Source organism: Protaetiibacter mangrovi (assembly GCF_024752305.1).
In the GTDB taxonomy this organism is placed as follows: domain Bacteria; phylum Actinomycetota; class Actinomycetes; order Actinomycetales; family Microbacteriaceae; genus Homoserinibacter; species Homoserinibacter mangrovi.
In genome coordinates this window covers 251533-478081 of record NZ_JANTHX010000005.1, presented here as the reverse complement: position 1 = coordinate 478081, position 226549 = coordinate 251533, and the positions used below count along the sequence as shown (strand labels likewise).

At 71.3% G+C, this 226549-nt stretch carries 215 protein-coding genes and 3 tRNA genes (2 of these 218 running past the window's edge); 73 read left to right on the top strand and 145 right to left on the bottom strand.

Going from position 1 to position 226549, the window contains the following annotated elements; genetic code table 11:
- The 3 genes from metE to hflX form a co-directional block, all read right to left on the bottom strand.
- Positions 1–2183 carry the 5' portion of a 5-methyltetrahydropteroyltriglutamate--homocysteine S-methyltransferase gene (gene metE, locus NUH29_RS07160; protein WP_258798345.1) on the bottom strand. It extends 124 nt beyond the left edge of the window, so the window shows 2183 of its 2307 coding nt (coding positions 1–2183); it begins with the start codon at positions 2181–2183; the stop codon falls past the left edge of the window.
- A 17-nt stretch (positions 2184–2200) separates the two neighbouring features.
- Positions 2201–3130 (bottom strand): methylenetetrahydrofolate reductase, encoded by a 930-nt coding sequence (locus NUH29_RS07155; protein ID WP_258798344.1) that lies wholly within the window; start codon positions 3128–3130, stop codon positions 2201–2203.
- Between the two features lie 128 nt (positions 3131–3258).
- The gene (gene hflX / locus NUH29_RS07150; RefSeq protein ID WP_258798343.1) at positions 3259–4797 is read right to left on the bottom strand and encodes a GTPase HflX; all 1539 of its coding nucleotides are present in this window, start codon (positions 4795–4797) and stop codon (positions 3259–3261) included.
- A gap of 43 nt (positions 4798–4840) precedes the next feature.
- Here hflX and NUH29_RS07145 point away from each other — a divergent pair, with 43 nt between their 5' ends.
- The gene (locus NUH29_RS07145) at positions 4841–5488 is read left to right on the top strand and encodes a class I SAM-dependent methyltransferase (protein WP_258798342.1); all 648 of its coding nucleotides are present in this window, start codon (positions 4841–4843) and stop codon (positions 5486–5488) included.
- A gap of 18 nt (positions 5489–5506) precedes the next feature.
- Here NUH29_RS07145 and dapF read toward each other — a convergent pair whose 3' ends face one another.
- The 16 genes from dapF to dapA all read right to left on the bottom strand — a co-directional run bounded on the left by dapF (position 5507) and on the right by dapA (position 21691).
- Positions 5507–6382 carry a diaminopimelate epimerase gene (gene dapF, locus NUH29_RS07140; protein ID WP_258798341.1) on the bottom strand — a complete coding sequence of 292 codons (876 nt, stop codon included), beginning with the start codon at positions 6380–6382 and terminating at the stop codon, positions 5507–5509.
- On the bottom strand, positions 6379–7311 hold the full coding sequence (miaA, locus tag NUH29_RS07135) for a tRNA (adenosine(37)-N6)-dimethylallyltransferase MiaA (protein WP_258798340.1): 933 nt from the start codon (positions 7309–7311) through the stop codon (positions 6379–6381). Before miaA ends, dapF begins: the two co-directional genes overlap by 4 nt.
- Positions 7308–8792, bottom strand: a complete 1485-nt coding sequence (gene miaB, locus NUH29_RS07130) for a tRNA (N6-isopentenyl adenosine(37)-C2)-methylthiotransferase MiaB (RefSeq protein ID WP_258798339.1) — start codon at positions 8790–8792, stop codon at positions 7308–7310. The genes miaA and miaB overlap by 4 nt, the downstream gene beginning before the upstream one ends.
- A 51-nt stretch (positions 8793–8843) precedes the next feature.
- On the bottom strand, positions 8844–9263 hold the full coding sequence (locus tag NUH29_RS07125) for a hypothetical protein (protein ID WP_258798338.1): 420 nt from the start codon (positions 9261–9263) through the stop codon (positions 8844–8846).
- A 31-nt stretch (positions 9264–9294) separates the two neighbouring features.
- A complete protein-coding gene (locus tag NUH29_RS07120) occupies positions 9295–9948 on the bottom strand; it encodes a regulatory protein RecX (RefSeq protein WP_258798337.1) in 654 nt (217 codons plus the stop codon).
- Positions 9949–9956: 8 nt separating this feature from the next.
- A complete protein-coding gene (gene recA, locus NUH29_RS07115) occupies positions 9957–11030 on the bottom strand; it encodes a recombinase RecA (protein WP_258798336.1) in 1074 nt (357 codons plus the stop codon).
- Positions 11031–11299: 269 nt separating this feature from the next.
- Positions 11300–11521: a DUF3046 domain-containing protein gene (locus tag NUH29_RS07110; protein WP_258798437.1), complete on the bottom strand. Its 222-nt coding sequence runs from the start codon at positions 11519–11521 to the stop codon at positions 11300–11302.
- Entirely contained in the window at positions 11518–11826 is a 309-nt protein-coding gene (locus NUH29_RS07105; protein ID WP_258798335.1) for a helix-turn-helix domain-containing protein, read from the bottom strand. Before NUH29_RS07105 ends, NUH29_RS07110 begins: the two co-directional genes overlap by 4 nt.
- A gap of 136 nt (positions 11827–11962) precedes the next feature.
- Entirely contained in the window at positions 11963–12463 is a 501-nt protein-coding gene (locus tag NUH29_RS07100) for a CinA family protein (RefSeq protein ID WP_258798334.1), read from the bottom strand.
- Positions 12460–13065 (bottom strand): CDP-diacylglycerol--glycerol-3-phosphate 3-phosphatidyltransferase, encoded by a 606-nt coding sequence (gene pgsA / locus NUH29_RS07095; RefSeq protein WP_258798436.1) that lies wholly within the window; start codon positions 13063–13065, stop codon positions 12460–12462. Before pgsA ends, NUH29_RS07100 begins: the two co-directional genes overlap by 4 nt.
- Before the next feature lie 57 nt (positions 13066–13122).
- Complete coding sequence (locus NUH29_RS07090; protein WP_258798333.1) at positions 13123–15870, bottom strand: DNA translocase FtsK; 2748 nt, start codon at positions 15868–15870, stop codon at positions 13123–13125.
- A 55-nt stretch (positions 15871–15925) separates the two neighbouring features.
- Positions 15926–17152, bottom strand: a complete 1227-nt coding sequence (locus NUH29_RS07085) for an ABC transporter permease (RefSeq protein WP_258798332.1) — start codon at positions 17150–17152, stop codon at positions 15926–15928.
- Positions 17149–17856: an ABC transporter ATP-binding protein gene (locus NUH29_RS07080; RefSeq protein ID WP_258798331.1), complete on the bottom strand. Its 708-nt coding sequence runs from the start codon at positions 17854–17856 to the stop codon at positions 17149–17151. Before NUH29_RS07080 ends, NUH29_RS07085 begins: the two co-directional genes overlap by 4 nt.
- 4 nt (positions 17857–17860) lie before the next feature.
- The gene (locus NUH29_RS07075; protein ID WP_258798330.1) at positions 17861–18820 is read right to left on the bottom strand and encodes an efflux RND transporter periplasmic adaptor subunit; all 960 of its coding nucleotides are present in this window, start codon (positions 18818–18820) and stop codon (positions 17861–17863) included.
- 196 nt (positions 18821–19016) lie between these two features.
- The gene (locus NUH29_RS07070; protein WP_258798329.1) at positions 19017–20693 is read right to left on the bottom strand and encodes a ribonuclease J; all 1677 of its coding nucleotides are present in this window, start codon (positions 20691–20693) and stop codon (positions 19017–19019) included.
- 20 nt (positions 20694–20713) lie between these two features.
- Positions 20714–21691 (bottom strand): 4-hydroxy-tetrahydrodipicolinate synthase, encoded by a 978-nt coding sequence (gene dapA, locus NUH29_RS07065; RefSeq protein WP_258798328.1) that lies wholly within the window; start codon positions 21689–21691, stop codon positions 20714–20716.
- A gap of 91 nt (positions 21692–21782) precedes the next feature.
- On the opposite strand from dapA, the gene NUH29_RS07060 reads away from it, so the two are divergent.
- The gene (locus NUH29_RS07060) at positions 21783–22841 is read left to right on the top strand and encodes an AI-2E family transporter (RefSeq protein WP_258798326.1); all 1059 of its coding nucleotides are present in this window, start codon (positions 21783–21785) and stop codon (positions 22839–22841) included.
- 243 nt (positions 22842–23084) lie between these two features.
- On the opposite strand, the gene NUH29_RS07055 is transcribed toward NUH29_RS07060, so the two are convergent.
- A complete protein-coding gene (locus NUH29_RS07055) occupies positions 23085–23930 on the bottom strand; it encodes an endonuclease domain-containing protein (protein WP_258798325.1) in 846 nt (281 codons plus the stop codon).
- A gap of 291 nt (positions 23931–24221) precedes the next feature.
- Positions 24222–24920 carry an FAD-dependent thymidylate synthase gene (gene thyX, locus NUH29_RS07050; protein WP_258798435.1) on the bottom strand — a complete coding sequence of 233 codons (699 nt, stop codon included), beginning with the start codon at positions 24918–24920 and terminating at the stop codon, positions 24222–24224.
- 193 nt (positions 24921–25113) lie between these two features.
- Here thyX and NUH29_RS07045 point away from each other — a divergent pair, with 193 nt between their 5' ends.
- Genes NUH29_RS07045 through NUH29_RS07035 form a run of 3 tightly spaced genes read left to right on the top strand, consistent with a single transcriptional unit; the run spans position 25114 to position 26520 of the window.
- On the top strand, positions 25114–25536 hold the full coding sequence (locus NUH29_RS07045; protein WP_258798324.1) for a thioredoxin family protein: 423 nt from the start codon (positions 25114–25116) through the stop codon (positions 25534–25536).
- 9 nt (positions 25537–25545) lie between these two features.
- Positions 25546–26034, top strand: a complete 489-nt coding sequence (locus tag NUH29_RS07040; protein WP_258798323.1) for a DUF4395 domain-containing protein — start codon at positions 25546–25548, stop codon at positions 26032–26034.
- Positions 26035–26094: 60 nt separating this feature from the next.
- Positions 26095–26520, top strand: coding sequence for an OsmC family protein (locus tag NUH29_RS07035; RefSeq protein WP_258798322.1), 426 nt, complete (start codon positions 26095–26097; stop codon positions 26518–26520).
- Positions 26521–26526: 6 nt separating this feature from the next.
- Here the strand turns inward: NUH29_RS07035 and NUH29_RS07030 are convergent, their stop codons facing one another.
- Both NUH29_RS07030 and dapB read right to left on the bottom strand, forming a co-directional pair.
- A complete protein-coding gene (locus tag NUH29_RS07030) occupies positions 26527–26970 on the bottom strand; it encodes a tetratricopeptide repeat protein (RefSeq protein WP_258798321.1) in 444 nt (147 codons plus the stop codon).
- Positions 26967–27707 carry a 4-hydroxy-tetrahydrodipicolinate reductase gene (gene dapB / locus NUH29_RS07025; protein ID WP_258798320.1) on the bottom strand — a complete coding sequence of 247 codons (741 nt, stop codon included), beginning with the start codon at positions 27705–27707 and terminating at the stop codon, positions 26967–26969. Before dapB ends, NUH29_RS07030 begins: the two co-directional genes overlap by 4 nt.
- Positions 27708–27733: 26 nt before the next feature.
- Between dapB and NUH29_RS07020 the strand changes: the two genes are divergently transcribed.
- On the top strand, positions 27734–28207 hold the full coding sequence (locus NUH29_RS07020; RefSeq protein ID WP_258798319.1) for a GNAT family N-acetyltransferase: 474 nt from the start codon (positions 27734–27736) through the stop codon (positions 28205–28207).
- On the opposite strand, the gene NUH29_RS07015 is transcribed toward NUH29_RS07020, so the two are convergent.
- Positions 28194–28799 carry a TetR/AcrR family transcriptional regulator gene (locus tag NUH29_RS07015; RefSeq protein ID WP_258798318.1) on the bottom strand — a complete coding sequence of 202 codons (606 nt, stop codon included), beginning with the start codon at positions 28797–28799 and terminating at the stop codon, positions 28194–28196. The two genes, NUH29_RS07020 and NUH29_RS07015, sit on opposite strands and share 14 nt — an antisense overlap.
- Positions 28800–28867: 68 nt before the next feature.
- On the opposite strand from NUH29_RS07015, the gene NUH29_RS07010 reads away from it, so the two are divergent.
- The gene (locus NUH29_RS07010) at positions 28868–30136 is read left to right on the top strand and encodes an MFS transporter (protein WP_258798317.1); all 1269 of its coding nucleotides are present in this window, start codon (positions 28868–28870) and stop codon (positions 30134–30136) included.
- On the opposite strand, the gene NUH29_RS07005 is transcribed toward NUH29_RS07010, so the two are convergent.
- Positions 30130–30732 (bottom strand): histidine phosphatase family protein, encoded by a 603-nt coding sequence (locus NUH29_RS07005; RefSeq protein WP_258798316.1) that lies wholly within the window; start codon positions 30730–30732, stop codon positions 30130–30132. The genes NUH29_RS07010 and NUH29_RS07005 overlap by 7 nt on opposite strands.
- 9 nt (positions 30733–30741) lie before the next feature.
- Positions 30742–32097: a M16 family metallopeptidase gene (locus NUH29_RS07000; RefSeq protein ID WP_258798315.1), complete on the bottom strand. Its 1356-nt coding sequence runs from the start codon at positions 32095–32097 to the stop codon at positions 30742–30744.
- A 293-nt stretch (positions 32098–32390) separates the two neighbouring features.
- Between NUH29_RS07000 and NUH29_RS06995 the strand changes: the two genes are divergently transcribed.
- Both NUH29_RS06995 and NUH29_RS06990 read left to right on the top strand, forming a co-directional pair.
- Positions 32391–32999, top strand: a complete 609-nt coding sequence (locus NUH29_RS06995; protein ID WP_258798314.1) for a TetR/AcrR family transcriptional regulator — start codon at positions 32391–32393, stop codon at positions 32997–32999.
- Positions 33000–33139: 140 nt separating this feature from the next.
- Positions 33140–33484: a hypothetical protein gene (locus NUH29_RS06990; RefSeq protein WP_258798313.1), complete on the top strand. Its 345-nt coding sequence runs from the start codon at positions 33140–33142 to the stop codon at positions 33482–33484.
- A gap of 63 nt (positions 33485–33547) precedes the next feature.
- Here NUH29_RS06990 and NUH29_RS06985 read toward each other — a convergent pair whose 3' ends face one another.
- On the bottom strand, positions 33548–34561 hold the full coding sequence (locus NUH29_RS06985; protein WP_258798312.1) for an aldo/keto reductase: 1014 nt from the start codon (positions 34559–34561) through the stop codon (positions 33548–33550).
- A gap of 149 nt (positions 34562–34710) precedes the next feature.
- Between NUH29_RS06985 and NUH29_RS06980 the strand changes: the two genes are divergently transcribed.
- Positions 34711–35238: a YbhB/YbcL family Raf kinase inhibitor-like protein gene (locus NUH29_RS06980; RefSeq protein WP_258798311.1), complete on the top strand. Its 528-nt coding sequence runs from the start codon at positions 34711–34713 to the stop codon at positions 35236–35238.
- A gap of 98 nt (positions 35239–35336) precedes the next feature.
- Here NUH29_RS06980 and NUH29_RS06975 read toward each other — a convergent pair whose 3' ends face one another.
- The 5 genes from NUH29_RS06975 to NUH29_RS06955 all read right to left on the bottom strand — a co-directional run bounded on the left by NUH29_RS06975 (position 35337) and on the right by NUH29_RS06955 (position 41800).
- Positions 35337–37640: a polyribonucleotide nucleotidyltransferase gene (locus NUH29_RS06975; RefSeq protein ID WP_258798310.1), complete on the bottom strand. Its 2304-nt coding sequence runs from the start codon at positions 37638–37640 to the stop codon at positions 35337–35339.
- A gap of 253 nt (positions 37641–37893) precedes the next feature.
- On the bottom strand, positions 37894–38406 hold the full coding sequence (locus NUH29_RS06970) for a hypothetical protein (RefSeq protein WP_258798309.1): 513 nt from the start codon (positions 38404–38406) through the stop codon (positions 37894–37896).
- A 91-nt stretch (positions 38407–38497) separates the two neighbouring features.
- Positions 38498–39118, bottom strand: coding sequence for a hypothetical protein (locus tag NUH29_RS06965; RefSeq protein WP_258798308.1), 621 nt, complete (start codon positions 39116–39118; stop codon positions 38498–38500).
- 79 nt (positions 39119–39197) lie between these two features.
- The gene (locus NUH29_RS06960; RefSeq protein ID WP_258798307.1) at positions 39198–39800 is read right to left on the bottom strand and encodes a hypothetical protein; all 603 of its coding nucleotides are present in this window, start codon (positions 39798–39800) and stop codon (positions 39198–39200) included.
- Between the two features lie 20 nt (positions 39801–39820).
- The gene (locus NUH29_RS06955) at positions 39821–41800 is read right to left on the bottom strand and encodes a glycosyltransferase (protein WP_258798306.1); all 1980 of its coding nucleotides are present in this window, start codon (positions 41798–41800) and stop codon (positions 39821–39823) included.
- Positions 41801–41964: 164 nt separating this feature from the next.
- Between NUH29_RS06955 and NUH29_RS06950 the strand changes: the two genes are divergently transcribed.
- Positions 41965–42738, top strand: coding sequence for a DUF5302 family protein (locus tag NUH29_RS06950; RefSeq protein WP_258798305.1), 774 nt, complete (start codon positions 41965–41967; stop codon positions 42736–42738).
- Positions 42739–42744: 6 nt separating this feature from the next.
- On the opposite strand, the gene NUH29_RS06945 is transcribed toward NUH29_RS06950, so the two are convergent.
- Positions 42745–44115 (bottom strand): glucose-6-phosphate dehydrogenase, encoded by a 1371-nt coding sequence (locus tag NUH29_RS06945; RefSeq protein ID WP_258798304.1) that lies wholly within the window; start codon positions 44113–44115, stop codon positions 42745–42747.
- A gap of 51 nt (positions 44116–44166) precedes the next feature.
- Between NUH29_RS06945 and NUH29_RS06940 the strand changes: the two genes are divergently transcribed.
- The gene (locus tag NUH29_RS06940) at positions 44167–45957 is read left to right on the top strand and encodes a glycoside hydrolase family 15 protein (RefSeq protein WP_373317440.1); all 1791 of its coding nucleotides are present in this window, start codon (positions 44167–44169) and stop codon (positions 45955–45957) included.
- 6 nt (positions 45958–45963) lie between these two features.
- Here NUH29_RS06940 and NUH29_RS06935 read toward each other — a convergent pair whose 3' ends face one another.
- Both NUH29_RS06935 and NUH29_RS06930 read right to left on the bottom strand, forming a co-directional pair.
- Positions 45964–46605, bottom strand: coding sequence for an FMN reductase (locus NUH29_RS06935; protein WP_258798302.1), 642 nt, complete (start codon positions 46603–46605; stop codon positions 45964–45966).
- Entirely contained in the window at positions 46602–47825 is a 1224-nt protein-coding gene (locus tag NUH29_RS06930; protein ID WP_258798434.1) for an LLM class flavin-dependent oxidoreductase, read from the bottom strand. The genes NUH29_RS06935 and NUH29_RS06930 overlap by 4 nt, the downstream gene beginning before the upstream one ends.
- Positions 47826–47956: 131 nt before the next feature.
- Between NUH29_RS06930 and trxA the strand changes: the two genes are divergently transcribed.
- Complete coding sequence (gene trxA / locus NUH29_RS06925; RefSeq protein WP_258798301.1) at positions 47957–48343, top strand: thioredoxin; 387 nt, start codon at positions 47957–47959, stop codon at positions 48341–48343.
- A gap of 16 nt (positions 48344–48359) precedes the next feature.
- On the opposite strand, the gene NUH29_RS06920 is transcribed toward trxA, so the two are convergent.
- The 4 genes from NUH29_RS06920 to NUH29_RS06905 all read right to left on the bottom strand — a co-directional run bounded on the left by NUH29_RS06920 (position 48360) and on the right by NUH29_RS06905 (position 50755).
- Positions 48360–48788: a hypothetical protein gene (locus tag NUH29_RS06920; RefSeq protein ID WP_258798300.1), complete on the bottom strand. Its 429-nt coding sequence runs from the start codon at positions 48786–48788 to the stop codon at positions 48360–48362.
- A 236-nt stretch (positions 48789–49024) separates the two neighbouring features.
- Complete coding sequence (locus NUH29_RS06915) at positions 49025–49690, bottom strand: potassium channel family protein (protein WP_258798299.1); 666 nt, start codon at positions 49688–49690, stop codon at positions 49025–49027.
- 185 nt (positions 49691–49875) lie between these two features.
- Complete coding sequence (gene rpsO / locus NUH29_RS06910; protein WP_258798298.1) at positions 49876–50145, bottom strand: 30S ribosomal protein S15; 270 nt, start codon at positions 50143–50145, stop codon at positions 49876–49878.
- A 112-nt stretch (positions 50146–50257) separates the two neighbouring features.
- Entirely contained in the window at positions 50258–50755 is a 498-nt protein-coding gene (locus tag NUH29_RS06905) for a hypothetical protein (RefSeq protein WP_258798297.1), read from the bottom strand.
- Positions 50756–50869: 114 nt separating this feature from the next.
- On the opposite strand from NUH29_RS06905, the gene NUH29_RS06900 reads away from it, so the two are divergent.
- Complete coding sequence (locus NUH29_RS06900; protein ID WP_258798296.1) at positions 50870–52069, top strand: MarP family serine protease; 1200 nt, start codon at positions 50870–50872, stop codon at positions 52067–52069.
- A 6-nt stretch (positions 52070–52075) separates the two neighbouring features.
- Here NUH29_RS06900 and NUH29_RS06895 read toward each other — a convergent pair whose 3' ends face one another.
- From NUH29_RS06895 to recO, 5 genes are all read right to left on the bottom strand, one after another.
- Positions 52076–52441 (bottom strand): nuclear transport factor 2 family protein, encoded by a 366-nt coding sequence (locus NUH29_RS06895; RefSeq protein ID WP_258798295.1) that lies wholly within the window; start codon positions 52439–52441, stop codon positions 52076–52078.
- Positions 52442–52588: 147 nt separating this feature from the next.
- Positions 52589–53800 (bottom strand): PrsW family intramembrane metalloprotease, encoded by a 1212-nt coding sequence (locus NUH29_RS06890; RefSeq protein WP_258798294.1) that lies wholly within the window; start codon positions 53798–53800, stop codon positions 52589–52591.
- 40 nt (positions 53801–53840) lie between these two features.
- Positions 53841–54626, bottom strand: a complete 786-nt coding sequence (locus NUH29_RS06885; RefSeq protein ID WP_258798293.1) for a hypothetical protein — start codon at positions 54624–54626, stop codon at positions 53841–53843.
- A gap of 46 nt (positions 54627–54672) precedes the next feature.
- Positions 54673–55482 (bottom strand): isoprenyl transferase, encoded by an 810-nt coding sequence (locus tag NUH29_RS06880; RefSeq protein ID WP_258798292.1) that lies wholly within the window; start codon positions 55480–55482, stop codon positions 54673–54675.
- 23 nt (positions 55483–55505) lie between these two features.
- Complete coding sequence (gene recO / locus NUH29_RS06875) at positions 55506–56237, bottom strand: DNA repair protein RecO (RefSeq protein ID WP_258798291.1); 732 nt, start codon at positions 56235–56237, stop codon at positions 55506–55508.
- A gap of 52 nt (positions 56238–56289) precedes the next feature.
- Here recO and NUH29_RS06870 point away from each other — a divergent pair, with 52 nt between their 5' ends.
- Genes NUH29_RS06870 through NUH29_RS06855 form a run of 4 tightly spaced genes read left to right on the top strand, consistent with a single transcriptional unit; the run spans position 56290 to position 58979 of the window.
- The gene (locus NUH29_RS06870; protein ID WP_258798290.1) at positions 56290–57171 is read left to right on the top strand and encodes an RNA polymerase sigma-70 factor; all 882 of its coding nucleotides are present in this window, start codon (positions 56290–56292) and stop codon (positions 57169–57171) included.
- A gap of 20 nt (positions 57172–57191) precedes the next feature.
- Positions 57192–57920 carry an SDR family oxidoreductase gene (locus NUH29_RS06865; RefSeq protein ID WP_258798289.1) on the top strand — a complete coding sequence of 243 codons (729 nt, stop codon included), beginning with the start codon at positions 57192–57194 and terminating at the stop codon, positions 57918–57920.
- Positions 57917–58405, top strand: a complete 489-nt coding sequence (locus NUH29_RS06860) for a DUF4345 family protein (RefSeq protein WP_258798288.1) — start codon at positions 57917–57919, stop codon at positions 58403–58405. Before NUH29_RS06865 ends, NUH29_RS06860 begins: the two co-directional genes overlap by 4 nt.
- Positions 58308–58979 carry a trimeric intracellular cation channel family protein gene (locus NUH29_RS06855; protein WP_258798287.1) on the top strand — a complete coding sequence of 224 codons (672 nt, stop codon included), beginning with the start codon at positions 58308–58310 and terminating at the stop codon, positions 58977–58979. Before NUH29_RS06860 ends, NUH29_RS06855 begins: the two co-directional genes overlap by 98 nt.
- A 131-nt stretch (positions 58980–59110) precedes the next feature.
- Here NUH29_RS06855 and leuA read toward each other — a convergent pair whose 3' ends face one another.
- Positions 59111–60871, bottom strand: coding sequence for a 2-isopropylmalate synthase (gene leuA / locus NUH29_RS06850; RefSeq protein WP_258798286.1), 1761 nt, complete (start codon positions 60869–60871; stop codon positions 59111–59113).
- 220 nt (positions 60872–61091) lie between these two features.
- Between leuA and NUH29_RS06845 the strand changes: the two genes are divergently transcribed.
- The gene (locus NUH29_RS06845; protein WP_258798285.1) at positions 61092–62105 is read left to right on the top strand and encodes a septum formation family protein; all 1014 of its coding nucleotides are present in this window, start codon (positions 61092–61094) and stop codon (positions 62103–62105) included.
- Between the two features lie 7 nt (positions 62106–62112).
- Here NUH29_RS06845 and NUH29_RS06840 read toward each other — a convergent pair whose 3' ends face one another.
- The 14 genes from NUH29_RS06840 to hrcA all read right to left on the bottom strand — a co-directional run bounded on the left by NUH29_RS06840 (position 62113) and on the right by hrcA (position 75113).
- The gene (locus NUH29_RS06840) at positions 62113–63525 is read right to left on the bottom strand and encodes an ABC transporter permease (RefSeq protein ID WP_258798284.1); all 1413 of its coding nucleotides are present in this window, start codon (positions 63523–63525) and stop codon (positions 62113–62115) included.
- Complete coding sequence (locus tag NUH29_RS06835) at positions 63522–64310, bottom strand: ABC transporter ATP-binding protein (protein WP_258798283.1); 789 nt, start codon at positions 64308–64310, stop codon at positions 63522–63524. Before NUH29_RS06835 ends, NUH29_RS06840 begins: the two co-directional genes overlap by 4 nt.
- Before the next feature lie 79 nt (positions 64311–64389).
- On the bottom strand, positions 64390–65052 hold the full coding sequence (locus NUH29_RS06830; RefSeq protein WP_258798281.1) for a response regulator: 663 nt from the start codon (positions 65050–65052) through the stop codon (positions 64390–64392).
- Positions 65049–66287: a sensor histidine kinase gene (locus NUH29_RS06825; RefSeq protein ID WP_258798280.1), complete on the bottom strand. Its 1239-nt coding sequence runs from the start codon at positions 66285–66287 to the stop codon at positions 65049–65051. The genes NUH29_RS06830 and NUH29_RS06825 overlap by 4 nt, the downstream gene beginning before the upstream one ends.
- A gap of 97 nt (positions 66288–66384) precedes the next feature.
- Entirely contained in the window at positions 66385–67266 is an 882-nt protein-coding gene (locus tag NUH29_RS06820; protein WP_258798279.1) for a putative endonuclease domain-containing protein, read from the bottom strand.
- A gap of 143 nt (positions 67267–67409) precedes the next feature.
- The gene (gene era, locus NUH29_RS06815; protein WP_258798278.1) at positions 67410–68309 is read right to left on the bottom strand and encodes a GTPase Era; all 900 of its coding nucleotides are present in this window, start codon (positions 68307–68309) and stop codon (positions 67410–67412) included.
- Entirely contained in the window at positions 68306–69604 is a 1299-nt protein-coding gene (locus tag NUH29_RS06810) for a hemolysin family protein (RefSeq protein WP_258798277.1), read from the bottom strand. The genes era and NUH29_RS06810 overlap by 4 nt, the downstream gene beginning before the upstream one ends.
- A 6-nt stretch (positions 69605–69610) precedes the next feature.
- On the bottom strand, positions 69611–70072 hold the full coding sequence (ybeY, locus tag NUH29_RS06805) for an rRNA maturation RNase YbeY (protein ID WP_258798276.1): 462 nt from the start codon (positions 70070–70072) through the stop codon (positions 69611–69613).
- Between the two features lie 3 nt (positions 70073–70075).
- Positions 70076–71062, bottom strand: coding sequence for a PhoH family protein (locus NUH29_RS06800; protein ID WP_258798433.1), 987 nt, complete (start codon positions 71060–71062; stop codon positions 70076–70078).
- A gap of 73 nt (positions 71063–71135) precedes the next feature.
- Positions 71136–71483 carry an HIT domain-containing protein gene (locus tag NUH29_RS06795; RefSeq protein ID WP_258798275.1) on the bottom strand — a complete coding sequence of 116 codons (348 nt, stop codon included), beginning with the start codon at positions 71481–71483 and terminating at the stop codon, positions 71136–71138.
- A 42-nt stretch (positions 71484–71525) separates the two neighbouring features.
- The gene (locus tag NUH29_RS06790; RefSeq protein WP_258798274.1) at positions 71526–72245 is read right to left on the bottom strand and encodes an aminoglycoside 3'-phosphotransferase; all 720 of its coding nucleotides are present in this window, start codon (positions 72243–72245) and stop codon (positions 71526–71528) included.
- Positions 72239–72964, bottom strand: coding sequence for a 16S rRNA (uracil(1498)-N(3))-methyltransferase (locus tag NUH29_RS06785; RefSeq protein WP_258798273.1), 726 nt, complete (start codon positions 72962–72964; stop codon positions 72239–72241). Before NUH29_RS06785 ends, NUH29_RS06790 begins: the two co-directional genes overlap by 7 nt.
- A gap of 13 nt (positions 72965–72977) precedes the next feature.
- Positions 72978–74075 carry a molecular chaperone DnaJ gene (dnaJ, locus tag NUH29_RS06780; RefSeq protein WP_258798272.1) on the bottom strand — a complete coding sequence of 366 codons (1098 nt, stop codon included), beginning with the start codon at positions 74073–74075 and terminating at the stop codon, positions 72978–72980.
- A 9-nt stretch (positions 74076–74084) separates the two neighbouring features.
- Positions 74085–75113: a heat-inducible transcriptional repressor HrcA gene (hrcA, locus tag NUH29_RS06775; RefSeq protein WP_258798271.1), complete on the bottom strand. Its 1029-nt coding sequence runs from the start codon at positions 75111–75113 to the stop codon at positions 74085–74087.
- Between the two features lie 192 nt (positions 75114–75305).
- On the opposite strand from hrcA, the gene NUH29_RS06770 reads away from it, so the two are divergent.
- Positions 75306–75668 carry a DUF4870 domain-containing protein gene (locus NUH29_RS06770; RefSeq protein ID WP_258798270.1) on the top strand — a complete coding sequence of 121 codons (363 nt, stop codon included), beginning with the start codon at positions 75306–75308 and terminating at the stop codon, positions 75666–75668.
- A 59-nt stretch (positions 75669–75727) separates the two neighbouring features.
- Positions 75728–76105 carry a DUF4870 domain-containing protein gene (locus NUH29_RS06765; RefSeq protein WP_258798269.1) on the top strand — a complete coding sequence of 126 codons (378 nt, stop codon included), beginning with the start codon at positions 75728–75730 and terminating at the stop codon, positions 76103–76105.
- Between the two features lie 72 nt (positions 76106–76177).
- Here NUH29_RS06765 and hemW read toward each other — a convergent pair whose 3' ends face one another.
- On the bottom strand, positions 76178–77398 hold the full coding sequence (gene hemW, locus NUH29_RS06760) for a radical SAM family heme chaperone HemW (protein WP_258798268.1): 1221 nt from the start codon (positions 77396–77398) through the stop codon (positions 76178–76180).
- 66 nt (positions 77399–77464) lie between these two features.
- Here hemW and NUH29_RS06755 point away from each other — a divergent pair, with 66 nt between their 5' ends.
- From NUH29_RS06755 to NUH29_RS06740, 4 genes are read left to right on the top strand one after another with little or no spacing between them, the layout of a single operon-like run.
- The gene (locus tag NUH29_RS06755) at positions 77465–77836 is read left to right on the top strand and encodes a PadR family transcriptional regulator (RefSeq protein ID WP_258798267.1); all 372 of its coding nucleotides are present in this window, start codon (positions 77465–77467) and stop codon (positions 77834–77836) included.
- A gap of 1 nt (position 77837) precedes the next feature.
- Positions 77838–78692, top strand: coding sequence for a permease prefix domain 1-containing protein (locus NUH29_RS06750; RefSeq protein ID WP_258798266.1), 855 nt, complete (start codon positions 77838–77840; stop codon positions 78690–78692).
- 54 nt (positions 78693–78746) lie between these two features.
- Positions 78747–79754 carry an ABC transporter ATP-binding protein gene (locus NUH29_RS06745; protein WP_258798265.1) on the top strand — a complete coding sequence of 336 codons (1008 nt, stop codon included), beginning with the start codon at positions 78747–78749 and terminating at the stop codon, positions 79752–79754.
- Positions 79751–80578, top strand: coding sequence for an ABC transporter permease (locus NUH29_RS06740; protein ID WP_258798264.1), 828 nt, complete (start codon positions 79751–79753; stop codon positions 80576–80578). The genes NUH29_RS06745 and NUH29_RS06740 overlap by 4 nt, the downstream gene beginning before the upstream one ends.
- A gap of 1 nt (position 80579) precedes the next feature.
- On the opposite strand, the gene NUH29_RS06735 is transcribed toward NUH29_RS06740, so the two are convergent.
- The 4 genes from NUH29_RS06735 to lepA form a co-directional block, all read right to left on the bottom strand.
- On the bottom strand, positions 80580–81305 hold the full coding sequence (locus tag NUH29_RS06735) for a DUF1990 domain-containing protein (RefSeq protein WP_258798263.1): 726 nt from the start codon (positions 81303–81305) through the stop codon (positions 80580–80582).
- 33 nt (positions 81306–81338) lie between these two features.
- Positions 81339–82076, bottom strand: a complete 738-nt coding sequence (locus NUH29_RS06730; RefSeq protein ID WP_258798262.1) for a DUF1990 domain-containing protein — start codon at positions 82074–82076, stop codon at positions 81339–81341.
- 42 nt (positions 82077–82118) lie between these two features.
- Complete coding sequence (locus NUH29_RS06725; protein ID WP_258798261.1) at positions 82119–82850, bottom strand: hypothetical protein; 732 nt, start codon at positions 82848–82850, stop codon at positions 82119–82121.
- Between the two features lie 364 nt (positions 82851–83214).
- Complete coding sequence (gene lepA / locus NUH29_RS06720) at positions 83215–85071, bottom strand: translation elongation factor 4 (RefSeq protein ID WP_258798260.1); 1857 nt, start codon at positions 85069–85071, stop codon at positions 83215–83217.
- A gap of 168 nt (positions 85072–85239) precedes the next feature.
- Here lepA and NUH29_RS06715 point away from each other — a divergent pair, with 168 nt between their 5' ends.
- Positions 85240–86343, top strand: coding sequence for a hypothetical protein (locus NUH29_RS06715; RefSeq protein WP_258798258.1), 1104 nt, complete (start codon positions 85240–85242; stop codon positions 86341–86343).
- 62 nt (positions 86344–86405) lie between these two features.
- Complete coding sequence (locus tag NUH29_RS06710; RefSeq protein ID WP_258798257.1) at positions 86406–86888, top strand: NUDIX domain-containing protein; 483 nt, start codon at positions 86406–86408, stop codon at positions 86886–86888.
- 6 nt (positions 86889–86894) lie between these two features.
- Here the strand turns inward: NUH29_RS06710 and NUH29_RS06705 are convergent, their stop codons facing one another.
- On the bottom strand, positions 86895–87284 hold the full coding sequence (locus tag NUH29_RS06705) for a DUF4190 domain-containing protein (protein ID WP_258798256.1): 390 nt from the start codon (positions 87282–87284) through the stop codon (positions 86895–86897).
- Positions 87285–87515: 231 nt separating this feature from the next.
- On the opposite strand from NUH29_RS06705, the gene rpsT reads away from it, so the two are divergent.
- Positions 87516–87776 (top strand): 30S ribosomal protein S20, encoded by a 261-nt coding sequence (rpsT, locus tag NUH29_RS06700; RefSeq protein WP_258798255.1) that lies wholly within the window; start codon positions 87516–87518, stop codon positions 87774–87776.
- Between the two features lie 310 nt (positions 87777–88086).
- On the opposite strand, the gene holA is transcribed toward rpsT, so the two are convergent.
- From holA to NUH29_RS06670, 6 genes are all read right to left on the bottom strand, one after another.
- Positions 88087–89109 carry a DNA polymerase III subunit delta gene (gene holA, locus NUH29_RS06695; protein WP_258798254.1) on the bottom strand — a complete coding sequence of 341 codons (1023 nt, stop codon included), beginning with the start codon at positions 89107–89109 and terminating at the stop codon, positions 88087–88089.
- Positions 89110–89149: 40 nt separating this feature from the next.
- Positions 89150–91465, bottom strand: coding sequence for a ComEC/Rec2 family competence protein (locus NUH29_RS06690; protein ID WP_258798253.1), 2316 nt, complete (start codon positions 91463–91465; stop codon positions 89150–89152).
- The gene (locus NUH29_RS06685) at positions 91462–92070 is read right to left on the bottom strand and encodes a ComEA family DNA-binding protein (protein ID WP_258798252.1); all 609 of its coding nucleotides are present in this window, start codon (positions 92068–92070) and stop codon (positions 91462–91464) included. The genes NUH29_RS06690 and NUH29_RS06685 overlap by 4 nt, the downstream gene beginning before the upstream one ends.
- Before the next feature lie 62 nt (positions 92071–92132).
- A complete protein-coding gene (gene leuS / locus NUH29_RS06680) occupies positions 92133–94694 on the bottom strand; it encodes a leucine--tRNA ligase (protein ID WP_258798251.1) in 2562 nt (853 codons plus the stop codon).
- 73 nt (positions 94695–94767) lie between these two features.
- Entirely contained in the window at positions 94768–95307 is a 540-nt protein-coding gene (locus NUH29_RS06675) for a YaeQ family protein (RefSeq protein ID WP_258798250.1), read from the bottom strand.
- Positions 95308–95316: 9 nt separating this feature from the next.
- Positions 95317–96663 (bottom strand): anthranilate synthase component I family protein, encoded by a 1347-nt coding sequence (locus tag NUH29_RS06670; RefSeq protein ID WP_258798249.1) that lies wholly within the window; start codon positions 96661–96663, stop codon positions 95317–95319.
- Between the two features lie 11 nt (positions 96664–96674).
- Between NUH29_RS06670 and NUH29_RS06665 the strand changes: the two genes are divergently transcribed.
- Both NUH29_RS06665 and NUH29_RS06660 read left to right on the top strand, forming a co-directional pair.
- Entirely contained in the window at positions 96675–97508 is an 834-nt protein-coding gene (locus tag NUH29_RS06665; protein WP_258798248.1) for an aminotransferase class IV, read from the top strand.
- On the top strand, positions 97505–98182 hold the full coding sequence (locus tag NUH29_RS06660) for a DedA family protein (RefSeq protein ID WP_258798246.1): 678 nt from the start codon (positions 97505–97507) through the stop codon (positions 98180–98182). Before NUH29_RS06665 ends, NUH29_RS06660 begins: the two co-directional genes overlap by 4 nt.
- 45 nt (positions 98183–98227) lie before the next feature.
- Here NUH29_RS06660 and NUH29_RS06655 read toward each other — a convergent pair whose 3' ends face one another.
- The 5 genes from NUH29_RS06655 to NUH29_RS06635 form a co-directional block, all read right to left on the bottom strand.
- On the bottom strand, positions 98228–99145 hold the full coding sequence (locus tag NUH29_RS06655; RefSeq protein WP_258798245.1) for a glycine betaine ABC transporter substrate-binding protein: 918 nt from the start codon (positions 99143–99145) through the stop codon (positions 98228–98230).
- Positions 99146–99162: 17 nt separating this feature from the next.
- The gene (locus NUH29_RS06650) at positions 99163–99897 is read right to left on the bottom strand and encodes an ABC transporter permease (protein WP_258798244.1); all 735 of its coding nucleotides are present in this window, start codon (positions 99895–99897) and stop codon (positions 99163–99165) included.
- On the bottom strand, positions 99894–100577 hold the full coding sequence (locus NUH29_RS06645) for an ABC transporter permease (RefSeq protein ID WP_258798243.1): 684 nt from the start codon (positions 100575–100577) through the stop codon (positions 99894–99896). The genes NUH29_RS06650 and NUH29_RS06645 overlap by 4 nt, the downstream gene beginning before the upstream one ends.
- Positions 100574–101395 carry an ABC transporter ATP-binding protein gene (locus NUH29_RS06640; RefSeq protein ID WP_258798242.1) on the bottom strand — a complete coding sequence of 274 codons (822 nt, stop codon included), beginning with the start codon at positions 101393–101395 and terminating at the stop codon, positions 100574–100576. Before NUH29_RS06640 ends, NUH29_RS06645 begins: the two co-directional genes overlap by 4 nt.
- Positions 101396–101556: 161 nt before the next feature.
- On the bottom strand, positions 101557–102207 hold the full coding sequence (locus tag NUH29_RS06635) for a TetR/AcrR family transcriptional regulator (RefSeq protein ID WP_258798241.1): 651 nt from the start codon (positions 102205–102207) through the stop codon (positions 101557–101559).
- An 83-nt stretch (positions 102208–102290) separates the two neighbouring features.
- On the opposite strand from NUH29_RS06635, the gene NUH29_RS06630 reads away from it, so the two are divergent.
- The 3 genes from NUH29_RS06630 to NUH29_RS06620 all read left to right on the top strand — a co-directional run bounded on the left by NUH29_RS06630 (position 102291) and on the right by NUH29_RS06620 (position 104839).
- Complete coding sequence (locus NUH29_RS06630) at positions 102291–103343, top strand: App1 family protein phosphatidate phosphatase (protein ID WP_258798240.1); 1053 nt, start codon at positions 102291–102293, stop codon at positions 103341–103343.
- Positions 103344–103441: 98 nt separating this feature from the next.
- Entirely contained in the window at positions 103442–103732 is a 291-nt protein-coding gene (locus NUH29_RS06625) for a hypothetical protein (RefSeq protein WP_258798239.1), read from the top strand.
- Positions 103733–103762: 30 nt separating this feature from the next.
- Positions 103763–104839, top strand: coding sequence for a winged helix DNA-binding domain-containing protein (locus NUH29_RS06620; protein ID WP_258798238.1), 1077 nt, complete (start codon positions 103763–103765; stop codon positions 104837–104839).
- 31 nt (positions 104840–104870) lie between these two features.
- On the opposite strand, the gene NUH29_RS06615 is transcribed toward NUH29_RS06620, so the two are convergent.
- From NUH29_RS06615 to NUH29_RS06590, 6 genes are all read right to left on the bottom strand, one after another.
- Positions 104871–106061: a glycoside hydrolase family 3 N-terminal domain-containing protein gene (locus NUH29_RS06615; RefSeq protein WP_258798237.1), complete on the bottom strand. Its 1191-nt coding sequence runs from the start codon at positions 106059–106061 to the stop codon at positions 104871–104873.
- Between the two features lie 23 nt (positions 106062–106084).
- On the bottom strand, positions 106085–107035 hold the full coding sequence (locus tag NUH29_RS06610; RefSeq protein WP_258798236.1) for a carbohydrate ABC transporter permease: 951 nt from the start codon (positions 107033–107035) through the stop codon (positions 106085–106087).
- Positions 107035–107994, bottom strand: coding sequence for a carbohydrate ABC transporter permease (locus NUH29_RS06605; protein ID WP_258798235.1), 960 nt, complete (start codon positions 107992–107994; stop codon positions 107035–107037). The genes NUH29_RS06610 and NUH29_RS06605 overlap by 1 nt, the downstream gene beginning before the upstream one ends.
- Positions 107995–108056: 62 nt before the next feature.
- A complete protein-coding gene (locus NUH29_RS06600) occupies positions 108057–109403 on the bottom strand; it encodes an ABC transporter substrate-binding protein (RefSeq protein WP_258798234.1) in 1347 nt (448 codons plus the stop codon).
- Between the two features lie 11 nt (positions 109404–109414).
- On the bottom strand, positions 109415–111082 hold the full coding sequence (locus NUH29_RS06595; RefSeq protein ID WP_258798432.1) for a glycoside hydrolase family 13 protein: 1668 nt from the start codon (positions 111080–111082) through the stop codon (positions 109415–109417).
- Between the two features lie 222 nt (positions 111083–111304).
- The gene (locus tag NUH29_RS06590) at positions 111305–112306 is read right to left on the bottom strand and encodes a LacI family DNA-binding transcriptional regulator (protein WP_258798233.1); all 1002 of its coding nucleotides are present in this window, start codon (positions 112304–112306) and stop codon (positions 111305–111307) included.
- Positions 112307–112577: 271 nt separating this feature from the next.
- On the opposite strand from NUH29_RS06590, the gene NUH29_RS06585 reads away from it, so the two are divergent.
- Positions 112578–113396 carry a UbiA family prenyltransferase gene (locus NUH29_RS06585; protein WP_258798232.1) on the top strand — a complete coding sequence of 273 codons (819 nt, stop codon included), beginning with the start codon at positions 112578–112580 and terminating at the stop codon, positions 113394–113396.
- Between the two features lie 21 nt (positions 113397–113417).
- Here NUH29_RS06585 and NUH29_RS06580 read toward each other — a convergent pair whose 3' ends face one another.
- The 5 genes from NUH29_RS06580 to NUH29_RS06560 form a co-directional block, all read right to left on the bottom strand.
- Complete coding sequence (locus tag NUH29_RS06580; RefSeq protein WP_258798231.1) at positions 113418–114788, bottom strand: MFS transporter; 1371 nt, start codon at positions 114786–114788, stop codon at positions 113418–113420.
- Complete coding sequence (locus NUH29_RS06575) at positions 114785–115486, bottom strand: esterase/lipase family protein (protein WP_258798230.1); 702 nt, start codon at positions 115484–115486, stop codon at positions 114785–114787. Before NUH29_RS06575 ends, NUH29_RS06580 begins: the two co-directional genes overlap by 4 nt.
- 19 nt (positions 115487–115505) lie before the next feature.
- Complete coding sequence (locus tag NUH29_RS06570) at positions 115506–116540, bottom strand: LLM class flavin-dependent oxidoreductase (protein ID WP_258798229.1); 1035 nt, start codon at positions 116538–116540, stop codon at positions 115506–115508.
- Between the two features lie 42 nt (positions 116541–116582).
- Positions 116583–118016, bottom strand: coding sequence for a protein kinase domain-containing protein (locus NUH29_RS06565; protein WP_258798228.1), 1434 nt, complete (start codon positions 118014–118016; stop codon positions 116583–116585).
- Between the two features lie 217 nt (positions 118017–118233).
- Positions 118234–121083 (bottom strand): cell wall-binding repeat-containing protein, encoded by a 2850-nt coding sequence (locus NUH29_RS06560; protein ID WP_258798227.1) that lies wholly within the window; start codon positions 121081–121083, stop codon positions 118234–118236.
- A 389-nt stretch (positions 121084–121472) separates the two neighbouring features.
- Between NUH29_RS06560 and NUH29_RS06555 the strand changes: the two genes are divergently transcribed.
- The 5 genes from NUH29_RS06555 (at position 121473) to NUH29_RS06535 (ending at position 127134) form a co-directional block, all read left to right on the top strand.
- Positions 121473–122753 carry an ABC transporter substrate-binding protein gene (locus NUH29_RS06555; protein WP_258798225.1) on the top strand — a complete coding sequence of 427 codons (1281 nt, stop codon included), beginning with the start codon at positions 121473–121475 and terminating at the stop codon, positions 122751–122753.
- Between the two features lie 98 nt (positions 122754–122851).
- The gene (locus NUH29_RS06550; protein ID WP_258798224.1) at positions 122852–123811 is read left to right on the top strand and encodes a carbohydrate ABC transporter permease; all 960 of its coding nucleotides are present in this window, start codon (positions 122852–122854) and stop codon (positions 123809–123811) included.
- Positions 123811–124704: a carbohydrate ABC transporter permease gene (locus NUH29_RS06545; RefSeq protein WP_373317439.1), complete on the top strand. Its 894-nt coding sequence runs from the start codon at positions 123811–123813 to the stop codon at positions 124702–124704. Before NUH29_RS06550 ends, NUH29_RS06545 begins: the two co-directional genes overlap by 1 nt.
- Positions 124701–126110 (top strand): GH1 family beta-glucosidase, encoded by a 1410-nt coding sequence (locus NUH29_RS06540; RefSeq protein ID WP_258798223.1) that lies wholly within the window; start codon positions 124701–124703, stop codon positions 126108–126110. The genes NUH29_RS06545 and NUH29_RS06540 overlap by 4 nt, the downstream gene beginning before the upstream one ends.
- 4 nt (positions 126111–126114) lie before the next feature.
- Positions 126115–127134, top strand: coding sequence for a LacI family DNA-binding transcriptional regulator (locus NUH29_RS06535; RefSeq protein WP_258798222.1), 1020 nt, complete (start codon positions 126115–126117; stop codon positions 127132–127134).
- Positions 127135–127192: 58 nt separating this feature from the next.
- Here the strand turns inward: NUH29_RS06535 and NUH29_RS06530 are convergent, their stop codons facing one another.
- The 3 genes from NUH29_RS06530 to NUH29_RS06520 all read right to left on the bottom strand — a co-directional run bounded on the left by NUH29_RS06530 (position 127193) and on the right by NUH29_RS06520 (position 128853).
- Positions 127193–127486, bottom strand: a complete 294-nt coding sequence (locus NUH29_RS06530; protein ID WP_373317438.1) for a HigA family addiction module antitoxin — start codon at positions 127484–127486, stop codon at positions 127193–127195.
- A 12-nt stretch (positions 127487–127498) separates the two neighbouring features.
- Positions 127499–127780, bottom strand: a complete 282-nt coding sequence (locus tag NUH29_RS06525; RefSeq protein WP_258798221.1) for a type II toxin-antitoxin system RelE/ParE family toxin — start codon at positions 127778–127780, stop codon at positions 127499–127501.
- 257 nt (positions 127781–128037) lie between these two features.
- Positions 128038–128853, bottom strand: a complete 816-nt coding sequence (locus tag NUH29_RS06520) for a TspO/MBR family protein (protein WP_258798220.1) — start codon at positions 128851–128853, stop codon at positions 128038–128040.
- A gap of 644 nt (positions 128854–129497) precedes the next feature.
- Here NUH29_RS06520 and NUH29_RS06515 point away from each other — a divergent pair.
- Entirely contained in the window at positions 129498–130199 is a 702-nt protein-coding gene (locus tag NUH29_RS06515; protein WP_258798219.1) for an SPFH domain-containing protein, read from the top strand.
- A 103-nt stretch (positions 130200–130302) separates the two neighbouring features.
- On the opposite strand, the gene NUH29_RS06510 is transcribed toward NUH29_RS06515, so the two are convergent.
- The 13 genes from NUH29_RS06510 to NUH29_RS06450 all read right to left on the bottom strand — a co-directional run bounded on the left by NUH29_RS06510 (position 130303) and on the right by NUH29_RS06450 (position 155903).
- Complete coding sequence (locus tag NUH29_RS06510) at positions 130303–131547, bottom strand: hypothetical protein (protein WP_258798218.1); 1245 nt, start codon at positions 131545–131547, stop codon at positions 130303–130305.
- Positions 131548–131661: 114 nt separating this feature from the next.
- Positions 131662–134805, bottom strand: coding sequence for a type I restriction endonuclease subunit R (locus tag NUH29_RS06505; RefSeq protein ID WP_258798217.1), 3144 nt, complete (start codon positions 134803–134805; stop codon positions 131662–131664).
- Positions 134806–134924: 119 nt separating this feature from the next.
- Positions 134925–136241 (bottom strand): restriction endonuclease subunit S, encoded by a 1317-nt coding sequence (locus NUH29_RS06500; protein ID WP_258798216.1) that lies wholly within the window; start codon positions 136239–136241, stop codon positions 134925–134927.
- The gene (locus NUH29_RS06495) at positions 136238–137977 is read right to left on the bottom strand and encodes a type I restriction-modification system subunit M (protein ID WP_258798215.1); all 1740 of its coding nucleotides are present in this window, start codon (positions 137975–137977) and stop codon (positions 136238–136240) included. Before NUH29_RS06495 ends, NUH29_RS06500 begins: the two co-directional genes overlap by 4 nt.
- A 64-nt stretch (positions 137978–138041) precedes the next feature.
- Positions 138042–141152 (bottom strand): DEAD/DEAH box helicase, encoded by a 3111-nt coding sequence (locus tag NUH29_RS06490; RefSeq protein WP_258798214.1) that lies wholly within the window; start codon positions 141150–141152, stop codon positions 138042–138044.
- On the bottom strand, positions 141149–142951 hold the full coding sequence (locus NUH29_RS06485) for a phospholipase D family protein (RefSeq protein ID WP_258798213.1): 1803 nt from the start codon (positions 142949–142951) through the stop codon (positions 141149–141151). Before NUH29_RS06485 ends, NUH29_RS06490 begins: the two co-directional genes overlap by 4 nt.
- Positions 142944–144146 (bottom strand): DUF6361 family protein, encoded by a 1203-nt coding sequence (locus NUH29_RS06480; protein ID WP_258798212.1) that lies wholly within the window; start codon positions 144144–144146, stop codon positions 142944–142946. The genes NUH29_RS06485 and NUH29_RS06480 overlap by 8 nt, the downstream gene beginning before the upstream one ends.
- Positions 144147–144149: 3 nt before the next feature.
- Positions 144150–144830: an HNH endonuclease family protein gene (locus tag NUH29_RS06475; RefSeq protein WP_258798211.1), complete on the bottom strand. Its 681-nt coding sequence runs from the start codon at positions 144828–144830 to the stop codon at positions 144150–144152.
- A gap of 68 nt (positions 144831–144898) precedes the next feature.
- Positions 144899–148021 (bottom strand): hypothetical protein, encoded by a 3123-nt coding sequence (locus NUH29_RS06470; RefSeq protein ID WP_258798210.1) that lies wholly within the window; start codon positions 148019–148021, stop codon positions 144899–144901.
- A 26-nt stretch (positions 148022–148047) separates the two neighbouring features.
- The gene (locus tag NUH29_RS06465) at positions 148048–151449 is read right to left on the bottom strand and encodes a tubulin-like doman-containing protein (RefSeq protein WP_258798209.1); all 3402 of its coding nucleotides are present in this window, start codon (positions 151447–151449) and stop codon (positions 148048–148050) included.
- Positions 151450–151482: 33 nt separating this feature from the next.
- A complete protein-coding gene (locus NUH29_RS06460; protein ID WP_258798208.1) occupies positions 151483–154335 on the bottom strand; it encodes a hypothetical protein in 2853 nt (950 codons plus the stop codon).
- Positions 154332–154658 (bottom strand): hypothetical protein, encoded by a 327-nt coding sequence (locus NUH29_RS06455; protein WP_258798207.1) that lies wholly within the window; start codon positions 154656–154658, stop codon positions 154332–154334. The genes NUH29_RS06460 and NUH29_RS06455 overlap by 4 nt, the downstream gene beginning before the upstream one ends.
- A 345-nt stretch (positions 154659–155003) precedes the next feature.
- On the bottom strand, positions 155004–155903 hold the full coding sequence (locus NUH29_RS06450) for an SDR family oxidoreductase (protein ID WP_258798206.1): 900 nt from the start codon (positions 155901–155903) through the stop codon (positions 155004–155006).
- Between the two features lie 75 nt (positions 155904–155978).
- Here NUH29_RS06450 and NUH29_RS14570 point away from each other — a divergent pair, with 75 nt between their 5' ends.
- Positions 155979–156530: a helix-turn-helix domain-containing protein gene (locus NUH29_RS14570; protein ID WP_308445753.1), complete on the top strand. Its 552-nt coding sequence runs from the start codon at positions 155979–155981 to the stop codon at positions 156528–156530.
- A 96-nt stretch (positions 156531–156626) separates the two neighbouring features.
- Here the strand turns inward: NUH29_RS14570 and NUH29_RS06440 are convergent, their stop codons facing one another.
- Genes NUH29_RS06440 through NUH29_RS06430 form a run of 3 tightly spaced genes read right to left on the bottom strand, consistent with a single transcriptional unit; the run spans position 156627 to position 158091 of the window.
- Positions 156627–157208, bottom strand: a complete 582-nt coding sequence (locus NUH29_RS06440) for a histidine phosphatase family protein (protein WP_258798205.1) — start codon at positions 157206–157208, stop codon at positions 156627–156629.
- Entirely contained in the window at positions 157205–157582 is a 378-nt protein-coding gene (gene crcB, locus NUH29_RS06435) for a fluoride efflux transporter CrcB (protein ID WP_258798203.1), read from the bottom strand. The genes NUH29_RS06440 and crcB overlap by 4 nt, the downstream gene beginning before the upstream one ends.
- Positions 157579–158091, bottom strand: coding sequence for a fluoride efflux transporter FluC (locus tag NUH29_RS06430; RefSeq protein ID WP_258798202.1), 513 nt, complete (start codon positions 158089–158091; stop codon positions 157579–157581). The genes crcB and NUH29_RS06430 overlap by 4 nt, the downstream gene beginning before the upstream one ends.
- 323 nt (positions 158092–158414) lie before the next feature.
- Between NUH29_RS06430 and NUH29_RS06425 the strand changes: the two genes are divergently transcribed.
- Positions 158415–158633, top strand: coding sequence for a ribbon-helix-helix domain-containing protein (locus tag NUH29_RS06425; protein ID WP_258798201.1), 219 nt, complete (start codon positions 158415–158417; stop codon positions 158631–158633).
- Positions 158630–158998, top strand: coding sequence for a type II toxin-antitoxin system PemK/MazF family toxin (locus tag NUH29_RS06420; protein ID WP_308445752.1), 369 nt, complete (start codon positions 158630–158632; stop codon positions 158996–158998). Before NUH29_RS06425 ends, NUH29_RS06420 begins: the two co-directional genes overlap by 4 nt.
- Positions 158999–159100: 102 nt before the next feature.
- Here the strand turns inward: NUH29_RS06420 and NUH29_RS06415 are convergent, their stop codons facing one another.
- Together NUH29_RS06415 and NUH29_RS06410 are read right to left on the bottom strand one after the other, a co-directional pair.
- Positions 159101–160801: an amidase gene (locus NUH29_RS06415; RefSeq protein WP_258798200.1), complete on the bottom strand. Its 1701-nt coding sequence runs from the start codon at positions 160799–160801 to the stop codon at positions 159101–159103.
- A 13-nt stretch (positions 160802–160814) separates the two neighbouring features.
- Complete coding sequence (locus NUH29_RS06410) at positions 160815–161831, bottom strand: agmatine deiminase family protein (RefSeq protein WP_258798199.1); 1017 nt, start codon at positions 161829–161831, stop codon at positions 160815–160817.
- A 245-nt stretch (positions 161832–162076) separates the two neighbouring features.
- Between NUH29_RS06410 and NUH29_RS06405 the strand changes: the two genes are divergently transcribed.
- Complete coding sequence (locus NUH29_RS06405) at positions 162077–163522, top strand: HNH endonuclease signature motif containing protein (RefSeq protein WP_258798198.1); 1446 nt, start codon at positions 162077–162079, stop codon at positions 163520–163522.
- A 68-nt stretch (positions 163523–163590) separates the two neighbouring features.
- Here NUH29_RS06405 and NUH29_RS06400 read toward each other — a convergent pair whose 3' ends face one another.
- Positions 163591–164031, bottom strand: a complete 441-nt coding sequence (locus NUH29_RS06400; RefSeq protein WP_258798197.1) for a VOC family protein — start codon at positions 164029–164031, stop codon at positions 163591–163593.
- A gap of 62 nt (positions 164032–164093) precedes the next feature.
- Here NUH29_RS06400 and NUH29_RS06395 point away from each other — a divergent pair, with 62 nt between their 5' ends.
- Genes NUH29_RS06395 through NUH29_RS06380 form a run of 4 tightly spaced genes read left to right on the top strand, consistent with a single transcriptional unit; the run spans position 164094 to position 167064 of the window.
- Positions 164094–164657 carry a dihydrofolate reductase family protein gene (locus tag NUH29_RS06395; protein ID WP_258798196.1) on the top strand — a complete coding sequence of 188 codons (564 nt, stop codon included), beginning with the start codon at positions 164094–164096 and terminating at the stop codon, positions 164655–164657.
- A 9-nt stretch (positions 164658–164666) separates the two neighbouring features.
- The gene (locus NUH29_RS06390) at positions 164667–165536 is read left to right on the top strand and encodes a carbohydrate kinase family protein (RefSeq protein ID WP_258798195.1); all 870 of its coding nucleotides are present in this window, start codon (positions 164667–164669) and stop codon (positions 165534–165536) included.
- Positions 165537–165583: 47 nt separating this feature from the next.
- Positions 165584–166609, top strand: a complete 1026-nt coding sequence (locus NUH29_RS06385; protein WP_258798194.1) for an LLM class flavin-dependent oxidoreductase — start codon at positions 165584–165586, stop codon at positions 166607–166609.
- A 35-nt stretch (positions 166610–166644) separates the two neighbouring features.
- Entirely contained in the window at positions 166645–167064 is a 420-nt protein-coding gene (locus tag NUH29_RS06380; protein WP_258798193.1) for a GNAT family acetyltransferase, read from the top strand.
- A gap of 18 nt (positions 167065–167082) precedes the next feature.
- Here the strand turns inward: NUH29_RS06380 and NUH29_RS06375 are convergent, their stop codons facing one another.
- Positions 167083–167769, bottom strand: coding sequence for a Type 1 glutamine amidotransferase-like domain-containing protein (locus NUH29_RS06375; protein WP_258798192.1), 687 nt, complete (start codon positions 167767–167769; stop codon positions 167083–167085).
- 34 nt (positions 167770–167803) lie between these two features.
- Between NUH29_RS06375 and NUH29_RS06370 the strand changes: the two genes are divergently transcribed.
- On the top strand, positions 167804–168880 hold the full coding sequence (locus NUH29_RS06370; protein ID WP_258798191.1) for a sodium:calcium antiporter: 1077 nt from the start codon (positions 167804–167806) through the stop codon (positions 168878–168880).
- Positions 168881–168969: 89 nt separating this feature from the next.
- A complete protein-coding gene (locus NUH29_RS06365; protein ID WP_258798190.1) occupies positions 168970–170676 on the top strand; it encodes a cytochrome c biogenesis protein DipZ in 1707 nt (568 codons plus the stop codon).
- A gap of 31 nt (positions 170677–170707) precedes the next feature.
- On the opposite strand, the gene NUH29_RS06360 is transcribed toward NUH29_RS06365, so the two are convergent.
- Together NUH29_RS06360 and NUH29_RS06355 are read right to left on the bottom strand one after the other, a co-directional pair.
- A complete protein-coding gene (locus NUH29_RS06360; protein WP_258798189.1) occupies positions 170708–175849 on the bottom strand; it encodes an Ig-like domain-containing protein in 5142 nt (1713 codons plus the stop codon).
- Between the two features lie 286 nt (positions 175850–176135).
- Positions 176136–176211: transfer RNA gene (locus tag NUH29_RS06355), tRNA-Ala, on the bottom strand.
- Between the two features lie 66 nt (positions 176212–176277).
- On the opposite strand from NUH29_RS06355, the gene NUH29_RS06350 reads away from it, so the two are divergent.
- The gene (locus tag NUH29_RS06350; RefSeq protein ID WP_258798188.1) at positions 176278–176841 is read left to right on the top strand and encodes an antibiotic biosynthesis monooxygenase; all 564 of its coding nucleotides are present in this window, start codon (positions 176278–176280) and stop codon (positions 176839–176841) included.
- On the opposite strand, the gene rsfS is transcribed toward NUH29_RS06350, so the two are convergent.
- The 11 genes from rsfS to NUH29_RS06295 all read right to left on the bottom strand — a co-directional run bounded on the left by rsfS (position 176816) and on the right by NUH29_RS06295 (position 185462).
- Positions 176816–177193: a ribosome silencing factor gene (gene rsfS, locus NUH29_RS06345; RefSeq protein WP_258798187.1), complete on the bottom strand. Its 378-nt coding sequence runs from the start codon at positions 177191–177193 to the stop codon at positions 176816–176818. The genes NUH29_RS06350 and rsfS overlap by 26 nt on opposite strands.
- Before the next feature lie 29 nt (positions 177194–177222).
- Positions 177223–179100: a hypothetical protein gene (locus tag NUH29_RS06340; protein ID WP_258798186.1), complete on the bottom strand. Its 1878-nt coding sequence runs from the start codon at positions 179098–179100 to the stop codon at positions 177223–177225.
- On the bottom strand, positions 179097–179699 hold the full coding sequence (nadD, locus tag NUH29_RS06335; protein WP_258798185.1) for a nicotinate-nucleotide adenylyltransferase: 603 nt from the start codon (positions 179697–179699) through the stop codon (positions 179097–179099). Before nadD ends, NUH29_RS06340 begins: the two co-directional genes overlap by 4 nt.
- 9 nt (positions 179700–179708) lie before the next feature.
- A complete protein-coding gene (locus NUH29_RS06330; RefSeq protein ID WP_258798184.1) occupies positions 179709–179912 on the bottom strand; it encodes a hypothetical protein in 204 nt (67 codons plus the stop codon).
- 19 nt (positions 179913–179931) lie between these two features.
- Positions 179932–181197: a glutamate-5-semialdehyde dehydrogenase gene (locus NUH29_RS06325; protein ID WP_258798183.1), complete on the bottom strand. Its 1266-nt coding sequence runs from the start codon at positions 181195–181197 to the stop codon at positions 179932–179934.
- Between the two features lie 49 nt (positions 181198–181246).
- On the bottom strand, positions 181247–182041 hold the full coding sequence (gene proB / locus NUH29_RS06320; protein ID WP_258798182.1) for a glutamate 5-kinase: 795 nt from the start codon (positions 182039–182041) through the stop codon (positions 181247–181249).
- Positions 182038–183585: a GTPase ObgE gene (gene obgE, locus NUH29_RS06315; protein ID WP_258798181.1), complete on the bottom strand. Its 1548-nt coding sequence runs from the start codon at positions 183583–183585 to the stop codon at positions 182038–182040. The genes proB and obgE overlap by 4 nt, the downstream gene beginning before the upstream one ends.
- A 91-nt stretch (positions 183586–183676) precedes the next feature.
- A complete protein-coding gene (gene rpmA, locus NUH29_RS06310) occupies positions 183677–183931 on the bottom strand; it encodes a 50S ribosomal protein L27 (protein WP_147901231.1) in 255 nt (84 codons plus the stop codon).
- A gap of 15 nt (positions 183932–183946) precedes the next feature.
- On the bottom strand, positions 183947–184255 hold the full coding sequence (rplU, locus tag NUH29_RS06305) for a 50S ribosomal protein L21 (protein ID WP_258798180.1): 309 nt from the start codon (positions 184253–184255) through the stop codon (positions 183947–183949).
- 140 nt (positions 184256–184395) lie between these two features.
- Complete coding sequence (locus NUH29_RS06300) at positions 184396–184890, bottom strand: hypothetical protein (RefSeq protein ID WP_258798179.1); 495 nt, start codon at positions 184888–184890, stop codon at positions 184396–184398.
- Positions 184891–185054: 164 nt separating this feature from the next.
- Positions 185055–185462: a hypothetical protein gene (locus NUH29_RS06295; RefSeq protein ID WP_258798178.1), complete on the bottom strand. Its 408-nt coding sequence runs from the start codon at positions 185460–185462 to the stop codon at positions 185055–185057.
- A gap of 102 nt (positions 185463–185564) precedes the next feature.
- Between NUH29_RS06295 and NUH29_RS06290 the strand changes: the two genes are divergently transcribed.
- Positions 185565–185834 carry a DUF4031 domain-containing protein gene (locus NUH29_RS06290; RefSeq protein WP_258798177.1) on the top strand — a complete coding sequence of 90 codons (270 nt, stop codon included), beginning with the start codon at positions 185565–185567 and terminating at the stop codon, positions 185832–185834.
- On the opposite strand, the gene NUH29_RS06285 is transcribed toward NUH29_RS06290, so the two are convergent.
- Positions 185835–188096, bottom strand: a complete 2262-nt coding sequence (locus NUH29_RS06285) for an Rne/Rng family ribonuclease (RefSeq protein ID WP_258798176.1) — start codon at positions 188094–188096, stop codon at positions 185835–185837.
- A 322-nt stretch (positions 188097–188418) separates the two neighbouring features.
- Here NUH29_RS06285 and NUH29_RS06280 point away from each other — a divergent pair, with 322 nt between their 5' ends.
- Both NUH29_RS06280 and NUH29_RS06275 read left to right on the top strand, forming a co-directional pair.
- Positions 188419–189087, top strand: a complete 669-nt coding sequence (locus NUH29_RS06280) for a vitamin K epoxide reductase family protein (RefSeq protein WP_258798174.1) — start codon at positions 188419–188421, stop codon at positions 189085–189087.
- Positions 189088–189151: 64 nt separating this feature from the next.
- Positions 189152–189982: a DsbA family protein gene (locus tag NUH29_RS06275; protein WP_258798173.1), complete on the top strand. Its 831-nt coding sequence runs from the start codon at positions 189152–189154 to the stop codon at positions 189980–189982.
- A gap of 6 nt (positions 189983–189988) precedes the next feature.
- On the opposite strand, the gene NUH29_RS06270 is transcribed toward NUH29_RS06275, so the two are convergent.
- The 7 genes from NUH29_RS06270 to NUH29_RS06240 all read right to left on the bottom strand — a co-directional run bounded on the left by NUH29_RS06270 (position 189989) and on the right by NUH29_RS06240 (position 197995).
- Entirely contained in the window at positions 189989–190783 is a 795-nt protein-coding gene (locus NUH29_RS06270; protein WP_258798172.1) for a tyrosine-protein phosphatase, read from the bottom strand.
- On the bottom strand, positions 190783–191208 hold the full coding sequence (gene ndk, locus NUH29_RS06265) for a nucleoside-diphosphate kinase (protein ID WP_258798171.1): 426 nt from the start codon (positions 191206–191208) through the stop codon (positions 190783–190785). The genes NUH29_RS06270 and ndk overlap by 1 nt, the downstream gene beginning before the upstream one ends.
- On the bottom strand, positions 191205–191609 hold the full coding sequence (locus tag NUH29_RS06260; RefSeq protein WP_258798170.1) for a DUF4233 domain-containing protein: 405 nt from the start codon (positions 191607–191609) through the stop codon (positions 191205–191207). The genes ndk and NUH29_RS06260 overlap by 4 nt, the downstream gene beginning before the upstream one ends.
- Entirely contained in the window at positions 191609–193000 is a 1392-nt protein-coding gene (locus NUH29_RS06255; protein ID WP_258798169.1) for a bifunctional folylpolyglutamate synthase/dihydrofolate synthase, read from the bottom strand. Before NUH29_RS06255 ends, NUH29_RS06260 begins: the two co-directional genes overlap by 1 nt.
- 82 nt (positions 193001–193082) lie before the next feature.
- Positions 193083–196361, bottom strand: coding sequence for an isoleucine--tRNA ligase (gene ileS, locus NUH29_RS06250; protein ID WP_258798168.1), 3279 nt, complete (start codon positions 196359–196361; stop codon positions 193083–193085).
- 234 nt (positions 196362–196595) lie between these two features.
- Positions 196596–197645 carry a DUF1648 domain-containing protein gene (locus NUH29_RS06245; RefSeq protein ID WP_258798167.1) on the bottom strand — a complete coding sequence of 350 codons (1050 nt, stop codon included), beginning with the start codon at positions 197643–197645 and terminating at the stop codon, positions 196596–196598.
- Entirely contained in the window at positions 197642–197995 is a 354-nt protein-coding gene (locus tag NUH29_RS06240; RefSeq protein WP_258798166.1) for a GntR family transcriptional regulator, read from the bottom strand. The genes NUH29_RS06245 and NUH29_RS06240 overlap by 4 nt, the downstream gene beginning before the upstream one ends.
- A 102-nt stretch (positions 197996–198097) precedes the next feature.
- Here NUH29_RS06240 and NUH29_RS06235 point away from each other — a divergent pair, with 102 nt between their 5' ends.
- The 4 genes from NUH29_RS06235 to NUH29_RS06220 all read left to right on the top strand — a co-directional run bounded on the left by NUH29_RS06235 (position 198098) and on the right by NUH29_RS06220 (position 202282).
- Positions 198098–198835, top strand: coding sequence for a hypothetical protein (locus NUH29_RS06235; RefSeq protein WP_258798165.1), 738 nt, complete (start codon positions 198098–198100; stop codon positions 198833–198835).
- A gap of 164 nt (positions 198836–198999) precedes the next feature.
- On the top strand, positions 199000–201588 hold the full coding sequence (valS, locus tag NUH29_RS06230; RefSeq protein ID WP_258798164.1) for a valine--tRNA ligase: 2589 nt from the start codon (positions 199000–199002) through the stop codon (positions 201586–201588).
- A 2-nt stretch (positions 201589–201590) separates the two neighbouring features.
- Positions 201591–202031 (top strand): GNAT family N-acetyltransferase, encoded by a 441-nt coding sequence (locus NUH29_RS06225; protein WP_258798163.1) that lies wholly within the window; start codon positions 201591–201593, stop codon positions 202029–202031.
- Positions 202031–202282, top strand: coding sequence for a hypothetical protein (locus NUH29_RS06220; protein ID WP_258798161.1), 252 nt, complete (start codon positions 202031–202033; stop codon positions 202280–202282). Before NUH29_RS06225 ends, NUH29_RS06220 begins: the two co-directional genes overlap by 1 nt.
- Here the strand turns inward: NUH29_RS06220 and NUH29_RS06215 are convergent.
- Positions 202279–203097, bottom strand: a complete 819-nt coding sequence (locus NUH29_RS06215) for a class I SAM-dependent methyltransferase (protein WP_258798160.1) — start codon at positions 203095–203097, stop codon at positions 202279–202281. The genes NUH29_RS06220 and NUH29_RS06215 overlap by 4 nt on opposite strands.
- A 23-nt stretch (positions 203098–203120) precedes the next feature.
- On the opposite strand from NUH29_RS06215, the gene NUH29_RS06210 reads away from it, so the two are divergent.
- From NUH29_RS06210 to NUH29_RS06185, 6 genes are all read left to right on the top strand, one after another.
- Positions 203121–205139 carry a M3 family metallopeptidase gene (locus tag NUH29_RS06210; RefSeq protein WP_258798159.1) on the top strand — a complete coding sequence of 673 codons (2019 nt, stop codon included), beginning with the start codon at positions 203121–203123 and terminating at the stop codon, positions 205137–205139.
- Positions 205140–205249: 110 nt separating this feature from the next.
- Positions 205250–206272, top strand: a complete 1023-nt coding sequence (locus NUH29_RS06205) for an iron-siderophore ABC transporter substrate-binding protein (protein ID WP_258798158.1) — start codon at positions 205250–205252, stop codon at positions 206270–206272.
- Positions 206269–207315, top strand: a complete 1047-nt coding sequence (locus NUH29_RS06200) for a FecCD family ABC transporter permease (RefSeq protein ID WP_258798157.1) — start codon at positions 206269–206271, stop codon at positions 207313–207315. Before NUH29_RS06205 ends, NUH29_RS06200 begins: the two co-directional genes overlap by 4 nt.
- Complete coding sequence (locus NUH29_RS06195; protein WP_258798156.1) at positions 207312–208349, top strand: FecCD family ABC transporter permease; 1038 nt, start codon at positions 207312–207314, stop codon at positions 208347–208349. The genes NUH29_RS06200 and NUH29_RS06195 overlap by 4 nt, the downstream gene beginning before the upstream one ends.
- A complete protein-coding gene (locus tag NUH29_RS06190) occupies positions 208346–209146 on the top strand; it encodes an ABC transporter ATP-binding protein (protein ID WP_258798155.1) in 801 nt (266 codons plus the stop codon). Before NUH29_RS06195 ends, NUH29_RS06190 begins: the two co-directional genes overlap by 4 nt.
- Positions 209136–210056, top strand: a complete 921-nt coding sequence (locus NUH29_RS06185) for a siderophore-interacting protein (RefSeq protein ID WP_258798154.1) — start codon at positions 209136–209138, stop codon at positions 210054–210056. Before NUH29_RS06190 ends, NUH29_RS06185 begins: the two co-directional genes overlap by 11 nt.
- On the opposite strand, the gene NUH29_RS06180 is transcribed toward NUH29_RS06185, so the two are convergent.
- On the bottom strand, positions 210016–211299 hold the full coding sequence (locus NUH29_RS06180; protein WP_258798153.1) for an MFS transporter: 1284 nt from the start codon (positions 211297–211299) through the stop codon (positions 210016–210018). The genes NUH29_RS06185 and NUH29_RS06180 overlap by 41 nt on opposite strands.
- Positions 211300–211389: 90 nt before the next feature.
- Here NUH29_RS06180 and NUH29_RS06175 point away from each other — a divergent pair, with 90 nt between their 5' ends.
- Entirely contained in the window at positions 211390–211851 is a 462-nt protein-coding gene (locus tag NUH29_RS06175) for an aromatic ring-opening dioxygenase LigA (RefSeq protein ID WP_258798152.1), read from the top strand.
- Positions 211852–211857: 6 nt separating this feature from the next.
- Here NUH29_RS06175 and NUH29_RS06170 read toward each other — a convergent pair whose 3' ends face one another.
- The 3 genes from NUH29_RS06170 to clpX form a co-directional block, all read right to left on the bottom strand.
- Complete coding sequence (locus tag NUH29_RS06170) at positions 211858–213168, bottom strand: MFS transporter (protein ID WP_258798151.1); 1311 nt, start codon at positions 213166–213168, stop codon at positions 211858–211860.
- 9 nt (positions 213169–213177) lie between these two features.
- On the bottom strand, positions 213178–214371 hold the full coding sequence (locus tag NUH29_RS06165; RefSeq protein ID WP_258798150.1) for a benzoate/H(+) symporter BenE family transporter: 1194 nt from the start codon (positions 214369–214371) through the stop codon (positions 213178–213180).
- A gap of 67 nt (positions 214372–214438) precedes the next feature.
- Entirely contained in the window at positions 214439–215716 is a 1278-nt protein-coding gene (gene clpX / locus NUH29_RS06160; protein WP_258798149.1) for an ATP-dependent Clp protease ATP-binding subunit ClpX, read from the bottom strand.
- Positions 215717–215876: 160 nt separating this feature from the next.
- Between clpX and NUH29_RS06155 the strand changes: the two genes are divergently transcribed.
- From NUH29_RS06155 to NUH29_RS06145, 3 genes are all read left to right on the top strand, one after another.
- Positions 215877–216476, top strand: coding sequence for a hypothetical protein (locus NUH29_RS06155; protein WP_258798148.1), 600 nt, complete (start codon positions 215877–215879; stop codon positions 216474–216476).
- 71 nt (positions 216477–216547) lie between these two features.
- Entirely contained in the window at positions 216548–217318 is a 771-nt protein-coding gene (locus NUH29_RS06150; RefSeq protein WP_258798147.1) for a YcnI family copper-binding membrane protein, read from the top strand.
- A complete protein-coding gene (locus NUH29_RS06145; RefSeq protein WP_258798146.1) occupies positions 217315–217914 on the top strand; it encodes a copper resistance CopC family protein in 600 nt (199 codons plus the stop codon). Before NUH29_RS06150 ends, NUH29_RS06145 begins: the two co-directional genes overlap by 4 nt.
- A gap of 52 nt (positions 217915–217966) precedes the next feature.
- Here the strand turns inward: NUH29_RS06145 and NUH29_RS06140 are convergent, their stop codons facing one another.
- Positions 217967–218638, bottom strand: a complete 672-nt coding sequence (locus tag NUH29_RS06140; RefSeq protein WP_258798145.1) for an ATP-dependent Clp protease proteolytic subunit — start codon at positions 218636–218638, stop codon at positions 217967–217969.
- 26 nt (positions 218639–218664) lie between these two features.
- Positions 218665–219255, bottom strand: a complete 591-nt coding sequence (locus tag NUH29_RS06135) for an ATP-dependent Clp protease proteolytic subunit (RefSeq protein WP_258798144.1) — start codon at positions 219253–219255, stop codon at positions 218665–218667.
- A gap of 253 nt (positions 219256–219508) precedes the next feature.
- On the opposite strand from NUH29_RS06135, the gene NUH29_RS06130 reads away from it, so the two are divergent.
- Positions 219509–219988, top strand: a complete 480-nt coding sequence (locus NUH29_RS06130; protein WP_258798143.1) for a tetratricopeptide repeat protein — start codon at positions 219509–219511, stop codon at positions 219986–219988.
- Between the two features lie 149 nt (positions 219989–220137).
- Here NUH29_RS06130 and NUH29_RS06125 read toward each other — a convergent pair whose 3' ends face one another.
- From NUH29_RS06125 to NUH29_RS06115, 3 genes are all read right to left on the bottom strand, one after another.
- On the bottom strand, positions 220138–220653 hold the full coding sequence (locus NUH29_RS06125; RefSeq protein WP_258798142.1) for a DUF1697 domain-containing protein: 516 nt from the start codon (positions 220651–220653) through the stop codon (positions 220138–220140).
- 104 nt (positions 220654–220757) lie between these two features.
- Positions 220758–222143: a trigger factor gene (gene tig / locus NUH29_RS06120; RefSeq protein WP_308445751.1), complete on the bottom strand. Its 1386-nt coding sequence runs from the start codon at positions 222141–222143 to the stop codon at positions 220758–220760.
- 39 nt (positions 222144–222182) lie between these two features.
- Positions 222183–222257, bottom strand: a tRNA-Pro gene (locus NUH29_RS06115).
- A gap of 132 nt (positions 222258–222389) precedes the next feature.
- Here NUH29_RS06115 and NUH29_RS06110 point away from each other — a divergent pair.
- The 3 genes from NUH29_RS06110 (at position 222390) to NUH29_RS06100 (ending at position 223476) form a co-directional block, all read left to right on the top strand.
- The gene (locus NUH29_RS06110) at positions 222390–222575 is read left to right on the top strand and encodes a hypothetical protein (protein ID WP_258798141.1); all 186 of its coding nucleotides are present in this window, start codon (positions 222390–222392) and stop codon (positions 222573–222575) included.
- An 85-nt stretch (positions 222576–222660) separates the two neighbouring features.
- Positions 222661–222734, top strand: a tRNA-Gly gene (locus tag NUH29_RS06105).
- A gap of 46 nt (positions 222735–222780) precedes the next feature.
- Positions 222781–223476: a Pr6Pr family membrane protein gene (locus NUH29_RS06100; protein WP_258798140.1), complete on the top strand. Its 696-nt coding sequence runs from the start codon at positions 222781–222783 to the stop codon at positions 223474–223476.
- On the opposite strand, the gene NUH29_RS06095 is transcribed toward NUH29_RS06100, so the two are convergent.
- Together NUH29_RS06095 and NUH29_RS06090 are read right to left on the bottom strand one after the other, a co-directional pair.
- Complete coding sequence (locus NUH29_RS06095) at positions 223413–224666, bottom strand: MFS transporter (RefSeq protein ID WP_258798138.1); 1254 nt, start codon at positions 224664–224666, stop codon at positions 223413–223415. The two genes, NUH29_RS06100 and NUH29_RS06095, sit on opposite strands and share 64 nt — an antisense overlap.
- Positions 224663–225268 (bottom strand): winged helix-turn-helix domain-containing protein, encoded by a 606-nt coding sequence (locus NUH29_RS06090; RefSeq protein ID WP_258798137.1) that lies wholly within the window; start codon positions 225266–225268, stop codon positions 224663–224665. The genes NUH29_RS06095 and NUH29_RS06090 overlap by 4 nt, the downstream gene beginning before the upstream one ends.
- An 84-nt stretch (positions 225269–225352) precedes the next feature.
- On the opposite strand from NUH29_RS06090, the gene cmtR reads away from it, so the two are divergent.
- Positions 225353–225697, top strand: a complete 345-nt coding sequence (gene cmtR / locus NUH29_RS06085; RefSeq protein ID WP_258798136.1) for a Cd(II)/Pb(II)-sensing metalloregulatory transcriptional regulator CmtR — start codon at positions 225353–225355, stop codon at positions 225695–225697.
- Between the two features lie 210 nt (positions 225698–225907).
- On the opposite strand, the gene NUH29_RS06080 is transcribed toward cmtR, so the two are convergent.
- Both NUH29_RS06080 and NUH29_RS06075 read right to left on the bottom strand, forming a co-directional pair.
- Positions 225908–226459, bottom strand: a complete 552-nt coding sequence (locus tag NUH29_RS06080; RefSeq protein ID WP_258798135.1) for a dihydrofolate reductase family protein — start codon at positions 226457–226459, stop codon at positions 225908–225910.
- Positions 226460–226481: 22 nt separating this feature from the next.
- Positions 226482–226549: the 3' portion of a winged helix-turn-helix transcriptional regulator gene (locus tag NUH29_RS06075; protein WP_258798134.1), read on the bottom strand. Its footprint extends 433 nt past the window's final position; only the last 68 of its 501 coding nucleotides appear in the window; the start codon falls outside the window, past its right edge; the stop codon is at positions 226482–226484.

Below are 226549 nucleotides of genomic sequence, written 5' to 3'. Positions count from 1 at the left end.
GGGATCGCCTCGAGCGCGATGCCGATGAGCTCGCCCACCTCCTCGACGCTCGGAACCCGCGGCGAGTGGATGTCGTAGACGCCCGGACCGATCCCGCGGGCGAAGCCGCTGCGCTCGAGCTCGGGCACGACCTCCATCCGGCTGCGCGCCGCCTCGATCGAGGTGACGTCGGCGTCGAGGCCGTCGATGGCGTCGAGCACCACCCCGAACTCCGAGTAGCAGAGGTGGGTGTGGATCTGGGTGCGCACCTCGACGCCGCTCGTGGCGAGGCGGAACGAGTCGACCGACCAGGCGAGGTAGGCGTCCTGGTCGCGCTTCTTGAGCGGCAGCAGCTCGCGCAGCGCCGGCTCGTCGACCTGGATGACGCCGATGCCCGCCTGCTCGAGGTCGGCGATCTCGTCGCGCAGCGCGAGGGCCACCTGGTAGGCGGTCTCGCCGAGCGGCTGGTCGTCGCGCACGAACGACCAGGCGAGGATCGTCACGGGGCCCGTCAGCATCCCCTTCACCGGCTTCTCGGTGAGTCCCTGGGTGAAGGTCGACCAGCGCACCGTGATCGGCGCCGGTCGCGACACGTCGCCCCAGAGGATCGACGGACGCGTGGCGCGCGAACCGTAGGACTGCACCCAGCCGTTCTCGGTCACCGCGAAGCCGTCGAGGTTCTCGGCGAAGTACTGCACCATGTCGTTGCGCTCGGGCTCGCCGTGCACGATGACGTCGAGGCCGATGCGCTCCTGCAGCGCCACGACATCCTCGATCTCCTTCTCGAGGAAGCCCTCGTACTCCTCCCGGGAGATCTCGCCCTTCGCGAAGCGCGCCCGCTCGCGGCGGATGTCGCCGGTCTGCGGGAACGACCCGATCGTCGTCGTCGGCAGCGGCGGCAGGCGCAGCGCGACGTCCTGGGCGGCGCGGCGCGCCGCGTAGTCGCCGCGCGAGAACGCCTCGGCGCCCAGTGCCGCGATGCGGTCGCGGACGGCGCCGTCGCGCACCCCGGGTGCCGAGCGGCGGTCCTCGAGCGCCGCCGTCGCGGCGTCGAGCTCCGTCCGGATGGCGTCGACCCCCTGCTCGAGACCCCGCGCCAGGACGGCGACCTGTCCCACCTTCTGATCGGCGAAGGCGAGCCAGCTCGCGAGACGCGGGTCGAGATTCGGCTCGTCGTCGACGTCGTGCGGGGTGTGGAACAGGTTGGTCGAGGTGGCGACCGAGACGTTCGGCGACACCGCGCGCAGCGCCTCGAGCTTCGCGAACGCGCTCGCGAGGTCGCCGCGCCAGATGTTGTGGCCGTCGATCACGCCGCCCACCAGCACCTGCTCGGTCCCCGCGCCGGTCGGCACCTCGCCCTTCACCAGGTCGAGCGCGATCGCGTCGATCGGCGAGGCCTGGAGCACCGGGAGGGCGTCGTCGAGCGAGCCGTAGGGCGCCGCGACCAGGATGCCGAGCGGCCGAGCCTGGCCGAGGGCCTCGTAGGCGGTCTGCGCGGCGGCGAGCACGGCACCGCGATCGACCCCGAGCGACTCCGACACGAGGGCCGGCTCGTCGACCTGCACCCACTGCGCTCCGGCCGCCGCGAGCCGCGCGAGCAGCTCCCGGTAGACCGGAAGCAAGTCCTCGAGACGCGAGAGCGGCGCGAAGTCGGCGGGCGCCTCGTCGCTCGCCTTCGCGAGCAGCAGGAAGGTCACCGGCCCGACGACGACCGGGCGGGTGACGAAGCCGTCGGCGACCGCCTCCTCGACCTCGCGCACGAGCCGGTCGCCCACCAGCCGGAACTCGGTCTCCGGACCGATCTCGGGCACCAGGTAGTGGTAGTTCGAATCGAACCACTTGGTCATCTCGAGCGGGGCGCGATCGCCCTCGCCGCGTGCGATCGTGAAGTACCCGGCGAGGTCGACCGCGCCGTCGGCATCCGCGAGACCGGCGAAGCGCGTCGGGATCGCACCCACCGCGACCGCGGTGTCGAGCACCTGGTCGTAGTACGAGAACGACTCCGGGATCGAGGAGTCCGCGGCCCCGAGCCCGAGCTCGACGAGCCGTCCGCGGGTGGCCCGGCGCAGCTCGGCGGAGGTGCGCTCGAGCTCCGCCGCGTCGATGCGCCCTGCCCAGAACGACTCGACGGCGCGCTTGAGCTCACGGCGACGGCCGATCCTGGGGTAACCGAGGATGGTGCCGGTGGGGAAGGGGGCGGTCATGCGATGCTCTCCGATTCTCAGGCGGGTTGGGGAAGGAGTCCGGCGCGATCGAGCACCGCGAGCGGGGCCTCGTGCCGGTTGAAGGTGTACAGGTGCAGACCCGGGGCTCCGCCGTCGAGCAGCGCGCGCCCGAGCCGGGCGGCGTGGTCGATCCCGACGGACGCCGGGTCGCCGCTCGCCTCGAGCTCGCGCAGCAGGGCGGACGGCTCGCGCTCGGACGTGAGCTCCAGGATGCGGCGCAGCCGCGGCACGCTCAGCACCGGCATGATGCCCGGCAGGATGCGCATCGTGACCCCGGCGGCACGGGCGTCGTCGACGAAGCCGAGGTAGTCGTCGGGCTCGAAGAACAGCTGGGTGATCGCGAGGTTCGCACCGGCGGCCTCCTTCGCGAGCAGGGTGTCGAGATCCTGCGCGCGCGAGCGCGACCGCGGGTGGCCGTTGGGGAACGCCGCGACCGCGATCGTGACCTTCTCCCCGGATGCCAGCCGCTTCGCGCCCGGGACGCCCGGCACGTCGATCTGGCGGAACGGCATCCGCTCCTTCTGCACGCGATGGATGAGCTGCACGAGCTCTCCGGCGCTGCCGAGGTCGCCGAGGAACGCGTCGTCCTCCGTGATGCCGGCCGGCGGGTCGCCGCGCAGCGCGAGGAAGCTCGTGACCCCGGCGTCGAGGAACTCCCGGATGAGGCGAGCGGCCTCCGCATAGGAGGACCCGACGCAGGTCAGGTGCGCCATCGGCTTCACCGGCGTGGCGAGCAGCCGCCGCAGCACGTCGAGCGAGACACCGCGGGTCGACCCGCTCGCACCGTAGGTGACCGAGATGAACTCGGGTCCCGCGGCGACCAGGGCGGGCAGGGTCTCGGAGACGAGGGCGGCCTCGGCCGCGGCGTCGCGCGGCGGGAAGAGCTCGAACGAGAACGTCGGGGCGGCCACGTGCCCACCGTCCATGCATCCTCCGTCCATCGTCGCGCGGGTGCGCGAGACCACGGGGCGGATGCCGGGCTCGGCTGTCGCTCCTGCCGCGCCCTCGCGCGGCACGACCAGGGTAGCCCCTCGATCGGAAACGTTGCGGTGCGTTACGCGGGTGCGGCGGCGGCCGCGGAGAGCTGGTGCGCGACCGCCTCGCTCGCCTGCACGCGCAGTCGCGTGCCGGCCTCCTCGTAGTGGGTCTCGACGACGCGCGCCCGATCGTGCGCGAGCGCCACGAGGTCGCCCCGGTCGTACGGGATCACGACCTCGAGCTCGACCTCGGGCTGGGGCAGGCGGCGTCCGATCTCCTCGAGCAGCTCCTCGACGCCCTCGCCGGTGCGCGCCGAGACGAACACCGAGTCGGCCTCGAGGCCGCGCAGCAGCAGTCGGCGGTCGGGCTCGATCAGGTCGGCCTTCGTGAAGACGACGAGCTCCGGCACCTCGCGGGCGCCGGCGTCGCCGAGCACGTCGCGCACCGTCGCGAGCTGGGCGGCGGGGTCGGGGTGGGATCCGTCGACCACGTGCAGCACGAGATCCGAGGCGGCCACCTCCTCGAGCGTCGAGCGGAACGCCTCGACGAGCTGGTGCGGCAGATTCCGGACGAAGCCGACGGTGTCGGCGATCGTGAAGAGCCGGCCGTCGGGGGTGCGGCTGCGGCGCACGGTCGGGTCGAGGGTCGCGAAGAGCGTGTTCTCGACGAGCACCCCGGCGCGGGTGATCCGGTTGAGCAGGCTCGACTTGCCGGCGTTGGTGTAGCCGGCGATCGCGACCGCGGGAACCTGGTACCGGTCGCGGTTCGCGCGCTTCGCCTGACGTCCGGGGGCGAAACCCTTGATCTGCTTGCGCAGCTTCGCCATCCGGGAGTGGATGCGGCGGCGGTCGAGCTCGATCTTCGTCTCACCGGGGCCGCGGGAGCCCATGCCCTGACCGCCGGCCGCCTGGCCGCCCGCCTGGCGCGACATCGACTCACCCCATCCGCGGAGCCTCGGCAGCAGGTACTCGAGCTGCGCGAGCTCCACCTGCGCCTTGCCCTCGCGGGACTTCGCGTGCTGGCTGAAGATGTCGAGGATCACGGCGGTGCGGTCGATGACCTTCACCTTCACCGCATCCTCGAGGGCGCGGCGCTGGCTGGGTGCGAGCTCCGTGTCGGCGACGACCGTGTCGGCGCCGAGGGCCGCGACGATGTCGGCGAGCTCGGCCACCTTGCCACGACCCAGATACGTCGCCGGGTCGGGGTGCGGGCGTCGCTGCAGCACGCCGTCGAGCACGACGGCACCCGCCGTCTCGGCCAGAGCGGCGAGCTCGCGCAGGGAGTTCTCGGCGTCCTCCAGCGACTCGGACGGGGTGTAGACGCCGATCAGCACGACGTTCTCGAGACGCACCTGCCGGTACTCGACCTCGGTGACGTCGGCCAGCTCGGTGGACAGCCCGCCCACGCGACGCAGTGCTGCGCGCTCCTCGCGGTCGAACTGCTCGCCGTCGCGATCGGACCCGGATGCGGTGGCGGCGTCCTGCAGCGCCGTGGCGCGACCGCCGAACACCCGCACGCCGGCGTGCGCCTCGTCGCTCGCGAGGATGCGGTCGAGCGCGTCGCGCGGGGCGGCGTCGACCGGCTCGATCGGGTCGTTCTCGGGGGAATCGCTCATGTTCGGGTTAACCCTAGTCATTCGTTTTCGGTAGGTTCTCTGCATGTCGCCCGAGCACTACTTCTCGACGTCGCCGTCCGGCGACCCGGTGCTCCGGACCATCACCGCCCGGCTCGCGGGCCGTGATGTCGAGGTGACCACGGCCGGAGGGATCTTCAGCCCCGACCGCGTCGACACCGGCACCCAGGTGCTGCTCGCGCACACCCCGTCGCCGCCGCCCGGGGGCGCGTTCCTGGACCTGGGGTGCGGGTGGGGGCCGATCGCCCTGAGCCTCGCGCTCGAATCGCCGCGCGCGACGGTGTGGGCCGTCGACGTCAACGAGCGGGCGCTCGACCTCGCGCGTCGCAACGCGCAGGCCCTCGGCCTCGACAACGTCAACGTCTGCCGCCCGGAGGATGTTCCCGACGACGTGGTGTTCCGCACGATCTGGTCGAACCCTCCGATCCGGGTGGGCAAGAACGAGCTGCACGCGATGCTCGCGCACTGGCTGCCGCGACTCGACGTGTCCTCCGACGCGTGGCTGGTGGTCGCGCGCAACCTCGGATCGGATTCGCTGCACCGCTGGCTGCAGGGCGAGCTGCCCGCGGACTTCGCCGTGCTGCGCGCGGCGACCAGCAAGGGGTTCCGCGTGCTGCGGGTGCGGCACCGCTCGGGCACCGCGCTGACGGAGCCGATCGACATCGTCGACTGACGAGACCGACACGGTCCCCTAGAGCGACACGGTCCCGTCGAACACGAGCTCGGCGGGGCCGCTGAGGAGCACGTGGGGGCCGTCGGGGGTCTCGACGACGCGCACGCCCACCTCGCCGCCGGGCACCCGCACGCGCCAGGCATCCGGTGCACCCCGGCCGGCCCAGGCGCGCGTCGCCAGCGCGGCGGCCGCGGCACCCGTCCCGCAGGACAGCGTCTCGCCGCTGCCGCGCTCGTGCACGCGCATCCGGATGCGTCCGACGCCCGCGGCCACGAGGGGCTCGGCGGGCACCACGAACTCGACGTTGGCGCCGTCGGGGGGAAGGGGCGTGACGACCGGGGCTTCCGAGAGATCGAGGGCGTCGAGCTCGCCGTCGTCTGCGAGGGCGACCACGACATGCGGGTTGCCGACGCCGACCGCGAGGCCGGGCCGATCGATCTCGAGTCGCCGCGCCGCCACCATCGCCTCCCCCGCGACGACGAAGGGGCCGAGGTCGACCTCGAATCCGTCGTCGGTGCGGGTCAGACGCCGCACGCCGCCACGGGTGCCGATCGACACCGTCTCCCCGACCGGGAGGTCGAGGAGTCCCTCCGAGATGAGGTAGGCGCCGTACACCCGGATGCCGTTGCCGCACATCTCCGCGGGGCTGCCGTCGGCGTTGTGGTAGTCCATGAACCACTCGGCGTCGGGATCCTCGTCGAGGGCACCGGAACCCTCCGGCAGGTTCGCGGAGCGGACCGCGCGGATGACGCCGTCGCCGCCGATGCCGAACCGCCGGTCGGCGAGGGCGGCGAGCTGGGCGGCGTCGAGCACGACGGCACCGTCGGGGTCGCTGAACAGCACGAAGTCGTTGCCCGTGCCGTGCCCCTTGGTGAAGGCGATGTCGATGCTCACCGGGGCAGCCTAGCGGCGGCGGCCCGCACGGTGCTGAGCGCCGTCCGCACGCGGGCCGGGTCGTCGGCGTCGACCCAGGCGGTGTCGCGCGACCTGCCGAACCACGACACCTGGCGGCGCGCGTAGCGACGCGTCAACGCCTGCGTCTCGGCGATCGCGGCGGACTCGTCGAGCTCGCCGTCGAGCTGCGCGAGCGCCTGCGCGTAGCCGATCGCGCGCGCGGCGGTCGCCCCGAAGCCGCTCGGACGCAACCGGGCCACCTCGTCGACCAGCCCCGCCGACCACATCCCGAGCACGCGGGCGTCGAGACGCTGGACCAGCTCCTCACGCGGGAGGCGAAGCCCGATGACGGCGCTCGGGCGCCACGGCCGCGACTCCGCGTCGAGGCCCGCCCCGAAGGGCTCCCCCGTCAGCTCGATCACCTCGAGCGCGCGCACGATCCGACGCCCGTTGTGCGGACCGATGGCCGCGGCCGCCGCGGGGTCCTGGGCGCGCAGCCGATCGAAGAGGGCGCCCGGCCCTGCGGCGTCGAGCTCCGCCTCCAGCCGCTCGCGGATGCCGGCATCCGTTCCCGGGAACCGGAAGTCGTAGAGGACGCTCGAGACGTACAGTCCGCTGCCGCCGACCAGGATCGGCACGGCGCCACGCCGCAGGATGTCGTCGACGATCTCGCGCGCCTCCGGCTGATAGCGGGCGACGCTCGCCTCCTCGCGCGGCTCGAGCACGTCGACGAGATGGTGCGGGATACCGCGGCGCTCGACCATCGGCAGCTTGGCGGTGCCGATGTCCATGCCGCGGTAGAGCTGCATGGCGTCGGCGTTGACGATCTCGGCCGGCGTGCCGTCGGCCGCGAGCAGCTCGGCCAGGTCGAGCGACAGCGCGGACTTGCCCGTGCCGGTCGCGCCGACGACGGCGACGAGGGGGTTCACGCGGGGCGCAGGCCGGGGAGTCCGAGGTTGACGGCGCGCGCCCCGGAGGCGGGCGTCGGCACGGCGCACGACTCCGCCTCGGCGAGGTCCCAGGCGTCCCCCGCGCGGGTGCGCCGGATGGGCAGGGTCGCGTCCGTCGGCGCCGCGATGAGATAGTGCGGCGTGGCGCGGGTGACGACCACGCTCACGACGTCTCCGGGGCGCGGCGTGCCGCTGCCGTCGGGCACGTCGAAGTGCACGAGGCGGTTGTCCTCCGCACGGCCCGACATCCGGCGGGTCCGCTCGTCGCGGCGGCCCTCGCCGGTGGCGACCAGCACCTCGATCGGCGTGCCGACGAGCTTCTGGGCCTCCTCGCCCGAGATGCGCTCCTGCAGCTCGATGAGCCGCTCGTAGCGCTCCTGAACGACCTCCTTCGGCAGCTGCTCCTGCATCGTCGCGGCGGGCGTGCCCGGGCGGATGGAGTACTGGAACGTGAAGGCCGACGCGAAGCGAGCCTGCTCGACGACGCGGAGGGTGTCCTCGAAGTCCTCCTCGGTCTCTCCGGGGAATCCGACGATGATGTCGGTCGAGATCGCCGCGTGGGGGATGCGATCGCGAACGCGCTCGAGGATGCCGAGGAAGCGCTCCGAACGGTAGGACCGGCGCATGGCCTTGAGGATGCGGTCGGAGCCCGACTGCAGGGGCATGTGCAGCTGGGGCATGACGGTCGGCGTCTCGGCCATCGCGTCGATCACGTCGTCGGTGAACGCGGCCGGGTGCGGACTCGTGAACCGGATGCGCTCGAGCCCCTCGATCCGGCCCGCGGCGCGCAGCAGCTTCGCGAAGGCGCCGCGATCGCCGAACTCCACCCCGTAGGAGTTCACGTTCTGGCCGAGCAGCGTCACCTCGATCGCGCCGTCGGCGACGAGCGCCTCGATCTCGGCCAGGATGTCCCCGGGCCGGCGGTCCTTCTCCTTGCCGCGCAGCGATGGCACGATGCAGAACGTGCAGGTGTTGTTGCAGCCCACCGAGATCGAGACCCACCCCGAGTAGGTGTTCTCGCGTCGCGTCGGCAGCGTCGAGGGGAACACCTCGAGCGACTCGAGGATCTCGAGCTGCGCTTCGCCGTTGTGGCGGGCGCGTTCGAGCAGCGTCGGGAGCGAGCCCATGTTGTGGGTGCCGAACACGACGTCGACCCAGGGCGCCTTCTCGAGGATGACGTTCTTGTCCTTCTGCGCGAGGCAGCCGCCGACGGCGATCTGCATGCCCTCGTGCTCGCGCTTCGCGCTCGCGAGATGGCCGAGTGTGCCGTACAGCTTGTTGTCGGCGTTCTCGCGCACCGCGCAGGTGTTGATCACGACGATGTCGGCCTCGCCCTCGGTCGCCTTGACGTAGCCGGCGGCCTCCAGCGATCCGGAGAGACGCTCGGAGTCGTGCACGTTCATCTGGCAGCCGAAGGTGCGCACCTCGTAGGTGCGCGGGGCGGCGTCGAGCAGCGTCATGGTGCCGACAGTCTACGTCGGCGGGCCGCTCCGCCCGCCGACGCGGACCCGTCAGCCCTGGACGAGTGTGACCGTGAAGCTGCCGCCCGGGTAGGTGCCCGAGGCCTCCATGGGCGAGTCCACGCCGGCGTATTCGCCGATCATGTCGATGTCGCCGTCGTCGAAGCCGATGTGGAAGGTGACGGTGCTGCCGACCTGCGCCCAGGTGTCGGTGCTGTCGTCGTAGCTCGAACCGTCGTAGGTGAGACCGACGGTGCCGTCCTCCTGGAGCTCGAGCACCCAGCTGTCTCCGTCGGAGTCGGTGCCGCTCCAGGTCGTGCCGACCAGTTCGGAGTCGACGACCGCGTCGCCGGCACCGCCGAACCCCGGCAGTCCGGGGATGGAGGGAAGGCTGCAGCCGGTGAGGGCACCGAGCACGAGGGTGGATGCGGCGATCGCCGCGAGGATTCGCGAGGACGGAGTGGTGGTCATGTACGCGAGGCTACAACGGCGCACGCGATGGTCAACGGAAGCGGACGCCGCCCGCCGCGGGGCGGGTCGACAGCGCGTCGTCGACGGCGGCGCGCACGGTGCTGCCCGAGTAGCCCCGGCGGGCGAGGAAGCCGCTCAGGCGCCGGACGGCCGCGTCGCGGTCGAGGCCCGACAGCTGGGTCGCCCGCTTGCGCGCCAGCTCCCGGGCCCGGGCGAGCTCATCGCCCGTGTCGACGAGCTCGAGCGCGTACTCGATGGCCGCGGGGGCCAGCAGGCGGCGGGTGAGCTCGGCGGCGATCGCCGTGCGCCCGAGCGCCTTGCGTTCCTGCAGGGTCGCCACGAGGTTCTGCGCGAGCGCGGCGTCGTCGATGAGGCCGACACGCGCGAGGCGGTCGCACTCGTGGGAGATGACCTGCTCGTCGACGCCCCCGTCGCGGAGCACCCGCTCGAGCTCGCGGCGCGAGAGCGCACGACGCCCGAGGGCCTTCATCGAGATGCGCTCCGCGTCGGGGAGGGCGCCGGCGTCGACCAGCTCGGCGCAGCTGCCGTCGACGTCGGATCCCCATTCGTCGTTCCACTCCGGTTCGGCACCGGAGTCGAGGTCGTGCCGGGATGCGGACGAGACCGACGGCGCGGCGCCGAACAGGTAGCTGACGGGGGCCAGTCGGCCGTCGGTCTCGTCCATGGGGGTCCTTACTCGCCCACGGCCTTGCGGGCCGCGAGCTTGTCTTCGAGCGAGTCGACGTTCGCGGCCTGCGCCGCCTTGGCCGCCGCGCCGATGCCGAGCTTCGTGAGGATCTTCTGCTCGATCTCCGCCGCCACGTCGGCGTTCTCGAGGAGGAAGTTGCGGGCGTTCTCCTTGCCCTGCCCGAGCTGGTCGCCGTCGTAGGTGTACCAGGCGCCGGACTTGCGCACGATCTCGTGCTCGACGCCGTAGTCGATGAGGCTGCCCTCGCGCGAGATGCCGACGCCGTAGAGGATGTCGAACTCGGCCTGCTTGAAGGGCGGCGCCATCTTGTTCTTGACCACCTTGACGCGCGTGCGGTTTCCGACCGCCTCGGCGCCGTCCTTGAGGGTCTCGATGCGACGGATGTCGAGGCGCACCGACGCGTAGAACTTGAGCGCCTTGCCGCCCGCGGTGGTCTCGGGGCTGCCGAAGAACACGCCGATCTTCTCGCGCAGCTGGTTGATGAAGATCATCGTGGTCTGCGTCTGGTTGAGCCCACCGGTGAGCTTGCGGAGCGCCTGCGACATGAGGCGGGCCTGGAGGCCGACGTGGCTGTCGCCCATCTCGCCCTCGATCTCGGCCTTCGGCACGAGCGCCGCGACCGAGTCGACGACGATGAGGTCGATCGAACCCGAGCGCACGAGCATGTCGGCGATCTCGAGCGCCTGCTCCCCCGTGTCGGGCTGCGACACGAGGAGCGCGTCGATGTCGACGCCGAGCTTCTTGGCGTACTCGGGGTCGAGCGCGTGCTCCGCGTCGATGAAGGCCGCGATGCCGCCGGCGCGCTGCGCGTTGGCGATCGCGTGCAGGGTCAGCGTGGTCTTACCCGACGACTCCGGGCCGTAGATCTCGACGATGCGGCCGCGGGGCAGGCCCCCGATGCCGAGCGCGACGTCGAGCGCGATGGAACCCGTGGGGATGACGGCGACCGGGGCGCGCTCGTCGCTGCCGAGGCGCATGACGGTTCCCTTGCCGAACTGGCGGTCGATCTGTGCGAGGGCCACCTCGAGGGCCTTCTCGCGGTCTGCTGCTGTAGGCATGTGCCCGGTCTCCTTCTGTGTCGTGTTCCATGCGCCCATCGGCTGCCGTGCCCTTCGTCGACCGGTGATGCAAGGCCGACGCTCTCGCGGCAGGGCTGGTGTCTCCATCTCGGTGACGTCGCCGACGCTACGCCCGCCCACCGACATCCGGTGTGAGCGACGGGCGGAACTGTCGACGACGATTCTTCGACGGATCCTGTGGAGGACACTACAGAGAATCGAACCGATGTTCGAGAGGCGGGCGGCGTGTCGCGCTCGGCGCGCCGCCGTCAGACGCGGGGGTCGGGGCGGCCGGCGCCATGCCAGCGCTCACGCGGCACCTCCTGGGCGCGGCACAGCTCGCGCCACACCTCGCGGGCCGGGACACCGGCGTCGAGCGCCGCCAGCGGGGTGCGGTTGCCGAGCGCGACGACGACCGTGTCGCTCAGCAGCACACGACCGAAGGGACCGAACTCGTCGTCGACGGCCCGGTGGAACTCGCTGAGCTTCAGCGGACCGCGAGATCCGCGTCGAACTCGGCCACGAGCTCGTCGGGAAGCGTGTCGGGGACGGTCGAGATGCCCTCGACCACCGCGAGACGGTCGCCCACCTCGCGCATGATGACCGAGACCGGGGTGCCGAGCGCCTCCGCCACCGAGGCGAGGATCTCGGAGCTGGCCTCCTTCTGGCCGCGCTCCACCTCGCTCAGGTAGCCGAGGGCGACGCTCGCACGACTGGCGACCTGGCGCAGCGTCATCGCCTTCTGCAGGCGGAAGTCGCGGAGGACATCGCCGAGTTCCTGTCGAACCAGAACCATGGGTGTTCCTCCTTGCCCGTGAGAGGCGGTGCTTTCCGGGGGGCTCACGCTACCCCGTCCGTTGCAGAAACTCTAATTCCTGCTGCCTCGGATACCGCCGTGAAGTCACCACGTGTAACGAGATCGAAACGGCGGTTTATTCCCGCGCAACATCCAGGCGCTCTGCGAGCAGCCCGAGGGCCGCCGCCACGGCGCCGGCGCGGATGTCGGCGCGACCCCCTGCGAGGCGGAACTCCCGGGCGGACGCGCCCGCCGCATCCGCGATCCCGACCCAGAGCGTGCCGGGCGCGAAGCCGTCCTGCGGATCCGGCCCCGCCACTCCGGTCGTCGCCAGCCCCCAGTCGGCCGCCCGACCGTCGAGGGCGAGGCGCTCGCGCACCCCCGCGGCCATCTGGCGGGCGACCTCCGCGTCGATCGGGCCGCGCTCGGCGAGGAGCCCCGCGTCGACGCCCAGCAGCTGCGCCTTGAGCGGCGTCGCGTAGGCGACGACGCCGCCCGACACCGCCAGCGAGGCACCGGGCACGTCGACGAGGGCCGAGGTCAGCAGGCCGCCCGTGAGGGACTCCGCGAGGGCCACCCGTTCGCCGCGCCGCGTCAGCTCGCCCACGATCCGCTCGGCGAGCGACCGCGCGGTCATCCGGCCTTCCGCGCCGCCCGCGTCACACGCCAGGCGTCCCACAGGTACTGCACTCCGCTCACGACCGTCAGCACGAGCGCGGCCCCCATGAGCACCCAGTTCACCCACAGCACCCAGTCTCCGAGCACCGTCCACAGGGGCACGAGGGCGAACGAGACCGCGACGGACTGCACGACGGTCTTGAGCTTGCCGAGGAAGCCGGCGGGGATCACGTGGTCGCGCAGCATGAGGAAGCGGAAGATCGTGATGCCGAACTCGCGCACGAGGATCACGATCGTCACCCACCACCAGAGCTCGCCCACGATCGACAGGGCCACGAGCGCGGCGCCGACCAGGATCTTGTCGGCGATCGGGTCGACGAGCTTGCCGAAGTCGGTGACCAGGTTGTTGCGCCGAGCCAGGAAGCCGTCCACCGAGTCGGTCGTGATCGACAGGATGAACAGGAATCCCGCCACCCAGCGCCAGACGCCGAGCTCCCCGCCGTCGAGCACCATGAGCCACACGAAGACGGGCGCGAGCAGGATGCGCACCACCGTGATGATGTTGGCGATGTTGCCCATGCTGGCCGGGGTCTCCCCCGGGCTGACGACGCGCCCGCGCATCGGGTTGGTGCGGCTCGGCGGCGCCGGTTCCGGGTCGGGCTCGGTCACGGACACACGTCACTCCCTGCCGGTCAGCCCCCAGGCGTCCTCGTCCGAGTCGCCCTCCTCGACAGGATAGCCGTCGAACTGCGCCTCCACGGCGTCGATCGGGGCCGCCGGGGGCGCCGCTGCGACGGGGGCGGCCGACGGCGCGGGCTCCCCGCGCAGCTGGGCGAGCACGCCCGGCAGCTGCTCGGCCGTGATGAGCACGTCGCGGGCCTTGGAGCCCTCGGACGGGCCGACGATCTCGCGCGACTCGAGCAGGTCCATGAGGCGGCCGGCCTTCGCGAAACCGACGCGCAGCTTGCGCTGCAGCATCGAGGTCGAGCCGAACTGGGTGTTCACGACGAGCGTCGCGGCCTCCAGCAGTAGCTCGAGGTCGTCGCCGATGTCGGCGTCGACCTCGCGCTTCTCGACGACGGCCTGCACATCCTCGCGGTACTCAGGCCGCGCCTGCTCGGTCACGTGCTTCACGACCGCGTGGATCTCGTCCTCCGTGACCCACGCGCCCTGCACGCGGATGGCCTTGGAGGCACCCATCGGGAGGAAGAGCCCGTCGCCCTGGCCGATGAGCTTGTCGGCGCCGGGCTGGTCGAGGATGACGCGGCTGTCGGTCATGCTCGACACCGCGAAGGCGAGACGGCTCGGCACGTTCGCCTTGATGAGGCCCGTCACGACGTCGACCGACGGCCGCTGCGTCGCGAGCACGAGGTGGATCCCCGAGGCGCGTGCGAGCTGGGTGATGCGCACGATCGAGTCCTCGACGTCGCGCGGGGCGACCATCATGAGGTCGGCCAGCTCGTCGACCACCACGAGCAGGTACGGATACGGCTGCAGCACCCGCTCCGATCCGGCCGGCAGCTGGATCTCGTTCGCGAGCACGGCGCGGTTGAAGTCGTCGATGTGACGGAAGCCGAACGACGCGAGGTCGTCGTAGCGCATGTCCATCTCCTTCACGACCCACTGCAGCGCCTCGGCCGCCTTCTTGGGGTTCGTGATGATGGGGGTGATGAGGTGCGGAACGCCCTGGTAGGCGGCGAGCTCGACCCGCTTCGGGTCGACGAGCACCATCCGCACCTCGGCGGGCTTGGCCCGCATCAGCACCGAGGTGATCATCGAGTTGATGAAGCTCGACTTGCCGGACCCGGTGGATCCGGCGACGAGCAGGTGCGGCATCTTCGCGAGGTTCGCCACGACGAAGCCGCCCTCGACGTCCTTGCCGAGGCCGATGGTGAGCGGGTGGTTGCTCTTGGACGCGGGGCCCGAGCGCAGCACGTCGCCGAGCGACACGATCTCGCGGTCGCGGTTCGGGATCTCGACGCCGATCGCGCTCTTGCCCGGGATCGGCGAGAGGATGTTGACCTCGTTCGACGCGACCGCGTACGAGAGGTTGCGGCTGAGCGCCGTGACGCGCTCGACCTTCACCCCGTGGCCGAGCTCGATCTCGTAACGGGTGACCGAGGGGCCGCGCGTGAAGCCGGTGACCTTGGCGTCGACCTGGAACTGGTTCAGCACGTTCGTGATCGCCGCGATCATCTCGTCGTTGACGGCGGTGCGCGCCTTCGGCGGGGTGCCTGCGGCGAGCACGGATGCCGCGGGCAGCCGGTAGGGACGCTGCGCGGCGGGCGCGCGGGTCGCGGCCGGGGCGGGGGCCGGGGCGAACTCGCCCGCGTCCCCGCGTTCGCTCGCGGAGTCGGGGAAGCCGGGCAGCAGCGCGGAGTCGTCGCGGAGCCCGGTGGCGCCCGTGTCGACCTCGCCCGTGAAGCGCTTCACGGCATCCTCGGCGCGCACGAGCTCCTCCAGGAGCTCGACGTCGAAGTCGGCGTCCGACGGCGACGGCAGCGGGTCGACGATCTCGGTCTCGAGCTCCCGCCCGAGCACGGGGGTGTCGAAGGCGGGCGACTCGTCCTTCGGCTTGCTGCGACGCCACCACGGCATCGACTCGGGGTTGTCGGGCTCGAGCCCGAGATCGGACAGGGTGCCGAAGGCGACCGTCTGGGTGTCGCCCTCTCCCTTGCGCGCCTTGGCGGGCCGCTCGGCCGGCTCGGGCAGCTCGGCGCCGAACAGATAGGAGTACAGCTCGCGCAGCCGGTGGCCGACCCGGTTCGGCGGTGTCTTGGTGAGGATGAACAGCGACAGGGCGAGCACGCCGAACGCGAGCAGTGCGGCCAGCCAGGGCGCACCGATCGTCACGAGCGGCCAGGTCACGACCCAGCCGACGACCCCCCCGCCGGCCGCCAGCGCGCCCGCGCCGTCGGACGGGCTCGGCAGGCCGCCGAACACCTGGCAGAGGGCGGACAGGCTCGTCAGCAGCAGCACCAGGCCGACGCCGAGGCGACCGTTGTCGTTCACGCTCGAGGGATGCCGGAACAGCCAGACGGCGAGCACGAGCAGGATCACCGGCAGCGCGAAGGCGACGCGGCCGAGCAGCCCTCCGAATCCGTAGTTGTCGAGGGCGAGCGCGACGTCGCTCGCGGGCGCGAACCACTCCACGACCGCGGTCGCGATCGCCAGCAGGAAGAACAGGAAGGGCACCCCGTCGCGCCGCTCGTGCTTCTCGAGCCCCTCCTTGCCGAACAGGCGCGCGGCGCCGCCCACGACATGGGCCATGCCCATCCAGGCCGCGCCGAGCAGCCCCGGCTTCTCCTGCGCGACGGGGAGCTTCTTGGTGCCCTGCGGGCCGCGGGACGAGGAGCGCGAGGACGACCCGCGCGAGGTGCTGCTCGTGCGGGCGCGCGACGTCGACGACCGGGTGCTCGTGGCCATGCGTTCACGGTATCCGCGGGGGCCGACGCCCCCGGGGAGCGACACCCGACGAACGCTAGAGCCGGATCGCGTCGATCACCTTGACGCGGACCGCGACGAGCGCGGGCAGCAGCCCCGCGAGCGCGCCGACGACCGTCGCCGACCCGAGGCCGATCGCGACCGCCTCCCACGGGAAGGGCGGCGTGTCCTGCGCCCCCTGCAGCAGGTACTCGCGCACGACGTCGAGTCGGCTGAGCAGCACGGCCGCGAGCACGCCGACGCCGCCGGCCACGAACGTCGCCACGACCGACTCCATCATCACCGCGAAGAACACGCGGCCGCCTGTGGCGCCGAAGCTGCGACGGATGCCGATCTCGCGGATGCGGTACCGCACGGTCACGAGCGAGATGGTGAGCAGCCCCAGCGCGCCGAGCAGCAGGATGAGCCCGGCGACGCCGCCCACCATGAGCTTCAGCGGCAGCAGCGGGTCGTAGTCGCCGCCCCACGCCAGGTAGTCCTGACGGCTGACGCTCGCCTCCCATCCCTCTCCGAGCGAGCCGCCGATGTCGGCCTGCACGAGTCCGGTGAGCTGGTCGGCGAGCTCCGGCGGCACCCAGGCCTCGTAGTTCGGCGGACCGTACAGCTGCTGGTCCCCCGGTGCCTGGCGAGCCTCGTAGGCCGTCTCCAGTACATAGAGCGAGGGCCACTCGTCGTAGACCGGCGAGGGCGTGACGCCGACGATCACCGCGGTCGTGCCCGGGTCGCCCGGCAGCTCGAGGGTGGGATGCGAGGCGAGCGCCGGAGCGCCGATGCGGTTCCAGAGGTACTCGTTGACGATGACGGCCGGGGCGAGCCGCAACTCGTCGCGGTCCGTGAACCAGCGCCCCTGGGCGAGCTGCACCCGGTGCATCGTGCCGTAGTCGGCGTCGACGGCGGTGACGCTCGCATCCGTCACCCCGTCGGGCAGCTGGATGCGCCACTGCCCGTAGGAGACGCGGCTCGAGTAGTCGATGCCGTAACGCTCCATCGCCGCCGCGAACGCCTGCCGCATGGTCGCGGCATCCGGTGCATCACCCGTCGTCGGGTTGTACGCGTTGATCGAGAGCAGTGCGGGGCGTCCGCTCTGCCGCTCGAAGGTCTCGGTCTGCGACTGCTGCACCATGCCGCCGAGAGCCGCGACGAGCGTCAGCGCGGCGATCGCGATGCCGACTCCGACAAGGCTCAGCAGCACGCGGGTGCGATGGATGCGCAACTCCGTCCATGCCTCGACGACGGCGCCGACGAATCCGGTGACCAGTCTCACGCGGTCACCCCCGTGGACGCCGTGGCGACGGCGGTGAGCACGCCCTGGTCGAGGCGGTAGTGCCTGCGGGCGAGCGAGGCGACGTTCGGATCGTGCGTGATGGTGATGAGCGCCGCCCCCGACTGCTCGGCGATGTCGTCGAGCAGCGCCATGACCCGGGCCCCCGTCTCGACGTCGAGCGCGCCGGTCGGCTCGTCGGCGAGGATGAGGCGCGGGCCCCGCACGAGCGCGCGGGCGATCGCGACGCGCTGCTGCTCGCCGCCCGAGAGCTGGGTCGGGAACGAGTGCAGCCGGTCGCCGAGGCCGACGCGCTCGAGCATCTCGGCCGCGAGGCGCTCGCGTCGCCAGAAACCGCGGTCGTGGGCGTAGAGCAGCGGCGTGGCGACGTTCTCGAGGGCGGTGCGCCCGGGGAGCAGGTTGAACTGCTGGAAGATGAACCCGATGTCCCGGCCGCGGCGGCGGTCGCGGGCCGCGCCGCGCAGGCGCTCCAGGGGCACGTCGTCGAAGAACAGCCGGCCCGCCGTCGGGGCGTCGAGCAGGCCCAGCAGGTTCAGGAGGGTCGACTTCCCCGATCCGGAGCGGCCGACGATCGAGAGATGATCGCCGACCTCCACCTCGAGGTCGATCGAGCGGAGGATCTCGAGGGTCGTCAGGTCGGGCAGCTGCACGCTGCGCGCGACGCCGTCGAGACGCAGGAGCGCCATCCGCTCAGCCGCCCTTGACCACGAAGCCGCCGTCGACGGCACCCGAACCGTCGTCGGCGGGAGCGCCGGGCACGAACTGCAGCACGAGGTCGCCCTCCGCGAGACCGCCGGTGATCTCCACGCTCGCCCCGTCGTTCATCCCCAGCGTGACGGGCGTCGCGACCGGCTCCCCGTCCGGCCCGACGAGGTACACGGTCCCGGTGCCCGCGGCCCCCTCGACGGCGGTGAGCGGCAAGGTGAGCACGTTCTCGGCGATGCCGCCGGCGATCGTGACCTTCGCCGTGAGCCCCGTGAAGACCTGCACCTCGGCCGGGACCGCGCATCGCACGACGGGACCCGACGAGCCCTGGCCGCCTCCGTCGGATCCGGTGCCGCCGGTGGTCGCCGCGGTGATGGTGAGGCCCGTGCAGGTGAACGGGGCGGGACCGCCCGTGATCGCGACCTCGGCCTCGGTGGGCTGCTGGAGCAGGCGGTACTGCTGCTCGGGGGCGAGCGTCGCGGTGACGCCGAAGGTGCCGGGTGAGACCTGGGCGAGAGAGTCGCCGAGCCCGACCTGCTGCCCGACGAGCAGGTCGAAGCTCGTGAGCGTGCCGGCGATGGGCGCGGTCAGGATCGACCAGCGGTTCGTGCCGTCGTCGTTCACGCCGCGGATCTGCGCCAGCTCCGCCCCGGCGTCGACGTGCTGCCCGACGGCGGCCGACACCTTCCGCACCTCGCCGGAGATCGCGGCGCGCGCCGGCGTCGGCGCGTCGGCCGCGACCGTGCCGTCGAGCACCACGTCGTTGCGAATGGTGCCGACCGTCACCGGAACCTGCGGGTCGAGCACCTGACCGGTGGGCTCGAGCCCGTCCGATCCCTGCGCGGACGCGTCCGGGAAGAACGCGATCTTGACGAGGGCGGCACCGATGACCGCGAAGATGACCATCCAGATGATGGGGAACACCCATCGGCGCGCGATCGACACGCGTCCTCCTGTCCACGTACGGAGGGCCGCGCCTCGCGACGCGACCCCTCCCAGGCAAGCAGCGACGCGGAGCGACCGCATCCCAACGTTCGGTGGCGGTCGAGCGTCGCCCGGTGCTCACGCTAGGCGAGCCGACACGGACGCGACGTCATCCTCGGGGTGGATTCAGGGTGCGGTCGGGGTCGTCCCCGAGTGGTCACGCCTCGATGACGACCGGGATGATCATCGGGCGGCGGCGGTGCTGCGTGTTCACCCAGCGACCGACCGTGCGACGGACGGCCTGGCTGTAGCCGTGCTGGTCGGTGACGCCGTTGCGCGCGGCCTCGGCGAGCGCGGCGACGATCTGCGGCCGCACATCGTCGAACACCGACTCGTCCTCCGCGAAACCGCGGGCCTGGATCTCGGGTCCGACGATCGCGCGACCCGTCTGGCGGTCGACGGCGACGAAGATCGAGATGAAGCCCTCCTCCGCGAGGATGCGGCGGTCCTTGAGGTCGGCATCCGTGATCTCGCCGACGGTCGAGCCGTCGACGTAGACGTAGCCGACGTCGAGCTGCCCGACGACCCGGGCGAGGCCGTCCGCCAGGTCGATCACGACGCCGTTCTCGCCGACGATCGTGCGCTCGCGCGGCACGCCGGTCTCCACCGCGAGATCGGCGGACGCCGTCAGCATGCGGTACTCGCCGTGCACCGGGAACACGTTCCTCGGTCGCACGATGTTGTAGCAGTAGAGCAGCTCCCCCGCGGCCGCGTGACCCGAGACGTGCACGCGCGCGTTGCCCTTGTGCACGACGTTGGCGCCGAGCTTCGTCAGGCCGTTGATGACGCGGTAGACGGCGTTCTCGTTGCCGGGGATCAGGCTCGACGCCAGGATCACGGTGTCGCCCTGGCCCACCTCGATGCGGTGGTCGTTGTTGGCCATGCGGGCGAGCACCGCCATCGGCTCGCCCTGCGATCCGGTGCTCATGAACACGACGCGGTCGTCCGGCAGCTCGAGGGCGGTCTTGAGGTCGACGAGCACGCCCTCGGGCACCTGCAGGTAGCCGAGGTCGGCGGCGATGCCCATGTTGCGCACCATCGAGCGCCCGACGAGGGCGACGACGCGACCGTTCGCCACCGCCGCGTCGAGCACCTGCTGCACGCGGTGCACGTGGCTCGAGAAGCTCGCCACCACGACGCGCTTGGGCGCCTTCGCGATGACCCGCTCGATGACGGGTCCGATCTCGCGCTCGAGCGCCGTGAAGCCCGGCACGTCGGCGTTCGTCGAGTCGGGCAGGAACAGGTCGACGCCCTCCTCCCCGAGGCGCGCGAAGGCGCGCAGGTCGGTGATGCGCCCATCCAGCGGCAGCTGGTCCATCTTGAAGTCGCCCGTGTGCAGCACGAGACCGGCGGCGGTGCGCACGACGACGGCCAGCGCATCCGGGATGGAGTGGTTGACGGCGACGAACTCGAGCGTGAACGGGCCGAGGTCCGCCCGGCCGCCCTCGGCGACCACGTTCGTCACGGGCGCGATGCGGTGCTCCCGGAGCTTCGCCTCGACGAGCGCGAGCGTGAGCTTCGAGCCGTAGAGCGGGATGTCGCCGCGCAGCTTCAGCAGGTACGGCACCGCCCCGATGTGGTCCTCGTGCCCGTGCGTGAGCACGACCGCCACGACGTCGTCGAGGCGCGCGCGGATCGGATCGAAGTCCGGCAGGATCAGGTCGACGCCGGGGTGGTTCTCCTCGGGGAACAGCACCCCGCAGTCGACGATCAGCAGCTTGCCGTCGATCTCGTAGGCCGTCATGTTGCGGCCGATCTCTCCGACCCCGCCGAGGGGGATGACGCGCAGGGTGCCGGAGGCGAGCTCCGGCGGCGCGACGACGTCGATGGCCATGCGGCCTCCTTAGGTAGTGCTCAACGCGTGGTGCCGGCGACCTTCGGCAGCGCGCCACCGGCGGCTGCGTTGCGGTCGGGGCGGAAGTTGCTGAAGTCGACGCCGTCGATGTGCTTCACGAGGGCGATCTCGTCTTCGATGAGGGCGGCCTCCGACTCCTCGGGACCGACGAGCGGCAGGCGCACGCGCGGGCTCGAGATGCGGCCGAGGCCGTGCAGGATGTACTTGGTCGCGACCGTGCCGGGCACGTGCGTCATGGTGGCGCGCACGAGCGGCTCGAGCGCGCGGTGCGCCTCGGTCGCGGTGCGCAGGTCGTTGCCGTTCACGGCGTCGACCATCGTGCGGTACGGCGCCGGGGCGATGTTCGCGGTGACGCCGATGAGGCCGGTGCCGCCGATCGCGAGGGTCGGCAGCGCGTTCGCATCGTCGCCCGCGAAGTACAGCAGGTCGGTCTGGTTCATCACCCGGCTGACCTCCGAGAGGTCGCCCTTGGCGTCCTTCACGGCGCGGATGTTGGGGTGCTTCGAGGCGCGCAGGATCGTCTCGTACTTGATCGGCACCCCGGTGCGGCCCGGGATGTCGTAGAGGATCACCGGCAGGTCGGTGGCGTCGGCCACCATCCGGAAGTGGGTGAGGATGCCCGCCTGGGTGGGTTTGTTGTAGTACGGGGTGACGATCATGATGCCGTCGGCGCCCGCCTTCTCGCTCTTCTTGTAGAGCTCGATGGCGTGCGCGGTCTCGTTAGAGCCGCCGCCCGTGATGACCTTCGCGCGGCCGGCCGCGACATCCTTCGCGACCTCGACGAGGCGCACCTTCTCGGGGTCGGTGAGCGTGGAGGTCTCGCCGGTCGTGCCGGTGACCACGATGCCGTCGGCGCCGTGGGTGACGAGGTGCTCGATGTGCTTCTCGACGTCGGACCAGTCCACCTCGCCGTCGGCCGTGAACGGGGTCACGAGCGCGACGAGCACCTGTCCGAAGGGGTTCTCTGACGTCGACACGGTCTACAGGCTAGCGGGTGGGCCGCCGCCGCTTCACGGGCCGCCGGTCGACGGCCCTAGGGTGAGCACCAGCATCCGGAAAGGCAGAACCATGGACACCACTCCCCGCCTGCTGCAGGCAGGCCCCTTCCGCTTCGGATTCATCGCCGCGACGGGGGTGCTGCTCGCCCTGGCGCTCGGCTTCGCCGTGGCCTCGCTCGCGCAGGCGCTGACGCTGATCTTCCTCGCGTTGTTCATCTCCCTCGGCCTCAAGCCCATCGTGTGGCGACTCGAGCGGATGGGGGTGTCGAAGGTGGTAGCGCTGCTCATCGTGCTCGCCGGGTTCCTGCTGTTCGTGGCCCTGCTCGTGTGGCTGATCATGCCGGTGGTCGTCGACGAGCTCGGCAAGCTCATCGCGTACCTGCCGGAGGGGCTCGATCAGATCGAGGAGCAGGACTGGTTCGTCTCGCTCAATGACTCGCTCGGCGGTGCGCTCGCCGGCTTCGTGACGCTGCTGCAGGAGACGCTCGCCGACCCGAACTTCTGGGTGACCGTCGGCGGCGGTGCGCTGCGCGTCGGCATCGGGGTCGTCAACGGGGTTTTCTCGGTGATCTTCGTGGTCGCGCTGACGCTCTACTTCGTGATCGGACACGAGCAGATGAAGGACGCGCTCGTACGGTTGGTGCCTGCCAGCAAGCGCGTCGGGTTCCGCGACATCGCCGAGCAGATCATCACCTCCGTCGGCAAGTACCTCAACGGCATGGTGATCCTCGCGATCATGAACGCGCTCTTCACCTTCATCGTGCTGACCTCGGTGGGGGTGCGCTACGCCGGACTCCTGGCCGCCATCGCCCTGCCGATCACCTTCATCCCGTTGGTGGGTTCGGTGATCTCGGCGATCATCGCCACCACGGTCGCGTTCTTCACCTCGCCGACGGCCGGGCTCGTGACCCTCATCCTGCTGCTCGTCTACATGCAGGTCGAGGCTTACGTGTTCACGCCGCGCATCGTCGGCAAGGCGATCGAGATCCCCGGATCGCTCGTGCTCATCGGGGCGCTCATCGGCGGCACGCTGCTCGGGCTGCTGGGTGCGCTCGTCGCGTGCCCGGTGTCGGCGTCGCTCGTACTGATCGTGAAGAAGGTCGTGATGCCGATCCAGGACGCGAAGTAGCGGCCCGGGGGCGCGCGGCGCGACGCGGTGCCGCTTCGGTTCGGTGCGGTGCGGCGCGGTGCTCCCGGTCCGGTCCCTCCCGAATCAAGGAGTCCAGCAACCCATCTCAAGGAGTCGGCGTGGCCTGTGGGGCTGAAGTCGGCCGAAGTGGGCATCCGCAATCCGAGTTCCTTGATTCGGGTTGCTCGACTCCTTGATTCGGGATGCGGACGGTGCGCGCCGACCGGCGGGAGGATCGCAGGGTCAGGCGGCGTCGCCGCGCGCGATCGCCAGCCGCAGGATCGCCTCGACCGACTCCCACCCGAACATCACCTGCCGGTAGGTGAAGCGGATCACGCGGTAACCACGAGCCATCAGTCGCGCGTCGCGCGCGTAGTCGCGCTGGACGTCATGGAACTCCCGGCTGTCGATCTCGACGACGAGCCGATCGCCGAGCAGCGCGTCGACCCGGTCCGGTCCGATCTGCACCTGCTGGCGGATCCGCACCCCGAGCCTCCGGCCGCGGAACACGAACGTCGATTCGCCGATGCTCGCCGACTTCGCATCCGCGACGCGCAGCGCGATGGCGGAGCTCGCCGGCAGCCCCGCCACGATCCGCGGGACATCCGACAGGCGGAGCTCGCCGGCCGCGAGCGCGGATTCGAGCGCGACGAACGCCGCCTCGGTTCCGCGGCATCCGGCGAGCTCGCGGATCGCATCCGCCAGCGAGGCGCGGAGACGGGTGCCGCCGGTGCCGGAGTCGGTCCAGTGCACGACGGCGTCGGACGGGTCACGCCGCCGGTAGTCATGCGGATCACGCAGCTGGCAGGCGTTCGCGGCGACCGCGACGTGGATCTCCGCCGCGTGCTCGCGCACCCAGAGCCCGGCGTGCTCGACGGCGGTGATGCAGGTCGCGCGTCCGCCGACGCGAGCGCAGTCGGCGAGAGCCGCAGGTGTCTCCGGCAGGATGTACCAGCCTTGCCGGATACGACGGATCTCGCCCGCTCGGACCGCTGTCCGGAGTCGCTCGCGCCCGAAGCCCCGCCGGTGCAACTCGAACGTCGCAGCCAGGCCGCCCAGCTCGACGATGACCTGCTGCAGTCGGCTCATGCCGGGATCGTGCGCCGTCGCAGCGGGTCCCGTCGGCCGATCCGGATGAATCGGGGAGACGCGGCGGCATCTGGAGCCTGGGAGGAGCGGGTCGGTGATCCGTCGACTCCCGAATCAAGGAGTCGAGCAACCCATCTCGAGGAGGCGAGTCTCCGTATCCGTCTCATGGACCTCACCGGTCACACAAGCCACGCCGGATCCTTGATTCGGGTTGCTCGGCTCCTTGATTCGGGAGACCCGAGTGTGAGGAGACCCGAGTGGGGGACGGCCCACGGGTGCGAGGGCGAGCAGCTACGGAGCGACCCGACCGTTCGCCTGGAAGGCGGCGTGCGTGAGCGGCATGAGCTCGGCCCAGAAGGCCTCCATCTGCTCGGCGACCATCTCGATCTCGCGCTGCGGGAACGAGGGGAAGTGCGACTCGGGGTGCTTCGTGCGCAGCGAGAGGAAGTTCATGAGCGAGCGGGAGTTCATCGTGACGTACATCGACGAGTAGGTCGACACGGGCAGCACCCCGCGCGCCACCTCGCGTGCGATGCCCGCGGCGAGCATCCGCTGGTAGGCCTCGTAGGCGTACGTCGCCGCCGCCTTCGACTCCTCGACGGCGAGCGCGGTCTGCTCGGCACTGCCCTCGACGAACTCGTAGGCACCCGGCTTGCCGATCTGCACGAGACGACGCTCGCGGCCCGGCACGTAGAACACCGGACGCAGCTCGCGGTAGCGGCCCGACTCCTCGTTGTAGGAGGCGATGCGGTGCCGCATGAACTCGCGGAACACGAAGATCGGCGCCTGCACGTAGAAGGTCATCGAGTTGTGCTCGAACGGGGAACCGTGCCGGTCGCGCATCAAGTAGTTGATGAGCCCGCGGTCGCGGTCGGTCGCCTCGGCCCCGGATGCGGCGGCGTCGAGGGTCTTCTCGCCCTGCGTCGACACGCGCGCCGCGAACAGCACGTCGGAGTCGTGGGCGCTCGCCCGCACGAGCTCGACCGTCATGTCGGAACGGAACTGGATGGGGGTCGCGTCGCTCGTCGTCTCCGGCACGGCCCTCACGATATCCGGGCCCGCCGACCCGCGCAGACCGGCACGCCGCTCCCCGCCGCGTCGCACGGTGTCACGCATGGTCACGCATCGTCATCCGGTGTCATAGTCGGCCATCCGCGGGTTCGCGGTGGCTACCGTATCGCCCATGGATCCGCTCCTCGCCCTGGCCCTCGTGGCCGCGCTCGTCGCCGTCGCGACGATCGTCGGTCTCGTGTGGCGCGGCACGCAGGGGCGGGTGCGCCGCACCACCGGATCCGCGAGGCTCGACGGGGTCGTGCTGGCGTCGGGCGCCACCTTCGTGCAGTTCTCGAGCGAGTTCTGCGCGCCCTGCCGCGCGACCGCCCGTGTGCTCGACGAGCTCGTCGGATCGCGTGACGGCCTCGGCCACGTCGAGCTCGACGTCGCCGAGCGGCCGGAGCTGGCGGCGCGCTTCGGCATCCTGCAGACCCCGACCACGCTCGTGGTCGACGGCCGCGGCACCGTCCGCGCGCGGATCGGCGGCGCCGTGCGGCGCGAGCTGCTCACCGCCGAACTGGACCGGGTGCTCGGCGCCCCCGTCGCCGCCTAGGAGCGCCCGATGTCCCGTCCCGCCCAGATCGACCCGCGCGGCGCCCGCTTCACCGCATCCGTCACGGCGGTGCTGCTGCTCGTGACGGTCGCCCTCGGACTCGTCGGCGGCGTCGCGTCGAGCCTCACCGCCCGCGCCGTGCAGCCGGCGTTCGTGCTGCTCGCCCTGCTCGCGGCGGTGTTCGTGTGGAGCTCGGCAGCGGGGGTCGCACGCAACCCCTGGTCGCTGCTGTTCCGCCGGCTGATCCGCCCCCGGCTCGCACCGCCCGCGGAGCTCGAAGACGCGGCGCCCCCGACCTTCGCGCAGGGCGTCGGCGCGTTCGTGACGCTCGTCGGGGTCGCCCTGCACCTCGCGGGCGTGCCCTACGGGCTCGTCGCGGCGGCATCCGCGGCCTTCGTCGCCGCGTTCCTGAACGGGGTCTTCGGATACTGCCTCGGCTGCCAGCTCTACCTGCTGCTCGTGCGGGCCGGCCTCGTGCGGAAGGCTGCGGCGGTCTAGGGCTCCGACCTAGAGTGGATGCGACGGGGCGCCGCCGCCCCGCGGACGGAGGAGACCCCCATGGCAGTCACGAGCGAAGCGACCACCCTCTGGTTCGGCGACCTGATGAGCGGGTCGGGCACGACCTCGCTCGACTCGAGCGACGCCGCCGAGTTCCCCGTCAGCTGGGCCGCGCGCTCGGAGGGGGTGCAGGGTCTCACGAACCCCGAGGAGCTGCTGGGCGCCGCCCACTCGGCCTGCTACTCGATGGCGTTCTCGAACGCCCTCGCCCAGGCCGGTCACACGCCCGAGAGCCTGCAGGTGACCGCGGCCGTCACGTTCCAGCCCGGGGAGGGCATCACCGGCAGCCACCTGCTCGTGAGCGCCAAGGTCCCCGGCATCTCGGAGGACGACTTCGAGCGGCTCGCCGAGGACGCCAAGGCGAACTGCCCGGTGTCGAAGGCGCTCGCCGGCATCCCGATCACGCTCGAGGCCAGCCTGGCCTGAGCCGCCTCAGCGCGCCGCGCGCTCGAGGCGGATCGCCTCACGGGTGGCCCAGCGCGCGCGTCGGCGGTCGCCCGCCGCGTCGTAGGCGAGGGCGAGGCGGAACCACGCCGCCCAGTCATCCGGAGCCGATTCGACGGCCGCCTGATAACGAGGGAACACGGCATCGACGGCCGAGCGGTCGACGCGCCCGCTCGCCGTCACCGCAAGCTGCTCGTCGGGCAGGCCCCCCTCGCGCTCGAGGCGGGCCGCCAGGCGCTCGGCGCGGATGCCGAACACGATCTCGAGTGCGATGAAGGCCGCGCCGATCACCGCCAGCACGAGCAGTCCGACGCCGATGGCGATCGCGATCGCCGACCCGGTTCCGAACAGGACCGTGGCGTAGAAACCGGCGAAGACCAGGTAGAGCCCCAGCAGCACCGCCATCACGACGGCGCCGATCCGCGTCGTCATGCCCGACCGTCGAGTCCGAGCAGCGAGTCGAGCCCGACGACGAGCCCGCGCGCCTGCGGGAGCGCCCGCAGGGCGAGCAGGATGCCCGCCTCGTACGACGCGTCCGACACCGTCTGGTGGCCGATGCGCAGGGTCTCGCCGACGCCGCCGAAGATCACCTGCTGCTCGGCGAGCACCCCGTCCATCCGCAGGCTGTGCACCGGAACGCTCGCGACCTGCTGCCCCCGGGCGCGCTGATCGGCGTGCGGTGCGGCGACCGGCCCCTGCTCGGCGCGCGCCTGCCCGATGAGCTCGGCGGTGCGGATGGCGGTGCCGGACGGCGAGTCGGACTTGCCCGCGTGATGTCCTTCGATGATCTCGATCGAGTCGAAGTACGGTGCGGCGATCGTCGCGAGGCGCGTCGCGACGACCGAGCCGAGCGAGAAGTTCGGGATGACGATGACGCCCAGCTGCGGGTCGTCGCCGAGCCGGGACCGCAGCTTCGAGAGCCGCTCGGCCGTCCACCCGGACGTGCCCACGAGCACCGGGATGCCCCGGGCGACCGCCGCGTCGACGATGCCGGGCGAGACGGCCGGCAGCGTCACGTCGAGCACCAGGTCGGCGCCCTCGACACCGTCGATCGGGTCGCGCGAGCCGAGCAGGGCGTGCACCGTGAAGTCGCCGCTCGCCTCGATGAGCCGCGTCGCGAGGGCTCCCATCCTGCCCGTCGCGCCGACGACGGCCACCGAATACGCCATGCCGCCAGCCTATCTAGGCTGACGGTGTGGACCCCGTCTTCCGTGCCGCCCCCGTCACCGACCCCGATGCGCACGAACTGCTCGCCGAGTACTTCACCGAGCGCACCCTCGGCTTCGACCCGACCGCGGGCGGCTACCGCACGGTGTTCCCCGTTCCCGCCACGTTCGAACCGCCCGCGGGGGTGTTCCTGGTGATCGAGGACGACGACGGCTCCCCCGTCGGCTGCGGCGGCATCCGGATGCTGGAACCGCACCGCGCCGAGGTGAAGCACCTCTACCTGCGCGACGCCGCCCGCGGTCGCGGCTGGGGTCGCGCGCTGCTCGCCGAGCTGGAGCGGCGCGCCGTCGCCTTCGGCGCCACGGAGGCCGTGCTCGACACCAACGCGAACCTCACCGCCGCCGGGTCGCTCTACCGCACGAGCGGCTACGTCGAGATCCCGCCGTACAACGACAACCCGAACGCGACGACGTGGTTCCGGAAGGAGCTCAGCGCGCGCTGAGCTCCGCCTCGACGGGGGCCCAACCCGCGTCGAGCACCCGGAAGCCGGCCTCGATGACGGCGCGGGTGTTCCGGGTACCGGTGGCGAGCAGCTGGATCTGGAGCACGAAGCGCGCGTAGGCGCGGATCTCCTCGGACGGGGTGTCGAGGTGGAACTCGACGGCGATGGCATCGGCGAGCGCATCCTCGTGGCGCAGCCACATCCGGGCCGCGTAGTCGCGGAGGGCGGGTGTGCGGTCGATGAGGTCCATGAAGAGCTGCAGGTTCTCGCCGTCGTGGTCGTGCTCGACCTCGAGCAGGGCCTGCAGGTAGTAGGCGCGGAGAGCCGCGGAGATCGTCGTGCCCCGGGGACGGTCGCGCACCGCGGAGACGAGCTGCTCGCGCTGCTCGTCGTCCTCGTCGAAGATGATCGCCTCCTTCTGCGCGAAATGCGCGAAGACGGTCGTCGGCGACACGTCGGCCGCCTCCGCGATCTCGCGGATGCTCACCTCGTCGAAGCCGCGCTCGATGAACATGAGGGTCGCGGCGTCGGAGATCGCCTTGCGCGTCGCGGCCTTCTTGCGCTCCCGGCGCCCCATCGGTTCGGTGCCCATGCGCCGACTATAGCGAACTCGATTCAAAACTGGCTTGACTTCAAAACTGGTATGACTACAGTTATTGCGTGACCAACACCGCTTCCCCTTCGACCGCGCACCCGGACACGACCCGCCGCGCGTGGTTCATGCTCATCGTCATCACGATGCTCACGACAGCCGGCATGACGGTCGTGCTGCCGATCCTCCCCTTCGTCGTGCTGCGCTACGTGCCCGACCAGGCGAACCTCGGGCTCTGGGTGGGCGTGCTCGAGACCGTCAACGCGCTGTGCGCGTTCCTCGTGGCCCCACTGCTGGGTCGCGTCTCCGACCGCTACGGTCGGCGACCGGTGATCATCGTCGCCGGGTTCGGCGCGGCGCTCGGCTACCTGCTGTTCGGCATCGGCGGCTCCATCTGGGTGCTGCTGCTCGGCCGCGTCATCCAGGGGCTGACGGCAGGCGATCTGCCGGCCCTCTTCGCCTACCTCGCCGACATCACCCCGCCCGAGAAGCGCGCCCGCCGCTTCGGCATCCTGGGCGCGCTCTCCGGCATCGGCACGATGGTCGGCCCGGCGGTCGGCGGCCTGCTCGCCGCCATCGACGTCGACCTGCCGGTGTTCGTGACCGCCGCCATCGCGGCGCTCATCGCCGTGCTCAGCATCTTCCTGCTGCCCGAGAGCCTCGCACCCGAGAAGCGCACGCCGCGGCTCCAGCTGACGGCGCTGCACCCGTTCGCCGCCTTCCGGGATGCGTTCCGCCGACCGCAGCTGCGGTTCCTGCTCGTCGGCCTCGTGCTCGTCGGCATCCCGTTCGGATTCTTCGTGAACAACTTCAGCGTGCTCGCCCTCGACTCCATCGGCTGGAACGCGACCTCGATCGGCCTGCTCACCGCCGCCGTCGGCATCATCGACATCGCGATCCAGGGGGTGCTGCTGGGAGTGCTGCTGCCCCGACTCGGCGAGCGCGGCGTCATCATCAGCGGTGTCGCCACCCAGGCGATCGGGCTGCTCGGGCTGGCGCTCGTCGCATCCCTGCTCGCCGAACCGTGGCTCTTCATCGTGGGCACGCTCGCCCTCGCGGCCGGACAGGGCGCCGCGACGGCGACCATGGACGGCGTGCTCTCGAACTCGGTGGGCGACGACGAGCAGGGATGGCTCGCCGGCACCACGCAGTCGCTGAGCGCGGCCATCGGGATCGTCGCCCCGCTCACGGCGGGCGCGCTCTACTCGCAACTGACCCATTCGGCGCCCTACTGGCTGGGCGTCGCGATGATGATCGCCGCGATCGCGGTGCTCACGCGGGCGACGTTCCCCTCCGCGGCACGCGAGCCCGAGCCGGCGGAGGTCGCCGCTCAATAGGGCTGTTCGACCGACAACCCGGTGCGCAGCTCGGGCAGCAGGTGACCGAGGTCGTTGTGCGTCACGAGCACCGGCGGCTTCGCCGAGCGCACCCGGATGATCGTGAGACCGCAGTTGGCCTGGTTGATGCCCAGCCAGCGCCAGCTCGCGGCCCCGAACACCTCGCGCACGAACCAGCCGATCACGAAGTTGTGCGTGATGAGCAGGTCGTGGCGGTCCTCGCGGGTCGGCGCGAGCCACTCCGCGGTCGCGTCGGCCATCTGCGCCTCGCCCGCCTCGATCTCCTCACGGGTGACCGAGCCGAAGAAGTGCTCCCACGCGTGCGGGAGGTCGGGGGTCGGACCGGACGGCACGCAGTCCATGAGCAGCGCCGACGGCTCCGGCTCGATGGCCGGCATCCGGTCGGTCATGATGCGCGCCGTCTCCTGGGCGCGCTGCAGCGGTGACGTCCAGGCGCCCGTGAACGGCACACCCCCGAGGCGCTCGGCGATGGCCTGGGCCTGGCGCACGCCCCGCGCCGACAGCGGACCGTCGGGCAGGCCGTGCTCGGCGTCCTGCTGCTCGCCGTGGCGGACCAGGTAGAGGAAACGCGACATCGGGAGGTCCTAGGCCGCCGCCGGCTCGCCGTCGAGGCCGGCGAAGGCGGCGGGGGCGACGGCTCCGACGGCCGCCGTCGACAGAGGGCGCTCGACGAGCTCCCCCGCGAGCTCGCGCACCTCGGATGCCGTGACGGCGTCGATGCGCCGCAGCGTCTCGTCGAGGTCGGAGAACTCGCCGAGGGTGAGCTCGCTGCGCCCGAGGCGGCTCATGCGGGTGTCGGAATCCTCGAGCGCGAGCGCGGAGGCGCCGCCGAGCTGCCCGCGGGCGCGCAGCAGCTCCTCCTCGGTGATGCCGTCGGTCGCGACGCGGCGGAACTCGGCGAGCATCAGCTCGGCCACATCGGCGGCGCGCTTCGGCGAGCAGCCCGCGTAGAGACCCACGAGGCCGGCGTCCGAGTAGCTGGACGCGAAGGAGTACACCGAGTAGGCGAGGCCGCGCTTCTCGCGCACCTCCTGGAACAGCCGCGAGCTCATGCCGCCGCCGAGCACCGAGTTGAGCACCGTCAGCGCGGGGCGGCGCGGGTCGGCCGCGGCGAGCCCGGCGACTCCGAGGTAGAGGTTGACCTGCTCGAGCGGCCGGTCGACGATCACGAGCGGGGCGCCCCGCTCGATCAGCTCGGACGACGGGTCGCGCCGCGGCACCGGGGCGGCGTCCACGTCGAGCTGCCATCCGGCCGCCGCGAGCGCCGAGGTGGCGATCCCGACGATGCGGTCGTGCTCGACGGCGCCGGCAACGGTGATCACGAGATCCCGCGGGCCGTAGTTCTCGCGGTAGTGGGTCCAGACGGCGTCGCGGTCGACGGCGCCGATCGACTCGGGGTTGCCCCCGATGGGGCGGCCGAGCGGATGCGCGCCGAAGACCGCCTCGAAGAAGCGCTCCCCCGCGACGTCGCCCGGATCGTCGTCCGCCATCGCGAGCTCCTCGAGGATGACGCCCCGCTCGTTCTCGAACTCGTCGGGGTCGATGAGCGACGACGCGAACATGTCGGCCAGCACCCGAACGGCCATCTCGACGTCGCGGTCGCGCACCTTGGCGTAGTAGCAGGTGTGCTCCTTGGCGGTCACCGCGTTGTGCTCGCCGCCCACCGCGTCGAACGCCACGGCGATGTCGAGGGCGCTGCGCGTGGGTGTGCCCTTGAAGAGCAGGTGCTCGAGGAAATGGGTGGATCCGTAGGTGACGGGTTGCTCGTCGCGCGAGCCGACGGCGACCCAGAAGCCGACGGTCGCGCTCTGGGATCCGGGCACCTGCTCGGTGAGCACGCGCACACCGCTCGGCAGGACGGTGCGTCGCACGAGCGTTCCCCCGGACGCGTCGATGCGGAGTTCCGCGAGGTCGAGAGGGAGCTGCACCGCGCCGTTCATCGAGCCGAGCCTACGCCATCGATCCGGTCCTCTCCGGCGGCCCGACCCCCGGACTGGGGGAACGGATGAGGACAAACAGACAAGTCTGTCTGTCCTCATCGTGTTAGTTTGTCAGCGCGGAAAACGAACGGACCCGAACCGATCGGCACTTCCCAGCCGGGGACCCGTCCCCCCGGGCCGCCCCGTGCGGCAGCTGATCCGCGAGACCCGAACTCGACCGCGCTGCGACCGCCTCCCCGGGCGGTCGCGGCACGTGGGGCCGCACCCCTCCCCGACACCGAAGGAGCACCGGGATGCCGATCGACCTCGTGAAGCCGCCGAAGCGCCACACGCTCGCCCCCGCGAAGCAGCGCATCCTCGACACCGCGGATCGTCTGTTCTACGAGGAGGGCATCCGCGCCGTCGGCATCGATCGCCTGATCGCCGCCTCGACCGTCACCAAGGCCACCTTCTACAAGCATTACGGCTCGAAGGATCGGCTGATCGTCGAGTACATCGCCTACCGGCACCTGCAGGTCGCCGAGCTCGTCGAGGAGGCCGCCCAGGCCACCGACGACCCCGAGCAGCTGCTTCGGGAGATCGCGCAGATCCAGACCCAGTTCATCTCCGCCGCCGGCTTCCGCGGCTGCCCCTTCCTGAACGCCGCGTCCGAGTTCACCGACGCCGCCCACCCGGTGCGACGCGCCGTCGAGCAGCACCGCGAGTGGTTCCACGACATCGTCGAGACCCTGCTGCGCGCGATCGGGCACCCGCTTCCCGGCGACGCGGCCGACGACCTGATGCTCGCCCGCGACGGCGCGATGTCGGGAGGCTACGCGGGCGACTCGATCGCCGCGAACGCCGGCCTGCTGCGCATGTACGAGCGGGTGATCGCCGCCGCGACGGAGCGCGAGGCCGCGTAATTTAGCGGACGCCGCCGTACCGCGCCAGGGGTGCGGGCGGATGCGGCATCGTATGCCGCGGCGACGATATGGTGATCGCCGCGCGGCTCCCCCGCCGCGTCGGATCCCCACGAGGGCTCCGCGACCGGAAGGAGCACCACGTGATCGTCCTGCCCGCCATCACCATCATGACCCTGATCTACCTCGTCGCGACCGTCGTCGCGCTCATCGACGGCATCATCCGCGCCCGAGGCCGCGGCAACACCGTGCTCGCGGTGATCGAGATCGTCGTCGCGGCGCTCATGATCCTCGCGCTCTTCGTCGCGATCCCGTTCGGCGCCATCACACTCGGCATCGCCCTGCTGGTGGTTCTGATCCTGCAGCTCGTGCTGCGGGGGTCGGTGCGACGCGGCGGCGGCGTCTCGCTGACCGTGATCGCGCTCATCGCCACGGCTGTCTGGCTCGTGCTCGCCTTCGGCTGGGTGCACATCCCCGGCGTCAACTGAGACCTGGATGCGCGGCTTCGCCGCTCCCCGATCCGCGGACCGGACAGCGACCGCGCGGGCGCCTCAGGCGCTCGCGCGGTCGAGCTCTGCCAGCTGGTGCCGGCTGAAGCGCACCTCGCACGACGCCATGACGTCGAACAGCTGATCGGCCGAGCTCACCGAGACGACGGGAGCCACCACCTCGGGCTTGCTCAGCAGCCACCCGAGCGCGATCGTCGCCGGTGCGGCCCCGTCGTGTTCGCGCGCCACCTTCTCGAGCGCCGTCAGCACGCGCTTTCCACGGCGGCTGAGGTGGGGGGCGATGTAGGCGGCGGCAGGCGTCGAGGCGAGCTGGGCGCGCGTGCGATATGCACCGGTGAGGAAGCCTCCCGCGAGCGGGAACCGCGGCATCACGGCGAGGCCCTGCTGCGCGGCGACGCGGGCGAGATCGCCCTCGTATCCGCTGCGGTTGACCAGGCTGTACTCGTTCTGGAGCGCCGACATGGGGGCGACGCCGAGAAGGGCGCACGCCACGCGCGCCGCGAGCAGCCGGGTGCCCGTGTGGTCCGACATCCCGAAGGTGCGCACCTTGCCGCGCCGGATGAGCTCGTCGACCGCGAGAAGCGTCTCCTCGAAGGGCACGTCGGTGTCGTCGACGTGCAGGTAGAGCAGGTCGATGCGGTCGGTTCCGAGGCGCCGCAGCGACGCGTCGACGGCTGCCGGGATCGCCGACGCCGAGAGGCCAGGGTGCGCCGTGGACTTGCCGACCTTGGTGGCCAGCACCATCGCGTCGCGGTTGCCGCGGCGCCGCATCCACTCGCCGACGAGCTGCTCGCTGCGGCCCTCGCTGTACGAGTCGGCCGTGTCGATCATGTTGCCGCCGAGCGCGGTGTACGCGTCGAGGATCTCGCCGACGGCGGCATCCGACACATGGCTTCCGAAGCGCTTGCCGCTGATGGCGAGCGGGAATACCTCGATGCCGGTGCTCGGGATCTCGCGCCGCAGCGGCGTGGCGCGGCCGACGATGGCGGCCGTCTCGAGCGTGGTGGGAACCGGGGCGACAGGCGACGCGCCGTGCTGCGTCGTCCGTGTCTGCATGATCCCCCACCTCCTCGGGTTGCAGCGAGGCTAGCCCCGTGCACCCGCACACGCCGGGAGGATGGCCGGATCGTTATGAATCGTCACCATTTCGTGATTCCCCTCGACGAACCGGATGCCGCGTGGCAACGTGAGGGCAGGAGGTCATCATGGCGAACGACCCGCTCCAGCGGCTCCCCGACGTGGCAGCGCTCGAGGTGCGCAGTCCCGATTTCGACGACGGCGGCGCCCTGCCCGACTGGGCGCGGGCGCGGGGGGCCGGCGGCCAGGACCTCTCCCCCGGACTGCGCTGGGTCGGCGCACCGGCGGCCACCCGCAGCTTCGTGGTGCGGGTGTTCGATCCCGACGCACCGACCCTCAGCGGCTTCTGGCACTGGGCGGTGTACGACCTGCCCGCCGCGACGGACCACCTCGCCCGCGGCGCCGGCACGCCGTCCTCCGGCCTGCTCCCGGCCGGGGCCGTCACCGTCGCGAACGAGCTGCGGGGCGAGGAGTACACGGGCGCGGCTCCCCCGGCGGGCCACGGCGAGCATCGCTACTTCTTCGTCGTGAGCGCCCTCTCGACGCCGCACCTCGAACTGTCGGCCGGGATCACCCCGGCGGTGCTCGGCTTCGTGCTGCGCGAGCACGAGCTCGCTCGCGGGGTGACGGTGGGCACGAGCGTCACCCCGGCCTGAGACGGCGGATGCCCGCCCCACACGTGGTGGGACGGGCATCCGGGTGGTGATCTCGAGACGCGTCGCTTCGCGGCGCTCCTCGATCACCGAGGTAGAGGTCAGCCCTCGGCGGGAGCCTCCGGGCCGTCGGACGCGGCGGCCGAGCTGTCGGTGTCGGCAGCCTCGGTCTCGGCCTCGTCGACCACCGGGGCGAGCGACAGCTTGCCGCGGTCGTCCATCTTGGTGATCTCGACCATGATCTTCTGCCCGACCGAGAGTACGTCCTCGACGTTCTCGACGCGCTTGCCGCCGGCGAGCTTGCGCACCTCGCTGATGTGCAGCAGGCCGTCCTTGCCGGGGAGCAGCGAGACGAACGCACCGAAGGTGGCGATCTTCACGACCGTGCCGAGGAACCGCTCGCCGACCTCCGGGTTGACCGGGTTGCCGATCGCGAGCACCTGCGCACGGGCCGCCTCGGCCGAGGGGCCGTCGACCGCGCCGATGTAGACGGTGCCGTCCTCCTCGATCGAGATCTCGGCGCCGGTCTCGTCCTGGATCGCGTTGATCGTCTTGCCCTTGGGGCCGATGAGCTCGCCGATCTTGTCGACCGGGATGTTCACCGAGATCACGCGCGGCGCGGTCGGAGCCATCTCGTCCGGTCCGTCGATCGCCTGGTTGATGACCGAGAGGATCGCCGTGCGGGCGTCCTTCGCCTGCGACAGCGCGCCCGCGAGCACATCCGAGGGGATGCCGTCGAGCTTGGTGTCGAGCTGGATCGCGGTCACGAACTCGCTGGTGCCGGCGACCTTGAAGTCCATGTCGCCGAGCGCATCCTCCGCGCCCAGGATGTCGGTGAGCGCCGCGTAGCGGGTCTCGCCGTCGACCGTGTCGGAGACGAGGCCCATCGCGATGCCGGCGACCGGGGCCTTGAGCGGCACGCCGGCGTTCAGCAGCGACAGGGTCGAAGCGCACACGGAGCCCATCGAGGTGGAGCCGTTCGAGCCGAGGGCCTCGGAGACCTGACGGATCGCGTACGGGAACTCCTCGCGACTCGGCAGCACCGGCACGAGGGCGCGCTCGGCGAGGAAGCCGTGCCCGATCTCGCGACGCTTCGGCGACCCGACGCGGCCGGTCTCACCGGTCGAGTAGGGCGGGAAGTTGTAGTGGTGCAGGTAGCGCTTCTTGGTGACCGGGCTCAGCGAGTCGATCTGCTGCTCCATCTTGAGCATGTTGAGCGTCGTGACGCCGAGGATCTGCGTCTCGCCGCGCTGGAAGATGGCGGAGCCGTGCACGCGCGGGATGACCTGCACCTCGGCGTCGAGCGCACGGATGTCGGTCAGGCCGCGGCCGTCGATGCGGACGCCCTCGGTGAGGATGCGGCCGCGCACGATCTTCTTCGTGACGGCCTTGTACGCCGCCGACACCATCGGCGGGATGTCGCCGCCGAGCTCGCCGGCGACGGCCTTCTCGTTGATCGCGAGCTTGACGCGCTCCTTGAGGGCGTCGTCCTTCTCCTGGCGCTCGATCTTGTCGGCGATCTGGTAGATCCCGACGAGCTCGTCGTAGGCGAGCTCGGCGACGGCGTCGTAGGCGGCCTGGCTGTAGTCGACGAAGATCGGGTAGTCCTTGATCTCCTTGGCCGACTGCGCGGCGAGCTGCTCCTGCGCCTTCACGAGCTGGGCGATGAACGGCTTGGCCGCCTCGAGACCCTCGGCGACGACGGCCTCGTTCGGCTTGACGGCACCGCCCTGGATGAGCTCCCAGCTGTGCTCGGTGGCCTCGGCCTCGACCATCATGATCGCGACGTCCTCGGAGCCGTCGGCCTTCGTCACGACGCGACCGGCGACGACCAGGTCGAACACCGCATCCGCGAGCTGCGAGTGCTTCGGGAAGGCGACCCACTGGCCGCCCGCCTCGCCCGGCGTCGGGATGAGCGCGAGGCGCACACCGGCGATCGGGCCGGAGAACGGCAGACCCGAGATCTGGGTCGAGGCGCTCGCCGCGTTGATCGCGAGGGCGTCGTAGAACTCGTCGGGCGCGATGCTGAGCACCGTGATGACGACCTGCACCTCGTTGCGGATGCCGTCGGCGAACGACGGGCGCAGCGGGCGGTCGATGAGACGGCAGACGAGGATCGCCTCGGTCGAGGGGCGGCCCTCGCGACGGAAGAACGAGCCGGGGATCTTGCCGGCGGCGTAGGAACGCTCCTCGACGTCGACCGTCAGCGGGAAGAAGTCGAAGCCGTCACGCGGCTGCTTCGACACGCTCGTCGCGGACAGCAGCATGGTGTCCTCGTCGAGGTAGGCGGCGACGGCGCCCTGGGCCTGCTGCGCGAGACGACCGGTCTCGAAGCGGATGGTGCGGGTGCCGAACTTGCCGTTGTCCAGAACGGCTTCGGCGAACTTGATCTCGGGACCTTCCACGAGGTCTCACTCCTTGCTGCCGCGATACGCGCGGCACTACATCGGAGCAGGAGCGGGCAGGAAGGACGTGGGCGCACTGAGATTCGCGCGCCGGCCGCCGGGATCTGGTCAACAGTAGAAGGGCTCCGACTCCCTGTTCGGAGAACCACCACCGGTGACCAGCTTCGTGCCGGCCTGCTCCGGATCATCCCCATCATGCTCGCGCACGCGGGGCAGCCGCCGGATGGCGGCCGGACCCATGCTATCAGCCGCACTACCCGCGGGCGAGGATGTCGCTGCCCGAGCCGCAGGCGCGTCGCGCGGCGATCACGGCATCCGCGCTCTGGTCGACGAGGGCGAAGTAGTAGTCCGCCCAGAGCGCGCTGTAGTCGGAGAGGTACTCGCGCGCGATCCGGTGCGACCAGTTGAGCTGCCCCCGCGCCGAGAGGCAGGGCAGCATCCAGCGCATCCCGTAGTCGTAGAGCTCGAGGCGCTCGGCCTGCGTCACGAGGTCGGACGGCGCACCGAAGATGCCCTCGCCCCCGATCGGGAACTCGGCCAGGCACCCGTTCAGCTGGTCCTCGATCCGCTGCGCCTCCTCCGGGTCGAGCCCGGTGCCGATGACGTCGACGGTGATCCGCCCCTCGCGTAGACCCACCGCGGCACTGCCCGAGAACGTCGGGACCTCGTTGAGGCAGCCCTGGTACACCGCCCACGCGACATCGCCGGGGACCGTGTCGGATGCGGCGGGCGGGGCCGCGGGACGCGCTCCGTGCACCGCGAGCACCCCGAGGTGACGAGAGCGGCCGCCACCACGAACGCCCCGCCTGCTGCGGTCATCACCGCGTCGGCCCGTCGCATCCGGCTCGCCCCTCGCGCTACCAGACCCAGCCCGAGGGGCCGACGATCGGAGGGATCGGGTCGCATCGCCATCGAGCGTCGAGCACCCGCTCGAAGGGCACGCTCGTGACGTCGGCGCTGCCGAGCAGATACCAGGGGACGACGTTCGGCTCCACGAAGTCGGCGAACGCCGGCAGCGCGACCTCGAAACCGCTGCCCCGCAGGCAGGGCACCTGCCAGGCGAGGGCCCATCGGTAGAGCTCGAGGCGGTCCGCCGGGGTCGCCACGATCAGCCGATCGGATGTCGCGACCCGTCGATCGCTCAGGCACGCGCTGAGACTGCGCGTGGCGGGGGCGTCGACGACGACACCTCCCACGTCGTCGGTGATCGGCGCGCCGTCGAGCCCCGTCTCGGAGACCTCGACGTGCACGCGCCCGTCGGCGTCGTAGCCGAAGGAGGTGATCATGCGGGACGGGTCCTCCTCCGAGCACGAGGCGACCCAGGTCCAGAGCAGATCCTCCGGCACGCGATCGCCGTCGAGACCCCCGGCACGCGCCGGTGCCGCGGCGTGCCCCGCCAGCACGATCCCCGACGCGAGGGCGCAGGCGGCGACGATGCCGACCCCGAGGACGGCGCGCAGGCGGCGGCGCGTACTCACCCCGCCATCATCCCACCGGCCGGAGCGCGACGTCGGGGACGAAGGGGCTCAGTACACGCCCTGTCCGTCGGTCACGAGCTCATCCCCCGGCCCAGGCGAACGGCGCCGATGGCGAGCCGCAGTCCTCGCGCGCGGCGAGCAGACTGTCGAGACCGTCCTGCCCGAAGTAGTCGTAGAAGTTCAGCCATGGCGTCGCCGTGGCGCGATCGACCCCGAGATAACCCTCGACGGTGGGGATGCGCTGCGGCAGTTGCCGATGCGCGGCGAGACACGGCAGCAGCCAGCGCTGGGCGACGTCGTAGGTGACGAGCCGTTCCGCCGCGCTCGGGAATCGCGGCGCCGTGCCCGGCAGCTCATCGGGGAAGCTGTAGCCGGCGAGGCACTCGTTCGTGAACCGCTCGGCCAGCGCCGACTCCTCCTCCCGTCCGGAGACGGGGGTCAGCTGCACGGTCATACGTCCGTCGGTCAGAGTCACCGTCTCGCTGCTGAACGTCCCCATCTCGTCGGGCGACGAACACGAACTCAGAACAGCCCAGCTGAGATCGGCGGGCACCGTCGAGTTGGCATCCCTGAACGTGACCTGCGGTGAGCCGTGGATCGCGAGGCTCGCGATGGCCGCCACGATGACGATGCCGACCAGCACACCCCCGATGCGTGCCGCTCTTCTCTCGCGCCGCGTCATCCCCTCATTGTCGACGCGGCTCAGCGGATGTCGAGGGGACTCGCCACCCCGGCGCGTCCCGGCAGGATCGGCACGAGCTCGTCGTGCTTCGCCACCCGCCCGTCGCCCGCGGTGCGGCCCCGGATGCGGCGGGCGGCCCACGGCCGCACGTGCGTCCACAGCCAGCGGGCGTGCGACAGCGGCTCGTCGTCGGCGCCCGGCTCCTCGTCGTGCATCGCGGCCTCGAGGCGGGCGAGCTCGGCGGCGCCCGCGAGTCCGAGGGTCTCGGCGGCCGCGTAGGAGAGCATGCGGTGCCCCCGGGAGCTGAGGTGCACGCGGTCGCCCGCCCACATCCGGGGATCGGCGAGGTCGAGCTCGGCGCTCGGGTCGAGGAAGAGGGCCCCCGACTCGCGTGCGCGGCGGCTGAGCTCGCGCGCGAAGACGAGGGTGCGGTCGTGGAGCGCCCGCAGGTACCCGCGCGGGGGCGCGAAGGGCGCGACGAGCAGCACCGTGCACCCGGTCTCGCGCGCGCGGTCGACGCCGTCGGCCACCCGACGGGCCAGCGTCACCGTGGGGGCGCCGATCCGCACCAGGTCGTTGGCGCCGACCAGAACGGTCACGAGCTCGGCCTTCAGCTCGAGCGCACGCGGCAGCTGATGCTCGACGACGTCGGCCACGCGCCTGCTGCGCACCGCGAGATTGCCGTAGTGCAGCGGCGCGCGGCGCCCGTCGGCGTGGGCCAGCAGCAGGGCCAGGCGGTCGGTCCACCCGCGGTAGTCGCCCGGCGCCTGCCGCGAGGTGTCGCAGAGCCCCTCGGTGAGGGAGTCCCCGACCGCGGCGAATCGCGTGATGCGCGACACGGCGGGCACCTCCTCGACCCGCCGTTCGGACGCGACGACGGGGGCGGGCGCCGCGTTCATCACCATCGCCGCGCGGTAGTGGCCGAGCAGCTCGTCGCCGAGGGCCGCCCAGCTGCGCCCCTCGACCGCCGCACGCGCCGCCACGGAGAACGCACGGCGCTTGGCGGCGTCGCCCGCGAGGTCCGCGACCCGTGCCCGCAGGTCGGCCAGGTCGCCGGGGCGGTAGAGCCACCCGGTGCGGCCGCTGTCGACGAGATCACGCGGCCCGCCGCGCCCGGTCGCCACGACGGGGACGCCGCTCGCGAGCGCCTCCTGCACGGTCTGGCAGAAGGTCTCGCTCTCGCCGGGGTGCACGAAGAGGTCGAGGCTCGCGACGTCGACGGCGAGCTCGTCGCCGCCGCGGAAGCCGAGGAACTCCGCCCCGGGGAGCAGCGACTCGAGGCGCGCCCGATCGGGACCGTCGCCGATGACGACCATGCGGATGCCGGGCAGCTCGGCGAGCGCCGCCAGGTCCTCCACCTGCTTCTCGGGCGCGAGCCGCCCGACGTAGCCGACCAGCACCTCGCCGTCGGGCGCCAGCTCGGCGCGCCGGGCGGCGGAGCGCCGGTCGGGGTGGAAACGCTCCGCATCGACGCCGCGCGCCCAGCGGCGCACCCGGGGCACTCCGAGCACCGCCAGGTCGTCCGCCGCCGAGGTCGACGGGGCGAGCGTGAGCGTCGCGCGGGCGTGCAGCCGCGTCACGTGACGCCCGAGCTCCGCCTCGGCGGAGGCGATGCCGTACCGCGCCGCATAGCCGGGGATGTCGGTCTGGTAGACGGCGACGGTGGGGATGCCGAGCCGCTGCGCGGCGTTGACCGCCTGCCACCCGAGCAGGAACGGGGATGCCAGGTGCACGACATCCGGGGCGAAGTCGCGCAGCAGCGCCTCGAGCCGGCTCGTCGAGGCGACGGCGAGCCGCACCTGCGGGTAGCCGGGCAGCGGCACGGAGCGGATGAGGGCCAGCTCCGAGCCCGGCAGCTCCGGCACGGTGCGCCCGGTGCGCGGGGCGATCACGAGCGTCTCGTGCCCGCCGCGCTCCAGGTGGCGCACCACCTGCAGCAGCGAGTGGGTGACCCCGTTCATGTGCGGGAGGAAGGATTCGGCGATCAGCGCGACTCTCACGTCGCCAGGATGACCGGCGCGCGACCCGGTCGGCCGCCGCCGACGCAACGGATCGACGAGGGTTCACCGAGTCGACACCCGACCGTCGTGCGCGCCTCTCCCGCGGGTCATCCGGTCGCCGGAGCGTCGCCCGCCGTTCACCGCGGTGTGAGAGACAGGGTTCCGTGGATGCGTGGCTCGAGGCGGTGACGGTCTCGCCCTGGCTGCTCGTCGTGCTGTTCGCGCTCGTGGTGGGCGACGCGTTCCTCGTGGTGCTGCCCAGCGAGACCTTCGTGGTGGCGCTCGGTGCGCTCGCCGCGGCGACCGGGCATCCGTCGCTCTGGCTCGTGGTGCCCGTCGCCGCGGTCGGTGCGGTGGTCGGGGACAGCGCCTGCGTCGCCATCGGGCGCGCCGTGGGCACCGAGCGGTGGGGATGGCAGCGCCGTGGACGGGTGGGTCGCGCGATCGCCCGCGCGCGCGGGCTCGTGCTGCGGCGTCCGGCCACGCTCGTGCTGACCGCGCGCTACATCCCGTTCGCCCGCATCGCGGTGAACCTCTCGATCGGTGCGGCACGCCTGTCGTGGCGCCGTTTCCTGCCGCTGTCGGCCCTCGCGGGGAGCGCATGGGCGCTGTACAACGTGGCGATCGGGGCCCTGTTCGGCACGGTGTTCGCCGACACCCCGTGGCTGGGGATCCTCGTGTCGGTGCCCGTCGCGATCGCGGCGGGTGCGGCGATCGACCTGCTGCTCGGCCGGCGCGCCGCCTATGCTGGCGACATGAGTTCCGACGACAAGGCGACTGCGGCCTCCGAGGAGACCAAGCGCAAGTTCCGCGAGGCGCTCGATCGCAAGAAGCAGCAGCAGCACGACCGCCCCGGGCATCTCGACGGCGACGGCGCCGTGCACGAGGCGCACAACAAGGCCGGCGGCAAGCGGGAGTTCCGCCGCAAGTCGGGCTGACCCGCCTCAGCGCTCGTCCGGCCAGTCCGACGGACCGCGCGATCCGGCGGGGTACTCGTCGAGCGGCACCTTCCCGTGCCGCCAGGCGTCGAGCGCGGGCTCCACGATGCGCCAGCACTCCTCCGCGGCGTCGCCGCGCACCGTGAGCGCCGGGTCGCCGTCGAGGATCGCACCGAGCACCTCCGCGTAGGCACGCTGCGCGCCGAGGCCGAGCTCCGCCTCGAGTTCGGCACGATGCAGCTCGAACGGATCCTCTCCCCCGTTGACGTTGATCGCGACCGAGAGCCGATCGGGTCCCAGCGAGAAGCGGAGCACGGCACCCGCCGGGTCGCCGGTCATGCCCGCGGGCAGGTGCCGCACGGGCCGCAACCGCACGACGATCTCGGTGGCGGGATCCGCGAGCGCCTTGCCCGAGCGCAGCGTGAACGGCACCCCCACCCACCGCGCCGTGCGCACCTCGCACACCAGCTCGGCGAGCGTCTCGGTGCGGTTCGCCGGGTCGACCCCGTCCTCGTCGACGTACGACGGAAGCTGCCGCCCGTCGATGCTGCCTGCCGTGTACCGGGCGCGACGCGAATGGCGCACGGGGTCGTCGTGCCGGATGCGGGTGGCCCGCAGCACCGCCGCGGTCGCGTCGCGCAGGTCCACCTCGCCGAGCGTCGCGGGCGGCTCCATGGCGACGATCGCGAGCACCTGCAGCAGGTGGCTCTGGATCATGTCGACGAGCGCGCCGGCGTGGTCGTAGTAGCCCGCCCGCCCTTCCAGCCCGAGCGACTCGTCGAAGCGGATCTCGACCGATTCCACGTCCTCGGCCGACCAGATCGGCTCGAACAGTCGATTGGCCACGCGGGCCCCGATCACGTTGAGCACCGTCGAACGCCCGAGGAAGTGGTCGACCCGGAAGATGCTCGTCTCGGGCAGCAGCCCGTGCAGCACCTCGTCGAGGTGCTCGGCGCTCGCGCGGTCGGTGCCGAAGGGCTTCTCGAGCGCGAAGACGACGCCATCCGGGAGGTCGTCCGGCGAGAGCGCGGCGCACGCCGCGCCCGTGACCTGCGGGGGCACGGCGAAGTACAGCACGAGGGATCCGCCCTCGGCCGCGCCCATGATCTCGCGCAGCCCGTCGGCCGTCGTCGCGTCGACCTCGAGATACCCGCCGAGCTCGACCCGGTCGAGCGCATCACGGGCGTCGGCGCTTCCGAACGCGTCCTCGACGCGCGATCGCCAGTGCGCGTCGTCCATGCCCGAGCTGCCCGCGCCGACGAGCCTCACCCGCCTCCCGGGTTCGTCGCGCAGCAGCTCGCCGAGTGCCGGGAGCAGCAGCCGTGCGGCCAGATCGCCCGATGCGCCGATGATCGCGAGAGTCGTCACGTCGCCCATGCGCGCGACCCTACTCGGCGTTCCGAGGGGGCGCTGGGGAGAATGGTCGTGATGACAGCGATCGACGACTACGCCCTGCTCAGCGATTGCCGCACCGCGGCGCTCGTCTCCCGTGACGGCTCGATCGACTGGTTGTGTCTGCCGCGCTACGACTCCCCCTCGATCTTCGGCGCCCTGCTCGGCGACGAGGAGCACGGCAGCTGGCAGCTGCGCCCGGTCGACGAGGCCGCCCTCGTGTCCCGTCGCTACGACGACGGCACCTTCACCCTCGTCACCCGGTGGGAGACCGCCGACGGGGTCGCCGAGGTCGAGGAGCTGCTCGTGATGTCGCCCGACGGCGACCCCCGGCGCACCGACCTCGTGCGTCGCATCCGGGGCGTGTCGGGAGGCGTCGAGTTCGCGCAGCGTCTGCGGATGCGGTTCGACTACGCCCGCGCCGTGCCGTGGGTGCGGCAGCGACGGCAGACCGGCGCGCCCGAGCTCGTCGCGATCGCGGGACCCGACGCCGTCGTGCTCCGCGGCGCCGCGCTCGAGGCGGCCGACCATCTGCACAGCGGCACCGTCGCGGTCCGCGAGGGCGAGCTCGTGGATCTGTCGCTCACCTGGTTCCCCTCCTCCGACGAGGCGCCGGCCGCCCTCGACATCGATGCGGCGATCGGGCGCACCAGCGAGTGGTGGCGCGGCTGGTCGGACCGCATCGACGCACCCGACGTCCACCGCGCGCAGGTGCGACGCTCCCTTCTCGTGCTGCGCGCGCTCACCCACCGCGACACGGGTGGCATCGTGGCGGCCGCGACGACCTCGCTCCCCGAGGAGTTCGGCGGCTCGCGCAACTGGGACTACCGCTTCGTGTGGCTGAGAGATGCCGCGCTGACCCTCGAGGCGTTCATCGCCCACGGGTTCCTCGGCATCGCCGAGCACTGGAGGCAGTGGCTGCTGCGCGCGATCGCGGGTGATCCGGCGCAGATGCAGATCGTCTACGGGATCGCCGGCGAACGCGACCTGTGGGAGCGGGAGCTCGCCTCGCTGCCCGGCTACGAGGGGGCCGCACCCGTGCGGGTCGGCAACGCCGCCGCCGAGCAGTACCAGGCCGACGTCATCGGCGAGGTGCTCGTGGCGCTCGACGTCGCGCGCCGAGCCGGTCTCGAGGAGTCCGAGTTCTCCTGGCCGCTGCAGCGCGCGCTGCTCGCGCGCGTCGGCGACCGGATCGACGAGCCCGACTGCGGCATCTGGGAGATCCGCGGCGCCCCGCGCATGTTCACCCACTCGCGGGCGATGATCTGGGCCGCGCTCGACCGCGGCATCCGCGCGGTGAACGAGCACGGGCTCGACGGCCCGGTCGAGGAGTGGGAGCGGCTGCGCGAGCGGATGCGCGCCGAGATCGACGCGCAGGGGGTCGCGCCGGGCGGCTGGTTCCGCCAGAACTACGACGACGACGAGGTGGACGCCTCGCTGCTCATGCTCCCGAGCGTGGGCTACTGCCCGCCCGATGACCCGCGGATGATCGCCACCGTGGAGCGCATCGAGCAGACGCTGATGCGCGACGGCCTCGTCCACCGCTATCGCACCTCGTCCGGGGTGGACGGGCTTCCGGGCGACGAGCACCCCTTCATCGCGTGCTCGTTCTGGCTCGTCGAGCAGTACGCCGCGACCGGGCGCGCCGGCGACGCGATCGCCCTGATGGACCGCGCGTGCGCCCTCGCGAACGACCTCGGGCTGCTGTCCGAGGAGTACGACGTGACCGCCCGCCGCCACGCCGGGAACACCCCGCAGGCCCTGTCGCATCTCGCGCTCGTGCGCGCGGCGGATGCGGTGGGCGGCGCGGAGACCCGGCGCGGCTGAGCTCGCTCAGTCGGAGGCGAGCCCGCCCAGCAGGTGACCGAACGAGCGTCCCTCGCCGAGGAACGCGTCGGGGTCGAACGGGTCGAGCACCTCCTGCTGCTCGCGCCGCGCGATCGACTCGGCGAGCTCGCGCGCGCCGCGCTCGATGCGCGAGGCCAGCGGCTTCACGTCGTCGGCCTGCGCACCCCAGTCGCTCGACGCCGCGAACACACCGGTCGGAACCGGCTCCGCGTGCAGGTAGGCGAACAGCGGACGGATCGCGTAGTCGATCGCGAGCGAGTGGCGGGCGGTTCCCGCGTTCGCGCCGATCAGCACGGGCATCCCGGCGAGCGCGTCCGGGTCGATCACGTCGATGAACGACTTGAACAGCCCCGAGTAGCTCGTCGAGAAGATCGGCGTCACGGCGATCAGGCCGTCGGCCGACACCACCCGGTTGAGGGCGTCCTCGAGCGCGGGCGGCGCGAACCCCGCGAGCAGGTTGTTGGTGATGTCGTGCGCGAGGTCGCGCAGCTCGATCACGTCGACAGTGGCCTCGATCCCGCGCTCCCGCAGCTCGCCGACCGTCGCCGAGGCGAGCCGGTCGGCGAGCATGCGGGTCGACGACGGGTTCGAGAGACCCGCGCTCACGACGGCGATACGGCGGGTCATCGTGCCGCCCCCGTCCGGGTCGCGGCCACGCCGAAGGCGGAGCCGCTCGTGACGGCGACCGCGACCGGGGTGTCCTGGTAGGGGCCGCCGACGGTGAGGTTGTTGCCACCGGCAGACGTCGGCCGCGCCTCGCGGGCGGGACCGTCACCGTAGACCGCGGCGACGCGTGCCGCGTGGGTGGGGGCGTCGGGCACCTCGGCCGGACGGTTCTGCGCCAGCTCGCGTCGCAGCACCGGCACCACCTCGGTTCCGAGCAGGTCGATCTGCTCGAGCACCGTCTTCAGCGGGAGCCCGGCGTGGTCGAGCAGGAACAGCTGGCGCTGGTAGTCGCCGTAGTGCTCCCGCATCGCGGCGTAGCGGTCGACGACCTGCTGCGGGGATCCGACGGTGAGCGGGGTCAGCTCCTGGAACTCCTCGAGCGAGGGCCCGTGACCGTAGACCGGCGCGTTGTCGAAGTACGGGCGGAACGCGGCCACCGCATCCTGCGAGTTCTTCGCCATGAACGCCTGCCCGCCGAGGCCCACGATCGCCTGCTCGGGCGTTCCGTGACCGTAGTGCGCGTAGCGCTGGCGGTAGAGGGTGATGAGGCGCTGGTAGTGCTCCTTGGGCCAGAAGATGTTGTTCGCGAAGAAGCCGTCGCCGTAGTAGGCGGCCTGCTCGGCGATCTCGGGCGTGCGGATGGAGCCGTGCCAGACGAACGGCGCGACCCCGTCGAGCGGGCGCGGGGTCGAGGTGAAGCCCTGCAGCGGGCTGCGGAACTTGCCCTCCCAGTCGACGACGTCCTTCTCCCAGAGCTCGCGCAGCAGGGCGTAGTTCTCGATCGCGAGCGGCAAGCCCTGGCGGATGTCCTGTCCGAACCACGGGTACACCGGGCCGGTGTTGCCGCGTCCCATCACGAGGTCGACGCGACCGCCCGTGAGGTGCTGCAGCATCGCGTAGTCCTCGGCGATCTTCACCGGGTCGTTGGTGGTGATGAGGGTCGTCGCGGTGGACAGGATGAGGCGCTCCGTCTGGGCGCCGATGTAGGCGAGCGTCGTCGTGGGCGAGCTCGAGAAGAACGGCGGGTTGTGGTGCTCGCCGAGGGCGAAGACGTCGAGGCCCACCTCCTCCACGTGCTTCGCGATCGTGACGATGTCGCGGATGCGCTGCGCCTCGCTCGGCGTCTCGCCCGTGGTGGGATCGCGCGTGATGTCGCTCACGCTGAAGATGCCGAACTGCATCTGGCTGCTCATGGCCTGTTCCGTCTCCTCGGTATTTCTATGCATTTGCATTGATATCCGGTGAAACCGTACGGATGCCGGGAGTATTCCCGACGCCAGCGCGGCATCCGGTGCTCCCGTAGCCTGAATGCATGGCGACCGTCGAGCTCACCGAGAAGACCTTCGAGAACACCGTGCTGGAGGGCGACATCGTGCTCGTCGACTTCTGGGCCGCCTGGTGCGGACCGTGCCGCGCGTTCGGGCCGGTGTTCGAGGCCGCGAGCGAGAAGCACCCCGACATCACCTTCGCCAAGGTCGACACGGATGCCGAGCAGGGTCTCTCCGCGGCGCTCAACATCAGCTCGATCCCCACCCTGATGGCCTTCCGCGACGGCATCGGCATCTTCGCGCAGGCGGGCGCGCTGCCCGGCCACGTGCTCGAGGACCTCATCGGCCAGATCCGCGCCCTCGACATGGACGAGGTGCGCGAGAAGGTCGCCGCAGCCCAGGCCGAGCTCGACTCCGCGCAGGCCGAGTAGCCGCGACGAGCCGACGCTACTTCAGCGCGCCCATCAGCAGGGTGACGCGGTAGCCCTCGCGCTTCCGGTCGATCCGCACCGGGATGCGCACCTTCACGCCGCGGTCGTCGAGCCGGCGCAGGTTCTCGTCGACCACCGACTCCAGGCCGCGCGGCACCATGCCGACTGGACCGCTCACGCGGCGCCCGGTGAAAAGCCGCACCTCGATCGGCGCATCCTGCCCCTCCGCCTGGATCGAGCGCGGCGAGATCGCCGTCTCGATCCCCGTGGCCCCCGACTCGACCAGCTCGCGCAGCTCGTCCTGGTACGGGTTCGAGTTCGCCAGCACCATCGTGGTGCGCTTGTTGCGGGGGGTCAGGTTGTAGACGTAGTCGTCGAAGCTGCCGAAGCCGCGGTCGTCGCGCGGCAGGTTCGTGTCGACGCCGCGTCGGCGGAACAATGCCATGCCGCGATCCTATGCGGGCTTCAGCGGGCGTCCGACCCGGCACCGGCGAGGACGCGACCGGGCTCGGGTGCGGACGGCGCGGGGGCCGCGGCGGACTCGCGGCAGCACACCGCGCACACCGCCTCGAGCAGCCCGTGTCGACATTCGTCCATGGCACGAAGTGTGCGCCTGGACAGACCGGGCGGCCATCCCCAACTGGGGTGGCACGCGTGCGGGTGCGCACGGGTGTTCGAGAGTCAGGGGGCTCCGCTCCCCGCGAGCAGCTCACGGAGAGCGCGGATCTCCTCCCGGAGCTCCTCGACCTGCCCTCGGGTCGCCGCCTGCTGACGCACGCTGTGTGCATCCACTTTCTCGACGATCCAGGATGCGAAGGTCGCGGTGACGACGCCGATCAGTGTGATCCCTCCGACCATGATGCCGACCGCGACGATCTGACCCGTGGCGGTGATCGGGTAGTAGTCGCCGTAGCCGACGGTCGTGATCGTGACGAAGGCCCACCAGAGGCCCTCTTGGAGATTCTGAATGGATCCGCCCTGGCCACGCTCCGCGTCCAGAACCGCGAGGGCGGCCACGTACACCAGAAGCACGGAAGCGCCCACGACATAGATGATGATGCGCCCACGGAGCGCCGTCCCCGCGGTCCTCTGCAGGATCGTCAACAGGGTCACGAGCCTCAGGAGCCGCAGCGGGCGGAGGATCGGCAGCACGACGATCGCCAGATCGAAGAGATGGGTGAGAAACCAGCGACCGCGCCGTTCCGCGAGCACCAGGTTGACGGAGTAGTCGACCAGGAACACGGCCCACGTGACGATCATGAGCGCCTCGGGAATGACCGCGGCAGCATCGTCCAGATCGCCGATCACCTCCACCGAATAGGCGATGAGGAACACGACCGCGGCCATCGCCAGCGGCCACTCGGTCAGTCGGGCCCAACGTTGCTGTCTCATGGTGGGAGTATCGCGAGCCTCCCGCCCGATGTCGCGCCCCTGCTCGGGGGCCGAACGACGAAGGCCGCCACCTTGCGGTGACGGCCTTCGAAGAAGAAGTTCGCGGTGTCTGTCGACGATGCGCGCTCGGGTCTCGCTCCCTAGCGACGCAGCCCCAGACGCTCGATCAGCGAGCGGTAGCGCTCGATGTCGATGTCCTGGAGGTAGCCGAGCAGCCGGCGACGCTGGCCCACGAGCAGCAGGAGGCCACGACGCGAGTGGTGGTCGTGCTTGTGCTCCTTGAGGTGCTCGGTGAGGTCCTTGATCCGCTTGGTGAGGATCGCGACCTGCACCTCGGGGGATCCGGTGTCTCCGGGGTGGGTGGCGTACTCGTCGATGATCGCCTTCTTGACGTCTGCATCCAGTGCCATAGAGGGATCCCCTTTCTTCTCGTTGCGCGGTGCTCCCCACCCGATGCGGGGGGCTCTCTCGATCCGCGGCCGTTGGACGGCAACCTTGGGAGTCTAGCAGAGCGGGCGGTGCTCAGCGGATGGCGAGCACCAGCACGAGTGCGAACGAGAGCGTCACGAGGAGCGCGATGGTCGACGACACCACGATGCCGGCGACCGCCCACCCGCGGCGGCGCAGCATCCCGTCGGCCGTGTCGCGCAGCCCCCGCACGCCGAAGCGGATGGAGGTGGTCGCGAGCGCGGCGACCACGAGCAGCTGGAGACCCTGCAGGAAGATCGCGGCCTCGGTGAGCCGCGCCGCATCCGACACCAGGTAGACGACCGCGAACGCGAGCCCGCCGACCACCGCGTTGGCGAGCACCACGAGCCCGGCGAACTGCAGGCTGCGGGTGGCGGCGACGTCGGCGGCCGGACGACCCGTCGCCGGGATCACGACTCGCGCTCCGCAGTGCGCGCAGAACGGCTCGCCCTCGAGCGAGGGCGCCCGGCAGCTGGCGCAGGCGATGCCGCGACGCGCGCGCTCGACCGTCGTGCCGAAGGGCAGACGGGTCGTGGGGGCGGCGACCGTCATGCCCCCCATTCTGGGGGTACGCGGTGCCGGCGGCAAGGGGCGGAGGGCGACCCACAGCGCACGCGGAGGAGCCGCCGATGAACCTCACGGCCGACCGTTTGCGAGACTGGAGCCGTGATCGCCGCCCGACTGCTCGACGTGCTGCTCGTGCTCGTGCTGATCGTGTACCTCGGGGAGGGATGGCGAAACGGCATCCTGCGCAGTGTGAGCGCCATCCTCGGAGTGGCGGCGGGTGGCGCGGCCGCGTTCTTCGCGGTGCCGTTCGTGGCCGCCGCGATCCCCTCGCCCGACTGGCGGCTCGGGATCTCGCTCGCCCTCGCCGTGCTGCTGCTGGTCGGCGGGCACCTGCTCGGGGTCACGATCGGCGCGGCGGTGCGCGGTCGGCGCCCCGACGACCCCCGCCGCGAGCGCGACCTCACGACGCTCGAGCGCGTGCTCGGCGCCGTCGCCAACCTGGTGGCGGCCGCCCTCGTCGTGACGCTCGTCGCCGGGAGCGTCGCGCAGCTCGGCGTGCCGGTGATCTCCCAGGCGGTCAAGCGCTCGGTCGTGATCAGCACGATCGACCGCATCACGCCCGGCCCCGTGGCGCAGGGCATCGCGCAGCTGCGCTCGGCGATCCTGGAGCAGGGCATCCCGACGATCGACGAGGCACTCGGCGGCATCGCGACCGGGCAGCAGCCGCCGGACGTCGACACCGCCACGGACCCCCTCGAGGCCGCCTCGCGATCGGTGGCGCGCATCAGCGGGACCGCCTACGCGTGCGGGCAGAACCAGTCGGGCAGCGGTTTCGTCGTCGCGGCGGAACGGGTGGTCACCAACGCGCACGTGGTGGCGGGCGTCGCGAACCCCGTCGTCGAGCTCCCCGACGGCCAGGTGCTCGACGCGCGCGTCGTCTGGTTCGACCCGGACGTCGACGTCGCGATCCTCGCGGTACCCGGACTCGTGGCGACGCCGCTCGCACTCGCGGACGCCGGGATAGGCGACGAGGGCGTCGTGGACGGCTACCCGCACGGCGGCCCCTTCACCTCGGGCGCCGCGAAGGTGCTGGCGATCTCGGACGAGCGCGTGGCCGACATCTACGGCGACAGCGCGAGCACCCGCGAGGTCGCGACGATCGCGGCCGACGTGCAGCCCGGGAACTCCGGCGGCCCGCTCGTGACGCTGGAGGGCGAGGTGGCGGGGATCGTCTTCGCGCGCAACGCCGATCACGAGAACGTCGGCTACGCCACCACCATGCTGCAGCTCGAGCCGCTGCTCGACGGAGCGGAGTCGCTCACCGCCCCGGTCGAGCCGGGACACTGCGTCGCCGGCTGAGCGCCGCTACGCCGAATCCGGCCTCTTCATGTACCACTCGGTGAAGCGCCGCGCCCGACCGTCGGCCGCCAGCTCGACGAGCCAGATGTTGTCGTAGAGACGCCCTTCGCGGTAGTCGACCGTCAGCTGCACGACGCCCAGCTCGCCGTCGACCGCGATCACCGTGCTCGTGTAGCTCGTGTCACCCGGCTGATCGGCCGCCTCGATCCAATTCGCCACGATCTCGTCGTGCCCCCGCCACGGCCGCTCGGACGGTCCGGTGAGGTATTCCCCGTCGGGGGTGAAGAGCGCGCGGATGTCGTCGGGCGCGTTCGACTCCCACGCCACGCGATACCGCCGCACCCAGTTCTCGAAGTCCTGCCGTTCGGTCATGACGACGTTCTACCGCCTGCGCCCGACATCCGTCCGAGGGTTGACTCCGGACGCGACCGGGTGCACCCTGGAATCAGTTCAACTCATCGCCCAGAAGAGCCGGAGTCATCGACCCGCCACTGGGCGATGAGTCTGTCCGGGGCCCGTTCAGCGCGCCACCACGTGCGCCTGGAGCGCGTGCCGCGAGGCCGTGAGCCGCGCGAGCAGCTGCTGCTCGTCGCGCTGCGCCCCGATGCGGTCGCGACCCGTGATGATCCGCTGACGGGTGAACGCCAAGGTGGTCGCGTCGCGGATGAACGATGCCATCAGCGGTCCGATGCCGTTCGCCTTCGCCCACGCCATCGCGTTCTTGCGGCCCGCGCCGGTGCCGAGCGCCTGCACCTCCGACGGGCTCAACCACCCCACGGCGGCGTATTCGGCCAGACGCTCCTGGGTGAGCTTCGCCTCGCGCTTGCGCAACTGCACGATGAGCACGATCGAGCCGGCGAACAGCGGCACCTGGAGCACCAGGTACAGCACGAACCAGCCGGCGAGACCGAGGTAGGAGGTGCCGTTCCAGAGCGCGTGCAGGGCCATGGCCGGGATCAGCCCGACGAAGAAGCCCCCGATGCCGCCGGCGACGCTCGTGCGGCCCCACAGGCCGATGAAGAGGCCGGTCATCGACGTGAACATGGCGTGCGCGAAGGGCGACATCACGCCGCGCACGAAGAAGGTCAGCGCGACGTCCGACGACAGGGCGCCGGAGTAGGACATGGCATCCGCGAAGTAGAGGATGTTCTCGGTGAAGGCGAAACCGCCCGCGATGATCGCCGCGTAGACGATCCCGTCGACGGGACCGTCGAAGTACCTGCGCGCCACCAGGAAGATCAGCAGGACGCCGACCCCCTTCGCCGACTCCTCGACGAGCGGGGCCTGCACCACCGTGCCGACGACGTCGAGCGCGCTCGGGTCGACGCCCGCGGCGTAGCTCGCCATCTGGACGCCCAGGTCGACCAGCAGGGCGATCGCCACCGCCATGATCGCGCCCCACAGGAAGCCGAACACGAGGAGCCCCCGCGGTTCCGGCTCCCAGCGGTCGATCCACGCGACCCCGAAGAGCACGACCGCCAGCGGGATGAGGGCGAGCACCGCCGCGCCCACCAGCAGGGCCGGCCCCAGTGCGAGGAACAGGTAGGCGAGCAGGGCGATCGCGAAGATGCCGATCACGATGAAGCCCGCCACCGCCCATCCGAAGAGGCTGCTGCGCGGCGTCGCGGGTTGCGCGAGCACCGGTTGCGCCGGCAGCTGCGTCTGCGCCTGCACCTCGGAGGGGGCCGAGGCGGGCTGCGCGGGGTTCGTGGTGGTGGGTTCGAACGACATGCGCACACCCTATCCAGGGCCGGCGGTGCGCGCGGGCCGCCTACTTCTGCTGTTCGCGCAGGATGGCGAGCGCCCGGCTCACCCGATCGCGCAGGCCCGGCACGCTCGTGCGCTGCGGGATGCGCGCGCGTTCGAGCAGCGCGACGACCTCGGCACGCTGCGCCTGGCGGACGGCCTCGAAGGCGGCGGCGCGCACCACCGCCGCGCGCACGGCGACGACGAATGCGGCGATGCTGAGCGCGGCCGCCACGATCGCCGCGACGGCGAAACCGGGGAGCTCCTCCGCGAACCCGCCGATCGCCGCGGCGACGCCGATGCCGACCACGGCGAGCAGGGCGGCGAGACGGAGGGTCGGCCCGGCCGCATCCCGTCGGGCCCGCGAGCGGTCCGCCTCGGCCAGACGCGCGTCGAAGTGGGCGAGCTCCTCCTCGCCGAGCTGCATCACGCTGCGATCCCGGAGGTCGCGACGAATGCGCGCGTAGGTGGGGCGGTCGCGCCGCACGACCGCGAGAACGGCGGCCATCCCGATGGCGAACGCGACGAGCGCGACGGCGACGAGGATGAGGAACGCCGTGAACGGCTGCGATCCGTCGAGCAGGGCGCGCGCGGCGAGGTCGATGGCGAACGCCGCCAGCACCGCGGTGATCGCGATGACGGCCATCGTCCAGGTCAGCTCGCGCACGCCGTTGCGGGTGATCACCTCGGGGTCGTCGGTGTCGCGCACCCGGCGCGCGTCGATGAAGCCCGTGAGGGCGTCGCCCACCTGGAGGGCGAGGATCGAGAGCTGGATGAGCAGCGCGACGACGAGCAGCGGAACGAGATCCACTCTGCGACCTTAACCCAGGGCGTATTCCCCGCCGAGTCGCCTGCGCCTACAGCGCCGCGTCGGGCGTGTCGACCGCTCCCCCGAATCGCCGCGTGCGGCTGCCGTAGAGCTCGACCGCCTCCCAGAGCTCGGCCCTGCCGAAGTCCGGCCACAGCGTGTCGAGAAACACCATCTCGGCGTAGGCGCTCTGCCAGAGCAGGAAGTTGCTGGTGCGCTGCTCCCCCGAGCTGCGCACGAACAGGTCCACGTCGGGCATGTCGGGCTGGTAGAGGTGCCGCGCGATGGTCTTCTCGCTGATGCGGTCGGGGTCGAGCCGGCCGGCCGCGACCTCCCGCGCGATGCCGCGCACCGCATCCTGGAGCTCGGTGCGTCCCCCGTAGTTGACGCACATCGTGAGGGTGAGGGTCGAGTTGCCGGCCGTGAGGCGTTCGGCGAACTGCAGCTCGTCGATGACGCTGCGCCACAGTCGCGGCTTGCGGCCCGCCCAGCGCACGCGCACCCCCCACTCGTTGAGCTGGTCGCGGCGGCGGTGCAGCACGTCGCGGTTGAAGCCCATGAGGAACCGCACCTCGTCGGGGCTGCGGCGCCAGTTCTCGGTCGAGAAGGCGTAGACGGAGAGGTGGGTCACGCCGATCTGGATGGCTCCCGCCACGACGTCGAGCAGGGCGGCCTCGCCCGCCTTGTGACCCTCCACCCGGGTGAGCCCCTGCCGGTTCGCCCAGCGACCGTTGCCGTCCATCACGATCGCGACGTGCTTCGGCACGGCGGAGGCGGGGATCGCGGGAGGCTGCTGACCCGTCCAGTCGAGCGGCACGAAGTCGACGGCATCCTTGTGCGTCTTGCGGACCGGGCTCACACGACGACCCTACGCGGATGGCGCTACGCGGTCGTGCGGTCGACGTGCTCGAGCGAACGCAGCCCGCGCTCGAGGTGGAACTGGGTGTACGCCGCGGTGACACCGGATGCCTGGGCGCGGGTGCGCTCGTCGGCGGCGTCCGCGGTCTGCCAGTCGCCGGCGAGCAGCGCGGCCAGCAGCTGCAGCGTGTCGGCGTCGAGGCGCGGGGATCCGGGCGGGGCCGCCGCATCCGACACCACACCCCCGAGCTGCACGACGAACGCGCTGTGCGGTCCGGGTTCGCCGGTGACGGCGCAGTCGACGAAGCTCGGCGCCCATCCGGCGATCGACAGCGCGCGCAGCAGGTAGGAGTCGAGGGTGAGCCCCGGGGCGTGCTCGGCGCGGCTCAGCGAGCGCAGCGCACCGACGAGCAGCAGGTAGTGCTGCAGCCCCGCCTCGTGCTCGGTGAGCCGATCGGCCGTCTCGACCATGGCCGTGGCGGCCGTGAACCGGGCGTAGTCGCCCGCGATGTCGCCGCCGTAGGAACCGAGCATCTCGACCTGCTGCACGATGTCGAGGCTGCGGCCGATGTAGCACTGCACGTCGACCACCATGAACGGCTCGAGACGGGCTCCGAAACGCGACCCGGTGCGGCGCACGCCCTTCGCGACGGCGCGCACCTTGCCGTGCTGCCGGCTCAGCATCGTGACGATACGGTCCGCCTCACCCAGCTTGTGGGTGCGCAGCACGACGGCTTCGTCACGGTAAGTGGGCACGTTCGATTATCGCCCCCGCGCCCGACATCCGCCCGGATGCCAGGATGGGGGCGTGGCGACGGATACGGCCCTCACGACCTTCGAGAACGTGCGACCGCGGCTGTTCGGCATCGCCTACCGGATGATGGGCACCGTCGCCGAGGCCGAGGACCTGGTGCAGGAGGCGTGGCTGCGCTGGCAGGGCGTCGACCACGACGCGGTGCGGGAGCCGGCGGCGTTCCTGGCGACGACGATCACCCGGCTCGCCCTCACCGAGCTCGGCTCCGCCCGCGCGCGCCGCGAGAGCTACGTCGGCCCGTGGCTGCCGGAGCCCGTCGACACCTCCGCCGATCCGGCGCTCGGCGCCGAGCGCGGCGAGGCCCTGTCGGTCGCGATGCTCGTGCTGCTCGAGCGCCTCACCCCCGCCGAGCGCGCCGTCTACGTGCTGCACGAGGCGTTCGACTACCCCTACCGGCGGATCGCCGAAGTGCTCGAGACGAGCGAGGCGAACGCGCGCCAGCTGGCGGCGCGCGGGCGTGCCCACGTCGCGGGCGGGCGCACGGCATCCGTGTCGTCCGCCGAACGCGATCGCGTGCTCGCCGCGTTCCTCGCCGCGGCGCAGCACGGCGACCTCGAGGCGCTCGAGGCGGTGCTCGCCGAGGACGTCGTGGCGCTGTCCGACGGCGGCGGCGCGGTCATCGCGGCGCGCAAGCCCGTCGTCGGCCGCGAGCGCGTCGCCCGGTTCCTCCTGGGTGTCGTCGAGAAGTTCGCCTCCGATCTCGACAACGTGCCCGCGAGCTGCAACGGGGACATCTCCTTCGTCGGCTCGCGCGACGGCGAGACGATCGCGGTCTGGACGCTCGACATCGGCCCCGAGGGCGTCCGCGGGTTCTACAACGTGCTGAATCCGGCCAAGCTGTCACGAATCACGGCGGTGTCCGGTCTGAGCGGGTGACCCTCCAGGAAAGGACACCCATGACGATCCTCGTCACCGGCGGCACCGGCCGCCTCGGCCGCCCGACCGTCGACGCGCTGCGCGCCCACGGGCACACCGTGCGCGTGCTCAGCCGCCGCCCCGGACCCGACCACGCGGTCGCCGACCTCGCCACGGGTGCGGGCCTCGCCGCCGCGCTCGACGGCGTCGAGACGGTCGTACATCTCGCGACCTCGCGCTCGAAGGACATCGGGCAGACCCGGATGCTGCTGACCGCGATGGCCGACACGGGAGCCCACCTGGTGTTCGTCTCGATCGTCGGGGTCGACGAGGTGCCGTTCGCGTACTACCGCGACAAGGTCGCCAGCGAGCAGGCGATCGCTGCCTCAGGGATCGCGCACACGATCATCCGCGTCACCCAGTTCCACGGCTTCGTCGAGGAGCTGCTCGACGCGCAGCGCAGATCGCCGGTGACGCTCGTGGTGCCGGGGGTCGCGCAGACCGTGCACATCCCGGAGGTCGCCGAGCGTCTCGTGGAGCTGGTCGAGACGCGTCCCGCCGGGCGCGTCGCCGACTTCGGCGGGCCCGAGCTGCTGACCCTGCGCGAGCACGCCGCGCAGTGGCAGGCGGCCCGCGGCATCCGACGCCCCGTCTGGTCGCTGCGACTGCCGGGCGGGTTCGCGCGCGCGGTGCGGGAGGGGCGGCTCACCTCCGGATTGCCGGGCGCGGGGCGGGTGACGTTCCGCGAGTACCTCGCCCGCGAGCGATGATCGCGACCACTCGGGTCCTGCTGGGGTTGCTCGCGATCGACGCACTCGTGGTGGGGCTGTGGAACCAACTCCGGCCCGAGAGCTTCTACGCCGACTTCCCGACGGTGGCGCTCGATCCCCCGTTCAGCGAGCACTACGCGCGCGACTTCGGGGGCGCCACCCTCGGGATCGCGGTCGTGCTGATCGCCGCGATCATCGCTCCGACGGGTGCCCTGGTCACGGTCGCGGGCGTCGCGTTCTCGGTCTTCGCGGTGCCGCATGCTGTGTTCCACGCCACCCACCTGGAGCGCGCCGACGCCGGCGAGACGGCGTACCTGCTGCTCGGGAACGGTCTCGTCGCGGCGATCGGGGTCATCGTGATCGTGCTCGGCGTGCTACGAATGGGGCGTGACCGAGGACGTCTTCACGATCCCGCTCTGGATCGACCTGCTCGCGGTCGGGATCGGCAGCGTGCAGGGGGCGGCGTTCGCGGCCCAGTTCCGTGATCGACGCCTCGACCTGCTGGGCGTCGCGATCGTCGGCATCGCCACCGGGTTCGGCGGCGGCCTGCTGCGCGACATCCTGCTGAACCAGGTGCCGCTCGCCCTGCGGAGCGACTGGTACCTGCCGGTCGCGACCGGTGCCGCGCTGCTCGGGATGCTGCTGCAGCGCCTCGTGCATCGGCTGGGCGTGACCATCAACATCCTGGATGCCGTGACGATCGGCATGTTCGGCGCGATCGGCACGACGAAGGCGCTCGCCCTGGGGTTGCCGGTGGTGCCCGCGATCTTCGTGGGGGCGGTCGCCGCGGTCGGCGGATCGATCCTGCGCGACCTGCTGCTGGGGCTGCCGATCGCGATCATGCAGGTCGGGTCGCTCTACGCCGTGGCCGCGATCGCCGGGTCGACCGTGCTCGTCGTGCTCGACGCGGTCGGCGTCGACGTGCTCGTCGCGGGTATCGTGGGCGTCGCGGTCACCTTCGGCGTGCGCGTGCTCGCGCTCGCCTTCCACTGGTCGCTCCCCGAGCAGCGCCATCTGCCGACGGGCGCGATCCGCATCGTGCGCCGCCCCAAGCCCTGACATGAGTCGAGGGGTCGCAAAGTGTCGCCGACACGCCGGCGGGGGCGACACTTTGCGACCCCTCACCCGGGCACGATGACGACCGCCCTCGTGGGGCATGCGGCCGCGCGGCCCGGGGTGAGCCGCGTCGGTCAGACGGCGGCGAGCTCCCGGTCGCCCGACTCGAGGCGGACGGCGCGGTTGACGGCCGACACGACGGCCTTCAGCGACGCCGTCGAGATGTCGGCGTCGATGCCGACGCCCCACAGGCGCTTCTCGCCCACCTGCAGCTCGACGTAGGCGGCCGCCTGCGCGTCGCCCGATGCGCTGAGGGCGTGCTCGACGTAGTCGTAGAGCTTGATCTCGTGCCCCTGCTCGGACATGATCCCGAGGAACGCCGCGATCGGGCCGTTGCCCTCGCCGTGCTCCTCGCCCACCTCGTCGCCGACGCGCCAGCGGATGTCGAGGTTCACGACCCCGGTCAGCTCGCTCGCCGTGCGGGTCGAGAGCAGCTCGTACCGGCCCCACTTGTCGGTGTCGTCCGCGGCGGGCAGGTACTCGTCCTGGAAGACCTCCCAGATCTGCTCGCTCGTGACCTCGCCGCCCTCGGCATCCGTCTTCGCCTGCACGACGCCCGAGAACTCGATCTGCAGCTTGCGGGGCAGGTCGAGCGCGTGGTCGGTCTTCAGCAGGTAGGCGACGCCGCCCTTGCCGGACTGCGAGTTCACGCGCACGACGGCCTCGTAGCCGCGGCCCAGGTCCTTCGGGTCGACCGGCAGGTACGGCACCGCCCATTCGAGATCCGCCACCGGCACGCCCAGCTCGTCGGCCCGGGCCTCCATGGCCTCGAAGCCCTTCTTGATGGCGTCCTGGTGCGAGCCCGAGAAGGCCGTGTACACGAGGTCGCCCGCCCAGGGGCTGCGCTCGTGCACCTTCAGCTGGTTGCAGTACTCGGCGGTCACCCGGATGGCGTCGAGGTCCGAGAAGTCGATCTGCGGGTCGACGCCCTGCGTGAACAGGTTGATGCCGAGCGCCACCAGGTCGACGTTTCCGGTGCGCTCGCCGTTGCCGAAGAGGCATCCCTCGATGCGGTCGGCGCCGGCCTGGTAGCCCAGCTCCGCCGCGGCGATCGCGGTGCCGCGATCGTTGTGCGGGTGCAGGCTCAGGATGACGTTCTCGCGGTGGTCCAGGTGGCGGCTCATCCACTCGATCGAGTCGGCGTAGACGTTCGGCGTCGCCATCTCGACGGTCGACGGCAGGTTGATGATGACCTTGCGCTCCGGGGTCGGCTCGAAGATCTCGAGCACCTGGTTGCAGACCTCGACCGCGAACTCGAGCTCGGTGCCCGTGTAGCTCTCGGGCGAGTACTCGTAGTAGACGTCCGTGCCGGGCACGGTCGCCTCCAGCTCGCGGCACTTCCGGGCGCCGTGCAGGGCGATGTCGATGATGCCCTGCTTGTCGGTGCGGAACACGACGTCGCGCTGCAGCACGCTCGTCGAGTTGTAGAGGTGCACGATCGCGCTCTTGGCGCCGCGGATCGACTCGTAGGTGCGCTCGATGAGGTGGTCGCGCGCCTGGGTCAGCACCTGGATGGTGACGTCGTCGGGGATCAGCCCCTCCTCGATGAGCTGCCGCACGAAGTCGAAGTCGGTCTGACTCGCGGACGGGAACCCGACCTCGATCTGCTTGTAGCCCATGCGCACGAGCAGGTCGAACATGATGCGCTTGCGCTCGGGGCTCATCGGGTCGATGAGGGCCTGATTGCCGTCGCGCAGGTCGACGGCGCACCACATGGGCGCCTTCTCGATGCGACGCTCGGGCCAGGTGCGATCGGGCAGTTCGACACGGAACTGCTCGTGGTACGGGCGATACCGGTGGACGGGCATCGCCGAGGGCTGCTGGGTGTTCTTCATGGTCTCTGGATCTTCCGGTCGGGATGGTCAGCCAACGACGAACTCCGCGACGGGGAAGGCCTGAGAGTTAGGCCCCGTCGCGGCAGCTAAGAAGAAGCAGGCCGAAGCGCACCCGAAAAGGGTAGCACCGTGCCGCGGCGGGTGCGACGCGCCCCGGATGCGGGGGCGCGTCCGGTCGCACCGCGCGGCTAGCGTGGTCGCACCATCACCGGAGGAACACGTGCCCCGACGCCTCGTCGCCGCCCTCGCGGGCGTCAGCCTGCTCGCCGTCCTGAGCGGATGCGCCATGCCGCTCCCCCTGCCGATCCCGCGCGGACCGGGCGCCGCGGGAACCGCGGACGGCGGTCCGGCGGCTCCGGCCGGCGCGCCGGTGGTCGGCGACTGCCTCGACGGGATGAACGGGGTGGACTCCGACTGGGGATCCCACGTCGAGTGCACCCGGCCCCACCTCTACGACGTGGTCGCCATCGACGAGTGGCCGGGGATGGACGCCGCGATCGACGGCGCGACGCCGGCCCGCGTCTTCTCCGCCATCAACGGCGGAAGCGACGACACGTTCGTCAGCGAGTACTGGGGATGGGCCCACGAGTTCTGCGCCGCGGCGGTCCGCGACGCGCTCGGCTGGGGCGGGCTGCATCCCCGCTACGACGACCTTCACGTCATGCCCGCCGGCGAGTGGGGCTTCGACATGTCGCTCGCCGCCCGGTCCGACTTCGACGCGGGCGAGCACCGCACCCTCTGCTCGCTGGGGTGGTTCGACGAGCACGCGCGCACGACCGGTGCGACACTTCCTGAGGACTTCGTCGCGGATGCCGGGGCCGGCACAGAGGAATGCTGGGTCACCGACAGCACGACCGCCGACCCCGTCGACTGCACCGAGCCGCACACCGACCAGACGATCCTCTGGTTCGACGCGCGCTCCGCATTCGGCGACTCGTTCCTCGCCCCCGAGACGGAGTTCACGGACACCCAGTGGCAGCTCGTCAACGCCACCTGCGCCGACCTGGTGGCGCCACTGCTCCCGACCGTCCCCGAGGGGCTCACGGTATGGGGCTGGGCGCGCTATCCGGAGATCTGGGAGGACCTCGCCGACGCGCCGCCCGTCCCCGACACCTGGTACACGATGGATTGCCTCGTCGGCAGCTACGACGGGTCGGAGTTCGTCGGCGACCTGCTCGACGGCACGCGACCGGTGCTCATCCCCGGGACGGCCGCGGGCAGCCAGAGCGCCTGACGCGCGGTCACTCCACCGCGAGCGCCGTGATCGGGCTCACCCGCGTGGCGCGACGGGCCGGCGTGATCGTCGCGGCCACCGTGAGCACCGCGGCGGACACCACGACGATCGCGAGGATCGTCCAGGGCACCCCCGGCGCGACGATCCCCGGCATCCCGGAGGCCGAGCCGAGCAGGGACTGCGCCCCCGCCCAGCCGTAGAAGGTGCCGAGCACGAGGCCGACGAGCACCGCCGTCGCGGTCAACTGCACGCTCTCGGCGAGGATCATCCGCCGGAGCTGCGCGCGCGAGAACCCGAGAGCGCGCAGCAGCCCGAGCTCCCGGGTGCGCTGCAGCACGCTCAGCGACAGGGCGTTGACGAGGCCGACCGCGGCGATGAGCGCGCTCACCCCGATGAGCACCGAGAACACCGCGGTCACGCCGTCGAGCATGGCGCCGGTCCCCTCGTACACCTCCGGCTGCTCGGCCTGCGCGGCCTCGATCAGCAGACGGAAGCTCGCGACGGTCACACCGAACATCGTCACCAGGGTGACGCCGATGACGACGCCGATCGTCGTCCGCGACGAGCGCTCGGGGTAGCGCAGCGCGTTCGCCGCCGCCAGGCGCGCCGACGGGGAACGGCCGAGCATCCGACCGACCAGCCGCAGCGCGGGCGGCATGATCAGGTGGGCTCCGAGCACCACACCCGTGAACGAGAGGATGCCGCCGACGACGCCGATCAGGACGGCGAACGGTGTCACGAGCCCGAGCAGCATCGAGAGCACGAGGGTCGCCGTGCCGACGGCGAAGAGCGTGATCGCGATGGCGTTGCGCGCCGGCCGCGATCGCGCCTCCTCCAGCGACAGCGGCTGCGACCCGCCGATCGCCTGCAGCGGCGTGACGGTCAGCACGCGGCGGGAACCGACCCACGCGGCCAACCAGGTGGTGGCGACGACGGCGAGGATCGGCGCGGCGAGCCCGGGGTCCGCCCAGTCGTGCGCCACCTCGGGCAGCCAGTCGGCCCACACCGCGAGGCGCTCCAGCGCCACCGCGAGCCCGGTGCCGACCGCCGCCCCCGCCACCGCGCCGATGAGGCCGACGACCAGCCCCTCGCGGGCGACGGCGCGACGCTGCCGGCGGGCGCTCGACCCGATGAGACGCAGCAGCGCGATCGACCGCGCCCGACCCGCGACGATCGTCGCGAAGGTGTTGGCGGTCACGATCGAGCCGACGTAGATGGCGATCGCGATGAACACCCACGCGATCACCGTGAGCATGATGCCCACGGTCGTGCTGCGCCCCGTGATCGGATCGGCGCGGATGGCGTCGTCGAGCACGCCCGTGATCTGCAGCAGCGCCACCCCGAAGGCCGACGACAGCAGCGCCACGAGGATCGACGACCCGTGCTCGCGCACGCCCGAGGCGGGTCCGGCGCCGCTCACGCCGCCTGCTCCATGGCGAGCATGAACGCGGCGATCTCCGACGCCTCCATGCGCGGACGGTCCTCGACGACGCGGCCGTCGGCGAGGAAGATCACCCGATCGGCGTAGCTGGCGGCGATCGGGTCGTGGGTGACCATCGCGATCGACTGGCCGTAGCCGCGCGTCGCGGATTGCAGCACCTGCAGCACCTCACGGCCCGTGCGGGAATCGAGGTTCCCCGTCGGCTCGTCGGCGAACACCAGTTCCGGCCGGGTGACCAGGGCGCGAGCGATCGCGACGCGCTGCTGCTGGCCGCCCGAGAGCTCGTGGGGGCGGTGGCTGAGCCGCGGGTCGAGACCGAGCACGGTCTCGAGCTCGTCGATCCACTCGCGCTCGCGGGGGCTCGGCGTGCGTCCGTCGAGCTCGAAGGGCAGCAGGAGGTTCCCTTCGACGTCGAGCGTCGGCACGAGGTTGAACGACTGGAACACGAACCCGACGCGGCGCCGCCTCAGCAGGGTGAGCTGTTCGTCGCCCAGCCCGCCGATCTCGGTGTCGCCGAGCCAGACCCGGCCCTCGGTGGGCGAGTCGAGCCCGGCCATGATGTGCATGAGCGTCGACTTGCCGGATCCCGACGGCCCCATGACGGCCGTGAACTCGCCGCGCCGGATGCCGACCGTGACGTCGCGCAGGGCGTCGATGCGGGCGCCGTGGGACCCGTAGCTCTTCGTGAGGTTCGCGACGCGGGCGACGAGAGCGGGCGCGGCGGGCTCCGATGCGACGACGTCGATGCTGGTGGTGATGTCCATGCCCCGACGCTACGAAGCGAGCGGGCACGGGCGCGTCCGGCGGCCGTCGCATCCGCATCCGCCCCGGGGATGATGCCGCCTACAGCAAGCGGTTCTCGAAGGCGTAGACGACGAGCTGCACGCGGTCGCGCAAGCCGAGCTTGGCGAGGATGCGGGAGATGTGCGTCTTGACGGTCGCCTCGCTCACGTATTCGCTGCGGGCGATCTCGGAGTTGGACATGCCGCGGCCCGCGAGCAGGAAGATGTCGCGCTCGCGCGAGGTGAGGGCGCCGAACTCGGTCGGCTCCCCCGTCGACGCCGCGCGCGAGTCGAAGTGCTCGAAGAGCTCGCGCGTCGCGCCGGGAGCGATGACGGCCGTGCCGGCGTGCACGGTGCGGATCGCGGCGAGCAGGAACTCTGGATCCGAGTCCTTCAGCAGGAAGCCGCTCGCCCCCGCGCGGATGGCGCGCGTGGCCGCCTCGTCCAGGTCGAAGGTCGTGAGCACGATGACGCGCGTCGCCCGGCGGGCCGCGTCGGCGGCCGACAGGATGCGCTCGGTCGCCTCGATGCCGTCCATCACCGGCATCCGGATGTCCATGAGCACCACGTCGGGCTGGGTGCGCGCCACGAGGGCGACGCCCTCGAGACCGTCGCCCGCCTCGCCCGCGAACTCCAGGTCGGGCTGGGAGCCGACCAGCATCCGGATGCCGGTGCGGAACAGCGCCTGATCGTCGACGAGGGCGACGCGGATGGGTTCGGTCATCGGATGGTTTCCTCCGTGAGCGGGGCGAGGGGCGCGTGCGGGGCGGTCGGCTGGTAGGGCAGCCAGGCGGTCACGACGAAGCGGTCGCCGTCGGCTCCGGCGCGGAGCCATCCGCCCCCGAGCGCGGCGCGCTCGGTCATGCCCGCGATGCCGTGCCCGGCGACGGGGGCGCCGATCGGGATCATGCCGGTGCGCGGCTTCACCTCGGGCAGGTGGCTGACGACGGCGAGCTCGAGCCCGTGCGAGGTCCAGCTGAACCGCAGCAGCACCTCGCGGTCGACATCCGCGTGCCGCAGCACGTTCGTGAGCGACTCCTGGACGATCCGGTAGACCGCGATCTGCTGGCTCGAGCCGAGCGGGAGCGGCTCACCGGAGTCCTCGCGCGCGATGCGCAGCCCCGACGACCGCAGCTGCTCGACGAGGTGGTCGAGGTCGACGAGGGTCGGCTGGGGGCCGTCCTCCTGCTGGTAGCGCAGCTGCGCGAGCAGCACCCGCACGTCGCCGAGTGCCTCGCGAGCGGTCGCGGCGATGGTGCGCAGCGCCTCCTCGGCCGCAGCCGGGTCGGTGCGCGCCGCGTAGCGCGCGCCATCCGCCTGCGCCACCACTACCGCGAGCGAATGGGCGACCACGTCGTGCATGTCGCGCGCGATGCGGGTGCGCTCCTGCTCGGCCGCCACCTCCTGCTCCGCGGCGAGCATCGCCGCCCGGGTGACGCGCGCCCGGATGCGGGTGCGCACGAGCTGGCCGATCGTCCAGGCGAGCAGGAACGCGAACGCGAAGGCGATGAACCAGCCCACCGCCCGGCCCGCGAGGTCGGGCACGTAGGTGACGCAGTAGGCGTACTGGAACTGGATGCACATCGCCAGCTCCGAGATGCCCTGCGTGACGATGATGTAGCCGGTGATCGCCGCGGGCGCCACGAGCGACGACGCGAGCGCCAGCCAGCGCACGGCCGAGGTGCCGTAGGCGGCGGCCGCGTACACGATCGCGAAAAGCGAGATGTCGGCAGGGTTCGGATCGATCTGCATCGCCATCTGCACGATCGCGGCCACCCACGCGACGCCGAGGGCCAGCCCCGGGGCCAGCCGTCGGAGCAGCAAGGCGGTGGTGAGGCCGAGCAGCACCACGAAGTCCCATGCGCCGAACCGCAGGAACAGCACGCCGAACATGACGAAGAAGATCGCGGCGATGGCGATGTCGACGCCCAGCTGCGGCGTCGTGAGCCTCCTCCACATGCCCCTCACGCTACGCGCCGGCACCCCGCCCGACATCCACCCCCCGATGTATCCGCGAAACGTCCCTTCTGGCACATCTCGACGTGAAAGCTCGCAATCAGTGCCGTCTCGCGCGCACGATGCGGGCGATCACCGACGGCATGTCGCGAAGGTGCTCACGCGTCACGCGAACGAAACTCCAGTCGTCCGCCAGCTGCTCGAAGCGCGCGATGTCACCGACGTAGGTCGTGCGATCGGATTGGTGGTGGTCGCCCTCGTACTCGATCACCACCCGCCAGGCGCGAAGGACGAGGTCCCCCAGACGCAGCGGCTCGCCAGGCCGCGAGATGATCGCATTGACCTCGGGTTCGGGCAGGCCCGCGCGAACGACGCCGCGTCGCAGCGTCGTCTCACGCGGCGAGTCGACCCCGGGGCGGCTCGCCTCGAATGCCGCGCGGAGCTTGCGCACTCCGCGCTGCCCGCGGTGCTTCGCGAGCATGAACAGCAGCTGCTCCTCGCTGACCAGACGTCCGGTCCTGCTTCGAACTCCATCGAGCAGGACGATCAGCGCCTCCAGACCGAGGAGAGGCGCGAGCGTTCGCACGGTCTCGAGCGGCGTCGCCACGGGGAGACCCCGCAATGTGGTCGCGGCGGCGCGATCCGGGTCGACGTGATGCCCACGTACTCCCGGAAGGCGTGGAGCACGTGCCGTGTCGGTGACTGTGACGTCGAGGAGTTCATCCGGATTGAAGCGCGTCGGCAACCACATCCCCCACATCCGCGCAGCGGTGAGGTGGCTGAAGTACTGGCCCTCGGTCATGCGGGGAGCGTAGGCACGGCAGAGGGCTTCGATGTCGTCGACCGCGCCGTCCGCCATCCGCACTCCCGGGAACGGCGAACGGAGGCCTCGTCGCCGCAGCCGCGAGACGGGGATGCCGCGCTCCGCGGCCTCCTGGACGCTGAAGGGACGCGCGGTGAGATCACGAGGAAGCGGCTCCATGGCGTCCCACCCTGCACCTCGCAGGATCCCTCACGAACGCGCCCGCGCCCATCCGTGGATACCTCCCCCTCCACAGCCCCCGCGAGATGTCAGCAACTGCAGATCTGAGCGCCGAGATGTGTCAGAAGGGACATCTCGCGGGTTCAGAAGCCGAGGCGGGAGAGGTGCTTCGGGTCGCGCTGCCAGTTGGGGGCGACCTTCACGCGGAGCGAGAGGAAGACCTGCGAGCCGATGAGCGGTTCGATGCCCGCGCGGGCACGGGCGCCCACCTCCTGTAGGCGGGCCCCGCCCTTGCCGATGACGATGCCCTTCTGCGAGTCGCGCTCGACCCACAGGTTCGCGTACACCTCGACGAGCTCCTTGTCGTCGCGCTCGACGATGTCGTCGATCGTGACGGCGAGCGAATGCGGCAGCTCGTCGGAGACCCCGTCGAGCGCGGCCTCGCGGATGAGCTCGGCGATGCGATGCTCCAGGGTCTCGTCGGTGACCGCGTCGTCCGGATACAGGGGCGGCGACTCGGGCAGCAACCCGATGAGCTGCGAGAGCAGGGTGTCCAGCTGGATGCGGCTGGTCGCCGACACCGGGACGATCGCCTCCCAGTCGCGCAGCTCGCTGATCGCGAGCAGCTGCTCGGCGACGGCGGGACGCGGCACGGCGTCGATCTTGGTGACGATCGCGATCTTCTTCGCGCGGGGGAAGTGCTCCAGCTGCTCGTTGATGAAGCGGTCGCCGGGGCCGATCTTCTCGTCGGCCGGCAGGCAGAAGCCGATGACGTCGACGTCGCCCAGGATCGAGGTGACCACGGCGTTGAGCCGCTCCCCGAGCAGGGTGCGGGGCCGGTGGATGCCGGGGGTGTCGACGATCACCAGCTGGCCGTCGCTGTTGTGCACGATGCCGCGGATCGCGGAACGGGTGGTCTGCGGCTTCGGCGAGGTGATCGCGACCTTCTCGCCGACGAGGGCGTTGGTGAGCGTCGACTTGCCGACGTTCGGCCTCCCCACGAAGGTCGCGAAACCGGCGCGGAACGCGGGCTGGATGCTCATCGTCTCTCCCCCGTCTCGAAGGCGTCCTCGGCCTCCACCAGTGCGGCGTCGCGTTCGACGATCACCGTCGAGAGCCGCTTGCGGCGGCCCTCGGTGCGTTCCGCGGTCAGCACGAGCCCGGAGACGGTCACGGTGGACCCCGTGACCGGCAGGCGCCCGAGCGTCTTCGTCAGCAACCCGCCGACCGAGTCGACGTCGTCGTCGTCGAGCTCGATGCCGAACAGGTCGCCGAGCTCGTCGGTGGGCAGGCGCGCGCTCACGCGGAACACGCCATCCGACAGCTGCACGAATTCGGCCACCTCGCGGTCGTACTCGTCGGAGATGTCGCCCACGAGCTCCTCGATGAGGTCCTCGAGCGTCACGAGCCCCGCGATGCCGCCGTACTCGTCCACCACGAGCGCGAGATGCGTGGATTCGCGCTGCATCTGGCGCAGCGTGTCGTCGGCCTTCTTCGACTCGGGCACGAACGTCGCCGGGCGGGCGAGCTCGACCACCGGGATGGGCGCCCCCTCGAGCGGCTGCTCGTGACGCAGGCGCGCGACGTCGCGCAGGTAGAGCACCCCGAGCACCTCGTCGGCGTCCTTGCCGATCACGGGGATGCGCGACACCCCGGTGCGGAAGAACTGGCCGAGGGCGGCGCCGATGGAGGCGTCGTGGTCGATCGTGATCATGTCGGTGCGCGGCACCATGACCTCGCGCACCACGGTGTCGCCCCACTCGAAGATCGAATGGATGAGCTCGCGGTCGTCCTCCTCGAGCACGGCCAGCTCGGTCGCCTCGTCGACCATCGAGAGCAGCTGCTCCTCGCTCGAGAAGCTGACCGCCGTCTTGGGCCGGCCGGGGGTGACGCGGTTGCCGAGCGCGACCAGCGCATCCGCGATGGGGCCGAGCAGCACCCGGATGGCCCGCACGACCAGCGCCGAGAAGGCGACGATCCCCTTGGCGTGGGCGCGTCCGACGCTGCGCGGGCTCGACCCGACCAGCACGAACGAGATGCCGGTCACCACGACGACCGAGGCGAGCAGCACCCACCACCACTGGTCGAAGACCTCGGCGAAGGTGAGGGTGACGAGCACCGCGGCGAGCGCCTCGGAGAAGACGCGCATGAAGTTGACGGCGTTGACGTGCGCGCCGATGTCGCCCGAGATCGCGACGAGCGAGCGCTTGGCCCGATGGGTCGCCGCGAGTTCGACGAGATCGGTGCGCGAGAGCACCGAGAGGGCCGCGTCGACGGCGGCGAGCAGACCCCCGAAGGCGACCGCGAGCACCGCGACGGCGATGAACAGCCCGAGCATCGCCGACTACCGTCGTCGCTCGGCGTGGGCGAAGCCGATGAGGATGTCGCGCTGCAGCCCGAACATCTCGCGCTCCTCGTCGGGCTCCGCGTGGTCGAAGCCGAGCAGGTGCAGGATGCCGTGCGCGGTGAGCAGCTGCAGTTCGTCCTGGGTGGGGTGGCCGGCGGTCTTGGCCTGCTCGATCGCCACCTGCGGGCACAGCACGATGTCGCCGAGCAGCCCCGGCGGGGTGATCTCGTCCTCGCTGCCGGGGCGCAGCTCGTCCATGGGGAAGCTCAGCACGTCGGTCGGCCCGGGCTCGTCCATCCACTGAACATGGAGCTGCTCCATGGCGGCCTCGTCGACGAGCACGATGGCGAGATCGGCGTCCGGGTGCACGTGCAGGAAGTCGAGGGCGAAGGCGGACAGTCGCAGCAGCGCGGTCTCGTCGACCTCGACGCCGGACTCGTTGTTGATCTCGATCGACATCCGTCAGCTCTTCCTGATGTTCTTGCGGCGTTCAGCGCGGTTCGCGAACTCGCTCGCCTCGCGGCGCTCGTGGTCGCGCGCCTGCTTCTTCGCGTCGTACTCCGTGTAGGCGTCGACGATGCGACCGACGAGCGAGTGCCGCACGACGTCCTCGCTCGTGAGCGTCGCGAAATGGATGTCGTCGATCCCGTTCAGCACGCGCGTCACGAGCCGCAGCCCGGATGCGGCGGTCGGCAGGTCGACCTGGGTGATGTCGCCGGTGACGACCATCTTGGTGCCGAAGCCGAGACGGGTGAGGAACATCTTCATCTGCTCGGGGGTGGTGTTCTGGGCCTCGTCGAGCACGACGAACGAGTTGTTGAGGGTGCGCCCGCGCATGTAGGCGAGGGGCGCGACCTCGACGGTGCCGGCGGCGAGCAGCTTCGGCACCAGCTCGGGGTCCATCATCTCGTTGAGGGCGTCGTAGAGCGGCCGCAGGTACGGGTCGATCTTGTCGGTGAGGGTGCCCGGCAGGAACCCGAGCCGCTCCCCCGCCTCGATGGCCGGCCGGCTCAGGATGATGCGGTCGACCTCCTTGCGCTGCAGCGCCTGCACGGCCTTCGCCATGGCGAGGTAGGTCTTTCCGGTGCCCGCGGGCCCGATGCCGAAGGTGATGGTGTTCGTGTCGATCGCGTCGACGTAGGCCTTCTGGCCGAGGGTCTTCGGGCGAATCGCCTTGCCGCGCGCCGTGAGGATCGCCTGGCTGAGCACCTCGGCGGGCGCGCCGCCCGAGTCGAGGATGCGTCGGGAGGTCGTGACCTCGGCCGGGCCCAGGTCGACGCCCTTGCGCACCAGCTCGACCAGTTCGCCGACGAGACGCGCGGCGGCCTGCACGTCGGCCTCCGGGCCGTCGAGGTTCACGCGGTTGCCGCGCACGAGCACCACGACCTCCGGGTACTGGTGCTCGAGCGTCGTGAGCAGGCGGTCCTGGGGGCCGAGCAGCCGTACCATGGCGACGCCGTCGACCTCCAACTCGGCGTGACCGCGCTCGGCGCGCGGGGCGGCGCCGCCCTCGGGGAGTCCGTCAGCCAAGGGAGCCTTCCGTGAGGCCTCCCGCGAGCACGTGGGCATGCACGTGGAAGACCGTCTGCCCGGCGTTCGCGCCGGAGTTGAAGACGAGTCGGTAGTCGCCGTCCGAGTGCTCGGCGGCGAGCTGCTGCGCGATCGCGACGACGCGGGCGAGCAGCGCCGGGTCGGCCGCCGCGAGCGCGGCGACATCCGGGTAGGCGGCGGTCTTGGGCACCACGAGCAGGTGCACCGGCGCCTTGGGCGCGATGTCGCGGAACGCGATGACCGCATCGTCTTCGAAGACGATGTCGGCGGGGATCTCGCGCGCGATGATCCGCTCGAAGATCGTGGGGGCGTCCGGCATGCCCCCCATTCTACGGATGCGGGCTGCGCCTCCGCCGGTCGATCAGGTGGCGTCCCAGAGCGCGCGGTAGTACGCGATCCGCTCCGGGTCGGGGGCGATGCCGTACGCGACGAAGAACTCGGGCTCCCAGCTGTCTCCGTAGTTCCACCCGAGGCTCATGCTCGCGACCGCGAGATCCGCCCAGCGGTCGGCGAGCCCGAGCGCGGCGAGGTCGACGTGCCCCGTCCAGCGTCCGTCGGCGCCGATGATCGTGTTGGGCGCGCAGGGGTCGCCCTGGCAGACCACGAGCTCGTCGATCGGGGGCGGGTCGCCGAGCGCGGGGAGCTCGTGCCCCGCGGTGCGGGCTGCGACCGACCAGTCGAAGGGGCACTCGGCCGCCGGGAGGTGCTCGTGCAGCGCGCGCAGCCCCTCGCCGATCGCGCGGACGGCGGTGCGGGGCTCCCCCAGCCAGCGAGGCGTGACGGCGCCGCTGCCCGGCAGCTCGCGGGTGACCAGCAGTTCGCCCGCGCCGTCGCTCGCGTACTCCAGCACCTCGGGCACCGGGTGGAAGCGGATCGCCCAGGTCAGCCGGTCGCGCTCCGCCGACAGCGAGGCGCCGGATCCCGCCGGATTCCACTTCAGGTAGCGCGCGCCCGCGGCGTCGTGGAAGGTGAGCCCGCCCACCATGTTGCGCCATACCGCCCGCGGCGCGTGCACCCGGGTGCGCACCGCGTCCGGAACCTCGACGGGACCGTCGGGGGCGGAGGCGATCGGCATCACCATCGGCCGAGGCGCGCGTTCAGCACGGCGAGCGCCGCAGGCCCGGCGGTCGAGGTGCGCAGCACCTCCGCACCGAGCCGCGCGAGCACCGCCCCGGCGTCGGCGAGGCGCGCGAGCTCCCGCGGCGCGACGCCGCCCTCGGGACCGACCACGAGGGTGATGCGGGCGACGTCGTCGAGGGCGAGAGCGCTGAGGGGCACGTCGGCCGTCGGCTCGAGCACCACGACGAGCCCCGGCCGTCCGGCGAGCTGCGCGGTGGTGGTCAGCGACGCGACCTCGGGCACGCGCGCGCGGATCGCCTGCTTGCTGGCCTCCCGCACGATCGTGCGCCAGCGCTCCTCGTTGCGGGCGACCTTGGCACCCTCCCATCGGGTCACCGAGCGCTCGGCCGCCCACGGGATCACCCCGGCGACACCGAGCTCGGTGGCGGCCTGGATCGCGAGCTCGTCGCGGTCGCCCTTCGCGAGCGCCTGCGCCAGCCAGAGCTGCGGGCTGGGCTCCGGTTCGTGTGCCACCTCGTCGACCTCGACCGCGAGCACACCCGGTGCCGCCTCCACGACCGCACCGCGCACGACGGTGCCGCGACCGTCGCCCACCGCGATCCGCTCGCCCGGACGGATGCGCGCCACCTGCAGCGCGTGCCGCGCCTCGTCGCCCGTCACCTCGACCCGCGCGCCGGGACGCGGATCGCCGAGTGCGTCGGTCAGATAGAGGCTCGCCACCACCGGCCCTTCGTCAGCCCAGGAAGCGGTCGCGGAGCTTCGCGAACAGGCCCTGCTGGAACTTCGAGAACTGCGGCTTCGCCGGGGGGCGCTTGGACGCGAACTGCTTGATGAGGTCGAGCTCGCTCGAGTTGAGACGCACCGGGGTCTGCACGGCGATGCCGACGCGCAGCTCGCCGCGACCACCGCCCCGCAGCCGCGTGACGCCGCGCTCCTTGATGGAGACGATGTCGGCGGACTGGGTGCCGGGCTTGATCTCGATCTCGACGGGACCGTCGAGCGAGTCGAGCGTCACCGCGGCGCCGAGCACGGCATCCGTCATCTGCACCTCGAGGGTGGCGAGCAGGTCGTCGCCGGAGCGGCTGAAGATGTCGTGGTGGCGCACCTTGACCTCGAGGTAGAGGTCGCCGTTCGGGCCGCCCGCGGGGCCCGCCTCACCCTCGCCGGGGAGGTGCAGGCGCATGCCGGTGTCGACACCGGCGGGCACGTCGACGGCCACCTTGCGCTTGGCGCGCACGCGCCCCTGGCCCGCGCAGGTCGCGCAGGGGTTGGGGATGATCGTGCCGTAGCCGCGGCAGGTTCCGCAGGGGCTCGAGGTCATCACGTTGCCGAGCAGCGAACGGACCGAGCGCTGGATCTGACCGGTGCCGCCGCAGATGTCGCAGCGCGCGATCGAGGTGCCGGGGGCGCAGCAGGACCCCTCGCAGGCGCTGCAGAGCACGGCCGTGTCGATCTCGATCTCGTGTTTGGTGCCGAAGATCACCTCGTCGAGGTCGATCTCGATGCGCAGCAGCGCGTCCTGGCCCCGCTCGGTGCGCGAGCGCGGGCCCGCGGTGCGTCCGGCCGCGGCGCCGAAGAAGCTGTCGAAGATGTCGCCGAAGCCGAAGCCCCCGCCGCCCATCCCGGAGCCGCCCATGTCGTAGCGCTCGCGCTGCTCGGGGTCGCTCAGCACGTCGTAGGCGTGGGTCACGAGCTTGAAGCGCTCGGCCGCCTCCTCGGACGGGTTCACATCCGGGTGCAGCTCGCGCGCGAGCCGGCGGTAGGCCTTCTTGATCTCCTCGGGCGACGCGGTGCGCTCGACGCCCAGGACCTCGTAGTGGTCAGTACTCAACGTTCCTCATCATCCGTTGTCGTCGCCGAGCAGGCGCGACAGGTAGCGGGCGACGGCGCGCACGGCGACCATGTTGCCCGAGTAGTCCATGCGGGTGGGGCCGAGCACGCCGAGGCGCGCCACCGAGCCGCCCGGCGCGGTGTAACCGGAGGCGAGAACGCTCGTCTCCGAGAGGCCGTACTCGGCGTTCTCGCGGCCGATGCGGGCGGTGACCTCCTCGGAGTCGAGGTGCAGCTCGCCGAACAGCTTCAGGATCGTCACCTGCTCCTCGATCGCCTCGAGCACGGGGAAGATCGAGCCCGTGAAGTCGCGCTCGGTGCGCGCGAGGTTCGCGGCGCCGGCCATCACGAGCCGATCGTGCCGGTTGGCCGCCACCTGCTCGGCGAGGCTCGCCACCAGCGGCGCGGCGGCCACGCGATCGCCCGGTTCGATGTGCGCGAGCATGCCGCCCAGCGAGCCCGCGGCGTCGGCGAGGGCCACGCCGCCGAGTTCGCCGTTGATGCGCTCGCGCAGCCGGGCGAGCTGCTCCGGGTCCCCGCCCGCGACGCTGTCGACGATCCGCTGGTCGACGCGGCCGGTGTCGGTGATGAGCACGGCCATCACGCGGTGCGGGCCGAGGCCGACGAGCTCGACGTGACGCACCCGCGCGGTGCCGAAGGAGGGGTACTGCGCGAGGGCCACCTGGTTGGTCAGCTGCGAGAGCAGCCGCACGGTGCGCCCGAGCACCTCGTCGAGGTCGGCGCTCTCGCCGAGGAAGGTCTCGATCGCGCTGCGCTGCGCGGGGCTGAGCGGGCGCAGCTCGCTCAGCTGGTCGACGAAGACCCGGTAGCCCTTGTCGGTCGGCACGCGCCCCGACGAGGTGTGGGGGGCGGCGATCAGGCCGTCCTCCTCGAGCTGCGCCATGTCGTTGCGGATGGTCGCGCTCGAGACGCCGAAGGAGTGCCGCTCGACGATCGACTTCGATCCGACCGGCTCGCTGGTGGACACGTAGTCCTGCACGATGACGCGCAGCACGGCGAGGCTCCGCTCCGAGACCATGTGCACCGCCTTCCCCAGGATCCGCACCCGTCCGGCATCCGCTGGCACTCCGGGTTCGTGACTGCCAATACTAGCGTTCGGGCCCGTCGCGGGCTGCCGCGGGGCGGCCTGTCGCCGTTGCACCGGGGCATGCTGGGCGCTAGCGTGTGCATGCTCGCCCGAGTCTGCCCAATAGAGAAAGGCACCACCACCATGACCGATCCCGCTCAGCCGGCGCCGCAGCCCGCTGCTCCTCTGACCGAGGCCGAGGACAAGCAGTGGGCCTCGTTCGCCCACCTCGGCGGAATCATCGGCTTCCTGCCGTCGCTCATCATCTGGCTGATCTTCAAGGACCGCGGCCCGAAGACGAACGTCGAGGCCAAGGAGGCCCTCAACTTCCAGATCACGATCACGATCGCCTACGTCGTGGGCATCATCCTGTCGGTGATCCTGATCGGCGGCCTGATCTCCCTCGCCGCCTGGGTGGTGTCGATCATCTTCTCGATCATCGCCTTCACCAAGGTCAACGCGGGCGAGAGCTACCGCTACCCCTTCGCGATCCGCCTCATCAAGTAAGCGGCATCCGCTCGGTGCGCCGGACCCCTCGGGTCCGGCGCACTTGCTTTAATGGCGGCATGACTGCCACCCCGCCTCCTCCGCCGACTCCCGACTACGCGCCGACCGCCGAGATGAGCCCCGCCGACCAGCGCCTCTGGTCGACGCTCACCCACGTGGGCGGCATCCTGTTCAGCTGGCTCGCGCCGCTCATCACCTACCTGGTGCTGAAGGACCGCGGCGCGTTCGTGCGGGCGCACACCGCGACCGCCCTCAACTTCCAGCTGACGCTGCTCATCGCGTACATCGTCGGGTCCGTGCTGTCGGTCATCATCATCGGCTTCCTCGTGCTGCTGGCCGCCTGGGTGCTGTCGATCATCTTCGGCATCATGGCCGCGATCGCCGCGAACAAGGGCGAGTTCTACACGTACCCGATGTCGATCAAGTTCGTCAGCTAGCGCAGAACTAGCGCAGCCGGGCCCTCGCGCGGGGCCGGCGGAGCGTGCGCCGCGGATTATCGCGGCGCCGGACTAGCACAGCCGTCTGACGACGGCATCCGCGAGCAGCCGGCCGCGTCGTGTGAGCACGATGCGGCCGGCGATCGCGTTCCGGCCCTCGATCAGTCCGTCGGCGATGAGCTCGGCGACCGCCTTCCGCCCCTCGTCGCCGAGCACCTCCGTCGGCAGGCCGTCGACGATGCGGCTGCGCAGCAGCACGTCCTCGACCCGCCGCGTCTCGGCGTCCAGGGTCTCGCGGCCGGCCGCCGGGGAGACGCCGGCGGCGATGCGATCGGCGTAGGCGGCCGGATGCTTGACGTTCCACCAGCGCACCCCGCCGACGTGGCTGTGGGCGCCGGGACCCACACCCCACCAGTCCTGGCCGGTCCAGTAGGCGAGGTTGTGGCGTGAGCGGTGCGCCGCGTCGCTCGCCCAGTTGCTGACCTCGTACCAGGAGTAGCCGGATGCGGCGAGCAGCTCGTCGGCGAGCTCGTACTGGTCGGCCTGCAGCTCCTCGTCGGGCGCGGCCACCTCGCCGCGGGAGATCTGCCGCGCGAGCTTCGTGCCGGGCTCGACGATGAGCGCGTAGGCGGAGAGGTGGTCGGGGTGCTGGGCGAGGGCGAGCTCGAGCGAGCGTCGCCAGTCGTCGAGGCTCTCCCCCGGCGTGCCGTAGATGAGGTCGAGGCTCACCTGCAGTCCGGCCTCCCGCGCCCACTCGACCACGAGCGGGATGCGCGCCGGGTCGTGGGTGCGCTCGAGGGTGCGCAGCACGTGCGGCACGGCCGACTGCATGCCGAAGCTCACCCGGGTGAAACCCCCCGCGGCGAGTTCGGCGAGGCCCGCCTCGGTGACCGAGTCGGGGTTCGCCTCGGTCGTGACCTCGGCATCCGGGGCCAGCCCCCAGCCGTCGCGCACGGCGTCGAGCATGCGGATGAGGTCGCCGGGCGGCAGCAGCGTGGGGGTGCCTCCCCCGATGAACACGGTCGAGACCGGACGGTCGGAGACTCCGGCATCCGCGAGCACGCCGCGGGCGAAGTCCAGCTCGGCGACCGCCTGGCTCGCGTAGTCGCTCTGCCGCACGCCGCGGATCTCGGACGCCGTGTAGGTGTTGAAGTCGCAGTATCCGCAGCGCACCCGGCAGAACGGCACGTGCAGGTACACCCCCAGGTCGCGCTCGCCCGATCCGTCGGCAGCGGATGCCGGCAGGGCCCCGTCGGCGGGGGCGGGGTCCGCGATCGGGAGGGTGCTCGGCATCCGTCCATTCTCGCCGTCGCGCCGGGGTGTTGCAGATCGAGTACTTGATCAGATACAGTACTCGACATGGTTCAAGACTCCGATGCGTTCGCGGCCGATCTGCTGCGCGGACACACCGACACGATCGTGCTCGGCGTGCTGCGCCGCGGCGAGAGCTACGGCTTCGAGATCTACAAGACGATCCGCGACGCGACCGGAGGCGCCCACGAGATCAAGGAGGCGACGCTCTACGCCGCCTACCGCCGACTCGAGAAGGACGGCCTCGTCGAGTCGTTCTGGGGCGACGAGACCCAGGGCGGCCGCCGCAAGTACTACCGCATCACGGATGCCGGACGCGCCGTCTACCAGCGCAACGTCGCCGCCTGGACGGCGACGCGCGACATCATCGACTCCCTCCTCGACCCCCGCGGCTCCGGCCGCGCACCCGAAAGGCACTGACATGGCCGCCATCCACCGACTGCTCGACGAGGCCTTCGCCGGCATCGAGCCCACCCCCGAAGCCCTCGACCTGAAGGACGAGATCCGCGCCAACCTCGAAGCCCGCGTCGCCGAGCTCGAGGCCGCGGGCACCGAGCCGGATGCCGCCGCCCGCCGGGCGATCGACGAGCTGGGCGACGTGCGCGAGCTCGTCGCCGACCTTCCGGCGACCTCGCCGTGGAACGCGCACCGGGTGCGCCCGCGCCCCGCGTTCGTCGTGCGCACGGTGCTGCTGAGCATCGTCGCGGCGGCGGCGCTCGCGCTGCTGCTGCTCGACGGCGTCGGCCTGCTCGCGCTGCCGGCCGGGGCGCTCGCGGTCGCCGTCGCGGTCGTCGCCCTCGCTCTCGGCGTCGTCGTCGCCGACGCGCTGCGCCAGGAGACGTCGACCGACTACCCGATGTCGCCGCGGCGGGCCTCCGGATACGGTCTCGCCACCGCGGCCGTGCTCGGGGCGCTCGGCACCGGGTGGCTGCTGCTGAACGGTGTCGAGCTGCCGTGGCTCGCCCTCGCGGGGGTGCTGTTCCTCGGGGGCGTCGCCCTCTTCGCGGGCCTCGGCGCGAGCCAGACCAACCGGCACAAGGCCTGGGCGCTGCAGCAGTCCGACCACTACGCCGAGCAGGGCGACCGCTTCACCCGGGATCCGGCCGCCGCCGCGCGCTTCGGCATCTACACGCTCGTCATCATGGTGCTCGCGGTCGTCGCATTCATCGTGCTGACGGTCACGCTCGGCTGGGCGTGGTCGTGGCTCGCGCTCGTCGGCGGCTTCCTCCTGATGATGATCGTGCTCGCCCGGATGCTGTTCCCGCCCGCGCGCTGACGCATCCGCCTCTCCCCCTCTCCTTTCCCACCGCACACCTCAGGACGGTTCACCATGCCCACCTCTCCCCACGCCATCGAGGCCGAGGCGCTCGTCAAGCGCTACCGCACCGGCCGCCGCACCCCGCCCGTCGAGGCGCTGCGCGGGCTGAGCTTCGAGGTCGCCACCGGATCGGTGTTCGGGCTGCTCGGCCCGAACGGCGCCGGCAAGTCGACCACCACCAAGATCCTGACGACTCTCGCACTGCCCACCTCGGGCACGGCGCGGGTCGCCGGCGCCGACGTCGTGCGCGACGCGGCCGCCGTGCGCACCCGCATCGGCTACGTCTCGCAGGGCACCAGCACCGACCCGCTGCTGACCGTGCGGGAGAACCTCGAGCTCGCGGCCCGGCTGCGCGGCGTCGGTCGTGCGGATGCCGCGGGCCGGGCCGGGCGACTCATCGACGAGTTCGCGCTCGCCGAGCATGTCGAGCGGCCCGCCGGCAAGCTCTCGGGCGGCACCCGGCGCCGGCTCGATGTCGCGGCAGCCCTCGTGCACGCGCCGAGCGTGCTGTTCCTCGACGAGCCGACCACCGGCCTCGACCCCGAGTCGCGCGCCGCCATGTGGGGCGAGATCCGGCGCCTCGCCGGCCAGGAGTCGCTCACCGTCGTGCTGACGACGCACTACCTCGAGGAGGCCGACCGCCTCGCCGACCGCGTCATGATCGTCGACCACGGCGCGAAGGTCGTCGAGGGCACCCCGCAGGCGCTCAAGGCCGACCTCGCCGGCGACGGCGTGCGGGTGGAGCTCTTCGAACCGGATGCCGACCGCGTGCGCCGCGCCGCCGCATCCGTTCCGCTGCTGCGCGACGTCGTCGTCGAGGTGTCCGGCCCCACCGGGTCGCTCAACGCCCGCGCCGCCGACGGCTCCGCCGTGCTCGCGCCGCTCATCCAGGCGCTCGACGCGGCCGGGGTCGCGTTCGGCGCCGCATCCGTCTCGGGTCCGACGCTCGACGACGTGTACCTGCACCACGTGGGCCACAGCTTCGGCGGGGCCCACCCGACCGAAGGAGCCGCCGCATGACCGCCCTCGCCCCCGCATCCCCCCGCATCGTCCGCGCCTCCTGGGCGTCGCAGACCGGACAGGTCTTCCGCCGCTGGATCATCGGCACCTGGCGACAGGTGTGGGGTCCCGCGATGTCGCTGCTGCAGCCCGTGATCTGGATCGTGCTGTTCGGCCAGGTGTACAGCGCGCTCGGCACGCTGCCGGTGTTCGGCGACGACGGCTACATCGGCTACCTCGTGCCCGGCATCCTCATGATGACGGTGCTGTATTCGGGCGCCTGGGCCGGCACCGGCTACATCGACGACATCGGCTCGGGCGTGATGGATCAGCTGCTGAGCGCGCCCCTGTCGCGCAGCGCGATCGTCACCGGCCAGCTGCTGCAGCAGCTCGTGATCAACGTGCTGCAGTCGGCGGTGGTGCTCGGGATCGGCGCGCTCGCGGGCGCGAGCTACCCGGGCGGCGTGGGCGGCATCCTGCTCGCGCTCGTCGCGGCCACGCTGCTCGCCACCGTGTTCTGCTGTGCATCGAGCGCCGTGGCGCTCACCACGCGCAACCAGGTGGCGCTGATCGGGCTGTCGCAGCTGATCGTGCTTCCCGCCACCTTCCTGTCGACCACGATGATGCCGGCGACCCTGCTGCCCGACTGGGTGCAGGCGGTGGCGCGGTGGAACCCGATGACGTGGGCGGTCGAGCTCGGTCGGGCGGGACTCGACGGCACGCTGTTCGACGGGTCGGCGGATGCGGGGCGCCTTCTGCTCGAGGGCGCGGGGCTCGTGCTGCTGGCCGCGCTCGCGTTCGCGTGGACCGTGCGCTCGATCCGGGCCTACCAGCGTTCGCTCTGAGTCAGGCGACGGGCAGCGGGCCGGTCAGCTCGTGCAGGTAGCGGCGCACGAGCATCGCCTGCACGAGTCGCAGGGCGGGCAGCACGGCGCGCCAGAAGCCGGTCGCCGGCTTCGAGAAGATGCGCACCACGAACCAGACCGAGTCGTCGTCGCCACGCTCGACGGCGAAGAGCTCCTCGCCCTCGAGCGGGTGCCCCGGCAGGGTGCCGAAGGCCGCGCCGCGCCGCTCCGGCTCGTCGACCACGTAGACGACGCGCACGGGGAACGCGCGCGGCCAGAAGGCGGGCTTCAGCATCCCCGTGTCGCCGGCGCGCACCATCGGGTCGCCCTCGGGGGTGTAGAGCGTCTCGCCGTCGGCGCCGACCGTCGAGGGGCGCACGGGGTTGCCCTGCGCATCGAAGGCCACCGGAGTGTAGCTCGCTGCGGTCGCCGCTTCGGGAGCCTCGACGGGCGTCACGTGGAAACCGGCTCCGCGCTGGATGCCCCAGCTCATGACGCGCATCCACGCGTACTCCCAGCGGTCGGCGCCGTGGCCGATGCGGATGCGGCGCTCGATCGGCTTGTAGCCGCGCGGCGGGTACTGCAGCAGGTCGGCGGCCTGGGTCGCCCCGACCGCACCGTAGGTGACGGGCACGCGCCACAGCTCGCCGGGGTCGACCGTGGCGGTCGAGGCGGGAGCCGTCGACCGTCGGGGGGCGTCGCCGGGGGGCGCGGACGCGGAGGTCACGTGCCGATTCTCCCAGAATCGGGTGCGTGGGCGCTATTCGCCCGAGGCTTCCTCGCGCTCGTCGCCCCGCAGCTCCCACGGCAGCTCGGCGGGATCGAGCTCCACCGGTTCCTGCGGCGGGTCGTCGAACGGTGTCTTCTCGGGGCCCCCGAGTCCGTACCCGAGCCGGGAGATGCCCTCCACCCCGGAGGGTCCGTCGCTGACGAGACCGCGCCGCATCCCGCGCAGCCCCGGCAGCGGCTCGTCGGTCTCGACGATGAGCCGCATCGCCGAACGCGCGTACGCCCGCTGGAAGTAGGGCTGCGCGATCCGGATACCGGGCCAGAGCCACCGCCACCTGCCGCCCGACACGCGCGACACCGTGCGCACCACGAGCCACACGGTGCCGTCGGGGTCGCGCTCCACGAGGAAGCACTCCTCCCCCGTGATCGGATGCCCGACCCGCGTGCCGTATCCGAAACCCCGGCAGTCGGGCTCCTCGGCGATCCACACGACGCGCACGGGCTCGAACTGGTGGATGAATCCGCGGTGGTAGGTCGTGTCGTAGTCCCTCCCGAGCACGACCTGCGCGTCGTCGGGCTCGACCGTGAACCCGATCGCCGTCTTGATCGCCCAACCCGAGACGACGGCGACCGCCCGCTCCCACAGCACGTCGCCCTCGCCCACACGGATGCGCTGGGTGCGGGCCCGGAGGCCGGGCACCGGGGCGGCATCCGGGCGCGCGGCGCCGATCGTCGAGTACGTCAGGCCGTCGGTCGAGATCTCGTCCACGTCGTGATCATGTCAGGACGAACGACGACGGGGCCGAAAGAACTACGCTCCCGCACCATCGGGCAGATCGTGATGCCTCGCCACGGCGTCGAGGCTCTCGAGTGCACGCCGCGCGTGCAGCGCGTTCACGTCGTCGCCCTCGCGCGCGATGATCTCCAGCGCCGCACGCGAAGACGGACGCGTGGCGATCACCTGCCACTGCACCGATGCGGACCGATCTCGCGCAAGTTCGATCAGGTCGCTTTCATCGAGCTCGGGGCGATGCACCGCGGATGCGCGGGCGACCGACGAACGATCTCGCGCGAGCCGACGGGCATCATCGGCGGTGCACAACGCGTCATTCCACGCGCAGAACCCCCGAACCCGTGGACGAGGGTCGAGCATCAGTTCGTCGTAGAGCGCGCGATCGCGGGTGTTCTTGGCGATTCGCCCGACGGTTTCCGAGAACTCGTCGCCGGCGAGGATTCTCTGGGCTTCGATCGACAGCCCGGGCACCTCCGCCAGAATGGCGCGCATCCATTTGTCCGTTGAAGCCGCGAGCATCAACTGCCGTTCCGGATCGCCCTCGGCGGCGGGGATCAGCGCGAAGCGGACCTGCCACGCGTCATCCTCACGAAGCTGCTCGGCGAGTTCTCGGGATAAGGGTCGCCGCGCGGCGACAGCGGCGCGGACGACACGGGAGTCGTGCACAGCGAGCACACGGAGACGTTCGAGCGGGGTCGAAGGATCAGCAGCCTCGTCGACGGCTCGGGCGACGTCGCGCCGCAGGTTCACCGGTCACTCGTACGGGCGGCACGCTGCATCCCGCTACTTCTGGTGCTTCCTCGCGTCGAGGTCGCCCGACCGCGAATCGGGACGTCGACGGTCATGTGTCAAGTCTGCCGGAACGACCCGAGCCGTCGGCGCTGAGGGCCGAGCGGATGAGTTCAACGGTCGCCGCGATGGCTCCAAGTGGCCCAACGATGATGAACCCCAGACCGAGAAGAGTTCCCGCGTCACCTCGACCACTGAACCAAGCCCCCGTCAGGAGGAACGCCCCGACGATCGAGAGAACGATGAAGAGAACCAGGAAAGCGGTAGACCTCGGGACCGACCACAGTCTGCGCTTGCGCCCCGCTTCTCATGCGGATGACGTTAGCTACTTCTTGTCCTTCTTCGCCTCGACGTCGCCCGACAGCGCGGCGATGAACGCCTCCTGGGGCACCTCGACGCGGCCGACCATCTTCATGCGCTTCTTGCCCTCCTTCTGCTTCTCGAGCAGCTTGCGCTTGCGGGTGATGTCGCCGCCGTAGCACTTGGCGAGCACGTCCTTGCGCATCGCACGGATGTTCTCGCGGGCGATGATGCGGGCGCCGATCGCCGCCTGGATGGGCACCTCGAACTGCTGGCGCGGGATGAGCTCACGCAGGCGCGTCGCCATCATCGTGCCGTAGGCGTAGGCCTTGTCCTTGTGCACGATCGCGCTGAACGCGTCGACCGTCTCGCCCTGCAGCAGGATGTCGACCTTCACGAGGTCGCCGGGCGCCTCGCCCGCCGGTTCGTAGTCGAGCGATGCGTAGCCCTGCGTCTTCGACTTCAGCTGGTCGAAGAAATCGAACACGATCTCGCCGAGCGGGAGGGTGTACTTCAGCTCCACCCGGTCCTCACCGAGGTAGTCCATCGACTTCATGGTGCCGCGGCGCTGCTGGCAGAGCTCCATGATGGCGCCCACGTAGTCCTTCGGCGCGAGGATCGAGGCGTTCACGATCGGCTCGAGCACCTCGGCGATCTTCGCGCCCGTCGGGTACTCGGACGGGTTCGTCACCGTGACCGTCTTCTTGTCCTCCGTGGTCACCTGGTACGGCACGGAGGGCGCCGTGGTGATGAGGTCGAGGTCGAACTCGCGGCGCAGGCGCTCGGTGATGATCTCGAGGTGCAGCAGGCCGAGGAAGCCGCAGCGGAAGCCGAAGCCGAGCGCCACCGAGGTCTCGGGCTCGTACTGCAGGGCCGCATCCGACAGCTTCAGCTTGTCGAGCGCCTCGCGCAGGTCGGGGTAGTCGCTGCCGTCGATCGGGTAGATGCCCGAGAACACCATCGGCAGCGGGTCGGTGTAGCCCGGCAGCGCCTGGGTGGCCGGCTTCGCGGCGCTCGTGACCGTGTCGCCGACCTTCGACTGGCGCACGTCCTTCACACCCGTGATGAGGTAACCCACCTCGCCCACGCCGAGGCCCTTCGACGGCGAGGGCTCGGGCGACGACACCCCGATCTCGAGGATGTCGTGGGTGGCCCTCGTCGACATCATCTGGATGCGTTCGCGCGGGTTCAGCTGCCCGTCGACCATGCGCACGTAGGTGACGACGCCGCGGTAGGAGTCGTAGACGGAGTCGAAGATCATCGCGCGCGCCGGCGCGTCCTTGACGCCGACCGGCGCCGGGATGCGCTCGACGACCCGGTCGAGCAGCTCCTCGACGCCCATGCCGGTCTTGCCCGACACGCGCAGCACGTCGTCCGGGTCGCCGCCGATCAGCTGCGCGAGCTCGCGCGCGTACTTGTCGGGGTCGGCCGCCGGCAGGTCGATCTTGTTGAGCACCGGGATGATCTCGAGGTCGTTCTCGAGCGCCAGGTACAGGTTCGCGAGCGTCTGAGCCTCGATGCCCTGCGCGGCGTCCACCAGCAGGATCGCGCCCTCGCACGCGGCGAGCGAGCGGCTGACCTCGTAGGTGAAGTCGACGTGCCCCGGGGTGTCGATCATGTTGAGGGCGAAGGTGTCGCCGGCGACCTGCCACGGCATCCGCACGGCCTGGCTCTTGATCGTGATGCCGCGCTCGCGCTCGATGTCCATGCGGTCGAGGTACTGGGCGCGCATGTCGCGGTCGCTGACCACGCCGGTGATCTGCAGCATCCGGTCGGCGAGCGTCGACTTGCCGTGGTCGATGTGCGCGATGATGCAGAAATTCCGGATGCGCGCGGGATCGGTCGCAGCAGGCGGCAGGGGCTTCAGGGCGCGGGGTGACATATCCGGACGATTCTCCCATGCGCGCGGGCTCCGCTCGTGCGAGCGGGTGGACCGATCCGTCCAGCCCCCGCACTGGGGGTACGGATGATCGCTCACGACTCCGGATCAACGGGGGACACCCGATAGCGTCGGAGGGTACATCGCCCGACCACCGCCGGAGACCACCCGATGAAGAAGACCCTGGCCGCCCTGGCCACCACCGCCCTCGTGGGCTTCTCGACCTTCGCACTCGCGGGCGCCGCCAGCGCCTCGACGCCCATCGGCGACGCCGTGTTCTACACGACGGCCGACTTCGGCACCGAGACGGGCGCGGGGTACCCCGCGAACGACTGGTTCTTCGGGGAGCTGGGGTCGTCGTGGACGTCGGCGTCGGCCTCCTCGAGCGCCACCGGCCTCGACATCGACGCGGGCGCGGGCGACGCGCTGCAGATCCTCAACAACGAGTCGCGCCTCATCAGCAACGCCGAGGACTTCGCGAGCGCCATCGACGGCGCCGTGATCCACGCCTCGAGCAGCGACTGGGTGTTCCAGCTGCCGATCTTCGGCGAGACCGACGCGGAGTTCACCACGCTGCGTCCCGCCAGCACGGGCACCACCGACCGGACCGCGACGTGGATCACCTCCGGTGCGATCACCGACGGGGCCGGCGCGACGCTGTACGCCGCCAACGACACCGCGACCCTCGACGAGTTCGTGGCCGCGCTGATGCAGGGCGAGACCCCCGAGCTGCTCGCCTACGGCCTCTGGGTCAACCCCGACACCACCGTCTCGATCTACTCGGTCGACGTGTTCGACGACCTGAGCGTGTTCACGCCGATCCCCACGCGGTCGGTCACCCCGAACCCGGTCACCCCCGAGCAGACCAGCACCACCGGCCTCGTCTTCACCGGATCGGGATGGTTCCCGGGAGCGCAGATCTACATCGACGTATTCGTCTGCGACAGCGAGGACGACTCGCCCGCCAACTCCTACGACGGCAGCGGCGTGGCGGGACCCGACGGCACCTTCTCGGTGACGGTGATCTTCGACGAGCCGCTCCCGATCGGTACCTACTGCTACTACCTCGACGATGACGACGTGCTCTGGGACGGAGACGTGCTGCCCGAGCTCGAGAACCTCGTCGTGGCCGCGGCGGTCATCCCCGCCGCGCCCGCCCTCGCGGACACCGGCGCGAACACCACCCCGTACCTGATCGGCGGCGCCGTCGCGCTGCTGCTCGGCGCGGGAGCCCTCGTCGCCAGCGCGCGCATGCGCCGCCGCATCGAGGACTGACAGCCTGCACGAAGGGGGCGGACCGGACGGTCCGCCCCCTTCGTCATGCGTAGGCTCGTTGCGTGCCCATCCCCGACTTCGTACGCGAGCTGCGCCAGCACATCGGCACCACCCCGCTCTGGCTCACCGGCGCGACGGCCGTGGTGCTCGACGGCGACCGGATGCTGTTGATCCGCCGCTCCGACACGGGCGAGTGGGCGCCCATCACGGGGATCGTCGATCCGGGCGAGGAGCCGGCGGTCGCCGCGGCGCGGGAGGCGGCAGAGGAGGCGGGCGTCGAGATCGAGGTGGAGCGCCTGTCGTCGACCTGGGTCACCGAACCGGTCGTCTACGACAACGGCGACCGCGCCCAGTACCTCGACCTCACCTTCCGCTGCCGGTACGTCTCGGGCGACCCCGCGCCGGTCGACGGCGAAGCGCTCGAGGTCGCCTGGTTCGCGCTCGGGGCCCTTCCGCAGATGCGGGCGGAGTTCGCGGACCGCATCCGGCACGCGCTCGAACCCGACGGCCCCGCCGTGTTCCTGCGGGAGCCGTCGGGTCGGTAGCGGGGTCTAGAAGCCCAGGAAGTCGGGGCCCCAGCCGATCGCCGCGCCCCAGAGCGCGAACGGCGCGGCGAGAGCGAGGCCGAGGATCGCGAGCACGAGCCAGCCGAACGCGCCGACGAAGCCGAGCACGATGCCCCAGGTCGACATGGTGCGCGCCTGCGGCTCGCGCGAACGGGCGATGAAGCCGAAGACGATCGCGACGACGGACGCGATCCACCATCCGGTCGGGATCGCGGCGATGCCGAGCACCAGGCTCGCGATGCTGAAGGCGTTGGTGGCGGTGGTCGGCGACGCCGCGCGGGGGGCCGCGTAGGGGTTCTCGGGGGTCGCGGCGGGCGGCTGCTCGGCGGCGGCGGTCGGCTCGTCGACGGCGGGGGTGGAGGTCGTATCGGTCATGCACCCAGCCTCGGCGCCCGGCGGGGGCCGCGGTATCCGGCGAACCCCCGGATGCGGCGGGCGGGCATCCCCGGACGCGGACGGTGGCCGGGCACCGCATTGGCGCGCTCCCCCTCGGCCTGGTAACGTTGACCCTTGGTTTCCGCGTGCCCCACAACACGCGATTCGCCGGGATGCGCCCCTCTACCGCAGACGGCACACACCATCCGTTCCTGAACGAAAGACACATCCATGGCGAACATCAAGTCGCAGATCAAGCGCATCACCACCAACAAGAAGGCGCAGGAGCGCAACAAGGCCGTCAAGAGCGAGCTCAAGACCGCCGTGCGCGCCACGCGCGAGGCCATCGCCGCGGGCGACAAGGCCGCCGCCGAGGCCGCCCTCACCAAGGCCGGCAAGAAGCTCGACAAGGCTGTGAGCAAGGGCGTCATCCACAAGAACCAGGCCGCCAACCGCAAGTCGGCGATCTCGAAGCAGGTCGCCGCTCTCTGAGCCGCCACAGCGTCGAACGGGCCCCGCACCTCACGGTGCGGGGCCCGTTCCGTCTTCCGGGTGCCGCCGCCTCCCGCCTCCGTGCCGCCGTCTCCCACGTCGGTGTCGCCGTCTCCCAAATCAAGGAACTCGGCAACCCAACTCAAGGACCGAGTCCTGAAATCGGCCCCCGTCCGCCACATCCGCCACAGCAGTCACGCAGACCCCTTGATTCGGGTTGCTGAACTCCTTGATTCGGGATGCCGAGGACCCCGGATGCCGAGGACGCGGGGGTTCGGACACCGGGGTTCGGATACCGGAGGGCTACGGATCAGGCGGCAGCGCCGCGGGCGGCGATGACGGCGATCATGCGCTCGAGCGCGTAGACCGGGTCGCGGCCGGCGCCCTTCACCTGCGCGTCGGCGTCGGCGAGCGCCTCGATGGCGCGGGCGAGCCCCTCGTCGGTCCAGCCCTGGAGGTCGCGGCGGGCGCGGTCGACCTGCCACGACTGCAGGCCGAACTGGCGGGCGAGGTCGTTCGACGAACCGCGCGCCCCGGCGAGCTTGGCCATCGTGCGGATCTTCATGGCGAACGCCGCCACCATCGGCACCGGGTCGGACCCGGACGCGAGCGCGTGCCGCATGAGCCCGAGCGCCTCGCCCGGACGCCCGGCGATCGCCGCATCCGCGACCGCGAAGGCGGTGACCTCGGTGCGGCCCGCGTAGTACCGATCGACGACCGCCTCGGTGATGTCGCCGTCGGTGTCCGAGACCAGCTGACGGCACGCCGCGGCGAGCTCGGCGAGATCGTCGGTGAACGCCGACACGAGCGCGCGAACCGCGCCCGGGGTGGCCTTGCGCTGCGCCGTGCGGAACTCGGCGGCGGCGAAGTCGATCTTGTCGCCCTCGCGCTTCAGCTCAGCGCACACCACCTCGACGCCACCCCCGGAACCCGCGCGGATCGCATCGAGCAGCTTCTTGCCGCGCACCCCTCCCCCGTGCCGCAGCACGAGCACGGTGTCGTCGGCGGGCGCCTCGAGATACGCGAGGGTCTCCTCGAGGAACGCATCCGTGCACTTCTCGACCTGGCTCACCCGGATGAGTCGCGGTTCGGCGAAGAGCGACGGACTCGCGAGGGTCAGCAGCTCCCCCGGGGCGTACTGCCCCGCGTCGATGTCGGAGACTTCGAGGCTCGGGTCCGCGGCGCGCAGCTTCTCGCGGATGGCGCGGATCGCGCGCTCGGCGAGAAGCTCCTCGGGGCCGGTGACGAGCACGACGGGCGCCGGCTCGACGCGGTGCCAGTCCAGCTGCGGAATGGTGGTCTTCGCCCCCTTCGTCGCCGCGCGCACCGCCATGGCTTCAGTCTAGGGAGCGCGTGCGACGGTCGGTGCGGGATCAGCGCTCGGTCCAGACCCGAGGCGGCTCGCCGGCACCTGCCGGCGGTGCCACCAGGATCATCCCGTCGGTGTCGGTGCGCAGGCCCGCGGTTCCGGATGCCGCGAGGGAGTCGAGCGCCTGCTCCGTCGGATGCCCGTAGCTGTTGTCGGCACCCACGCCGATGAGACCGACCGACGCCGCCGCGTGCGCATAGAGCTCGGTGCTGAAGTCGGCCGAGCCGTGGTGGGCGACCTTCAGCACCTCGACGTGCGGCGGATGCGCGCGCCCGAGCAGTCGGCGCTGCGATTCCTCGCCGAGGTCGCCGAGCAGCAGCCCGCTCAGGCACGCGCCGCACCCCGCCCCCGGGGTCACGAGCAGCGTCACGCTCGCCGGGTTCCCCGGCTCGACACCGCTCGGCGGCGGCCAGAGCACGCGCCAGTCGAGCGCTCCCAGCGCACCCGAGAGGCCGTCCTCCGCCGCGACGACCTCGGCGCCGCCGTCGCGCAGCCGCTCGCGCAGCCGGGTGTCGCCCGGGTCGCCGACCGGGCCGACGAGCGCCAGCCCGACCCGGCCGAGCACGGCATCCGTGCCGCCCACGTGATCGTGGTCGTAGTGGGTCAGCACGAGCAGGTCGATGCGGCCGATGCCGAGCTCGTCGAGGCATGCAGCCAGGGGCGCGGGCTCCGGCCCGGTATCGACGAGCGCCACCGCGTCGCCCGAGCGGATGACCGTCGCGTCGCCCTGCCCGACGTCGCACATGGCGTACTGCCAGTCGGCGGGACGGCTCGCGAGCGCCACCACCCGGATGCCGGCCGTGGCACCGAGGTAGCCGAGCATCGCGACGCTCACGAGGGCCGCCGCGGCGCGGCGACGCCGGGACCCCGGCCGACCCAGCACCGCGACGAGCAGCACGCCGCTCACCAGCACCAGCGCCACGACGCCGACCGCTCCCGCCGGCCACGGCATCCGCGCCCCGGGGAGCGCCGCGACGGAGGTGGCCACGGCGGCCACCCACGAGGCGGGTACCCACGCGATGCTCGCGACGGCCTGGGCGAGCGGCGGTGCGAGGGGTGCGAGCAGGCACGCGACGAGGCCGAGCACGGTCGCGGCCGGGGCGGCGGGCCCGGCCAGGATGTTGGCGGGCACGCCCCAGACGGGCAGCGTCGGGGTGAGGAGCAGCAGCACCGGTTGGCAGGCGAGTTGCGCCGCGACCGGCACGGCGATCACGAGTGCGAGCGGTGCCGGCATGCGCCGCGCGAGCACGGCCGCGAGAGGCCCGGCGAGCAGCAGCAGCCCCGCTGTCGCCAGCACCGAGAGGGCGAAGCCGTAGGACCGCGCCGTCCACGGGTCGATCACCACCAGCAGGACGATCGCGAGGCACAGGGCGGGTACACCCCGCGTCGGACGCCCGAGGGCGAGCGCCAGCAGCACGATCGCCCCCATGACGGCCGCGCGCAGCACGCTGGGCTCGGGGGTGACGAGCACCACGAACCCCGCGAGCGCGGCGAGCGCGACCGCCACGCGCCCCGCGCGCGGCAGTCCGAGCAGCGCACCCAGGGCGAACACGGCCCCCACGACGACGGCGCAGTTGGCCCCCGACACCGCGGTCAGGTGACTGAGGGATGCGGTCTTCATCGCGGCGTCGAGCGACGCGCCGACGCGAGAGGTGTCGCCGACGGCGAGACCCGGCAGCAGTCGCGCGCCCTGCCCCGGCAGCGTCTCGCTCATCGCGACGAGCCCCTCGCGCAGTGCCGCCGCACCGCCGAGCGCCGGCGCAGGGCCCGACACCCGCACCGCCGCACCCTCCGCGAACGCGAGGAAGGCCTCCTCGTCTCCCGGATCGACGGGTCGCAGGCGGGCGGTCGCCGTCCAGGTCTCGCCGATCCGGGTCGCGGCGGGCTGGTCGAGGAACAGGAGCACGGATGTCGATCCCGCCTCGGGCCGGCCCGCGAGGGCGGCGGTCGCCGTGACGTGCCCGTCCACCTGCTGCCCGTCGACGACGAACGCCAGCTCGACCGGACCGGCGACCTCGGCGAAGGCGGGCGGAACCCGGTCGGGGGTGCGCACCGCGACGATGGTCGCGACGAGTGCGGCGGCGGTGAGGGCGAGCACCACGGCGGCGGGCACGTGCACGCGCAGCCCGATCGCCACCGCGAGCGCCGCGGCCGCCCAGAGCGCCGCGGCGGCGACGCCGAGCGGCGCATCCGGCGCGCACCCGATGAGCACTCCCCCGGCCGCCCAGGCTCCGATCGCCGCCGGCACGAGCCGCAGCTCCGCCGCTCGCGGCCCACTTCGCGCCACGCGCACGGTGTCGACGACCGCCGCGACGCTCACGGCACCACGAGCGGTCGCAGCGCGTCGACGGTCTTCTCGCCGATCCCGCTGACCGCCAGCAGGTCGTCGACCGAGGTGATCGGGCCGTTCGCCTCGCGCCAGTCGATGATGCGCTGCGCCATCGCCGGACCGATGCGCGGCAGGGTGTCGAGGGTCGCCGCATCGGCCGTGTTGAGGTCGACCCGCCCGTCGGATGCGGTGCCCGCTGCCGCAGGCGGCACCTCGCCGACCGCGGGCACCCGCAGCTGCTCGCCGTCGCTCAGCAGCCGGGCCAGGTTGACGCCCGCCGGGTCCGCGGCATCCGTGAGGCCACCGGCCGCCGCGACGGCGTCGACGACGCGGTCACCCTCGCGCAGCTCGTAGAGCCCGGGGTGGGTGACCTGCCCGAGCACGTGCACGAAGAGGGGCGCACCATCGCCTCCGCCAGCGACCAGCTCATCCGCCGCGGGCGTCGCGCTCGCCAGCACCTCGCGGGTGACGCCGTGGGGGGTCACGACGGTCACGAACACCGCGATCGCCGCGCCCGCGAGCAGCACGATGAGCGCCGCCCCGACCCCACGACGCACCCGGGCGCGGGAGGTGCCGGGGTCGGGGTCGACGCTCACCCGGGAAGGCTAGGAGGCGCGAAGTGACGCCTGCCCGGGCGGGAGTCGGGCTGGTGGAGAGCTCAGCCGCGGGTCGCGATGTTGACGACGCGAGGAGCCCGCACGATGACGTTCACGATCTCGCGCTCGCCGACCGCGCGCTGCACGGCCGCCGAGGCGCGGGCGAGCGCCTCGAGCTCGGCGGAGTCGATCGTCGGGGACACCTCGAGCCGGTCGCGCACCTTGCCGTCGACCTGCACGATCGAGGTCACCGACTCCTCGACGAGCAGTCGCGGGTCGGGCTTCGGCAGCGCCTGCAGCGCCACCGTCGGCGCGTGGCCGAGCGTCGCCCACATGTCCTCGGCGGTGTAGGGCGAGAACAGCGAGAGCAGTATCGCGAGCGCCTCGGCCGCCTCGCGCACGGCGGGATCCGCCCCGCCGACGCCCGCGTCGATGGCCTTGCGCACCACGTTCACGTGCTCCATGAGCCGGGCCACGAGGACGTTGAACTTGAACGACTCGACGAGCCCCGGCGCATCCGCGAGCAGCCGGTGGGTCTGACGCCGCAGCGCCGTGTCGCCCGAGCCGAAGGCCACACCCGGCTCGGAGGCCACGTCGCCCGCGACGCGCCACGCGCGCGCGAGGAACTTCGCCGAGCCCGAGGGCGACACGTCGGCCCAGTCGATGTCGTCCTCCGGCGGGCCCGCGAAGGCCATCGTGAGACGCACGGCGTCGACGCCGAACTCGTCGAGCTGGTCGGAGAGGCGCACGAGGTTGCCGCGGCTCTTCGACATCGCCGAGCCGTCCATCAGCACCATGCCCTGGTTGAGCAGCGCCGAGAACGGCTCCGTGAAGCCCACGTAGCCGAGGTCGAACAGCACCTTGGTGATGAAGCGCGCGTAGAGCAGGTGCAGGATCGCGTGGGTCACACCGCCGACGTACTGGTCGACGGGGGCCCACTTGTCGGCCTCCTTCACGTCGAACGCCTGGGCGTCGTCGTTCGGCGACAGGAACCGCAGGAAGTACCACGAGCTGTCGACGAAGGTGTCCATCGTGTCGGGGTCGCGGCGCGCCGCGGTGCCGTCGGGCAGGGTCACGTTCACCCAGTCCTCGGCGCCGCCGAGCGGCGAGGTGCCCTTCGGCTGCAGGTCGAGCCCAGCGGATGCCGGCAGCGCGACCGGCAGGGCCGACTCGTCGACCGGGATCTCGCGGCCGTCCTCGGCGTGCAGGATCGGGATGGGCGTACCCCAGTAGCGCTGACGCGAGATCAGCCAGTCGCGCAGCCGGTAGGTCTTCGCGGCGCGCCCCGTTCCGGCCTCCTCGAGCAGTTCGATGACCCGGCGGATGGCGTTCTGCTTCGACAGGCCGTCGAGCGGGCCCGAGTTGATCATGCGGCCGTCGCCCGCGAGCGCCTCGCCCGTGACGGCCGGATCCATCGACGCGAGGTCGCGCACGGCATCCGGGTTCTCGAGCATCTCGGGCGTGATGACGGGGATCGCGCCGGTGATGGGCGCCGTCACGTCGAGCACGATCCGGATCGGCAGCTCGAACTTCCGCGCGAAGTCGAGGTCGCGCTGGTCGTGGGCGGGCACCGCCATGACGGCGCCGTGCCCGTAGTCGGCCAGCACGTAGTCGGCCGTCCACACGGGGATGCGGTCGCCGTTCACCGGGTTGATCGCGTAGCGCTCCAGCGGGATGCCGGTCTTCTCGCGCGTGGTGTCCTGACGCTCGATCTCGGTCGACTTCTGCACCTGGGCGAGGTAGGCCGCGAAGGCCTCCTGCACCTCGGGGGTGGAGCCGGCCGCGAGCTCGGCGGCGAGCTCCGAGTCGGGGGCGACGACCATGAAGGTGGCGCCGAACAGCGTGTCGGGCCGCGTCGTGAAGACGGTGACCTTCTCGTCATGCCCCTCGATGACGAAGTCGACGTCGGCCCCGGTGGACCGCCCGATCCAGTTGCGCTGCATCGCGATGACCTTCGACGGCCAGCTGCCCTCGAGCTGGTTCAGGTCGTCGAGCAGCCGGTCGGCGTAGTCGGTGATCTTGAAGTACCACTGGGTGAGCTTCTTCTTGGTGACGACGTTGTCGCAGCGCTCGCAGCGCCCGTCGACGACCTGCTCGTTGGCGAGCACCGTCTGGTCGAAGGGGCACCAGTTGACCCAGCTCGCCTTGCGGTAGGCGAGGCCCTTCTCGTAGAGCTTGAGGAACAGCCACTGGTTCCACTTGTAGTACTCGGGGTCGGAGGTGTGGATGACCCGGTCCCAGTCGAAGCTCGTCGCGTAGCGGCGCATCGAGGAGCGCTGCTGGGCGATGTTGTCGTAGGTCCACTCGCGCGGGTCGATGCCGCGCTTGATCGCCGCGCCCTCGGCCGGCAGCCCGAACGAGTCCCAGCCGATCGGGTGCAGCACGTTGAAGCCCTGGAGGCGCCAGTAGCGGGCGATGATGTCGCCGAGCGCGTACGCCTCGGCGTGACCCATGTGCAGGTCGCCCGAGGGGTAGGGGAACATGTCGAGCACGTACTTGCGGGGGCGCTTGTCGGCCGGGTCCGAGGTCGAGAACGGCTTCAGCTCGTCCCAGATCGGGAGCCAGTGCTCCTGGATGCGACGGAAGTCGTATCCGTGCTCGTCGGTCTGCTCGTGCTGGGTCACTGACGCTCTGCCTCTCGGGATTGCAACCTTTACAGAGTAGTCAACGTTCCGGAGGTGTTCGGTGTGCCCGCGGTCAGGCGAGCGGGTGGTCGTGCACGGCCGAGGTGAGGGTCGTGCCGTCGAGCTCGAGGTAGAGCTGGTGCTCGGTGACGGAGAGGCTCAGCTCGGTGCGGCGGCCGATGCGCCCGGCGACCTCGTCGACGAAGCCCGGATCGAAGCTGTGCAGCACGATCTCGTCGGCCCGGTGGATCTTCTTGCCCGCCCACTGCGGCAGCAGCTTCGCCGGGTCGCGGTGGGTGTAGATCACGGTGCGGTCGGCCTGCTTGCTGCCCGCGTGCAGGCGCTCGGCATCCGGGGCGCCCACCTCGATCCAGGCGCGGATGAGACCCGTGAGGTCGCGCACGAGCACGGCCGGCTCGTCGACCGCGGAGATGCCGCCGCCGAAGGCGATGCCCTCCTCGTACTCGAGACAGTAGGCGAGCACGCGCGCGACCATGTACTCCGCCGTCTCGGACGGATGGCGCGCCACCCGCAGCTCGAGCTGCTCGTAGACGCCGCGGTCGACGTCGGCCAGGTTCACGGTGAAGGTGTAGATCGTCGCGCCGGCAGCCACGGAGCGAGCCTAGGCGCTGCCGAGGGCGCCGAGCAGCGCGGCGGCCTTCAGCCGCGCCTCGGCCAGCTCGGCGTCGGGGTCGGAGAGGGCGGTGATGCCGCCCCCGGTGCCCACGGATGCGCCGTCGGCGTCGATCACGATCGTGCGGATGGTCATCGCGAGGTCGGCGGAGCCGTCGGCGGCCAGATAGCCGAACGCGCCCGCGTAGGGTCCGCGCGGCCGCGCCTCCAGGCCGTCGAGCACCTCGATCGCGCGCAGCTTCGGGGCGCCCGTCATGGATCCCGCCGGGAAGCAGGCGGCCACCGCATCCACCGCGCCCATCCCGGGCAGCAGACGGCCCTCGATCGTCGACACGAGCTGGTGCACGTGCTGGTACGACTCCACCTCGAGCAGCCGCGTCACCGCCACCGAGCCGAGCTCGCACACCCGCGAGAGGTCGTTGCGCATGAGGTCGACGATCATGAGGTTCTCGGCGCGCTCCTTCTCGCTCGCCACGAGCTCGCCGTGCAGGCGCGCGTCCTCGTCGGGGCGGGGGTCGCGAGGGCGGGTGCCCTTGATGGGGCTCGTGCGCACGAGCCCCGACGCGTCGATCTCGAGGAAGCGCTCGGGCGAAGCCGACACGAGGGCGGTTCCGCCGATCCGCACGAGGCCGCCGTGGTGGGTGGCGCCGGAGGCGCGCACCGCGTCGAAGACGGCGAGCGGATCGAACGCCCCCGCGACCCGTGCCTCCGTCGTGAGGCACAGCTGGTAGGCGTCGCCCTCGTGGATCGCGTGCTGACAGGCGGCGATGTTCGCGAGGTAGCGGTCGGGGGTGTCGTGCCAGGTGATCGAGTAGCTCGGCGCAGCCGAGCGTGTCGAGATCCGCGCGTCCGTGTCGGTCGGTTTCGACACGCCGCTGACGCGGCTACTCAACCGACGGGTGGCGGCGACCACCGCATCGCGCCACGCGCCCAGCTCGCGGTCCCACGACCCGCCGAGCGCGAGGAGCGCGGCGGAGCCGTCGGCCTCCACCGCGACCAGCCGGTCGACGCGCAGGAACGCGGCATCCGGATGCGGACCCCGCGCGCGGACCGGCACGCCCGTCGTCTCGCCGCGCAGCTCGTAGCCGAGCCACCCCACGACCCCCAGCGGAACGCCGCCGAGCGGCTCGTCGACGGCCGGCGCGGCGAGCTCGGCCCGCAGGGTCGGCAGCACCTCGCCGGCCTCGGGCACGACGCGCTCCCCGGTACCGAGGAACGCGCGGCCGCCCGGCCCCGAGTCGAGCCAGAACGCGTCGCCCTCGGGGTGCAGGGTCGCGAACAGCGCGCGGGCGTCGAATCCGTCGCCGAGCGGATGCCGCAGGAGCCGGAGACGCATAGCCTGATGATATGAGCGCACCCGCGTCCGCACCGGCGGCCACGACGTCGCTGTGGCAGGGCGGCGAGCTCGTGCCCCGCGACGACTGCGACCTCGCGCCCGCGATCGTCGAGGTGGCGGACTCCTGGCTGGTCGAGGAGGGCACGGTGCGCGGACTCGAGCTGCACCGCGAGCGCTTCCTCACCTCGATCCCGCGCTCCCGGGCACGCGATCTCGACCTCGAATCGTTCTGGAGCGCGAGCATCGCCGGCATCCCGCGTCACGGCGCGTGGTTCCCGAGGGTGGAGCTGCGCGAGCAGCTCGGCATGCCGCAGCTGCTGTTCCGGCTGCGCGAGGCGCCCGCGCTGCAGCGCTCGCTCATCCTGACCACCCACACCGGTCGCGACCCGCGCACCCAGCCGACCGTGAAGGGCCCCGACCTCGGCGCGATGGTGAGACTGCGCACCGAGGCTCAGCGCCGCGGAGCCGACGAGGCGGTCATCGTCGACGACGACGGCCACATCGTCGAGGGGTCGACCACCTGCCTCGTCTGGTGGGACGGCGGCACCCTGTGCGTTCCCGACCGGACGATGCCGCGCATCCCGTCGATCACCGAGCGCACCGTGGTCGCCCTCGCCACCGCGCTCTCGATCCCGATCGACGAGCAGCGGGTGCGTCCCGAGGAGCTCGACGGACGCGAGGTGTGGGCGCTCAACGCGCTGCACGGCATCCGCATCGTCACGGCGTGGCAGGGCGGCCCCGCCTCGACCGCCGAGGAGCCGGGGCGTCTGTCGCGTTGGCGGCTGCGCCTCGACGCCCTGCGCCGCCCCCTCCCCGAGCCGGACGGCGGGATCGGCGCGGCGTGAACTGGTTCACCGACACGCTCACCTGGCTGCTCGACGCCGTGCAGTCGGTCGATCCGGTGCTGCGCACGCTGCTCGCCGGGGTGGGGATGTTCCTCGAGACCTCGGTGCTCGTCGGCCTCGTCGTGCCCGGCGACACGATCGTCATCGTGTCGGCCACCGCCATCGGCAGCCCCGCCGAATACGTGGCGCTGCTCGTCGTGGTGGTGGTCGGCGCCCTCGGCGGGGAGTCGGTGGGTTTCGCCCTCGGCCGCTACTTCGGACCCCGGATCCGGCACTCGCGTCTCGGCCGCCGCATCGGCGAGCACAACTGGCATCGCGCCGAACGCTACGTCGACCGCCGCGGCGGGATCGCGGTGTTCGTGTCGCGGTTCCTGCCGGTGCTGCACTCGCTCGTGCCGCTCACGGTGGGGATGAGCCCGATGAGCTACCGCCGGTTCCTCGCATGGACGGCGCCCGCCTGCGTGCTGTGGGCCGCCGCCTATGTGACCGTGGGGGCGGTCGCGGCAGGCTCCTACCGCGAGCTCTCCCAGCAGCTGCACTGGGCGGGATACGTGTTCGTGGGCATCATCGCGGTGTTCCTGATCGCCGTGGTCGTCGGCAAGAAGCTGCTGGAACGCGCGGAGGCGCGCCATTGGGCGCACCCCGCCGAGGACGAGACCGACTCCCAGGAGTGAGGTGGCCGGAAGCCGCCGCGTGCGACGACTCCCGGCCACCCGCGGTCAGATCAGACCCTGGCCGTTCAGCCACTGTGTGGCGATGGCATCCGTCGACTTCTGGTCGACGGTGGACCGCACGTTGAGGGCGATCAGGCCGGCGGGCGTGAGCTTCGCGCTCACCGCGTTGATGATGTCGGCGATCTCGTCCGCGATGTCGGCGTTCACGAGCGGCACGACGTTGGATGCCAGGAACAGGCCCTTCGGGTCGTCCAGGGTCACCAGGTCCTCCGTCTGGATGCGCGGGTCTGCGCTGTAGACGTTGGCGATGTTGACCGTGCCGGCCACCAGGTCCTCCACGGTGGTGTCGCCCGTCGCCTGGAACTGCACGTCGACGCCGTAGAGGCTCTTGAGGCCCGTCGGGCCGTACGGACGCTCTTCGAGCTCGGGTGCACCGCCCAGGATGAGCGGGACGTCGACCGAGGCGAGGTCGTCGAGGCTCGTCAGGCCGTACTGGTCGGCGAAAGCCTTGGTGACGTTGTACGAGTCCTGGTCGGTCGCGGGCGACTGGTCGAGCACCGTGAGGCCGTCGGGCAGCGCGTCCTTCAGGGCCGCGTAGACGTCGTCGGAGGTGGTCGCCGTCGTGTCGGGCTCGTAGTACTGCAGCAGGTTGCCCGTGTACTCCGGGAACAGGTCGATGGTGCCGTCCTCGAGCGAGGGGAGGTAGGCGTCGCGCTGACCGATGTTGAAGTTGCGCTCGACGGTGTAGCCGGCGTTCTCGAGCGCCTGCGCGTAGATCTCGGCGATGATCTCGTTCGAGTAGTACGCCTGCGACCCGATGACGATCGTGTCGCTGCTGCCCGAACCGGTATCCGTGCCGCCCGAGTCGAGGGGATCCCCGGAGGCACACCCTGAAAGGGCCAATGCCGCCCCAACCACGACCGCACCGAGTGCGAGCCGGCCCTTGTTCCGTGCTGTGAACATCACGTTCTCTCTTCTCTTCATTCGGTGGCAGGTTCCACCACCGCGCGGCGCCGGGTCGGCGTCGCGCGGACATCGGGGGTGCGTCCCGCGGAGACTCCACGCGGGACGACGAGGTGCTGCAGCACGGCGAACAGCCCGTCGAGCACGAGGGCGAGGGCGACCACGACGAGGGCGCCGCCCAGGATCTGGGTGAAGTCGCGCAGCGGCACACCCTGGATGATGAAGTAACCCACGCCGCCGAGGTTGATGTAGGCGGCGATCGTGACGGTGGCGACGACCTGCAGCGTGGCGGAACGCAACCCGCCGATCAGCAGCGGCAGCCCGAGCGGCACCTCGATGCGCCACAGGATCTGCCACTCGGTCATGCCCATGGCGCGACCCGCGTCGATGACCCGTCGATCGATGGCCTCGAACCCCGAGTAGGCGCCGGCGAGGATCGAGGGGATCGCGAGCAGCACGAAGGAGACGACCGCGGCCTCGGGCTTGTGCAGCACCCCGAAGATCAGCACCAGGAGCACGAGCAGCCCGAACGACGGCACGGCACGCGCGGCTCCCGACACCGCGACGGCGACCTCGCGACCGCGACCGGTGTGCCCGATCGCCCAGCCGAGCGGCACGGCGACGAGCGCGGCGACGACGACCGAGACGAAGGTGTAGGCGAGGTGCTGGCCGATCGCGAGCGGAAGGGACACGCTGCCCTCGAGCCGCTCGGGCGCGAAGATCCAGGCGATGGCGTCGGCGAAGAGGTTCATGCCGCCTCCCCCAGACGCAGGGCGAGGCGCCGGCGCCGACCCGCGGTGCGTCGCGGCGCCCAGGGCATGAGCAGGCGCCCCGCCAGCACCAGCAGCGCGTCGATCACGAGCGCCACGAGCATCACCGCGATCACCCCGGCGAACACCTCGGGGATGATGCGCCGCTGCAACCCGTTCGTGAACAGGTAGCCGAGGTTCTCGACGCCGATCAGGATGCCGACCGTCGCGAGCGCGATCGTCGACACCGCGGCCACGCGGAGCCCGGCGAGGATCACCGGCCCCGCGAGCGGGAACTCGACCGTCCAGAACCGCCGCCACGGACCGTAGCCCACCGCCGTCGCGGCCTGGCGCACGGCGGGGTCGACCGAGCCCAGCGCATCCGAGATCGAGCGGGCCATGATCGCCACGGCATAGATCGTGAGCGCGATCACGAGGTTCGCCTCGGAGAGGAAGCGGATGCCGAGCACCGTCGGCAGGATCGCGAACAGCGCGAGCGACGGGATCGTGTAGAGCAGCCCGGTCACGGTCAGCACGAGCCCGCGCGTGAGTCGGAAGCGGAACGCGACCCAGCCGAGCGGGATCGCCAGCACGAAACCGAGCAGGATCGGCAACAGGCACTGCCGCAGGTGCTCGAGCGTGAGCGCCGCGATCAGGTCGAGGTTGTCGAGCACCCAGGTCATGCGTCGCCTTCGACGAGCACGCCCTGCGTGCGACCCGCGGCGTCGACGAGCACCGTGCCGGCGCCGGTGCGCTTGGCGTGCAGGGCACGGGTTCCACGTTCGGTTCCGATGAACGAGGCCACGAACTCGCTCGCGGGGGCCTCGGTGATCTCGGACGGCGAGCCGATCTGGGCGATCTGGGCACCCTTCTCGAGGATCACCACCTGGTCGCCCAGCAGGAAGGCCTCGTCGATGTCGTGGGTGACGAAGACCACGGTCTTGTCGAGCTCCTGCTGCAGCCGGATCGTCTCCTGCTGCAGCTCGGCCCGCACGATCGGATCGACGGCGCCGAACGGCTCGTCCATGAGCAGGATGTTCGGATCGGCCGCGAGCCCGCGCGCGACGCCGACCCGCTGCTGCTGCCCGCCCGAGAGCTGGCTCGGGTAGCGCTTCGCGAGGGAGCGGTCGAGGCCGACGGTGTCGAGGAGTTCGAGCGCCTGCTCGCGCGCGCGCTGGCGCGGCACCCCGGTGAGCACCGGGACGGTCGCGACGTTGTCGATCACGGTCAGGTGCGGCAGCAGCCCGCCGTTCTGCATGACGTAGCCGATGCTGCGACGCAGTTTCACGGGGTCGCGGTCGTGCACGCTCTCGTCGTCGATGAGGATCTCGCCCGAGGTGGGGTCGACCATCCGGTTGATCATGCGCAGCAGCGTGGTCTTGCCGCTGCCCGACGACCCGACGAGCACCGTCGTCTTGCGCGCCGGGATCACGAGACTGAAGTCGTCGACCGCCACGGTGCCGTCGGGGAATCTCTTCGTCACCGAACGGAACTCGATCATGCTCGCCCCTCCGTGCCGACGCGGGGGCGCCGACTCCACCACCACTCAACCGTATGGGGCGCCCCCGACGCTGGCTCGGGCCGATGACGGATCGTTAAGGAATCGCCCCCGATCGCGACGACGCGCGATCGGGGGCGATCCGGACGATCATCCGGGCCGGGTCAGCGGCGCGGGATCGGGAGGTAGTCCGAGAGGATGTCGCGCGCCGCGCGACGGGTGGCCTCGAGCAGCTGGGGGTCGCCCTGCGGGTCGCGGGCGAACGCCCGGGACACGAGCGCGTCGGTGGCCTCGATCGCCACCTGGAAGCCGAAGCGCACGCGCGGGTCGTCGTCGAGGTCGAAGCGTTCGATGAGGGCGTCGTAGATGGCGTCGGACATCACCGCGTTGCGGAGCGTGCCCTCCGCCGGGCGCAGGTCGAGCACGTCGCCGAGCCGGAGCGAGGCGAAGCCGGGCTCCTCGCGGAAGAAGGCCACGAGCACGTCGAAGGTGGCCGCGAGCGCGTCGAGCCAGTCCCCGTGGGCCGGGTCGGCCATCGCGTCGGTCACGCGGTGGATGATGCGCTCCTCGTTGCGCGCGGCGAGGCTCTGCAGCACCGCGATGCGATCGGGGAAGTAGCGGTACACCGTGCCGATGGACGCGCCCGCGCCGTCGGCGACCATCGCGGTCGTCAGGCGCTCGTAGCCGATCTCGTCGACCACGGCGGCGGCCGCGTCGAGCAGGGCTGCGAGGCGCGCTGTGCTGCGCGCCTGCATAGGCTCGTTCCGGATCAGGCTCGCGTGGATGTCGCGAGCGGCGGCCAGGGTGTCGGGCACAGGTCACTCCTCCGTCGTTGCGGTGATTGTAGCCCGACTGCACCTTGGTCGGGGCTGGGAACGGCCGTGACACACTGGGGAGCATGGAGTCCCGCGCCGAGGCCTCGTCCGCGGACGCGGAGAGCCCCCGTGTGCACCTCGCCGCGCGCATCGAGGACGCCGTCCATCGCCTCCGCGAGCGCAACGGTCGGCGCCGGGGGCTGGTCCCCACGATCGTGCCGTTCCCCGGGTACGGAGGCGACGGCTGGCTGCGCGTCCTCGGCCGCGTCGTGCTGGTGCGCCCGGGCCGCCGCGCACCCGACCGGTACACCAGCATCCGGGGGTGGCGCAGCTTCACGAGCATCCCGGTGCGCGACGCCGAGATCCACGTGCGGGCCGGTGGATCGGAGCACGTCATCCACGCCGACCGCGGCGGGGTGATCGACTCCCGCGTCGAGGCGCGCATCCCGGCCGGCTGGGGCTCGATGCTGCTGACGCTCGAGGGGTCGGACGCGATCGAGGCCCCCGTCTTCGTCGTCGACGAGGACGTCGACTTCGGGGTGGTGTCGGACGTCGACGACACCGTGATGGTGACGGCGCTGCCGCATCCGCTGCTCGCCGCCTGGAACACCTTCGTCCTCAACGAGCACGCCCGCCGCCCCGTGCCGGGGATGTCGGTGCTCTACGACCGCCTCACCGCGGCGCATCCGGGCAGCCCCGTCATCTACCTCTCGACCGGCGCCTGGAACATCGTCACCACGCTCGACCGCTTCCTGTCGCGCCACCTCTTCCCGCGGGGGACCTTCCTCCTCACCGACTGGGGTCCGACGACCGACCGGTGGTTCCGCAGCGGACAGGAGCACAAGAAGGCGAGCCTGGCCCGGCTCGCCGCCGAGTTCCCCGGCGTGCGCTGGCTGCTCATCGGCGACGACGGCCAGCACGACGAGGAGCGCTATCGCGAGTTCGCGGACGCCCATCCCGGGAACGTCGCGGCGGTCGCGATCCGCGAGCTCACCCCCGGCGAGGCCGTGTTCTCCGGGGGGCGCTCGCCCCGCGAGACCCACGAGGGCGCGGCGCCGTGGGTGTACGGGGTGGACGGGGCGGAGCTGGCCGGTCAGCTCACCGCGCTCGGCCTGCTCGAGACCCCCCGCGCGTAGCCCGCGATCCGTTGCCCCCCGGACGGGGGACTGCTAGCGTGAAGCCACCCCCCAGGGCCGGCTCCCCCACCGGCCCATCCCACCCGAAGGATCGCGGCATGCCCGGGCTGCTCACCCTGCTGATCGTCGCGCTCGCCGCGGCGGCCCTCACCGCCGTCGTGAGCGCCCTCGTGGTGCTGCACCGCGCGCGGCGGCTCGCCCCGCGCCCCGCGCTCGCCGGGGGTGCGCTGCTGGCCCTGACCGGAGCGGCCGCGGCGCTCGGCGTCTCGGCCCTCGCGGTGGCGCCCGCCGCGGCGACCGCCCCGGCCGCCGACGCGGACGTCGAGGTGGTCACTGTCGTCGACACGGCGCCCGACGTGCAGCTGCCCACGCTCGCGCTCGACGAGTAGCCCGTCGGCGGCACGCGGCAGACTGGCCGGGTGACCACCCGCCCCTCCGCCCGCGACCGCCGTCACCTGACGGGTCTGCGCCTCGCCGCCCAGGGGATCGCCGAACCTCGCGCGGCCGACCCGGTCGAGGCGGTGCGCGCGATGCTCGCCCTCCAGGGGCAGGACTACCTCGGCGTGCTCTGGTCGGCGGGGCTGCGCACCGCATCCGCGACCGAGGCCGACGTCGAGGCGGCCCACGCATCCGGAGCGCTCGTGCGCTCCTGGCCGCTGCGCGGCACCCTGCACCTGGTGGCCGCGGAGGATCTCGGATGGATGCTGTCGCTCACCGGCGAGCGCACCGTGCGCGGCGCCGCGGGCCGGCACCGGCAGCTCGGGCTCGACGACGCCGACTTCGCGCGCGCCGCCGCGATCGCGCGCGAACGGCTGGGCGGCGGCGGACGCGCCGATCGGGCGGAGCTGCTGGAGGCGTTCCACGCGGGCGGCGTGGGCACCGAGGGCCAGCGCGGCGCGCACCTGCTCGGCAACCTCGCGCACACCGGGCTCATCGTGCTCTCGGGGCGCACGGAGTACGCCCTGCTCGACGAGCACGTGCCGCATCCGCGCCGACTCGACCCCGACGCCGCCCTCGACGAGCTCGCCCTGCGGTACTTCACGGGCCACGGCCCCGCATCCGTGCCCGACCTCGCCTGGTGGTCGGGACTGCCCCTCACGCCGGTGCGCGCAGCCGTCGCGCGCGTGCGCGACCGGCTCGACGCGCTCGAGGTCGACGGTGTCGAGTACCTCATGCGGCCCGGGCTCGAACCGCTCGCCGACCGGGTGCACGCACTGCCGGGCTTCGACGAGTACCTGCTCGGCTACGCCGACCGGGCCGCCGCGCTGCCCCCCGAGCACGCCGACCGCATCGTGCCGGGCGGCAACGGCATGTTCCTGCCGACGCTCGTCGCGCGCGGCGAGGTCGTCGGCACCTGGACGCGCGACCGCAACCGCCGAACCGTCCGGGCCACCCCGCTGCCGTTCGCGCCGCTGCCCGCCGCGACCGAGCGCGGTTTCGCCTCCGCGATGCGCCGCTACGGGCGCTTCCTCGGCTCCCCGATCGAGGTCGGCTGAGCCGCGCGCAACCCGGGAGGCCGGAGCCGCGTCAGCTCGCGGCCACCGCACACGCCCCGGAACACCGCACGTAGGGGGTGTCGGAGGAGGCGGATGCGCGGCGCAGCTCGAGCACCCGGCGGGCGGCGTCCTCCAGGCGCGAGGCCGGGATCGTGCCGTCGGCGACCTGCTGCGCGATGCGGGCCGCGACGGCGGCCGGGTCGACCGGGCCGGCGTAGAGCAGCAGGTCGGCGCCCGCGGCGAGCGCCGCCGCCCCGTTCGCGGCGGGATCCACGAGCGCCGGCTCGCCGCCGGCCTGCAGCATGCTGAGCGAATCGGTGACGATGACGCCGTCGAAGCCGAGGTCCTCCCGCAGGATGCGGTACCAGGCGGGCGAGAGCGAGGCGGGCGCCTGGTCGACCGCGGTGTAGCGCAGGTGCCCCACCATCACGAGCTCCGCGCCCGCGGCGATGCCCGCCTCGAACGGCGGCGCCTGCGTCGCCCGCCACTGCTCGAGGCTCATCGAGGTCGACGGGATGAGCTGGTGGGAGTCGCCCGCGACCGCGCCGTGGCCGGGGAAGTGCTTGAGCGTCGAGAACACGATGCCGTGCTCCCCCGCGACCGCCTGCGCCACGCGCGCCGACACGGATGCGGGGTCGCCCCCGAACACCCGCGGCGCGATGAACGAGCCCGGATCGGCGGTCGCATCCGCGACGATGCCGAAGTTCACGTCGAAGCCTCCGGATGCCACCAGCCGCGCCCGGTCGGCGACCGCCGCACGCGTCGCCTCGGGCGGCATCCGTCCGAGCGCGGGGGCGCTCGGACCCGGGTCGTCGAGGCGCGCCACCGTGCCGCCCTCCTGGTCGACGGCGGTGAGCGGCGGCAGCCCCGGGTCCGTCGTGAGCGCCCCGGTCAGCGCGGCCGAGACGGCGGGCGAGTACCGCGTGTCGCTTCCGAGCAGGATCACGCCGCCGACCCCGGATGCCGCGACCGCGGCCCGCGCCGTCGCCGGATCGGTGCTCGGGATGCGCACCATGATGACGCTCTCGGCGCGCTCCAGCGTCGTCATGTCGGCGAGGCGGGCCTCGACGTACGTCGCATCCGGATCCACGGCCGCGGGCGCGACCGACGGCTGCCAGGCGCGCGGCGGCGCGGCCGAGACGGGCGCCGGCGAGGGGGCGCAGGCGGCGAGCGCCGCGGCGGCCAGGACGGTCGCCGCGAGCCCCGCCGCCCGCATCCGCATGGATCCAGCGTAGGGCGCGGGCGCTACCCCTTCACGGCGCCGCCGAGTCCGGCACCCCGCAGGATGAGCCGCTGGAACAGCAGGAACAGCACCACGGGGATGATCGTCGCGATCGCGAGCGAGGCGAGCGTCACGTCGAGCTCGGTCTGCGACTGGATGTTCGGCAGGCGCACGCCGAGCGGCTGCACGGCGGCATCCGTGAGCACGAGCTTCGGCCAGAGGTAGTCCTTCAGCGAGGCGATCACGATGAACACCGACACCACGCCGAGGATCGGCCGCGACATCGGCAGCACGATCGACCAGAACACGCGCACCGGGCCCGCGCCGTCGGTCTTCGCGGCCTCGAACACCTCCTGCGGCAGGCTGTCGAAGAACCGCTTCACGATCAGGATGTTGAACGCGTTCGCCGCCGTCGGCAGCCAGACCCCGAGGTAGTTGTTGAGCAGACTCGGCCCGAACGGCGGCCTCGCGACGGTGATGAACAGCGGCACGAGCAGCACGACCGACGGCACGAAGAGCGTCGCGAGCACCGCCGCCTGCAGCACCCGCGCGTAGGCGGGCCGCAGGATCGCGAGCACGTAGGCGCCGCTCGTGGCGATCACGAGGCCCACGACGAGCTGGCCGAGGGCGAGGGCGATCGTGTTGAAGAAGTACTTGCCCACCTCGACGTCGACCCAGGCCTGCTCGAGGTTCGCCCAGTCGATGCCGCTCGGCCAGAACTGCAGCGGGTACTGGATGGTGTCCTGCGTCGTCGAGATCGCCGCCTTGGCGAGCCACAGCAGCGGTCCGAGGCCGACCACCACGAGCCCGCCGAGCAGCAGCACGTGCGACAGCACCTGCCCGACCTTGACCGGCCGGCGGCGGCGGTCGTGCGGCGACAGGATGCCGCGCTCGACATCCGGCTCGGAGGCGGCCTCCAGGCGTCGGCGGGCGCGGAAGCTCGGGCGCCCCGGCAGTCGCGTGAGGGTGGTCATCAGTTGGTGCTCCACTTCTCGGTGGCCTTGAAGTACAGGAACGAGGCGGCGGCGAGGAAGAGCGCGAGCATGACCGACAGCGCGGTCGCCTCGCCGTACTTGCCGCCCAGGCTGTTCTCGAACGCGTAGCGGTAGATGAGCAGCAGCACCGTGACGGTCGCGTTGTTCGGCCCGCCGCCCGTGAAGAGGTACGGCTCCAGGAACACCTGCGCGGTCGCGATGATCTGCAGGATGAGCATCACGAAGATCACGCCGCGCAGCTGCGGCAGCGTCACGTGCCAGATCTTGCGCCAGATGGAGGCGCCGTCGACCTCGGCCGCGTCGTAGAGCTCCGGCGGCACCGCGAGCAGCGCCGCGAGGTAGATGATGATCGAGCCGCCGGCCGCTGCCCAGGTCGCCTCGAGCACGAGCGAGGGCATCGCCTGGGTCGCATCCTGGATCCACGGCTGGGGCGGGATGCCGAACCAGCCGATGATCGTGTTGAACACGCCCGTCGGGGCCGCCGAGTAGAAGAACTTCCACAGCAGCACCGCGACCACCGGCGGCACGATCACGGGCAGGTAGGCGAGGGCCGAGTACAGGCCCTTCATGCGCTTGACCTCGCTCATCAGCACCGCCATGAAGATCGGCAGCGGGAAGCCGAAGACGAGGGCGAGCAGCGCGAAGTAGAGGGTGTTGAGCACCGCGCGCCCGAGCAGCGGATCGCTCAGCACGTTCACGAAGTTGTCGAACCCGACGAACTGGTAGGTGATCAGGTTGGTCTTCTGGAAGCTCATCCAGATCGACTGCAGGATCGGCCACCAGCTGTAGATCGCGAACACGAGGATCATCGGCAGCGCGAACAGCAGGGTGACGAGCCCGCCGCGGCGCACCCATCCGCGGATGCTGCGGTCGCGCCGGCGGGGCGCGTGCTGTCGAACCGGGGGCGCCACGGTGCGCCGGTCGTCGAGGACGGTCATGTCGGGTTCCTTCGAGTAGGAGGGGCCGCCGGACCGGGAGGTCCGGCGGCCCCGGGGTGGCATCAGCCGTCGATGAGCGCCTGAGCGTCCTTGTCGGCCTGGGCGAGGAGCGCGTCGATGTCGGCGTTCTCATCCGTCAGCACGGCCTGGACGATCGGGTCGAGCAGGGCGTAGACCTCCTGCGTGTGGCTCTTCGGCTCGCCCACCGGGGTCTGCGCGAAGATGCCGTCGGTGAAGCCCGCCATCTGGTCGCGCGGCACGTTGACGTACGGCTCGATCCAGGTGAGCGACTCCTCGTAGGTGGCCTGGTCGAGCACCGGCAGCACCGGGGTGCCGACGGCCTGACCCGCGTCGGACAGCGCCTTCGCGTCCGCGACGGCGGCGTCCTCGTTGAGGAGCTTCTGCATGTAGTACCAGTCGATCCACTTGACGGCCGCGTCCTTGGTCGCGTCGTCGAGCGTCGGCGGGAGCACCGCGATGTCGCCGCCGCCGAGCACCTTGCCGCCGTCCTCCATCGGGATGGTGGTCAGGCCGTACACCGACGAGTCGAGCGAGAAGTCGCGCACGAGGGCCGTGTACAGGTCGGAGCCGGAGGTGTACATGCCGATGTTGCCGGCCGCGAACTCCTGGTTGATCGAACCCCAGTCGAGCAGGAAGTTGTCACCCATCGAGTCGTCCTCCCAGCGGAGGTCGTGGAAGTACTGCAGGGTGGCCTTCACGCCGTCGTTGGCGATCGTCGAGGTCGCGCCGTCGTCCGACTGCATGAACCCGCCGCGCGAGGCCGCCTGCGCGGTGAGCTGCCATCCGCCCGTGTTGTTCTGGGTCATGGTGGCGTAGCCCGCCTTGCCGGTCTTCTCGGCGATGATCTTGGCGTCCTCGCGGACCTCCTCCCACGTGGTGGGCGGCGAGTCGGGGTCGAGGCCGGCCTGCTCGAACAGGTCGCGGTTGTACTGCAGACCGAGCGCGTACGCCTGGCGCGGGAAGCCGTAGATGTCGCCGTTGTCGTCCTGGACGGCGTCGAGGATGATCGGGTTGAACTTGTCGGCGTAGCCGAGCTCCTTCACCTCGGCGGTGACGTCGGCGAGCTGGCCGTTCTCGAGCAGCGTCTTGGCGTCGGTGAACGGCACCGTGAAGACGTCCGGCAGGCTGCCGGCGGCGAGCTGCGCGGTGAAGGTCGGGCCCTCCCACTCGTACTCGACGCCGACGATGTCGATGTTCGGGTACTTCTCCTCGAACTGCTTCTCCTGCACCGCGAACGCGTCGTAGGCGGCCTGGTCGGCGCCGGGCGGGAAGGTCGCGACGCGAAGCTCGATCTTGCCGTCGGAGGAGCCTCCGGAACTGCAGGCGGCGAGCGACGCGACCGTGGCGAAGGCCGCGGCGATCGCGATCACCTTGGTGGGTGACTTCATTGTCTTGCCTTTCATCTGGGTGTGTTGGGGTGGTGCTGGGTTTCTCCGGGTTGGTGCTGTGGTCGTAGCCACGCCGTGGAGTTCGGGGGGAGGACGCCGTCGGCGACCTCCGAGCTGGCGAGGAGCACCTCGCGGTGGGGCGGCAGCTCGACGGGGGCGTCGAAGCTCGTGACGCTGATGACGCCGTCGGCGTCGCCGCGGCGGAAGCCGAGCGCATCCGCGCCGAGGTCGAGCCACGTGAGGGCGCCGTCGCCGAGCGCCGGCTCCGCCCTCCGGATGCGCAGCGCCGCCCGGTACAGGTTGAGCATCGAGTGCGGGTCGGCCTCCTCCGCCTCGACCGTGTAGAGCGCCCACTGGCGCGGCTGGGGCAGCCACGGGGTGCCGGTCGCGTGCGGCGAGCTGAAGCCGAACGGTGCCCGGGTGCCCGACCAGGGAAGCGGCACGCGGCATCCGTCGCGCCCCGGGTCGACGCCGCCGGAGCGGTAGTGCATCGGGTCCTGGATGAGGTCGCGCGGGATGTCCTCCACCTCGGGGAGCCCCAGCTCGTCGCCCTGGTAGATGTACAGCGAGCCGGGCAGCGCGGCCGTCAGCAGGGCGGCGGCGCGGGCGCGGCGGGTGCCGAGCTCGAGGTCGGTCGGGGTGCCAAAGCGCTTGCTGAGGAACGCGAACGAGCTGTCGGCGCGGCCGTAGCGGGTGACCGGACGGGTCACGTCGTGGTTCGAGAGCACCCACGTCGACGGCGCGCCGACGGGCGCGTGCGCCCCCAGGGTCAGGTCGATCGAGGCGCGCAGCTGGGCGGCGTCCCAGGGCCGGCCGAGGAAGTCGAAGTTGAACGCCGTGTGCATCTCGTCGGGGCGCAGATACGCGACGAAGCGGTCGATCTCGGGCAGCCAGATCTCGCCCACCAGCACGCGCGTGCCGGGGTAGTCGTCGGCGACGGCCCGCCATCCGCGGTAGACGTCGTGCAGCTCGTCGCGATCCTGTGTGGGGTGCTCCCCCGGTCCGGGGTTGTCGGGGACCTCGCCCAGCTCCGGGTCCTTGATGAGCAGCGCGGCCGAGTCGATGCGCACGCCGCCGGCGCCGCGGGCGAACCAGAACCGCAGGATCTCCTCGTGCTCGCGCCGCACATCCGGGTGGTTCCAGTTGAGGTCGGGCTGCTTCGCGTCGAAGAGGTGCAGGTACCACTGGCCCGGCGTGCCGTCGGGGTTGGTGGTGCGGGTCCAGGTGTCGCCCGCGAACGGCGAGACCCACTTCGTGGGCAGCTCGTCGCCGTCGACGAACCAGAAGCGCTCGCGCTCGGGGCTGCCGGGTCCGGCCGCGAGCGCCGCCTGGAACCAGGGGTGCTGGTCCGAGACGTGATTCGGGACGATGTCGATGATCGTGCGGATGCCGAGCTCGAGCGCCTCGCGGATCAGCAGCTCCGCCTCGGCAAGGGTGCCGAAGTCGGGGTGGATGGCCCGGTAGTCGCTCACGTCGTAGCCGCCGTCGGCGAGGGGGCTCGCGTACCAGGGCGTGAACCAGATCGCGTCGACCCCCAGGTCGCGCAGGTAGCCGAGCCGGCTGCGCACGCCGGCGAGGTCGCCCGTGCCGTCGCCGTTGCCGTCCGCGAAGCTGCGCGGATAGATCTGGTAGATGACGGCGGAACGCCACCAGTCGGGGTCGTCGGTCGCCGGCACCACGGCGAGGTCGCCGGATGCCGTGGCGGCCCGCTCGTCGAGCGGGAGGACGTCTGCGTCCACGCGGTGGGTCCTTATCGGGTCGTTCGCGACGCCCGAGTCGGCGCCGACAGCCCGAATGTATGAAATCCGACAGATTGACGCAAGAACTCAACAATCTGCAAGAAACTTGCGCCCCCTTGCACCCGAGGCGGTGCTCGCGTCCCGACGGAGCGCCGAGCGGAACTAAGCCCGCGGCGCCGGCCCCGTCGACCCCCGGACGACGAGCTCCGGCTCGAACAGGTACTCCTCGGTGCTGGCCCGCGCGCCCTGCAGCTGCGCGACGAGCAGCTCGATGGCCAACCGGCTCATGGGCTCGATCGGCTGGCGCACGGTGGTGAGCGCGGGGTCGGTGGCGTTCATGAGGGCGGAGTCGTCGTAGCCGACGATCGACGCATCCGCCGGAACCTGCTTGCCGGCTCGGCGCACGGCCCGCACGGCGCCGAGCGCGAGCGGGTCGGACGCGCAGAGGATGCCGGTGACTCCCCCGGCGAGCAGCCGCGCGGCGGCGGCTTGGCCCGCTTCGAGCGTGTAGTGGGAGTGCGCGATCTCGAGCGGCACGCCCGCGGCGTCCGCGAGCCGCCGGGCGGCGTCGAGCTTGCGCTGGGAGGGTACGTGGTCTTCGGGGCCCAGCACGAGGCCGATGCGTTCGTGCCCGAGCTGGCGCAGGTGGTTCCAGCCGAGCTCGATGGCCACCTTGTCGTCGGTGGAGACGGTCGGGAACTCGAGCTCGTCGAGGCGCGCGTTGACGAGCACGGTGGGGATGCCGAGCTCGTCGAGGCGGCGGTAGTGGTCGTGCGGGGCGTCGCCTTGCGAGTACTGGCCGCCGACGAAGACCACCCCGGAGACCCGCTGTTCGAGCAGCAGTTCGATGTAGTCGGCTTCGCTGATGCCGCCGGCGGTCTGGGTGCAGAGCACGGGCGTGTAGCCCTGCTGCACGAGGCCGCCGCCGACGAGTTCGCCGAACGCGGGGAAGATCGGGTTGGTGAGCTCGGGCAGGAACAGTCCGACGAGGCGGGCGCGTTCGCCGCGCAGCTTGCTGGGCCTCTCGTAGCCGAGCACGTCGAGCGCGGCGAGCACCGCCTGGCGCGTCCCTTCGCTGACGCCGGGCTTCCCGTTGAGCACGCGGCTCACGGTGGCTTCGCTGACTCCGACCTTCTTGGCGACTTCGGCAAGACGACTCGACATGCCAGAACTCTACGCAATCAACGCAATTTCTTGCAGTAGGTTCTCCGATTTCGCCGACGAGCCCTCCGCATCCGCCGCCGCCGATACCAATTCGTTACCCGCGACCTCGGCCCAGCTCCAGAAATGCAGGAGAAATCGGCTCCGACGGGTGCGGCTCGACGGATGGCGGGGGCATCCCCGAGGATCTCCTGCATTTCTGAGGTGAGGCCGAACTCGCGGAGGCCGGGGGTGGAGTCGGGGGCGCGGGGCGGGTGAGGGATACCGTGGCGGCATGGTGAGACGGGTGCGCGCGGTGATCGGGTCCTCGCATCCGGGGCCGACGGTCGCCGTCACGGTGATCACCGTGCTGCTCGCCGTCGCGAACGGCCTCGAACCGTGGCGCGTCGTCCTGTTGGGATGCGCGATGCTCGCCGACCAGCTCTCGGTCGGCCTCTCGAACGACGCGATCGACGCCGAGCGCGACCGGGCGAGCGGCCGCACCGACAAGCCCGTCGCCCGCGGCGACGTCACGCCCCGCACGGTGCGCGCGCTGGCCCTCATGTCGCTCTCGCTCGCCCTGGTGCTCACGGCCCCGCTCGGCTGGCCCGCACTCGGCCTGCACGCGCTGCTGCTCGCGGCGGCGTGGACCTACAACCTCGGACTCAAGTCGACGGTGCTCTCGGCCCTCCCCTACCTGGTGTTCTTCGGCCTGCTGCCGGCGCTCGTGACCGTGTCGGCCCGGATGCCGTCCTGGCCTCCGCTCCCGCTCCTCGCCGCGGCGGCGCTGCTCGGCTTCGCCGCCCATCTCGCCAACGTGCTGCCCGACCTCGAGGCCGACCGCGCCACCGGCGTGCGCGGACTCGGGCATCGGATCGGCGCGACGGCGACGGCGGTCACGGCCTGCCTGGCGCTCGGCACCGCGGGAGTGCCGCTCGCGATCGTGCTCGGCGGCGGGGCGCTCGCCTGGGTGGGCGCGACGGCGGGCGCCCTCATCGCGGCGGCCGGCATCCTGCTCGCGCTGCGCGGCCGGCCGAGCAGGGCGCTGTTCCGGCTCGTGATCGCGGGGGCGCTGCTCGACGTGGTGCTGCTCCTGTGGGCGGCGGCCGGCTGAGCGGTCTCGAGATGCGTCCGGCTACGCCGGGCGCTCCTCGACCACCTCGGGATCCACCACCCGGCGGATGCCGAGGAACGACACGAGACCGCCCGCGGCCATCAGCCCGGCGATCACGATCAGCGAACGGTGCAGGCCGTCGAGATCGAGCACCCCGCCCGTGATGAGCCCGAGCATCGCGACCGCGAGCAGACCCGCGATGCGGGCCACGGCGTTGTTGACCGCCGAGGCGATGCCCGACCGCGACGGGTCGATCGCCCCGAGGATCGCGGCGGTGAGGGGCGACACCGTCACCGTGAGGCCCACGCCGAACAGCAGGATGCCGGGCAGCAGCTGCGTCCAGTACGAGAACGACTCCCCGACGAGCAGCATGAGCAGCGAGGCCGCGGCCATCAGCAGCGGCCCGACGGTCATGGGCACGCGCGGCCCGATGCGCCCCGCGAGCGACCCCGACCACGACGAGCCGACGGTCATGATGATCGAGATCGGCAGGCTCGCGAGCCCCGCGAGCGTCGCCGGCAGTCCGGCGCCCTGCTGCAGGTAGACGCCGATCACGAAGGAGTTCAGCCCGAGCGCGCCGTAGACGAAGAAGGTCGCGAGGTTGCCCCACCCGAAATTGCGGATGCGGAACAGCCCGAGCGGCATCATCGGCCGCGCCGCGAACCGCTGGCGCACCAGGAACCCGGCGAACGCCAGCACGCCCGCGACCCCGGCGATCACGACGCCCGGGTCCCAGCCGAGGCGCGGCTGCTCGATGAGTGCGAACACGATGCCGCCGAGCCCCACGGCGCACAGCAGCGCCCCCGGCAGGTCGATGGAGGCGTCGGAGCGTCGCACGTCGCGCTGCCCGAGCACCGCGAGCAGCCACAGCACGACCGCGATCGGCACCACGTTGATCACGAAGGCCCAGCGCCACGACAGCAGGTCGACGAAGATCCCCCCGACGAGCGGCCCGGCCAGCAGCGAGGCGGAGGTGAGCGCGGTCCAGATGCCGATCGCGCGGGCCTGCAGTGCGCCCGACATGTTGGAGGTGATGAGCGCGAGCGAGCTCGGCACGAGCAGTGCTCCCCCGATGCCCTGCACACCGCGCGCGAGGATGAGCACGAGCGGGTCGGGCGCGAGCGCGATGGCGAGCGAGGCGAGGCCGAACAGCACGATGCCGATGCGCAGCATCCGGATGCGCCCGTACACGTCGCTGAAGGCGCCCGCCACCAGGATGAGCGAGCCGAGCGTGAGCAGGTAGGCGTCGACGATCCACTGCTGCGCGGCGAGACCGCCGCCGAGCTCGCGCTCGATCGCGGGCAGCGCGACGTTCACGACGGTCGAGTCGAGGAAGGCGACGAAGGTGGCCAGCACGGCGATGGCCAGCACGAGGCGCTGCTGTCGGGTCACGGTCGCTCCTCGCGCTCGGTCTCGCGCTCGACCTCGGTCACGACGAGCGCCGGCAGACGCGGGTCGAGCAGGATGCGGAAGTGGCCGTGCACCGGCAGCGTCACGTTGCGTCCGTTCTCGAGCCAGGAGGTCTCGGGGATGTGCGGATCCCACTCCGGGGCGATCGACGTGATGCGCGCGTCGACCTGCTGCTCGGTGCGCAGCTCCGCGATCACCGGATGGTCGGGGCGGAACTCGCGCATCGCGGTCGGGATCGCGTAGTACGCCATCCGCGAGCCGCTGAACGGCGACGCGATCGCCACCACCCGGTCGATGCGGCCGTCGACGTCGTCGTGCGCCAGGAGGTGCTTGCCGATGAGGCCGCCCTTCGAGTGCGCGACGACGGTGACGTGCGCCAGCTCGAGCTCGCGGATGCGGCGCCACACGCGCGAGGCCGACTCGGGGATCGGGCGATGGTTGATGCCGAGCGTCGACATCACGTGCACGGGATGTCCTGCGGCGCTCAGCGCTTCGGCCACCGGGCGCAGGTAGTGCCAGGTCTCGAACACGCCGGGCAGCACCACCACCGGGTTCTTCGCACCCTCGCCGAAGGACGCCGGCACCTCCCAGTCGCGCATCGCGCGGGCCCGGAACCGCATCGCGTTCGGGAAGTCGCCGACGATCGCGGCGGCGTGCGCCGCGAAGGACCGTTCGACCATGACCCCTCCCGAGCCGAGGTTACGCCGCCAGGAGCTCCCGCACGCGCGGGATCACGACGCCGCCGTAGAGCTCGACGGCGTGCATGAGGTGCTCGTGCGGCACGGGACCGGACGCGTACTTGAAGTCGAAGCGCTGGATGCCGAGCGCCCGCACGGTGGCCGCGATCTTCTGCGCCACCGTCTCGGGGCTGCCGACGTACTGCGAGCCGTGCGCCACCTCGAGCTCGAACTGGTCGCGCGAGGTGGGTCCCCATCCGCGTTCCGCCCCGATGCGGTTGTGCATCGCCTCGTAGTGCGGCCAGGCGAGCTCGCGCGCCTCGACGTCGGTGTCGGCGAGGAATCCGGGCGAGTGCACCCCGACCGGGAGGTCGGGCATCTCCATCTGGGCGAGCGCCCGGTGGTAGAGCTCGACGTAGGGCGCGAAGCGCACCGGGTCGCCGCCGATGATCGCGAGCGCGAGCGGGAAGCCGTAGCGCGCCGCCCGCACCACCGACTCGGGCGAGCCGCCGACCCCGACCCAGGTGCGGATGGGTCCGCCCTCGGTCTTGGGGAACACGTCCGCGTCGACCAGGGGCGCCCGGGTGGTGCCCTGCCAGGTGACCGGCTGCTCCGTGAGCAGCTCGGCGAGCAGTCCGATCTTCTCCTCGAAGAGCACCTCGTAGTCGTGCAGGTCGTAGCCGAACAGCGGGAACGACTCCGTGAACGAGCCGCGCCCGAGGGTGATCTCGGCGCGCCCGTTCGAGATCGCGTGCAGCGTCGAGAAGCGCTCGAACACCCGCACCGGGTCGTCGGAGCTGAGCACCGTCACCGCTGTCGACAGCTTCACGTGCGAGGTGCGCGCGGCGATCGCGGCGAGCAGGATCTCGGGGGCGCTCACGGCGAAGTCGTCGCGGTGGTGCTCGCCGATGCCGAACACGTCGACGCCGAGCGAGTCGGCGAGCACGCCCTGCTCGACCGTGTTGCGGATCACCTGGGCGTACGGGAGGCGCACGCCGTCCGCGTCGACGCTCACGTCGCCGAAGGTGTCGAGTCCGAGTTCGAGCTGCTGCGTCATGGTCGATGCAACCGCATGGACCGACCGCTCATTCCGGATGCGTCACACAGCGTGCGGGTAGCGGACGGCGGGCGTGGGCACGTCCTCCGTCGACAACCGCAGCTCGCTGCGCAGCTGATGGGTGGTGACCTGCAGCTCGAGCTCGTCGGTGACGAGCACGGCGAGATCGACGAGCGAGTCGAGCTGCTCGTCGGTCAGGGTGCGCGGGGCGAAGTCGACCACCGAGATCACGCCGACGTTGTAGCCCTCGGGCGAGCGGATGGGCACCCCCGCGTAGAAGCGCATCGCGAAGTCGCCCGTGACCAGCTCGTGCTCGGAGGAGCGCGGGTCGAGCAGGCAGTTCTCGATCACCCACGGCTCGTCGTGCGACACGACCGACGAGCAGAGGCCGTCGGCGCGGTCGAGGGAGGCGATGTCGGTGCCCGGGTGGGCGAGGAACACGATCTCGTCGTGTTCGATCATGCTCACGATCGCCACCGGGGTGTCGGCCACGCGTCGGGCGAGGTTCGCCACCCGTTCGAAGACCTCGGAACCCGGCCGGGCGTACGGCGTGTAGCGGCGCACGGCGTTCATGCGCGCCGTCTCCTCGATCGGCACCGGCACGGGGCGGCTGCGGTGGCGTCCGGCGTCGTCGATGATGATCTGCCGCAGCGCGAGCAGCACGTCGCGCATCGGCGGGCGCTGGGCCGGGTCGCGCTGGGTCATGGCGGAAAGCAGGCTGCGCCATCCGGAGTTCAGGTCGACCGGCACCACCGGGTCGGTCTTGAGCCGCGACACCGCCGACGCCGAGGGGTCGCCCGGGTACTCGATATGCCGGGTGAAGCATTCGAGCAGCACGAGCCCGAGTGCGTACACGTCGGATGCCGGACCCACGAGGTCGCGCAGCACCTGCTCGGGGCTGAGGTAGGCGGCCGTGCCGGTGGTGTTGGTCTCCTCCGGGCCGAGCGCCGCGGCCGCGTCGAAGGCGATCCCGAAGTCGGTGAGGCGGGCGCGCGAGCGCACCTCGGTGGCGCCGTAGTCGACGAGCAGCACGTTGCTGGGCTTCAGGTCGCGGTGCACGATGCCGCGCGCGTGCACGTATTCGAGCGCCTCGGAGAGGTCGTAGCCGATCTCGGCGATGCGCCGGGGCGTGAGCTCGCCCGCGCGGATCGCCTCCTCGAGGTTGGGGCCCGTGACGAGCTCCATGATCAGGTACGGATGCGGCTCGTCGGGCAGCGAGTCGTCGATGCCCGCGTCGAGCAGCGTGACGATGCCGTGGTGGTTGAGAGAGGCGAGCATCCGCAGCTCGGAGCTGAACACGGGGGTGGCCTCGGCGCCCGCGGGGATGGCGCCGAAGAGCTTGAGGGCCACGTCGCGGCCGAGCTGCTCGTCGCGCGCCCGGTAGACCTTCGCCATGCCGCCGTGGCCGATCACCTCGGCGGGCCGGTAGCGCTGCTTGAGAAGCACGTCGCTGTACGAGCCGTTCGGACGCTCCATCTGACGCACCCCCCTCCCTTAACTGAGAGATCGTACCGGTTGACCGGCGTTTTCGTACGTATCGGTCTACCCCCGGACGCGCGCGGACAGCCGTTCGAGGCCCGCTGGATGCAAACGCATGCATACCCGCGACGAACGGTATGCGTGCTGCGACGAACGAGGGCCCGAGGAGGTCGCGCGGCGATCCCCTCGGGCCCTCGTGGCGTGTCGGCTCAGCTCAGCTGCAGCGCTCCAGATCGGCGACGTCCGTGCTGAGGCTGGCGGGGCCGCCCAGCAGGTACACCTTCTCGATCTCGAGCCCGGCGAGCGAGTCGAGCACCGAACCCGGGATGCAGGTGTCGCGGGTCACGTACAGCGGGGCGCCGTACTTCGCCGCGAGCGCGCCGCCCGCGAGAGCGTCGGGGAACTTCAGCCCCGTCGCGATGAACGCCACCTCCTCGACCGCCGAGAAGGCGTCGTCGTTGATGGCGACCGCCGCCTCGAACCGGTCGGCGCCGCCGAAGCGCTGCACCGTGTAGTCCTCGGCGAGCTGCTGCTCGATGCCCGTCGAGACGGACGCCGGGCCGCCGGCGATCTTGACGGTCGTGACGCCGAGATCGTCGAACAGCTGCAGGGTCGCCGCGTCGAGCGACGAGGCGAAGCCGTCGACGAGCACGACCGGCGCGTGGTTGGCCACGGCCGCCGGTCCGGCGGCGAGCGCGTCGGGGAAGTTGAGCCCCGTCGCGATGTACACCGTGTCGGCGTGGTCGAACGCCTCGGACGCGATCATCCGCGAGACCGCGAAGCGGTCGGCCCCGGCGATGCGCGTGACCTCGGGCGAGAAGGGCAGCGCCTCGAGCTCGTCGTCGATGGAGAGCGCGAGCGTCGCCGCCCCGCCCAGCACGACGATCTGGTGCGGGTGCAGGCGCGACAGCTCGGTCGCGACCGCGGGCAGCAGCGCCGTCGACGAGGTGAGCAGCACGGGCGCGTCGAGGATGCCGGCGGCCGGTCCCGCGCTCAGCGCGTCGGGGAACTTCTCGCCGCTCGTGAGGTAGACCCGGTCGACGCCCGGGTCGAACTTCTGCGAGAAGGCGATGGCCGCGGTGTAGCGGTCCGGTCCCATCAGGCGCTCCACATCCGGGGCGAAGGCGTACGGCGTGTAGTCGAACGTCGAGGCCGCGCAGCCGACCGTGATCGAGTGGATCGTCGCGTCGCCCTCGAGGCCCGAGCCGAGGCTGTAGCCGTAGGAGAGCACGCGCGCGTCGGGGTAGGCCAGCAGGTACTGGTCGAGGGTGCCGTTCACCGACGAGCCGCCGCCACCGACGCCCGGGAGACCCGCGAAGCCGCCCGTCTGGATGCCGTTCGACGCCCACCACATGCCGGGTGCGTAGACCTCCTCGCGCACGAGGTAGCCGTCCTGCACGCCGTCGTCCTCGAGGTCGACGCCAAGCTGGATGCTCGGCGCGCCGCCCGAGTGCTGCGTCAGGTCCATGGCGGGCGCGCCCACCTCGGACAACGCGATGTCGATCGCGTGGTAGCCGGCGGCCTTGCTCTGCGAGGTGGCACCGACCGTGGTCACGCGGATGCCGCCGTCGACGAAGGTGTTGCTTCCGGCGGTCCGGGTCTCGGAGAAGTCCCAGCCGTTCGCGTCGTCGTCGGTCGCCAGCGGACCGCTCGCCACCGCGGAGCAGGTGCCCACGACGGGCTGCTCGAAGGTGTAGACGGTGTCATCCCAGGTGAGCGACGACACGACGGCCTCGGTGTTGGCCTGCACGCCGAAGCCCGCGAGCCAGACGTCGCCGCCCTGGGCGAACACGGCCTGCAGGAACGCGTCGAGCGTGTCCTCCTGGAGCGCGGAGTAGCCGCCGAAGGCCCGCGAGGTGCGCCAGGTCTGCGAGGTCGCGAAGGTGTTCACCCCGGGCGTCAGGTCGACGTGCAGGGTCGTGAAACCGGTGGGCGATCCCGCCCCGAAGTGCACTGGCACCTGGAAGGTCGGGTTGCCGCTCTCGACCGTCACCGAGGCGATACCGGTGATGAGCTCGCGCAGCTCGTTCTGGGTGACCTTCGCCGCGGTGGCGGTGGTGCCCACGTCGGTGCCCTTGATGATGGTCGACGCGGACGAGATGCCGAGGTGCAGGCCGTCGGAGCCCACCCGGTACTGCCGGGTCGCGTTGTTCCGGCCCTCGTGCCAGCTCTGGTAGGTCTCCGCGGTCTCGGAGGTCTCGACGTCGATGTCGCGCACCGTCACGTGCTCGGTGGGCGTCGGCACCGCCGAGTCGTCGGCGGTGAGGGTCAGCAGGAGTCCGCCGTAGCCGCTCCAGTCCTCGTCGACGCGCAGCGAGGCGGTGCCGCCCGCCCCGCCGTCGCTGTAGGCACCGGCCCAGCTGGAGTCGAGCAGCACCTGGTCCTGCTCCTCGGCGCCGATCGCGGGCGGGGTGCCGATCACGGCGACGTTGAGCGAGTCGTAGGGCCCGCTCGCCCCGATCGGATCGGCGCCGTGGGTGTTGGTGTCGTAGGCCACCGTGACCGCGATCCGGTCGGGCGCGTAGATGCCGAGACCGGTGAGGTCGAACGAGATCGGGAACGCGTATCCGTTCACACAGCTCGCGAGCGTGGCGTCGGGAGTCCATCGTCCGTCACCGCACTCCTCGGACGCCGAGGGGCGGTACGGGATGGTCTGCGTCTCGGTCGTCGAGCCGAGGAGCGCTCCCACGGCGGGGAGCGCGCCGGAGTCGTCGACCGCATAGATGTTCAGGGTGATGTCGTGCTCGAAGCCGGCGCCGGGCTCGGTGACGCAGGAGAGCCCACCGCCCGTCTCGCAGGCCCAGGACGACATGACGACGGTGGCACCGGTGAGCGCGCGGTCGCCCGCGCCGAGGTCGACGATGTCGCCGAACTCGGAGGTCGAGGTGGCCTGGTAGCCGAGCGACGGGTAGTTGGCGTCGAGGGTGGACGGGATCGAGTCGTAGACCTCGGAGGAGGCCGCGACGGCGGGCGCTGCGGCGCCTGCGGCGACGAGCGAGGCGAGGAGGAGCGATGAGGCGGCGACGAGCGATGTCGAGGCGCGCGCGGGCAGCGTTCGGAGCATAGGTGTTCTCCAGCGGTGGTGTGGGTAGCAGTGATGTGGGGTCGGGCGCACGACGGTGTGTGCGCGAGGATGCTCGACCGCGGCGGGATTCGGGTAGCGCCGCGAGCATCGGCCCGCACGGGGTTCGGGTCTGATCCCGCGCGGGTGTTTCGGGTGGTTCGGGTTCGGGTGGTTCGGGTGGTTCGGGTGTTTCGGGTGGTTCGGGTTTGATCCGAGAGTAGGGCTCACGTTGTCCTCGTGGGCACCCCCGTTCGGGGCTGTCGGCTTGACACCGGGAGCGCTCCCGGGATACCGTCTCGGCTCAATACCGGGAGCGCTCCCGGCAGCATTTTCGGGAGCGCTCCCGGCCCGGCATCGCGCCGAACCTTCACCGACACAAAGGAGTGACCATGAGGACGACCCTGCGCGCACGGACCGCGCTCGGCATCGCCACCATCACGGGCGTCGCGCTCATCGCGAGCGGATGCGCGTCCGGCGGCGACAGCGGAAGCGGCGAAGGCGGTGACATCACGCTCACCCTCGCCAGCTTCAACGACTTCGGCTACACCGACGAGCTCCTCCAGGAGTACATGGACGAGAACCCGGGCGTGACGATCGTGCACAACCGCGCCGCGACCAGCAACGACGCGCGCTCGAACTTCTTCCAGAAGCTCGGCGCCGGATCCGGACTCGCCGACGTCGAGGCCATCGAGGTCGACTGGCTGCCCGAGCTCATGCAGTACGCCGACAAGCTCTACGACCTCTCCGACCCGTCGGTCGAGGGCCGCTGGCTCGACTGGAAGGCCGCCGCGGCGACCGACCCCGACGGCCGGCTCGTCGGCTACGGAACCGACATCGGCCCGGAGGCGATCTGCTACCGCTCCGACCTGTTCGCGGAGGCGGGCCTGCCCACCGACCGCGCCGAGGTCGCGGCCCTGCTCGAGGGCGACTGGGACACCTACTTCTCGGTCGGCCACGACTACGTCGCGAAGACCGGCAAGGCCTGGTTCGACTCGGCCGGCGCCACCTACCAGGGCATGAGCAACCAGTTCACCAACTACTACGAGGAGAACGACGGCACGGTCATCGCCACCGAGAACCCCGACGTCGAGAACACCTTCCGCACGGTGCTCGAGCAGTCGGCCGACCTGTCGGCCAAGCTCGGCCAGTGGTCGGACGACTGGTTCGGCGCCCTCTCGACCGGCGAATACGCCACGATGCTCTGCCCGGGCTGGATGCTCGGCGTGATCTCGGGCAACGCGGCCGACACCACCGGCTGGGACGTCGCCGACGTCTTCCCCGGCGGCGGCGGCAACTGGGGCGGTTCGTACCTGACCGTCCCGGCTCAGGGCAAGAACACCGAGGCGGCGAAGAAGTTCGCCGCGTGGCTGACCGCGCCCGAGCAGCAGATCAAGGCCTTCGCCAACGCGGGCACCTTCCCGAGCCAGGTCGACGCCTACTCGGACTCCGCCCTCACCGGCTCGGTCAACGAGTACTTCAACAACGCCCCCGTCGGCGAGATCCTGATCAACCGCGCCAACGCGGTGAACCCGGAGCCTCCCTTCAAGGGCCCGAAGTACTTCCAGATCAACGACGCGGCGCAGCAGGCCCTCACCCGTGTGGAAGAGGGACAGCAGACGATCGACGAGTCGTGGGCCCAGTTCGTCAGCGAAGTCAACGCGCTGAGCTGAGTTGAGCCCTCGCGGGGGCGGGCCACTGGATGGGACGGCCCGCCCCCGCGACACCCGCACCCGCCCCTGCACGCCCGCACCGCATCCGAGGATCCGCCATGACCACGTCCACCGCCGCACCGCCGCGGCGTCCGCGCCCCCGCGCGCAGCTCACGAGCGCGCAGCGGTTCGCGAACTTCAGCTACCGAGCGACGCCCTACGTCTACATCTCGCCGTTCTTCATCCTGTTCGCGATCGTCGGCCTCTTCCCGCTCGTCTACACCGCCTACGTGTCGCTGCACGAGTGGAGCCTCATCGGCGGCGACGGCGGCTTCGTCGGCCTCGACAACTACGCCTCCGTGCTCGGCGACAAGAAGTTCTGGATCGCGTTGCGCAACTCGCTGTCGATCTTCCTGCTCTCCTCGGTGCCGCAGCTGATCTTCGCACTGCTCATCGCCTCCGCCCTCGACACCAACCTGCGCGGCAAGACGTTCTGGCGGATGGGCGTGCTGCTGCCCTACGTCGTGGCGCCCGTCGCCGTGGCGCTCATCTTCGGCCAGCTGTTCGCCGACCAGTTCGGCGCCATCAACAACTTCCTGTCGATCTTCGGCATCCCGCCCGTGCGCTGGCACGTCGACCCGCTCTCGAGCCACGTCGCGATCGCCACCATGGTCAACTTCCGCTGGACCGGCTACAACTCCCTCGTGCTGCTCGCGGCCATGCAGGCGATCCCGCGCGACTACTACGAGGCGGCCGTGATCGACGGCGCCGGCCGCATCCGGCAGTTCCTGTCGGTGACGATCCCCGGCATCCGCCCCACCCTCATCTTCGTGATCATCACCTCGACGATCGGCGGCCTGCAGATCTTCGACGAGCCGCGGCTGTACGACCAGTTCGGTCAGGGCGGCTCCGACTCGCAGTGGCTGACGCTCACGCTCTACCTCTACAACATCGGCTGGGACCGCTTCGACTTCGGCAAGGCGTCGGCGGTGGCGTGGCTGCTGTTCCTCGTGATCGCCGTGTTCGGCCTCATCAACCTGATGCTCTCGCGACGCATCTCGACCGAAGGGACCAAGTGATGTCCGCCGCGTCCTACTCCCCCGCGCAGCTCGCCCGGTTCCGCCGGCGTCGGATGCGCAACCTCGCGATCGCGCAGCGCCGCCCCGGCTGGGTCGGCTACGGGTTCCTCGGGCTCGTGCTGCTGCTGAGCATCCTGCCGCTGTACTGGTCGTTCCTCGTCGCATCGGGCGACTCGACCTCGGCGCGCGACCCGAACCTGTCCTGGTTCCCCGGCGGGCACTTCCTCGAGAACGCGATCAGCGCGATCTCGAACCCCGCGGTGAACTTCTGGAAGGCGCTCGGCAACTCGATCCTCGTGTCGGTGACCGTGTCGGCATCCGTGGTGTTCTTCTCCACCCTCGCCGGCTACGCCTTCGCGAAGCTCAAGTTCAAGGGCCGTGGGCCGCTGCTGGTCTTCATCATCGCGACCGTCGCCGTGCCCACCCAGCTCGGCGTCGTGCCGCTCTACCTGCTGATGGCGCAGTACGGCTGGATCGACACCATGCAGGCCGTGATCGTGCCGGCGCTCGTGAACGCCTTCGGCGTGTTCTGGATGACGCAGTACCTGTCGCAGGCGCTGCCCGACGAGATCATCGAGGCCGCGCGCGTCGACGGGGCGAGCTCGTTCCGTTCGTTCTGGTCGATCGCGCTGCCGATCGCCCGGCCCGCCGCGACGATGCTGGCGCTCTTCACCTTCGTGGCGAGCTGGACGAACTTCTTCTGGCCGTTCATCGTGCTCTCGCCGCAGAACCCGACCCTGCCGGTGGCGCTGTCGCTGCTGCAGGCGAACTACTTCGTCGACTACTCGATCGTGCTCGCGGGAACCCTCGTGGCGACCGTGCCGCTGCTCATCCTCTTCGTGGTGGCGGGCAAGCAGCTCGTGTCGGGCATCATGCAGGGAGCCATCAAGTGACCCGTCCCTTCCCCGACGGCTTCGTGTTCGGTGCCGCGACGGCCGCCTTCCAGATCGAGGGCGCCGCGTGGACCGACGGACGCCGCGACTCGATCTGGGACGCGTTCTGCCGCGTGCCGGGCGCCGTCATCGACGGCGACGACGGCGCCCAGGCGTGCGACCACTACCACCGGTACCCGGAGGACGTGGCGCTCATGAGGTCGCTGGGCCTCGACGCCTACCGCTTCTCGATCTCGTGGGCCCGGGTCGTTCCGGATGACGTGGCCGTGAACCCTGCGGGGCTCGCGTTCTACGACCGGCTGGTCGACTCGCTGCTCGAGGCCGGCATCCGCCCGTGGCCCACGCTCTACCACTGGGACATGCCGCAGGCGCGGGAGGAGCTCGGCGGCTGGCCGGCACGCGACACCGCCGAGCGCTTCGTGGACTACGCGCTCGCGGTGCACGGCGCGCTCGGCGACCGGCTGAAGACCTGGACCACCTTCAACGAGCCGTGGTGCTCGTCGTTCCTCTCCTACACGGCGGGCGCGCACGCGCCGGGACGTCGCTCGGAGGCCGACGGGGTGGCGGCGGGGCACCACCTGCTGCTCGCGCACGGGCTCGCGGCATCCGCGCTGAAGGACGCGGGCGCATCCGAGGTGGGCATCACGCTCAACCTCGCTCCCGTGCGGGCGCTGCGGCCGACGGATCCCGGTGACCTGGATGCGGCGCGCCGGATCGACGGGCAGTTCAACCGCTTCTTCCTCGACCCGCTGTTCCGCGGGTCCTATGCGGAGGATCTGCGGGCGGACCTCGCGCCGTTCGGCATCGACGAGGTCGTGCACGACGGCGACCTGGCGGTGATCCGCGACTCGGTCGACTTCCTGGGGGTGAACTACTACCACGGCGAGACCGTGGCCGTGATCCCGCCCGAGACCGAGCAGCGGCAGGAGGCGCCGACCTCGCGCGAGACCGGCTCGCCGTTCCCCGCCGCCGCCGGCATCCACTGGCATCCGACGGGCGCGCCCGTCACGGCGATGAACTGGGAGGTCGAGCCGCACGGGCTGACCGAGCTGCTGGAGCGCGTGCAGCGCGACTACACCGGCCCCGCCGGCATCCCGGTGTACGTCACCGAGAACGGGGCGGCCTTCGACGACGCGGTCGCGGCGGACGGCGCGGTGCACGACGCGGACCGGGCGGCGTTCCTGGAGAGCCACCTGGGCGCGGTGCTCGACGCGGTGGATGCCGGGGTCGACGTGCGCGGGTACTTCTACTGGTCGCTGCTCGACAACTTCGAGTGGGCCTGGGGGTACGCGAAGCGCTTCGGCCTGGTGCGGGTGGACTACGCGACCCAGCAGCGCACGCTCAAGGATTCGGCGCTCGCCTACCGCGCGCTGATCGCGGAGGCGCGCGCCGCGTCGGTAGCCTGAGCGGGTGGCCCGGCAGACGCCCCCCGCACGCCGCCCCACTCTCGAGATGGTGGCCGCCGAGGCGGGGGTGACACGTTCGACGGTTTCGCGCGCCCTCAACGGCGAGCCCGACGTGTCGCAGACGACGATCGCGCACGTGCGCGTGGTGGCCGCGCGGATGGGGTACGTGCCCAACCGCGCGGCGAAGTCGCTGGCATCCGCCCGGTCGATGGCGATCGCGCTGGTGATCCCCGAGCCGGGTGTGCTCGCGCTCGCCGACCCGCACCTGGTGGCCGTGATGGCGGGGGTGTCGCGGCGCATCGAGCAGTCCGACTACCTGCTGAACCTCATGGTGGCGGGCGACTCCGAGAACCAGAAGATCATGCGCTACCTCACGAGCGGCGTCGTCGACGGCGTGCTCGTGGCCTCGCAGCACTCGCGGCACGACGCGCTGCTGCACCTGCACGACCTCGTGCCGGTGGTGTTCTCGGGACGGCCGACCGAGGAGACCGATCCCCCGAACTACTTCATCGACGTCGACAACGCGGGGGCGGCGGGGGTCGCCGTGTCGCACCTGCTCGGGTTGGGACGCCGCCGCATCGCGACGATCACCGGCCCCGAGGACATGGCGGCGGCGGGCGACCGCACCGCCGGGTGGCGGGCCGCTCTCGCTTCGGCGGGGCTGCCCGCCGATCTGGTGGCGGTCGGCGACTGGACCGCCCTCGGCGGCGCCGCGGCGATGCGCACGCTGCTCGACGAGCACCCCGACATCGACGGCGTCTTCGCCGCCAACGACGTGATGGCGGCCGCCGCCGTCTCGGTGCTGCTGGATGCGGGCCGCCGGGTTCCGGAGGACGTCGCGGTGGTCGGCTTCGACGACTCCTCCGCCGCGTTGTCGGCGCGGGTGCCCCTCACGACGATGAGCCAGCCCTCGGAGCGCTCGGGCGAGCTGATGGCCGACCTGCTGCTGCGCATCCTCGCCGGCGAGCAGGTGCCCATCTCGACCGTCGTCGAGTCCCACCTCGTGCGCCGCGAGTCGGCGTGACCCAGCTGGTCGAGTAGCGCCCGAAGGGCGCGTGTCGAAACCAGCTCACCCGCGCCCCCTACGCAGATGCCAGCGGCCGGATCCCCTCCAGCACCTCCCCCAGCGCATCCCGTTCCACCTCGAGGTCGTAGTGCGACTGCAGGTTGATCCAGAACTGCGCCGTGTTGCCGAAGTACCGCCCGAGGCGCAGCGCCGTGTCGGCGCTGATGCGCCGCTGCCCGTGCACGATCTCGTTGATCCGTCGCGGGGGAACCCCGATGGCGACCGCGACGCGGTGCTGCGTGACACCGAGCGGCACGATGAACTCCTCCATCAGCACCTCGCCGGGGCGCACGGGTGCGAGCTTGCCCATCGGTGTTCCTCCTCAGTGGTAGTCGACGATCTCGACCGCGGCCGGGCCGGCGTCGGTCCAGGTGAAGCAGATCCGCCATTGGTCGTTGATCCGGATGCTGTGCTGCCCCGAGCGATTCCCGCGCAGCTGCTCGAGTCTGTTTCCCGGCGGCGCTCGAAGATCGTCCAGTACGACCGCGGCATCGAGGATCGCCAGCTTCCGAAGTGCGGTCCTCAGAATCCGCGGATCGTAAGACGTGACCGTCTCCCGTCGCCACAACCGTTGAGTGTCGCGATCGCCGAACGACCGGATCACGATTCGAGGATATAACGCGGCACGTTAGTAACGCAATACGTTATGCGAGTGCGACAACCGCCCATCAGTCGACGGCCCGCAGCCCGTACCCGCTTGCCCTGCAGCCGGGACGTGGCGACGGGAACCTTCATGGCATGCCTCCTGAGCATCGGTGGCACGACACCGTCAGGCTAGGCGCGCCCTCCGACAGCGCCCGCACCCGCGGGTTGTCGAAGGGGGCCCGCGAAGCGGCCGCGTCTCGAGACCATCGCCACGCTCTACGCCGCCGGCACCCCCGCGCGCCCGAACCGCACGACGACCGCCGCGACGAGCACCACCACCGCGACGACGATCGCCGCGACCCCGATGCCGAAGCTCTCGGGTTCGCCGGTGAGCCGCGCCACTGCCAGCCAGCTGAGCCCCCACGCGAGCGCGAGGGCCGGCGCGATCCGCCCGCGGCTGGCCACGGCGAGCGCCACCCCGATGAGGCCGACCACCACGAGCACTGCGATGCCGACACCGGTGGCGGCGTCGGCCCACGCACCCGGTGCCGTCTGGGTGAGCAGCGCCGTCGCGTTGGCGACGGTGGCGAGGGTGACCCACCCGAGGTGCAGGCCGGTGACGCCGTCGATGAGCAGGGCATCCGCCAGCCCGTCGCCGCCCTGACGGGTGCGCACCGCGATGCGGAACGTCACGGCGAGCGCCACGAGCAGCACGACGATGCCGACCAGTGTGAGCAGCAGCGTGGTGAACTGCGCGAGCACCAGCCACAGGCCGTTGAGCACCATGGTGAGGGCGATCCACCAGCCGATGGTGCGCTGCCGGGCGCTCTCGCGCTGGCCGGGCATCGCCTGCCACACCGTGTAGGCGAGCAGGCCGAGGTAGATGGCGCTCCAGATCTGGAAGGCCGGCCGGGCCGGAGCGAGGTAGCTGCCGTCGGCGTCGAGCGCCCCGCCCTGCAGGTCCTGCACGGGTGTGCCGCCGAGCAGCCCGGTGCCGACGAGCGCCGCGATGATCATGAAGACGGCGGCGGAGATCACCCCGATCTGGCGGGTGATGTCGGAGGGACGGGCGGTGGCTGCGGCGGCGTCCATACCTCGACGCTAGGCGCGTCGACCGGATGCGGCACCGCCCTTGACAGCCTCGTCGCCCGCCCGCACGGGGGTTGCGACCGAATCGGGACTTGCGTGCATCCCGGGCGTGTCGCTAGTGTCGCTGTCCTGCCCATCCGGGCGGGATCACACTCTGAGGAGACGCACGTGCGCACAGAACACGACATCCACGCGGGTTACCGCGGGATCTCGCGCGCTTTCGCGCTGCTCCAGAATCCCGCCTCCACCCGCTGAGACCTGGCGGTCCGTCGAGGCCGCCGCACGAGGTCGGATCCCTGCGGCCGGAGGCTGTCGCCCACCCGGTTCCGCACGTCGGGGCACGATCCAGCGCGGGACTGCATTCCCGCTCTTGGCATACGCCGTTCGAGTCGGCAGGGCTTCCGCCCCTGCGCACCGGACGTCGGGTCGCTCTGCGCGGTCGGGTGAGCTCCGCTCCCCCGCATCGCCCGCAACCCGCCGTCGCGCAGGGGCGGGAGCCCATCAAGGCCAGCCGGTCGAGGAGCGCCGCTACCCGCCGGTCGAGTAGCCCGCGAAGCGGGCGTGTCGAGACCCCACTCTTCGCGTTGGTCGAGTAGCCGCCGAAGGCGGCGTGTCGAGACCAACCCTCAAGAAAGGAGACACCCCAAATGACCACCATCCGCAACATCGACCTCGGCTGGCGCGTGACCGTGCAGCCGTGGGAGCAGGCCGTCGTGCTGCGCGAGGGTGTCATCACCCGCACCGTCGAGGCGGGCCGGTACCGCCGGCGCCGTCGCGAGCTGTGGCGGCTGGTCGACACCCGCGCCCGCTGGCTGGCGCTGGCGACGCAGGACGTGCTGACCGCCGACGGCATGCAGGTGCGCGTCACCCCGCTGGTGCGCTACCGCGTGTTCGACGCGCGCGCCTGGCTGACGGCGGCCGACATCCCGGTGGATGCCGTGTACGTGCTGGCGCAGCTGGCCGTGCGCGAGGCGGTCGTGGCCCGCACGCTCGACGAGGTGCTGGCCGCGCGCGGCGAGCTGCTGTCGGGTGTGCGCGACGCGTTCGCGGATGCCGCGGCCGCGCTCGGTGCCGAGGTGATGGAGTTCGCCACGCGCGACATCACCCTGACCGCCGAGCTGCGTCACGCGTTCGCCGAGACGGCTCTCGCCCGCGAGCAGGGCCGCGCCAAGCTCGAGCGCGCTCGAGCGGATGCGGCCGCGCTGCGTTCCCTCGCGAACGTCGCGCAGGTGCTCGAGGCGCACCCGGCGCTGCTGCAGTTGCGCACCCTCGAGGCGGCGGCCGCGTCGGGCGGGCGCGGCCAGTTCATCGTCCGCGTCGGCGACGCCGGGCCGGTCGTGGTCGAGTGATACGGGCGGGCGGGTTCCTTCGGGAGCCCGCCCGCTCCGCTTCGTCGAGCCGAGGTGGTCGAGGAGCGCCCGCGAAGCGGACGCGTCTCGAGACCCACCGGCATCATGAATCGATCGGTTTCTCGTCCCGCTCGCGCAACAACCTCTCCGACACATCCGTAGCGAATCGCCCCACGCCCTTGCGCGCCTTGGTGAAGGTGTCGCTTCCGAACTGGACGGTCACCTCGATGGCTTCCGCCCCCTTGCCGATGGTGTCGTCACGCACATCTCCCGCTGCGTCGAGCCACCGCTTGGCTTCAATCGCCTGACGATCGCCAGCGACCCCGATCACGCCGTGGAACTGGGCGATCTCCGCCCCTGTGCTGTTGATCGAGTTCACGACCTTGCGCGAGTTGAACGGGTTCATGAGAACGGTGGCGCTCGTGAACCCCGCTACTTCGTCCATCCGCCTCAGCAGTCGCGTGGTGGTCGCGGTGATCGACTCGAATCGCTTGCGTGCCGCCTTCTGCAAGCCGATGCGGTGGCGATCGAGTTCGTCGGGGGTCGCGTCGAGCACCCGCTCGAGTTCGAGCACGGCGAGGCCGTCGTGCAGCTGGAAGCAGCGTGCGAGCACGGCGAGCCATTCCTGCACCGTTCGCGCGGCAGCCGTGGTGGTCTTCGCCAGGTCGTCGACGTGCGACTCGCGTTCGAGCTTCTCGGCGAGCGCATCGAGTTGACGCAGCGCGTACGCCTGGGTGCGCGCGATCGCCATGCCGCCGCCTTGCACCTTCGACCACGTGACGTCCGACACCTTGCCAACTTCGGCGCGGATCGTCATTGCCTCGTCGATCATCAATCCCACGGCGATCATGTCGGCGAGGGCCGCATCCTTCTGCGCGCGCAGCACGTCGTCGATCTTCTTGTCGATGACCACGAGGTAGTCCTGGATGTCGTCCATGGCCTTCTGCATGGCCATCTGCGTCATGAGCCCGCCGACTCCGGAGAGGAGCGCGGGATTGGTCAGGATCGAGGTGGGCGTCTTGACGATCTCGAGAAGGCCCGTGATCTTGCCCTTGTCGGTGGTGAAGACCGCACGCTTCAGGCCGTCCGCGGATCCGGTCATCATCCGGCTCGTCTGCATCAGCTGCGCGGACTTGTCGGTGATCTGCACCCACCTGCCGGTGTTGGCGGCGATCAGCGAGGCGGCGTTCACGGCGGACCCACCGTGCGCCGCGAATTTGGTTAGGCGGCCCAGGTCCAGCCTCCGCGAGTTGAGCTCCTGCTCGGCGAGGAACACATCGACCGCCTGAGGGCTACCGATCACTGCAAGTCCCTGCTCGTCGGCTACGAGCTCGATCTCGTCGGTCATCGTCGAACTCGCGTAGAACGTGCTGTGCTCACCGTGTCATGTTGCCATTCGCCGCCGACCCCAACCTCCCCCAACTCGGGGCGGGCTGCCCCCCGGGCCCGACATTCGGCCGCTTCACGCGCCCCGGGCACCAGTCTCGCCGAGGATCGCCTCGTGCACGAGCTCACCGAGCAACCGCTTCACCTCGAGCTGCACCTCGGCGCGGTCGAAGTAGATGTCGGCCATCTTCCCGTGGGCCGCCTGATTGCCGAGCACGGCCTCCGTCACCGCGTCGCCGAGGTCGGGCGACTCCACGAACTGAGCCCGCGTGTTGGCGCTCGCCTGGGTGCGGATGATCGGGTTGTCGCTCAGCACGGTGACCAGCCCCTCCACCCACGACTGCTCTTCGGACGCCGCGAAGTCCTCGTCGGCGAACAGCTCGTTGATGCGGGCGAGCACCTCCGCCAACCGCACCATCCGCGGGTCGCGCGCCGTCCCCGAGCCGGCCTCGCCCGGCGGATGCAGCTGCACCTCGGCGCCCGAGGCGAGGTCGAGCCGGTGCTCGCCGGAGCGGGCCTGCTTGATGTGGGTCAGCTCGACGGTCGAGAAGTCGATCGGCTCCTCGTCCCGGCGCCCGGTCAGCCGGGGCAGCAGCAGCCGCAGGTAGAGCGAGCGCTTCTCGAGCCCGGTGTCGCCGTAGTCGACGATCTGGGAGAGGAAGTCGTACATGCGCACGAAGGTGCCGACGTTCTTGCGGAACAGGTCGAGCTCTTCGAGGTCCGCGCGGTTGTCGACGGCCACGGCATCCGCGTATCGCCCGTTGAAGCGGTCGGCGGCCGCCTTGAGCGGCGCCGTGTGGGCGGTGTGCCGGGTGCCGGCGAAGAAGGCGTCGGTGAACGCCTCGACCTCCGCATCCGCGTAGATGTCGGCCGCGTCGAGGCGCGTGCGGATGTCGTGGATCGTGTCGACATCCGTCACCTCCGACAGTCGCGCGTCGCGGAAGTACGGCTGGAACGAGCCGAGGATCTCGCCCGGGTCGTTGACGAAGTCGAGCACGAAGGTGGTGTCCTTGCCTGCCGCCGGGTAGGTGCGGTTGAGGCGGGAGAGCGTCTGCACCGCGGTAACGCCGGAGAGGCGCTTGTCGACGTACATGGCGCTCAGCAGTGGCTGGTCGAAGCCGGTCTGGTACTTGTTGGCGACGATGAGGATCTGGAAGTCGTCGGATGCGAACGCGGCAGGCAGGGTGCGCCCCCGCAGGCCCGCGTTGAGGTTCGTCTCCGAGTACGGCGGTTCGACGCCCGGCGGGTGCGCGCCGGGCACCTGCTCCGCAGTGAGCGTGCCGGAGAACGCGACGAGAGTCGCCATCCGGTAGCCCTTCCTGGCGATGTACGCGTCGATCAGCTCCTTGTAGCGCACCGCGTGCTCGCGCGAGCTCGTCACCACCATCGCCTTCGCGTGCCCGTCGAGCAGGTGCCGCACGTTGGCGCGGTAGTGCTCGACGATGATCTGCACCTTCTGGGCGATGTTGGTGGGGTGCAGCGACACCCAGCGCATCAGCTTCTTGGTGGCCTCCGTCTCGTCGACGACGTCGACGGCCTGCAGGTGGCGGCTGCTCTGTTCGGCGATCCGGAACGCGGTGTCGTAGGTGGTGTAGTTCTTCAGCACGTCGAGGATGTAGCCCTCCTCGATCGCCTGTTGCATCGTGTAGACGTGGAACGGATGCGGTGTGCCGTCGTCGCCGATCCGCCCGAACAGTTCCATCGTCTTCGCCTTCGGGGTGGCGGTGAAGGCGAAGAACGAGAGGTTCGGGGAGTCGGCGCGGGCCGCCATCTGCTCGGCGAGCACGGCCTCCGTGTCGAAGTCGGCGCCGTCGTCGACGTCGGCGCGCTCCTCCGCGGTGAGCACCTCTTTGAGCTTCTTCGCCGCCTCGCCGGTCTGCGAGGAGTGCGCCTCGTCGGCGATGATCGCGAACCGCTTCTCGGCGAGACCCGTGGTGCTGTGGATCGCTTCGAGCGCGAAGGGGAACGTCTGCAGCGTGACGATCACGATGTGCTTCCCGGAGAGCAGTTCGCGTGCGAGCAGCCCCGACTTGGAGGTGACGTCGTCGCCGGCCTTGCGCACCTCATCCGCGTTGATGGTGGCGACGGTGCCGTCGACGCCCTCGATCTCGCGGATGGCGCGCTGCAGCTGGTCGTCGAGCACGGTGCGGTCGGTGACCACGATGACGGTGTCGAACACGCGCCGGTCGGCGTCGTCGTGCATGGTGGCGAGGCCGTGAGCGAGCCAGGCGATCGAGTTGGTCTTGCCGGAGCCGGCGGAGTGCTGCACGAGGTACCGATGACCGGGCCCCTCGGTACGCGCGGCGTCGAGCAGGGTGGTGACGAGCTCCCACTGGTGGTAGCGCGGGAACAGTATGCTCGTCGACTTCGTGACGGCACCCGTGATGGGGTCGGTGCTGGTCTTCTTCTCGAGGTGCAGCAGCTTGCCGACGATGTGCAGCCACGCGTCTCGCTGCAGCACCTGCTCCCAGAGGTAGGCGGATGCCGCCTTCCCGGGCACGGTCGGGTTGCCGCTGCGGCCGGCGTCCCCACGGTCGAACGGGAGGAAGTGGGTGGCGGCACCGGCGAGCCGGGTGGTCATGGCGACACGGTCGGTGGAGACGGCGAAGTGCACGAGGGTGCGGTTGCCGAAGCCGAGCAGCGGCTCGCCCTGCGGGCCGCGGTCGTGGCGGTACTGCTGCACGGCGTCCGCGAGCGACTGCGTGTCGTCGGTCTTGAGCTCGATTGTCGCGACGGGGAGGCCGTTGACGAACAGCACGAGGTCGATCGAGTCGCGCTTCTTCGACGAGTAGAACACCTGCCGCATGACCCGTAGCCGCACGGCCTGGTAGCGGGCCAGCGCGCTCGCGTTGAGGCTCGTCGCCGGCTTGAACGCGCACATGGCGAACGACGCGGGCGTCTTCTTGAACCCGTTCCGCAGCACGTTTAGGGTGCCGCCTCCCGCATCCAGCGGCAGGTCGAGCGTGGTCACGAGCCGGTCGAGCAGCTGCTGCTTCGCCTGCTCCTGCTCGGCGGCGGATGCGGCGGGTTTGACGGCTTTCGCCCACTCCTCGGGCTGCGTCTCCTGCAGCCAGGCGAACACGTCATCCGGGAACAGCGCCCGCTTCTGGTCGTAGCCGGATGCGGTAGGAGAGTACAGCCAGCCGTTGGCTTCGAGGGCGGCGCAGATTTCGTCTTCGAACGCCTTCTCGTGGTGGATCGCCATGATGCTCTCAAGCATGGCGCATGTGTCACCCAGCCCTTCAGCCCCCACTCAGGTGACTGGGTCTACCCCGCCGGATGAGTAGCCCGGCGAAGCGGGCGTGTCGAAGACAGCCCACGCACCACACAAGGCCACACTCAGGCCGCGGTCACATCCAGCTGCCCCGTCACCGCCGCCGTGATGAGCGCCGCCCGCCGCTCCTTCGCTAGCACGATGAACCGCTCCGCCTTCGCGATGAGGGTGTCGATCTTGGCGGTCTGCTCGTCGAGCTGCGCCACGATGCGGCGCTGCTCGTCGGTAGGGGGGAGGGGGATGCGGATGGCTGCGGCGACCGGTTGATAGATCGTCTTGTGCGTCGACCCGATCATGAGGGAACGGAAGTGATCGTGCATGGCGCGGAACACATACACGAGGTAATCGGGGAGCAACGCGGGGCTACACACCCAGTTCCAGAAATCTTGGCTGGTTGCCATCGGCGTGGGCATAATCCCGGTGAACCCCACCGATGCGGTCCTCGACAACACGACTGTGCCGGCGGGCAGCAGCTCGGCGGCTGAGTTCGCCAGGCCCAGTTCGCTGATGCTGTTCGCGGTCTCACCGAGGTAGGTCCGCGTCCCGTCGCGCAACTGCCAGACGTCGGCGAGCGTGAACCAGGGAATCGTCGTGTTCTCCCAGTACGCGTCGACCGTCCGGCTCGGCGTGTGCCCGGTCTTCATCTCGGCGACTCGGCGGATGTTGACCACGTCCCAAGACGCCGGCACCTGGTCGATCCACTCGAGTGTCGAGTCCTTCAGCGCCTGACTGTCGGTCCCGCGCGTCGTCATTCGGAGAATCGTGGACTGTTTCCGCTCGCGCAGCCTCGCGATCAACTGCTCCTGCTTCGAGATGAGCGTATCGATCTGGGCGGTCTCGCGGTCGAGGTAGTCGGCGATCCTACGTTGTGTTGACGAAGGCGGCGCAGGAATCGGGATGCGGTTGATGTCGCGCTGAAACAGGTGCGGCACTCCCATGCCTTCGCGGAAGCGATCAAACATCGACTGCGCATATTCGCTGACGAGCACCCAGTAGAGGAACCGCCCGTCGAGGTTCTCGCGGGGCGAGATCACCGCAATCGAGCCGTTGACGGTCGCCGGCTCCGGCAGATGACGAATCATGTTGACGGTTCCGATCGTGGAACCGTCCTTTGTGAGGAGCACATCACCCCGAGCAAGTTGAATCTCCGGGGACTCTTCGAAGCGTTGTGAGGAGATTCGGTTCGCCGACTTGAAGTCGATCTCGACTCCCTTGATGTTCGGGGTCGCGAGCATCGGATGGCCACCGTCGTCCACGTACTCGTCCGCGGTGAGTCCTTTCCAGCCGAGGCGGGCACGAACCCACGCCTGACGACCGATCTGACGGACCTCCCAACCCCTTGGGAGAGCGTCGAGCGCTCCGTCAAGGTCGCTCGAGCTCACCGCTCCACCTCGCGCAGCAGCTCCATGATCTCGGCGACGAGCTCGTTGAGGTCGCGGTCGATCTCCTCGAGCGGGCGCGGCTGCACGTAGCGGTAGAAGTGCCGGGTGAAGGGGATTTCGTAGCCGACCTTCGTCTTGGCGGGGTCGAGCCAGGCATCCGGCACGTGGGGGAGCACCTCGGCGTCGAGGTAGGCGCGGATGGCGGCGTCGCGGCCGTCGGCGCCCGCCGTATTCCCGCCGTAGCCGAAGGGCACGTTCTCGGTGTCGCGCAGCTTGCTGTCGGGCTTCGGGCGGCCCTTCGCATCCGTCATCACCTCGCCCGCGTCGTCGCGCAGCGGGCGCTCGACGGTGATCGTCCAGTAGCCGAACGCATCTGTCGGGAACATCTTCGCGTGCTCGCCCTCGGCGTGCTCGGCGTACAGCCGCACGATCTCGTCGCGGTTCGCATCCGTGATCTCGCGCGACTTCTGGCCGAGGTTCTTGCGCATCTTCGTGAAGAAGCTCGTACCGTCGATGAGCTGCACCGTGCCGTCACGCCCGACCGGCTTCTCGGTGTCGAGCAGCCACACGTAGGTGGCGATGCCGGTGTTGTAGAACATGTTCGTCGGCAGCGCGACGATCGCATCCACGAAATCGTTCTCGAGCAGCCAGCGGCGGATCTCGCTCGGCCCAGATCCGGCGGCGCCCGTGAATAGCGGCGACCCGTTCAACACGATCGCCGCGCGCCCGCCGCCGTTGTGCCGCTTCTCGAGCTTCGTGGTCACATGCTGCAGGAACAGCATCTGCCCGTCACTGATCGGCGGCAGCCCGCCCGGGAAGCGGCTCGCGTCGCCCGCCTCCTGGATGTGCGCGGCGATCGCCGCCTGCGACGCCTTCCAGTCGACCCCGTACGGCGGATTCGAGAGCACGTAGTCGAAACGCTGCCCCGCGAACAGGTCGTCGGCGAGGGTGTCTCCGCGCTTGATGTTCGAGGCGTCCTGCCCCTTCGCGATCATGTCCGACTTGCAGATCGCGTACGACTGCGGGTTGATCTCCTGCCCGTACAGCCGCAGGCGCGCATCCGGATTCATGGCCAGGATGCGCTCCTCGGCCACCGAGAGCATGCCGCCGGTGCCGGCTGTCGGGTCGTAGACGCGGCGGATGATGCCCGCCTCGCTGATACCGCTGTCGTCTCCCGCGAACAGCAGGTCGACCATCAGCCGGATGGCGTCGCGTGGGGTGAAATGCTCACCCGCGGTCTCGTTGGAAGCCTCCGCAAACTTGCGAATCAGCTCCTCGAACAGGTCGCCCATCTCGGCGTTCGAGACGCGGTCGGGGTGCAGGTCGAGGGCGGCGAACTTCTGCACCACGAGCAGCAGGCGGTTGTTCTCCGCCATCGTGTGGATCTCGTTGTCGAACTTGAACTGCTCGAAGACGTCGATGTCGTCGGAGAAGCGGGCGATGAAGTCGGCGAGGTTCGCGGCGAGCCCGTCGGGGTCGGAGACGAGCTTCGCGAACGTCCACGGGCTTGTGTTGAAGAAGCTGACGCCGGTCGCCTTGCGAATGAGAGCGTCGCGCCGGCCGCCCTCCGGGTGCTTCGCGATGATCGCGCCCACCTCGTCGTGGCTGCTCTCGAGCACGCAGTCGAGGCGGCGCAGGATGGTCATCGGAAGGATCACGTCGCCGTATTGGTGCGGTTTGTATACCCCGCGTAGCTGGTCGGCGATCTGCCAAACGAACGAACCCAGATTGCTCACGAATGCTCCTCGATGCAGAGCCGACAGGGCTCGCGAGACTCCACGCTAGTAGCGATTTGCCTCCTCAACCGACCGACCGACGGCGGGCCGATGGCGGCCGCAGGTCGATCGTCGGCAGCGCGTCGTCCGCCACGTCCCGCCGCGCCAGCATGTCGATCATGTCCTCCTGTCGCGGTTGCCCCAGTGTGAGGCGGTAGAGCGTCAGGGCCGAGCGAAGGCGCTCGTACTTGTCGGCGTCCCGGCTGAGCGGGTATGTCGCGAGCAAGCGGTGGATGCGCGCCGGCCCGGGGTAGATCCACCACGGCGAGAACTCTCCGAGTGTCGAGCTGTCCGAGGCGCCTGCCGCGTCGAACGCGGCTCGCCACGCGCGCGGATCCGACGAACCGACCACGTCTTGCCAGTGCGCGGTAGCCACGTTCTTGCGCACCGCGTGGCCCGCGTACCGATTCACCCGGCCCTCCCTCTGCTCGAAGTCGACGGGGTTGCTCGGCAGATTCCAGTGCACCACCGAGTGGCTCCACCAGTGGAAGTCGATGCCCTCCTGCCCGACGCTCGTCGAGGCCAACACGAAGGGGGCGAACGGGCTGTTGAAGGCGGCGCGCACCTCGCCCTGGCGGACACCGGCGCGCTCATCCGCGTCCGTCGTCGTCTTGCCGCCGTATCGGAGCGCGAACCGCGCCACCAGCGGGATCTCTGCACGTTCGGGGGTCACGTCGCGCGCCTCGTACCGCGCCGGCCGCAGGCTCAGGGCGTCGACCGCCCGACGGGCGAGATCGAGCAGTTCGGCGTCGCCGAGCTCAGCTCCCCCGTTCTCGCTCATCAGCTGGAACAGGTACTCGTCGAGCACCGCCTGAAGATTGCCGTCGGCGCAATACGCCAGAACGCTCAGCCAGAACGGCACCTGACGATCGTCGCCATAGAGAGCGACCAGCAGGGCGATGCTCTCCTTGCGGTTGAACAGGGTGCGGATGCCGCCGGCGAGTTCGAAGGCCGCGCGCCACATACCCTGCTCGCTGGCTTCCGGGCCGGCCACGCTTCGCAACGCTCGCCACGCGACATTGCCGGGCGCGTGGGCGGCGAGTCTCGCCAACTCCGGATGCGTCCGCGGGTCATTTGTCGGAGTGTCGAGTGCGAGCCGGATGTGCGCGATCAGTCCGGCGGGGCCCTCCTCGTCATCTCCGCCCGCGGCCAGCTGCTCGGGTGACGTCGCACGGATGTCGTCGGGCACACCGCCCGGCGTGCCGAAGCTCGCCTCCCAGAGTTGGTCGGCGTCGAACTCCGCGCTCAGTCGCGAAGCGACATCCGCAACGAGATCGTCGTCACTGATCCGTCCGCCGACTCGGCGCGCGGCTTCGAGCGGGTCGCCGAGCTCGGCGAGCGCCGGATGCGGCCAGAAGAGGGCCAGAGTCGACATCGCGGCTGGGCGACCCTCGGGCAACGGATAGTTCAGACGCGACCGTACCGCCTTGCGCGCGTCCGGGGTGTTCGCCCGCAATACGCTCCTGTCGGCCGCGATCTGCCGGTCCGCCTCGTAGCTGAGCAGCGCCGCCACCGCCGTCGGCACGCCGGACCATGCCGAGAAGATCACCTGCTTGGTGACACGCCCATCGGAGAGAGGGCCGAAGACCGGGCCCGGTTCGATGTACGGCATGGTGGGTGGCATCCAAAGCAGCCGCCACCATCCGTCGCCGACGGTCTGCTCGGCCAAGGCGCGAAGGTGACCGTTCGCGAGATCGACCTCGTCGAACGCTTCCAGCTTCTCCCGGTCGAGCGACTCGGATGCCGCCAATGCGGCCGCGGTCGACTCGGGTTCGCTCTCCAGGTGCTCGTCGACCCGCCGAGCCAACTGATACCCGTCCATGAAGTTGGCGAAGTACGGGATCGACTTCCAGTACTCGATGTCGACCGGCGAGTCGACCAGGTCGCCGAGGCGTCGCAGCGCGGCCCATCCGCGGATGTCGTCGACCGACGGGGACGCGGTGGGCAGATGACGCACGACAACCAGATCCTCCCGCTCCGCGATCGGCGGCCGTTCGGATCTCGACATCAGCGGCAGCAGGCGCTCGCGCACCAGTTCGGCCGCTGCGTCTGCATCGCCGCCCGTGACGAGCGCGCTGCGGTAGCCGTCGAGCGCAGACGCGACGCCGGCGACCACTGCGGACGATCCTCCTGCGAGGAAACGAACCGTTGCGAGGAAGTCGCGGTAGTGGTCGTCATCCGCGTCGTCGCTGTTGGTGAAGGGCTTGTAGGGCGTCGCCGAGAGCAGCAGCACCTTCGCGTCCGGATGCTCGAAGAGCGCGTGAGCGAGCTCCGCCGCATCGCCCGACTCGGGATCCAGCAGGTGCCGGAACCGCTGGAACTCGTCGAGGATGATGAGGTCGGGTTCGAGGGTGTCGACGCCCGCCTTCGCGAGCGACTGGCGCAGGCGAGCGGTGAGGTTCGCCGCGTCGTGCTTGAGCTCGGGTGAGAGCTTCGACCGTCCGCGAGCCTCATCCCTCAGGCCGAGGAAGCGCTCGAGGGTTCCGTCCGACTCGATCAGTCGGTGGAACGCCTCGACGATCCTCGGATCCGGTTCGCCGGCGAGTTCCCGCTCGAGGTCGCGAACCGTGTTCTCGAATCGCTCGAGAGTCGAGACCGTGGCTTGCATGAGCAGCCGGGTCGTACGCCGATCGGACTTCGTGTGATTGACCAGCAGGTCGAGGATCACCGTGAGCATCGCGCGTTCTGACGACGACCCCGTGCGCCACCCTCCGTCCTTGAACGAGGTGCCGGGCGTGAACGACACGAGGTTGACCTTCTTGCCACCGGACGACGATGGCTCGGCCAGTCGGCGGCTCTCCTTCGCCAGCATCGTGAGGCGGGTCGCCATGCCGATGTGGTCTTCGCCGGTGACGTTGAGGCGACGCAGGTTCTGGGTCGCGAGATCGGTGTTGCTGCACACGTAGACGACGTCGATTCGCGCTACCTCGTCCACGTGCTGCAGGTGCTCGATGGCCTCGGCGATCACCCCGCGGGCGACGATGCTCTTGCCGAGCCCCGTCTCGTCCGCCACCAGGAAGCGCCCCGATCCCGACTCGCTTCCTGCACCGTAGAACTGATCCACGACATGGTCGACCGTCGCCCGCTGGAATCCCTTCAGTCCGGCCAGCACGGCGTCGACATCGAACCCGTTCACGCCGTGCCCCCGAGCTCGAGATGCGCCGCCCACGCGCGCTCCCACAGCTCGTCGAAGCCCTGCGGCAGGATGTCACCCGGGTCCGACTGCGAACGCATGAAGTCGACGATCCGCCGCACCTCGGCCAAGCCGCTGCGGCCCTCGCCCACCGCACGGATCAGCGCCTCGAAGAGACCCGCACCGGACGCCCCAGCCGTGGTACCGAAGAAACCTGTGGCTCCCGCACTCGCCATGCCGGGCCCGATTCCGATCCCGCTCAGTTCGAGCATCAGTGTCAGCAGGCGGATGAACGCCGCACGATCCGTGAGCTGCCGCGCCACGATCGCGTCACGCCGTGTGTCGATGTCGTCGAGCAACTGCGCGAGCTGGATCGAGCTGCAGCTCCGTCCTTCGGCATCCGTCAGGACGAGCACCAGGAACGGGGTCACGTCGGTGAGAGGGATTCCCCCGACCTCCACGCCATTCGCCTCGCCGCTGCGGAGCGCGTCGCTGCCCACGTCCGGTCGCGTCAGCAGATGCCACCGCAGCGACAGCCCCCGATCGGCCAGGCGTCTGCCGGCGCTGGCGAACTTCTCCCCCGCCCAGACACGAAGCGAGTGCGGTTCCCCCTCCAGAACCCTCACCCAGAGCGGGATGGTAGCAATCCGCCGGAGCTCGGATTCCAGTCGGCGGGTGGCCTCCTCCTCCGGATCGACGGCCTCGCCGCCGCCCGCCGGGTACTCCTCCTTCAACTCGCCCAACGCATCCAGGGTCGCCTGCACGCCGAACCGATTCTGGCTGCCCACCAGCTCGACCAGGAACTCGACGTTCCCGTTCCACGCGGCGTCTGTCGCGTTGGCGGAGCCGAGCAGCACGTGCGCACCATCGGCGCGATCGAGGATCACGGCCTTGGCGTGGAGCCCGACGAGGCGCTCTCCCACCGGCACGAACGACTCGGTGCCCGACTCATCTCCGAGCTGCGCGGCCGCGTCGTCGAGGATGTAGGTCGTCATCCGCTGATCGAACGATGCGGGTGCGAGCCGGTCGAGACTCTCGGCCCGCGAGATCAGATGCGTCTCCACCCGAACTCCCGACCGCAGGGACTTCAGACCGTCGTCCGACACGAAGGGCGAGATGATCAGGGCCCGCTTGCCCTTGACGTCGGGAGCGCTCGCTCCGGGGGTACCGAGCGGATGGAAGGCGAGATCCCTCATGTCGTCGGGGGTCTCCCACGCGATCGAGACGGTGCGTGCGGCGAGGTCGAAGATGCGGTCACGCCGAGCATCGTCGACGACGTGGAGCGCCATCCCGGGCAGGGCCTTGAGGAAGGTCTCGAGCGGCGCACTGACGGTTGCCGCATGCTCGCGGTACCTGTCGTCGGCGAACCATCCGTCGAGCCGCAGCACGATATCCCAGCTGGGGTCGGAAGTGAGGTTGCGGCTGGCGCAGACGAAGCGGAATCGCGACTCGTCGCCCGCTCGGTACTCGAGCAGCCACACCTTGGGGTGGAAGAGCCCATGGTCGACGGCGACCGGATGCACCATGTCCTCGAGGAAAGCCACCAGATCGGAGCGCACGCCCATCGACATCGCGCCCGCCTGGGCGAACAGGTCGATGCGGTCGGCGACCCGTCGAACCGCGTCGAGCACACCGATGGGGTCTCGAGGATCGGTCGCGCGGTGCGCGGCGAACGACAGCGGCACCGAGAGCGCCGTGGTCAGATCGAGGGTGAACGTGGTGCCGACCGCGTGGACGAGCTCGAATCCCGTCGGCGGGCGGAGCTGGTCTGTGAGGGTGGCACGCGACTGAGGCTCAAGCATCGAGCGCCTGCCTCGAGAGCCCGTCGTGCAGGTCGCGCAGGATGCCACGGACAGTCGGCCAGCGGAACACCAGTTCGCCCGCACCGGAGCCGCCGCCCCATCCGGGCAACCGACGCGGATTGTTCAGCCGCGACTGCGCTCCCTTGTTCTGCCGTTCCCGCGTCGTCACGAGTCGACGTGCCTCCTCGCTCGCCGCGAGGGAAACCGGCCGGTCGCGGAGGATCTTCAGCCATCCGTCGACGAAGCGACGGGTCGAGGGGTGGATCGGCGACCCGCGTTCGATCTCGACGCGGGCGATCAGCTCGTCGTGGTCCCAGCGGGACAGGTCGACGATGTCCGGGTAGCGCTGCTCCCAGTCGTCGAGTTCGGACCGGTACTGGGCAGCAGGCTCGGCGACACGCTCCAGCCCCGCGGCCTCGTACTGCTCGGCGATCATCAGGTTGTAGATCAGTTGCGCGCCGTGCATCACGGCCGAGAAGGATCGGGCGTGCGCGAGCAACCGAGACAGCTCCGGCTCGAGTTCGCGCGCAGCCGGATCCGACCACGGCGTGGGGCTGTCAGCTTGCGGCGCGACCGACGTGAGGTGCGCGAAGTAGGTGCCGGGAGCCGCGTCCAGGATGCGGTCTCGAAGCCAGGCGGCTTCCTCGCGGCGGAGCGCGAAGCCACCCTCCGCGGTGCCGGGGAAGCCATCCGGCGCCGTCGGGAGAGAGTGCGACCAGGCGGCGAACCGGGCGTTCGGCGCGTCATCCTCGACGGCGAGCCGCATGCCGTCCATGCGGAGCGCATCCTCGCGCGAGAGTGTCGGGGCGCCGAGCACGCCGTAGTGACGCAGCATCGACCAGTAGATCGACGACGGCAAGGTCTTCAGCGCGACCCCCGCCTGCATGCCGAGGAGCCCCGCATAGTCGTCGGTGCCCTTGATAGTCGAGATCAGTTCCCGCTCGAGGCGGTCGGCCCGCGATACGGGGTCGCTCGACCGCGCCGCCAGCTGGTACACCCATGGCACGAAGAGCAGATAGCGTGCGCGGGTCAGCAGCGTCGACGTGCCGGGAAACAGCAGGTCCGCGATGCCATCGCGGAGCTGACCGAGACCCAGCTCGTCACGGCTCTCCCGGTCGGCGAACAGGCGGATGATGTCGCGCATCCGCCGTTGCTCCTCGGCGGACGCGTCGAGCCACGCGATGAGTGACGGCACGGCTCAGCACTCACGCAGGGTCGACTCGAGCTCGGCCCGATCATCGACGGGAATCGACAAGCCGTAGCTTGCCAGCACACCGACGAAGTCGATCGCGTACTCGCAACGGAAGGCGATGTTCGGCGGCATCCAGTCCGACGGGCCCGAATCCGACTTCTCCATGTTCGTCGGGCCGTCGACCGCCAGCAGATTGTCGGGGTCGTTGGCGAACAGCACGCGGGTCTGCTCGTTCCAGGTCGACGCCCCGTACTTCCATGCCCAACTGAGGGGCACGATGTGATCGATCTGCACCGCCTCCGACGTCACGTTGCCTCGCACGAAAGGGATCGTCACCCCGGTGTACGGGTCCGACAACGTTCCACTCGTCACGACGCAGTCGTGAGTTCCTGTCTTGAACCTGACGTCATCGAGATCACGCCCGAGGATGTCGTTACGGGTATCGCACCCGTTGCGATCCGGATCACCCCAGCCCAGCCCGAAGTCCGCACGCAGGTAGCCGCTCGCCGGTGGGCCGGCCGTGGCTACACCATCGAGGCTCTCAAGTGCCACCGCCGCGGAATCGGAGGGTGCCGAGGACGGAGCCGTTGAATGCTCCGACGACTCCGTGCTCCCCGATGAAGTCGCCGACGGCAGATCCGTCGACGGATGAGCGCGCTGCGCGCCGGTCGCGACATTGCTCGCCACGGCCGCCCCGAGCACAACCACGGGAACGCCGAGTGCACATAAGGCGCTCCGCCATTCGCCCCTCACGTCTAGATGCCCGAGTCGTCGGACTCGGCACCGACGACCGGCAGCGCCGACGGTCGCGCACCGCCCAGTGCGTGGACAGCGTCGAGCGGAACCGGTCCGACGACGTCGACGCGCACCAGCGCATCGAACCCCTCACTCGAATCGACACCCGTCGAATGCACCGTCAGCGAATCACGCGCGAGCGCCGCAGCCGACTCCACGACCGACTCCGGGGCGACCACGTACGACGCGACCTGCTCGTGGTGCGCACGTTGGATCTGGTGATTCGCGATACCGAGCGCGCTCAGGGGAGTCGGAGTCGTCGGACTGTTGACTACGGGCTCCAGCAGGAAGTCGCTCCACCCCCGACTGCCGTCGCCTCCGCGATTCCGGCGGAAGGCCGCCATCGCCCCCTCGCGTGAGATCGGCTGAACGCGGACACGTTCGCCCGACTGGAGATCGTCCTGCAGGCCGTCGGCGATGGCGACGAGCTGATGCTCGGCGACCGTCTTCAGCACATCCGACTCGGACATGTAGCGACGGACCAGGCTGCGCGAGTTGTTCGGCGCCTCGGGAAGGTCGGAATCGAGCGCTTCCAACCCGAGCTTCGACTCGTCCAGCCCGAGGCGGTCGGCGATTTCGCCGAGAAGCTGGCGGAACGCCGCGTCGCGCCATCCCTTGCGGATGATCTCGGCGGCAGCGTCTCGCGTGATGCGATCGGCGCCAGTGCCTGTGCCCTCGACCGCCTCGCCGATCGACATCGCGAGTGGCATCCGCGTCGCGTCCAGGGTCGCTGGCGTCGCGTCGCTCCACTCCTCCGGAATCTGCCACGGGTCGTAGAGCGCCGTCGACACGAGATCCACCCACTGCTCCGCCTGCTCGTGCACCGACTGCAGTCGCTGCTGCTCGCCACGAAGCGCGTGAGCGCGGATGGCGCGCGTCTCAACTGAGAACTCGGCGAGCTGCACCCGACGGGCGAAGGTCGACCATCCGCGGTAGTAGACGACCAGCAGCAGCAGGGTCACCAGTAGGAGGAGCCCGAGCGCCGTCAGCACGACAACCCACCATTCTGGATAATCGCCGTCTTCGACGACCTGCTTCACCCGTGCACTGAAGTCCGGATTGATCTTGCCGGCTTCGGAGGCTGCGAGGCTCGGCAGAGCGATGATGAATCCGGCGATCAGGCCGATCACGATCACGGCGACCAGCAGGCCTCGATGGAACGCTTTACGGAGTCGCACCAGCTCGCGAAGCTCGGGGAGCGAGGGGCCGCCATTCTCAGCCGCCTCGAGTTCCTGGTCGGCCGTGGACTTCGCCGCCTCCATCCGCTCGGAGAGCCGCACCGCGAAGGTGGCCCGCTGCTCGGCGATCCACTCATCGAAGTAGCCCAGATACGCGGTCGCCTCGTCGAACTCGCGGATGGCCGTCGCCAGGCGCGCGGTCGCGGTATCGATCGCAGCGGCCGCCGCCTTGAGGCGCTCGCCCAGACCCTGCCACTCCGCGATCGCCGCCTGGCGCGCGGCGACTGCATCGGCCTCGGCATCCTTGGGCGCCTTCACCGCGGCGATCCGGCCGTCCGACCGCGCCTTCAGGGCGCCCTCGCCGAGGAGCCTCGCCTGGAGGGCGGCATGCTCCCGCTTCACCGCCTCGAGCGTCGACGTGGCTTCCGTGTGGTCCGCTCGCGCAGAGTCTCGCTTCTTCGTCGACTCATCGACCACCGTGACGAGCTTGTCGCGCAATGTCTGATCGCGCCGGAAGTCGGCCCAACTGACTCGCGACGGGAAGCCACGCGGAGGCGACGGATGTTCCCAGGCGCCCCGCGGGTCGGGGGCGATCGGATCCAGCGAGTCGAACACCGGGACGCGTCCATCGATGGGTGCGAAAGTGTCGCTGGAACCGGCGCTGCCATCCACGGACGCGAAGACGAGCTTGCGCAGCCCCGCCCAGAGCCGGGGCGCAAGGTGGTCGAGTGGAGCGGCGGTCGTCCCATGGGGCAGCTGAGCTTGCGGCGACCGGAGCCGCTCGACGGTCAGCAGAAGTCGCCGATCCATGGCGTCTGGCTCCTGATCGAGCAGAAGCGCGAGCTCGCGATATCCCTCCTCGCCCTGCAACTCGGTCGAGAGCCTGCGGGCGAAAAGGTCGTGGAACCACAAGAACGCCCAGTGAGGGATACGAGCGATCTTGCCGCCCGAGAACCGCGCGAACATGCCCAACTGCTGCCAGATCCCGATGCTCTCACGCGCTGGCTCCCGATCGAGCCGCGGTTGGCGAAACGCGAGCGCGGAGTCGTCGAGGGACATGCCCGCCTCGACCATCCGGTCGACGTATGTCGCAACCCGTTCGCCGGGAATCACTGAGGTTCCATCCGGGATCACCGTCACGCCCGCCGCGGAGACCGAACCGCGATGCTCGACGAGCCGCTCGAGCACATCGGCGGCCGCGCGACGAGCGATGCCTCGCGTGAGCACCCCTCGCACGAACACCCGTTGGAACCAGATGCTCTGGGCCGCCGAGCTCTCGCGCTCGAACATCTCGAGCGTCCCGATCGGTGTTCCACGCCACAGTCCGGCGAGCGTGGCGAGATGCATCAAGACGAAACCGTCGAAACGCTCGTTCTCCCTCACGAACGCATCACCCGCGCTCGGGGTGGTGCGGTCCTCCGGCGAGCCGACGACGACGACACTCGAATCGTTCTCGGCGCCGCGCAGCCTTTCGTCAAGCTGCACCTGAGTAGGCGTGCAGATGAGGCTGGTGCGGATGAGTTCGACGGCGTCAGCAGAACCTGAAGCAGACGGGTGCGTCTGAGGCATCGAGAAGGCCACGTACCTGCTGACGATGTCCGATGCGTCATCTTGAAGTTCGTCAGCCTGCGGGTTCCGTGACGGCGAGCGCAGCTTGATGAGACGAACGCGGTTGATCGTCTCGATCGCGAGCATCTCGAACAGATCGACATCCGCCTCGATCAGCTCGCCGCTCTCATCGACGTCGACGAGAGTCGCCAGCACCCCCGGGGGGCCGTCGCCGCGTGTGATCTGCTCTGGGCGCACCCACGCCGCGGGCGCGAGCAGACCATGCTTCGTCCACTCGCGCGCCAACTCGAGGAGCTGATCGCCCTGCGCTCCCGTCGAGAACAGCACGATGCTCACGGCGCCGTCTCGCCACATGGTCATACTCAGATACCTGTCGAGTCGGGCTTCGTCTCCAGCACACCGTCCCGCAGCTCGCGGAGCCCAGTCTGGATCGAGTCGCGGATCTCCCAACTGACCGGGTATGCGAAGACCGAGGTATCCGTATCTTGACGCGCGACTCCCTCACGGAAGTCCGTCAGTTCCTTGTCCAAGTGCTCGCGCACTGCCGTCTGACGCGAAAGCAGATCGCCACCCGAGGTACCGGCACGGTCGGCAGCCGGCGTCGGGCTGCCCTGCGGAAGTGCGCCATCACGGAGCCAGTCAGTCACGATCGGAGACAGCTGGTTGCGCTGCCCGCCGAGGCGCATGAGCGCCTGATACGGACGCAAGGGGGCAAGGGATCCCTGAGAGTTGCAGAGCGCGAGTGCGATGATGAGCGACTCCATGATCGCTCCGGGGTAATCGTGGGCGGGAGCTGAGCCGGGGTAGAGCAGCGGGTGCGGGAACGTCGCGAACTCCCGCCGTTCGGCATCCCATACCGACAGCTTCGGCCCACGGTCGACGTCCGTTCGGTCGACGTCGAGCTGCCCGAGCACCTTGGCGACGTACCATCCTCGAACCATCGAATCGAAGACCTCGGGATCGGCAGGAACCGCCTCCCGCAACAGGCGAGCGCGCTTCCACTTCCAGAACGCCGCGCGCGACTCGACCGTCGTCGAATCGGTCAGCCAGCCGCGGGCGATCGGCCCCATCACGGAATCCATGACGATCGGCTCATACGGGAAGCCTGACATCGCGAACACCTCGATGCCGTCGACCTTCGCGTCCTTGAACCACCCCTTCGAGACGTTCTCGTCCCAGATGCCTGCGCTCGTCAGCACAGACTTGGTGACCTCGTACATTTCCGTTCCCTCGGCGAAGGGAATCGCGCTGAAGACCATCCGATTGCCGTCGCCGATCGACTTGCCGTGCACCTCCGAGAGAAGCGAGGGATTGAGCTTGACGAGCGGCTCGCTGGCTCCGAGGGCGGCCGTCAGGCCCTCGCGGAAGGTGTCGCGGCGTTGCTTGAGTCGATTGGGGTCGATCTCCTCGGCGTTGAAGTAGTCCTCGAGATTCTCAGAGATGTATGCGAAGAAGGGATAGCCCTTGCGCAGCATCCAGAGACGTGCGCGCTCCTGGTAGTCGTCGAGCTCATTCGCGACGAAGAACCGGGGCGTCTCCTGATTCGCAGAGCGCTGCGCCGGGTTTCCGGTCGTCGCCGGCTTCCATCCGCGCCGCAAGTCGATGAACGACCACATCTTCGACGTCTCGATCCCGTCGTCGATGGACGGTCCGCGCACCATGTCGGCCACGGCGTCGAGAATCGCTTCCTGATAGCGGCGCTTCTCGTACGAACCCTCGACCAGTCTTTCGAACTCCTCCGGATAATCGGTGTGGGGCACGAGAAGTCGCTCATTCGGAGCCGGCTTGTACTTCCGCGGCACTGTCGAATCGACGCGCTTGGGCCAGCTATCGAACGGATTCTCGCGGCCATCGGATTGCAGTCGGTCGGTCACTCGCGAAAGCAGGGCTTGACGCGACGAGGAGAGGTAGTCGGCGAGCGGGTCGATGAAGTCCGCACGGAGTTCGACGAGCAGCTTCGAGGCGATCTCGCGGAGGTTGGCTTCTGCCTCCCACTCGAAGGAGTCCTCGATATCGTTCAACGCCTGCTCGACGACGTCTTGATCGGGTCGGATCGAATCCGCGTTGGCCGCGGCGGCGAGCGACTCACTGACACGGCCGGATACCCGGGTCAGCCAGCCGCGACGCTGCTCCGCCTCCTTCGCGAGGTTCTCGGACGCGGCACGAAGGATCCGGGAGAGCTCCCGCATCAACTCGGTCACGACGGCGAGACCCTGGCGAGCGATGAAGCGCTCGATCGTGTCCATAATGTGCGGCGGCGCCTCGGCGACCCAACGCGAGACTCTTTCGTCGACTCCCGCCGTATCACGAGCGAGGTAGCCGCCGACGAGGTCGTCGCGTGCAGCCGTCAAGCGGTAGTGCCAGTCGTTGACGTCGAGGCCGCCTGTCTTGTCGAAACTGTGGGCGCTGGCGTCGAGAACCTGCTGACGGAACTCCAGAGCGAGCGACTTGCGAAGATCTTCGGGCCGAAGCTGGTTGATCACGTCATCGCGACCATCGGCTTCCTCGTCCAAACGCAGGTCGCGCACGAACGCCTCGAGCGTCTGAGACTTCCGATAGTCGATCCATTCGTTCTCCGTGCGCTGCTCGAATCGAGGGTCCTCTTCGCCGTGGGCATAGAGGATGCGGTCCAGAACGGAACGAGCGAATCGCTCGGAGGCGTAGTCGAGGAACTTCTCCCGGCCGAGCGTCACCCGGCCGAAACCGAGAGACGAGAACGGGGGCGCCTGATCGAGCGGCCTCATCAGCTTCGTGTTGTCCGGAAGCACCGACGCCGCAACGCTCGCGCTCCAGTTGCCCGTGACGTACTCATCGATGTCACCCTGCACCTTGTCGTCAGCCATCCACGCCGAGATGCTCGTCGACACTGCCGAGTAGACGTCGCCTTGGTTGTCGAAAGCGACTCGAGAATTCTGGCGACCGATGATGAAGGGGTAGGCCGCGCCGACTCGATCGCGCGCTGATCCGAACGAGGAGCTCACACCCTTGCTGCGGTAGAGCTCGAGGGTCGCCTTCGACGGGGTTTGGGTCCAGAACCCCGACATCGTCTCCGCCACCGTAGCGAGCGCGTTGCTCGCGATTCCGGCGGAACCCTTGATCTGGTCGAACACATCGGGTGCGTAGAGCAGCGCGAAGAACTGGTGCGCCCACGGCTCGTTGCGAACGACCGACTTCACCGCCTCGATCACGTCGAGATACTGTCCGGCGCCCGAGCCACCCGCGATCGAGGAGACGACGATCACTGTGGGGTTGGCCGACTTGCCGCCTTCGGCCCGCGCGCCGAGGTACTCGCCAAGTGACTGGAGCTCGCCCAGCGCAGTCGCGTCCTGCATACGATTGATGGCGTCACTCGCGGCCTTCGAGATCTCGCCGAGCTTGGAGACAGCAACCGCCCGTCCCACCGCGCGGAACTGCCCGGCCCCCTTCGTCACGTCGACACTGACGCGGGCCGGGTCGGGGAACATCCGGATGACATCACTCGCGACGTCGGCGGGGATCCCCTGCGCGACGATCGATGCGTGCACGCCGTCATACGAAGCACCGCTCGCGACGAGACCCTTGTAGTCGGTGGCGGGGATGAACGGCATGACGTAGTCCGTGCCGTCCTGCTTGAGGGGGGTGTCGAAGTGGATCATCTGCCACGCGGCGGGGATGCCGCGCTTCCAGCCCGCTTGCTCGAGTCGCAACTCGAGGGCGTGCCGGAGGCCTCGGATGGTCTTGCCGCCGGAGCCACCGACACCCACGATCAGAAAGGGTCGCAACATCTCTGGTCCTCGTCTCTTGTCAGTGCTGAATCATCATCGCGAGCGCCGTGGTGGCTCTCCTGGGTCGGATGGCGCAGGCGTGCGCCGAGGCGGCTCATTCGGGTCGGACGCGGAAGTGCCGCCCCCGGAGCGCGGCGATACGTCCGGATGAGAGGACCGCCCGCCGTCACCTGAGACTCCGCGGCGCGGCGGGTGGCCGTCGGAGCTCGACGACCGACGAGGAGGCTCGGCGGCCTCTGCGCCCCGTTGCCGGCGCGGCGGCTCGCTGTCGGGCATCCCGTCGTTTCGGCGCGGAGCTGCACCGGTCTCGGTTGCGCCGGCCTGTGCCTTCTGTGCAGCCCCCGATGTCGTCTTGGTGCTATTGGCTGAGAGCTCGGCGGCGACCGCCTCACGCGCGGCGGTCAGCTGCCGTTCCAGTGACCCATCGGAAGCGAGCTTCGCGATGCGTTCGCGATATGCGGACTTGTCTCCGGTCTCATTGCGAAGGAAGACGACGAGAGTTGCAGCAACCGGATCGTCGCGCAACGTGCTGAGCGTGGCCGCCGCCATGGTCACGGCCCATACACGCCCAAGATCCCCGCTCAGACCGAGCACGCGGCCAGCAGCGCGCTTCTGGCTCAAGGAGCGCGGCAGATACCCGCCCGGGCCGAAGAGGACCATACCCTCGCGCGCCGCGACTTGATACCAGGGGCGCGAGAAGGGATTCCAAGGGACACGACCTCGGAAGGTGCCGAGTTGCGGATCGGAGAATCGCCGCGAGTCCGGCTGCTTGCTGTGGAACGGGAAGTCGTCGAGGGACCAATCCCGTTTGGCCAGCGGGCGCCCATCTTCCGTCGTCATACGACCTGAGGCGTCGATCCGAACAGGGACGGAGGCCCGATGAAGGTGCGAGCCGCGGGTGATCCGTGTAAACAACCAGCTGAAGATCCAGAGTGCGACCAGCGGCAACAGGAGTCCCGCGAGGAGCAGCCCCACCATGAGAACGGCGAAAGCGGCGCCATTGACGGGACGGGTGGTGACGAACGAGATCGGCACGGAGCCGGGAAGCTCGTCGCCGGATGAGGTCTTGTAGATGACATCGAGATGGGCCGCCACCTTGCTGTTCGCAGCGTCGGGGTTGGCTGCAGTCAAGGTCACGTCGATGGGCGACGTGACCGTGAGGCAACCTCCGGAGTCGAGCTCGAGTTCTTTCAGGCCGCCCCACACCCACGACGTATAACGGTCGGCTGAGTCCGAATCAACGATCGGTGTCACACCCGCGGGAAAGCACACGGATCCGCTCGGCTGCTCGGTCGGAGGCACGATGGTGAGTGCTCCGCTGGCGACACCATCAGAACCATTGAGGTCCGACAACTCCACCGCGGCAATCGACGGATAGTCCCCCGGGACGGTCACTTCGACCTGCATCTTGACCGAGACGTCGGCGAGTGGGATGTGCGCTGCGCTCGACGACACGTCTGTGAGCGAGACGGTGAACGTCGCGCTGCCGGGCGGCACGTCGGCCGTGCTGAGCGTGAACGAGAAGTCACCGCCCGTGGGATCGATGTGTACTTCCTTGAGTTCGACCGCGATCAGCCCGCTCGGCGACACGTAACCGACCCGCGGGGTGTACTCATTGGCGTCGAGCGCGACCGGCAACGCAGTGAGGTCAGCGCCCTCCCGAACCACGCGACCTGTGAGTTCATAGTCGCTCCCGGCGACGAAAGTCCCTCCGGGATCGAGAGCCAGACGCAGACCACTCGAATACAGCAAAGAATCCGTATCCGTGCGAGTGTCGAGCTTCCAGGTCCCGATGTCGCTCGTCCGGACCGCGCGCAACGTGAGTCGCACTGCCTGTCCTGACTGGTCGACATCGAAACCCGCAGCATCTGCATTCGCAGCCGTCACGACGGAGCCGTCTGGGGCTGTCAGCCGCCACGATCCGTTGTCGGTGACGATCGAGAAGCTGGCGACGCCTGCGTCGACCGGGAACTCGCCGTCAGGCCCGAAGGGGGATTCGGCTCCGCCCGCGACGAGGGCTCCCAACCTGAGGAATACGCGCGCGAGGTCACCCGCGTTCGCGGCCTGGAGATACACACCGCTGACATAGCGTTCGTCGTGTCCGTCCGGGTACTCGCCGCAGTTCATGTCGCCGTCTTGGCCCTCCACGAGAGGACGCATGAACTTCACATACTCGCTTTGGGTGTCGCGAACCGACTCGTCGCGGAGCATCACGCCGAAGACGATCACGCCGGCCTGTCGCATCTCGCTGAATGTTCCGCGCGAAGTGGGATCCGGAGCCGCACCTCCCGCTACGAGAGGTGCCCCGCACATGCTGTTGAGAGCGGTAGCGTTCGCCGAAACGGAGTTGTCCCCCACCCAGATCCCGCCGTCGGTGAGCCAGATCAGCGCTTGACAACCGTTCGTCTTCTGGTGCTGTGCTGCGACGCTCGACTGCGCACTCGTCACCGCCTGCAGCCAGTTGGTGCTTCCAGCGGGAGGCCTGGCGCGAATCGCGTTCGCCAATGCGTCGGCCTGCGCATCCACATCAGCCGCAGTGATCCCGTCCACCCAGTCGATCTCGGGCAGGTAGCGGGTGGAGAAGAAGCTCGCAGCGTAGTTCAGGGTGAGGCCCTCTTTGAGGCCGGCGAGCTCTCGGAGGCTGTTGGCAAGTAGGTCTGCCCGGACGATTCCGCTGTCGGTGTCCTTCATGCTGCCCGAACTGTCGATGAGATAGAACACATCAAGAGTGTCGGACGACGCGAGGCACTGGCGGAGGTCTTCGACCCCGCCCTTGGCTATAGAAGTGAGTTCGTAGCCTCCAGCCGCCGATGCCCCAGAGGCGAATCCCACCGACATGAGGATGGCGAGAGCAGTCGTCGTCACGAAAGCGAGAGCGCGCTTCATGTGCCGCTCGCAGCGTAGGCGATATTGAGGACGTGCCAGATCCCCACAAGCATCGCTCCGGCGGAGAGCCATTGCAGGGCACGCGAGTAAGCGGGGCGCAACGCGAAGTTCCGATCACGGAGTCCGAGACGTTGAGCAAGCCGATCCCACAGCAGCGCCGCGAAGACGACCAGAGGGGTCAGTACATAGCCTCCGATGCTGAGAGGAAGAGCAGACACAGCAGCGAATGGAAAGGTGGAGTTGCCGAGAAACGGTTGCACCTCGGCGGTGAGTGCCGTCCAGAGGGCCAGCGCCGTACCGAATGCGAATGCGAGGCCTCCCATGATGAGAGGCCATTTCGAGGCCACGGCGTATCGCTGCGCCGGCGCTCGCCGGGGCGCAACTCCGTTCACCGCTCGCACTGTCGACACCGACGTAGCTCCCAGGTCATCTTCGCCTGACGTACCCCGAGGGACAAGCCTGCATAGGGGTAGTCCTGAGGCGCACTCCGCACCTGGGTTCGAGGTTAGGGCCTTCGGCGACCCGGATCGGGTGAAGTCGGGGATCCGTTGACCCCCATTTCGTGGGCGATCAGATCGTGCGGAGGCTCAGGCAACTGATGTCGACGCGGTCGATCCGCGGTCAGGCGGCGGCGAGCTTGAGACGCGTCGCTTCGCGGCGCTCCTCGATCACCTGGGGTCGGAGTACGCACCCGCCGCGATGTCCTCCGCAAGCGTCGGCCCCACCGGGGCCCACCCGAAGCGCTCCCGTGTGGCGGCACTCGATGCCTCGATGTCGGCGGCGAAGAAGCGGCCGAGCCAGCTGAAGTGGGTCATCACATCCGCCTCGGGGATCGACGCGGTCGGCACGCCGAGTGCGGCGCCGAGCATCGCGGCGATCTCGCGCGACTCGATGCCCTGCTCGGCGACCGCGTGCGCGATCGTGCCGGCGGGGGCGCTCTCGACCACGGTCGCCACGAGCGCGGCGGCGTCGCTGCGGTGCACGGCCGGCCAGTGGGTGGTGCCGTCGCCCGGGTAGCCGGCGATACCGGTGGTGCGGGCGATCTGGGCGAGCACGCTCATGAAGCCGTGGTCTCCCGCGCCGTGCACGGTCGGGGCGAAACGCACCACGGCCGAGCGCACGCCATCCGCGGCGAACGACAGGGCCAGGTTCTCGCTGCCGCCGCGCGGCGCATCCGGGCCCGAGGTCGGGTTCGGGTCGGACTCGACGATCGGGCGGTCGAGGCCGTAGCCGGCGAAACCGGATGCCACCACGAGCGGGCGGTCGCTGCCGGCCAGCACCTCGCCGAACGCCTCGACGGCGGCGCGCTCGATGCGGCCCGACTCCTCGAAACGGCTGAAGTCGTGCACGAAGCCGAGGTGCAGCACGCCGTCCGAGTCGGATGCGGCGGCGCGCAGCACGTCGAGGTCGGTCAGCCCGCCGCGCACCGCGGTCGCACCCGCCGCCTCCACCTTCGCCGCCGACTCGTCGCTGCGCGCGAGGCCCACCACCTCGTGTCCGCGCGACAGCAGCTCGGCGACCGACGCCGACCCGATCCATCCGCTCGCACCTGTGACGAAGTACCTCATGTCAACCTCCTGATGTCAGTGTGTGACATGACTGTATCACTCGATGTCATGCTCTGACATCACTAGACTCGCCCCATGGGACGCTGGGCACCGGGATCGCAGTACCGCCTCGCCGCGGCCGCCCTCGACCTCTACCTCGAGCAGGGCTACGACGACACCACCGTCGCCGACATCGCCGCCCGCGCCGGCGTCACCGAGCGCACCTTCTACCGCTACTTCGGCGACAAGCGCGAGGTGCTGTTCTCGGGCTCGACCGCCCTGCAGGACGCGTTCGTCACGGCGATCGCCGCGGCACCGGATGCCGACAGCGCCTTCGCGGCGGCGGCACGCGGCGCGCGAGCGGTCGCCGGGCTGCTCGACGACCTCGAATACTCGCGGCGCCGCGGGCGCGCGATCGCCGCCAACGACAGCCTGCGCGAGCGGGAGCTGCTGAAGATGGCGACGCTCGAGGATGCGGGTGCCGCGGCGCTGCGGGCGCGCGGGGTGCCGGAGCTGGCGGCGGCGACGATCGCGGATGCGGCGGTCGGGGCGTTCGGGCGCGGGTTCGAGGTGTGGCTCGAGCGCGGGGGTGAGCTCGGCGAGCACGTGGATGCGGCGTTGGGGGTGCTGGCGCCCCTCGCGGATTGAGTAGCCCGCGCAGCGGGCGTGTCGAAATCCAGCCCCTCGCGACGCGATTTCGACACGCGGCCTGCGGCCGCTACTCAATCCGCTGAGTTCGGGGCGTCAGCGCGCCTCGACAGGCGAGTTGCCGACCGACACCACGGTCCACTCGCGGCCGGTGCGCACGAGCTCGCACCACGAGCCGGTCGGCAGCATGAAGTCGGTGCCGGCGCCCTCGAGCGACTCCACGAGAGGGCGGATCACGGCGTCGTGCGACACCACCACCACGGTCTGCTCGGGATGCGCGTCCGCCACCGCGTCGAGCTCGGCGCGGGCGCGCGCCACCACCTCGCCCTCCGGCTGCACGCCGGGCGCCGCGTCGACGCTGCCGAAGCGGGCCACCACCTCGTCGCGCGGCTGCCCCGTCCACTCGCCGTAGTCGCGGTCGGTGAAACCGGGGTCGGATGCGACCGACTCGACCCCGAAACGGCCGGCGACCGCGCGGGCGGTCTGCTGAGCGCGCTGCAGCGGGCTCGCGAGCACGGCGGTCACGGCATCCGATCCGAAGGCGGCGCGCAGGGCATCGGCGAGCGCGGCGGCCTCCGCGCGTCCGCGGCGGTCGAGCGGCGGATCGGCGAGGCCGCGCAGCAGGCCGTCGGCGTTGAGCGCCGTGCGGCCGTGGCGGGCGAGCAGCACGCGGGTCACACGAGCCCCCCGAGGAACAGGCCGAGGCCGGCGAGCGTCGTCGCCGCGACCAGCTGCACGAGCCCGGTCATGAGCGCGGCGCCGTAGCGGCGCTCCTGCAGCAGGCGCACCGTCTCGAAGCTCGCCGTCGAGAACGTCGTGTACCCGCCGAGGAACCCGGTGCCGAGCGCCCACTGCCACTCCCCCGGCAGCGCGCCCGCGCCGACCGCGCCCACGAGCAGGCCGAGCAGCAGCGAGCCCGAGAGGTTGATCGCGAGGGTGCCCCACGGCATCCGCGACCCGGCGCGCGAGCGGATGAGGCCGTCGAGCACGAAGCGCGCCACCGCTCCCAGCCCGCCCGCGACCGCGACCACGAGGATCAGCAGCGGGGTCATCCGGCGACCCCCTCGGAGCCGCGCGCGCGATGGGTCGCGGCGGCGATGAGGATCCCCGCCGCCGTCGCGAGCGCGCCCACCACCACGGTGCCGACCGCGTAGGCGAGGGCGAGCCAGCCGCTGCCCGCGCCGACGAGCGCGGCCGAGTCGGTGGCGAGCGCGCTGTAGGTGGTGAAGCCGCCCATGAACCCGGTGCCGACGAGCAGACGCAGGTTGCGTCGGATGCCGTGGTCGGGCCCCCGGCGCACGAGCGCCTCGAGCAGCGCCCCCAGCAGGAACGCGCCCGCCAGGTTCGCGGCGAGGACCGCCCACGGCACCCCGCCATCCGCCGGGATCACGAGGCCGAGACCCTCGCGCGCGGCCGTGCCGAGAGCGCCGCCCGCGAACACGAGCGCGAGCAGCGCGGGGCGCAGGTGCGCCGGTTGCGGGGGTCCGGGCGGCAGCTCGACGACGTCGGTATCGGGGTCGAGCGGCAGCTCGGGGAACGCGTCGTGCGGGGTGTCGGACATCTGGCTCCTTCCCTACCGGCGGCGCGAGTGCAGGCTCGCGCCGGGCGGTAGGGACTGTTGTCGGGTCATCCGAGGTTGGGAACGGCCAGCCCCACGGCCGTGCCGCCGGGGTGCGGCGACCGGTCGAGTCTAGCCGCGGCTGGTTTCGACACGCGCCCTGCGGGCGCTACTCAACCAGCTGGGGTGCACCACCAGCGGATTGAGTAGCGCCGAAGGCGCGTGTCGAAATCGCGCAGCGGATTGAGTAGCGCCAAAGGCGCGTGTCGAAATCAGCCCACCGCAGACCGGTAGCACCTACGGTATGACCGCGGTAGCATCGACGCATGAGCAGCGTCAAGGTCAGCATCAGCCTGCCGAGCGACGACCTCGCCTACGTCGACACCCAGACGCTCTCCGGGCGGTACGCGAGCCGCTCCGCCGCGCTGCACGACGCCATCCGGATGCTGCGCGAGAGCGAGCTCGCCGACGCCTACGCCGAAGCTTTCGGCGAGTGGCAGGACGACGGCTGGGAGAGCACAGCGGCCGATGGGCTGGGCGCGTGAACGGATCCGCGACGGCGCTGCTGCGTCGGGGAGCCATCGTGCTGGTCGGCTTCGATCCGGTGGTGGGGTCGGAGGCGGCGAAGTCCCGACCCGCCGTCATCGTGAGCAACAACACCGCGAACGCCGCCGCGACGCGGGCGAACGGCGTCGTCACCGTCGTGCCGATCACGAGCAACACGACCCGCGTGTACCCCTTCCAGGCCCTGCTGCCCGCATCCGCCACCGGCCTGCCCCGCGACTCGAAGGCGCAGGCGGAGCAGGTGCGCACCGTGTCGGTGTCGCGGATCGCGGGTGCCGCCGGGTGGGTGCCGGCCGAGCTGATGGGTGAGGTCGACGAGGCGTTGCGGGTGCACCTGGGGTTGTAGCGGGGGGCCGATTTCGACACGCCGCTTCGCGGCTACTCAATCAGCCGGAGGGGCCGCTTCGCGGCTACTCAATCAGCGGGAGGTGGGTTGCCCCGCGGCTACTCAATCAGCCGGAGGCAGCGGGGGCGGCACGCGGCCGGGGGCGAGGGTCTCGAGGGCGGCGGCGTAGCGCAGCAGGGCGGTGTCGTCGAAGCCGCGGCCGGCGATCGTGAGGCCCGCCGGCATCCGGATGTCCGACATGAGCCCCATCGGCACGGTCACCGTCGGCACGCCGAGGTGGCGGATGGCGAGGTTGCCGTTCGCCACCCACACGCCGTTGCGCCAGCCGAGCTCCGCCGAGGCGGGGTTCACGTCCATGTCGGCGGGGCCGACATCCGCCACCGCCGGGAAGACGACGGCGTCGAGGCCGTGCTCGTCCATCCACTCGTCGAGGTCGACACGGCGGGTCTCCTCCAGGCCACGCACACCGTATTCCAGCTCGGGCATGTCGTCCCAGGTGGCGTCCGGATGCGCGCGCACCCAGTCGGGGTAGCCGGCGATGTCGTCGTCGAAGCCCGTGTAGCGGTCGGGCAGCGCGCCTTCCGAGTGCGGGAAGACGCGCGTGCCGTCGACCCCCACGAGCGACGACAGCGCGGGGTCGCCGTTGGCGGCGAGGAAGTCCTCCCACGCCCAGGCCGACAGGTCGAGCAGCTCGCGGTCGAGGTACTCGGGCGAGACGAGGCCGCGGGTGGCGATCGTGGGGGCTCCGGCGCGGTCGCCCTCGTAGTTCGACACGAGCGGGAAGTCGACCTCCACCACGGCGGCGCCCGCCGCGACGAGCGCGTCGCGCATCCGCTCCCACAGCTCGATCACGGTCGGACGGGTGTCGATGCGCTGCCCCGTCGGGCCGCCGATGCCCGTCGCGTCGATGCCGGCCGCGGCATCCGCGTTGACGTACATGCGCGGCACCCCGAAGCGGCGCCCGGCGAGCTCGCGCACGGCACCGGCCGCGTCATCCGGCAGCAGGGCCGCATACGACACGGGCCGCAGCTCGGACGCCGCCCGGATCGGCACCCACGGCTGCGCGCGCCAGAAGTCGCCGCGGGTCTCGGTGTCGTCGGCGACGATCGCGTCGAGCACCTCGAGCAGGTCTGCCATGGTGCGCGCGTACGGCACGACGACGTCCATGGTGGGCACGAGCGGCCAGTTGCCGCGGGTCGAGATCACGCCGCGCGAGGGGGTGTAGGCGCAGAGGCCGTTGTTGCTCGCGGGGCCGCGTCCGCTCGACCAGGTCTCCTCGGCGAGACCGAAGGCGGCGAAGCTCGCGGCGGTCGCGGTGCCGGCGCCGTTCGAGCTGCCGGAGGCGAACGGCGCCGTCAGGAACTCCGGGTTGTAGGGGCTCTCGGCGCGCCCGTAGAGGCCGCGCTGCATGCCGCCGTTCGCCATCGGGGGCATATTGGTGAGGCCGAGGCAGATCGCGCCGGCCGCGCGCAACCGCTCGATCGTGAAGGCGTCGCGCTGGGCGCGCAGCTCGGCGAAGGCGGGGCTGCCGGATGCCGCGGTGAGGCCGCGCACGAGGTAGGAGTCCTTCGCGGTGTACGGGATGCCGTCGAGGGGGCCTCGCGTGGCGCCCGCGGCCCGGCGTTCGTCGGATGCCTGCGCCTCCTCCCGGGCGGCGGGATTGCGCACCACGACCGCGTTGAGCTCGCCGTCGAAGCGGTCGATGCGCGCGAGGTACGCCTCGACGAGCTCGACCGCGGTCGTGCGCCCCTCCTCGAGCGCGGCGCGCAGCTCGGCGATCGACGCCTCGACGACGTCGATCATCGGGCGACCGCGCTCACACCGACACCGACGGCTGCTGCTGGGTGATGCAGTGGATGCCGCCGCCGCGCGCGAAGATCGGGCGCGCATCCACGGTCACCACGCGGCGCCCCGGGTACGCATCCGCCAGGATCTCGCGGGCCGCGGCATCCGCGCGCTCCTCGCCGAAGCCGCACGCGATGACGCCGCCGTTGACGACGTAGTGGTTCACGTAGCTCCAGTCGACGAGACCCTCGTGGTCGCGGATCGTCTCGGGCGCGGGCAGCTCGACCACCGTGAAGCCCTCGCCCGTGAGCAGCTCGCGCAGCTGGGCGGTCACCGCGTGATCCGGATGCGCGGGGTCGCGCTGGGTGTGCAGCAGCACCCGGCCGGGGCTCGGGAAGGTGGCGACGATGTCGATGTGGCCGTTGGTGCCGAAGTCGTCGTAGTCGCGGGTGAGGCCGCGCGGCACCCACACGACGCGCTCGGCGCCGATGGTGCGGGCGAACTCCGCCTCGACCTCGGCGCGGGTCCAGTCGGGGTTGCGGTGGTCGTCGAGCTGCACGGTGTCGGTGGCGAGCACGGTGCCGTGGCCGTCCACGTGGATGCCGCCGCCCTCGTTCACGAGAGCGGATGCGATCAGCTCGGAGTCGGTGAGCGCGGCGATCGTCGCGCCGTGCCGCGCGGACTTCGCGAAGTCCGCCCAGCCGCGGTCGCCCCATCCGTTGAACACCCAGTCGACGGCGCCGAGCACGCCCGGGCGCTCCGGGTCGAGCACGAAGGTGGGACCGTGGTCGCGCATCCAGAACTCGTCGACGGGTGCTTCGACGAGCTCGGCGACGTCGCCCAGCCGGGCGCGCGCGTTCGCGGTCTCGCTCGGGTCGACGAGCATCGTGACCGGCTCGAACTCGGCCACCGCGCGGGCGACGGCGCTCCAGGCGGCGTAGCACTCCTCGCGCTCCGCATCGGTGTCGCCGAGCGTCTGCCCGGCCACGGGGAACGCCATCCAGGTGCGGTCGTGCGAATGCGTCTCGGCGGGCATCGTCCAGGGCATGAGTCATCTTCTCGCGGATGCGGGGCGGGCACGAGTATCAGCTGGTCGAGGGGTGCCCGTGCGGTTCCACCCCCAGTCGATCGAGGAGCGCCCGCGCAGCGGACGCGTCTCGAGATCATCGGCGCACGCTCGAATCTTTCTCCGCATTTCTCGCGCATGATTCCGCACTTCGCTTGTATTTGTGTTCGATTCGCGATATCCTGACAACGTCGTGCCGACACCGTCTCTCCATCAGGAGTCCAGGAATGCTGCCGCTCGACCGCGCCCTGCTCGACAGGGCCACCGCCCTCGTCGACACGCTCGACGGCGCGCGCGTCGACCGCGTGGACGCGCTGACCGGCCTCGACACCGCGTCGCTGCTGACGACGATCCGCACCGCCGGCGACATGGCACGCATGGTCGACTCGCTCGGTGCGATCCTGTGCGGCGAGGTCACCCGCCGCACCCAGACGGATGCCGGCTTCCGCCGCGAGGTTCTCGGCGGCGACGTGGGCGGTCGCTTCGCCGGCGACTTGCTGCGCGAGACGTTCCGCGTCGCCGACGACACCCTGCGCGACTGGGAGCGGGTCGCCGAGGCGATCGAGCCGCGCACGACCCTGCAGGGCGAGCCGCTGCCCTGCCGTCACGAGGCGCTCGTGGATGCCGTGCTCGGCGCCGAGGTCACCGCGCGCTCCGCGGCGCTCATCGCCCGCGGCATCGACGCGGTCGCCGACCACGCCTCCCCCGACGACGTCGCCGCCGCCGAGTCGCTGCTGCTCGAGCACTCCAACGCGCTGACCACCCGCCAGCTCGCACGCGCCTGTCGTGCCGTGGCCGACCGCTTCGACCCCGACGGAGCCGAACCGCGCGAAGAGACGCTGCGGGCGAGGTCGTCGCTCACGCTGCGCCAGTTGCCGAACGGTCTCACGCGCCTCATCGCCGACCTGCACCCCGAGGCGGCCGGGTTCGTGCGCACCGCCCTCGACGCGCAGACCGCGCCGCGGCGGCAAGTGGCGTTCACCGATGCGGCGGCCGACGTCTCCGCCGGTGCAGCCGACTCTGCCGCTGGGGCCGACGCCGCCGGTGCAGTCGACGCCGTCGGTGCAGCCGGCGCCCCGCTTCCCGATTCGGCGATCGACGACCGCCGCACGCTCGCCCAGAAGCGGGTCGACGCGCTCACCACGATGGCGCGCGACTTCCTCGCGCACGATCGCGGCACGCTCGCCGGCACCGCCGTGACCATGCTCGTCACCGTGCCGCTCGAGACACTGCAGTCCGGCATCGGCACCGCGACCATCGCGGGGGTCGACGAGCCCATCTCGGCCTCCACCGCCCGCCGCCTCGCGGCCGACGCCGAGATCATCCCGGCGGTGATGGGCGGCGAGTCCCAGGTGCTCGATCTCGGCCGCTGCGAGCGCCTCTTCTCCGAGGCCCAGCGTCGGGCGCTGTCCCTCATCGACGGCGGACGCGTCGGGCCCGGCTGCGATGTGCCACCCGCCTGGTGCGAGGTGGCGCACATCCTGGCTTGGATCCTCGGCGGCGAGACCGACCTCGAGAACGGGGCGCTCATGTGCCCCTGCCACCACCGACGATTCGACCTCGACGGGTGGGGCTTGAGTCGCGAAGGCGGCGTGCCGTACCTGATCCCGCCACCGTGGCTCGACCCCGCGCAGACCCCGCTGCGGGCGGGGCGGATGCCGCTCGCCGCGTAGGCGGAATGGGAGACGCGACGGGCTGCGTCGACGGCGATTTCGAGACGCGTCCGCTTCGCGGGCGCTGCTCAATCGCCTGCGGTCACGTCCTCCGCGAACATCACGATGATGCCGCTCGGCCCGCGCACGTAGCTGAGCTTGTAGACGTCGCGGTAGTTCGCCACGCCCCGGAGCGGATGGCATCCGTGGCGCGCCGCGACCGCGAGCGCCTCGTCGATGTCGTCCACCTGGAACGCCACGCGGTGCATCCCGATCTCGTTCGGCAGCGTCGGCCGCGTCTCGATCGCCTCCGGGTGCAGGTACTCGAACAGCTCGATACGCACCTCGCCCCCGGGCGTGGCGAGCATCGCGATCTTCGCGTGGTTGCCGTCGAGCCCCACGACGGTGTCGGTCCAGTCGCCGCTGACCTCGTCGCGACCGACCACCGTGAGACCCAGGTCGGTGAAGAACGCGATCGCCGCGTCGAGGTCGCGCACCGCGATGCCGACGTTGTCGATCCGGATGGCCATGACGGGCACGTTACTCCCGGCGCCCGGCGCCGCCGTCGGCGCCCCGGCGTACCGTCGCACCCATGGCACGCATCCGCTACGACACCGCGACCACCCTCGACGGGCGCATCGCCGACCCCGCGAACTCGCTCGCCTGGTTGTTCTCGGTGCCCGGCTCCTCCGACGCCGAGCAGCAGGTCGAGCTGCCCGACGCCGCCGTGCAGGTGATGGGGTCCACCACCTACCTCTGGGTGCTCGACGAGCTCGCGGCCCTCGAGCACCCCGAGAAGTGGGCCGCCTCCTTCGCGGCCACCCCCGTCTTCGTCTTCACGCGCCGCGACCTCCCGACCCCCGCCGGCGCCGACGTGCGCTTCGTGAACGCGGCCGTCGCGGATGCGCTCCCCGCCATCCGCGCCGCCGCCGGAGACGGCGACATCTGGGTGGTGGGCGGCGGAGACCTCGCCGGACAGTTCCTCGACGCCGGCGCCCTCGACGAGATCGCCGTCACGATCGCGCCCGTCACCCTCGGCGACGGCGCGCCGCTGTTCCCGCGGCGCCTCGAATCCGATCGGCTGCATCTGGTCGAATCGCATGCGGTCGGCCAGTTCGTGCGAGCCGTCTACGGGGTGCGCGCCGTCCAGTCCTAGCCTGAGGGCATGACCGCACGCGTGGTGGTGATCGGCGACGCCCTCATCGACGAGCTCGTCGACGACACCGGCACCACCCACATCGTCGGCGGCTCCGCGCTCAACGTGGCGGTCGGTCTCCGCATCCTCGGCGTTCCCGCCGGACTCGTCGCGATGATCGGCGACGACGTCGACGGCGCCCTCATCCGCGCCCACCTCGCCGACCACGGCGTCGAGCTGCACCCCACGATCACGCCGCACGGCACCGGCGTCGCGCGCTCCGAGCGCATCGACGGCGAGCCCCGCTACAGCTTCAGCGACTCGATGGTGGGCCGCACCCTCGCCTTCGACGACGCCCAGCGCGCCGCCATCGCGAGCGCCGAGGTCGTCGCCGTCAGCGGGTTCCCGTTCGACGTCGCCGCGCAGACCGCGCTGCTGACGCAGGCCGTGGAGGGCCGCCCGTTCGTCGCCGTCGACCCGAACCCGCGCACCGGCCTGCTGCACGATGCCGACGCCTTCCGCGACGCCCTCGAGGCCTTCGGCGGCACCGCGCAGCTCATCAAGCTCGGCGACGACGACACCCGCCTGCTCTGGGGCGAGCCGGTCGCCGACGTCGCCCCGCGGCTGCTCTCGCGCTACCCCTACGTGCTCGCCACCGAGGGCGGCGACGGCGCCAGCATCCGCATCGGCGACGCGCGCTGGCGGCATCCCACGCTCGCCACCCCGGATGCCGTGGTCGACACGATGGGCGCCGGCGACGCCGTCTTCGCCTCGGTGCTCGCCGAGCTCGCCGGCACCGCGATCCCCGACATCGAGTGGTACGACGCGCTCGGCCGCGCCATGGCGATCGCCGCCGCCACCATCGCCCACCCGGGCGCCCTGCTGCGCACGCCGAGCTGATCTCCCGCGAGGGAATGACCCATGCATCCGCATACGTTGGAGACCTCGTGAAGAAGATCGGATTCCTCTCGTTCGGCCACTGGTCGGCCTCCCCCGGCTCGCACACGCGATCGGCCTCCGACGTGCTGCTGCAGTCGATCGACCTGGCGGTCGCCGCCGAAGAGCTCGGCGCCGACGGCGCCTACTTCCGCGTGCACCACTACGCCACCCAGCTCGGCAGCCCCTTCCCGCTGCTCGCCGCCGCGGGCGCCAAGACCAGCCGCATCGAGCTCGGCACGGGCGTCATCGACATGCGCTACGAGAACCCGCTCTACATGGCCGAAGACGCCGGCGCCGCCGACCTCATCGCGGGCGGTCGCCTGCAGCTCGGCGTCAGCCGCGGCTCACCCGAGTCGGTCATCGACGGCTGGCGCTACTTCGGCTACGACGCCCCCGACGGCCTCACGATGGCGGATGTCGCCCGCAACAACACCGAGGTGTTCCTCAAGGTCATCGACGGCGCGCGTTTCGCCGAGCCGAACCCGCGTCCCATGTTCCCGAACCCGCATCCGGGTCCGCTCGGCATCCAGCCGCAGTCGCCGGGACTCCGCGACCGGATCTGGTGGGGCGCCGGATCCGACTCCACTGCCGTGTGGGCGGCCGAGCAGGGAATGAACCTCATGAGCTCGACGCTCAAGGAGGACGAGTCGGGCGAGCCGTTCCACGTGCAGCAGCGGAAGCAGATCGAGAAGTTCCGCGCCGCGTGGGCCGAGGCCGGCCACGAGCGCGAGCCCCGGGTCTCGGTGAGCCGCTCGATCTTCGCCCTCGTGGACGACGACGACCACCGCTACTTCGGCCACGGCCGGCGCGACGACAGCGACCAGTTCGGCGAGCTCGACGACTACCGCGCCGTCTTCGGCCGCAGCTACGCCGCCGAACCGGACGTGCTGATCGAGCAGCTGCGCGAGGACGAGGCGATCGCGGCGGCCGACACCCTGCTGCTCACGATCCCCAACCAGCTCGGCGTCGACTACAACGCGCACGTGCTGGAGGCGATCCTCACCCACGTCGCCCCGGAGCTCGGCTGGCGGTAGGGCGCCGGCGCGCGCGGCTGCGGCACACTGGAGCGATGCGCATCCGCCCCTTCGCCCCCGACGACACGGAGGCGGTCGTCGCGCTCTGGGAGGCGGCCGGGCTGACCCGGCCGTGGAACGACCCCCGCGCCGACATCGCCCGCAAGTCCACAGTGCAGCCCGAGCTCTTCGTCGTCGCCGAAGACGGCGACGGCCGCATCGTCGGCTCGGTGATGGCCGGATACGAGGGCCACCGAGGCTGGATGAACTACCTCGCGAGCGCCCCCGACGCCCGCGGCGCCGGTATCGGCCGCGCCCTCGTCGCACACGTCGAGGCGGCGCTGCTCGCGCTCGGCTGCCCGAAGGTCAACCTGCAGGTGCGCGCCGACAACGCCCACGCCGTCGCGTTCTACCGGCACCTCGGCTACCGCGTCGACGACACCATCGACCTCGGCAAGCGCCTCATCGCCGACTGAGCGGCCGGTGATGGCGGCTCAGACCGCGACGCCCGCGACCAGGTGCAGCGGATCGCCCTCGGTCACCAGCTCGGGGTCCGCGTCCGGATCGCGGATCACCAGACCCGACGCGTCGTCGAGGAACCACACCTCGCCCCCGAACCGCGCCGCGGCCGCGATCGCCCGCTCGTCGTAGCGCTCCCCCATGAAATCGGCGCCGCGGTGCGCGATCACCACCCAGTCGAACAGCGGCACCGCGGCCGACACCTCGTCGAGAGCCAGCCCGAGCATCGCGAGCTCGTCGGTGTCGCCGAACGCGATCGCGGCCTCCGTGTGCCGACGGGAGAAGATCATCGACCCGGCGCTCATGCCCACGTAGACCGTCGTGGTCAGCAGCTCGGCGAGCATCGGGTCGTGACCCCGCCACGCGCGCGCGAGCCAGTGGTTGCTGCCGCCGAAGCAGTACACGACGTCGGCGTCGCGCAGACGCTGCTGGAGGAGCGCCGACGTAGCCCCGGCGAGAGACATCACGTCGAACTGCGCCCACCCGAGCCCCTGCATGCGATTCAGGTCCCGGATGAGCGAGCCCTTGTCACCGGGGAAGGGCAGGATCGCGTCCAGCACGTAGACGATCCGCGCCTCGGCGAAGGGCTTGCCGAGCAGTTCGGCGAGCTCCGCCTGCAGGGTGCCGTTCGTGATCCCGTTCGACGTCAGCATCATCCGCATGTGCACATCGTGCCACCGGTGCTCTACTGGGTGGATGGACTCCCTCCCCCTCTGGCTGCTCGCGCTGATCTTCGCCGCCGCGGCCGCCGTGGTGTGGGTGGCGGGAGTGCAGCTCTCGAAGGCGACCGACGTGCTCGACGCGCGGTTCCACATCGGCAGCGCGTTCGGCGGCCTCATCATCCTGGCGATCGCCACCAACCTGCCCGAGATCGCGATCACCGTGAGCGCCGCCGTCTCCGGCAACCTGGGCGTCGCGGTCGGCAACATCCTGGGCGGCATCGCCCTGCAGACCGTCGTGCTCGTCGTGCTCGACCTGTTCGGGCGCCGCCAGGACGGCGCGACGCTCGCCGGCCCGCTCACCTTCCGCGCGGCGTCGCTCGTGCTGGTGCTCGAGGCGATCGTGCTCGTCACCGTGCTCGGATTCGTCGTGGCGGGCACCCAGCTGCCGGGTTCGCTGCTCGTCGCGCGGATGACGCCGGATGCCGTGCTCATCGCGGTCGCGTGGGTCGCGGGGCTGCTCGTCATCCGCCGCGCGCAGAAGCACCTGCCGTGGCGTCTCGTGCACGCCGAGGCGTCGAAGGACGCGTCCGCACCCGCCTCGCGCGCGCGGAAGCGGCATCCGTCGAAGCGCCACGACGCCCTCTCGACCCCGAAGGTGCTCGCGCTCTTCGCGGCGTCGGCGGTCGCGACGCTCGCGGCGGGCGTCGTGCTCGAGCTCTCGGGCGACGCCGCCGCGTCCGAGCTCGGGCTCTCGGGCGTGCTGTTCGGCGCGACGGTGCTCGCGCTCGCCACCTCGCTTCCCGAGATCTCGACCGGGCTGCAGGCGGTGCGCCAGGGCGACGACGAGCTCGCGATGAGCGACATCTTCGGCGGAAACGCCTTCCTGCCGGTGCTGTTCCTCGTGGCGACGCTCGTCGCGGGCGAGCCGGTGCTCGCCTCCGCCCACGACTCCGACATCTACCTCACGGCGCTCGCGATCGTGCTGACCCTCGTCTACACGGTCGGCCTGATCCTGCGACCGAAGCGCCGCCTGCTCGGCATGGGCGTCGACTCGCTCGTCGTGCTCCTGCTCTACGCGGTCGGGGTCGCGGGGCTCTTCGCGCTCGCCTGATCGCGTCGCCCCACGCCGATCCGCGAAGCGCTCCTTACCGTTCCGTCAGGATTCGGCGCGCGCGGAGGGCGCGGGGCTAGCGTGTGTGCGTGACGCTGGTGTTCATCGGGCTGGTCGGGGGTCTCCTCACCGGCATCTCGCCGTGCATCCTGCCGGTGCTCCCGGTCGTCTTCCTCGGCGGGGCCACCCGCGGCACCGCCGGCACCGCCGCCGCGGATGCGCGACCGAGCCGAGCGCGCCCCCTCCTCATCGTGCTGGGTCTCACGCTCAGCTTCGCCGTCTTCACCCTGTTCGGCACCGTCGTGCTGACCCTGCTGCACCTGCCCGCCGACCTCATCCGCTGGCTCGGGCTCATCGTGCTCGTGCTGCTGGGGCTCGCGATGATCGTCCCGGCGGTCGGCCACCTCGTCGAGAAGCCGTTCGCGTGGATCCCGCAGCGCTACGTCGACCCGGATCGCGGCGGTTTCGTGCTGGGACTCGCCCTCGGCGCCGTGTTCGTGCCGTGCGCGGGGCCGGTGCTCGCGGCGATCACGGTGGCGGGCGCCACAGGCGCGCTCGGCTGGGGCACGGTCACCCTCACCCTCGCGTTCGCGGTCGGCTGCGCGATCCCCTTGCTCGTCTTCGCGCTCGCCGGGCAGCAGCTCGTCACCCGCATCGCGGCGTTCCGCAAGCGGCAGCGTCTCGTGCAGATCGTCAGCGGCAGCGTCATGATCGCCCTCGCGATCGCGCTCACCTTCAACGTCACCGACCTCATCCAGCGCACGATCCCGAACTACACGGAGGCCGTGGCGGCCGCCGCCGGCAGCGGGGTCAAGAGCGCGCTCGGGGGCGAGCGCTCGGGCGCCGACAAGCTGCTGCACTGCCAGATCGAGGCCTCCTACGACGTCATCGACGGAGACGACTGCGGACCGGCGCCCGAGTTCGCCGGCATCGAGCAGTGGCTGAACACCCCGGGCGACGCCCCCCTCACGATGGCGGGGCTCGAGGGCCGCGTCGTGCTCGTCGACTTCTGGGCGTACTCGTGCATCAACTGCCAGCGCGAGCTGCCGCACGTCGAGGCCTGGGCGAACGCGTATGCGGATGCGGGACTGACGGTCGTCGGCGTGCACACCCCCGAGTACGCGTTCGAGCACGTGCCCGACAACGTGAAGGCCGGGGCCGAGCGCATCGGCGTCACCTTCCCGATCGCGCTCGACAACGACTACGGCACCTGGAACGCCTACGACAACGACGTGTGGCCGGCGACCTACCTCGTCGACGCGACCGGCACCATCCGCTACGTGCTCTACGGCGAGGGCTCCTACAGCTACGAGGAGGAGCTCATCCGTCAGCTGCTCACCGAGGCGAACCCGGATGTCGCGCTGCCGGCGTCCGTGCAGCTGCCGGTGACGACCCCCACCGACCCCGCGCAGAGCCGCGAGACCTACCTCGGCGCCGACCGCTCGCAGTTCTACGCGGGCTCGGGCGACTACAGCCCGGGCACCCGCGCGTTCGACGACGCGCGGGGGCTCCCCGACGGCGGCTACCAGCTCACCGGAACCTGGACGATCGGCTCCGAGTCGATCACGGCCGGCGAGGACGCTTCCATCGCACTGAACTACCACGCGGCGAAGGTGTACCTGAACGTGGGCGGCGAGGGCACGCTGCGGGTGACCTCGGGTGCGATCACGACCACGATCGAGGTCTCGGGGCCGCCCAACATCCGCACGGTCGTCTCGACCACCGCACCCGACGACGGCGAGGTGACCATCGAACTGAGCCCGGGCCTCGCGGCCTACTCGTTCACGTTCGGATGATCACCCCGCCGGGGCGGCACCTGCACTTCCCTCAGCAGGTACCGAGCAGGGTCCACGGACCCCACGGCGTGGCGTCGGGCGCCTGGTTGCGCGTCCACCAGCGCGCCGTCCAGACCTTCCCGTCGAACACGACCTTCTCGCCGCCGGTGTAGATCCAGGTGGGCGTCCAGTCCTGCACATCCCCGCTCGCGCACTGGTTCCACGCACCGAACTCGGACCACGCGCCCCAGGGCGTCGAGCCCGGCAGCTCGCCCTTCGTCCACCACTGGGCGAAGAAGATCCGGTCCCCGCGCGAGACCGTGTCGCCCGCGGTGTAGACGGTGCTCGGCGACCACCCGGACGGCACCGGCCGCCACTGCGCGTAGAGCGTCACGGCGTGCACGGCCGGGTCGCCGACGAGCTGCGCGACCGTCGTGTCGGCGTCGAGCGCGAGACCCGTGCCGTCCGGCTCGGTGTTCCAACCCGCGAAGGTGTAGAGCGGTCGGGCGAACGCGTCGTCGGCGGCATCGAGGCCGGCATCCGTCCAGAGCAACCCGTCGCGCGCCGCCGGCGCACCCCCGGTTCCGCCGTTCAGCGCGTACGTGACCGCGTACTCGCCCGCGACGGCGGCGGCCCACGAGAGCATCGGCGACTGCGCGTTCGTGGCCCGCAGGATGAGGGTCACGGGTCCGTCGGCCGCGAGGTCGATGTCGTACGCGAGCACCCGACCCGGCGTGCCGCCGTCGAGCGTCACGGCGTCGACCGCGTGATCCTCGCCGTCGTAGCGCAGGATGACGTCCTCGCTGCGGGAGTTGCCCGGCCACCACGAGTAGCTGCCCGCCGCGATCGAATACCGTCCCGCCGCGAGGGTGAAGGTGTAGCTCACCTCCGCGCCGACCTGGTTGGCGGTGTACATGCCGGTCGTGGTGGTCTTGTCGTACGGTCCCGCGACGACGCCCTTGTACGAGATGCTCGTCGCGCCCGACGCGGTGCGCCCGCCGTGACCCCAGGTCGCGTCGCCCTGGAGCACCTGGTCGGGTGCGGGGTTCAGCAGCCCGCCGGTGAGCGCCGAGATCGCGGCGTAGCTCGGCGAGTCGTAGCCGAGCGCTCCGCCCGCGGTCGCGTTGACGTCGGCGAACGCCACCGTGCCCGGCGGCACCACCTCGATGCGCGCCTCGGTCGACGCCGAACCGTAGCGTCCCGTCACGACGACCGTCGACCATGCGGTGTCGAACTGCGCGCCGGAATCCCAGGTCACCGGGATCTCGCGCGTCGTGCCGTCGGTCAGCGTCGCCACCACGGTCGCGGGCAGCGCCGGAGACGAGCCCGTGTAGGTGGCGAGACTCACGGGCGCGATGCTCGCGATCCGCGCCGCGAGCGGATGCGAGGCCGCCCGGATGCGCTCGGCCAGCTGCCCGGCGCCCTCCGCGTCGAGGCGGTACCCGGCCGGGTCGTCCACCGCCGCCTGCCCCATCGCGATGACGTCCTGCAGCAGCTGCCACTGGCCGTCCGTGAAGTCGCCGGTGTGGGCCACCACGCGGCCCGCCGTCACGGCATCCGCGAGCGCGCCGGCCGAGGCCGCCACGTCCGACGACGAGCTCACCACGCCGACCGCGTCGACGTTGAGGGTGCCCGCCACCACCTCGAGCCGCACCGTGTGCGTCCCGTAGGGCAGCCCCCGCAGCGTGAACGTCTGCTGGTACGACCCCGTGGCGCGCGTCGCCGCCGCCGCCTGGATGAGCGTGCCGTCGACGGTCACCGCGAGCTTCGCGCTGCCGTCGTTCACCCCGATCACGTCGAGACCCGAACCGGTGAAGCCGTAGCTCACCGACGCCCCCGGCGCCGTGTTCTTCGCCGTCGTGCGCTGGTAGGTGTACATGTCGGCGCCCATCGCGAGCGCCCACGAGCCCTCGTAGACGAGCTTCGCGTCGCGCGCCGCCGTCAGGTCGTAGGTCTCGAGCCCGTCGAGGTACTCGCCGTAGTAGGGCGTGTAGCCGTCGACCCGCTCGACCTCGAGGTCGTCGAACCAGGTGTAGTGGAATCCGCTGGCGAGGTCGACGTAGCCCGAGAGCACCGCCGCCGGGTCGGTCCAGTCGGCCAGCTGCTCGCCGTCGACCCACGCCGTGATCCGGTCACCCGCGACCCGCAGCGACAGGGCGTGCCAGGCGGCCGCATCCCAGTCGGCTCCGCCGAGCGTGCCCGTCGACACGGCCTGCCCGTAGCGCAGGCCGCCGAGCGTGCCCGTCGACACGGCCTGCCCGTAGCGCAGGAACTGCCACCCGCCGTCGGAGCCGAGCTTGATGGCGTACGGCGTCCCGTTCAGGTTGTTCGAGCTGCCGCCGCCCGAGGATCGGGCCCCGAGCGCCGCGTAGTTGTCGGAGGCGACCCCGGTCTCGAAGCGCACGTCGACGGATGCGCGGTAGTTCGTCCAGCGCCGGTCGCCGATGCCGGTGATCGGATCGCCGCCGTTCCACGCGCCGCCGACACCCGTCGCGTCGCGGTCGACCTGCTGACGCAGCACGTAGCCGTCGTCGTCGGTGAGGTAGGCCTCGAAGCTGCCATTGCGGTCCCAGTTGTAGAGCGGGGTGGCGCCCGTGTCGCCGCCGCGCGAGTCGATGAACGACTCGGTCGCCCCGGTCGGCTCGCCGTCGGCGCCGTAGACCGGCACGGTCAGGTCGCTGTAGTCGAAGTCGTCGGCCCACAGCGTGCCGTCCGCCGGGTCGGAGTCGAGCACGGTGCGCTCGCCCTCGACGGGCAGCGGGGTCGTCCAGCCGGCGTCTCCGCTGACGTCGAGGGTCGTGACGGTCACGATCGAGTAGGGCTTCACGGTGAGCGTGTAGCGCCCGGATGCGTCGGCCGTGAGGTCGGCGACGTGCTGCTTGTAGTTCGCGTCGAAGGCCTCGCCGTCGTCGGCCGCGCGGGTCTCCCACACGGCGAGCCGGGCGCCCGCGGGCAGGTCGAACCCGGTCGGCGTGACGGTGTACGCGCGGCTGTACTGCGAGTCGTTCACGAACACCGTCGAGAAGTCCGAGGCGTCGGGCGCCGCGAGCGTCAGATAGTTCGGGGTGCCGTTGCGTCCGTTCACGGGGTTCGTGCCGCTCGCCCCGGATGCGCTCGCGCTCGGCATCGCGCGCCACACGTCGGCCGTGTTGTCGGCGTTCTCCCACCCGAGGTTCGCGAAGCTCGCGAAGTGCTGCAGCACGGCGAGCCCGCCGTCGTAGTGGATGAAGCCCGACCACGGGTCGCGCGCGCCGACGAGCTCCTTGGAGGAGTACTGACCGCCTTCGTAGAAGGAGCCGATCGCCGGCTGGTAGACGAAGTGCGTGCGGCGCGAGTTCACGAAGCCCTTGACGATGGTGTTCGCCATCTCGAGCGCGCTGCCCGTGCCCCCGATGCCGGTGCCGGGTGTCGTCGGGTCGGCCGTGTTGTTCGCGGGGCGGAACGAGGTGTTGCTGAAGGTGGCCTGCGCCTCCGAGTTCCAGACCTCGGTGTCGTACTGCTCGGCGAGCTTCGTGAAGTTCTTCGCCGAGTCGTCGTCGGTGTTGTAGTGGTAGCCCGCGACGGCGACCGCGTCGCGCAGCGACGCGTCGCTCACCATCTGGCTGCCGAAGGTGCCGACGCCCACCTCGTCCGAGATCACCACCTGGATGCGGTGGTACAGCTCGGCCTCGCCGGCGCGGAATCCGCTCGAGTCGGTGCGCACGCGATCCGCGTACTCCTTGGTCCAGTTCAGGTCGGCGCTGTGCTCGTTGACCCCCGGGTTCACGTAGTCGACCATGTAGCCGTAGGTGCGGTACGCGGCGAGGATCGTGTTCTTGTACCAGGTGTAGACGTCGTCGTTCGAGGTGACCCAGGCGGGCGCGTTCCAGCGCAGGATGCTGACCTTGAGATCCGGGTTGATCTTCTTCGCGTCGGCCGCCAACTGGAAGCCGGGGTCGCGCGCCACGTTCGCGGGCTCGTCCTCCCAGCGCATGGTCGCGGCCTCGGAGCCGGTCGAGTTGTTGCGATCGTCGCCCATCTCGATCTTGACGTGGTCCATGATCGGGTGCTCTCCCCCGAACAGCACCTGCAGCAGCTGGGCGTAGGCCTCGGGCTGCTGCGCCTTGTAGTCCATGAGCACCGAGCTGGTCGAGTTCGCCGACAGCACGCCGAAGCCCTTGAAGGTCAGGCCGTTGACGTTGTCCGCCGCGATGCGGGCCGCGTCCACCGTGATGTCGGTCGTCGTCGCCGGCACTGTCGCCACGGCGTCGTCGATCGCCTGCTCGACGTCGCCCGCCGCGATCGCGAACCAGCTGAGCGACGGCGCCTCTCCCCCGCGCTGCACGTAGGCGAGGCGGATGTCGGTCGCGCCCTCGGGGATCGTGAACGCATCAGTCACGAGCAGCCGGGAGGTCGTGCCCGCGGGGGTGTCGAGCGCGGCCCGCTCGAGCGGCGTGCTCGTGGCGGCTCCGGCGAGCGTGTAGCTGATGGTCGGCTCGATGAGGCGCGAGCGACCCTGGGATCCGGTGTAGAACTCGAAGAACCCGGACGAGAGCGTGTAGGTGCCCGGGTCGAGCGCGAGGCGGAAGGTGATGGCCGTGCCGTTCGTGCGCACCCCGAGCTCGTACTTGCCGTAGGCGGCGAGGGTCGCGGCGTCCGCGGGGTTGGGGTCGCCGCCGGTCACCGAGATCTTGTAGTTGTCGGTGCTGCTCGAGGTCCAGCCCCAGTCGGTGCTGCCGGCGAGGTAGCGCTGATCGGGCACGGCGTTGCGCAGCGTCGCGTCGGCGAGGGTCTCGACCCCGCTGTAGGCACGCGACTCGGTCTGCAGTGTCGAGTACGAGCGGGTCTGCGAGTCGCCGCCGTGCCCCGCGTCGACGAAGTACACGAGCGGGCTCTCGGCGGGCGGGATCACCTCGACCTCGGCGGTGATGCTCTGCCCGTCGGCGACGCCCGCGACCTGCACGGTGCGGTACGGCACCGTGAAGTCGTCGGCGTCGAGGTTCCAGCTGACCGCGTGATCGGTCGTGCCGTCCGAGACCGTGGCCGGCAGCGAGGTCTCGGCGAGCTCGTCGGCGCCGAGGTAGGCGGCGGCGTGCACGGTGGCGGGCAGCGCTGCCGCGCCGGCCGGTGTGGCGACGGCGACCACGGCGGATGCGACGAGGCCGGCGACGAGAATCGCGGAGGTGGTGGGCGCGAGGGGGCGCACGCGAGACATGGGAGGTCCCTTCTTCGTTGAAGTCCGACTCCGTGACCGAGGGGTCACCCTGCGATGATCACGTATCGATCACACCGTGTCAATAAAGATCGAAAATGATCACTTGACGAAGAGGTCGCCGAGCATGCCAGAAACGCCGGGATCAACTACCTCATCGTGGGGCCCCAGGGAGTGATCATTTTCGATCACGGCGTGTCGATCGAGGGCGCCGAGCCCCCGGAAATCCGGGCAGAACGCTCAACTCCGCGCGCGGCGATGCCGCCTGTGCGGAGGGCGAGAACCGATGTGGTGGATCTGAGGGGACTCGAACCCCTGACCCCCTGCATGCCATGCAGGTGCGCTACCAGCTGCGCCACAGACCCGTGGGCTGCCCCGTCTCCGGAGACAACTCGACAAGCTTACAACATGTCGGATGCGACGATGGACGCATGAGCGAACCCATCACCGTCGCCGTCACCCGCCACGTCGATCCGGAGCGGGCGGCGGAGGTCGCCGCCTGGGCCCGCGCCGGGCAGGATCTGCTGAGCGCGCGTCCCGGCTACCTCGGCTCGGGCTGGATCCGCCCCGACCCCGACAGCCCCGACTGGCACATGCTCTTCCGGTTCGCGGATGCCGACAGCCTCGCCGCGTGGGAGGCCTCCCCCGAGCGCGCCTGGTGGGTGGGATCCGCGCAGGGCCTCGTCGAGGACGCGCGCCACGAACGACGCACCGGCATCGAGGGCTGGTTCGACGAGCCGTCGTCGGTGGAGGTGGTCTCCTCCGCACCCCCGGCACCGCCGCGGTGGAAGCAGATGGTGGCGATCTTCATCGTGTTCTACCCGCTGAGCCTCGCCGCGAACGCCTTCTTCGGGTGGCTGATCCCGGGGTGGCCGCTCTGGCTGCGGGTGCTCGTCTCGGTGGTGACGGTGACGCCGATCATGACCTACGCGGCGCTGCCGCTCGTGACGCGAGCGCTGCGCCCGTGGCTCAGTCGGCCGTCGCGGGCGCGCTGAGGTCGAGCGGGATCACGGGCGCGTCCTTCCAGAGGCGCTCGAGCGAGTAGAAGAGCCGATCCTCCTGGTGGAAGACGTGCACGACGAGGTCGCCGAAGTCGAGCAGTACCCAGCGGCCCTCGGAGCGCCCCTCGCGGCGGATCGGCTTCGCGCCGATCTCGAGCAGCGCATCCTCGACCGCGCCGGCGATGGCGAGCACGTTGCGCTCGTTGTCGCCCGAGGCGAGCAGGAAGGCGTCGGTGAGGGGTAGCGGCCCGGAGACGTCGAGGGCGACGAGGTCCTCCGCCTTCTTGGCGTCGGCGGCGAGGGCGGCGACGCGCACGAGTTCGCGCGCGTGATCGGATGCGGTCACAGAGGGGGGTTCTTCCAGGTCACGTTCGCCTAGCCGAGCACACCGGAGGTGAGCGCGACGACGAGCAGGGTCACCACGACCACGGCCATACCGGCCGCGGCGACGATGAGGACGGTCAGCGCGCGGTTGCTGCGCTTCGGGGTGATGGTGCCGATGATCTCGCGCGAGGAGGTGTGGGTGCTGACGGCGCGCACTGCGCGCACCGGCTGCGAGTCGGTCGAGGCGACCTGCATGTCGCCCGGGTCGAGCAGGTTGTCGAGGTCGGCCTCGTCGAGCTGCGCCGGCAGCGCACCCGTCGACGAGAGGCTCGCGGGCAGCGAGATCGAGCCGGTCATGAGCACGTCTCCGGTGCTGGTGACCGAGCTCACGATGATGTCGGGGTTCGGGATCTCGGGCAGCACGAGCGCGTTCGCGGTGGCGGGGCCCCCGCCGACGCTGCGCGAGATGGCGCCGGTGGCGGGCTGCGCTTCGTCGTCGAGCTCCGCCTGACGCGACCAGTGGTTGCGCGGGCGCTCCGCCGGCGGCTGCGAGGTGCTCACGGGAGGCGCGGATGCGGCGGCCGGGGCGACCGGCGCGGCGGACGACTGCGGCGGCACGGGCGCGACCGAGGGCTGGGCGGGCGGCGCGTACTGCGCCGGGGCGGACGGCTGCGCGGGTGCCGGCGGGGTCGGCGCGGCGTACTGCGCCGGAGCGGATGCCGTGGTGCTCGGCTGCCCGGGGGTCAGCCCGCCCCACGGGGGCGGCACCACGGCGTCGGACGGCGGTGCCGCCGGGGCGGGGGCAGCGGACGCGGTGCTCGGCGGCGGGAACGTCGGCTGCGGCTGCGCGGGAACCGACGGCTGCGCGGGAGCTGACGGCTGCGCGGAGGGCTGCGGCGGTGCGTAGGCGGGCGCGGCGGACTGCTCGGGCGCGGGGGCGACGACGGGGCTCGCACCGCTCTGGGCGCGGAACAGCGCCTCGAGGCTCGCGAGGGCGTCCGTGCGGGGCTCCTCCGGCTCGACGAGCGGCGGTGGGCTCGGCGGCGTCGCGGGCGCGGCGGCCTGCGGGTAGGCGGGCGGAGCGGACGCCTGCGGGTCGTGCTGCGGGGCCGGCGCCAGCAGGGCGTCGAACGCGGGAGCGGCACTCGGCGTCGCGGGCGCGGCCGAGGCGGTGGGCTGGGGCTCCGGCGACGCCGGGACGGGTCCCGCGGTGAACGGGGCGAGCCACGACGGGGCGTCCACCTGTGCGGACGGCTGCGGCGCGGCGGCGTCGGGCGTCGCGGGCACAGGCGCGGCAGGCGCAGGGGCTGCGGGAGCCGCCGAGGCGAACGGAGCCGACGGGGCGGCCGTCGGGTAGACGGGCGCCCCGGAGGGCTGGGCGGGCTCGTCGGAGACCGGCACGATGCCGGCGGCGCGGTCCTGCGCCTCGCGCATGGCCCGCAGCTCACGGCGGCTCATCGTGCCCTCGACGTCGCCCTGCGGAACAGCGGGCGACGCGGTCGGGTAGGCCGGCGCCGCAGACGGTGTCGCGGGCGCGACCGGCGAGTACGCGGGCGGCGCGGACGACTGCTGCTCGACGCGGTTCTGCGTGCGGTAGTCGAGGTCGCTCGACTCGGTGGGCGGCTGCCAGCCCTGGCGGGCGGCGCGACGGCCCTCCGGGCTGAAGTCGCGGTAGCGGTACCCCGCGTCGGCCTCCTCGGCGGTCGCGGGCGGGGTGGTGGGCTGGGCGACCGGCGCGTCGTACTGCGGCAGCGGGGTGCGGCCCTGGGTGACGTAGTTCAGGGGCTCGGGGGTTGCATCCGGGGTCGCCGGCGGCACGGTTCCCGCCGCGCCGTCTCCGGATGCGGCGGCCTGGGCGGCGCGGGCGGCTTCGGCCTCGCGCTCCCGGATCTCGCGCCGCGACAACGGCTGATCCTGGTAGGTCGTCATGTCGTACTCCGATACAGGTGGTGCTTGGAGATGTACTGCACAACACCGTCGGGGACCAAGTACCACACCGGGTAACCCCGGGCCACTCGCTCACGGCACTCCGTCGAGGAGATCGCCAGAGCGGGCACTTCCAACGAGCTTACGCCAGCCTCCGGCAATCCGCGAATGTCGAGGGCGTGCCCCGGTCGCGACACGGCGACGAACTGGGCGAGCTCCCAGAGCTCGTCGACGTCCTTCCACTGCACGATCTGGGCCACCGCATCGGCGCCCGTGATGAAGAACAGCTCCGCGTCCGGACGCTGCGTGCGGAGGTCCCGCAGGGTGTCGATCGTGTAGGTCGGGCCGTCGCGATCGATGTCGACGCGGCTCACCGTGAACCGCGGATTGGATGCGGTCGCGATGACCGTCATCAGGTAGCGGTGCTCGGCGGGACTCACCGCGGACTTCATCCACGGCTGCCCGGTCGGCACGAAGACCACCTCGTCGAGGTCGAAGGTCTGCTGCACCTCGCTCGCCGCGACCAGGTGGCCGTGGTGCACGGGGTCGAAGGTTCCGCCCATGACGCCGATCCGGGGACGGCGCGCGGCTCCTTCGCTCACGGAGCGAGCCTAGTGGTGGCCGCCACCGTGTCCGTGGGCGTCGTCATGAGCGGCCACCTTGTCGGCGTGGCGGTTCGAGACGTCGCGGTAGCTGTAGGTGACGAAGGCCAGCACGATGAAGACGGCGGCGGCGATGAGCGCGAACACCCACGGCGGGGCGATGAGCGGGGCGGGCTCTTCTTCGGCGATCGCGACCAGGAGCGTGCTGAGCATGGGACGAGTCTAGTGGAGGTCAGCCGCGCGTCTGGCCCTCGCCGCGCACGATCCACTTCGTGCTCGTCAGCTCGGGCAGGCCCATCGGGCCGCGCGCGTGGAGCTTCTGGGTCGAGATGCCGACCTCGGCTCCGAAGCCGAACTCGCCGCCGTCGGTGAACCGCGTCGAGGCGTTCACCATGACGACCGCCGAGTCGACCTCGGCGAGGAAGCGGTTCGCCGTCGCCATGTCGTTCGTGACGATCGACTCGGTGTGGTGGGTCGAATAGCGGCGGATGTGGGCGAGCGCGTCGTCGAGGTCGTCGACCACCTTGACGGAGAGGTCGAGGCTCATGTGCTCGGTCGCCCAGTCGTCGTCGGTGGTGGGGACCGCATCCGGGTACAGGGCGCGGGTGCGCTCGTCGCCGTGGATCGTGACCCCGTTGTCGTGGAGCGCGGCGAGCACGGGCGGCAGCAGGCGCTCCGCGGCCTCCGCGTCGACGAGGAGCGTCTCGAGGGCGTTGCAGACGCTCGGGCGCTGCACCTTGGAGTTCACGGCGATCTCGGTCGCCATCCGCTCGTCGGCCGTCTTGTCGAGGAACAGGTGCACCACACCGGCGCCCGTCTCGATCACGGGCACCTTCGACTCGCGCACCACCGTGTCGATGAGGTTGGCGGAGCCGCGCGGGATGAGCACGTCGACCTGGGCCCGCGCCTGCATGAGCTGCGTGGCGCCGTCGCGGCCGAACTCGTCGATCGTCTGCACCGCGTCGGCGGGGAGGCCCACCGAGGCGAGGGCGCCCTGGATGAGCTCGACGAGCACGCGGTTGGTGTTCTCGGCGGCGGAACCGCCGCGCAGCACGACGGCGTTGCCCGACTTGAGGGCGAGGGCGGCGATGTCGATGGTGACGTTGGGGCGCGCCTCGTAGATCGCGCCGACGACGCCGAACGGCACGCGCACCTGGGTGAGCTGCAGTCCGTTCGGCAGCGTCGACCCGCGCAGCACGGTGCCGATCGGGTCGGGCAGGGCGATGATGTCGCGGGTGGCGGCCGCGAGGCCCGCGAGACGCTGCTCGTCGAGGCGCAGGCGATCCTGCAGGCCCTGCGACAAGCCGTTCTCGCGGCCGTTGGCGAGGTCGAGCTCGTTGGCGGGCAGGATGCGCTCGGCACCGGACGCGACGGCGACGGCGATGGCCTCGAGCCCCGCGTTCTTGCGGGCGGTGGACGCCTGCGCGAGCGCGATCGAGGCGGTGCGGGCGGCGGTCAGCTTGTCGTCGAGGCTGAGCGCGGTTGCGGTCTCCGACATGTGCCGAGTCTAGCGAGGCTGATTTCGACACGCGGCCTGCGGCCGCTACTCAATCAGCGGCGGGCGCGGGCTCGAACCAGGTGCCGGTCTCGGCGCCCGAGAGGGCGTCGGCGACGTTCGCGGTCGACGCGAGCAGCACGGCCGTGCCGGAGGCGGCGGCGAGCTTCGCGGCCGCGATCTTGGTGCCCGCACCCCCGGTGCCGACGCCTGCCGCGCCGATGTCGCCGAGCTCGACCCCCGCGAGGTCGTCGTCGAACGCCACGAAGTCGATCGCCCGCGCCCCCGGCTCCTGCGGCGGCCGGGTGTAGAGCGCGTCGACGTCGGAGAGCAGCACGAGCAGGTCGGCGTCGATGAGCTCGGAGACGAGCGCGGCGAGCCGGTCGTTGTCGCCGAAGCGGATCTCGTGGGTCGCGACCGTGTCGTTCTCGTTGACGATCGGCAGGATCCGCAGGTCGAGCAGCCGCTCGATGGCGCGCTGGGCGTTGCCGCGGTGCGTCGGGTTCTCCAGGTCGCCGGCGGTGAGCAGCACCTGCCCCGCGACGATCGCGTAGCGGCGCAGCGACTCCTGGTAGCGGTAGATGAGCAGGTTCTGCCCGACGGCGGCCGCGGCCTGCTGGGTCGCCAGATCGGTGGGGCGGGAGTCGAGGCGCAGGTACGGCATGCCGCTCGCGATGGCGCCCGACGACACCAGCACGACCTCCGCGCCGCGCTCGTGGGCTGCCGCGAGGGCGTCGACGAGCGGTTCGATCTGGCCGACGTTCGCGCCCGAGATGGAGCTCGAGCCGACCTTCACGACGATGCGCTTCGCATCCGCGATCGCCCCGCGCAGCGCCTCGGGACTCATCGGCCCTCCCCCGGCCCGAACACCTCGACGTCGCCGTCGTCGAACGGCTCGTCGTCCTCGTCGTCGGCCCACAGGCCGGCCTCGCGCTCGGCGTCGAGCTCGGCGCGCGCGGCGGCCTTGGCGTCCATCCGCTCGTGGTAGCGCTCGCGCCGCTCCGCACGGGTGGCGCGCTGGTTCTCGTCGAGGCGCGCGTCGGTGCCGCGCGGCGAGGTGATGAGCTCGGCGGTCGAGGTGAGCGTGGGCTCCCAGTCGAACACCATCTCGCCGATCACGACGGTGGAGCCGGGCACGGCGCCCTTCTCGAACAGCTGCTCCTCGACGCCGAGCTTCGCGAGCCGGTCGGCGAGGTAGCCGACGGCCTCGTCGTTGGTGAAGTCGGTCTGCTCGACCCAGCGCTCGGGCTTCGCGCCGACGACGCGGTAGGTGGTCTCGGTGCCGCCCTCTACCTTCACCTCGAACTCGACCTCGTTCACGGCCTTCGGACGGATGACGATGCGCGCGGGCGGCGGCGTCTGGGCCTTCGCGGCACGGTCGGCCTCGACCAGCTCGGCGAGCGCGAACGAGAGTTGGCGCAGCCCGCCATGGCTGACCGCCGACACCTCGAACACGCGGTAGCCGCGCTGCTCGAGCTCGGGGCGCACGAAGTCGGCCAGCTCCTGACCGTCGGGCACGTCGACCTTGTTGAGGGCGATGAGCTGCGGACGCTCGAGCAGCGGCGTCTGCCCCTCGGGCACCGGATACGCGGCCAGCTCGCCGAGGATCACGTCGAGGTCGGAGATCGGGTCGCGGCCGGGCTCGAGGGTGGCGCAGTCGAGCACGTGCAGCAGGGCCGTGCAGCGCTCCACGTGCCGCAGGAACTCGAGGCCCAGCCCCTTGCCCTCGCTCGCGCCCTCGATGAGACCCGGCACATCCGCGATCGTGTAGCGGACCTCGCCCGCCTCGACGACGCCGAGGTTCGGGTGCAGGGTCGTGAAGGGGTAGTCGGCGATCTTCGGCTTCGCGGCCGAGAGCGCGGCGATGAGGCTCGACTTGCCGGCGCTCGGGTAGCCGACGAGCGCGACATCCGCGACCGTCTTCAGCTCGAGCACGACATCGCCCTCGAAGCCCTGGGTTCCGAGCAGCGCGAAGCCGGGCGCCTTGCGCTTGGTGGTGGCGAGCGCCGCGTTGCCGAGCCCGCCCTGACCGCCGTCGGCCACGATGAAGCGCATGCCCGGCTCGACGAGGTCGACGAGCTGGGTGCCGTCGGGGTCGGAGACGACCGTGCCGACCGGCACCGGCAGCACGAGCTCCTCGCCCTGGTAGCCCGAGCGGTGGTCGCCCATGCCGGGGCCGCCGTTGCCGCTGACGCGGTGCGGGGCGCGGTGGTAGTTCAGCAGGGTGGTGACCTGCGGGTCGGCGACCAGCACGATGTCGCCGCCGTGGCCGCCGTTGCCGCCGTCGGGACCGGCGAGCGGCTTGAACTTCTCGCGGCGCACCGAGACGCATCCGTGGCCGCCGTGGCCCGCGCGCAGGTGCAGGGTGACCTGGTCGACGAAGGTCGCCATCCGCTGCTCCTGATCTGTGTGGTCGGTCGGTACAAACGACGAAGGGCGAGCCTCAGCCCGCCCTTCGCGAAAAAGCTACGTCGCCGGGCGACTACGCCGGGGTGACGATGTTGACGACCTTGCGGCCGCCCTTGGTGCCGAACTCGACCGAGCCCGCCTCGAGGGCGAACAGGGTGTCGTCGCCACCACGGCCGACGTTCACGCCGGGGTGGAAGTGGGTGCCGCGCTGGCGGACGATGATCTCGCCGGCCTTGACGACCTGACCGCCGAAGCGCTTGACGCCGAGGCGCTGCGCGTTCGAGTCGCGACCGTTGCGGGTGGACGATGCGCCCTTCTTGTGTGCCATGTCTTCAGCCCCTGCTTACTTGATGCCGGTGATCTTGACGCGGGTGAGCTCCGAGCGGTGGCCCTGGCGCTTCTTGTAGCCGGTCTTGTTCTTGAACTTCTGGATGACGATCTTCTTGCCGCGCTCGTGGCCGATGACCTCGGCGGTCACCTTGACCTTCGCGAGGGCCTTCTCGTCGTGCGTGATCGTGTCACCGTCGACGAAGAGAACGGGGGTGAGCTCGACCTTGCCGCCCTGCTCGGCCTTCAGGCGATCGAGCACGACGATCGAGCCCACCTCGACCTTCTCCTGCCGACCACCGGCGCGCACAACTGCGTAAACCACGGGAGTTCCTTACGTATGGATGGAAGTCTGTGCCCCGGAGGGCTCGCGCCCTGAGGACGCACGGCATCGAGATTCGCGCCCTACGGCGCAGACACCAAGGGTCAAGAATAGCCGACGCGGGCCGTTCCCGCAAAAGGCGTTCAGACCCGCGCGCCGCGCCCGATCGCCCACTGCAGGAGCGCCGCGAGCATGACCACCGGGGCCAGGGCCACGACCGAGGTGACGAACCCGCCGAAGGGGGCGTACGGCAGGGCGCCGAGGTCCGAGAACGCGACCCCGTAGCTCACGACCTGGTACACGATCCCCGCCAGCACGGAGGCCAGGCACCCCGCGAACGCGGCGACGAGCGCGCGGGCCAGCACCATCCGGATCCGCTCCCCCGGGCGCGCCGGCCACGCCCACAACACGAGGAACACCCCGAGCGTCTGGGGCAGGATCCCGACGAGCAGTCGGGGCAGCAGCACGCCCGTCGTGAACAGCACATTCTGCGACGAGAACGCCCACGACTCGAGGAACCCGACCACGACTTCGAGTAGGAGCACGCCCGCGACGAGGGCCGCGACGACGAGCGCCCGCCGCGGATCCCGGGCGGCGGTCTCCACGGGTGCCGACGGGGTGGTGGTGGTCTCGGTCATGGCGACTCCCTCGTGCCGATGCGTCCGGCTCCCGAATCAAGGAGTCCGGCAACCCAAGTCAAGGAGTCGGTGTGAGCAGAGTCAACCCGTGGGGCGGATGTCGCCGGAATCCGGACCGCGTTCCTTGATTCGGGTTGCCGGACTCCTTGATTCGGGAGCAGCACTCAGGCGCGGCGACCCGCGGCGAGCACGAGGTGCTGGATCACGAGCACCAGGGCGACGAGCGGCGCGTTCACGACGGCGGTCGAGACGATGCCGAACAGGTTGCCGACGAGCTGCTGCACGAAGTCCTGGAATCCCGACTGCACGAGACGGATGAGGATCCCCAGCAGGAAGGCGAGCACCGCGCCCGCCGTCGAGGCGACGACCGCCCGGATGAGCACCGTGACGAGCCGCTGACCCGGAACGACGGGGAGGATCAGCCAGAGCGAGAGCCAGACGCCGACCGCGAACGGCAGCACGAATCCGAACAGCGACCAGCCGAGCCCGGTGATCGTGTCGGCCGGGTTGCCGCCGTAGAAGAACTGCCACGGCAGCTGCCCGAACAGGATGTTCACGATCTCGATGAGCACGAGCGCGACGGCGACGACACCGGCGGTGATCAGCGCGGGACGGATGGGGCCCTTCGGGGCGACGGCGGGCGACGACGACGCGGCTGCTCCTATGATCGCGACATGGCGGTGCTGATCGACGAGCCTATCTGGCCGAATCACGGCACCGTCTGGGGACACCTGGTCTCCGACACCTCACTCGAGGAGCTGCACGCCTTCGCGCGCCGCGCCGGCATCCCGGAGCGCGGATTCGACCACGACCACTACGACTACCCGCTCGGGCGCCGCGAGCAGCTGCTCGCGCTCGGCGCCGAGGCGGTCACCGGACGCGAGCTGCTGCGCCGTCTGCAGGAGGCGGGGCTGCGGGTGCGTCAGAAGGACAAGCGGCGCTGATCACTCCGCCTGGGTGGGCGAACCCGCCGACGAGGAGGCGCGACGCGAGCGGCGCGAGCGACCCTGACCCGGCTTCTTGGGCTCGGGGAGGGCGTCGAGCACCGAGCCGAGCACGGCATCCGCGTCGGCGACGCGCGGCTTCTCGCCCCGCACCGGCTCGATCGGGATGTCGAGGATCTCGACCGGCGCCTCCGCGACCGCCTCGGCGACCTGCTCGGGGGCGGGCTCCGCGTGCTCGTCGTGGTGCACGGTCTTCGCGGCGATCTTCGCGAGGGCGTTGCGCACGTCGTCGGTGATCTCGTGCGTGCCACCGCCGGCCTTGGGGGCGGATGCCGCTCCCCCGTTGCCGCCGCCGTTGCCGTTCCCGCCGCCGTTGCCGTTGCCGCCGCGACCGCGACGCGAACGGGACGATCCGCCCGAGGGCTGCTCGGCCTGCGGTCCGCGGTGCTTGAACACCGGGTCGTGGTGCACGATGATGCCGCGGCCGGCGCAGACCTCGCAGGTCTCGCTGAACGACTCGACGAGCCCGAGGCCGAGCTTCTTGCGGGTCATCTGCACGAGCCCGAGCGAGGTGACCTCGGCCACCTGGTGCTTGGTGCGGTCGCGCGAGAGGCACTCGACGAGACGGCGCAGCACGAGGTCGCGGTTCGACTCGAGCACCATGTCGATGAAGTCGACCACGATGATGCCGCCGATGTCGCGCAGCCGCAGCTGGCGCACGATCTCCTCCGCGGCCTCCAGGTTGTTCTTGGTGACGGTCTCCTCGAGGTTGCCGCCGGATCCCACGAACTTGCCGGTGTTGACGTCGATGACGGTCATCGCCTCGGTGCGGTCGATGATGAGCGACCCGCCGGACGGCAGCCACACCTTGCGCTCGAGGGCCTTCTCGATCTGCTCGGTGATGCGGTGCTTGTCGAAGCTGTCGACCTCGTCGGAGTAGATCTCGACGCGGTCGAGCAGGTCGGGGGCGACGGCCGTGAGGTACTTCTCGATCGTCGCCTGCGCGTCGTCGCCCGCGATGACGAGCTTCTGGAAGTCCTCGTTGAACACGTCGCGGATGATCTTCACGAGCAGGTCGGGCTCGGAGTGCAGCAGGGCGGGCGCCTGCTGGGTCTCGACGGCGCGCTGGATCTCGGCCCACTGCGAGGTGAGCCGCTGCACGTCGAGGGTCAGCTGCTCCTCGGTGGCGCCCTCGGCGGCGGTGCGCACGATGACGCCCGCGTCGTCCGGCAGCACCTCCTTGAGGATCTTCTTGAGGCGCGCGCGCTCCGTGTCGGGGAGCTTACGGCTGATGCCGTTCATGGAGCCGCCGGGCACGTACACCAGGAAGCGGCCCGGGAGGCTGATCTGGCTGGTCAGGCGGGCGCCCTTGTGGCCCACCGGGTCCTTCGTGACCTGCACGAGCACCCGGTCGCCGGGCTTGAGCGCGAGTTCGATCTTGCGGGCCTGGTTCTTCTCCCGACCGGCCTCCTCGGCGGCGGCCGCGGCGGCCTCCCAGTCGACCTCGCCGGAGTACAGCACGGCGTTGCGGCCGCGACCGATGTCGACGAACGCCGCCTCCATGCTCGGCAGCACGTTCTGCACGCGACCGAGGTAGACGTTGCCGATGAGGCTGGCATCCGCGGCGCGGGCGACGTAGTGCTCCACGAGCACGCCGTCCTCGAGCACGCCGATCTGGATGCGGCCGAACTTCGAGCGCACCACCATCTGCCGGTCGACCGACTCACGACGGGCGAGGAACTCGGCCTCGGTGATGACGGGGCGCCGGCGACCGGCGTCCCGGCCGTCACGGCGACGCTGCTTCTTCGCCTCGAGACGGGTCGAACCCTTCACCTTCTGCGGCTCGGTGATGGGCTCGGGCTGCTTGCGCGGCTGGCGCACCCGCACGGTCGTGCCGGGGGCGTCGTCGCCCTCGCGCGGGGCCTCCCCCGAACGGCGCCGGGTGCGGCGACGCGACGAGCCGGCAGGCGCCTCCTCGTCGGCGACCGCCGGTGCGGCGGCACCCGGAGGCGGGGGCGGGGGCGCCTGGAACAGCAGTGCGAACGGGGAGCCCCCGTCGGCCGCGTCCTCGGCGACGGCCTCGGCAGTCGCCGGCGTCTCCGTGGGGACCTCCGGCTCGGCCTTCGCCTTCTTCGCCCGGCTGCGGGGTGCCCTCTTCGGCTTCTCGGCGGCGGGGGCCTGCTCCGCCTGACCGGTCTGCTCGGCCTGTTCGGTCGGGGGGACCTCCTCGACGGGAGTTCCGGGTGCGTCGTTCTCCACCATCGCTGGTGCACTCCTCGCCCGGGGCGGCCGCGCCGGCCTCCGGGTACTCTCGTGCCTTCCCGTCGGAACGGGATGCAAATCCTTTGTCTGTTCAGCGACCTCGCACAGGCGGTCGGTCGCGCGCCCTGTCACAGCGCCTGCGCTCTCACCGCAGTCGGAACTGGCTATCCGTCTGGATGTCCCTCGACGCGGCGAGAGCATCCGCTGGCCCGGTATGCCCGGTCAAGCTTTGTCGTCAGCCCACGGGGGGCGACTGCGACGATTATCGCACGCCGATGCCGTTCGCGGCATTTCCTCATGCACGGCGTGGCAGGATCGGGCCATGACCGACGTCGCCGCCACCGCCGCCGAACTCGATCCAGAGGACGAATTCGACGACGACATCCTCGATGACGAGGCTCCGGATGCGCCCGCCCGCCGCCCGTGGATCTTCGGCATCTGGCTGATCCTGGCGGGACTGATCGGCGAGTTCGCAGCCTTCGCGCTCACCCTCGAGAAGATCGAGGTGCTGAAGAACCCGGACGCGATCCTCAGCTGCAACGTGAGCGTCTTCGTGCAGTGCGGCAAGAACCTCGAATCGTGGCAGGGCTCGCTGTTCGGCTTCCCCAACCCGATCATCGGGCTCATCTGCTGGATGGCACCCATCGTGGTCGGCGTCTCGGTGCTCGCGGGCGCGAAGTTCCCGCGCTGGTACTGGATCGTCTTCAACGCGGTCGTCGGGCTCGCCGTCGTCTTCGTGATCTGGCTCGCCGCCCAGTCGATCGGCGAGCTGCGCACCCTCTGCCCCTACTGCGTGCTCACGTGGTCGGTCACGTATCCGACGTTCTTCGCGGTGACCTTCCGCAACATGGCCGACGGGGTCTTCGGCGCAGGCGCCCGACGCGCGGGACGCGCCCTGCTGCCGTGGGTGGCGCCCATCACGATCGTCGTGATGCTCGTCATCTTCGTCATCGCCCAGACGCAGTTCCCCGTCATCCAGAGCCTGTTCTGAGCCCCGTAGACTCGTCCCGCACCTTCCCAGCGTCCTCCGATCCCGACCGTTCAGGATTCCACCCGTGACCAACGCGCCCAGGCCCACCAAGAACCAGCGCCGTGAGGAGGCCCGCGAGGCCGCCCGCGTCGCCCGCGAGAAGCAGCAGCAGCGACAGAAGCTGCTCAAGTGGCTCATCCCGACGATCGCCTCGGTCGCGATCATCGCGATCGTCGCCGGAGTCGTCTGGGCCGTCATCGCCCTCCAGCCGCCGCCCAAGAAGGAGGCCGGCCCCGAGAACATGATCAGCGACGGCATCCTGTTCGAATCGGACGGCGACGACGGCGTGCAGTACGTACCGACGAAGGCCATCGCGAAGGGCGCCGACCCGGTGGCGACCACCCCGCGCGACGGGCTGCTCAACATCGTCACCTACGTCGACTTCACCTGCCCGATCTGCCAGCAGTTCGAGCAGGCGTACTCCGACAGCATCCAGCAGCTCGTCGCCTCCGGAAGCGCGACCCTCGAGGTGCACCCGGTCGCGATCCTCGACCACGCCTTCACGGGCCGCGAGGTGGCGACGCGCGCCAACAACGTCGGCGCCTGCGTGGCGAACTACGCGCCCGAGCAGTTCCTCGACGTCATGAGCGCCATGTACGCGAACCAGGCCGACGAAGGCGGGGTGGGCCTCAGCAACGCCGACCTCGTCGACATCGTGACGGGTGCCGGCGTCGACGACCAGGACGTCGTCGACTGCATCAACGGCGAGAGCTTCACGCCGTGGGTGACCTCGGCGACGGCGCGCTCCGGCATCTCGGGCACCCCGACGGTCGTCATCAACGGCACCAAGTGGGACAACTCGAACCAGAGCTTCGACGACTTCGTCAACGCGGAGATCGCCAAGCTGCAGGGCTGAGGTCCCTCAGACGAGCAGGCGGTCGCGCAGCTGCCGCTGCTCGGCGTCGGTGATGCCGAGACCCTCGGCGAAGTAGCGCTCGATCGTGTCGAACGCCGCACGCACCGCGACGAACGACTCGTCGAGGTACGCGCGGTCGACGCCGAGCACGGGGGCGAGCTGCTCGCGGGGGACGCCGTGGGCGGCGAACCGCTCGAACAGCGGCTCGAGCACCGGCAGCAGCTGCTCGTTGGTGAGCAGGTACTCGCGGTAGACGTCGTCCTCCGACACTCCGAGCAGCGTCAGCAGCGCGGCCGTCGCCCACCCGGTGCGGTCCTTGCCGGTCGTGCAGTGGTAGAGCACGGGGAGGTCCGCGTCGTCGAGCAGCAGCCGGTAGAACGACGCGAGACCCGAGCGCGCACTCGGCAGGGTGATGAACTCGCGGTACGCGGCGCGCATCGCCTCGGCCGCTCCCCCACCCGTGAGGAAGGTCGCCGCACGCGCCGGGTCGCGGAAGAACGCCTGCATCTGGGCGGGCACCGCGATCTGCGAGTCGGCGAGCACGTCCTCGACGAGCTCACGCACCCCGGCGGGCGGGCGGTCCGGCTGGTTCGTGCGCTCGGTGGCGGTGCGGAAGTCGACGACGCAGCGGATGCCGAGGGCGGCCACGGCATCCGCATCCGCCCCGGCGAGGCGGTCGAGCGCCGTCGAGCGGTAGAGCACGCCGGTGCGCACCCGTCGCCCGTCGACGGTCGGCCAGCCGCCCGCGTCGCGGAGGTTGGGCAGGGTCGCGAGCGCGATCGGGGCGCCCGGCTCTCCCATCAGCCGACCGGGAACCAGAGCGCCAGCTCGCGCGCCGCCGACTCCGGCGAGTCGGAGCCGTGCACCAGGTTCTGCTGCACCTTGAGGCCCCAGTCGCGGCCGAGGTCGCCGCGGATCGTGCCGGGCGCCGCGCTCGTGGGGTCGGTGGTGCCGGCGAGCGAGCGGAATCCCTCGATCACCCGGTTGCCCGCGACGCGCATCGCGACGACCGGACCGGACTGCATGAACTCGACGAGGGGCTCGTAGAACGGCTTGCCCTCGTGCTCCTCGTAGTGGGCGGCCAGCAGCTCGCGATCCGCCTGCAGCAGGCGGATGTCGACGAGCTGGTAGCCCTTCGCCTCGATGCGGCGCAGGATCTCGCCGGTGAGGTTGCGGGCCACGCCGTCGGGCTTGACGATCACGAGGGTCTCTTCGACGTCGGTCATGGGGCGTCTCCTTCTTCCGGGGCGGGGGTTGCGGCGGTCTGGCCCGCGAGCCAGGCGGCCTTGGCGGTGTCGATCTGGTGTCCGCGCACGAGGCAGTACGCCCACAGGGCCACGAACAGCGCACCGACGAGGAACATGCCGGGCTCGATGAACCCGGAGGCGATGAGGGCGAGCTGCAGCACCGCGCCGAACGCGATGCCCCAGCGCCAACGCTGCACCCCCGCGGCGGCGACCAGCAGCAGGATGAAGATCCCCCCGTAGACGAACGCGAGCCAGTCGGGGTCGAGGCGGTCGAGGCCGAAGATCACGAGCGAGGCGAAGAACATCATGGCCGCCTCGAGCCCGAGCGTGATCGACAGCAGCGTCTCGGTGAGCGAGCGCTCGCGCCGGATGCGGGCCACTACTTCCAGCCCTCCGCCTCGGCGAGCGCGATGACCTCGCCGACGAGGGTGATGGAGCCGGCGACGACGACGGCACGCCGCGGCGACTGGGCCGCCCACTCGCGGGCCGCCTCGACCGCGTCGGCGACGTCGTCGTGCAGACGCACCGCATCCGGTTCGACGTCCTCACGGACGAGCTCGACGAGCTCCTCGGCGGGCAGCGCGCGGTCGGACTGCGGCCGGGTCACGTCGACACGGCTCGCGACGACCGCGAGCTCGCGCACGATCCCGTGGGCGTCCTTGTCGGCGAGCACGCCGAGCACGATCGCGAACTCGTCGAAGTCGAAGTACTCGCGCAGGGCGGTCGCGAGGGCTGCCGCGCCGTGCGGGTTGTGCGCGGCGTCGACGAGCACCGTGGGCTCGACGCCGACCAGCTGCAGGCGACCGGGCGAGGTGGCGCGTCCGAGGCCCTCGGCCACGACATCCGGATCGAGGGCGAGCGTGCCGTCGCCGAGGAACGACTCGACCGCGGCCACCGCGATCGTCGCGTTCTGCGCCTGGTGGTCGCCGTAGAGCGGCAGGAACACGTCGCGGTAGCGCCCGGCGCGGCCCCGGATGTCGACGACCTGCCCGCCGACCGCGACCGTCGTCGACTCGAGCGCGAAGTCGGCGCGCTCGATGGCGACCGTCGCCTCGTCCTGCAGCGCCGCGGAGCGCAGCTCGTCGAGCGCCTCGATGGGCTGGATCGCGGTGACGACCGAGGAGGCGGGCTTGATGATGCCGGCCTTGGTGCGGGCGATCTCGGCGACCGTCGAGCCGAGCCGTTGCGTGTGGTCGAGGGCGATGGGGGTGAACACGGCGACCTGGCCGTCGGCGACGTTCGTCGAGTCCCACTCGCCGCCCATGCCCACCTCGAGCACGACGACGTCGACGGGGGCGTCGGCGAAGCTCGCGAAGGCGAGCACGGTGAGGGCCTCGAAGAAGGTCAGCGTCTCCTCGCCGTCGGCGGCGAGCTCGGCGTCGACCATGAGCAGGTAGGGGCGGACGTCGTCCCAGTTGCGCGCGAACGCCTCGTCGCTGATGGGCTCGCCGTCGATCATGATGCGCTCGGTCACCCGCACGAGGTGCGGACTCGTGAGGAGGCCCGTGCGCAGCCCGGTGGCGCGCAGCAGCGACTCGATCATGCGACTGGTCGAGGTCTTGCCGTTGGTTCCGGTGATGTGCACGACGGGGGCGGCCCGGTGCACGTCGCCGAGCAGCTCGACGGCTCGGCGGGTGGGCTCGAGCCGCGGTCGCGGCGCCCCCTCGCCGACCCGGCCCAGCAGTTCGGCGTACGCCGCATCCGCCGCCGCCCGGTGCTCGGCGGCCTCGGCCTCGTCGTAGGCGCTCTGCGCGTCGTCGTCTGCGCTCATGCGAGCTCCCTCCCCGTCCAGTCTCCCAAATCACGGAGCCCTGCAACCCGAATCAAGGAATCCGTGTGACGGATGGAGGCCGTCATGCGCGGGCCAGCCGGAACGCGCTGTCGCCGGACTCGGGGTCGGACTCGTGGTCGGCCCACTCGCCCGCCGAGACCGCCTCGACGGCCCGCACCTCGAACGAGGTCGCGAGCACGGCGTCCGCGACGAGCGCGCGGTGGGACTCCAGCGCCGCGGCTGCGGATGCGGACGCCTCCACCTCGAGCGCGATGCGGTCGGTCACCTCGAGCCCCGCGTCGCGGCGGGCCTGCTGCACGCGGCGGATGAAGTCGCGCACGAAGCCCTCGGCGGCGAGCTCCGGGGTGACCGCGGTGTCGAGCACCACGAAACCGCCGGTCGGCAGGAACGCGATCGCGCTCGACGCGTCGGCGACGGTGAGCTCCAGCTCGTACTCCCCCGTCACGAGCTCGACGCCACCCGCGACGACCGTGTCGCCGTCGACCGACCAGTCGCCCGACTTCGCGGCCTGGATGACCCGCTGCACGTCCTTGCCGATGCGCGGCCCGAGGGCGCGCGCGTTGACCGACAGGCGCCTCGTGATGCCGAAGTCGGCGAGGCTCGACTCGACGAGCGGCACCAGGGCGAGCGACTTCACGTTCAGCTCGTCGCGCAGGATGTCGGCGTAGCCGGCGAGCGCGTCGGCGTCCGCCCCGACCACGGTGAGCGCCGCGAGCGGCAGCCGCACCCGCAGCTTCTGCGCCTTGCGGAGCGCCAGACCCGACGACGCGATCTCGCGCACGCGGTCCATCGACCGCACGAGCTCGGCGTCGAGCGGGAACTCGGATGCGTCCGGCCAGTCCTCCAGGTGCACACTGCGCCCGCCGGTGAGACCGCGCCAGATCTCCTCCGCCACGAGCGGCAGCAACGGGGCCGCGAGCCGGGTGAACGTCTCGAGCACCGTGTACAGGGTGTCGAACGCGCCCGGGTCGTCGCCCGCCCAGAAGCGGTCGCGGCTGCGCCGCACGTACCAGTTGGTGAGCACCTCGGCGAACTCGCGCAGCGCCGCGCTCGCGAGCGGGGTGTCGAAGTCGTCGAGCCGCTCGGTCACCTCGCGGACCACGTCACCCATCTTGGCGAGCAGGTAGCGGTCGAGCGGATGCGCGGAGTCGGTTCGGCGGGTGGCGGTGTAGCCGCCTTCGCTCGCGTTCGCATAGAGGGTGAAGAAGTAGTAGCTCGACCAGAGCGGCAGCATGACCTCGCGCACGCCCTGGCGGATGCCCTCCTCGGTGACGATGAGGTTGCCGCCGCGGATGACGGAACCCGACAGCAGGAACCAGCGCATCGCATCCGCGCCATCCCGGTCGAAGACCTCGGAGACGTCGGGGTAGTTGCGCAGCGACTTCGACATCTTCTGACCGTCGGAGCCGAGCACGATGCCGTGGCTCAGCACGTTCTTGTAGGCCGGGCGGTCGAAGAGCGCCGTCGCGAGCACGTGCATCACGTAGAACCAGCCGCGGGTCTGCCCGATGTACTCGACGATGAAGTCGGAGGGGTTGTGCCCCTCCTCCCCGTCGGCGCCGTCGAACCACTCGCGGTTCTCGAACGGGTAGTGCACCTGCGCGAACGGCATCGAGCCCGAGTCGAACCACACGTCGAGCACGTCCTCGATGCGGCGCATCGTGCTGCGGCCGGTCGGGTCGTCGGGGTTCGGGCGGGTCAGCTCGTCGATGTAGGGCCGGTGCAGGTTCGGCTCGCCGTTCTCGTCCAGCGGCAGGCGCCCGAAGTCGCGCTCGAGCTCCTCGAGCGATCCGTAGACGTCGACCCGCGGGTACTCGGGGTCGTCCGACTTCCACACCGGGATCGGGCTCCCCCAGTAGCGGTTGCGGCTGATCGACCAGTCGCGGGCGTTCGCGAGCCACTTGCCGAACTGGCCGTCCTTGACGTTCTCGGGCACCCAGTTGATCTGCTGGTTGAGCTCGAGCATCCGCTCCTTGATCTCCGGCACCCGCACGAACCAGCTCGACACGGCCTTGTAGATGAGGGGCTTCCGGCAGCGCCAGCAGTGCGGGTAGCTGTGCTCGTAGCTCTTCAGCTGCAGCAGGCGCTTCTCGGCCCGCAGCTTCTGGATGAGGGGCTTGTTCGCCTCGTCCCAGCGGAGCCCCGCGACATCCGTCACGGCGGGCAGGAACCGGCCGCCGTCGTCGAGCGAGAGCACGACCGGGATGCCGGCCGCCGCGGTGGTCAGCTGGTCGTCCTCGCCGTAGGCAGGCGCCTGGTGCACGATGCCGGTACCCTCGCCCGTGGCGACGTAGTCGGCAACCAGGATCGTGAACGCCGCCGGACCGTACTGGTCGACGTAGTAGTCCCACAGTCGGTCGTACTGCACCCCGCCGAGCTCGGCGCCCGCGACGGTGCGCTCGACGGCGGCGACCGCGGATGCGGCATCCGGGTAGCCGAGGTCCTTCGCGTAGGCGGCCACGGTGTCGGCGGCGAGCAGGAAGCGCGCCGCGTCGCCCTCGAGACCGTTGGCGGCGCCCGCCGGGCCCGCGGGCACGACGGCGTAGGCGATCTCCGGACCCACGGCGAGCGCGGCGTTGGTCGGCAGCGTCCAGGGGGTGGTCGTCCAGGCGAGCGCGGCCACCGCGGTGAGGCCGAGCGCCTCCGCCTTCTCGCCGACGAGCGGGAAGGTCACCGTGACCGACTGGTCCTGACGCATCTGGTAGACGTCGTCGTCCATGCGCAGCTCGTGGTTCGAGAGCGGGGTCTCGTCGTTCCAGCAGTACGGCAGCACGCGGAAGCCCTCGTAGGCGAGGCCCTTCGCGTGCAGCTGCGAGAAGGCCCACAGCACCGACTCCATGAACGTCACGTCGAGCGTCTTGTAGTCGTTCTCGAAGTCCACCCAGCGCGCCTGGCGCGTGACGTAGTCCTGCCACTCCTGCGTGTAGTGCAGCACCGACTCGCGCGCCTTCGCGTTGAACGCGCCGATGCCCATCTGCTCGATCTCGTCCTTCGTGGTGATGCCGAGCTGGCGCATCGCCTCGAGCTCGGCCGGGAGCCCGTGGGTGTCCCAGCCGAAGCGGCGGTGCACCTGCTTGCCGCGCATGGTCTGGTAGCGCGGGAAGACGTCCTTCGCGTAGCCGGTGAGCAGGTGGCCGTAGTGCGGCAGGCCGTTGGCGAACGGCGGGCCGTCGTAGAAGACCCACTCGGGGGCCCCCTCGTGCTCGGCGATCGACGCCTCGAAGGTGCCGTCGTGCTTCCAGTAGGCGAGGATGTCGCGCTCGATGGCCGGGAAACGCGGGGACGCGGGAACGCCCTCGGCGGGGGTGTCACCTGCGGCGGCGTGTCGGGGGTAGCTCATCTGGTCCGTCCGTGCTGTGCGTTCTGGGCTGCTCTGCACGAGGACGACGGATGCCGCGGTACCACCTCGCTTGCCGACTCCGCCTCTCACGAGACCGGGGTCGACCGCTCGTTCACGCGATGACGGGCGCACCCGCTCGGTTCTACTCGCCCCTCGCGGGGCTTTCTTCCGAGGACTCCCCGGTGATGGCCGGATCGAGGTCTGTGCTGGGATTCTATCCCGCTTCCGCGAGCGCTACCGGTCTCGGCGAGCGCTACCGGTCTGCGGGCCGCGCTCGCCGGTTTCGGTAGCGCTCGAGGACGAGGTGGCGAGCAGGCCCGCTCCCGTCGCGGCGTCGTCGACGGTCACGGTGAAGCGGCGGCCGTCGCGACGGGTGACCCGGATGGCGGGGCCGCTGCGCGTGACCACCCCGAAGCTGCGTCCCGGCGCCCAGCGCCACCCCCAGCCGCCGAACTCGGCGAGCGGCTCGACGTGCTCCGTCGCCACCTCCGCGATGTCGCCCGCGGCGATCACGACCCGCGGCCAGCCGAGCGGGAGGGACCGCACCGCGAGGCCGGACGCGTCCACCCGCACCCGCCAGGCGACGCCGATGCAGACGAGCACGAGCAGCAGCAGCGGCACGAAGAGCACCGGCCACAGGGCCCCGTCCGTCGCGACGGCGGCGAACACCGACGCCGCGAGCGCCACGCCGACGGCCACGAGGATGATGGCGACCGCCCCCGAGGAGACGCGCGTCGTGGCGATCCAGACGCCGCGCTCCCCCGGCGCGAGGGCGATCGGGCGGGCGGGCACCGCATCCGCGTCCGGACGCACCGCCGGCGGCAGGGCGAACCACGCGGCGATCCCGGCGAGCACCGCGGCGCCGAGGCCGATCGCGACCCACGGCCCGAGGTCGGGCGCGGCGGAGGCGTCGGCGACGCCGCGCTGCAGACCGACGGAGGCGGTCACGAGCACGCCCGTGAAGAGGGCCTCGCCGAGCGAGACGACAGCCAGCAGCTTGTGCGTCGCGGTCGGTCCGGCGCCCCGCGCGAGCCCCAGGATGAGGGCGAAGAGCCCGGTGAGGCCGAGCGCCAGCCCGCCGGTGAGGGCGATCGACGCCCAGGCGGGCGCGAAGCCGTCCGGTGCGCCGTCGGGACCCCAGTGGATGGCGATCGGATCGGGCAGCTCGGGCAGCCAGGCCAGTTGGAGCGCGACGGCGACCGCCGCGACGATGAGCGGCAGCGCGACCGTCACCACCCAGACGGAGAGCGGCAGGCGGGTGCGCGGAGAACGGGTGTCGGTCATGCGGGGTACTCCTCGCGGATCAGGGAGATGAGGGTCTGGGCGCCGACGCCTTCGTTCCGCGCCTCGGCGACCAGTGCGCGTACGGCCTCGAGGATCGGCGCCCCGCGGCTCGCGGCCTCCGTGACGACCGCGCCGCGGCCGCGCCGCAGGTCGACGAGCCCTTCGTCGCGCAGGTCCTGGTACGCGCGCAGCACCGTGTGGATGTTGATGTCGAGCGCGTCGGCGAGCTCTCGGGCGGCGGGCAGCCTCTCGCCCGGGCGCAGCGCCCCGCGGGCGGCCGCCGCGCGCACCGATGCGGCGATCTGGTCGTAGATCGCCACCCCGGATCCCGGGTCGACACGGATGAGCACCCCGCCATCCTATTGTTCTAGTTTCACTATTACAACTGATGATGACTCCGGCGACCCACGGCCGTAGGCTCGGAGCATCCTTCGAGAGCCGCGGAGCCGACCATGAGCGACGACACCCCCACGCAGCGCTACCCCGAGGGCTTCCCGCCGCCGGGCAGCACCCCTCCCCCGCAGGCCGGTCCGCCCGCCGGAACGCCGCCCGCCGGAACGCCTGCCGCCGACGCTCCCACCGAGCGCTTCGCCGCGGCGACCGACACCACGGCCGCGGGAGGCACCGTCCCGCCCGCCGGCACCGTTCCTCCCGCACCGCCCGCGGCATCCGGAGGCGGGCGCGACCAGAAGCCGCTCATCATCACGCTCGCGGTCATCGCGGGTGTGCTGCTGCTCGCGCTCATCGGCGTGCTCATCTGGCTCGCCGTCGCGTCCGGGTCGCCGAACCCGACGCCGACCGACACCGGGAGCCCGACTCCGACGCCCACCGCATCGGAGACGCCCACGCCCACGCCGACACCCACGCCGACCGAGACGACCGCTCCTCCCCCGCCTCCGGCCGACGCGATCACGAGCTACACGGCCTCGACCACCCAGGTGGACTGCACGGGGCAGGGCGGCGGCGCGGTCACCGTCGAGTTCAGCTGGGCGGCCAGCGGCGAGACGCTGTGGTTCGGGGTCGGCACCGACGACGCACGCGCCGACCCGTACGGCGAGTTCCCGCTCAACTACACGATGGACTTCGACTACCAGTGCGGCCAGCCCGACCTGCAGCAGCGCTACACGATCACGGTGCTGCTCGCCGACGGCTCGACCCAGTCCGAGACCGTCGTGATCCGCGAGACCTGACCTCGATCCGCACAGACATGTCTCCGGCTCGATGGACACCGGCGCGCGGGTGTCCACGAGGGCGCAGACATGTCTATGCCCACATCGACCGGTAGAATCGGGGCACCCCACACTCAGGCACCCCTGGACGCGGTGCCGCATATATCGAACCGGAGCACCCCGCGATGAACGACGCCATCACCCCCGCCATCCCCGAACGACCGGCGCTCGAAGGGCTCGAAGCCCGCTTCCGCGAGGTGTGGGAGCGCGAGGGCACCTTCCGGTTCGATCGGGATGCGGCCCTCGCCGCCGGCAAGGACGCGGTGTTCAGCGTCGACACCCCGCCGCCCACGGCCTCCGGCAGCCTGCACATCGGCCACGTGTTCAGCTACACCCACATGGACCTGATGGCCCGCTATCAGCGGATGCGCGGCAAGCACCTGTTCTTCCCGATGGGCTGGGACGACAACGGCCTGCCCACCGAGCGCCGCGTGCAGAACTACTACGGCGTGCGCTGCGACCCCACCCTCCCCTACGTGCCCGGCTACGTGCCGCCGCTCCAGGGCGGCGAGGGCTCGAGCGGCAAGGCCGCCGACCAGCAGCCGATCTCGCGCCGCAACTTCGTGGAGCTCTGCGAGAAGCTCACCGCCGAAGACGAGGTGCAGTTCGAGGAGCTGTGGCGCACGCTCGGCCTGTCGGTGGACTGGTCGCTCACCTACCGCACGATCGGCGACGAGGCGCAGCGCGCCGCACAGCGCGCGTTCCTGCGGAACCTGGCCCGCGGCGAGGCCTACCAGGCGGATGCGCCGACCCTGTGGGACGTGACCTTCCGCACCGCGGTCGCCCAGGCCGAGCTCGAGGACAAGGACCAGCCGGCGGCCTACCACCGCGTGTCGTTCCACCGCCCGGACGGCGGCACCATCGAGATCGAGACCACCCGCCCCGAGCTGCTGCCCGCCTGCGTGGCGCTCGTGGCGCATCCCGACGACGAGCGCTACCAGGCGCTGTTCGGCACGACCGTCACGACCCCGATCTTCGGGGTCGAGGTGCCCGTCGTGGCGCACCACCTCGCCCAGCAGGACAAGGGCTCCGGCATCGCCATGATCTGCACCTTCGGCGACGTGACCGACGTGGTGTGGTGGCGCGAGCTCGACCTGCCGAACCGCGCGATCATCGGCTTCGACGGCCGCCTGCTGCCCGAGGCACCCGCGGAGCCCCTCTTCACGGATGCCGGCCGCGCCGCCTACGCCGAGCTCGCGGGCAAGACCGTGTTCAGCGCCAAGGCGCGCATCGTCGAGCTGCTCGCCGAGTCGGGCGACCTCATCGGCGAGCCGCGCAAGATCACGCATCCGGTGAAGTTCTTCGAGAAGGGCGACAAGCCGCTCGAGATCGTCTCGACCCGGCAGTGGTACATCGCCAACGGCGCCCGCGACGAGAAGCTGCGCGAGGAGCTGCTCGCGGCCGGGAAGGAGCTGCGCTTCCACCCCGACTTCATGCGGGTGCGCTACGAGAACTGGGTCGGCGGCCTCACGGGCGACTGGCTCATCTCGCGCCAGCGCTTCTTCGGCGTGCCGATCCCCGTGTGGTACCCGCTCGACGAGCACGGCGAGGTGCAGCGCGAGCGGCCCATCGTGCCCGACGAGGCGTCGCTGCCGATCGACCCGTCCTCCGACACCGCGCCCGGCTACGACGAGGCCCAGCGCGGGGCGCCCGGCGGCTTCGTGGGCGAGCTCGACATCATGGACACCTGGGCCACCTCGAGCCTCACCCCGCAGATCGCGGGCGGCTGGGTCGACGACCCGGAGCTGTTCGAGCTGGTGTTCCCGTACGCGCTGCGCTCGCAGGGCCAGGACATCATCCGCACCTGGCTGTTCTCGACCATGCTGCGCGCCCGGCTCGAGCACGGGGCGACGCCCTGGGCGCACGCCGGCATCTCGGGCTTCATCGTCGACCCCGACCGCAAGAAGATGTCGAAGTCGAAGGGCAACGTGGTCACCCCGCAGAGCATGCTCGACGAGCACGGCTCGGACGCGGTGCGGTACTGGGCGGCGTCGTCGAAGCTCGGCACGGATGCGGCCTTCGACCCGCAGAACCCGAAGACCATCAAGATCGGCCGCCGGCTCGCGATCAAGGTGCTCAACGCGGCCAAGTTCGTCTACTCCTTCCCCTACCCCGACGGCGCCGCCGTCTCGGAACCGCTCGACGCCGACATGCTCGCCGAGCTCGCGCGGGTCGTCGACGAGGCGACCCGGGCGTACGAGTCCTTCGACCACGCGCGGGCCCTCGAGGTGACCGAGCAGTTCTTCTGGACCTTCTGCGACGACTACCTCGAGCTCGTGAAGGAGCGCGCCTACACGGGAGAGGGCGCCGGTCAGGCCTCCGCCGTGGCGGCGTTGCGCGCGGCGATCAACGTGATGCTGCGCCTGCTCGCCCCCGTGCTGCCGTTCGCGACCGAGGAGGTGTGGCGCTGGACCCACGCGGGCTCCGTGCACACGGCGAGCTGGCCGACGGTGCTCGAGCTCGGCGCGGACGACGCACCGCGCGGCCTGCTCACCGCGACGAGTGCGGCGCTCATCGGCATCCGCCGCGCCAAGACGGATGCGAAGGCCTCGCAGAAGACGCCCGTCACCTCGGCGACGCTCGCCGGTCCGGCGATCCTCGCGGAGGCGGCCGACGACCTGCGCGCCGTCGGCCGCATCGAGCGTCTCGACCTGGTGGCGGCGGACGAGGTCGCGGTGAGCGACGTCGTGCTCGCCGAGGTCGCGGAGGTCTGAGCGTGGACACCGTCGTGCGGCCCGTCGCCCCGGCGGATGCGGCGCGCTGGCGCACGCTGTTCGCCGACTACGGGGTCTTCTACGAGACCGCGTTCACCGACGAGGTGCTCGACCGGGTGTGGGAGCAGCTGCTCGCGGAGGGCTCCGGCATCGACGGGCTCGTCGCCGTGCGCGACGGCGCGATCGTCGGCATCGCGCACTACCGCTCGCATCCGGACACCTTCTCCGGCGGGCGCGACTGGTTCCTCGACGACCTGTTCGTCGACCCCGAGGTGCGCGGCACCGGTGCGGGGCGGGCGCTCATCGCGCACCTCGCGCAGCTCGCGGCGGGCACCGGCGGGTCGCTGCGCTGGATCACCGCCGACACCAACGCGACCGCGCAGGCGCTCTACGACAAGGTCGCCACCCGCACCCGCTGGGTCACCTACGAGATCCGCGGCTGATGCAGCTCGGAACGCGCTGGCCGGTGGGCGGGGAGGTGCCCCCTCGGGTGCCGGATGCGATGGTCGCCGCGATCCGCGAAGTCGAGGCGGAGCTCGCGGACGTCGACACCGCCGCCTGGCGCTGGACCCTCACCTGGCTCGAGGGGCGCCCCGTGGTCGAGCTCGACCCTTCGACAGGCTCAGGGCGGCGCGACGGCACCGTGCTGCGCCTCGCGCACGACGGCTCGGTGCACCGCGACCTGCTGGACTAGGCGCGGGCGATGATCTCGCCGTGTGGGAACACCATCCAGCCGTCCGGGTCCTCCGCCCAGTGGGCCCAGGCGTAGCTGATCGCCTCGAGGTCGGCACGCGACGCGAAGCCCTTGCCGAGCGCGTCGCCCGCGAACGCCGAGGCGAGCACGCGGTCACGCCACATGCCGCCCCACCAGGCGCGCTCGTCGTCGGTCGCGAAGCACCACACGGATGCCGTCGAGTCGACGGCCGCGAACCCCGCGGAACGCGCCCACGCCTTGAGGCGGCGCCCGGCATCCGGTTCGCCGCCGTTGCTGCGGTGCACCTGCTGGTAGAGACCGGCCCACGACGCGAGACCCGGCGTCGTCGGGTAGGTGACGACCCCGCCGTAGTCGCACTCCCGCACGCCGACGAAGCCGTCCGAGCCGACCACCCGGCGCCACTCGCGCAGGGCGTCCACGGGACGGGCGAGATGCTGCAGCACCTGGTGCGCGTGCACCACGTCGAACTCCCCGTCGGCGTAGGGCAGCGCGTAGGCGTCGGCCACGACGAACTCGACGTTCGTCACGCCGCGCTCGGCGGCATGCCGGCGCGCCTGCTCGACGACCTCGGCCGAGGCGTCGACGCCCACCACGCGCCCGGGCGCCACGAGCTCGGCGAGGTCGACCGTGATGGTGCCGGGGCCGGCGCCCACGTCGAGGATGCTCATGCCCGGCCGCAGGTGCGGCAGCAGGTAGGCGGCCGAGTTGAGCGCGGTGCGCCAGATGTGCGAGCGCAGCACGCTCTCGTGATGGCCGTGGGTGTAGTGCTCTTCGGGGAGGGGCTCGTCGGTCACGTGACCAACCCTAGGCTTGCCGGGTGACGAATCCGTTCCTCGCCGAGAGCGAGCTCCCCTACCAGCTGCCCGACTTCGCCGCCGTGCGCGACGAGCACTTCCTCGAGGCGTTCGAGGTGGGGATGACCGAGCAGCTGGCCGAGATCGCCGCGATCACCGCCGACCCCGCCCCGCCGACGTTCGAGAACACGCTCGCGCCGCTCGAGCGCTCGGGCGGGGTGCTCGACCGGGTCGCCACCGTGTTCTTCACGCTCGCCTCCTCCGACACGACGGACGCCATCCAGGCCCTCGAGGAGGAGCTCGCCCCGCGCCTCGCCGCCCACCACGACGCGATCGTGCTCGACGCGGCCCTCTTCGCCCGCATCGACGCGATCCACGCCGCCCGCGACGACCTCGACGACGAGCAGCGATACCTCGTCGAACGGCGGCACATCGAGATGGTGCTCGCCGGCGCCGCCCTCGACGACGCGGCGAAGGAACGGCTGCGCGCGCTCAACCAGCAGCTGTCGACCCTGACCACGCGCTTCGAGAAGAACCTGCTGAACGACACCAACGAGCTCGCCGTGCTCGTGACGGATGCCGCCGAGCTCACCGGTCTCACGGCGGGCGAGCTGTCGGCCGCCCGCGAGGCGGCCGCATCCCGAGATCTCGAGGGCTGGCTGGTGACCCTCGTGCTGCCCACCGGGCACCCGTGGCTGTCGTCGATCGAATCCGCCGCCACCCGCGCCCGCATCATGGAGGCCTCCCGCGCCCGCGCCACCCGCGGCGGGGAGTACGACAACCGGGAGCTCGTGCTCGAGCTCGTGCGCGCCCGCGCCGAGCGCGCACGGCTGCTCGGCTTCCGCGACCACGCGTCCGTGGTGACGGCCGACGAGACCGCGGGCTCGCCCGCCGCCGTCGCCGAGCTGCTGGGGCGCCTCGCCCCGGCCGCCGCCCGCAACGCGGCCGCCGAGCGCGAGGCGCTGTCGGCGACCTTCGGGGGCGAGGTCACCGCATCCGATTGGGCCTTCGCGGCGGATGCCGTGCGCCGCGAGCGCTACGATCTCGACACCGCAGCGCTGCGCCCCTGGTTCGAGGCCGAGCGCGTGCTGCAGGACGGCGTCTTCTTCGCCGCCGAGCGGCTGTACGGCCTGAGCTTCCGGGAGCGCCCGGATCTGCACGGCTGGAACGACGAGGTGCGGGTCTTCGAGGTGAGCGACGGGGACGGCCCGATCGGCCTCTACCTGCTCGACCTCTACACGCGCGACTCCAAGCGCGGCGGCGCCTGGATGAACTCGCTCGTCTCACGGAACGAGCTGCTCGGAGTGCCCGCCTCGGTGGTCACCAACAACCTCAACGTGCCGCGTCCCGCGGCCGGCGAGCCGACCCTGCTGACCCTCGACGAGGTCGAGACCTTCTTCCACGAGTTCGGGCACGCCCTGCACGGCCTGTTCGCGCACGCGGGCTACCCGAGCCTCGCCGGCACGAACGTGTTCCGCGACTTCGTGGAGTTCCCGAGCCAGGTCAACGAGATGTGGGCCATGTGGCCCGAGGTGCTCACGAACTACGCGCGGCACCACGAGACCGGCGAGCCCCTCGACGCGGGCGTCGCGCAGAGGCTGCGGGATGCGGAGCGGTTCGGGCAGGGCTTCGGCACGAGCGAGTACCTGCAGGCGGCGCTGCTCGATCAGGCGTGGCACACCCTCGACGTGGAGCAGGCGGCCGCGGTCACGGATGCCGCCGCCTTCGAGGCGGGGGCGCTCGCATCCGTCGGGCTCGCGGACGACGCGGTGCCCCCGCGCTACGCGACCACCTACTTCGCGCACGTGTTCGCGGGCGGCTACGACGCCGGGTACTACTCGTACATCTGGAGCGAGGTGCTCGACGCCGACACGGTCGAGTGGTTCCGCGAGAACGGGGGCCTGACCAGGGAGAACGGCGAGCGCTTCCGCCGCCGCCTGCTGCAGGCCGCCGGCACCCGCGACCCGCTCGCGGCGTTCCGCGACTTCCGCGGTCGCGACGCCGAACTCGGCCCGCTCCTCGCGCGCCGCGGTCTCGACTGACCGGATCCCCGTCGCCGAGTTGACAGCCGCGCGGCTGGTGAGATTAGGCTTACCTAACAACCACCCCCTAAGGTGAGCCTATCCTCATCATCCGTCCCGAAAGGATCCTCGTGCGCGCTCTCCGCACCGTCCCGATCGTCGCGGCCGCAGCACTCCTGCTGTCGGCCTGCGCCGGAACCACCACCCCCGACACGGCCACGGAGGCCTCCGGCGACGGCGCCTTCCCGGTGACGATCTCCCACGCATTCGGCGAGACCACCATCACCGAGAAGCCGGAACGGGTGGCGACGGTCTCGTGGTCGAACCAGGAGGTGCCGCTCGCGCTCGGCGTCGTCCCCGTCGGGATGGCGAAGGTGACCTGGGGCGACGACGACGGCGACGGGGTGCTCCCCTGGGTCGAGGACCGTCTGACCGAGCTCGACGCGGAGACCCCCGTGCTGTTCGACGAGACCGACGGCATCGACTACGAGGCCGTCGCCGACACGCAGCCCGACGTGATCCTCGCCGCCTACTCGGGGCTCACCCAGGAGGACTACGACACGCTCTCCAAGATCGCCCCCGTCGTCGCCTACCCCGAGGTCGCCTGGGGCACCTCGCTCGAGGACATGATCCGACTCGACTCGGCGGCTCTCGGGCTCGCGAGCGAAGGCGACGCCCTCATCGAGCAGCTGCACGGCGAGATCGACGACGCCCTGCAGGCCCACGCGGAGCTCGAGGGCAAGAAGGTGCTCTTCTCCTACATCGACCCGAGCGACTTCAGCCAGATCGGGTTCTACACGAGCCTCGACACCCGTCCGGGCTTCCTCGAGAGCCTCGGATTGCCGGTGCCGACGGTCGTCGCCGAGGAGTCCGCGGGCAGCGAGCTCTTCTACACGACGGTGAGCGCCGAGCAGGCGGATCGCTTCTCGGACGTCGACGTGTTCGTCACCTACGGCGACGCCTCGGGCGCGATCGTCGCCCAGCTGCAGGCCGACCCGCTGCTGTCGAAGATCCCGGCGATTGCGGCCGGCCGCATCGCGATCCTCGAGAACGACACCCCGCTCGCCGCGTCGGCCAACCCCTCGCCGCTCTCGATCGGCTGGGGCATCGACGACTACTTCGCGCTGCTGGCCGCGGCCGCGCAGGCCGGGTGACGCCGAGCGCGCCCGCCACCACCGCGCCGGGCGCCGCGTCACTGCGGCGTCCGGCGGGGGTCCGCCTCGCCTGGCTGCTCGCGGGGGTGGTGGCGCTCCTGCTCGCGACCGTCGCCTCGCTCGCCTTCGGCACCCGCCCGGTCACGATCGAGGAGGTGCTCGCCGCACTCGCCGGCGACACCTCGTCGATCGGCACCGCCGCCGTCGCCTCGCGCGTCCCGCGCACCCTGCTCGCCCTGCTCGTCGGGGCGGCGCTCGCGCTGTCCGGCACCGCACTGCAGGCCGTCACCCGGAACCCGCTGGCCGACCCGGGCATCCTCGGGCTGTCGACGGGCGCCTCCCTCGCCGTCGTGACCGGCATCGCGTTCTTCGGTCTGAGCGACCCGGTCGCCACGGTCGTGGTGGCCGTGCTCGGCTCGGCGGCGGCCGGGGTGTTCGTCTACGCCATCGGCTCGCTCGGGCCCGGCGGCGCGTCCCCGCTCAAACTCGCCCTCGCCGGCGCGGCCACCACGGCCGCCCTCGGTTCGCTCGTGAGCGCGGTGCTGCTGCCGCGCGTCGAGGTCATGACCACCTTCCGCTTCTGGCAGATCGGCGGGGTCGGCGGCGCCACCTGGGACCGCATCCTGCTGGTGGCCCCCGCCCTGGCCCTCGGCGCCCTCGTCGTGCTCGCGACGGCCCGGGGGATGAACTCGCTCGCCCTCGGCGACGACGTCGCGGCCGGGCTCGGCGAACGCGTGGCGCGCACGCGGCTCGTCGCCGCGGCCGGCGCCTTCGTGCTCTGCGGTGCGGCCACCGCGATCGCGGGGCCCATCGGATTCGTCGGGCTCGTCGTGCCGCACCTGTGCCGCCTGCTGGTGGGCACCGACCACCGCTGGTTGCTGCCCGCCACCGCGATCGTCGGCGCGGGGCTGCTCGTCGCCGCGGACGTCGTGGGCCGACTCGTGGCGCGCCCCGAGGAGGTGGAGGTGGGCATCATCACCGCCCTCATCGGCGCCCCCGTCTTCATCGCGCTCGCCCGCCGGCGGAAGGTGCGCGAACTGTGACGACCGCCCCCACCGCAGAGCGCCTCCAGGTCGCGCGTCGTCGACGCGTGCGCCGCCGGGGCACCCGGATCGCCGCGCTCTTCGCGCTGCTCGTGGCCCTGTTCGCCACGAGCCTCATGGTCGGCAACACCCTCTACGGGCCCGACGAGGTGCTGCGGGTACTGTTCGGCGGGCAGGTGCCGGGCGCCTCGTTCACGGTCGGGGAGCTGCGACTGCCGCGCGCGTGCCTCGCCGTGCTCGCCGGGGCGGCGTTCGGCATCGCGGGGTCGACCTTCCAGACGATGCTGCGCAATCCGCTCGCCTCGCCCGACATCATCGGCATCACCTGGGGCGCGAGCGCCGCGGCGGTCGTGTCGATCGTGGTGCTCGGGCTCGGCCAGGACGCCGTCTCGCTCGCCGCGCTCGCGGGCGCGCTGCTCACCGCCCTCGCGGTGTACCTGCTCGCGTACCGACGCGGCTTCTCGGGCGCCCGCCTGGTGCTCATCGGCATCGGGGTCGCGGCGATGCTGCAGAGCGTCGTCGCCTGGGTGCTGTCGCGCGCATCCGAGTGGGACCTGCCCGCCGCCATGCAGTGGCTCGCGGGCAGCCTCAACGGCGCGAGCTGGGAGCGGGTGGGCCCCCTGGCGCTCGCGGTGCTCGCGATCGGCCCCCTCGTACTCGCCCTCGGCCGCGACCTCGGCACCCTGCGGCTCGGCGACGACGCGGCAGCCGCGCTCGGGGTGCGGGTGCCCGCGGTGCGGCTCGTGCTCATCCTCGGTGCCGTGACCCTGCTGGCCGCCGCCACCGCGGCCGCGGGACCCGTCGCGTTCGTGGCCTTCATGGCGGGTCCGATCGCGACCCGCCTCGTCGGACCGAGCGGATCGCCCCTGCTCCCCGCGGCCCTCGTCGGCGCACTGCTCGTGCTCGGCGGCGACCTTCTCGGCCAGTTCGCCTTCGACAGCCGCTACCCGGTCGGCGTCGTCACCGGAGCGCTCGGCGCACCGTTCCTGATCTACCTGCTCGCCCGGAGCACCCGCCACGGAGGCCTCACATGACCCGCGACCACCTGCTCGAGGCCCGCCACGTGACACTCGCCTACGGCGACCGCACCGTCGTCGAAGACCTCGACCTCGACGTCGCGCCCGGGCGCATCACCGCGATCGTCGGGCCCAACGGATGCGGCAAATCGACCCTGCTGCGCGCCCTCGCCCGGCTGCTCGCGCCGACGGGCGGACAGGTGCTGCTCGACGGCGAGCCGTTGGCCTCGCGCCCCACGAAGCAGGTCGCGCGCGTGCTCGGCCTGCTGCCGCAGAGCCCCGTCGCGCCGGAGGGCATCACGGTCGCCGACCTCGTCGGGCGCGGCCGGCATCCGCACCAGCGACTGCTGGCCCGCTGGAACGAGCACGACTACGCGGCGGTGGCCGCCGCGCTCGAGGCGACCGAGATCGCCGACCTCGCCGAGCGGAGCGTCGACGAGCTCTCGGGCGGGCAGCGCCAACGGGTGTGGATCGCGATGGCGCTCGCCCAGCAGACCGACATCCTGCTGCTCGACGAGCCCACGACCTTCCTCGACATCGCGCACCAGATCGAGGTGCTGGACCTGCTCGCCGAGCTCGGGCGCGAGCGCGGCACGACGATCGTCATGGTGCTGCACGATCTGGGCCTCGCCGCGCGCTACGCCGACGAGCTCGTCGCCATGCGCGACGGGCGCATCGTCGCGAGCGGCGCCCCCGGCGACATCCTGACCCCCGAGCTCGTCGAGGAGGTGTTCGGCATCCGGAGCCTCGTGATGCCGGACCCCGTCGCGGGCCGACCGCTCATCATCCCGATCGGACGACACCATGCCCGCTGACACGCTCACCCGCCCCGCCACGGAGCCCTGGACCTTCGCACGCGTCGAGGTCGTCGGCGTGGAGGAGCTCACGCCGACCTTCCGCCGCATCGTGCTCGCCCGACGCGACGGGGGCCGGCTGGCCGACCCCGGCTTCGACCAGCGGATCAAGGTGGTGCCACCCAGCCCGCAGGGCATCGACGCGATGCCCACCGACCCCGACTGGTACGCGAGCTGGCGCCGGATGCCGGAGCACGAGCGCCCGCCGTTCCGCACCTACACGATCCGCGGGTTCGCAGGCGACGACCTGCTCGTCGACTTCGCCCTGCACGGACCAGACGGGCCCGCGGGGCGCTGGGCGATGGCGGCCTCCCTCGGCGACGAGCTGCTCGTGCTGGGGCCGCACGCCGAGCATCCCGGCCCGCACGGCGGCGTCGACTTCGTGCCCCCCGCGCGCACGGAGCACCACCTGCTCGCGGGCGACGAGACCGCGGCGCCCGCGATCGCCCGCATCCTCGAGCAGCTGCCGAGGCGGGCGCGCGGCACGGTCGTCGTCGAGCTGCCCGAGGCCGACGACGCCGCCTACCTGCCCGCGCACCCCGGATTCGAGGTGCACGCCCTCGCGCGCGGCGAGCGCCCGCGGGGCGAGGCGCTCGTCGCCCGCGTCGCCGCCGTCGCGGCCGCGCACCTCGAGGCGCACCCCGGCGCCGAACCGGAGGAGGTCGACATCGAGGACGGCCTGCTGTGGGAGGTCCCCCGCAGCGCCCGCGGGGGCGCCGCCCTCGCGAGCGCCCCGCTCTACGCCTGGCTCGCCGGGGAGGCCGGGTCGATCACGTCGATCCGCCGCCACCTGGTGCGCGAGCTCGGCATCGACCGGCGCGCCGTCGCGTTCATGGGGTACTGGCGTCAGGGACGGGCCGAGAACTCCTAGCCGCCCGGAAGGCGATCGCCGCGACGCCGAACGCGGCCGCGAGGAACATGACGGCCAGGATCACCCACCCGAGGAACCCCAGCGTGAGCGCGGTCGCGGTGATGACGACCGGTCCCACCATCGACGCCACGCCGAAGGCCATCCCGGCCATCCCCTGGTAGGCGCCGGGTCGCCGCGGATCGGCGAGCTCGAAGCTCAGCCCCCACGCGCCCGCCTGCGACAGCACCTCGGAGACGGCATGCAGCACCGCGGCGGCGGCGAGCAGCAGCACCGCGGCGAGCAGCGACGCACCGCCCGCGGCGCCGTAGAGCAGGCAGCCGAACGCCATGAGCACGCCCGCGATCGCCGTGACGGTGCCCGCGCGCCGGAAGTCGTGGGTGCCGCGCGAGAGCGGCACCTGCAGGGCGATCACGAGCACCGTGTTGACGACGAAGAGCACCGACACGACCCAGGTGGGCGCGACCGTGTCGTGGGCGACCCAGAGCGGGATGCCCATGTTGAGCAGCACGAACTGGATGGCGAACACGGCCGCGAGGATGCTGAACAGCAGGTAGCGCGGATCGCGCCACGGGCTGCGCCCGCGCTCGGCGGGCGGCTCGCCCTCGCCCGGCGCCACCGGCCGAGGTGCGTCGACCCGCGCCGGCAGGCGCAGCAGCAGCACGGCGCTCGCCGCGTAGGCGACGCCGCCCACGACGAGGATCACCCGGTAGGCCTCGTCGGATCCGAGGGCGAGCGCGACCGCGCCGACGCCCGTGCCCGCGGTGATCCCGATGTTCGTCACGGTGCGCAGCACCGCGCGCGAGCTCACCCGCGCCTCCGCCGTGAACGCCCGCGCGATGATCGCCGACCGCACGGTGCCGTTCGTGCCGAGCGCGATCGAGATGACGATCTCGGCGACGATCGCCTGCCACAGCTCGGTCACGAGCGCGTAGGAGGCGAGCGCGAGTCCGGCGATCACGACACCGCCGACGAGCATCGCGCGCGCGGAGACGCTGTCGGCCAGATGACCGCCGAGGTAGGAGGCGACGAGCCCCACCGCCGACCCCACCACGAACACGAGGGCGACCTGCTCCGCGGGCAGTCGCGCCACGAGCGAGAGGTAGAGCACCACGAGCGTGAGCGAGATCCCCCGCCCGACCGTGCTGATGAGGGTGGCAAGGGTGAGCGCGCGCAGCACCGGGTCGGAGAAGGTCTCCCGGATGCGGATGCGGAGGGGCGGACGGGTGCGGGTGGTGCTGCTCACATCCCATTACCTCATGGGCCGATGGTCCTACTCGCACCGGCGCACCCCTGGCTACCGTGACTGTCATCGACCCCAGGAGAGGAACCCACGATGTCCGACCAGACCGCATCCGCTCTGCCCGCGCGCCACGTGGGCTTCATCCGCCTGACCGGCCTCGCCGGGATCGTCGGCGGCATCCTGCTGATCGCCGCGGCGATCGCCGCCTGGGTCGCCGTGTCGACCCAGCTGCGCGCCGAGGACATCGTGATCCCCGACGACGCCGCCGCGTTCCAGGGCAAGGTGGTCGACGGACCCGTCGACGCGTACATCCAGGCCGACATCATCGCCCACCACGCTCTCGAGGCGAGCGACGGCAAGACCTACGCCGAGCTCGACCGCGACGACCCGGTGCGCGCGACCGTGATGAACGCGTCCTTCCTGCGGGCCTCGCTCTTCACCTCGGTGGTGTCGTTCGGCGTCGCCCTGCTCGCGGCGGGCGTCGGCGCGCTCATGCTGCTGTTCGGCCTCGCGTTGCGGTGGCTCGTGCCGGCGCCGAGCCGCACCGCAGCGTAGGGCCCGTCACGCCGTCGCGAGTGCGGCTCGGCGACCGATCCAGAGGATGCCGAGCGACGACGCGAGGAAGATCCCGCCGAGCAGGATCCACCCCGGCAGGCCGAACTGCAGGGCCGTGATCGCGATGACCGGCGGCCCGACCGCCGACACCACCCCCCAGCCCATGCCGACGAGCCCCTGGTAGGCGCCCGCCGACTCCGGATCGGCGAGCTCGAACGACAGACCCCACCCGGCCGCCTGGCTGAGCACCTCGGCGAGGGCGTGGGCGAGCGCACCGAGCACGAGCACGAGGATCGCGAGCCACACCGGCGCGCCGGCGGCGAGCGCGTAGACCACGCAGGCGGCGGCCATCAGCACCCCGGCGACCGCGAACACCCGGCCCGCGCGCCGCACGTCGTCGGTGCCCTTCGACAACGGCACGGTCAGCGAGGTGACGACGACCGTGTTGAGGATGATGAGCACCGACACCACGACGATCGGCGCCTCGGTGGCGTGCGCGATCCAGAGCGGCATCGCGTAGTCGAGCACGCTGAACTGGATCGCGAAGATCGAGCTGAGCAGCACGAAGGCGAGGTACCGCGCGTCGCGCCAGGGGCTGCGCCCCCGCACCGGCGCGACCGCCTCCTCCTCCGCGGTGCGGACGCCCCCCGCATCGACCCGCGGCGGGAGGCGCAGCAGCGGGAGCGCCCCGACGAACGACAGCAGCGCGGCCACGACGAGGGCGATGCGGTACGCCTCGGGGGTCGACAGCAGGATCGGGATCGCGGCCGCCGCCGAGCCGAGGGCGATGCCGACGTTGGTGACGGTGCGCATCACCGCCCGCGCGCGGACACGGCCCGGGCCCTCGAAGCCGCGCGCGATGATCGCCGACGACGCCGCATGACCCATCGAGCCGGCGAAGAACGACACGCTGCCCACCACGATCGCGGGCAGCACGCCGTCGACCCAGACGTACCCGATCAGCACGAGGCTGCCGACGAGCTGACCGGCGACGGTGATGCGGCGCGCGCTCACCCGGTCGGACAGCCATCCGCCGAGGTACGAGGCCGCCATGCCCGCGACGGCGGAGACCGCCACGGCGAGCGCGATCTGCTCGGGGGTCAGGCGGGCGATGAGGGTGAGGTACAGCACGAGGGCGGTGAGGAACACGCCGCGACCGAGGGTCGCGAGCGCCGTCGAGAGCACCAGGGGGCCGAGCACCGGATCGTCGCGGCCGAGGAGCTCGGCCAGACGCACCCGGATGCCGGCGCGGGCCTGGGCGGCCGCGCTCTCGCCCGCCTCGGCCTCCGCCTCGGCGAAGGGGGGTTCCTCGCTCACCCCGGCAGCCTACGGTCGGCCACCGACCGCGCCCGCGCCACGGGGGCGCCGCACCAGCCAGAGCATCGCGATGCCCCCGACGACCAGCCCCCAGAACGCCGAGCCGATGCCCGCGATCGTCACCCCGGACGCCACCACGAGGAAGGTGACGACGGCGACGATCCGCGTCGAGGCCTCCTCGAGCGCTCCCGTGGCCGCGCCGGCGAAGGCGCCGAACAGGGCGAGCCCGGCGACCGCCGTGATCAGGATGGGCGGCGTCACCGCCACGAGCACCGTCGCCGCGCCCGCGCCGAGCCCGATCACGAGGTAGGCGACCCCGCCCGTCACGCTCGCGATCCAGCGCCGATCGCGATCCGGATGCGCATCCGGACCCGCCATGAGCGCGGCGGTGATCGCGGCCAGGTTGAGCGTGAAGCCGCCGAACACCGAGCCCACCGCCGTGGCGGCGCCCGTGCCGACCAGGATCGCGCGGGCCGGAGGGTGCGGATAGCCGAAGGTGGTCAGCACGGCGAACCCCGGCACGTTCTGGCCCGCCATCGTGACGACGTAGAGCGGCAGCCCGAGGCTCACGAGCACGAGCGGATCGAAGCTCGGCCAGGTGAGGGTGACGGTCGGCCACAGCGACGCCGTGGTCAGGTCGGCCCCCTCTCCCGACACCACGACGGCGACGATCGTCGCGAACACGGCGCCCGGCACCGCCCAGCGCGGCGCCAGCCGGGCCAGCAGCAGCCACACGATCACGACGGGCAGCGCCAGCGCCGGCAGCTGCACCGCCGCGAAGACGGGGGCGAGGCAGATCGGGAAGAGGATGCCGGCGAGCATCGCGCTCGCGATCGGACGCGGGATGCGGGTCATCGCCCGCGCGAGGGCCGGCCAGAGCCCCGTGACGACCAGCAGCACGCCGCACAACAGGAACGCCCCGACGGCCGCGCGGTAGTCGCCCGTCGTCGCCTGCGCCGCGACGAGCAGCGCGGCCCCCGGGGTCGACCACGCGAAGGCGAGCGGCATCCGGTACCGCAGCCCCAGGCCGATCGCGAGCACCCCCTGCAGCAGGCAGAGCGCGAGCAGACCGGATGCGGCGTCGGCCGGGGTCGCGCCGACCGCCTGGAGCCCCGCGACGACGAGCGCGAACGAGCTCGCGAATCCGGTGACGGCGCCGACGAGACCGGCGCCGATCGGCTGGGCCAGGTCGGAGACGCGCACGGCATCCGAGCCTAGGGTGCCGCGGGCCGCGCGACCGCGGGCCGCAGGGCGACGGGTGGCGTGCCCGCTACGCCGACTTCTCGGCGCGACGCGCCGGACGCGGCACGATCGTCGGGGCCGCGTTGTCGATGACCGCCTCCCGCGTCACCACGACACGGGCCACCTCGTCGCTCGAGGGCACCTCGAACATGATCGGCCCGAGCACCTCCTCGAGGATCGCGCGCAGGCCGCGGGCGCCGGTCTGGCGCAGCACGGCGAGGTCGGCGATCGCCTCCAGGGCGCCCTGGTCGAACTCCAGCTCGACGCCGTCGAGCTCGAACATGCGCTGGTACTGCTTGACGAGCGCGTTCTTCGGCTCGGTCAGGATGTCCATGAGGGCCGACTGGTCGAGCGGCGACACGGTCGTCACGACGGGCAGGCGGCCGATGAACTCGGGGATCAGACCGAACTTGTGCAGGTCTTCCGGGAGCACCTCGCTGAAGAGCTCGGCCTCGTCGCGCTTGCTGTGCAGCGGGGCGCCGAATCCGATGCCGCGGCGGCCGACGCGCGCCGAGATGATCTCCTCGAGGCCCGCGAAGGCGCCGGCCACGATGAACAGCACGTTCGTCGTGTCGATCTGGATGAACTCCTGGTGCGGGTGCTTGCGGCCGCCCTGCGGCGGCACCGAGGCGACCGTGCCCTCGAGGATCTTGAGCAGGGCCTGCTGCACGCCTTCGCCCGAGACGTCGCGCGTGATCGACGGGTTCTCGGCCTTGCGGGCGATCTTGTCGACCTCGTCGATGTAGATGATGCCGGTCTCGGCCCGCTTCACGTCGTAGTCGGCGGACTGGATGAGCTTCAGCAGGATGTTCTCGACGTCTTCGCCGACGTAGCCCGCCTCGGTGAGCGCCGTGGCATCCGCGACCGCGAACGGCACGTTGAGCCGCTTCGCGAGCGTCTGGGCGAGGTAGGTCTTGCCGCACCCCGTGGGACCGATGAGCAGGATGTTCGACTTGGCGATCTCGACGTCGTCGCGCTTCGTGTCGGCCGGCGCGAGCGTCTGGTGCGCCCGGATGCGCTTGTAGTGGTTGTAGACGGCGACCGACAGCGCGCGCTTGGCGGGCTCCTGGCCGATCACGTACTCCTCGAGGAAGGAGAAGATCTCCTTCGGCTTCGGGAGGTCGAACTCGCTCGCGACCTCTTCGCCCGCCTCGGCGAGACGCTCCTCGATGATCTCGTTGCAGAGCTCGACGCACTCGTCGCAGATGTACACGCCGGGACCGGCGATGAGCTGCTGGACCTGCTTCTGGCTCTTGCCGCAGAACGAGCACTTCAGCAGGTCGGCGCTCTCCCCGATGCGTGCCATGCCGTTCTCCCTCCGAAGCGGTACCAGGAGCCTAACCCGTCCCGGCGACCGAGGTGGGTCTCTCCGCATTTCCCGTGTCGGCGCGCCGCCCCCGGTTCGCGTGGCACGCGTTCGCGGGACGCGACTGGGTGCGCGGAGCCTCTCCGACTACCCTGGAGGCATGACGCCGCGCGCCTCCCGCCTCCTGCGCGGCACCCTGCTGGGCGGCGTCGCGACCCTGCTCGCCGCCGTCTCGCACCTCGTCGGCGGCGGCCCGGCACCGACGGGCATCGCCCTCGTGCTCGGCGGGGTCTTCGCGGGCGCCGTCGGCACGATCGCCGTCGGGCGGATCGTCGCCGGACGGCGCGTCGGTCTGGTGCGCACGATCACAGCGGTCACGATCTCCCAGCTCGCGTTCCACCTCGTTTTCTCGCTGCTCGGCTCCGGCGCCACGGTCACCGCCTCGGGCGGCCATCACCACGAGCTGTTCGCGCTCGTGAGCGACCCCGCGGCGGCCGTGGCCCAGGGCGGTGCGGCCATGTGGCTCGCGCACCTCGTCGCCGGCGCGCTGACGGTCGGCTACCTGCGCGGACTCGAGTCGCGTGTGTGGGCGGTGCTCGCGCGCGTCGGCGGGTTCCTGCTGCGCGTGCTCGGCATCCGCACGCCGCGGCCCGCGAACCGACGCCCGAGGCCCGTCGCCGGCCGCCGCGACATCCCGGTCTCCGAGACCCTCCGCACCGCGATCTCGCGGCGCGGTCCCCCGCTCGCCTCCCGCGTCTGACGTCGACGGTCCTCGCGGCCGCGCGTCGGCGCGCCCGCAGACCACCTCATCATCCCTTCGTCAGGAGAACCATGTCCCGAACCATCCGCCGCGGCCCCGCGGCGTTCATCACTCTCACCGCCGCTACCGCGCTCGCGCTCGCGGCACCCCTCTCCGCGAGCGCGCACGTCACGCTCGCGGAGAACACGGCGGCCCCCGGCAGCTACGCCCTGCTGACCTTCAAGGTGCCCACCGAATCCGAGTCGGCCTCCACCGTGTCGCTCACCCTCATGCTGCCCACCGACACGCCGTTCACGAGCGTGCGCACCGTGCCGATCGCCGGCTGGAGCGCCGAGCTCGTGCGCACGACGCTGCCCGAGCCCGTGACCGTCGGCGAGACGCAGATCACGGAGGCGGTCACGAGCATCGTGTGGACCGCCGACGACGGCGCCGGCATCGGCGTGGGCGAGCTGGGGCTCTTCCCCGTCTCGCTCGGCCCGGTGCCCGACACCGGCTCGATCGTGCTGCCCGTGGAGCAGGGCTACAGCGACGGCAGCACCGTCTCGTGGAGCGACACGGGCGAGGGGGCGGAGCACCCGGCACCCGTGCTCTACGTGAACGACGCGCCCGTCGCCGACCACCACGACGACGGTGACGACGACGCGGCCCCCGAGGTGACGAGCGAGCCGGAGGCCGACGGATCCGCCGCCGGCGCATCCGGCACCGACGTCGTGGCGCGGGTGCTCGGCGTCGCCGGGCTCGCGGTCGGCGCCGTCGGCGTCGCGCTCGCGGTGGTCTGGCGGCGGCGCGCCGCGGATGCCGCAGCCGGCCCGCGCGACCCCGGAACCGGCGGTGCGGCGTGAGCCGCCGCCTGCGGAGCCTCGTCGCGGCGACCTCGGTCGCCGCCGCGGGGCTCGCCCTGGCCCTGGTGGTGGCCCCCGCGGCCGAGGCGCACAGCGTGCTCGTCGACTCGACACCCGCCCCGGGCGCGACGCTCGACACGCTCCCCGACGCGTTCTCGGTCACCTTCGACGAGACGCTGCTCGCCGACGCGGGCGACGCGGCCTTCGCGATGCGGATCGTGAGCGCGGACCGCCGGTACTACGGCGACGGCTGCCTCACGATCGTCGACAACACGATGTCGACGGACGCGGCGGTCGGGCCGGCCGGCGACTACACCGTGGAGTGGCAGGTGGTCTCGGCCGACGGGCATCCGGTGGGCGGGGAGATCCCCTTCACCTGGACGGGCGACGCCACCGCCGAGGGGTCCGCGCAGCCGGCCGCGTGCGGCGCCACGGCGACCCTGAGCGCGACGCAACCTCCCGAGCTCGACGCGGGTCATCACGACACCGACACCTCGGTCGACATCCCGCTCGGCGACGTGCTGTGGATCGTGGGGGCCGTGCTCGTCGTCGCGATCGCGGTGACGGTCGCGCTCATCGCCACCCGGCGACGCTGAGCCCGCACGACGACGGCCCCCGGTCCATGACCGGGGGCCGTCGTCGTCTCGCCTACGCCTTGGTGAGCGCGGGCAGGGTCTTGCGGCTCGAGAGCACCTGGTCGATGAGGCCGTACTCGAGGGCCTCGTCGGCCGACAGGATGCGGTCGCGCTCGATGTCGGCGTTGACCTCCTCCTGCGTCTTGTTCGAGTGGCGCGACAGCGTCTCCTCGAGCCAGGTGCGCAGGCGCAGGATCTCCTTCGCCTGGATCTCGATGTCCGAGGCCTGACCGCGGCCGGCCTCGCCGACGGCGGGCTGGTGGATGAGCACGCGCGAGTTCGGCAGCGCGAGGCGCTTGCCCGGGGTTCCGGCGGCGAGGATCACCGCGGCCGCGGACGCCGCCTGGCCGAGCACGACCGTCTGGATCTGCGGGCGGATGTACTGCATGGTGTCGTAGATCGCCGTCATCGCGGTGAACGAGCCGCCGGGGCTGTTGATGTACATGACGATGTCGCGGTCGGGATCCATCGACTCGAGCACCAGCAGCTGCGCCATGACGTCGTCGGCCGACGCGTCGTCGACCTGCACGCCGAGGAAGATGATGCGGTCCTCGAAGAGCTTCGCGTACGGGTCCTGGCGCTTGAAGCCGTAGGCCGTGCGCTCCTCGAAGCTCGGCAGGATGTAGCGCGAGCTCGGCATGCGAGAGGCCAGGTCTCCGCCGGCCATGAAGGTGGGGGTATCCATCTGTCTGTTCCTCGTCTCTCTCGCGCTTACTTCTTCACGTCCGTGCCGGCGCCGCCCACGACATCCGCCGCCGAGGCGCGGATGTGGTCGACGAAGCCGTACTCGAGGGCCTCCTCGGCCGTGAACCAGCGGTCGCGGTCGCCGTCGGCGTTGACCTGCTCGACCGTCTTGCCGGTCTGGTCGGCGGTGATCTGGGCCAGGCGGTTCTTCATGTCGATGATGAGCGCGGCCTGGGTCTGGATGTCGGAGCTCGTGCCGCCGAATCCGCCGTGCGGCTGGTGCAGCAGCACGCGCGCGTTCGGGGTGATGTAGCGCTTGCCCTTGGTGCCCGCCGTCAGCAGCAGCTGCCCCATCGACGCGGCCATGCCGATGCCGACCGTGACGACGTCGTTCGGGATGAACTGCATCGTGTCGTAGATCGCCATGCCCGCCGTGATCGAACCGCCGGGGCTGTTGATGTAGAGGTAGATGTCGCGCTCCGGGTCCTCCGCGGCGAGCAGCAGCAGCTTCGCTGCGATCTCGTTCGCGTTCTCGTCGCGCACCTCGGAACCGAGCCAGATGATGCGGTCCTTGAGGAGGCGGTCGAAGACGCTCGGCGTGAATGCCGGTTCTGCCATGGGAGGAGCTCCTTGTGTCTGTGTCGGACGCCGGGTCGAGGCCGGGGCCCCGGGGGTCGCTCACGAATCTACCGGCGCGCTTTCGACGACCCGGCCGTGTTCGCCCTGGGCAGAGTCGCGCGCCGCGTCCGCCGGGGGCGGCACCGCCACTGCGAGAAATGCAGGAGATACTCGCCGCCGTCGGCGCCGCTGCCGGAGATCCGGGGTGCCGAGCGGAAGACTCCTGCATTTCTGAGGCGAATACTGTGGACGGATGGAGTGGCGCGAGCGGATGGCGGCCGTCTGGGCCGCGGCGGAGCAGTTGGACGACGCCGAGCTGGTGCGGCGCATCGACGAGATCGCCGCCGAGCATCCGGATGAGCCGCTCGCGCTGTTCGAGCGCGCGGGCGCCCGCGACTCCACGGGCGACGAGGCGGGAGCCGAGCAGCTCTACCGCGCGGCGCTCGCCGCCGGCCTGCCCGAGTCGGAGCGCGCCCAGTGCGTCATCCAGCTCGCGAGCACCGTACGCAACCTCGGGCGCCCCGAGGAGTCGCTCGAACTGCTGCGCACGGAGTTCGTGGGGCGCGCATCCGACGACGAGTACGCGGATGCCGCCGTCGCCTTCGCGGCGCTCGCCCTCGTCGACCTGGGCCGCCCGGTCGAGGCGGTGTCGGCGCTGCTGCACGCGCTCACCCCGCACCTGCCCCGGTACCACCGCTCGGTGCCCGCCTACGCCGACGCGCTGCTCGAGTGACCGCCCCCCTGCCAGAAATGCAGGAGATCCGCCGCCGATGCCCACCGCATCCGGGTTCGGCGGCTTCCCCGCCGGAGTTTCTCCTGCATTTCTGAGGTGAACGGATGCGCTGAGGCCGGCACCGGTCGCCGGCGCCGGCGCCGTCGCGGCTAGCGCAGCAACTTGTCGAGGGTGTTGATGTTGCGGCTCGTGAGGTGCGGCTTGTAGGCGGCCTTGCCGATCGCGGTGCCGAGTTGCGAGTCGAGGGTGTCGCCCTTGGGCACCGTCCAGTAGACGACGCCGTCACCGGATGCGGCGCTCTCGTGCGCGGGGTCGAGCTCGAGCTCGAGGATGCGCGCCTGCACCCCGCCGTCGAGCACGAACAGCACGTAGTCGTGCCAGCCGTCGCGCCCGCGCTCGAACGGGTAGGCGTCGACGATGGTGCGCAGCGCATCCGTCGACATCACGTGCACCCAGGCGTCGTAGCCGAAGCGCTCGCGCAGGGCGGCCTCGACATCCGCCTTCACCCGGGCGGCGGATGCGTCGCTCGTGACGAGCGCGTTGCCGCTCGCGAGCACCGTGGTCACCTCGCCGTAGCCGAGCCCCTCGAGCAGCTCGCGCAGCTCGGCCATCCGGACGGTGACGCCGCCCACGTTGACGCCGCGCAGCAGGATCACGTACCGCATCACGTCACCCTACGCCCGTGCCCGGGCACGCGTGAGGGGTCGCAATCTGCATCCGACACGCCGTGTTCGGTGCAGTTCGCGACCCCTCATCGAGAGCTCGGAGCTCAGTGCTGGTGACCCTCGTGGTCGTGGTCGTGGTCGTCGTGGTCGTGGTCGACGCCGACGAGGTCGGACTCCTCGATGATCTCGGAGTCGTCGTCGCCGTCGCCGAGCACCGTCGCGGTGAGGGCGGAGACGTCGACCGCCTTGCCCTTCTCGTCGACGACCTTCGCCTTCGACAGGGCGACGGCGATCGCCTTCGAGCGGGCGACCTCGCCCACCATCGCCGGGATCTGGCCGGAGTTGCCGAGCGCCTGGATGAACTCGCCCGGCTCCATGCCGTACTGGGCGGAGGCCTGCACGAGGTAGGAGGTGAGCTCGTTCTGGCTGACCTTCACACCCTCGGCCTCGGCGATCGCGTCGAGCAGCAGCTGACGCTTGAAGACCTTCTCGCTCTCCTCGGCGACCTCGGCGCGGTGCACGTCGTCTTCGAGGCGACCCTCGTTCTCGAGGTGGCGGTGCACCTCGTCGTCGATGAGGCCCTGCGGAACGGGGATCTCGGCCTTCTCCACGAGCAGCTCGACGAGCTTGTCGCGGGCGGCGGCGGCCTGGCCGAACTCGGCCGACTTCTCGAGCTGCTCCTTGATGTCCTTGCGGAGCTCGCCGATGGTGTCGAACTGCGAGGCGATCTGGGCGAAGTCGTCGTCGGCCTCCGGCAGCTCGCGCTCCTTCACCGAGATGAGGGTGACGGCGATCTGGGCCTTCTCACCCTGGTGGTCGCCGCCCACGAGCTCCGACTCGAAGGTCGTCGACTCGCCCGCGGTGAGGGTGTCGAGCGCCTCGTCGATGCCCTCGATGAGCTCGCCCGATCCGATCTCGTAGGAGATGTTGGACGCGGTGTCGATCTCCTCGCCGCCGATGGTGGCGACCAGGTCGAGCTGCGCGAAGTCGCCGGTCTTGGCGGGGCGGTCGACGGTGACGAGCGTGCCGAAGCGGGTGCGCAGGTTCTCGAGCTCGTTCTCGACCTCGTCGGGGCCGACCTTGGCGGTCTCGACCTCGACCTTGAGGCCGTCGTACTTCGGCACCTCGAACTCGGGGCGCACGTCGACCTCGACGGTGAAGACCAGGTCGCCGGTGAAGTCCTTCTCGCTGGGCCAGGTGGTCACATCCGCCTCGGGGCGACCGAGCGGGCGAACCTTCTCCTCGGCGGCGGCGTCGCGGTAGAAGCGCTCGAGGCCCTCCGAGACGGCGTGGTTGAGCACCTCGGCGCGGCCGACGCGCTGGTCGATGATGGGCGGCGGCACCTTGCCCTTGCGGAAGCCGGGGATCGAGACCTGCTCGGCGATGTGCTTGTAGGCGTGCTCGATCGACGGCTTCAGCTCGTCGGGGGTCACGGTGATGGTGAGCTTGGCGCGCGTGGGCGACAGCTTCTCGACGGTCGTGCTGACCATGGGGGATGTCTCTCCTGGTGTTGTTTCGCTGATGTTCCGTCGGGGCGACAGGATTTGAACCTGCGACCTCCCGCTCCCAAAGCGGGCACTCTAGCCAAGCTGAGCTACGCCCCGGTCATGCCGGGTCCTGCAGCCGGCGCTCGGGCGGTGACGGAAGCGATCCGGCCCGAAAACGGCCTCGCATAGTCTAGCCGCGATCGGGCGTGCCTTCGCCCGGATGTCGGACGCCGGGCGCACCATGTCCTCATGGCGAACATCGACATCCACGAGATCCGCGCGTTCGAGCCCCGCTGCCTCGACTGCGGCGAGACCGGACCGATCGAGTCGAGCGCCTTCTGGGCGATGTCCTGGGAGGAGGCGCACGTGTGCGTCGCCGCCCGCATCGACGGCGAGACGGCCGAGCTGGTGGGGGTCGCGCGCCTCAGCGCGTGACCGCCGGACCCGACCCAGTGCGCTGACCGGAAGCACCTCTCCCCTGCGTTAGACTCGCGTGGTTGCGCCGTGCATATGGCGCTCCGGGGATGTAGCTCAATGGTAGAGCCTCAGTCTTCCAAACTGATTACGCGGGTTCGATTCCCGTCATCCCCTCCACCCGCCTCACCTGCCGCCTCCCAGCCGCAACGCGCACACTGAGGCGATGACGTCCTCGTCGCGAAGCCGGATGCTGCTCGCGGCGCGGATCTGGCACGGCGGCATCCTCGCGGTGATCGTGTTCTCGCTCGTGGTGCGGGTCGTGCTGATCGTCACCGCCGACCCGTTCGCCGAGGCGCCGGGCGTCTCCCCCGCGGCGCGCATCGTCGAGCGACTCTGGAAGCTCGCGAGCTACTACACGATCGAGAGCAACATCGTGGTCGCGATCGTGTGCGCGCTCATCGTCGTGCAGCCGCTGCGCGGCGGGCGGCTCTGGGAGGTGCTGCGCCTCAACTCGCTGCTCGCGATCACGGTCACGGGGATCGTGTTCGCGATCGTGATCGCCCCGAACGTGCATCCGACCGGATGGCTGTTCGTCGCCACGGTCGGCCTCCACTACGTCACGCCGTTCGCGACCGCTCTCGGCTGGCTGGCCTTCGGGCCGCGGCCGCGGTTCCGCTGGTCGACGGTGCTCTGGGCGTATCTGGTCGCGGTGGCCTGGCTCGTCTACATCTTCGGGCAGGGGGCGCTCACCGAGTGGTACCCCTACCGCTTCCTCGACGTGGCGGGGGTCGGCCCCCAGCCCGCGCTGCTCGACGCGCTCGTGCTCATGGCGATCGCGCTCGGCTGCGTGCTCGGCTACAAACTGCTCGACGCGGTGCTGCCGAGCGTGTGGCGCTCGTCGCCGAGGGCCGGCAGGTAGCACAGCGCCCCCGCCAGACTGAACACCCCCGCGGCGATGAACGCGAACGACGGCGAGGTCGCCTCGGCGAGCGGACCGAGCACCAGCAGCGCCACGCTCGAGGTGCCGCCGGCCACCATCGAGTTGAGCGACAGCACGACCGCCCGGTTGCCGGCGCTCGCCTGGCGGTGCAGCAGCGCGCTGTGCATCGGCCCGGCCGCACCATGGAAGAGGTACACCACCCCGTAGGCGGCGATGAGACCCACGGGTCCCGCGGCGACGCCCATCACCACTACGAACGCGCCGTTCAGCAACCGCGCCAGGATCGCGGTGCGCGCCACCCCGATCCGCGCGGCGACGACCCCCGCGAGCGCCGACCCGACCGCGAACAGCCCCCACGCGGCGGCCGAGGCGGGGCCGAACAGCGCCGCCGCGAGCGCCTCCGTGCCGAGCAGCTCGGTGAGCCGCACGGGGGTGAGCACCTCGAACGCGATCATCGCCACGCTCCAGAACACCTCGACCAGCACGAGACCCCGCAGCACCCGGGAGCGGCCCAGCACCGCGAACCCACCCGCGAGGGTCGCCCGCAGCCCCACCGACTCGGACGCCGCCCGCGTACGCGGCGCCTCGTGCACGAGCACCGCCACGAGCACCAGGTTCACCACCATCACCGCGATCGCCACCAGGTACGGCAGTACGAGGGGCGACCACGCGGAGAGCGGATGCCACGCCACCAGCCCGCCGCCCGCCAGCGCACCCAGGGCGATCGCCACCCCGAGCGCGGCGCCCGCGCGACTCAGCCCCCGCTCCACCGGGTGCGTCGGATCGTCGGCGTGCACGGCGTCGACGAACCACGCCTCGAGCGGGCCCGAGTCGAGCGCCCGGTAGAGGCCCTGCAGCAGCATCGCGAGGGCGAACATCCAGAAGCCCTGCGCGGTCACGAAGATCCCCGCCGAGACGATCGCGATCGCTCCCGCCGCGAGCAGCACAGGACGCCGGCCGACGGTGTCGGTGAGACCGCCCGTCGGCACCTCCAGCAGCACCACCACGATCCCCTGCACCGCGAGGATCACGCCGAGCTCGGCGAGCGTGACGCCGCGCTCGAGCGGCAGCAGCACCGTCAGACCGAAGACGAGGCCCACCGGCAGCCACCGGGTCACGACCAGCAGCACGAGCCGCCGGTCCGCCTGGCGGGCGGTGATCGGCGTCACGCCTCCCCCGCATCCGGCGCCTGCAGCTCGACGGGCCGCATGAAGCGCGAGACGTGGATGCGGCGGGCGCGCGCATCGCCCCGCCCCGCGCTGCGGTAGCGGTCGACGACCGCCTCGATCTCGCGCTCCATGTCGGCCAGCTGCTCGGGGGTGACGAGCAGAACGGCGTCGTCGAGGCCGAGCTGGTCCACCCACTCGGCCGGCCAGGTCTCGTTCACGTCGAGCCACTGCTCGGCGCGTTCGGCGTGCTGGCGCACGTAGTCGCGCTGCAGCCAGCCGAGCGCGGTGCGGGCATCCTCGTCGGCGGCGAAGTCGGAGTCCGCCCAGGTGTGGCTGTCGGTGGAGGCGCGCCACAACCGCCGCTTGCCGACCCCCTCCTCGGTGTCGACCACCAGCCCCACCGATTCGAGCGCACGCAGGTGGTAGCTCGTGGCGCCCGTGTTGGTGCCGAGCTCGGCGGCCAGCTCGGTGGCGGTGGCCGCGCCGTGCAGGCGGAGGCGCCCCAGGATGCGGGAGCGCAGCGGGTGGGCGAGCACCCGCACCGCGCGGGCGTCGAGCCGCATGCCGGTGTAGCCGCCGGGGGTCGAATACGCGTCGCTCATGGCGCGATCATCGCATGCACAGAACCTATGCACAAGTTCTCTGCATGATTCGCGATAGGTCAGCCGTCGCTGTATAGTCATCGCATGCTGACCCGTGCGACCCGTCTCGACGTCGTGAACCGCCTGGGGCGGGCGATGGCCGACCCGACGCGCTCGCGCATCCTGCTCAGCCTGCTCGACGCCCCGGGCTACCCCGCCTCGCTCGCGCGCGACCTGGAGCTCACGCGCTCCAACGTCTCGAACCATCTCGCATGCCTGCGCGACTGCGGCATCGTCGTGGCCGAGCCGGAGGGCAGGCAGACGCGCTACGAGATCGCCGACCCGCACCTCGCGCTCGCGCTCGAAGCCCTCGTCGCGACGACGCTCATGGTCGACAGCTCGGCACCGTGCGAGAACGGCGCGTGCCCCGTTCCCGGATGCTGCGCGTGAGCACGAGCACCCATCGATCTCCGGCGTGCGAACGGCACGCCGGCACCGACCACCCGCCGACAACGGGTGGAGAGGGAGGCGATCATGACGGACTGTTGTGATGGCAGCTGCTGCGGCAGCGAGTGCGCCGAGGCGTGCTCCTGCTGCTGACGGAGCCCCACCGAGCCCCCGACCGGCATCCGGTCGGGGGCTCCCCTCAGCTCGCGCCGCTCACCGCGCGGCGTAGACCGACAGCATCCCGGGGCCCCGCGCCTCGGTCGAGACGAGCCGCACCTCGACGCCCGCGGGGAACAGCACCCGCCCCGCGCCGAGCGCGATGGGGAAGGTGAGCAGCCGGTACTCGTCGACGAGGTCGGCCGCAGCGAGCGCCGTAACCACCGACTGGCTGCCGATCACCGCGACGTCGCGCTCGCGCGTCGTCGCGCGCACCCAGTCCTCGAGATCGCCCTCGATCGCCGACGAGTTCGACCACGCGTCCCGATCGATGGGGCGGTGGGTCGCGACGGCCTTCGTCGCGTCGTTCATGAGCTTCGCGAAGGCGTTGTCGCGCGCCGGCCAGAGCGTCGCGAAGTGCTCCCACGTGGTGCGGCCGAACAGCAGCACGCCGTCGGTCATGACCTCGCCGAGGTCGAACTTGTCGCCGTCGATCCCCGCCGGCCCGTAGCGCATCGCCCACCCGCCGAACGGGGTGCCGCCGCGACCGTCCGGGTCCTCGACGACGCCGTCGAGCGTGATGAACTGCACCACGATCGTCCTGCCCATGATCCCTCTCCTCCGGCCGCGGTCAGCCCGCGTGCCTCATCCGATGCCGCTGCAGCAGCCGCGCGGCCTGCTCCTCGGGCATGCCCGGGC

Excerpts from the sequence above, each read along its gene's own strand:
- NUH29_RS07155 (WP_258798344.1), bottom strand. The coding sequence starts at position 3,130 with ATGGACGGTGGGCACGTGGCCGCCCCGACGTTCTCGTTCGAGCTCTTC.
- hflX (WP_258798343.1), bottom strand. The coding sequence starts at position 4,797 with ATGAGCGATTCCCCCGAGAACGACCCGATCGAGCCGGTCGACGCCGCC.
- NUH29_RS07145 (WP_258798342.1), top strand. The coding sequence starts at position 4,841 with ATGTCGCCCGAGCACTACTTCTCGACGTCGCCGTCCGGCGACCCGGTG.
- miaB (WP_258798339.1), bottom strand. The coding sequence starts at position 8,792 with ATGACGCTGCTCGACGCCGCCCCGCGCACCTACGAGGTGCGCACCTTC.
- NUH29_RS07125 (WP_258798338.1), bottom strand. The coding sequence starts at position 9,263 with ATGACCACCACTCCGTCCTCGCGAATCCTCGCGGCGATCGCCGCATCC.
- NUH29_RS07120 (WP_258798337.1), bottom strand. The coding sequence starts at position 9,948 with ATGGACGAGACCGACGGCCGACTGGCCCCCGTCAGCTACCTGTTCGGC.
- recA (WP_258798336.1), bottom strand. The coding sequence starts at position 11,030 with ATGCCTACAGCAGCAGACCGCGAGAAGGCCCTCGAGGTGGCCCTCGCA.
- NUH29_RS07105 (WP_258798335.1), bottom strand. The coding sequence starts at position 11,826 with ATGGTTCTGGTTCGACAGGAACTCGGCGATGTCCTCCGCGACTTCCGC.
- NUH29_RS07100 (WP_258798334.1), bottom strand. The coding sequence starts at position 12,463 with ATGACCGCGCGGTCGCTCGCCGAGCGGATCGTGGGCGAGCTGACGCGG.
- pgsA (WP_258798436.1), bottom strand. The coding sequence starts at position 13,065 with ATGCGCGGGCGCGTCGTCAGCCCGGGGGAGACCCCGGCCAGCATGGGC.
- NUH29_RS07090 (WP_258798333.1), bottom strand. The coding sequence starts at position 15,870 with ATGGCCACGAGCACCCGGTCGTCGACGTCGCGCGCCCGCACGAGCAGC.
- NUH29_RS07080 (WP_258798331.1), bottom strand. The coding sequence starts at position 17,856 with ATGGCGCTCCTGCGTCTCGACGGCGTCGCGCGCAGCGTGCAGCTGCCC.
- NUH29_RS07070 (WP_258798329.1), bottom strand. The coding sequence starts at position 20,693 with ATGGCCATCGACGTCGTCGCGCCGCCGGAGCTCGCCTCCGGCACCCTG.
- NUH29_RS07060 (WP_258798326.1), top strand. The coding sequence starts at position 21,783 with ATGGACACCACTCCCCGCCTGCTGCAGGCAGGCCCCTTCCGCTTCGGA.
- NUH29_RS07055 (WP_258798325.1), bottom strand. The coding sequence starts at position 23,930 with ATGAGCCGACTGCAGCAGGTCATCGTCGAGCTGGGCGGCCTGGCTGCG.
- thyX (WP_258798435.1), bottom strand. The coding sequence starts at position 24,920 with ATGACGGTCGAGCTCGTGCGGGCGAGCGCCCACGACTCCGACGTGCTG.
- NUH29_RS07045 (WP_258798324.1), top strand. The coding sequence starts at position 25,114 with ATGGATCCGCTCCTCGCCCTGGCCCTCGTGGCCGCGCTCGTCGCCGTC.
- NUH29_RS07040 (WP_258798323.1), top strand. The coding sequence starts at position 25,546 with ATGTCCCGTCCCGCCCAGATCGACCCGCGCGGCGCCCGCTTCACCGCA.
- NUH29_RS07035 (WP_258798322.1), top strand. The coding sequence starts at position 26,095 with ATGGCAGTCACGAGCGAAGCGACCACCCTCTGGTTCGGCGACCTGATG.
- NUH29_RS07030 (WP_258798321.1), bottom strand. The coding sequence starts at position 26,970 with ATGACGACGCGGATCGGCGCCGTCGTGATGGCGGTGCTGCTGGGGCTC.
- dapB (WP_258798320.1), bottom strand. The coding sequence starts at position 27,707 with ATGGCGTATTCGGTGGCCGTCGTCGGCGCGACGGGCAGGATGGGAGCC.
- NUH29_RS07015 (WP_258798318.1), bottom strand. The coding sequence starts at position 28,799 with ATGGGCACCGAACCGATGGGGCGCCGGGAGCGCAAGAAGGCCGCGACG.
- NUH29_RS07005 (WP_258798316.1), bottom strand. The coding sequence starts at position 30,732 with ATGTCGCGTTTCCTCTACCTGGTCCGCCACGGCGAGCAGCAGGACGCC.
- NUH29_RS07000 (WP_258798315.1), bottom strand. The coding sequence starts at position 32,097 with ATGAACGGCGCGGTGCAGCTCCCTCTCGACCTCGCGGAACTCCGCATC.
- NUH29_RS06995 (WP_258798314.1), top strand. The coding sequence starts at position 32,391 with ATGCCGATCGACCTCGTGAAGCCGCCGAAGCGCCACACGCTCGCCCCC.
- NUH29_RS06985 (WP_258798312.1), bottom strand. The coding sequence starts at position 34,561 with ATGCAGACACGGACGACGCAGCACGGCGCGTCGCCTGTCGCCCCGGTT.
- NUH29_RS06980 (WP_258798311.1), top strand. The coding sequence starts at position 34,711 with ATGGCGAACGACCCGCTCCAGCGGCTCCCCGACGTGGCAGCGCTCGAG.
- NUH29_RS06960 (WP_258798307.1), bottom strand. The coding sequence starts at position 39,800 with ATGACGCGGCGCGAGAGAAGAGCGGCACGCATCGGGGGTGTGCTGGTC.
- NUH29_RS06945 (WP_258798304.1), bottom strand. The coding sequence starts at position 44,115 with ATGGGCGACGTGACGACTCTCGCGATCATCGGCGCATCGGGCGATCTG.
- NUH29_RS06940 (WP_373317440.1), top strand. The coding sequence starts at position 44,167 with ATGACAGCGATCGACGACTACGCCCTGCTCAGCGATTGCCGCACCGCG.
- NUH29_RS06935 (WP_258798302.1), bottom strand. The coding sequence starts at position 46,605 with ATGACCCGCCGTATCGCCGTCGTGAGCGCGGGTCTCTCGAACCCGTCG.
- NUH29_RS06930 (WP_258798434.1), bottom strand. The coding sequence starts at position 47,825 with ATGCAGTTCGGCATCTTCAGCGTGAGCGACATCACGCGCGATCCCACC.
- trxA (WP_258798301.1), top strand. The coding sequence starts at position 47,957 with ATGGCGACCGTCGAGCTCACCGAGAAGACCTTCGAGAACACCGTGCTG.
- NUH29_RS06920 (WP_258798300.1), bottom strand. The coding sequence starts at position 48,788 with ATGGCATTGTTCCGCCGACGCGGCGTCGACACGAACCTGCCGCGCGAC.
- NUH29_RS06915 (WP_258798299.1), bottom strand. The coding sequence starts at position 49,690 with ATGGCCGCGGTCGTGTTCCTCATCGCCTATTCGGTGGAGGTGATCGGC.
- rpsO (WP_258798298.1), bottom strand. The coding sequence starts at position 50,145 with ATGGCACTGGATGCAGACGTCAAGAAGGCGATCATCGACGAGTACGCC.
- NUH29_RS06905 (WP_258798297.1), bottom strand. The coding sequence starts at position 50,755 with ATGACGGTCGCCGCCCCCACGACCCGTCTGCCCTTCGGCACGACGGTC.
- NUH29_RS06895 (WP_258798295.1), bottom strand. The coding sequence starts at position 52,441 with ATGACCGAACGGCAGGACTTCGAGAACTGGGTGCGGCGGTATCGCGTG.
- NUH29_RS06890 (WP_258798294.1), bottom strand. The coding sequence starts at position 53,800 with ATGTCGTTCGAACCCACCACCACGAACCCCGCGCAGCCCGCCTCGGCC.
- NUH29_RS06865 (WP_258798289.1), top strand. The coding sequence starts at position 57,192 with ATGACGATCCTCGTCACCGGCGGCACCGGCCGCCTCGGCCGCCCGACC.
- NUH29_RS06860 (WP_258798288.1), top strand. The coding sequence starts at position 57,917 with ATGATCGCGACCACTCGGGTCCTGCTGGGGTTGCTCGCGATCGACGCA.
- leuA (WP_258798286.1), bottom strand. The coding sequence starts at position 60,871 with ATGAAGAACACCCAGCAGCCCTCGGCGATGCCCGTCCACCGGTATCGC.
- NUH29_RS06835 (WP_258798283.1), bottom strand. The coding sequence starts at position 64,310 with ATGGACATCACCACCAGCATCGACGTCGTCGCATCGGAGCCCGCCGCG.
- NUH29_RS06830 (WP_258798281.1), bottom strand. The coding sequence starts at position 65,052 with ATGACCGAACCCATCCGCGTCGCCCTCGTCGACGATCAGGCGCTGTTC.
- NUH29_RS06825 (WP_258798280.1), bottom strand. The coding sequence starts at position 66,287 with ATGTGGAGGAGGCTCACGACGCCGCAGCTGGGCGTCGACATCGCCATC.
- NUH29_RS06820 (WP_258798279.1), bottom strand. The coding sequence starts at position 67,266 with ATGGAGCCGCTTCCTCGTGATCTCACCGCGCGTCCCTTCAGCGTCCAG.
- era (WP_258798278.1), bottom strand. The coding sequence starts at position 68,309 with ATGAGCATCCAGCCCGCGTTCCGCGCCGGTTTCGCGACCTTCGTGGGG.
- NUH29_RS06810 (WP_258798277.1), bottom strand. The coding sequence starts at position 69,604 with ATGCTCGGGCTGTTCATCGCCGTCGCGGTGCTCGCGGTCGCCTTCGGG.
- ybeY (WP_258798276.1), bottom strand. The coding sequence starts at position 70,072 with ATGTCGATCGAGATCAACAACGAGTCCGGCGTCGAGGTCGACGAGACC.
- NUH29_RS06800 (WP_258798433.1), bottom strand. The coding sequence starts at position 71,062 with ATGGTACGGCTGCTCGGCCCCCAGGACCGCCTGCTCACGACGCTCGAG.
- NUH29_RS06795 (WP_258798275.1), bottom strand. The coding sequence starts at position 71,483 with ATGCCGGACGCCCCCACGATCTTCGAGCGGATCATCGCGCGCGAGATC.
- NUH29_RS06790 (WP_258798274.1), bottom strand. The coding sequence starts at position 72,245 with ATGGTGATGCCGATCGCCTCCGCCCCCGACGGTCCCGTCGAGGTTCCG.
- hrcA (WP_258798271.1), bottom strand. The coding sequence starts at position 75,113 with ATGGTCTCGGAGCGGAGCCTCGCCGTGCTGCGCGTCATCGTGCAGGAC.
- NUH29_RS06770 (WP_258798270.1), top strand. The coding sequence starts at position 75,306 with ATGACCGATCCCGCTCAGCCGGCGCCGCAGCCCGCTGCTCCTCTGACC.
- NUH29_RS06765 (WP_258798269.1), top strand. The coding sequence starts at position 75,728 with ATGACTGCCACCCCGCCTCCTCCGCCGACTCCCGACTACGCGCCGACC.
- hemW (WP_258798268.1), bottom strand. The coding sequence starts at position 77,398 with ATGCCGAGCACCCTCCCGATCGCGGACCCCGCCCCCGCCGACGGGGCC.
- NUH29_RS06755 (WP_258798267.1), top strand. The coding sequence starts at position 77,465 with ATGGTTCAAGACTCCGATGCGTTCGCGGCCGATCTGCTGCGCGGACAC.
- NUH29_RS06750 (WP_258798266.1), top strand. The coding sequence starts at position 77,838 with ATGGCCGCCATCCACCGACTGCTCGACGAGGCCTTCGCCGGCATCGAG.
- NUH29_RS06745 (WP_258798265.1), top strand. The coding sequence starts at position 78,747 with ATGCCCACCTCTCCCCACGCCATCGAGGCCGAGGCGCTCGTCAAGCGC.
- NUH29_RS06740 (WP_258798264.1), top strand. The coding sequence starts at position 79,751 with ATGACCGCCCTCGCCCCCGCATCCCCCCGCATCGTCCGCGCCTCCTGG.
- lepA (WP_258798260.1), bottom strand. The coding sequence starts at position 85,071 with ATGTCACCCCGCGCCCTGAAGCCCCTGCCGCCTGCTGCGACCGATCCC.
- NUH29_RS06715 (WP_258798258.1), top strand. The coding sequence starts at position 85,240 with ATGAAGAAGACCCTGGCCGCCCTGGCCACCACCGCCCTCGTGGGCTTC.
- NUH29_RS06705 (WP_258798256.1), bottom strand. The coding sequence starts at position 87,284 with ATGACCGATACGACCTCCACCCCCGCCGTCGACGAGCCGACCGCCGCC.
- rpsT (WP_258798255.1), top strand. The coding sequence starts at position 87,516 with ATGGCGAACATCAAGTCGCAGATCAAGCGCATCACCACCAACAAGAAG.
- holA (WP_258798254.1), bottom strand. The coding sequence starts at position 89,109 with ATGGCGGTGCGCGCGGCGACGAAGGGGGCGAAGACCACCATTCCGCAG.
- NUH29_RS06670 (WP_258798249.1), bottom strand. The coding sequence starts at position 96,663 with ATGCGTCTCCGGCTCCTGCGGCATCCGCTCGGCGACGGATTCGACGCC.
- NUH29_RS06665 (WP_258798248.1), top strand. The coding sequence starts at position 96,675 with ATGAGCGCACCCGCGTCCGCACCGGCGGCCACGACGTCGCTGTGGCAG.
- NUH29_RS06655 (WP_258798245.1), bottom strand. The coding sequence starts at position 99,145 with ATGTTCACAGCACGGAACAAGGGCCGGCTCGCACTCGGTGCGGTCGTG.
- NUH29_RS06650 (WP_258798244.1), bottom strand. The coding sequence starts at position 99,897 with ATGAACCTCTTCGCCGACGCCATCGCCTGGATCTTCGCGCCCGAGCGG.
- NUH29_RS06645 (WP_258798243.1), bottom strand. The coding sequence starts at position 100,577 with ATGACCTGGGTGCTCGACAACCTCGACCTGATCGCGGCGCTCACGCTC.
- NUH29_RS06640 (WP_258798242.1), bottom strand. The coding sequence starts at position 101,395 with ATGATCGAGTTCCGTTCGGTGACGAAGAGATTCCCCGACGGCACCGTG.
- NUH29_RS06630 (WP_258798240.1), top strand. The coding sequence starts at position 102,291 with ATGGAGTCCCGCGCCGAGGCCTCGTCCGCGGACGCGGAGAGCCCCCGT.
- NUH29_RS06625 (WP_258798239.1), top strand. The coding sequence starts at position 103,442 with ATGCCCGGGCTGCTCACCCTGCTGATCGTCGCGCTCGCCGCGGCGGCC.
- NUH29_RS06615 (WP_258798237.1), bottom strand. The coding sequence starts at position 106,061 with ATGCGGATGCGGGCGGCGGGGCTCGCGGCGACCGTCCTGGCCGCCGCG.
- NUH29_RS06610 (WP_258798236.1), bottom strand. The coding sequence starts at position 107,035 with ATGACCACCCTCACGCGACTGCCGGGGCGCCCGAGCTTCCGCGCCCGC.
- NUH29_RS06605 (WP_258798235.1), bottom strand. The coding sequence starts at position 107,994 with ATGACCGTCCTCGACGACCGGCGCACCGTGGCGCCCCCGGTTCGACAG.
- NUH29_RS06600 (WP_258798234.1), bottom strand. The coding sequence starts at position 109,403 with ATGAAGTCACCCACCAAGGTGATCGCGATCGCCGCGGCCTTCGCCACG.
- NUH29_RS06590 (WP_258798233.1), bottom strand. The coding sequence starts at position 112,306 with ATGTCGAGTCGTCTTGCCGAAGTCGCCAAGAAGGTCGGAGTCAGCGAA.
- NUH29_RS06585 (WP_258798232.1), top strand. The coding sequence starts at position 112,578 with ATGGTGAGACGGGTGCGCGCGGTGATCGGGTCCTCGCATCCGGGGCCG.
- NUH29_RS06575 (WP_258798230.1), bottom strand. The coding sequence starts at position 115,486 with ATGGTCGAACGGTCCTTCGCGGCGCACGCCGCCGCGATCGTCGGCGAC.
- NUH29_RS06570 (WP_258798229.1), bottom strand. The coding sequence starts at position 116,540 with ATGACGCAGCAGCTCGAACTCGGACTCGACACCTTCGGCGACGTGAGC.
- NUH29_RS06565 (WP_258798228.1), bottom strand. The coding sequence starts at position 118,016 with ATGGAGCGTCCGAACGGCTCGTACAGCGACGTGCTTCTCAAGCAGCGC.
- NUH29_RS06560 (WP_258798227.1), bottom strand. The coding sequence starts at position 121,083 with ATGCTCCGAACGCTGCCCGCGCGCGCCTCGACATCGCTCGTCGCCGCC.
- NUH29_RS06555 (WP_258798225.1), top strand. The coding sequence starts at position 121,473 with ATGAGGACGACCCTGCGCGCACGGACCGCGCTCGGCATCGCCACCATC.
- NUH29_RS06550 (WP_258798224.1), top strand. The coding sequence starts at position 122,852 with ATGACCACGTCCACCGCCGCACCGCCGCGGCGTCCGCGCCCCCGCGCG.
- NUH29_RS06545 (WP_373317439.1), top strand. The coding sequence starts at position 123,811 with ATGTCCGCCGCGTCCTACTCCCCCGCGCAGCTCGCCCGGTTCCGCCGG.
- NUH29_RS06530 (WP_373317438.1), bottom strand. The coding sequence starts at position 127,486 with ATGGGCAAGCTCGCACCCGTGCGCCCCGGCGAGGTGCTGATGGAGGAG.
- NUH29_RS06520 (WP_258798220.1), bottom strand. The coding sequence starts at position 128,853 with ATGGACGCCGCCGCAGCCACCGCCCGTCCCTCCGACATCACCCGCCAG.
- NUH29_RS06515 (WP_258798219.1), top strand. The coding sequence starts at position 129,498 with ATGACCACCATCCGCAACATCGACCTCGGCTGGCGCGTGACCGTGCAG.
- NUH29_RS06510 (WP_258798218.1), bottom strand. The coding sequence starts at position 131,547 with ATGACCGACGAGATCGAGCTCGTAGCCGACGAGCAGGGACTTGCAGTG.
- NUH29_RS06505 (WP_258798217.1), bottom strand. The coding sequence starts at position 134,805 with ATGCTTGAGAGCATCATGGCGATCCACCACGAGAAGGCGTTCGAAGAC.
- NUH29_RS06485 (WP_258798213.1), bottom strand. The coding sequence starts at position 142,951 with ATGCTTGAGCCTCAGTCGCGTGCCACCCTCACAGACCAGCTCCGCCCG.
- NUH29_RS06465 (WP_258798209.1), bottom strand. The coding sequence starts at position 151,449 with ATGTTGCGACCCTTTCTGATCGTGGGTGTCGGTGGCTCCGGCGGCAAG.
- NUH29_RS06460 (WP_258798208.1), bottom strand. The coding sequence starts at position 154,335 with ATGAAGCGCGCTCTCGCTTTCGTGACGACGACTGCTCTCGCCATCCTC.
- NUH29_RS06455 (WP_258798207.1), bottom strand. The coding sequence starts at position 154,658 with ATGGGAGGCCTCGCATTCGCATTCGGTACGGCGCTGGCCCTCTGGACG.
- NUH29_RS06450 (WP_258798206.1), bottom strand. The coding sequence starts at position 155,903 with ATGAGGTACTTCGTCACAGGTGCGAGCGGATGGATCGGGTCGGCGTCG.
- NUH29_RS14570 (WP_308445753.1), top strand. The coding sequence starts at position 155,979 with ATGGGACGCTGGGCACCGGGATCGCAGTACCGCCTCGCCGCGGCCGCC.
- crcB (WP_258798203.1), bottom strand. The coding sequence starts at position 157,582 with ATGACCCCGCTGCTGATCCTCGTGGTCGCGGTCGCGGGCGGGCTGGGA.
- NUH29_RS06430 (WP_258798202.1), bottom strand. The coding sequence starts at position 158,091 with ATGTCCGACACCCCGCACGACGCGTTCCCCGAGCTGCCGCTCGACCCC.
- NUH29_RS06425 (WP_258798201.1), top strand. The coding sequence starts at position 158,415 with ATGAGCAGCGTCAAGGTCAGCATCAGCCTGCCGAGCGACGACCTCGCC.
- NUH29_RS06415 (WP_258798200.1), bottom strand. The coding sequence starts at position 160,801 with ATGATCGACGTCGTCGAGGCGTCGATCGCCGAGCTGCGCGCCGCGCTC.
- NUH29_RS06410 (WP_258798199.1), bottom strand. The coding sequence starts at position 161,831 with ATGCCCTGGACGATGCCCGCCGAGACGCATTCGCACGACCGCACCTGG.
- NUH29_RS06405 (WP_258798198.1), top strand. The coding sequence starts at position 162,077 with ATGCTGCCGCTCGACCGCGCCCTGCTCGACAGGGCCACCGCCCTCGTC.
- NUH29_RS06400 (WP_258798197.1), bottom strand. The coding sequence starts at position 164,031 with ATGGCCATCCGGATCGACAACGTCGGCATCGCGGTGCGCGACCTCGAC.
- NUH29_RS06395 (WP_258798196.1), top strand. The coding sequence starts at position 164,094 with ATGGCACGCATCCGCTACGACACCGCGACCACCCTCGACGGGCGCATC.
- NUH29_RS06390 (WP_258798195.1), top strand. The coding sequence starts at position 164,667 with ATGACCGCACGCGTGGTGGTGATCGGCGACGCCCTCATCGACGAGCTC.
- NUH29_RS06380 (WP_258798193.1), top strand. The coding sequence starts at position 166,645 with ATGCGCATCCGCCCCTTCGCCCCCGACGACACGGAGGCGGTCGTCGCG.
- NUH29_RS06375 (WP_258798192.1), bottom strand. The coding sequence starts at position 167,769 with ATGCGGATGATGCTGACGTCGAACGGGATCACGAACGGCACCCTGCAG.
- NUH29_RS06370 (WP_258798191.1), top strand. The coding sequence starts at position 167,804 with ATGGACTCCCTCCCCCTCTGGCTGCTCGCGCTGATCTTCGCCGCCGCG.
- NUH29_RS06360 (WP_258798189.1), bottom strand. The coding sequence starts at position 175,849 with ATGTCTCGCGTGCGCCCCCTCGCGCCCACCACCTCCGCGATTCTCGTC.
- NUH29_RS06350 (WP_258798188.1), top strand. The coding sequence starts at position 176,278 with ATGAGCGAACCCATCACCGTCGCCGTCACCCGCCACGTCGATCCGGAG.
- NUH29_RS06340 (WP_258798186.1), bottom strand. The coding sequence starts at position 179,100 with ATGACGACCTACCAGGATCAGCCGTTGTCGCGGCGCGAGATCCGGGAG.
- NUH29_RS06330 (WP_258798184.1), bottom strand. The coding sequence starts at position 179,912 with ATGCTCAGCACGCTCCTGGTCGCGATCGCCGAAGAAGAGCCCGCCCCG.
- NUH29_RS06325 (WP_258798183.1), bottom strand. The coding sequence starts at position 181,197 with ATGTCGGAGACCGCAACCGCGCTCAGCCTCGACGACAAGCTGACCGCC.
- proB (WP_258798182.1), bottom strand. The coding sequence starts at position 182,041 with ATGAGTCCCGAGGCGCTGCGCGGGGCGATCGCGGATGCGAAGCGCATC.
- obgE (WP_258798181.1), bottom strand. The coding sequence starts at position 183,585 with ATGGCGACCTTCGTCGACCAGGTCACCCTGCACCTGCGCGCGGGCCAC.
- rpmA (WP_147901231.1), bottom strand. The coding sequence starts at position 183,931 with ATGGCACACAAGAAGGGCGCATCGTCCACCCGCAACGGTCGCGACTCG.
- NUH29_RS06300 (WP_258798179.1), bottom strand. The coding sequence starts at position 184,890 with ATGACCGAGACCACCACCACCCCGTCGGCACCCGTGGAGACCGCCGCC.
- NUH29_RS06290 (WP_258798177.1), top strand. The coding sequence starts at position 185,565 with ATGGCGGTGCTGATCGACGAGCCTATCTGGCCGAATCACGGCACCGTC.
- NUH29_RS06285 (WP_258798176.1), bottom strand. The coding sequence starts at position 188,096 with ATGGTGGAGAACGACGCACCCGGAACTCCCGTCGAGGAGGTCCCCCCG.
- NUH29_RS06280 (WP_258798174.1), top strand. The coding sequence starts at position 188,419 with ATGACCGACGTCGCCGCCACCGCCGCCGAACTCGATCCAGAGGACGAA.
- NUH29_RS06270 (WP_258798172.1), bottom strand. The coding sequence starts at position 190,783 with ATGGGAGAGCCGGGCGCCCCGATCGCGCTCGCGACCCTGCCCAACCTC.
- ndk (WP_258798171.1), bottom strand. The coding sequence starts at position 191,208 with ATGACCGACGTCGAAGAGACCCTCGTGATCGTCAAGCCCGACGGCGTG.
- NUH29_RS06255 (WP_258798169.1), bottom strand. The coding sequence starts at position 193,000 with ATGAGCGCAGACGACGACGCGCAGAGCGCCTACGACGAGGCCGAGGCC.
- ileS (WP_258798168.1), bottom strand. The coding sequence starts at position 196,361 with ATGAGCTACCCCCGACACGCCGCCGCAGGTGACACCCCCGCCGAGGGC.
- NUH29_RS06245 (WP_258798167.1), bottom strand. The coding sequence starts at position 197,645 with ATGACCGACACCCGTTCTCCGCGCACCCGCCTGCCGCTCTCCGTCTGG.
- NUH29_RS06235 (WP_258798165.1), top strand. The coding sequence starts at position 198,098 with ATGAGCGACGACACCCCCACGCAGCGCTACCCCGAGGGCTTCCCGCCG.
- valS (WP_258798164.1), top strand. The coding sequence starts at position 199,000 with ATGAACGACGCCATCACCCCCGCCATCCCCGAACGACCGGCGCTCGAA.
- NUH29_RS06220 (WP_258798161.1), top strand. The coding sequence starts at position 202,031 with ATGCAGCTCGGAACGCGCTGGCCGGTGGGCGGGGAGGTGCCCCCTCGG.
- NUH29_RS06190 (WP_258798155.1), top strand. The coding sequence starts at position 208,346 with ATGACCCGCGACCACCTGCTCGAGGCCCGCCACGTGACACTCGCCTAC.
- NUH29_RS06185 (WP_258798154.1), top strand. The coding sequence starts at position 209,136 with ATGCCCGCTGACACGCTCACCCGCCCCGCCACGGAGCCCTGGACCTTC.
- NUH29_RS06175 (WP_258798152.1), top strand. The coding sequence starts at position 211,390 with ATGTCCGACCAGACCGCATCCGCTCTGCCCGCGCGCCACGTGGGCTTC.
- clpX (WP_258798149.1), bottom strand. The coding sequence starts at position 215,716 with ATGGCACGCATCGGGGAGAGCGCCGACCTGCTGAAGTGCTCGTTCTGC.
- NUH29_RS06155 (WP_258798148.1), top strand. The coding sequence starts at position 215,877 with ATGACGCCGCGCGCCTCCCGCCTCCTGCGCGGCACCCTGCTGGGCGGC.
- NUH29_RS06150 (WP_258798147.1), top strand. The coding sequence starts at position 216,548 with ATGTCCCGAACCATCCGCCGCGGCCCCGCGGCGTTCATCACTCTCACC.
- NUH29_RS06140 (WP_258798145.1), bottom strand. The coding sequence starts at position 218,638 with ATGGATACCCCCACCTTCATGGCCGGCGGAGACCTGGCCTCTCGCATG.
- NUH29_RS06135 (WP_258798144.1), bottom strand. The coding sequence starts at position 219,255 with ATGGCAGAACCGGCATTCACGCCGAGCGTCTTCGACCGCCTCCTCAAG.
- NUH29_RS06130 (WP_258798143.1), top strand. The coding sequence starts at position 219,509 with ATGGAGTGGCGCGAGCGGATGGCGGCCGTCTGGGCCGCGGCGGAGCAG.
- NUH29_RS06125 (WP_258798142.1), bottom strand. The coding sequence starts at position 220,653 with ATGCGGTACGTGATCCTGCTGCGCGGCGTCAACGTGGGCGGCGTCACC.
- tig (WP_308445751.1), bottom strand. The coding sequence starts at position 222,143 with ATGGTCAGCACGACCGTCGAGAAGCTGTCGCCCACGCGCGCCAAGCTC.
- NUH29_RS06110 (WP_258798141.1), top strand. The coding sequence starts at position 222,390 with ATGGCGAACATCGACATCCACGAGATCCGCGCGTTCGAGCCCCGCTGC.
- NUH29_RS06100 (WP_258798140.1), top strand. The coding sequence starts at position 222,781 with ATGACGTCCTCGTCGCGAAGCCGGATGCTGCTCGCGGCGCGGATCTGG.
- NUH29_RS06090 (WP_258798137.1), bottom strand. The coding sequence starts at position 225,268 with ATGAGCGACGCGTATTCGACCCCCGGCGGCTACACCGGCATGCGGCTC.
- cmtR (WP_258798136.1), top strand. The coding sequence starts at position 225,353 with ATGCTGACCCGTGCGACCCGTCTCGACGTCGTGAACCGCCTGGGGCGG.
- NUH29_RS06080 (WP_258798135.1), bottom strand. The coding sequence starts at position 226,459 with ATGGGCAGGACGATCGTGGTGCAGTTCATCACGCTCGACGGCGTCGTC.